222 protein-coding genes and 4 pseudogenes are annotated in these 224917 nt (G+C 64.3%); 106 read left to right on the forward strand and 120 right to left on the reverse strand.

Features of this window, described 5'->3' with window-relative positions:
• Positions 1-123: 123 nt before the first annotated feature.
• Entirely contained in the window at positions 124-375 is a 252-nt protein-coding gene (locus EAV90_RS05490) for a hypothetical protein (RefSeq protein ID WP_122403363.1), read from the reverse strand.
• 209 nt (positions 376-584) lie between these two features.
• On the opposite strand from EAV90_RS05490, the gene EAV90_RS05495 reads away from it, so the two are divergent.
• Positions 585-1814, forward strand: a complete 1230-nt coding sequence (locus tag EAV90_RS05495) for a lytic murein transglycosylase (RefSeq protein ID WP_122406688.1) — start codon at positions 585-587, stop codon at positions 1812-1814.
• A gap of 107 nt (positions 1815-1921) precedes the next feature.
• On the opposite strand, the gene EAV90_RS05500 is transcribed toward EAV90_RS05495, so the two are convergent.
• From EAV90_RS05500 to recJ, 3 genes are all read right to left on the reverse strand, one after another.
• Positions 1922-2719 (reverse strand): aldolase, encoded by a 798-nt coding sequence (locus EAV90_RS05500; RefSeq protein WP_122403364.1) that lies wholly within the window; start codon positions 2717-2719, stop codon positions 1922-1924.
• Positions 2720-2816: 97 nt separating this feature from the next.
• Entirely contained in the window at positions 2817-3626 is an 810-nt protein-coding gene (locus EAV90_RS05505; protein WP_164936799.1) for an SDR family NAD(P)-dependent oxidoreductase, read from the reverse strand.
• Positions 3627-3659: 33 nt separating this feature from the next.
• The gene (gene recJ / locus EAV90_RS05510; RefSeq protein WP_122403366.1) at positions 3660-5501 is read right to left on the reverse strand and encodes a single-stranded-DNA-specific exonuclease RecJ; all 1842 of its coding nucleotides are present in this window, start codon (positions 5499-5501) and stop codon (positions 3660-3662) included.
• 287 nt (positions 5502-5788) lie between these two features.
• Here recJ and EAV90_RS05515 point away from each other — a divergent pair, with 287 nt between their 5' ends.
• From EAV90_RS05515 to EAV90_RS05525, 3 genes are all read left to right on the forward strand, one after another.
• Positions 5789-6865, forward strand: a complete 1077-nt coding sequence (locus EAV90_RS05515; protein ID WP_122403367.1) for a methyl-accepting chemotaxis protein — start codon at positions 5789-5791, stop codon at positions 6863-6865.
• A gap of 392 nt (positions 6866-7257) precedes the next feature.
• Positions 7258-8001, forward strand: a complete 744-nt coding sequence (locus tag EAV90_RS05520) for an SDR family oxidoreductase (protein WP_122403368.1) — start codon at positions 7258-7260, stop codon at positions 7999-8001.
• 48 nt (positions 8002-8049) lie between these two features.
• Entirely contained in the window at positions 8050-8466 is a 417-nt protein-coding gene (locus EAV90_RS05525) for a cupin domain-containing protein (RefSeq protein WP_122403369.1), read from the forward strand.
• A 296-nt stretch (positions 8467-8762) separates the two neighbouring features.
• Here the strand turns inward: EAV90_RS05525 and EAV90_RS05530 are convergent, their stop codons facing one another.
• From EAV90_RS05530 to EAV90_RS05575, 10 genes are all read right to left on the reverse strand, one after another.
• Positions 8763-9236: a GNAT family N-acetyltransferase gene (locus EAV90_RS05530; RefSeq protein WP_122403370.1), complete on the reverse strand. Its 474-nt coding sequence runs from the start codon at positions 9234-9236 to the stop codon at positions 8763-8765.
• Positions 9237-9380: 144 nt separating this feature from the next.
• Positions 9381-10382 carry a L,D-transpeptidase family protein gene (locus tag EAV90_RS05535; protein ID WP_122403371.1) on the reverse strand — a complete coding sequence of 334 codons (1002 nt, stop codon included), beginning with the start codon at positions 10380-10382 and terminating at the stop codon, positions 9381-9383.
• Positions 10383-10394: 12 nt separating this feature from the next.
• Positions 10395-11456, reverse strand: a complete 1062-nt coding sequence (locus EAV90_RS05540; protein ID WP_129142835.1) for a glycosyltransferase family 4 protein — start codon at positions 11454-11456, stop codon at positions 10395-10397.
• 131 nt (positions 11457-11587) lie between these two features.
• On the reverse strand, positions 11588-11803 hold the full coding sequence (locus EAV90_RS05545; protein WP_122403373.1) for a hypothetical protein: 216 nt from the start codon (positions 11801-11803) through the stop codon (positions 11588-11590).
• A gap of 140 nt (positions 11804-11943) precedes the next feature.
• Positions 11944-12948: a 4-hydroxythreonine-4-phosphate dehydrogenase PdxA gene (locus tag EAV90_RS05550; protein ID WP_122403374.1), complete on the reverse strand. Its 1005-nt coding sequence runs from the start codon at positions 12946-12948 to the stop codon at positions 11944-11946.
• On the reverse strand, positions 12945-14483 hold the full coding sequence (locus EAV90_RS05555; RefSeq protein ID WP_122403375.1) for a tripartite tricarboxylate transporter permease: 1539 nt from the start codon (positions 14481-14483) through the stop codon (positions 12945-12947). Before EAV90_RS05555 ends, EAV90_RS05550 begins: the two co-directional genes overlap by 4 nt.
• A 12-nt stretch (positions 14484-14495) precedes the next feature.
• Positions 14496-14978 (reverse strand): tripartite tricarboxylate transporter TctB family protein, encoded by a 483-nt coding sequence (locus EAV90_RS05560; RefSeq protein ID WP_122403376.1) that lies wholly within the window; start codon positions 14976-14978, stop codon positions 14496-14498.
• Positions 14979-14989: 11 nt separating this feature from the next.
• Entirely contained in the window at positions 14990-15982 is a 993-nt protein-coding gene (locus EAV90_RS05565; protein WP_129142836.1) for a Bug family tripartite tricarboxylate transporter substrate binding protein, read from the reverse strand.
• Between the two features lie 46 nt (positions 15983-16028).
• Positions 16029-17288 carry a CaiB/BaiF CoA transferase family protein gene (locus tag EAV90_RS05570; RefSeq protein WP_122403378.1) on the reverse strand — a complete coding sequence of 420 codons (1260 nt, stop codon included), beginning with the start codon at positions 17286-17288 and terminating at the stop codon, positions 16029-16031.
• Positions 17289-17297: 9 nt separating this feature from the next.
• Positions 17298-18092: an enoyl-CoA hydratase/isomerase family protein gene (locus EAV90_RS05575; RefSeq protein WP_122403379.1), complete on the reverse strand. Its 795-nt coding sequence runs from the start codon at positions 18090-18092 to the stop codon at positions 17298-17300.
• A 116-nt stretch (positions 18093-18208) separates the two neighbouring features.
• On the opposite strand from EAV90_RS05575, the gene EAV90_RS05580 reads away from it, so the two are divergent.
• Complete coding sequence (locus EAV90_RS05580; protein WP_129142837.1) at positions 18209-18874, forward strand: GntR family transcriptional regulator; 666 nt, start codon at positions 18209-18211, stop codon at positions 18872-18874.
• Positions 18875-18878: 4 nt separating this feature from the next.
• On the opposite strand, the gene EAV90_RS05585 is transcribed toward EAV90_RS05580, so the two are convergent.
• The 6 genes from EAV90_RS05585 to EAV90_RS05610 all read right to left on the reverse strand — a co-directional run bounded on the left by EAV90_RS05585 (position 18879) and on the right by EAV90_RS05610 (position 24493).
• Positions 18879-19319: an ASCH domain-containing protein gene (locus EAV90_RS05585; protein WP_122403380.1), complete on the reverse strand. Its 441-nt coding sequence runs from the start codon at positions 19317-19319 to the stop codon at positions 18879-18881.
• A 78-nt stretch (positions 19320-19397) separates the two neighbouring features.
• Positions 19398-20117: a haloacid dehalogenase type II gene (locus EAV90_RS05590; protein ID WP_122403381.1), complete on the reverse strand. Its 720-nt coding sequence runs from the start codon at positions 20115-20117 to the stop codon at positions 19398-19400.
• A gap of 143 nt (positions 20118-20260) precedes the next feature.
• Positions 20261-21262, reverse strand: coding sequence for a class II fructose-bisphosphatase (gene glpX / locus EAV90_RS05595; protein ID WP_122403382.1), 1002 nt, complete (start codon positions 21260-21262; stop codon positions 20261-20263).
• A gap of 161 nt (positions 21263-21423) precedes the next feature.
• Positions 21424-22740 carry a homoserine dehydrogenase gene (locus EAV90_RS05600; RefSeq protein ID WP_122403383.1) on the reverse strand — a complete coding sequence of 439 codons (1317 nt, stop codon included), beginning with the start codon at positions 22738-22740 and terminating at the stop codon, positions 21424-21426.
• Between the two features lie 29 nt (positions 22741-22769).
• A complete protein-coding gene (locus tag EAV90_RS05605; protein WP_122403384.1) occupies positions 22770-23990 on the reverse strand; it encodes an LL-diaminopimelate aminotransferase in 1221 nt (406 codons plus the stop codon).
• A 227-nt stretch (positions 23991-24217) separates the two neighbouring features.
• Positions 24218-24493: a hypothetical protein gene (locus EAV90_RS05610; RefSeq protein WP_122403385.1), complete on the reverse strand. Its 276-nt coding sequence runs from the start codon at positions 24491-24493 to the stop codon at positions 24218-24220.
• Positions 24494-24747: 254 nt separating this feature from the next.
• Here EAV90_RS05610 and EAV90_RS05615 point away from each other — a divergent pair, with 254 nt between their 5' ends.
• The 3 genes from EAV90_RS05615 (at position 24748) to EAV90_RS05625 (ending at position 27448) form a co-directional block, all read left to right on the forward strand.
• On the forward strand, positions 24748-26556 hold the full coding sequence (locus EAV90_RS05615; RefSeq protein WP_162500291.1) for a PHA/PHB synthase family protein: 1809 nt from the start codon (positions 24748-24750) through the stop codon (positions 26554-26556).
• A 64-nt stretch (positions 26557-26620) separates the two neighbouring features.
• Entirely contained in the window at positions 26621-27019 is a 399-nt protein-coding gene (locus EAV90_RS05620; RefSeq protein ID WP_122403387.1) for an MAPEG family protein, read from the forward strand.
• Positions 27020-27097: 78 nt separating this feature from the next.
• Positions 27098-27448, forward strand: a complete 351-nt coding sequence (locus EAV90_RS05625; protein WP_164936800.1) for a hypothetical protein — start codon at positions 27098-27100, stop codon at positions 27446-27448.
• An 88-nt stretch (positions 27449-27536) separates the two neighbouring features.
• Here the strand turns inward: EAV90_RS05625 and argC are convergent, their stop codons facing one another.
• The 3 genes from argC to EAV90_RS05640 form a co-directional block, all read right to left on the reverse strand.
• Positions 27537-28520 carry an N-acetyl-gamma-glutamyl-phosphate reductase gene (argC, locus tag EAV90_RS05630; protein ID WP_122403389.1) on the reverse strand — a complete coding sequence of 328 codons (984 nt, stop codon included), beginning with the start codon at positions 28518-28520 and terminating at the stop codon, positions 27537-27539.
• Complete coding sequence (locus EAV90_RS05635) at positions 28517-29197, reverse strand: FMN-binding negative transcriptional regulator (protein ID WP_122403390.1); 681 nt, start codon at positions 29195-29197, stop codon at positions 28517-28519. Before EAV90_RS05635 ends, argC begins: the two co-directional genes overlap by 4 nt.
• A gap of 225 nt (positions 29198-29422) precedes the next feature.
• Entirely contained in the window at positions 29423-29953 is a 531-nt protein-coding gene (locus tag EAV90_RS05640; protein ID WP_122403391.1) for a DedA family protein, read from the reverse strand.
• Between the two features lie 273 nt (positions 29954-30226).
• On the opposite strand from EAV90_RS05640, the gene parE reads away from it, so the two are divergent.
• The 5 genes from parE to EAV90_RS05665 all read left to right on the forward strand — a co-directional run bounded on the left by parE (position 30227) and on the right by EAV90_RS05665 (position 34670).
• Positions 30227-32269 carry a DNA topoisomerase IV subunit B gene (parE, locus tag EAV90_RS05645; RefSeq protein WP_122403392.1) on the forward strand — a complete coding sequence of 681 codons (2043 nt, stop codon included), beginning with the start codon at positions 30227-30229 and terminating at the stop codon, positions 32267-32269.
• Positions 32270-32338: 69 nt separating this feature from the next.
• On the forward strand, positions 32339-32716 hold the full coding sequence (locus tag EAV90_RS05650; protein WP_129142838.1) for a hypothetical protein: 378 nt from the start codon (positions 32339-32341) through the stop codon (positions 32714-32716).
• Positions 32713-33489 (forward strand): outer membrane protein, encoded by a 777-nt coding sequence (locus tag EAV90_RS05655; RefSeq protein WP_122403393.1) that lies wholly within the window; start codon positions 32713-32715, stop codon positions 33487-33489. Before EAV90_RS05650 ends, EAV90_RS05655 begins: the two co-directional genes overlap by 4 nt.
• 203 nt (positions 33490-33692) lie before the next feature.
• Positions 33693-33878, forward strand: a complete 186-nt coding sequence (locus EAV90_RS05660) for a hypothetical protein (RefSeq protein WP_122403394.1) — start codon at positions 33693-33695, stop codon at positions 33876-33878.
• Between the two features lie 21 nt (positions 33879-33899).
• A complete protein-coding gene (locus EAV90_RS05665; protein WP_129142839.1) occupies positions 33900-34670 on the forward strand; it encodes an SDR family NAD(P)-dependent oxidoreductase in 771 nt (256 codons plus the stop codon).
• A gap of 113 nt (positions 34671-34783) precedes the next feature.
• On the opposite strand, the gene EAV90_RS05670 is transcribed toward EAV90_RS05665, so the two are convergent.
• From EAV90_RS05670 to EAV90_RS05700, 5 genes are all read right to left on the reverse strand, one after another.
• Entirely contained in the window at positions 34784-35545 is a 762-nt protein-coding gene (locus EAV90_RS05670; protein WP_122403396.1) for an outer membrane protein, read from the reverse strand.
• A gap of 178 nt (positions 35546-35723) precedes the next feature.
• On the reverse strand, positions 35724-36941 hold the full coding sequence (locus tag EAV90_RS05675) for an FAD-dependent oxidoreductase (RefSeq protein WP_122403397.1): 1218 nt from the start codon (positions 36939-36941) through the stop codon (positions 35724-35726).
• A 204-nt stretch (positions 36942-37145) separates the two neighbouring features.
• Positions 37146-37574 carry a hypothetical protein gene (locus EAV90_RS39315; RefSeq protein WP_160118829.1) on the reverse strand — a complete coding sequence of 143 codons (429 nt, stop codon included), beginning with the start codon at positions 37572-37574 and terminating at the stop codon, positions 37146-37148.
• A 388-nt stretch (positions 37575-37962) separates the two neighbouring features.
• On the reverse strand, positions 37963-39471 hold the full coding sequence (locus EAV90_RS05695; RefSeq protein WP_122403399.1) for a caspase family protein: 1509 nt from the start codon (positions 39469-39471) through the stop codon (positions 37963-37965).
• Between the two features lie 118 nt (positions 39472-39589).
• The gene (locus EAV90_RS05700) at positions 39590-40555 is read right to left on the reverse strand and encodes an AraC family transcriptional regulator (protein WP_129142841.1); all 966 of its coding nucleotides are present in this window, start codon (positions 40553-40555) and stop codon (positions 39590-39592) included.
• A 296-nt stretch (positions 40556-40851) separates the two neighbouring features.
• On the opposite strand from EAV90_RS05700, the gene EAV90_RS05705 reads away from it, so the two are divergent.
• The 6 genes from EAV90_RS05705 to fabA all read left to right on the forward strand — a co-directional run bounded on the left by EAV90_RS05705 (position 40852) and on the right by fabA (position 47393).
• Positions 40852-41961, forward strand: coding sequence for a YadA-like family protein (locus EAV90_RS05705; RefSeq protein ID WP_122403401.1), 1110 nt, complete (start codon positions 40852-40854; stop codon positions 41959-41961).
• A 54-nt stretch (positions 41962-42015) separates the two neighbouring features.
• Complete coding sequence (locus EAV90_RS05710; protein WP_129142842.1) at positions 42016-42669, forward strand: hypothetical protein; 654 nt, start codon at positions 42016-42018, stop codon at positions 42667-42669.
• A 128-nt stretch (positions 42670-42797) separates the two neighbouring features.
• Entirely contained in the window at positions 42798-43772 is a 975-nt protein-coding gene (locus EAV90_RS05715) for a helix-turn-helix transcriptional regulator (RefSeq protein ID WP_122403403.1), read from the forward strand.
• 298 nt (positions 43773-44070) lie between these two features.
• The gene (locus EAV90_RS05720) at positions 44071-45537 is read left to right on the forward strand and encodes a DEAD/DEAH box helicase (protein ID WP_122403404.1); all 1467 of its coding nucleotides are present in this window, start codon (positions 44071-44073) and stop codon (positions 45535-45537) included.
• A 164-nt stretch (positions 45538-45701) separates the two neighbouring features.
• Positions 45702-46769 (forward strand): GGDEF domain-containing protein, encoded by a 1068-nt coding sequence (locus EAV90_RS05725; protein ID WP_122403405.1) that lies wholly within the window; start codon positions 45702-45704, stop codon positions 46767-46769.
• A gap of 93 nt (positions 46770-46862) precedes the next feature.
• Positions 46863-47393: a bifunctional 3-hydroxydecanoyl-ACP dehydratase/trans-2-decenoyl-ACP isomerase gene (gene fabA, locus EAV90_RS05730; RefSeq protein ID WP_122403406.1), complete on the forward strand. Its 531-nt coding sequence runs from the start codon at positions 46863-46865 to the stop codon at positions 47391-47393.
• Positions 47394-47396: 3 nt separating this feature from the next.
• Here the strand turns inward: fabA and EAV90_RS05735 are convergent, their stop codons facing one another.
• The 8 genes from EAV90_RS05735 to EAV90_RS05770 all read right to left on the reverse strand — a co-directional run bounded on the left by EAV90_RS05735 (position 47397) and on the right by EAV90_RS05770 (position 55005).
• Positions 47397-47840, reverse strand: a complete 444-nt coding sequence (locus EAV90_RS05735; protein WP_129142843.1) for a TfoX/Sxy family protein — start codon at positions 47838-47840, stop codon at positions 47397-47399.
• Between the two features lie 223 nt (positions 47841-48063).
• Complete coding sequence (locus EAV90_RS05740; protein WP_122403408.1) at positions 48064-48465, reverse strand: HesB/IscA family protein; 402 nt, start codon at positions 48463-48465, stop codon at positions 48064-48066.
• Between the two features lie 49 nt (positions 48466-48514).
• On the reverse strand, positions 48515-48886 hold the full coding sequence (locus EAV90_RS05745; protein WP_122403409.1) for an SUF system Fe-S cluster assembly protein: 372 nt from the start codon (positions 48884-48886) through the stop codon (positions 48515-48517).
• Complete coding sequence (locus EAV90_RS05750) at positions 48883-50130, reverse strand: cysteine desulfurase (protein ID WP_122403410.1); 1248 nt, start codon at positions 50128-50130, stop codon at positions 48883-48885. The genes EAV90_RS05745 and EAV90_RS05750 overlap by 4 nt, the downstream gene beginning before the upstream one ends.
• The gene (gene sufD, locus EAV90_RS05755; RefSeq protein ID WP_129142844.1) at positions 50127-51431 is read right to left on the reverse strand and encodes a Fe-S cluster assembly protein SufD; all 1305 of its coding nucleotides are present in this window, start codon (positions 51429-51431) and stop codon (positions 50127-50129) included. Before sufD ends, EAV90_RS05750 begins: the two co-directional genes overlap by 4 nt.
• Before the next feature lie 11 nt (positions 51432-51442).
• On the reverse strand, positions 51443-52195 hold the full coding sequence (sufC, locus tag EAV90_RS05760) for a Fe-S cluster assembly ATPase SufC (protein WP_122403412.1): 753 nt from the start codon (positions 52193-52195) through the stop codon (positions 51443-51445).
• Positions 52196-52255: 60 nt separating this feature from the next.
• Positions 52256-53752, reverse strand: coding sequence for a Fe-S cluster assembly protein SufB (sufB, locus tag EAV90_RS05765; RefSeq protein WP_122403413.1), 1497 nt, complete (start codon positions 53750-53752; stop codon positions 52256-52258).
• A 113-nt stretch (positions 53753-53865) separates the two neighbouring features.
• Complete coding sequence (locus EAV90_RS05770; protein ID WP_122403414.1) at positions 53866-55005, reverse strand: cysteine desulfurase family protein; 1140 nt, start codon at positions 55003-55005, stop codon at positions 53866-53868.
• A 339-nt stretch (positions 55006-55344) separates the two neighbouring features.
• Between EAV90_RS05770 and EAV90_RS05775 the strand changes: the two genes are divergently transcribed.
• On the forward strand, positions 55345-55992 hold the full coding sequence (locus EAV90_RS05775; RefSeq protein ID WP_025036034.1) for an alpha/beta hydrolase: 648 nt from the start codon (positions 55345-55347) through the stop codon (positions 55990-55992).
• Between the two features lie 9 nt (positions 55993-56001).
• Here EAV90_RS05775 and EAV90_RS05780 read toward each other — a convergent pair whose 3' ends face one another.
• The 3 genes from EAV90_RS05780 to EAV90_RS05790 all read right to left on the reverse strand — a co-directional run bounded on the left by EAV90_RS05780 (position 56002) and on the right by EAV90_RS05790 (position 58228).
• Positions 56002-56325, reverse strand: a complete 324-nt coding sequence (locus EAV90_RS05780) for a DMT family transporter (RefSeq protein WP_122403415.1) — start codon at positions 56323-56325, stop codon at positions 56002-56004.
• A gap of 10 nt (positions 56326-56335) precedes the next feature.
• Complete coding sequence (locus tag EAV90_RS05785; protein WP_122403416.1) at positions 56336-57013, reverse strand: glutathione S-transferase family protein; 678 nt, start codon at positions 57011-57013, stop codon at positions 56336-56338.
• 111 nt (positions 57014-57124) lie between these two features.
• Positions 57125-58228, reverse strand: coding sequence for an anhydro-N-acetylmuramic acid kinase (locus EAV90_RS05790; RefSeq protein ID WP_122403417.1), 1104 nt, complete (start codon positions 58226-58228; stop codon positions 57125-57127).
• 165 nt (positions 58229-58393) lie between these two features.
• Between EAV90_RS05790 and tyrS the strand changes: the two genes are divergently transcribed.
• The 5 genes from tyrS (at position 58394) to EAV90_RS41415 (ending at position 62337) form a co-directional block, all read left to right on the forward strand.
• Positions 58394-59647, forward strand: a complete 1254-nt coding sequence (tyrS, locus tag EAV90_RS05795) for a tyrosine--tRNA ligase (protein WP_129142845.1) — start codon at positions 58394-58396, stop codon at positions 59645-59647.
• A 55-nt stretch (positions 59648-59702) separates the two neighbouring features.
• Positions 59703-60950, forward strand: a complete 1248-nt coding sequence (locus tag EAV90_RS05800; RefSeq protein WP_122403419.1) for an MFS transporter — start codon at positions 59703-59705, stop codon at positions 60948-60950.
• Between the two features lie 218 nt (positions 60951-61168).
• Positions 61169-61573: a DoxX family protein gene (locus EAV90_RS05805; protein WP_122403420.1), complete on the forward strand. Its 405-nt coding sequence runs from the start codon at positions 61169-61171 to the stop codon at positions 61571-61573.
• Positions 61574-61855: 282 nt separating this feature from the next.
• Positions 61856-62041, forward strand: a complete 186-nt coding sequence (locus EAV90_RS41410) for a cache domain-containing protein (protein WP_347338394.1) — start codon at positions 61856-61858, stop codon at positions 62039-62041.
• Positions 62035-62337: a cache domain-containing protein gene (locus EAV90_RS41415; protein ID WP_347338395.1), complete on the forward strand. Its 303-nt coding sequence runs from the start codon at positions 62035-62037 to the stop codon at positions 62335-62337. Before EAV90_RS41410 ends, EAV90_RS41415 begins: the two co-directional genes overlap by 7 nt.
• A 133-nt stretch (positions 62338-62470) precedes the next feature.
• Here the strand turns inward: EAV90_RS41415 and EAV90_RS05820 are convergent, their stop codons facing one another.
• Positions 62471-66280 (reverse strand): YhdP family protein, encoded by a 3810-nt coding sequence (locus EAV90_RS05820; protein WP_162500292.1) that lies wholly within the window; start codon positions 66278-66280, stop codon positions 62471-62473.
• Positions 66281-66475: 195 nt separating this feature from the next.
• Between EAV90_RS05820 and EAV90_RS05825 the strand changes: the two genes are divergently transcribed.
• Positions 66476-67165, forward strand: coding sequence for a peroxiredoxin (locus EAV90_RS05825; protein ID WP_122403422.1), 690 nt, complete (start codon positions 66476-66478; stop codon positions 67163-67165).
• Positions 67166-67276: 111 nt separating this feature from the next.
• Positions 67277-68632 (forward strand): M23 family metallopeptidase, encoded by a 1356-nt coding sequence (locus EAV90_RS05830; RefSeq protein ID WP_174221583.1) that lies wholly within the window; start codon positions 67277-67279, stop codon positions 68630-68632.
• A gap of 18 nt (positions 68633-68650) precedes the next feature.
• Here EAV90_RS05830 and EAV90_RS05835 read toward each other — a convergent pair.
• The 7 genes and pseudogenes from EAV90_RS05835 to EAV90_RS41170 all read right to left on the reverse strand — a co-directional run bounded on the left by EAV90_RS05835 (position 68651) and on the right by EAV90_RS41170 (position 78677).
• Positions 68651-69885, reverse strand: a pseudogene (locus EAV90_RS05835) (ABC transporter substrate-binding protein).
• A gap of 94 nt (positions 69886-69979) precedes the next feature.
• Positions 69980-70891 carry a DMT family transporter gene (locus tag EAV90_RS05840; RefSeq protein ID WP_122406690.1) on the reverse strand — a complete coding sequence of 304 codons (912 nt, stop codon included), beginning with the start codon at positions 70889-70891 and terminating at the stop codon, positions 69980-69982.
• Positions 70892-71031: 140 nt separating this feature from the next.
• The gene (locus EAV90_RS05845) at positions 71032-71913 is read right to left on the reverse strand and encodes an NAD(P)-dependent oxidoreductase (protein WP_122403425.1); all 882 of its coding nucleotides are present in this window, start codon (positions 71911-71913) and stop codon (positions 71032-71034) included.
• Between the two features lie 2 nt (positions 71914-71915).
• A protein-coding gene (gene prfB, locus EAV90_RS05850; protein WP_122403426.1) for a peptide chain release factor 2 occupies positions 71916-73047 on the reverse strand; the annotation gives its coding sequence in 2 pieces (ribosomal slippage) (positions 71916-72977 and positions 72979-73047; 1131 coding nt in all).
• Positions 73048-73157: 110 nt separating this feature from the next.
• On the reverse strand, positions 73158-75662 hold the full coding sequence (locus tag EAV90_RS05855) for a penicillin-binding protein 1A (RefSeq protein ID WP_129142847.1): 2505 nt from the start codon (positions 75660-75662) through the stop codon (positions 73158-73160).
• A gap of 241 nt (positions 75663-75903) precedes the next feature.
• On the reverse strand, positions 75904-77199 hold the full coding sequence (locus EAV90_RS05860) for an N-acetylmuramoyl-L-alanine amidase (RefSeq protein WP_129142848.1): 1296 nt from the start codon (positions 77197-77199) through the stop codon (positions 75904-75906).
• 614 nt (positions 77200-77813) lie between these two features.
• Positions 77814-78677 (reverse strand): hypothetical protein, encoded by an 864-nt coding sequence (locus EAV90_RS41170; protein WP_283810437.1) that lies wholly within the window; start codon positions 78675-78677, stop codon positions 77814-77816.
• A gap of 21 nt (positions 78678-78698) precedes the next feature.
• Between EAV90_RS41170 and EAV90_RS05865 the strand changes: the two genes are divergently transcribed.
• From EAV90_RS05865 to EAV90_RS05875, 3 genes are all read left to right on the forward strand, one after another.
• Positions 78699-81011 (forward strand): Rne/Rng family ribonuclease, encoded by a 2313-nt coding sequence (locus EAV90_RS05865; protein ID WP_283810438.1) that lies wholly within the window; start codon positions 78699-78701, stop codon positions 81009-81011.
• Between the two features lie 230 nt (positions 81012-81241).
• The gene (locus EAV90_RS05870; protein ID WP_129142850.1) at positions 81242-82738 is read left to right on the forward strand and encodes an amidase; all 1497 of its coding nucleotides are present in this window, start codon (positions 81242-81244) and stop codon (positions 82736-82738) included.
• A gap of 28 nt (positions 82739-82766) precedes the next feature.
• A complete protein-coding gene (locus EAV90_RS05875) occupies positions 82767-83999 on the forward strand; it encodes an NAD(P)/FAD-dependent oxidoreductase (protein WP_122403431.1) in 1233 nt (410 codons plus the stop codon).
• Positions 84000-84148: 149 nt separating this feature from the next.
• Here EAV90_RS05875 and EAV90_RS05880 read toward each other — a convergent pair whose 3' ends face one another.
• The 3 genes from EAV90_RS05880 to EAV90_RS05890 all read right to left on the reverse strand — a co-directional run bounded on the left by EAV90_RS05880 (position 84149) and on the right by EAV90_RS05890 (position 87404).
• Positions 84149-85483, reverse strand: a complete 1335-nt coding sequence (locus EAV90_RS05880) for a dicarboxylate/amino acid:cation symporter (protein WP_122403432.1) — start codon at positions 85481-85483, stop codon at positions 84149-84151.
• An 85-nt stretch (positions 85484-85568) separates the two neighbouring features.
• Positions 85569-86126, reverse strand: coding sequence for a biotin transporter BioY (locus EAV90_RS05885; protein ID WP_129142937.1), 558 nt, complete (start codon positions 86124-86126; stop codon positions 85569-85571).
• Positions 86127-86216: 90 nt separating this feature from the next.
• Positions 86217-87404: a pyridoxal phosphate-dependent aminotransferase gene (locus EAV90_RS05890; protein ID WP_122403434.1), complete on the reverse strand. Its 1188-nt coding sequence runs from the start codon at positions 87402-87404 to the stop codon at positions 86217-86219.
• Positions 87405-87596: 192 nt separating this feature from the next.
• On the opposite strand from EAV90_RS05890, the gene EAV90_RS05895 reads away from it, so the two are divergent.
• The 10 genes from EAV90_RS05895 (at position 87597) to aat (ending at position 97435) form a co-directional block, all read left to right on the forward strand.
• Positions 87597-88997, forward strand: a complete 1401-nt coding sequence (locus tag EAV90_RS05895) for a M48 family metalloprotease (RefSeq protein ID WP_122403435.1) — start codon at positions 87597-87599, stop codon at positions 88995-88997.
• Between the two features lie 97 nt (positions 88998-89094).
• Positions 89095-89862 carry a DsbA family protein gene (locus tag EAV90_RS05900; protein ID WP_122403436.1) on the forward strand — a complete coding sequence of 256 codons (768 nt, stop codon included), beginning with the start codon at positions 89095-89097 and terminating at the stop codon, positions 89860-89862.
• 215 nt (positions 89863-90077) lie between these two features.
• Positions 90078-90869: a DUF1236 domain-containing protein gene (locus EAV90_RS05905; RefSeq protein WP_129142851.1), complete on the forward strand. Its 792-nt coding sequence runs from the start codon at positions 90078-90080 to the stop codon at positions 90867-90869.
• A 224-nt stretch (positions 90870-91093) separates the two neighbouring features.
• On the forward strand, positions 91094-91561 hold the full coding sequence (gene aroQ / locus EAV90_RS05910) for a type II 3-dehydroquinate dehydratase (RefSeq protein ID WP_122403438.1): 468 nt from the start codon (positions 91094-91096) through the stop codon (positions 91559-91561).
• Between the two features lie 35 nt (positions 91562-91596).
• Positions 91597-92091 carry an acetyl-CoA carboxylase biotin carboxyl carrier protein gene (gene accB, locus EAV90_RS05915; protein ID WP_122403439.1) on the forward strand — a complete coding sequence of 165 codons (495 nt, stop codon included), beginning with the start codon at positions 91597-91599 and terminating at the stop codon, positions 92089-92091.
• Between the two features lie 81 nt (positions 92092-92172).
• Positions 92173-93525 carry an acetyl-CoA carboxylase biotin carboxylase subunit gene (gene accC / locus EAV90_RS05920; protein ID WP_129142852.1) on the forward strand — a complete coding sequence of 451 codons (1353 nt, stop codon included), beginning with the start codon at positions 92173-92175 and terminating at the stop codon, positions 93523-93525.
• A 106-nt stretch (positions 93526-93631) separates the two neighbouring features.
• Positions 93632-95149 carry a sensor histidine kinase gene (locus EAV90_RS05925; RefSeq protein WP_129142853.1) on the forward strand — a complete coding sequence of 506 codons (1518 nt, stop codon included), beginning with the start codon at positions 93632-93634 and terminating at the stop codon, positions 95147-95149.
• A 5-nt stretch (positions 95150-95154) separates the two neighbouring features.
• Entirely contained in the window at positions 95155-95595 is a 441-nt protein-coding gene (locus EAV90_RS05930) for a response regulator (protein WP_122403442.1), read from the forward strand.
• Positions 95592-96695 carry a sensor histidine kinase gene (locus EAV90_RS05935; protein ID WP_129142854.1) on the forward strand — a complete coding sequence of 368 codons (1104 nt, stop codon included), beginning with the start codon at positions 95592-95594 and terminating at the stop codon, positions 96693-96695. Before EAV90_RS05930 ends, EAV90_RS05935 begins: the two co-directional genes overlap by 4 nt.
• A gap of 59 nt (positions 96696-96754) precedes the next feature.
• The gene (gene aat, locus EAV90_RS05940) at positions 96755-97435 is read left to right on the forward strand and encodes a leucyl/phenylalanyl-tRNA--protein transferase (protein ID WP_129142855.1); all 681 of its coding nucleotides are present in this window, start codon (positions 96755-96757) and stop codon (positions 97433-97435) included.
• A 14-nt stretch (positions 97436-97449) separates the two neighbouring features.
• On the opposite strand, the gene EAV90_RS05945 is transcribed toward aat, so the two are convergent.
• The gene (locus EAV90_RS05945) at positions 97450-98451 is read right to left on the reverse strand and encodes a DUF2155 domain-containing protein (protein WP_122406691.1); all 1002 of its coding nucleotides are present in this window, start codon (positions 98449-98451) and stop codon (positions 97450-97452) included.
• Between the two features lie 216 nt (positions 98452-98667).
• On the opposite strand from EAV90_RS05945, the gene EAV90_RS05950 reads away from it, so the two are divergent.
• On the forward strand, positions 98668-99816 hold the full coding sequence (locus EAV90_RS05950; RefSeq protein ID WP_245509458.1) for a Na+-dependent transporter: 1149 nt from the start codon (positions 98668-98670) through the stop codon (positions 99814-99816).
• On the opposite strand, the gene EAV90_RS05955 is transcribed toward EAV90_RS05950, so the two are convergent.
• Positions 99719-100621 (reverse strand): LysR substrate-binding domain-containing protein, encoded by a 903-nt coding sequence (locus EAV90_RS05955; protein WP_430644717.1) that lies wholly within the window; start codon positions 100619-100621, stop codon positions 99719-99721. The genes EAV90_RS05950 and EAV90_RS05955 overlap by 98 nt on opposite strands.
• 99 nt (positions 100622-100720) lie before the next feature.
• Between EAV90_RS05955 and bla the strand changes: the two genes are divergently transcribed.
• Positions 100721-101605 (forward strand): class A beta-lactamase, encoded by an 885-nt coding sequence (gene bla, locus EAV90_RS05960; protein WP_129142856.1) that lies wholly within the window; start codon positions 100721-100723, stop codon positions 101603-101605.
• Between the two features lie 17 nt (positions 101606-101622).
• On the opposite strand, the gene EAV90_RS05965 is transcribed toward bla, so the two are convergent.
• Positions 101623-102561, reverse strand: a complete 939-nt coding sequence (locus EAV90_RS05965; protein ID WP_129142939.1) for a GlxA family transcriptional regulator — start codon at positions 102559-102561, stop codon at positions 101623-101625.
• A gap of 108 nt (positions 102562-102669) precedes the next feature.
• Between EAV90_RS05965 and EAV90_RS05970 the strand changes: the two genes are divergently transcribed.
• Positions 102670-103356, forward strand: a complete 687-nt coding sequence (locus EAV90_RS05970) for a DJ-1/PfpI family protein (RefSeq protein ID WP_129142857.1) — start codon at positions 102670-102672, stop codon at positions 103354-103356.
• Between the two features lie 534 nt (positions 103357-103890).
• Here EAV90_RS05970 and EAV90_RS05975 read toward each other — a convergent pair.
• On the reverse strand, positions 103891-104298 hold the full coding sequence (locus tag EAV90_RS05975; protein ID WP_122403447.1) for an NADH:ubiquinone oxidoreductase subunit NDUFA12: 408 nt from the start codon (positions 104296-104298) through the stop codon (positions 103891-103893).
• A gap of 242 nt (positions 104299-104540) precedes the next feature.
• Between EAV90_RS05975 and EAV90_RS05980 the strand changes: the two genes are divergently transcribed.
• The 5 genes from EAV90_RS05980 (at position 104541) to EAV90_RS06000 (ending at position 111343) form a co-directional block, all read left to right on the forward strand.
• On the forward strand, positions 104541-105254 hold the full coding sequence (locus EAV90_RS05980) for a BA14K family protein (protein ID WP_162500293.1): 714 nt from the start codon (positions 104541-104543) through the stop codon (positions 105252-105254).
• 257 nt (positions 105255-105511) lie between these two features.
• Positions 105512-105931 (forward strand): response regulator, encoded by a 420-nt coding sequence (locus EAV90_RS05985; RefSeq protein WP_122403449.1) that lies wholly within the window; start codon positions 105512-105514, stop codon positions 105929-105931.
• The gene (locus EAV90_RS05990) at positions 105928-108186 is read left to right on the forward strand and encodes a CHASE3 domain-containing protein (RefSeq protein ID WP_164936802.1); all 2259 of its coding nucleotides are present in this window, start codon (positions 105928-105930) and stop codon (positions 108184-108186) included. The genes EAV90_RS05985 and EAV90_RS05990 overlap by 4 nt, the downstream gene beginning before the upstream one ends.
• A gap of 378 nt (positions 108187-108564) precedes the next feature.
• Entirely contained in the window at positions 108565-109536 is a 972-nt protein-coding gene (locus EAV90_RS05995; protein WP_129142859.1) for an ABC transporter substrate-binding protein, read from the forward strand.
• Positions 109537-109543: 7 nt separating this feature from the next.
• Positions 109544-111343 carry a cache domain-containing protein gene (locus EAV90_RS06000; RefSeq protein WP_129142860.1) on the forward strand — a complete coding sequence of 600 codons (1800 nt, stop codon included), beginning with the start codon at positions 109544-109546 and terminating at the stop codon, positions 111341-111343.
• An 18-nt stretch (positions 111344-111361) separates the two neighbouring features.
• Here the strand turns inward: EAV90_RS06000 and EAV90_RS06005 are convergent, their stop codons facing one another.
• Entirely contained in the window at positions 111362-112258 is an 897-nt protein-coding gene (locus EAV90_RS06005; RefSeq protein ID WP_122403452.1) for a DMT family transporter, read from the reverse strand.
• Positions 112259-113023: 765 nt separating this feature from the next.
• Here EAV90_RS06005 and EAV90_RS06015 point away from each other — a divergent pair.
• The 5 genes from EAV90_RS06015 (at position 113024) to EAV90_RS06035 (ending at position 120445) form a co-directional block, all read left to right on the forward strand.
• On the forward strand, positions 113024-116794 hold the full coding sequence (locus tag EAV90_RS06015; RefSeq protein WP_129142861.1) for a vitamin B12-dependent ribonucleotide reductase: 3771 nt from the start codon (positions 113024-113026) through the stop codon (positions 116792-116794).
• A gap of 87 nt (positions 116795-116881) precedes the next feature.
• Positions 116882-117607 carry a hypothetical protein gene (locus tag EAV90_RS06020; RefSeq protein WP_129142862.1) on the forward strand — a complete coding sequence of 242 codons (726 nt, stop codon included), beginning with the start codon at positions 116882-116884 and terminating at the stop codon, positions 117605-117607.
• Between the two features lie 268 nt (positions 117608-117875).
• Positions 117876-118736, forward strand: coding sequence for an AlbA family DNA-binding domain-containing protein (locus tag EAV90_RS06025; RefSeq protein ID WP_164936803.1), 861 nt, complete (start codon positions 117876-117878; stop codon positions 118734-118736).
• Positions 118737-119174: 438 nt separating this feature from the next.
• Positions 119175-119690, forward strand: a complete 516-nt coding sequence (locus tag EAV90_RS06030) for a ParB N-terminal domain-containing protein (RefSeq protein ID WP_129142864.1) — start codon at positions 119175-119177, stop codon at positions 119688-119690.
• Complete coding sequence (locus tag EAV90_RS06035) at positions 119687-120445, forward strand: phasin family protein (protein WP_245509459.1); 759 nt, start codon at positions 119687-119689, stop codon at positions 120443-120445. The genes EAV90_RS06030 and EAV90_RS06035 overlap by 4 nt, the downstream gene beginning before the upstream one ends.
• Before the next feature lie 165 nt (positions 120446-120610).
• On the opposite strand, the gene EAV90_RS06040 is transcribed toward EAV90_RS06035, so the two are convergent.
• The 3 genes from EAV90_RS06040 to EAV90_RS06050 all read right to left on the reverse strand — a co-directional run bounded on the left by EAV90_RS06040 (position 120611) and on the right by EAV90_RS06050 (position 121593).
• Positions 120611-120901 (reverse strand): hypothetical protein, encoded by a 291-nt coding sequence (locus EAV90_RS06040; RefSeq protein ID WP_129142865.1) that lies wholly within the window; start codon positions 120899-120901, stop codon positions 120611-120613.
• A gap of 165 nt (positions 120902-121066) precedes the next feature.
• Positions 121067-121363, reverse strand: a complete 297-nt coding sequence (locus EAV90_RS06045; RefSeq protein WP_129142866.1) for a cytosolic protein — start codon at positions 121361-121363, stop codon at positions 121067-121069.
• Positions 121364-121380: 17 nt separating this feature from the next.
• Complete coding sequence (locus tag EAV90_RS06050; RefSeq protein WP_244607659.1) at positions 121381-121593, reverse strand: hypothetical protein; 213 nt, start codon at positions 121591-121593, stop codon at positions 121381-121383.
• A gap of 312 nt (positions 121594-121905) precedes the next feature.
• Here EAV90_RS06050 and EAV90_RS06055 point away from each other — a divergent pair, with 312 nt between their 5' ends.
• On the forward strand, positions 121906-122919 hold the full coding sequence (locus EAV90_RS06055; protein WP_245509460.1) for a hypothetical protein: 1014 nt from the start codon (positions 121906-121908) through the stop codon (positions 122917-122919).
• Between the two features lie 103 nt (positions 122920-123022).
• Here the strand turns inward: EAV90_RS06055 and EAV90_RS06060 are convergent, their stop codons facing one another.
• From EAV90_RS06060 to EAV90_RS06085, 6 genes are all read right to left on the reverse strand, one after another.
• The gene (locus tag EAV90_RS06060; protein ID WP_129142867.1) at positions 123023-124063 is read right to left on the reverse strand and encodes an acyl-CoA desaturase; all 1041 of its coding nucleotides are present in this window, start codon (positions 124061-124063) and stop codon (positions 123023-123025) included.
• Between the two features lie 380 nt (positions 124064-124443).
• On the reverse strand, positions 124444-124950 hold the full coding sequence (locus EAV90_RS06065; RefSeq protein ID WP_129142868.1) for a hypothetical protein: 507 nt from the start codon (positions 124948-124950) through the stop codon (positions 124444-124446).
• A gap of 383 nt (positions 124951-125333) precedes the next feature.
• Positions 125334-125612, reverse strand: coding sequence for a hypothetical protein (locus EAV90_RS06070; RefSeq protein WP_122403461.1), 279 nt, complete (start codon positions 125610-125612; stop codon positions 125334-125336).
• Positions 125613-125866: 254 nt separating this feature from the next.
• Positions 125867-126403, reverse strand: coding sequence for a helix-turn-helix domain-containing protein (locus EAV90_RS06075; protein WP_129142869.1), 537 nt, complete (start codon positions 126401-126403; stop codon positions 125867-125869).
• Positions 126404-126640: 237 nt separating this feature from the next.
• A complete protein-coding gene (locus EAV90_RS06080) occupies positions 126641-127258 on the reverse strand; it encodes a cell envelope biogenesis protein TolA (protein WP_129142870.1) in 618 nt (205 codons plus the stop codon).
• Between the two features lie 46 nt (positions 127259-127304).
• Positions 127305-127709: a VOC family protein gene (locus tag EAV90_RS06085; RefSeq protein WP_129142871.1), complete on the reverse strand. Its 405-nt coding sequence runs from the start codon at positions 127707-127709 to the stop codon at positions 127305-127307.
• A 398-nt stretch (positions 127710-128107) separates the two neighbouring features.
• Here EAV90_RS06085 and EAV90_RS06090 point away from each other — a divergent pair, with 398 nt between their 5' ends.
• The gene (locus EAV90_RS06090) at positions 128108-128458 is read left to right on the forward strand and encodes a zinc ribbon domain-containing protein YjdM (RefSeq protein ID WP_122403464.1); all 351 of its coding nucleotides are present in this window, start codon (positions 128108-128110) and stop codon (positions 128456-128458) included.
• A gap of 195 nt (positions 128459-128653) precedes the next feature.
• Here the strand turns inward: EAV90_RS06090 and EAV90_RS06095 are convergent, their stop codons facing one another.
• Positions 128654-128908, reverse strand: coding sequence for a hypothetical protein (locus EAV90_RS06095; protein WP_129142872.1), 255 nt, complete (start codon positions 128906-128908; stop codon positions 128654-128656).
• Positions 128909-129078: 170 nt separating this feature from the next.
• Entirely contained in the window at positions 129079-129618 is a 540-nt protein-coding gene (locus EAV90_RS40385; RefSeq protein WP_245509461.1) for a hypothetical protein, read from the reverse strand.
• A gap of 216 nt (positions 129619-129834) precedes the next feature.
• Here EAV90_RS40385 and EAV90_RS06110 point away from each other — a divergent pair, with 216 nt between their 5' ends.
• Complete coding sequence (locus tag EAV90_RS06110; RefSeq protein ID WP_129142873.1) at positions 129835-131130, forward strand: M15 family metallopeptidase domain-containing protein; 1296 nt, start codon at positions 129835-129837, stop codon at positions 131128-131130.
• Positions 131131-131134: 4 nt separating this feature from the next.
• Here EAV90_RS06110 and pdxY read toward each other — a convergent pair whose 3' ends face one another.
• Positions 131135-131953 (reverse strand): pyridoxal kinase, encoded by an 819-nt coding sequence (gene pdxY / locus EAV90_RS06115; protein WP_129142874.1) that lies wholly within the window; start codon positions 131951-131953, stop codon positions 131135-131137.
• 142 nt (positions 131954-132095) lie between these two features.
• Between pdxY and EAV90_RS06120 the strand changes: the two genes are divergently transcribed.
• Together EAV90_RS06120 and EAV90_RS06125 are read left to right on the forward strand one after the other, a co-directional pair.
• Positions 132096-132356, forward strand: a complete 261-nt coding sequence (locus EAV90_RS06120) for a hypothetical protein (protein ID WP_430644718.1) — start codon at positions 132096-132098, stop codon at positions 132354-132356.
• 15 nt (positions 132357-132371) lie between these two features.
• Positions 132372-132716 (forward strand): DMT family transporter, encoded by a 345-nt coding sequence (locus EAV90_RS06125; protein WP_122403468.1) that lies wholly within the window; start codon positions 132372-132374, stop codon positions 132714-132716.
• Positions 132717-132733: 17 nt separating this feature from the next.
• On the opposite strand, the gene EAV90_RS06130 is transcribed toward EAV90_RS06125, so the two are convergent.
• The 5 genes from EAV90_RS06130 to EAV90_RS06150 all read right to left on the reverse strand — a co-directional run bounded on the left by EAV90_RS06130 (position 132734) and on the right by EAV90_RS06150 (position 137270).
• Positions 132734-133066 (reverse strand): hypothetical protein, encoded by a 333-nt coding sequence (locus EAV90_RS06130; RefSeq protein ID WP_245509462.1) that lies wholly within the window; start codon positions 133064-133066, stop codon positions 132734-132736.
• 57 nt (positions 133067-133123) lie between these two features.
• Positions 133124-133330, reverse strand: a complete 207-nt coding sequence (locus EAV90_RS06135) for a hypothetical protein (RefSeq protein ID WP_162500295.1) — start codon at positions 133328-133330, stop codon at positions 133124-133126.
• A 230-nt stretch (positions 133331-133560) separates the two neighbouring features.
• A complete protein-coding gene (locus EAV90_RS06140) occupies positions 133561-133842 on the reverse strand; it encodes a hypothetical protein (RefSeq protein WP_164936804.1) in 282 nt (93 codons plus the stop codon).
• A 273-nt stretch (positions 133843-134115) separates the two neighbouring features.
• Positions 134116-135195, reverse strand: coding sequence for an SH3 domain-containing protein (locus EAV90_RS06145; RefSeq protein WP_129142876.1), 1080 nt, complete (start codon positions 135193-135195; stop codon positions 134116-134118).
• A 152-nt stretch (positions 135196-135347) separates the two neighbouring features.
• The gene (locus EAV90_RS06150; RefSeq protein ID WP_164936805.1) at positions 135348-137270 is read right to left on the reverse strand and encodes an FAD-binding monooxygenase; all 1923 of its coding nucleotides are present in this window, start codon (positions 137268-137270) and stop codon (positions 135348-135350) included.
• Between the two features lie 94 nt (positions 137271-137364).
• Here EAV90_RS06150 and EAV90_RS06155 point away from each other — a divergent pair, with 94 nt between their 5' ends.
• Together EAV90_RS06155 and EAV90_RS06160 are read left to right on the forward strand one after the other, a co-directional pair.
• Positions 137365-137829, forward strand: a complete 465-nt coding sequence (locus tag EAV90_RS06155; protein WP_122403474.1) for a MarR family winged helix-turn-helix transcriptional regulator — start codon at positions 137365-137367, stop codon at positions 137827-137829.
• 117 nt (positions 137830-137946) lie between these two features.
• Positions 137947-138378 (forward strand): COG4315 family predicted lipoprotein, encoded by a 432-nt coding sequence (locus EAV90_RS06160; protein ID WP_129142878.1) that lies wholly within the window; start codon positions 137947-137949, stop codon positions 138376-138378.
• 42 nt (positions 138379-138420) lie between these two features.
• Here the strand turns inward: EAV90_RS06160 and EAV90_RS06165 are convergent, their stop codons facing one another.
• Positions 138421-139038, reverse strand: coding sequence for a L,D-transpeptidase (locus EAV90_RS06165; protein WP_162500602.1), 618 nt, complete (start codon positions 139036-139038; stop codon positions 138421-138423).
• Positions 139039-139347: 309 nt separating this feature from the next.
• Between EAV90_RS06165 and EAV90_RS06170 the strand changes: the two genes are divergently transcribed.
• Together EAV90_RS06170 and EAV90_RS06175 are read left to right on the forward strand one after the other, a co-directional pair.
• Positions 139348-140436, forward strand: a complete 1089-nt coding sequence (locus EAV90_RS06170) for a hypothetical protein (RefSeq protein WP_129142879.1) — start codon at positions 139348-139350, stop codon at positions 140434-140436.
• Between the two features lie 369 nt (positions 140437-140805).
• Positions 140806-141036 carry a DUF6894 family protein gene (locus EAV90_RS06175; protein WP_129142880.1) on the forward strand — a complete coding sequence of 77 codons (231 nt, stop codon included), beginning with the start codon at positions 140806-140808 and terminating at the stop codon, positions 141034-141036.
• A 108-nt stretch (positions 141037-141144) separates the two neighbouring features.
• Here the strand turns inward: EAV90_RS06175 and EAV90_RS06180 are convergent, their stop codons facing one another.
• Complete coding sequence (locus EAV90_RS06180) at positions 141145-141927, reverse strand: SDR family NAD(P)-dependent oxidoreductase (RefSeq protein WP_129142881.1); 783 nt, start codon at positions 141925-141927, stop codon at positions 141145-141147.
• A 127-nt stretch (positions 141928-142054) separates the two neighbouring features.
• Here EAV90_RS06180 and EAV90_RS06185 point away from each other — a divergent pair, with 127 nt between their 5' ends.
• A complete protein-coding gene (locus tag EAV90_RS06185; RefSeq protein WP_129142882.1) occupies positions 142055-142444 on the forward strand; it encodes a hypothetical protein in 390 nt (129 codons plus the stop codon).
• A gap of 107 nt (positions 142445-142551) precedes the next feature.
• The gene (locus EAV90_RS06190; protein WP_122403480.1) at positions 142552-142803 is read left to right on the forward strand and encodes a hypothetical protein; all 252 of its coding nucleotides are present in this window, start codon (positions 142552-142554) and stop codon (positions 142801-142803) included.
• 21 nt (positions 142804-142824) lie between these two features.
• Here the strand turns inward: EAV90_RS06190 and EAV90_RS06195 are convergent, their stop codons facing one another.
• From EAV90_RS06195 to EAV90_RS06215, 5 genes are all read right to left on the reverse strand, one after another.
• Positions 142825-143010: a hypothetical protein gene (locus EAV90_RS06195; protein WP_027572193.1), complete on the reverse strand. Its 186-nt coding sequence runs from the start codon at positions 143008-143010 to the stop codon at positions 142825-142827.
• Between the two features lie 173 nt (positions 143011-143183).
• Entirely contained in the window at positions 143184-143465 is a 282-nt protein-coding gene (minE, locus tag EAV90_RS06200; protein WP_035703963.1) for a cell division topological specificity factor MinE, read from the reverse strand.
• Entirely contained in the window at positions 143462-144277 is an 816-nt protein-coding gene (minD, locus tag EAV90_RS06205; RefSeq protein ID WP_122403481.1) for a septum site-determining protein MinD, read from the reverse strand. The genes minE and minD overlap by 4 nt, the downstream gene beginning before the upstream one ends.
• Positions 144278-144298: 21 nt before the next feature.
• Positions 144299-144997, reverse strand: coding sequence for a septum site-determining protein MinC (gene minC / locus EAV90_RS06210; protein ID WP_122403482.1), 699 nt, complete (start codon positions 144995-144997; stop codon positions 144299-144301).
• Positions 144998-145350: 353 nt separating this feature from the next.
• Complete coding sequence (locus tag EAV90_RS06215; protein WP_129142883.1) at positions 145351-146367, reverse strand: ABC transporter substrate-binding protein; 1017 nt, start codon at positions 146365-146367, stop codon at positions 145351-145353.
• A gap of 100 nt (positions 146368-146467) precedes the next feature.
• Here EAV90_RS06215 and EAV90_RS06220 point away from each other — a divergent pair, with 100 nt between their 5' ends.
• From EAV90_RS06220 to EAV90_RS06245, 6 genes are all read left to right on the forward strand, one after another.
• Complete coding sequence (locus tag EAV90_RS06220) at positions 146468-147115, forward strand: TetR/AcrR family transcriptional regulator (protein WP_129142884.1); 648 nt, start codon at positions 146468-146470, stop codon at positions 147113-147115.
• An 84-nt stretch (positions 147116-147199) separates the two neighbouring features.
• Entirely contained in the window at positions 147200-147970 is a 771-nt protein-coding gene (locus EAV90_RS06225) for an ABC transporter permease (RefSeq protein ID WP_129142885.1), read from the forward strand.
• Between the two features lie 31 nt (positions 147971-148001).
• Positions 148002-149039 (forward strand): NAD-dependent epimerase/dehydratase family protein, encoded by a 1038-nt coding sequence (locus EAV90_RS06230; RefSeq protein ID WP_129142886.1) that lies wholly within the window; start codon positions 148002-148004, stop codon positions 149037-149039.
• Entirely contained in the window at positions 149026-149847 is an 822-nt protein-coding gene (locus tag EAV90_RS06235) for a GNAT family N-acetyltransferase (RefSeq protein ID WP_129142887.1), read from the forward strand. The genes EAV90_RS06230 and EAV90_RS06235 overlap by 14 nt, the downstream gene beginning before the upstream one ends.
• A gap of 6 nt (positions 149848-149853) precedes the next feature.
• On the forward strand, positions 149854-150909 hold the full coding sequence (locus EAV90_RS06240) for a dihydrodipicolinate synthase family protein (protein ID WP_129142888.1): 1056 nt from the start codon (positions 149854-149856) through the stop codon (positions 150907-150909).
• Positions 150897-151679 carry an ABC transporter ATP-binding protein gene (locus EAV90_RS06245; RefSeq protein WP_122403489.1) on the forward strand — a complete coding sequence of 261 codons (783 nt, stop codon included), beginning with the start codon at positions 150897-150899 and terminating at the stop codon, positions 151677-151679. The genes EAV90_RS06240 and EAV90_RS06245 overlap by 13 nt, the downstream gene beginning before the upstream one ends.
• A gap of 159 nt (positions 151680-151838) precedes the next feature.
• Here the strand turns inward: EAV90_RS06245 and EAV90_RS06250 are convergent, their stop codons facing one another.
• The 3 genes from EAV90_RS06250 to EAV90_RS06260 form a co-directional block, all read right to left on the reverse strand.
• Positions 151839-152930: a TRAP transporter substrate-binding protein gene (locus EAV90_RS06250; RefSeq protein ID WP_129142889.1), complete on the reverse strand. Its 1092-nt coding sequence runs from the start codon at positions 152928-152930 to the stop codon at positions 151839-151841.
• 161 nt (positions 152931-153091) lie between these two features.
• Positions 153092-153349, reverse strand: coding sequence for a hypothetical protein (locus EAV90_RS06255; protein WP_027572180.1), 258 nt, complete (start codon positions 153347-153349; stop codon positions 153092-153094).
• 69 nt (positions 153350-153418) lie between these two features.
• Positions 153419-154375, reverse strand: coding sequence for a DUF2778 domain-containing protein (locus tag EAV90_RS06260; RefSeq protein ID WP_129142944.1), 957 nt, complete (start codon positions 154373-154375; stop codon positions 153419-153421).
• A gap of 190 nt (positions 154376-154565) precedes the next feature.
• Here EAV90_RS06260 and EAV90_RS06265 point away from each other — a divergent pair, with 190 nt between their 5' ends.
• Both EAV90_RS06265 and EAV90_RS06270 read left to right on the forward strand, forming a co-directional pair.
• Complete coding sequence (locus EAV90_RS06265; protein WP_129142890.1) at positions 154566-155006, forward strand: DUF1810 domain-containing protein; 441 nt, start codon at positions 154566-154568, stop codon at positions 155004-155006.
• Between the two features lie 94 nt (positions 155007-155100).
• Positions 155101-157182, forward strand: a complete 2082-nt coding sequence (locus EAV90_RS06270; protein ID WP_129142891.1) for a methyl-accepting chemotaxis protein — start codon at positions 155101-155103, stop codon at positions 157180-157182.
• Positions 157183-157304: 122 nt separating this feature from the next.
• On the opposite strand, the gene EAV90_RS06275 is transcribed toward EAV90_RS06270, so the two are convergent.
• Positions 157305-157895 carry an NADPH-dependent FMN reductase gene (locus EAV90_RS06275; RefSeq protein WP_129142892.1) on the reverse strand — a complete coding sequence of 197 codons (591 nt, stop codon included), beginning with the start codon at positions 157893-157895 and terminating at the stop codon, positions 157305-157307.
• 50 nt (positions 157896-157945) lie between these two features.
• A complete protein-coding gene (locus EAV90_RS06280) occupies positions 157946-158893 on the reverse strand; it encodes an AraC family transcriptional regulator (protein ID WP_129142893.1) in 948 nt (315 codons plus the stop codon).
• 288 nt (positions 158894-159181) lie between these two features.
• On the opposite strand from EAV90_RS06280, the gene EAV90_RS06285 reads away from it, so the two are divergent.
• From EAV90_RS06285 to EAV90_RS06295, 3 genes and pseudogenes are all read left to right on the forward strand, one after another.
• Positions 159182-160288 (forward strand): DUF2336 domain-containing protein, encoded by a 1107-nt coding sequence (locus EAV90_RS06285; RefSeq protein ID WP_129142894.1) that lies wholly within the window; start codon positions 159182-159184, stop codon positions 160286-160288.
• A pseudogene (locus EAV90_RS06290) lies at positions 160285-160608 on the forward strand (PilZ domain-containing protein). The gene EAV90_RS06285 and the pseudogene EAV90_RS06290 overlap by 4 nt, the downstream one beginning before the upstream one ends.
• A gap of 35 nt (positions 160609-160643) precedes the next feature.
• Entirely contained in the window at positions 160644-161765 is a 1122-nt protein-coding gene (locus EAV90_RS06295) for an HD-GYP domain-containing protein (RefSeq protein ID WP_129142895.1), read from the forward strand.
• A gap of 81 nt (positions 161766-161846) precedes the next feature.
• On the opposite strand, the gene EAV90_RS06300 is transcribed toward EAV90_RS06295, so the two are convergent.
• The gene (locus tag EAV90_RS06300) at positions 161847-162050 is read right to left on the reverse strand and encodes a hypothetical protein (protein WP_122403498.1); all 204 of its coding nucleotides are present in this window, start codon (positions 162048-162050) and stop codon (positions 161847-161849) included.
• 134 nt (positions 162051-162184) lie between these two features.
• The gene (locus tag EAV90_RS06305) at positions 162185-162862 is read right to left on the reverse strand and encodes a nitroreductase (protein ID WP_129142896.1); all 678 of its coding nucleotides are present in this window, start codon (positions 162860-162862) and stop codon (positions 162185-162187) included.
• A gap of 118 nt (positions 162863-162980) precedes the next feature.
• On the opposite strand from EAV90_RS06305, the gene EAV90_RS06310 reads away from it, so the two are divergent.
• Entirely contained in the window at positions 162981-163943 is a 963-nt protein-coding gene (locus tag EAV90_RS06310) for an alpha/beta hydrolase (RefSeq protein WP_122403499.1), read from the forward strand.
• Positions 163944-163948: 5 nt separating this feature from the next.
• Here the strand turns inward: EAV90_RS06310 and EAV90_RS06315 are convergent, their stop codons facing one another.
• A complete protein-coding gene (locus EAV90_RS06315; RefSeq protein WP_122403500.1) occupies positions 163949-164413 on the reverse strand; it encodes a cupin domain-containing protein in 465 nt (154 codons plus the stop codon).
• A gap of 201 nt (positions 164414-164614) precedes the next feature.
• On the opposite strand from EAV90_RS06315, the gene EAV90_RS06320 reads away from it, so the two are divergent.
• On the forward strand, positions 164615-164863 hold the full coding sequence (locus EAV90_RS06320; protein ID WP_122403502.1) for a hypothetical protein: 249 nt from the start codon (positions 164615-164617) through the stop codon (positions 164861-164863).
• Between the two features lie 258 nt (positions 164864-165121).
• Here the strand turns inward: EAV90_RS06320 and EAV90_RS06325 are convergent, their stop codons facing one another.
• The 8 genes from EAV90_RS06325 to EAV90_RS06360 all read right to left on the reverse strand — a co-directional run bounded on the left by EAV90_RS06325 (position 165122) and on the right by EAV90_RS06360 (position 172268).
• Positions 165122-166744, reverse strand: a complete 1623-nt coding sequence (locus EAV90_RS06325; protein WP_129142897.1) for an ABC-F family ATP-binding cassette domain-containing protein — start codon at positions 166742-166744, stop codon at positions 165122-165124.
• A gap of 263 nt (positions 166745-167007) precedes the next feature.
• Complete coding sequence (locus EAV90_RS06330; RefSeq protein WP_129142898.1) at positions 167008-167550, reverse strand: 2'-5' RNA ligase family protein; 543 nt, start codon at positions 167548-167550, stop codon at positions 167008-167010.
• A gap of 20 nt (positions 167551-167570) precedes the next feature.
• A complete protein-coding gene (locus EAV90_RS06335; RefSeq protein ID WP_129142899.1) occupies positions 167571-168275 on the reverse strand; it encodes a GrlR family regulatory protein in 705 nt (234 codons plus the stop codon).
• Between the two features lie 254 nt (positions 168276-168529).
• Complete coding sequence (locus EAV90_RS06340; RefSeq protein ID WP_007609497.1) at positions 168530-168679, reverse strand: hypothetical protein; 150 nt, start codon at positions 168677-168679, stop codon at positions 168530-168532.
• Between the two features lie 101 nt (positions 168680-168780).
• Entirely contained in the window at positions 168781-169602 is an 822-nt protein-coding gene (locus EAV90_RS06345; RefSeq protein WP_164936806.1) for a tetratricopeptide repeat protein, read from the reverse strand.
• 32 nt (positions 169603-169634) lie between these two features.
• Positions 169635-170318, reverse strand: a complete 684-nt coding sequence (locus EAV90_RS06350) for a substrate-binding domain-containing protein (RefSeq protein ID WP_122403508.1) — start codon at positions 170316-170318, stop codon at positions 169635-169637.
• Between the two features lie 18 nt (positions 170319-170336).
• A complete protein-coding gene (locus EAV90_RS06355) occupies positions 170337-171038 on the reverse strand; it encodes a GrlR family regulatory protein (protein WP_122406703.1) in 702 nt (233 codons plus the stop codon).
• 195 nt (positions 171039-171233) lie between these two features.
• Positions 171234-172268, reverse strand: coding sequence for a glutamine synthetase beta-grasp domain-containing protein (locus EAV90_RS06360; protein ID WP_122403509.1), 1035 nt, complete (start codon positions 172266-172268; stop codon positions 171234-171236).
• A gap of 534 nt (positions 172269-172802) precedes the next feature.
• On the opposite strand from EAV90_RS06360, the gene EAV90_RS06370 reads away from it, so the two are divergent.
• Positions 172803-173006 carry a DUF2735 domain-containing protein gene (locus tag EAV90_RS06370; protein ID WP_122403510.1) on the forward strand — a complete coding sequence of 68 codons (204 nt, stop codon included), beginning with the start codon at positions 172803-172805 and terminating at the stop codon, positions 173004-173006.
• 113 nt (positions 173007-173119) lie between these two features.
• On the opposite strand, the gene EAV90_RS06375 is transcribed toward EAV90_RS06370, so the two are convergent.
• Complete coding sequence (locus EAV90_RS06375) at positions 173120-173431, reverse strand: MliC family protein (protein ID WP_129142945.1); 312 nt, start codon at positions 173429-173431, stop codon at positions 173120-173122.
• A gap of 71 nt (positions 173432-173502) precedes the next feature.
• Between EAV90_RS06375 and EAV90_RS06380 the strand changes: the two genes are divergently transcribed.
• The 4 genes from EAV90_RS06380 to EAV90_RS06395 all read left to right on the forward strand — a co-directional run bounded on the left by EAV90_RS06380 (position 173503) and on the right by EAV90_RS06395 (position 176131).
• Positions 173503-174246 carry a tyrosine-protein phosphatase gene (locus tag EAV90_RS06380; RefSeq protein ID WP_129142901.1) on the forward strand — a complete coding sequence of 248 codons (744 nt, stop codon included), beginning with the start codon at positions 173503-173505 and terminating at the stop codon, positions 174244-174246.
• 23 nt (positions 174247-174269) lie between these two features.
• Entirely contained in the window at positions 174270-174950 is a 681-nt protein-coding gene (locus tag EAV90_RS06385; RefSeq protein ID WP_129142902.1) for an SDR family oxidoreductase, read from the forward strand.
• A gap of 93 nt (positions 174951-175043) precedes the next feature.
• Positions 175044-175730: a DUF2161 domain-containing phosphodiesterase gene (locus tag EAV90_RS06390; protein WP_122403513.1), complete on the forward strand. Its 687-nt coding sequence runs from the start codon at positions 175044-175046 to the stop codon at positions 175728-175730.
• Between the two features lie 95 nt (positions 175731-175825).
• Entirely contained in the window at positions 175826-176131 is a 306-nt protein-coding gene (locus EAV90_RS06395) for a hypothetical protein (protein ID WP_122403514.1), read from the forward strand.
• A 91-nt stretch (positions 176132-176222) separates the two neighbouring features.
• On the opposite strand, the gene EAV90_RS06400 is transcribed toward EAV90_RS06395, so the two are convergent.
• From EAV90_RS06400 to EAV90_RS06430, 7 genes and pseudogenes are all read right to left on the reverse strand, one after another.
• Positions 176223-176828 (reverse strand): GNAT family N-acetyltransferase, encoded by a 606-nt coding sequence (locus tag EAV90_RS06400; protein ID WP_122403515.1) that lies wholly within the window; start codon positions 176826-176828, stop codon positions 176223-176225.
• A 152-nt stretch (positions 176829-176980) separates the two neighbouring features.
• Positions 176981-177379 carry a PaaI family thioesterase gene (locus EAV90_RS06405; protein ID WP_122403516.1) on the reverse strand — a complete coding sequence of 133 codons (399 nt, stop codon included), beginning with the start codon at positions 177377-177379 and terminating at the stop codon, positions 176981-176983.
• Positions 177380-177660: 281 nt separating this feature from the next.
• The gene (gene kynU / locus EAV90_RS06410) at positions 177661-178863 is read right to left on the reverse strand and encodes a kynureninase (protein ID WP_129142903.1); all 1203 of its coding nucleotides are present in this window, start codon (positions 178861-178863) and stop codon (positions 177661-177663) included.
• A gap of 8 nt (positions 178864-178871) precedes the next feature.
• Positions 178872-179711 (reverse strand): tryptophan 2,3-dioxygenase, encoded by an 840-nt coding sequence (gene kynA, locus EAV90_RS06415; RefSeq protein ID WP_129142904.1) that lies wholly within the window; start codon positions 179709-179711, stop codon positions 178872-178874.
• A gap of 35 nt (positions 179712-179746) precedes the next feature.
• Entirely contained in the window at positions 179747-180556 is an 810-nt protein-coding gene (locus EAV90_RS06420) for an alpha/beta hydrolase (protein WP_129142905.1), read from the reverse strand.
• Between the two features lie 280 nt (positions 180557-180836).
• Positions 180837-182113 (reverse strand): annotated as a pseudogene (locus tag EAV90_RS06425) (ArgE/DapE family deacylase).
• A 54-nt stretch (positions 182114-182167) separates the two neighbouring features.
• Complete coding sequence (locus EAV90_RS06430; protein ID WP_129142906.1) at positions 182168-182893, reverse strand: pyridoxamine 5'-phosphate oxidase family protein; 726 nt, start codon at positions 182891-182893, stop codon at positions 182168-182170.
• A 75-nt stretch (positions 182894-182968) separates the two neighbouring features.
• Between EAV90_RS06430 and pdxR the strand changes: the two genes are divergently transcribed.
• Both pdxR and EAV90_RS06440 read left to right on the forward strand, forming a co-directional pair.
• Positions 182969-184438, forward strand: coding sequence for a MocR-like pyridoxine biosynthesis transcription factor PdxR (gene pdxR, locus EAV90_RS06435; RefSeq protein WP_129142907.1), 1470 nt, complete (start codon positions 182969-182971; stop codon positions 184436-184438).
• A 67-nt stretch (positions 184439-184505) separates the two neighbouring features.
• The gene (locus tag EAV90_RS06440) at positions 184506-184751 is read left to right on the forward strand and encodes a DUF6719 family protein (protein ID WP_122403522.1); all 246 of its coding nucleotides are present in this window, start codon (positions 184506-184508) and stop codon (positions 184749-184751) included.
• 12 nt (positions 184752-184763) lie between these two features.
• Here EAV90_RS06440 and EAV90_RS06445 read toward each other — a convergent pair whose 3' ends face one another.
• Both EAV90_RS06445 and EAV90_RS40050 read right to left on the reverse strand, forming a co-directional pair.
• Entirely contained in the window at positions 184764-185126 is a 363-nt protein-coding gene (locus EAV90_RS06445) for a hypothetical protein (protein WP_122403523.1), read from the reverse strand.
• 27 nt (positions 185127-185153) lie between these two features.
• On the reverse strand, positions 185154-185333 hold the full coding sequence (locus EAV90_RS40050; protein ID WP_129142908.1) for a hypothetical protein: 180 nt from the start codon (positions 185331-185333) through the stop codon (positions 185154-185156).
• Between the two features lie 399 nt (positions 185334-185732).
• Between EAV90_RS40050 and EAV90_RS06455 the strand changes: the two genes are divergently transcribed.
• Positions 185733-185918 carry a hypothetical protein gene (locus EAV90_RS06455; RefSeq protein ID WP_162500299.1) on the forward strand — a complete coding sequence of 62 codons (186 nt, stop codon included), beginning with the start codon at positions 185733-185735 and terminating at the stop codon, positions 185916-185918.
• A 15-nt stretch (positions 185919-185933) separates the two neighbouring features.
• On the opposite strand, the gene EAV90_RS06460 is transcribed toward EAV90_RS06455, so the two are convergent.
• Positions 185934-186482: a CreA family protein gene (locus tag EAV90_RS06460; RefSeq protein WP_122403525.1), complete on the reverse strand. Its 549-nt coding sequence runs from the start codon at positions 186480-186482 to the stop codon at positions 185934-185936.
• 209 nt (positions 186483-186691) lie between these two features.
• Here EAV90_RS06460 and EAV90_RS06465 point away from each other — a divergent pair, with 209 nt between their 5' ends.
• The 5 genes from EAV90_RS06465 (at position 186692) to EAV90_RS06485 (ending at position 192227) form a co-directional block, all read left to right on the forward strand.
• Positions 186692-188275, forward strand: a complete 1584-nt coding sequence (locus EAV90_RS06465; RefSeq protein WP_164936807.1) for a L,D-transpeptidase family protein — start codon at positions 186692-186694, stop codon at positions 188273-188275.
• A 91-nt stretch (positions 188276-188366) separates the two neighbouring features.
• A complete protein-coding gene (locus EAV90_RS06470) occupies positions 188367-188936 on the forward strand; it encodes a glutathione peroxidase (RefSeq protein WP_129142910.1) in 570 nt (189 codons plus the stop codon).
• A gap of 159 nt (positions 188937-189095) precedes the next feature.
• On the forward strand, positions 189096-190106 hold the full coding sequence (locus tag EAV90_RS06475) for a polysaccharide deacetylase family protein (RefSeq protein ID WP_129142946.1): 1011 nt from the start codon (positions 189096-189098) through the stop codon (positions 190104-190106).
• A 7-nt stretch (positions 190107-190113) separates the two neighbouring features.
• Positions 190114-190665 (forward strand): dihydrofolate reductase family protein, encoded by a 552-nt coding sequence (locus EAV90_RS06480; RefSeq protein ID WP_164936808.1) that lies wholly within the window; start codon positions 190114-190116, stop codon positions 190663-190665.
• A 446-nt stretch (positions 190666-191111) separates the two neighbouring features.
• Positions 191112-192227, forward strand: coding sequence for a helix-turn-helix domain-containing protein (locus EAV90_RS06485; RefSeq protein ID WP_129142911.1), 1116 nt, complete (start codon positions 191112-191114; stop codon positions 192225-192227).
• 3 nt (positions 192228-192230) lie between these two features.
• On the opposite strand, the gene EAV90_RS06490 is transcribed toward EAV90_RS06485, so the two are convergent.
• Complete coding sequence (locus tag EAV90_RS06490; protein WP_122403529.1) at positions 192231-192683, reverse strand: DoxX family membrane protein; 453 nt, start codon at positions 192681-192683, stop codon at positions 192231-192233.
• A gap of 316 nt (positions 192684-192999) precedes the next feature.
• The gene (locus EAV90_RS06495) at positions 193000-195309 is read right to left on the reverse strand and encodes an NADP-dependent malic enzyme (RefSeq protein WP_129142912.1); all 2310 of its coding nucleotides are present in this window, start codon (positions 195307-195309) and stop codon (positions 193000-193002) included.
• 246 nt (positions 195310-195555) lie between these two features.
• On the opposite strand from EAV90_RS06495, the gene EAV90_RS06500 reads away from it, so the two are divergent.
• Together EAV90_RS06500 and EAV90_RS40390 are read left to right on the forward strand one after the other, a co-directional pair.
• Complete coding sequence (locus EAV90_RS06500) at positions 195556-196884, forward strand: hypothetical protein (RefSeq protein ID WP_245509464.1); 1329 nt, start codon at positions 195556-195558, stop codon at positions 196882-196884.
• Positions 196782-197525 (forward strand): hypothetical protein, encoded by a 744-nt coding sequence (locus tag EAV90_RS40390; RefSeq protein ID WP_245509465.1) that lies wholly within the window; start codon positions 196782-196784, stop codon positions 197523-197525. The genes EAV90_RS06500 and EAV90_RS40390 overlap by 103 nt, the downstream gene beginning before the upstream one ends.
• Positions 197526-197708: 183 nt before the next feature.
• Here EAV90_RS40390 and aspS read toward each other — a convergent pair whose 3' ends face one another.
• A complete protein-coding gene (aspS, locus tag EAV90_RS06505) occupies positions 197709-199481 on the reverse strand; it encodes an aspartate--tRNA ligase (RefSeq protein WP_129142913.1) in 1773 nt (590 codons plus the stop codon).
• 196 nt (positions 199482-199677) lie between these two features.
• On the opposite strand from aspS, the gene EAV90_RS06510 reads away from it, so the two are divergent.
• The 5 genes and pseudogenes from EAV90_RS06510 to EAV90_RS41420 all read left to right on the forward strand — a co-directional run bounded on the left by EAV90_RS06510 (position 199678) and on the right by EAV90_RS41420 (position 205367).
• On the forward strand, positions 199678-201150 hold the full coding sequence (locus EAV90_RS06510) for a protein adenylyltransferase SelO (protein ID WP_129142914.1): 1473 nt from the start codon (positions 199678-199680) through the stop codon (positions 201148-201150).
• Between the two features lie 203 nt (positions 201151-201353).
• Positions 201354-202205, forward strand: a complete 852-nt coding sequence (locus EAV90_RS06515) for a phosphodiesterase (protein WP_129142915.1) — start codon at positions 201354-201356, stop codon at positions 202203-202205.
• A 1-nt stretch (position 202206) separates the two neighbouring features.
• Positions 202207-203157 carry a carbohydrate ABC transporter permease gene (locus EAV90_RS06520; RefSeq protein ID WP_164936809.1) on the forward strand — a complete coding sequence of 317 codons (951 nt, stop codon included), beginning with the start codon at positions 202207-202209 and terminating at the stop codon, positions 203155-203157.
• A complete protein-coding gene (locus EAV90_RS06525; RefSeq protein WP_129142917.1) occupies positions 203154-204023 on the forward strand; it encodes a carbohydrate ABC transporter permease in 870 nt (289 codons plus the stop codon). The genes EAV90_RS06520 and EAV90_RS06525 overlap by 4 nt, the downstream gene beginning before the upstream one ends.
• A 10-nt stretch (positions 204024-204033) precedes the next feature.
• Positions 204034-205367, forward strand: a pseudogene (locus EAV90_RS41420) (ABC transporter substrate-binding protein).
• A gap of 79 nt (positions 205368-205446) precedes the next feature.
• Here EAV90_RS41420 and EAV90_RS06535 read toward each other — a convergent pair.
• Entirely contained in the window at positions 205447-206436 is a 990-nt protein-coding gene (locus tag EAV90_RS06535) for a zinc-dependent alcohol dehydrogenase family protein (protein WP_129142918.1), read from the reverse strand.
• A 103-nt stretch (positions 206437-206539) separates the two neighbouring features.
• On the opposite strand from EAV90_RS06535, the gene EAV90_RS06540 reads away from it, so the two are divergent.
• Both EAV90_RS06540 and rnd read left to right on the forward strand, forming a co-directional pair.
• Positions 206540-207439 carry a LysR family transcriptional regulator gene (locus tag EAV90_RS06540; RefSeq protein WP_129142919.1) on the forward strand — a complete coding sequence of 300 codons (900 nt, stop codon included), beginning with the start codon at positions 206540-206542 and terminating at the stop codon, positions 207437-207439.
• A 353-nt stretch (positions 207440-207792) separates the two neighbouring features.
• The gene (gene rnd, locus EAV90_RS06545) at positions 207793-208941 is read left to right on the forward strand and encodes a ribonuclease D (RefSeq protein ID WP_122403542.1); all 1149 of its coding nucleotides are present in this window, start codon (positions 207793-207795) and stop codon (positions 208939-208941) included.
• Positions 208942-209038: 97 nt separating this feature from the next.
• Here the strand turns inward: rnd and EAV90_RS06550 are convergent, their stop codons facing one another.
• The 5 genes from EAV90_RS06550 to EAV90_RS06565 form a co-directional block, all read right to left on the reverse strand.
• Positions 209039-210421, reverse strand: a complete 1383-nt coding sequence (locus tag EAV90_RS06550) for an aspartate aminotransferase family protein (protein WP_129142920.1) — start codon at positions 210419-210421, stop codon at positions 209039-209041.
• A 211-nt stretch (positions 210422-210632) separates the two neighbouring features.
• On the reverse strand, positions 210633-210803 hold the full coding sequence (locus tag EAV90_RS39325; protein WP_164936810.1) for a hypothetical protein: 171 nt from the start codon (positions 210801-210803) through the stop codon (positions 210633-210635).
• Positions 210804-210833: 30 nt separating this feature from the next.
• A complete protein-coding gene (locus EAV90_RS06555; RefSeq protein ID WP_122403544.1) occupies positions 210834-211397 on the reverse strand; it encodes an isochorismatase family protein in 564 nt (187 codons plus the stop codon).
• 25 nt (positions 211398-211422) lie between these two features.
• Positions 211423-212043, reverse strand: a complete 621-nt coding sequence (locus EAV90_RS06560; RefSeq protein WP_018645421.1) for a GNAT family N-acetyltransferase — start codon at positions 212041-212043, stop codon at positions 211423-211425.
• The gene (locus EAV90_RS06565) at positions 212030-212647 is read right to left on the reverse strand and encodes a hypothetical protein (protein ID WP_164936811.1); all 618 of its coding nucleotides are present in this window, start codon (positions 212645-212647) and stop codon (positions 212030-212032) included. Before EAV90_RS06565 ends, EAV90_RS06560 begins: the two co-directional genes overlap by 14 nt.
• A 71-nt stretch (positions 212648-212718) precedes the next feature.
• On the opposite strand from EAV90_RS06565, the gene EAV90_RS06570 reads away from it, so the two are divergent.
• Positions 212719-213759 (forward strand): LysR family transcriptional regulator, encoded by a 1041-nt coding sequence (locus tag EAV90_RS06570; protein WP_129142921.1) that lies wholly within the window; start codon positions 212719-212721, stop codon positions 213757-213759.
• A gap of 18 nt (positions 213760-213777) precedes the next feature.
• Here EAV90_RS06570 and EAV90_RS06575 read toward each other — a convergent pair whose 3' ends face one another.
• Positions 213778-214935, reverse strand: coding sequence for an autotransporter outer membrane beta-barrel domain-containing protein (locus EAV90_RS06575; protein WP_129142922.1), 1158 nt, complete (start codon positions 214933-214935; stop codon positions 213778-213780).
• A 378-nt stretch (positions 214936-215313) separates the two neighbouring features.
• Here EAV90_RS06575 and EAV90_RS06580 point away from each other — a divergent pair, with 378 nt between their 5' ends.
• A complete protein-coding gene (locus EAV90_RS06580) occupies positions 215314-215520 on the forward strand; it encodes a cold-shock protein (protein ID WP_122403548.1) in 207 nt (68 codons plus the stop codon).
• 80 nt (positions 215521-215600) lie between these two features.
• Here the strand turns inward: EAV90_RS06580 and purN are convergent, their stop codons facing one another.
• Positions 215601-216254 carry a phosphoribosylglycinamide formyltransferase gene (purN, locus tag EAV90_RS06585; protein ID WP_162500304.1) on the reverse strand — a complete coding sequence of 218 codons (654 nt, stop codon included), beginning with the start codon at positions 216252-216254 and terminating at the stop codon, positions 215601-215603.
• A complete protein-coding gene (purM, locus tag EAV90_RS06590; RefSeq protein WP_129142923.1) occupies positions 216254-217327 on the reverse strand; it encodes a phosphoribosylformylglycinamidine cyclo-ligase in 1074 nt (357 codons plus the stop codon). Before purM ends, purN begins: the two co-directional genes overlap by 1 nt.
• A gap of 157 nt (positions 217328-217484) precedes the next feature.
• Here purM and EAV90_RS06595 point away from each other — a divergent pair, with 157 nt between their 5' ends.
• From EAV90_RS06595 to ppx, 4 genes are all read left to right on the forward strand, one after another.
• Positions 217485-218027 carry a CDP-alcohol phosphatidyltransferase family protein gene (locus tag EAV90_RS06595; protein ID WP_025035876.1) on the forward strand — a complete coding sequence of 181 codons (543 nt, stop codon included), beginning with the start codon at positions 217485-217487 and terminating at the stop codon, positions 218025-218027.
• A 94-nt stretch (positions 218028-218121) separates the two neighbouring features.
• On the forward strand, positions 218122-218799 hold the full coding sequence (locus EAV90_RS06600; protein ID WP_129142924.1) for a P-loop NTPase family protein: 678 nt from the start codon (positions 218122-218124) through the stop codon (positions 218797-218799).
• Positions 218800-218953: 154 nt separating this feature from the next.
• On the forward strand, positions 218954-221146 hold the full coding sequence (locus EAV90_RS06605) for an RNA degradosome polyphosphate kinase (protein WP_164936814.1): 2193 nt from the start codon (positions 218954-218956) through the stop codon (positions 221144-221146).
• Between the two features lie 15 nt (positions 221147-221161).
• The gene (gene ppx, locus EAV90_RS06610; protein ID WP_122403551.1) at positions 221162-222664 is read left to right on the forward strand and encodes an exopolyphosphatase; all 1503 of its coding nucleotides are present in this window, start codon (positions 221162-221164) and stop codon (positions 222662-222664) included.
• 247 nt (positions 222665-222911) lie between these two features.
• On the opposite strand, the gene EAV90_RS06615 is transcribed toward ppx, so the two are convergent.
• Both EAV90_RS06615 and ndk read right to left on the reverse strand, forming a co-directional pair.
• On the reverse strand, positions 222912-223772 hold the full coding sequence (locus tag EAV90_RS06615; protein ID WP_122403552.1) for a TerC family protein: 861 nt from the start codon (positions 223770-223772) through the stop codon (positions 222912-222914).
• Between the two features lie 44 nt (positions 223773-223816).
• The gene (gene ndk, locus EAV90_RS06620) at positions 223817-224239 is read right to left on the reverse strand and encodes a nucleoside-diphosphate kinase (RefSeq protein WP_035715388.1); all 423 of its coding nucleotides are present in this window, start codon (positions 224237-224239) and stop codon (positions 223817-223819) included.
• A gap of 314 nt (positions 224240-224553) precedes the next feature.
• Between ndk and EAV90_RS06625 the strand changes: the two genes are divergently transcribed.
• Positions 224554-224808, forward strand: coding sequence for a sulfur globule protein precursor (locus EAV90_RS06625; RefSeq protein ID WP_122403553.1), 255 nt, complete (start codon positions 224554-224556; stop codon positions 224806-224808).
• The last annotated feature ends 109 nt before the right edge of the window (positions 224809-224917 follow it).

Genomic DNA, 224917 nt, shown 5'->3' on the forward strand with positions numbered 1-224917 from the left:
CCGTTCCCGGATGTCTTCCGAATAGGGTCGCGTCATCCATGCCGGCCTCCGCCCTCCAGCATGGATGTTGAATCAGAAATCGCTCCCGGTGGGAATCCCGATTCCAGCCAAAAACAACATGCTCTAGCCACCCCGCAACGCATTTTTGACCTCGCCGTCCGGCCAGGTCTCATCGGCCGGGATCACCCGCACACGGCTTTGATCTGCGGTATTCACCAGCACGTGCGAACTCGTCCGCTCAGCGCTCCGCTCGAGACGCAAATCGGTTTCGGGCTTCCAGCTCAACGTGGTCGCGAGGTCCCCGGGAAAGATCTTCCATTGCGATCCGTCGTCGAGTTCGACGACATGGCTTTCCGCATGCGTGCGTATCTTCATTCCACCCCGAAATTTCGATGAACAGACTGCATCCCGGAAGCGGGCCCGGCCCCGCGGCCGAATCTTCCCGTCCTTCCTGGCGTTGAGGGAATGCGGGAGTGCGACACTTGTTCCGGTGGGAACGGCCGCGCAATCAGGCAGAATTCACGCGTCGTTGCTGTTCCGGGAACCGACTCACACGCGCCATCTTTCCGGCTAGAATGTGCACCATGAAACACGCTGATTCCCCGTCACGTCACACGCGCCGCGCCCTGCTCCAGTCGACGCTCGGCGCCGCCGCTTTGCTTGCAATCCCGCCGCACGCTCTCGCCTCGCCTCCGGGCTTCGACGAATGGCGTGAGAGCTTTCGTGCACGCGCGATGGCGAAAGGTATTTCCGGCGCGACATGGCAGCGCGCGATGGGGCGGGTCGAGCCGGACATGAGCGTGTTCGCGCAGATGCGCAACCAGCCTGAATTCCACGAGCAGGTCTGGCAATACATCAACCGCCGCGTCTCGGACTGGCGCATCATCAACGGCAAGATCGCGCTGAAGAACAACGAATCTTTGTTCGCCCGCATCGAGCGCGATTTCGGCGTCGAGCGCGGCACGCTGCTGGCGCTGTGGGGCGTCGAGTCCGCCTATGGCGATCCCCTGGTGCAGCAGAATCACATGAGGCCGGTATTTCCCTCGCTCGCAGCGCTGGCCTGGAACGAACCGCGCCGCAAGGCTTATTGGGAGACCGAGCTCATCAACGCGCTGCGCATCGTCGACAAAGGCTGGAGCACGCCGGAGGAGATGCGGGGATCCTGGGCCGGCGCGATGGGCCATTCGCAATGGATGCCGGAAGTCTGGCTCAATGTCGGCATCGACTATGATGGCGACGGCAAGGTGTCGCCGTTCGGCAAGCCCGATGACGCGCTGGGCTCGACCGCAAAATATCTCGTCAACCGCGGCAAGTGGCATCGCGGCGAACATTGGGGCTACGAGGTGCGCGCGCCCGGCAATATGAGCGGAAGCCGCACCTATGCGGCGTGGCAGGCGGCCGGCGTCACCCGCGCCGATGGCCATCCGTTTCCGCAGCCGAACGCATCCGCGCAGATGTGGACGCCTGTTGCGGGCGGACCAACCTTCCTGCTGGGGCCAAATTTCTATTCAGTGAAGAGCTACAACCCTTCCATGAATTATGCGCTGGCGATCTGCCATCTCGGCGATCGCTGCCTGGGAGCCCCACCCTTTATCCAGCCCTTCCCTGGCTCCGAGCGTGCACTGACGCTCGCCGAAGTACAGGAGATGCAGACGCGCCTGACCAAGGCCGGCTTCGATACCGGCGGCACCGACGGGCGCGTCGGCAACGACACGATGAAGGCGATCAAGGATTTTCAGCAGCGCGCCGGGATTGTGCCAGCCGACGGCTATGGCGGGCTGAAGGTGCTGGCGAAGCTGCGGCAGGGGTCGTAGCTACCTTGTCATTCCGGGGCTCGCATAGCCAGAACCCGGAATCTCGCGCTACAATCTCTGGATTCCGGGTTCGAGGCTTCGCCTCGCCCCGGAATGACCTCCCACATTCAGTGCCGGTACTGCGGCTCTTCCGCATCGAGCTGCCGGCGGATCGCGGCGAGATGCAGCCGCGCGGATTCGGAATCGCCCTCGCGCATCTGCCTGTAGGTCGCGGCCGCAATCGCTGGATCGACTGGCAGCACCTTGCGGCCCGTCGACATCGCCAGAACCTGCACCTCGGCGGCGCGCTCAAGATAATAGAGATCGTCCCAGGCTTCCGCGATGGTCGGCGCCAGCACCATCACGCCGTGATGCTTCATGAAGACGATGTCGGCATCGCCGACCGCCGAGGCGATACGCGCGCCTTCGCGATTGTCGAGCGCGAGGCCATTATAGTCCCGGTCGACCGCGGTGCGGCCATAGAATTTCAGTGCGGTCTGTCCGGCCCAGATCAGTGGATCGCCCTCAGTCATCGACAGCGCCGTTGCGTAGGGCATGTGGGTGTGGAAGGCGACCTTGGCGCGCGGCAAGCGCTTGTGCATCTCGGCGTGGATGTAGAAGGCGGTCGCCTCGGGTACGCCCTCGCCATCGAGCACGTTGCCGTGGAAGTCGCAGATCAAGAGCTTTGACGCCGTCAGCTCGCGGAAGGCGTAGCCATAGGGATTGACGAGGAAAAGATCGTCATGGCCAGGCACCACGGCCGAGAAGTGATTGCAGATTCCCTCTTCAAAGCCGTTGCGCGCGGCCATGCGGAAGCAGGCGGCGAGATCCTCACGCGCGGCGCGGATCGCGTCGGTGGCGAGGTCCGGCCGGTTGGACCGGAATGGCGCGGGCGCCGGTGAGGAAGCGTGAAGGCTGTGCGCCATGGCGAAGGATACCTCTGTCGGTCGGGAGCGGCTCCGAGTTGTACAGGGACGGCGCCTGCGCGTCAGCCCCTGCGACCGCTACCCTGCCCTGCGCGCCTCAGGCCCGCCGCGGCACCCCGCCCGCGTTCATGCCGCCATCGATGACGAGCTCGCTGCCGGTGACATAGCGCGAAGCATCGGAGGCGAGATACAGCACGCCGCAGGCGATCTCCGTGGCCTGGCCGGCACGGCCGAGCGGCGTGACGAGCCGCGCGCGCTCCTCCGGATCGATCGGAGCGTTCTGACCGGCGCCGGTCGCCCCCGTCGGCATCTTACCCCAGATCGGCGTGTCGATGATGCCGGGGTGAACAGAGTTGACGCGGATGCCATCGCCAGCAGCCGCGCATTCCATCGCGATCGATTTGGCGAACAGCCGCACGCCGCCCTTGGTCGCCGAATAGGCCGATAACCCCGGCGCGCCGCGCAGGCCCGCCAGCGAGGACATCATGACGATCGAGCCGCCGCCGGTTTTGCGCATCAGGGGCAGACAATGCTTCACGGAGAGAAACACGCCGTCGAGATTGATCGCATTCTGCTTGCGCCAGTCAGCGAGCGTCATGTCGACGATCGATGGCACGGAGATGCCGATGCCCGCATTGGAGACGAGCACGTCAAGCCGGCCATAGCGTTTGCCGACTTCAGCGACGATCTCGATCCAGCGCTCTTCGCTGGTGACATCCTGCTCCAGGAAGATCGCCTTGCCGCCTGCCTTGGTGATGCGCGTCGCGAGCTCGGGGCCTCGCAGCTCGTCAATGTCGGTGATGACGACCGTTGCGCCCTCGCGTGCGAACAGCTCGACGATCGCCTCGCCGATGCCGGACGCGCCGCCTGTCACCAGCGCAACCTTGCCCTCCACCTGCCCTGCCATGTTCACTCCCTTTTTTGTTGTTCGAGGCCGTTGTCATCTAATCACGGATGGCCCCTGATCCGGTAGCGCGACGTCGACGACGCGAAATTGCACGCGCTCGGCGCCCTGGTAGCGATCGACCGAGAGCGAGCCCGCGACATGCATCTGCTGGCCGCGATTGGCGAGCAGCGCATTGCCGAGCTTCTGGCCGACCGAACGGAATGCGATGCCGTTGACGATAGCGCCGTCGCCCGCCTTGAAACGCAGGCGCAGATGCGCTTGCCCGACCTCGTCGGCAAACACGAGTTGATGCGCCGGCAGCGCCAGCACCGGCTCCGGATTGCCGCTGCCGAAGGGACCGGCGCGGTTGAGCGTCGTCGCCAGCTCCGGCGTCACCGCACGCGCGGAGACCGCGCCGTCGATGTAGAGCTCGTTGACATGGCGCGCCTCGGCGACGTCCTGCGCCAGCGCAGTCTCGAGATAGGCGCGGAACTCGGCGAGCTTCTCCTTCCGCAACGTCACGCCCGCGGCCATCGCGTGGCCGCCGCCCTTGAGCAGAATGCCGTCGGCAACCGCCTGCCGCACCGCCTTGCCGAGATCGACGCCGGCGATCGAGCGGCCCGAGCCGGTGCCAATGCCGCCGGGCTCCAGCGCGATGGCGAAGGCGGGCCGCGAGAATTTCTCCTTGAGACGCGAGGCGACGAGACCGACGACGCCGGGATGCCAGCCTTCAGACGCCGTGACGATGACGCCGAGCTTGTCTTCGAGACCAATCGAGGCCAGTGCCTCGGCCTCGGCCTGCGCTTCCGCCGCCTGCTCGATCACGCGGCGCTCATTGTTGAGCCGGTCGAGCTCGGCCGCGATCCGCGCTGCCTCGACACTGTCGGCTTCGAGCAGCAGCCGCACGCCGAGATCGGCGCGGCCGATGCGGCCGCCCGCATTGACGCGCGGCCCCAGCATGAAGCCGAGATGCCAGGCCTCGGGCGGGCCGTTCAGGCGCGCTACGTCCATCAGCGCGGTATGGCCGATATGGTCGCGCCGTCGCATCGCGATCAGCCCCTTGGCTACGAAGGCGCGGTTGAGGCCGATCAGCGGCGCCACGTCGGCGACCGTGCCGAGCGCAACATGATGCAACATGCCGAGCAGATCGGGTTCGGGCATCTCGCTGCTCCAGAAGCCGCGCTGGCGCAGCTCGCGATTGACCGCGACCAAGGTCACCAGCACGAGGCCGACGGCGGCGAGGTGACCGAGGCCGGAGAGGTCATCGGGGCGGTTCGGATTGACCAGCGCGTCGACCTCGGGGAGATCAAGGCCGCATTGGTGGTGGTCGATCACCACCACGGACATGCCGAGCCGCTTGGCCTCGGCCAGCGGCTCGATGCTGGTGGTGCCGCAATCAACGGTGACGAGCAGCGTCGCGCCCTTCGCGGCGAGCGACTGCACCGCCTCAGTGTTCGGGCCGTAGCCTTCGAATATCCGATCGGGAATGTGGATCAGCGGATCAAGTCCGCAATGACGCAGGTGCCAGGCGAGCAGCGCCGCCGAGGTCGCGCCGTCGACGTCGTAGTCACCGAAGATCGCGACCTTCTCGCCTTTCGCCGCCGCATCGGCGATCCGCTTCGCGGCGGCCTCCATCTCTGTCACCGTGAACGGATCCGGCAGCAGCTTTCGGATGGTCGGATCGAGAAAATCGGGCACGGCCTCGATATCGATGCCGCGGCCGGCCAGCACCCGCGCCAGCAGCTCCGGCAGCCGGTGCCGCTGCACGATGGCGAGCGCCTGGGCCGCTCCGCGCCCGTCCAACCGGTCACGCCAGAGCTTGTCTGTGAACGAGCGCGCCACGCCCAGGAAAGCCTGGGGCACTTCGATGGGCAAGGCGGTGGCGGGTGGCGTCATGACAGGAGGCAGGTTGATGGGAACTCGAAGGTCCAGGCGATCACGCGAACGCACGGTCCCTAGCTTCAAGGATTGGCCGGCAATCGGCCAGGATTTGCAACGGCCCGGCTACACAAAGCGGTGGATGGCCCGCCCAACCGGCCGGAGTGACTACCATTTAGGCATTCCGCGGAACGGCAAATTAAGCGGGCGTTAGGCGGAATCCTCGAAAAAGAATCGTATTCGATCTGTAAGTTGTTGTTCCGGGTTCATTGCAGATCAGACCACATTGCCTAGGGAAGTCCCCGATGTCTGCTGCGCCGGGTCTGAAAGCCAAGCCGATTGCCACCGAACCTACGGACGATGATTCCGACATCTCCGCGCTGATCAACCGCCTCACCGCGGAGGTCAACCAGATCGCGATCGCCAAGACCAAGTCGATCCAGCAGATCACCAACCAGATGAAGATGCTGGCGCTGAACGCGCTGATCGAGAGCTCGCGCGCCGGCGCGCAAGGCGCCGGCTTTGCGGTGGTGGCGCAGGAGGTGCGCGGCGTCGGCCAGCAGGTCGAGACCATCGCCCGCGAGCTCGAAACCCAATTGACGAAACGCACGGGCGATCTCGTCGCCTCGATCGAGCGCATGAGCCAGCGCTCCCGCGGCGAGCGGATGGTCGACCTGTCGCTCAATGCGATCGAGCTGATCGACCGCAATCTCTATGAACGCACCTGCGACGTCCGCTGGTGGGCGACCGACTCCGCCGTGGTCGATTGCGCGGCCTCGCCTGGCGCGGCGGCCGTCTCCCATGCCTCGCAGCGCCTCGGCGTGATCCTCGGCGCGTACACCGTCTATCTCGATCTCTGGCTCTGCGACCTCGACGGCAACGTCATCGCCAACGGCCGCGCCGATCGCTTCCGCGTCGTCGGCCAGAATGTCGCTCACACCAAATGGTTTCGCGAGGCGCGATCCTTGCACTCCGGTGACGACTATGTCGCCGGCGACGTCGAGAACCAGCCTCTGCTCGGCAATGCGCAGGTCGCGACCTATTGCGCCAGCGTCCGCGCCGGCGGCCAGGCCGGCGGCGCGCCGATCGGCGTGCTCGCCATCCATTTCGACTGGGAGCCACAGGCCCGCGCCATCGTCCAGGGCGTCCGCGTCGGCGATAGCGACAAGGCGCGTGTGCTGCTGGTCGATTCGAATTTGCGCGTGATCGCGGCCTCCGACGGCCAGGGCATCCTCACCGAGCGCATCTCGATCTCGCTGAACGGCCAGCGCTCCGGCTTCTATCACGAACGCACGGGTACGCTGGTCGCGTTCCATGCGACCCCGGGATACGAGACCTATCGCGGGCTCGGCTGGTACGGCGTGATCATCTGCGCGGCGTGAGGCGAGAGGCCGCCATCTCGCCTGCCCGATCAAAACTCGCGAAAACAACCCCATGCACAGTAGCTTGAAGTTTGTTTTCATTGGTGTTTTTTAAAGCCTTCGTTGCCGCCTCGCCTCCACCAAGACGCTTTGACACGTCGGGCAAAACACTGGCAATCTATCATCATCGCAGGTTGCGCTCACGGCCCGAGGGAATGATGCCCTTGCGATCCGATTTCGTGACGTCACAGCCCAGCTTCTAAAGCATTTTCCGGCAAGGCACGTCGGTTACAGGCAAGCGCCTGCGCCAAGGGTCGGATAGAGTCGCTTCGCATTACGTTGATCGACGCGAGAAGCGTGAGTTCCTTTTGGCCTGCATCGTCTCGCGCTCCGAAATAACGAGGAGACATGCCATGAAAATCGTCGTGATCGGCGGAACTGGATTGATCGGATCCAGGCTCGTGGCGAAGCTCAAACGGCAAGGCCACGACCCGGTGGCAGCCTCGCCGAAATCCGGCGTGAACGCCGTGACCGGCGAAGGTCTCGCGGCCGCCCTGGCTGGTGCTGATGTCGTCGTCGACGTCGCCAACGCGCCGTCCTGGGAGCCGGCCGCCGTGCTCGATTTCTTTCAGCGTTCGAGCAAGAATCTCGTCGCGGCAGAGGCTGCAGCGAGCGTGAAACATCACGTGGCGCTCTCGATCGTCGGAACCGACCGCTCACCCGACAACGCCTACTTCCGTGCCAAGCTGGCGCAGGAAACCATCATCAAGTCCGCCTCGGTCCCCTACTCGATCGTGCGCGCCACCCAGTTCTTCGAATTCCTCGGGGCCATCGCCGACGCCGGTGTGATCGACGGAAAGATCGTCGTTCCCACAGCTCAGTTTCAGCCGATCGCGGCCGATGACGTCGTCGATCGCCTCGCGGAGGTCGCGACCGGCCGGCCGCTCAACGGCACGATCGATATCGCTGGCCCTGAGAAGGCCCCCTTCAATGAATTCATCGCACGTCGCCTGAAGGCGTCCGGCGACACACGTCCCGTGATCGGAGATCCGACGGCGCTGTATTACGGCGCCCCCATCGACGACACATCGCTGAACCCGCTCGGTGAGGCGCGGCTCGGGACGACGTCGCTCGCAACATGGCTCGTGAGCCTCTGAGGCTCCGTCGGTCCTGCCATTACTCCAGCTGCAGCAGAGGGAAATCCCATGCGGAGATTGTTGATCGCAACGGCGGTTCATGCCGCGACCGTCCTGACCGCCCATGCGGCCGAGCCCGCCGCTCCATCGGCGAAGGTGTCGGTCGTGTTCGACCAGGCGCTGCCGAACGTCCCCGGCAAGAGCATGAAGGGTGTTCTGGTCGAGTATGGTCCCGGAGGCTCCTCGCCGGCCCACATCCACGCGCCCTCCGCCTTCATCTATGCCACGGTCCTGGAAGGCGCGATCCGCAGTCAGGTCAATGACGGCCCCGCAAAAGTCTTTCACAAGGGAGAGAACTTCTTTGAAAAGCCCGGCGACCGCCATGCCGTCAGTGCCAATGCCAGCGACACCGAGCCTGCGAAGCTGCTTGCCGTGTTCGTGGTGGATACAGCCGACAAGGAGCTGACGACGCCGATCGCAAAGTAGCAGGGATTGACCATGTCGCGTTGCTGCGCGCAATGACCATGTCATCCTGGCGGCGCAGCGGCGTGTCAGCATAGACAATGATCAACTCGCCGCGACAAATGCCGCCAGAGAAGGCGCTCGCAGTGATCGTCATCGATTGCCGACAGATGCAGTGCCCCATCCCATCGGTCCACCAAAGTTTCGTATCCTCTGGTCCGCTCGATCGGCGCGACAAACGGCAGATCCGCCTTGGACACCTTCTCGAGATTGAAATTAGCGTGACGCCGCGGCTCCGAAGCGGGTTGGAAATGTCGAGTTCATAACTCCATGTGCACGATCTCGATAGGCTCGCCACCAAGACCGTGGGAGAAATAGCCTCTTCCTGTGCTTCGGAAGCCGCACTTTCGGTAGAAGCCTTCGGCATTGATCGTCGCTTCGAGTCTTATCGGTCCGTTGTGGCCCAACCGCGCCTGGGCGATACCGATTTCGAGCAGACGCCGGCCGATTCCAGACCCCGCGGTTTCGGGCAAGACAAACAGCCTGGTTACCTCGCCGGGTTCGGCGTCGACAAATCCGACCGCAACGCCGTTTCGCAAGCATATGGTCATTCGTCCCCTGGCGATGAGCTCCTCATAAAACGCCGGCGTGCGCTCACCCATCCAGTTCTCCAGCTGCGCCCGCGAATAGGAGGCCGCTGCAAGGCCGCGGATCGATGCCAGAGTGATGTTGAAAACCGTTGCAGCGTCGTCGCATCGAGCTGCCCTGAAGCAAAAGTCGCCGTCGAGTAACATGAGAGGTGGGCTCCGGGAGTACCCTTATCGGGTCAGCAGATTTGGATTGATAGCAATCCATGGCGGAGTCAATCCGGACGTGATTTTCTCTGCAGCGGGATGCGGCCGACAAGCCGTCGGCGATAGCCATCGCGAAGTCCCGCGTCAGCCCGAACCATCCACGAACGCGACCTGCGTACCCTTCGAGACGCTGGCTGCGACACGCTCTGCATCCCAGTTGGTGAGACGCACGCAGCCGTGCGACTGAACCTTCGAAATCTTTCCCGGCGATGGCGTTCCGTGAATGCCGTAGCCTTCGGCGGAGAGGTTGATCCAGACCGTTCCAACCGGATTGTTCGGACCGGGATTGATTTTGAAGGGCCTGTGGGAACGAACATCCTTGAAGTGGTAGGCGGGATTGTAGCGGTAGGTCGGATTTCGGCTGATCTCCGTGACCTTGAACGTACCCGAGGGCGACGGCTTCTCCTCGCTGCCAACGGTCGCGGGATAGAACCCGATCAGCACGTTCGATTTGTCGAACAGCTTCACCGTCTGGCGCCGCTTGTCGATCTCGATCCTGTCGGCCTTGGTGGGGGGCGCAGCGCTTCCGCCATGGGTGCTGTCCACCACGACGATGGTCTCGCCGGCGCGGTCAAATTGCCGGCCGGGGTTCAGCGCCGCCAGGAGCTGCTCGCTCATGTGAAATTTCTCGGCCAGTGCTTCGCGCGGACTGGTGAAGCTGAGCTTCGGGATGCCCTTCATCTCCTCCATCCTCGATGGCAGCTTGCGCAGGAACGGGCCCGCGACATCCTGCTCGGCGACGGTGTAGGTCATCGTCGCCGGTCGATCGTCCGCCCGCAGCGCCTTCCAGACCTCATCCGTCAGAGCGTCCGAACTCGGCAATTGCTGCGCTTCCGTATAGGCCCGGAGCGCCTTTCTGGCATTCTCGCCGAACCTGCCGTCGATCTCGCCGGGCGAGAAATGCGCCCTATCCAAGAGAACCTGCAGCCGCACCCCCGCCGGGGTGGGCTTGTCGTTCGAGAGAGTCGTCTTTGACGGTTCGGCGGAATTGATGGCGTCCACGGTCATCTCGGCGCCAAACGCCGGCAATGCCGCCAAGGCGAAGACAAGAAAGATGCAAATCTGCCCCGCTTTCGTCAGCGACATTGCCATCTCCTTTCATGGTTCCAACGGCTGCGTGTCGAGTCCTCGTGCTGCCGGGGCAATCAGCTCCCGGTATCGTTCTTCGTATTGTTGCGCCATTCGGCGTGCAGTGAAGCGCTCCTCGAACCGGGCGCGCACCCTCTTTCGATCCAGCTTGCCCAATTCGCCGACCGCCTTGACGGCTTGCTCCTCGCTCTCGACGATGAAACCGGTCAGGCCGTGTTCGATGACCTCAGGAACCGAGCCGGAGCGATAGGCGATCACCGGTGTTCCGCACGCCATCGCCTCGATCATGACCAATCCGAAGGGCTCCGGCCAAGCGATTGGAAATACCAGAGCGGCTGCTCCCCGAAGCAATGATTGCTTCTTCACGTCGTCGACTTCGCCGACGAGCTGGATCTTCTCGCCGTCGATCCGGGGCGCGAGGTGTTTCCTGAAGTAGGCGGTCTCGGCGCGCGGAATCTTCGCGGCGATGCGGAGAGGCATCCGGGCGGCGTGCGCGATACGGATGGCGTCCTCCGGACCCTTGTCCGCCGTGAGACGGCCAAGAAACGCCAGATAGGACCCGGCCCCGTAGGAGGCGTGCAACAGCTCCGAAGGCAATCCGTGCTGGATCGTTCCAATCCATTTCGCCTCCGGAAGCGGCAGGCGCTGGTGATCGGAAATCGAGACGAACCTCGCATCGGGGAATTGCCGAACCACGTCAGGCAGCCCAGGCAGATCGAGCCGGCCATGCAGGGTTGTCAGGAACGGCACGCCAAGGCGGCTGAGCAATGGCAGATGCAGCCAGTCGACATGGGCGTGGATCACATCGAAGTCTCTGGCTCGTTTCGCGATTGCCTCCAGCAGCATCGCGCAGGCTGCACTCGGATCGGTGCCCTTCCGGCCGAGACGCAGCGCGCGCGGCCACACCGGGTGGAGCTTGCCCGTCGTTCGGGAGTCACCGCTGGCGAAGAGGGTGACGTCGTGGCCGCGCTCGACGAGCTCATCCACAAGCCAGGCCACCACCCGCTCGCTGCCGCCGTAGAGCTTCGGAGGGACGCTTTCGGCCAGGGGAGCGAGCTGGGCGATGCGCATGAGAGCCTGCTACACCGCTGAACGAAGAATGAACACGATAGCTGCGGATAGAAGGTTCGAAATCGCCAGCAGCGTCCAATCCGGCCTCGCGCTTGCGCTCGCCACGCGACAGGCGAGACCCTCAATGAACCTCAACATTCGTCATCGGAAAGCCGCTCGAGATAGGCAAGCCCGAATGCTGCGAGTTCCTGGGCGTCGCCGTTACTCTCTCGCGCTTCCCGCCTCCCTTGCAGATGACGCTCGAGCAGGCAGCGACGGCCATCCGCAGCATCGACATCGCGATGCCGGGCGCGGTACACGCACCATGCGGTGTCAACCGCAGTTCGTAGTGGGCCGTCATCGACCATGTTCCAGCTCCGACGTGGGAGATTGTTCATGGGTCGCCAACTCGTCGCGACGGCGGAAGTTTCCAGTTTTTCCCTAAAGTCTAAGTCTGCGCGCAAGGCGCGCGCGGTAGTCGGCGCTCGCTCCCCCCGTGCGTGCAAAATCAGCCAGAACGAGTCACCGCCATCTCCGTTGCGAGCAGCAGAGCAGCGCGGCTAGCGCCAATCGATGCGATGCCTTGCCCTGCGATGTCGTAGGCAGTGCCGTGCGCGGGCGTGCAGATCGGAAACGGGAAGCCGCCAAGCAACGTCACGCCACGATCGAAGCCCATCAGCTTCATGGCGATCTGGCCCTGGTCATGATACATGGTCAGCACGGCATCGAACGCGCCGGCCCTGGCGCGCAGGAACACGGTGTCGGCCGGGAACGGTCCCTCCGCGGCAATGCCCTCGCGCTGGCCGTCCGCGACCACCGGCGCAATCACCTCGATCTCCTCGCGGCCGAAATTGCCGCCGTCGCCGGCGTGCGGATTGAGGCCTGCGACGGCGATGCGCGGCCGCGCGAAGCCGGCCTTGCGCATGCAGGAATCGGTCAGCCTGAGCGCGCGATGAATGCGCTCGCTCGACAGCTTTGCAGCCACGTCCTTCAGCGGGATGTGCGAAGTGACCCGTGCATTCCAGAGCCGGTCCAGCACGTTGAATTCGCTTGCCGGCGTCTTGAGGCCGACGACCTCGGCCGAGAACGCGATCTCGTCATCGTACTCGGCACGGGCAAAGCGCATCGCCTGCTTGTTGAAGGGGGTGAAACAGACCGCGTCGACGTGGCCGTCGCGGCCGAGTTCGAGCGCGTGCCGATAGTTCGTCAGCGCGAATTTGCCGCCGGCAAGGGTCGCGGTCCTCGGCTCGACCTCGCTGAGGTCGAGGTGGCGGAGATCGACGAACAGTGCATCTTCCTGCGCCGCGCGAAGCTCGACACCCTGCTCCACCATCGTCAGCTCCGGCTCGAGGCCGGCAATGCGCGCGCCTTCGTCGAAGATGCGGCGGTCGCCGATGACGACGAGCCGACAGCTCGCGCGGATGTCGTCCTGCGCCACTAGCTTCGCCGTCAGCTCGGGGCTGATGCCGGCGGGATCTCCCATTGCCAATGCAATGAGCGGCTTTGCGGTCATATGATCACCTTTTCCTGGGCTGGAGTGTCGATTGCGGGCGACGCTGGCCTGCGCCAGAGACGTGTGAGCTGCAAGACCAGCGGCAGCAGCAGCAGCGCGATGCCGCCCACGATCAGGCACGTCACCAACTTGTTCGCAAAGAAGATGCTAAGTGATCCCTTTGAGATCAGCATCGATTGCCGGAACGCGTCCTCGGCCTTGTCGCCGATCACGATCGCGAGCACGAGCGGCGCCAGCGGATAGAACAGCTTCTTGAAGAGATAGCCGACGATGCCGAACCCCAGCATCATGACCACGTCGAGATAGGAGTTCGACACCGAATAGGCGCCGACGACGCAGATGATCACGATCAGGGGCGCGATCACGACGAAGGGAATCCGCATCAAGGCGGCGAACACGGGCACGGTCATCAGCACCAGCGCGACCGCGACGATGTTGCCGACATACATCGAGGCGATCAGGCCCCAGACGAAGTCCTTGCTATCGACGAACAGCATCGGCCCGGGATTGAGACCCCAGATCATCAACCCGCCCATCATCACGGCCGCAGTGGCCGAGCCTGGAATGCCGAGCGAGAGCATCGGCAACAGCGCACTGGTCCCGGCGGCATGATCGGCGGTCTCCGGCGAGATGATGCCTTCGACCTCTCCGGTGCCGAAATGCCGGCCACGGCGGGAGAAGCGGCGGGCGATGCCGTAGCTCATGAAGGAGGCCGCGGTCGGGCCGCCCGGCGTGATCCCCATCCAGCAGCCGATCGCGGCGCTGCGCAGCAGGGCAACGCCATGCCGCGGCAGGCGCCCGACGGCGCGAAACACCTCGCGCCAATCGATCTTCGAGGACACGGCGCGGGCGTGAAACTCCTCCTCGACCGCGACCAGGAGCTCGCCGATGCCGAACAGGCCCATCACCGCGACGACGAAGCTGACGCCCTTGACCAGCTCATCTACGCCCATGGTGAGACGCACGCTGCCGGAGACCGTGTCGATGCCGATGGCGGCGATCGCAAAGCCGATCGCCAGCGCCACGACGGTCTTGACCGGTGCCGCACCGCCCATGCCGACGAAGCTGGCAAAGGCGAGGAAATAGACCGCAAAATACTCGGCCGGCCCGAACGCGAGCGCAACCTGCGCCACCCAGGATGCGAGGAAGGTGATCAGGATGACGCCGATCAGCGCGCCGAAAGCCGCGGAGCCGAAGGCGGTCGCGAGCGCCGTGGTCGGCCGGCCGTCGCGTGCCATCGGATAGCCGTCGAAGGTGGTCGCGACCGACGATGGCTCGCCGGGAATGTTGAACAGGATCGAGGTCACCGAGCCGCCGAACAGCGCGCCCCAATACATGCTCGAGAGCAGGATGATCGCTGAGACCGGCTGCATGCCGAAGGTCAGCGGCAATAGCAGCGACACCCCGTTCGGCGCGCCCAGTCCCGGCAGCACGCCGACGAGAATGCCGAGCAGCACGCCAACCGCCATCAGGGCCAGATGCGGCACCGTGACCGCAATGGTGAAGCCGTGCAGGAGTTCCTGGAGATTGTCCATCTCGCTGCCCCCTCAGAAACCAAGCGCGGCGGCGAGCGCGCCGTGCGGCAGGCTGACTTGGAATAAGCGCTCGAACACGACGTAGAGCGCGAGCGCCGTGGCCGCCGCCATGGCGAGCGCGCGCGGCATGGATTGGTGCCTGGGGATCGCCAGCACCGAAAAGACATACAGGGCCGAGGCGACGTACATCCCGGCAAGCGGGATCGCAGCGACGAAGATCGCAGCCGGTACGAACAGGCCGGCGAGCCGCCGCAGCTCGATGGACGTGATGGCGATGGGGACGTTTGCCACTGTCGCGGCCGACAGCACGCCGCGCACCAGATTGTAGAGGCTCCCGAGCACGATGACGATGCCGGTCAGGAACGGGAACGTGCCGGCATCGACGCCTGCGCTCGACCAGCCGATGCCGTTGTCGAGGCTGGAGACGACGACGGCGACACCGAAGCTGCCGGCGAGGACGGCGGTCGCAAGTTCAAGCGCACGACGGGAGATCATGGCGTAATGCCTTACTTGACCAGCCAGCCCTGCTCGCTCGCGACCTGCTTGACGTGATCGAGGTCCTCCTTGATGAATTTGTCGAACTCGGCACCAGTCAGGAACGTGTCGACCTGGGAGGTCTTCTCGATGTAGTCCTTCCACTCCGGCGTTGCCTGCACCTTCCTCATGAGGTCGACATAGAACGCGGCCTGCTCCGGCGTGACCTTGCCGGGCAGCCACACGGTGCGCGGCTGCTCATATTGCTTGATGTCGAGGCCCTGCTCGACGCAGGTCGGAACATCGCTCCAGCCTTCGGTCGCGGTGACCTTCGGCCCCTGCGGCAGCCGCTTCGGGCTGAACACGCAGAGCGGCCGCTGCGTGCCGCCCCGCCATTGCCCGAGGCTTTCGCTGGGATTGTTGACGTGGGAGTCGAGATGTCCGCCGGCGAGCTGCACGGCGGTCTCGGCGCCGCTCTTGAAAGGGATATAGGTCAGCTTGACCTTGCCGGCCTTCTCGATCATGCGCGTCAGCACCTCGTCGGTGTCCTTCGACTGCGCGCCGCCCATCTTGAATTCGCCCGATGCGGCCGCCTTGAGATAGTCGCCCGCCGTCTTGTACGGCGCGTCCTGCTTGACCCAGAGCAAGAACTCGTCCTGCGCCATCGCCGCGATCGGGGTGAGATCGGTGTAGTTGAAGGCGACCTTGGAGACGAGCGGTTGCTGCCAGGCATTCGAGGTGCCGAAGATCACCTTGTAGGGGTCGCCCGCGGAGGCCTTGCCGTAGACATAGCCCTCGGCGCCGCTGCCGCCGCCCTTGTTGACGACGACGATCGGCTGCTCCGTCAGCTTGTGCTTGGTAATGATGTTCTGCACCGCGCGCGCGAGATTGTCGGTGCCGCCGCCAGGCCCGGCGGTGGCGACGAACTCGATCGGCTTTTGTGGTTGCCAGGCGGCACTCGCCGGCATCGTGCCGACCAGCACGGCTATGGCCGCAGAGAGCAGAAATGTTGACGTCCGACCCATGATTTCCTCCAGCTGATCTTGTCTTTTGTTGTTGTCGGCCCCCTGTTCAGGCGACGCGTTCCTCGCGTTGTCCCGATGCGAGCACGATCGCGCCTTCTTTTTCGAGCGCTTCGATTCGTGACTGGTCGAACCCGTGCTCGGCCAGCACCTCGCTCGTGTGCTCACCATAGACCGGCGCGCCTGACAGCACTTTGCCTGGCGTCTCCGAAAACTTGATCGGAAGCCCGATCGTCTTGACGGGACCGAGCGTGGAATGCTCGACCTCGACGACCATCTCGCGCGCCAGCGTCTGCGGATCGTTTAAGGCCTCCAGCATGTCGTGCACGGGGCCGCACGGCACGCCCCTCTCGTCCAGCGCCGCCAGCCAATGCGCCCGCGACTTGGTGCGGAAGCGTTCGCTCAGGACGGCTTCGAGCTCTTTCAGATTGGCCATGCGATCGGCGCCCGTGACGAAGCGCGGATCGGCGGCAAGCTCGCTCGCGCCGAGCGCTTCCAGCATCAGCAGCCAATGCTTCTTGTTGGCGCCGCCGACCACGAGCCAGCCGTCCGAGGCTTCGAACGCCTGATACGGCGCATTGAGCGGATGCGCCGAGCCCATGGCGCGCGGCGCTGTGCCGGCCGCAAGCGCAATGGTCGACTGCCAATAGGTCTGCACCAGGGCGGCTTCATAGAGCGAGGTCTCGACCCACTGCCCTTTGCCGGTCTTGAGACGATGCGCGTAGGCCGCAAGGATGCCCATGCTCGCGAGCAGGCCGGCCGTGATGTCGGACAGCGGCGGACCGCATTTGACGGGCGGACCGTCCGGGCGTTCGCCGGTAAAGCTCATGATGCCGCTCATCGCCTGCGCGACGAGGTCAAATCCCCTGCGGTGCTTGTAGGGACCGGTGCGGCCGAAACCCGACAGCGAGCAGTAGATCAGCGCCGGGAATTCCGTGTGCAGCGCCTCGTAGCCGAAGCCGAGGCGCTCCATCGCGCCCGGCGCAAAGTTCTCGACCAGCACGTCGGCATCCGCGATCAGCCGTCGCAGCACCTGTTTGCCACCGTCGGTCTTCAGATCCAGCACGATGCCGCGCTTGTTGCGGTTCATCATCAGGAAGGACGCCGCCTCCTCGCCGATCTTCGGCGGCACCGAATGGCGGGTGTCGTCACCGTTGGGCCACTTCTCGATCTTGATGACGTCGGCGCCCATGTCGGCGAGCATCAAGGTGCAGGTCGGCCCGGCCATGACATGGGTGAGATCGATGACCTTGAGGCCGGCCAGCGGTCCCGAACGGCGGGAGGTGGATTGAGATCGGTCGCTTTGCATCGGCTCGTCCTATTGGCCGCGCCATTGCGGCGCGCGCTTGTTGAGGAAAGCATCGAGCCCTTCGCGAAAGTCCTGGCTCGTGTAGCACATCAGGATGAGGTCCTCGCCCTCGTCCCGGGTCAGCCGCCTTTGCAGGCGGGCGACCGCCTGCTTGGTCGCATTCAGCGTCAGCGGCGCATGGCTCGCGAGGAGGCGGGCCACCTCCTCGGCACGCTGGTCGAGGACCGCAAGATCGTCGACGACCTCGCCCAGCAGCCCGATGCTCGCAGCCTCCGCGGCATCGACAAGGCGCGCGGTGAAGATGAGATCCTTGACGCGCGCGGCGCCGATGAGCGCGGTGAGACGGCTGACATTGGACATCGACAGGCAGTTGCCGAGCGTCCTGGCGATGGGGAATCCGATTCTCGCAGCTTTCGTGCCGATGCGGAGGTCGCAGGCCGCAGCAATGCCCGCCCCGCCTCCGGTACAGAACCCGTTGATCGCCGCGATCGTCGGCACCCGGCACTGCTCCAGCGTGGTCAGCACGCGATCGATGCGGTTCTCGTAGTCGATCGCGTCCTGCGGCGTCCTGAATTCGCGGAACTGGTTGATGTCCGTGCCCGAGGCGAAGGCCTTGTCGCCGGCCCCGCGCAGCACCAGCACCTTGATCGCATGGTCGCCGTTGGCCTCCTCGCAGATCGCGGCAAGCCGTTCGTACATGGCGAAGGTGAAGGCATTGCGGGCCTGCGGTCGGTTGAAGGTGATCCGCCCGATGCCCTCGTCGCGCTCGAAGACGAGGTCTTCTGCCGCCAGTTGCAGGTCCATTTCCTCACACCTTTCTGTCTTTTGCATTTTTGAATGCAAAATTTGGAATTTTCAAGCTATAACTTACAAATAAATGCGTATAAGTTCACTTTTGCATTCAAATTGAGCTCGGACCCATGCTTCACGAGGAAGTCGTCGGCCGCATCCGCGCCATCCTACTCGACGGCGAAATCCCCCCGGGTGCGAGGATTCCGGAGCGCGAGCTGTGCGAGCGGCTCGAGATTTCGCGCACGCCGCTGCGCGAGGCGCTCAAGGTGCTGGCGGCGGAAGGGCTCGTGCAGCTGCTGCCGCATCGCGGCTCGCGCGCAGCAAAACTGACCGACAAGGACATGCGCGACCTGTTCGAGGTCTGCCAGGGCCTGGAGGCCCTCGCCGGCGAGCTCGCCTGCGAGCGCATCACGGACGCCGAGATCGACGCGATCGCCACGGCCCATGCGGCCATGGTGCAGCATTATCGCGACGGCGACCTGATCCAGTACTATCGCGGCAACCGCGCCATTCACGAAGCCATCGTCACCGCAGCCGGAAATCCCGTGCTCGCGGGGCTTTACACCTCGGTGACCGCGCGCATCCGGCGGGCGCGCTACGTCACGCCGATGACGCCGCAGCGCTGGGCATTCGCGGTGAAGGAGCATGAGGCGATCCTCAACGCGCTTCAGCGCCGCGACGGCGTCGGCCTCGCCCACATCCTGCGTGCGCATCTGCGTCACAAGCGCGAAGAGGTTCTACAGGCGGGCTTTGCCGAGACCGAGGGCGGCGATCTTACGCTGCGTATCGCGTGAGGTGCTATCCCCCGGGCTCCGTCAGTTCGAACGAGCCCTCGGGTGGACTGTCGCCGAAGACCTCGACCAGACGAAAACGCTCGCACATCAGCATCATGTCATCGCTATATCGTCCGAGCCTGCCGAAATAGGACTGATGGGCGCGGCGCCAATAGGCCAAGCTCCGGTCGCCTTCTCCTTCCTCATGCGCAAACGCTGCGTCGACCTCGTTGAAGCGCCGATACGTCACGTCGACGGATTCGATGACGCAACGCGGCTCTCCTCGGCCGTCGAGCACGACCCAGCGCTCACCGGGCGTGGAGGTGTTCGGCTCGTCTTCGGTGCTGCACGTCGCGGTCTTGATGCCCTTGATGACGAGCTCGACCAGTTCATCCGCCAGCGCGGGGCTGTCGCCGAACGCGAAGGTTCGGAGATGTCGATATGGTTCGGGGATCCGCTTGCCCATGCTCTTCGCATCCCATGTTGCCTGCGCCAAGGCGTCCCCGAAAAGCAACCGAAGCCGATCGCATCTGGAAAACGCGGCCTAGCAGCCCAATCTATCGGCGATGCCGCCAAAGTCCTTTGCAACGATGTCCCAATTGCCGGTCGCCTCGAAATCGACCTTCTGCAAGGGACCGTATTCGGTTGGTCGCGCCACGAAGGCAGTCTTCAGCCCGTACTTCTGCGCGGCAGCGAGATCGCCGTTGTGGGCGGCGACCATCATCACCTCTTCCGGCTTGAGGCACAGCAGACGGGCGGCGCCGAGATAGGTCTCGGGATCAGGCTTGTAGTGCTCGAATAGCTCGGCCGACATGATGAGGTCCCACGGGAGCCCTGCAAACTTCGCCATGTTGGTGAGCAGCGCCACGTTGCCGTTCGAGAGCGGCGCGATCACGAATTTGGATTTCAGCCGCTTGAGGCCGGCGACGCTGTCGGGCCAGGGATGCAGGCGGTGCCAGCCCTTGGTGAGATAATCGAGATCGGCCTCGGTGAGGCCCTTGATTTCGAGTTTCTCGACCAGCTTCTCCAGCGAGCGGCGGTGCAGATCGTCGAGCATGACGTAGCCGCGTTCCGGGTGCTTGCGCACATCATCCATGGACGCGACGTACATGCCGCGCCAGCCGTCGACCAGCGCGGTCCAGTCGGTGGCGATGCCGCGCTGTTTGCCCCACCACATGAAGTCGCTGATCAGGCTGGTGCGCCAGTCGACCACGGTGCCGAACACGTCGAAGACCAGGGCTTTGACGGCGGAGAGATCGGACATGTGCGCTTCCCATTTGTTCTTATCATTGTCATTCCGGGCGATGGGTCCGCGCCACGCACGGCCCTGAGAACCCGGAATCTCGCGCTGTCATCTCTGGATTCCGGGTTCGACGCCTTCGCGTCGCCCCGGAATGACAGCAAACATCAATCCAGATGGAACTTCGCCAGCTCGCGATGCTCGGCCTTGATGTAGCGCACGGTGCCGGTGACGGAGCGCATCACCACCGTCTCGGTCTCGATCACGCCGTCCTTGCGGAATTTGACGCCCGAGAGCAGCGAGCCCGTGGTGACGCCGGTGGCGGCGAACAGGCAGTCGCCGCGCGCCATGTCCTCGATGCCGTAGATCATCTTGGGGTCGTTGACGCCCATCTTGGCGGCGCGCTCGCGCTTCTCGTCGGAGTCGAGGATGAGGCGGCACTGCATCTGGCCCCCGATGCAGCGCAGCGCCACGGCCGCGAGCACGCCTTCCGGCGCACCGCCGGTGCCGAGATACATGTCGACGCCGGTGTTGTCGGGGTCGGCGCAGTGGATCACGCCGGCAACATCGCCGTCGGTGATGAGGCGCACCGCAGCGCCGGTCGAGCGCACGCTCGCGATGATATCGGCATGGCGCGGACGGTCGAGCACGAGCACGGTGATGCCTTCCGGCTTGACGCCCTTGGCCTTGGCGAGGCGGCGGACGTTGTCGGCAGGCGAAGCGTCGAGATCCACGACGCCCTTGTCGTAACCGGGTCCGATCGCGAGCTTCTGCATGTAGACGTCGGGGGCGTGCAGCAGCGTGCCGCCATCGGCCATCGCCATGGTCGCGATCGCGCCCGGCATGTTCTTGGCGCACAGCGTGGTGCCTTCGAGCGGGTCGACCGCGATATCGACCTGGGGACCGGCATTCATACCGACCTTCTCGCCGATGAAGAGCATCGGCGCCTCGTCGCGCTCGCCTTCGCCGATCACGATGGTGCCTTCGATCGGCAGCTTGTTGAGCTCGCGGCGCATGGCGTCGACGGCGGCCTGGTCAGCCTGCTTCTCGTTGCCGTGCCCGCGCAACCGCGCCGACGACACCGCCGCCCGCTCCGTCACCCGCACAATCTCCAGCGTGAGGATGCGCTCGAGCAACGCGTGCGGCGGGACTGAAATATGGGTCGACATCGGCTTACTCCTTCGAAACGGTTTGGGACAGACATCTCTGCCCGCATCAACTCTCAACGCCCGGTGTTCGTTCGAACGAACGCCTTTTAGTTCGAGCATGCTCTTTTCCGGAAAACCGCTTCACACTTTGCGCTAGCGCGGCCCTCCGGGTCCCAGCATGCTCAGTTCTTCTCGATCCGGATCACCTGCGGCCGTCCGCTGATGACCTTGTCCTTCTGCACGGCGGCGAGTGCACGACGTACGGCGTCCTCATGCGTGGCATAGGTGATCAGGATGACGGGCACCGGGACCGCCTTGCCATTCGCCGGCGCAGCGCCGCCGTTGGGATGACGCTGCACGATCGACTCGATCGAAATCTTCTGCTCTGCAAGCCGGGTCGCGATCGCAGCCGCGGTGCCGGGGAAATCGCGCGCGAGCAGGCGGATGTAATAACCACCCTCGTGCCGCTCCATCGGCGCCTTCTTGGTGTCGCGCAGCTGCGATATCGGCCGGCCGAACGGATTGGCGCGGATGCCGCGCGCGACATCGGCGATATCGGCGACCACCGCGGATGCGGTCGCTGCGCCTCCGGCACCGGGGCCGACCAGCGTGATCGGTGGAATGCCCTCGCCATCGATCGTGACCGCATTGGTGACACCCATCACCTGCGCGATCGAGGAGGATTTGGGAACCATGGTTGGATGCACGCGCTGCTCGATGCCCTTGGCGGTGCGAACCGCAACGCCGAGCAGCTTGACGCGGTAACCGAGATCGGCGGCGGCGCGCAGATCTTCCGGCGCGATGGACGAGATGCCTTCGACATACACGGCGCTTTGAGCAACTTTCGTGCCGAAGGCGAGGCTGGCGAGAATGGCGAGCTTCTGCGCGGTGTCGTGGCCGTCGACGTCGAAGGACGGATCGGCCTCGGCATAACCGAGCCGCTGCGCGTCCTTGAGGCATTCGGCGAAGGAAAGCCCCTCCTGCTCCATCCGGGTCAGGATGTAATTGCAGGTGCCGTTGAGGATGCCGTAGACGCGGTTGATGCCGGTTCCGGCCAGACCTTCGCGCAACGTCTTGATGACCGGGATCGCTGCGCCGACGGCTGCCTCGAAATTCAGCGCCCCGCCGTGCTTTTCAGCCGCCTTGGCGAGCTTGAGGCCGTGCTTGGCCAGCAGCGCCTTGTTGGCGGTGACGACCGACTTGCCGGCGCCCAGCGCGGCGTCCACCGCCGACAGCGCCGGATCGCCGGCGCCGCCCATCAGCTCGACGAAGCAATCGATCTCGGGATGAGTGGCGAGCGCCATCGGATCCTTGGCCCATTCGACGCCGCGCAGGTCGATGCCGCGATTCTTCGCCTTCGAGCGCGCAGTGACGGCGACGACGCGGATGCCGCGGCCGCTGCGGCCCGCGAGCACGCGCGCCTGCGTTTCAATCAATCGGACAACTTCGGCGCCCACGGTGCCGAGCCCCGCTATGCCCACTTTCAGGGGTGCAACCATGATGTCTTAGAAAACCTGCCGAAGAGAACTCAACGCCGATTGGCGAGCGGAACGACGTTGTGCAACGTTTCGATGCCGCTTTCAAGGAAGCGGCGCACGCCGCGCGCGGCCTGCCTGATCCGTTGCTCGTTTTCCACCATGGCGATGCGGACATATCCTTCACCATGCTCGCCGAAGCCGACGCCGGGCGAGACCGCAACGCCGGACTTCTCCACCATCAGGGTCGCGAACTGCATGCTGCCGATGCTGCGGAACGCTTCCGGCAGCGGCACCCAGGCGAACATCGAGGCCTCCGGCGGCGGAATCTCCCAGCCGGCGCGGCCGAACGATTCCACCAGCGCGTCGCGGCGCTTGCGGTAAGTGTCGCGCATTTCCTTGATGCAATCGTCCGGGCCGTTCAGCGCAGCCGTCGCCGCGACCTGGACCGGCGTGAACGCGCCGTAGTCGAGGTAGGATTTGACGCGGGCGAGCGCCGCGATCACGCGCTCATTGCCGACGGCAAAGCCCATGCGCCAGCCGGCCATCGAATAGGTCTTCGACATCGAGGTGAACTCGACGGTGCAGTCCATCGCGCCCGGCACCTGCAGCACCGAGGGCGGCGGGTTGTTCTCGTCGAAATAGACTTCGGCATAAGCGAGATCGGACAGGATCAGAATCTCGTGCTTCTTCGCGAAGGCGACGAGGTCCTTGTAGAAGTCGAGGCTCGCGACATAGGCGGTCGGGTTCGAGGGATAGCAGACAACGAGCGCCAGCGGCTTCGGGATCGAGTGGATGATCGCCCGCTCCGCCGCCTCGAAGAATTGCGGCGTCGGCTCCGATGGCACCGAGCGGATCACGCCGCCCGCCATCAAAAAGCCGAACGCATGAATCGGGTAACTCGGGTTCGGACAGAGGATGACATCGCCGGGCGCGGTGATCGCCTGCGCCACGTTGGCAAAACCCTCCTTCGAGCCGAGCGTCGCCACCACCTGGGTGTCGGGGTTCAGCTTCACACCGAAGCGGCGGGCGTAGTAGGCGGCCTGGGCCCTGCGCAGTCCGGGGATGCCGCGCGAGGCCGAGTAGCGGTCGGTGCGCGGCTTGCCGAGGGTCTCCTTCAGCTTCTCCAGCACATGAGGCGGAGCAGGCAGGTCCGGATTGCCCATGCCGAGGTCGATGATGTCGGCGCCGGCATTCCGCGCAGCCGCCTTGGCCCGGTTGACCTGCTCGAACACGTAAGGCGGAAGGCGGCGAATGCGGTAAAATTCTTCCATGGCTCTCTGGGCTCCGGGCAACCGGTCAGGACAGAATCGACAGGCCACGAGGGCCATTCCAAAAGGCGTTCAGGATCATCGCGAAAATCACTCAAAATCAAATACTTAGAGCAATCGTCGACGACGAAGACTGAAGTCGTTCGCCCTGACTCTTGGCTGAACCGAGGTCTTTTAGCACGGCAAAGCGGAGGCGCCAGCGATTACGTTGCCCGTCTCCCGTCACGGGCCTATTTGGCGTCCTTGGCGGCCACAGCCTGGCGATCGCGTGCGGCGGCGAGCTCGGCCTCGATCTTGGCGCGCTGCTCCGGCGGGATGATCGCCTGGTCGCGATCCGGCGGCAGATCATGCACCGGCAGATAGGTGCCGGACTCCCTGGCATGCGGCTGCGCATCGGTGGGCGTCAGATCCGCGAGCTGGCTCGAACACCCGCCCAGCGCGAGCGCCCCGATCAACAGCGCGCCGCGGATCGACAGCGTCTTTTGCAGGTCCCATAACGCCAACACTTGGGAAATCCCCTACTCGTCCCAAAGCACGGCCCCGGGCAACCTTACCCCAAGACCGAACCCAAGCTCAAACCATTGCTGCCCAAATGGCGTGAGCGAGAAAATAGCCCGGCGCTACCAAGCCGAGCGGTGCGGCTTGATTGTGACGGAACCAAGAAGATTTGTCGCAGTGCAACACATCTTCGAGAGTGTTTAACGTCAAACATGCGAGCTTCGCGGTGACGAATACGGAATGAATCGTTACTGTTCTGCTCATGAGTATGGCCACGACCGACACGCCGAAACCCGAGACGAAGTTCGATGCGGAAGCCTTCGCGATGAATGTCGCGCGGGCGATGGAGAGCGGCGGCAAGGCGCTCGCCGCTTACCTCAAGCCGCGCGAGAGCGGCGAGGTGCAGGATCGCCCGCCAGCCGAGCTTGCCGAGGTGGTCAAGACCTTCACGTCGGTCGCCGAATATTGGCTGTCGGATACGTCCCGCTCCTCCGATCTGCGGACCAAGCTCGCGAAGGACTATCTCGACCTCTGGGGCTCGGCGGTGCGACGTATGGCCGGTCAGGACGCCGACCCCGCGATCGCACCCTCGCCGCGCGACAAGCGCTTTGCCGATCCGGAATGGAAATCGAACCAGTTCTTCGATTTCGTCATGCAGCTCTATCTGCTCACGACCAAATGGGCGCAGGAGCTGGTGCGCGATGCTGAAGGGCTAGATCCGCACACCCGCCGCAAGGCCGAGTTCTATGTCCAGCAGGTCACCAATGCGCTCTCGCCATCGAACTTCGTGCTGACCAATCCCGAGGTGCTGCGCGAGACGGTGGCATCCAGCGGCGAGAACCTCGCGCGCGGCCTCAAGATGCTGGCCGAGGACATCGCGGCCGGCAAGGGCATGCTGAAGATCCGCCAGTCCAATCCGGACAATCTCGTCGTCGGCGTCAACATGGCGACGACCCCGGGCAAGGTGATCTACCAGAACGAGATGATGCAACTGATCCAGTACACGCCGACGACGGAGAAGGTGCTGCGCACACCGCTCCTGATCGTGCCGCCCTGGATCAACAAGTTCTACATCCTCGATCTCAAACCGGAGAAATCCTACATCAAGTGGTGCGTCGACCAGGGCATCACCGTGTTCGTGATCTCATGGGTCAATCCCGACAAGCGGCTCGGCAACAAGGGCTGGGAAGACTACATGAAGGAAGGCCTGCTCACGGCGATGGACGTGATCGAGAAGGTCACCGGCGAGATGAAGGTGCATACCGCCGGCTATTGCGTCGGCGGCACCATGCTCGCGACCACGCTGGCCTGGCTCGCCGAGAAGCGCCGTCAGCGCGTGTCGTCCGCGACGTTCTTCGCCGCCCAGGTCGACTTCACCCATGCCGGCGATCTCCTCGTGTTCGTCGACGAGGAGCAGATCGCAGCGCTCGAGCAGGACATGAAGACGGCCGGCGTGCTCGAAGGCTCGAAGATGGCGATGGCCTTCAACATGCTGCGCTCCAACGATCTGATCTGGTCCTATGTCGTCAGCAACTATTTGAAGGGCCAGCAGCCGAGCGCGTTCGACCTGTTGCACTGGAATTCCGATGCGACGCGCATGACCCAGGCGAACCATTCCTATTATTTGCGCAACTGCTATCTGGAGAACCGGCTGTCGACCGGCACGATGGTGCTCGACAACACCCTGCTCGATCTCTCCAAGGTCAAGGTGCCCGTCTACAATCTCGCCACCCGGGAGGATCACATCGCCCCCGCTGAATCGGTGCTGTACGGCTCGCAGTTTTTCGGCGGTCCGGTGAAGTACGTGTTGTCGGGCTCGGGTCACATCGCGGGCGTGGTCAATCCGCCGGCCTCGAACAAGTACCAGTACTGGACCAACGACAACATCAAGGACGTCAACGTCGCGCAGTGGATGAAGGGCGCCGTGGAGCACAAGGGCTCGTGGTGGCCGGACTGGCGGGAGTGGCTGGGCCGACTCGATCCCGAAGAAGTCCCGGCGCGCGCGGTCGGCAGCGACGCATTCCCACCGATCGAGGACGCACCCGGCAGCTATGTCAGAGTTCGCGCATAGCGGAATCTCGCGTGCTTTCGTATAGACTCGTCTCAATCCAGCGACGACACAGGGGATCGGCACTATGACACGCGAATTGTTCTGGCTGACACTGACGGTGATCCTGACGGGGGTTCTCTGGATTCCCTACATCATCAACCGATGCCAGGTGCGCGGGTTGAGCGGTGCCATGGCCAACCCCTCGCGGGGCGACAAGCCGCAGGCGGAGTGGGCGAACCGGCTGATGTTCGCGCATGACAATGCGGTCGAGAACCTCGTGATCTTCGCGCCGCTGGTGCTGATCCTGAACGCAATCGACTATTCCACGAAATGGACCGTGCTCGCCTGCGCCGTTTATTTCTGGTCGCGCGTCGCACATACCATCGTCTATGCGATGGGAATCCCGGTGTTCCGCACGCTGGCCTTCACCGTCGGCTTCCTCGCCCAGGCCGTGCTGGCGCTGGCGATCTTCGGGGTGGTGTGAGCATCCGAAAGGAGCTGCAGGCCCCTGCAATCTACGATATTGTCATGCGAGCCGAGGCAACCGATGCGAGGATGCCTGATGCGGACCTGTCTTTCAGCCGTCGCAATGATCGCGCTCGCCGGAGCTTGCAGCCAGGCCGGCGCGCAGGCGCAATGCCCTGAACTGACGCGCCTGCGCAGCGAGGCCGTCGAGGCCACAAAGCCGATGACGCGCGCGTTGATGTCGAGCCGCTGCGATGCCTATGTTCGCGCGTCCCTCGCCTGGGCCGCCGCGGTCGACTACGCGCGCAACCACCAGGACGTGTGCGATATTTCCAATCGCTTGCTGAGCGACCTCGAGAAATACCATCTCGACAGCGTGACCGCCCGCAACAATGTGTGTGCCGGCCGGCCTGTCCGGCCATTCCCGGCCGACGTCGTTCTCCAGTAAGGAACGGCGCGCGAGCCAAGTCGCTCGCCGCCTTTGCAGCGCGCCGCCGAAGCGGCGCCGCGCTGCGTCCATGGCACGAGAGCGTGCCTTACTCCTCCGGCAGGCCCAGCATCAGGCGCATGTTCTGCACGGCCGCGCCGGATGCACCCTTGCCGAGATTGTCGAGCCGGGCGACCAGCAATGCCTGATGATACTTGTCGCTGGCGAAGACGTAGAGCTCGAGCATGTTGGTCTCGTTGAGCGCCTCCGGCTCGAGCCGGCCGCCCTTGGTCGCCTCGTTCTGCAGCGGCATCACCTTGACGTATTTCGAGCCGGCGTAACGCTTTGCCATCGCCGCTTGCAGGTCGGCGCCGGCAGGCTTGCCCGGCAGCGTGTCGAGCTGGAGCGGCACCGAGACCAGCATGCCCTGCCGGTAGTTGCCGACCGAGGGAATGAAGATCGGCCGCCGCGTCAGGTTGGAATAGAGCTGCATCTCCGGCAGATGCTTGTGCTCGAAGCCGAGGCCATAGAGCTCGAATGACGGCGCGCTGCCATCCTGAAAGCTCGCGATCATCGACTTGCCGCCGCCGGAATAGCCGCTCACCGCGTTGACGGTGACGGGATAGTCCTGCGGCAGCAGGCCGGCATCGACGATCGGCCGCAGCAGCGCAATCGCGCCGGTCGGATAGCAGCCGGGATTGGAGACCTTTTTCGCCGCCCTGATCTTGCCGGCCTGGTCTGGCGTCAGCTCGGGAAAGCCATAGGCCCAGTCGGGCGCGACCCTATAGGCGGTGGAAGCGTCCAGCACTTTCGGCGCAGAAGTTCCCATGCTGTCGACGAGCGCGACCGTCTCCCTGGCGGCGTCGTCAGGCAGACAGAGGATGACGAGGTCCACCTCTTCCATCAGCGCCTTCTTGGCCGCGGGGTCCTTGCGCTTGTCATCGGCTATGGTCTTCACCGCGACGTCGCTCTGGAGCTTCAGCCGCTCGTTGATGCCGAGCCCGGTGGTGCCGGAGCCGCCGTCGACGAAGACGGTGGCGGGCTTTTTGGCCGCGCTGGCGATCGGGGCTTTGGTGGTGTCAGCGAGGCTCATGGTGCGCTCCTTTCGAGCATGTTCGTATCGTCTGCGAAAACTTGTTCTGCGAAGGCTTGCGGCCTGGCTTGCCGCATCAAATGTGAGATCTGCTTGGCGTCGGCATCGCCGGCGCTAAGCGCATTGGCGATCGCCACATAGTCGGCGTCGGATTTGTGCTGGTTCAGCTTGAAGCTGCCTTCGACCTCCTCAACCGTCATGACCAGCCCAACGATCGCCTTCTTCATCGTCTCGAGCCGGCCCGCTGTCATCTTGCCTGACGTCCACGGCTTTTTCGGCAAGAGCCGGCTCTCGAACTTGGCGCTGAGCGTGTCGAGCTGCACCGACAGCTCATCGTCCGACAACAGCCGCACCGGCCCGGTCAGATGCACCGACTGGTAGAGCCAGGTCGGGACCTGATCCGGCGAGACGTACCAGTCCGGCGATACATAGGCATCGGGACCGTTGACCGCGAGCAGCCAGGACACGTCACCCCCCGCAAGCTTTAGCAGCGGATTGTGACGGGCGAGATGAAAGGCGGCCTGCGGCGTGCCGTCCGCGGCATAGGTCAGGTAGAACGGCAATGGCGAGGCAACGGGCTTGTGGCCGTCAAAGGCGCACATGGTCCCGAAGCCGCGCTCTTCGGCGAATTTCAGGCTCGCGGCGCGGTCCTGCTTGAAATGGGGTGGCGTGTACATCGTGGTCTCCTGCTGGGCCTCCTCGGGGGAAGCCGCCGGATCAGATCGCGCTGACAGGAGAGAATGCCGCGGATCGGGTCCAGCGGCAAAGACGATGATCTCAAACGCGATCGACCGCCCAAACCGCTAAGCTGCGGCGGCGGCGACGAGCGAACAGGATGGTCGCGGCGTTGATCATGGCGCGCGGCTATAAGGCCAGTTGCGGTTCCCGTCAAGGTTCTGGCGTCAGATGACGCGCCAGATCCATTCCATGATCTTGGCGAGCACGTCGCCGAACAGCAGGAGCACGGCCGACCAGATCAGGGCCGAGACGAAATTGGCGGCCTGGAAGCTCCAATAGGGCATCTCGAAGATGCCGGCCGCGAGCGGCACCGAGGCGCGCAAGGGCCCAAAGAAGCGCCCGATGAAGATGCTGGGTATCCCCCAGCTCCGGACAAAGGCCTCGCCCCTGGGCAGCAGCTCCGGGTAGCGCGAGAGCGGCCACATCTGGGCGACGTGCTCCTTGTAGCGGTAGCCGAACCAGTACGAGACCCAGTCGCCCAGCGCCGCCCCGAGGCCACCGGCGATCCAGACCGGATAGAAGTTGATGCCGCTCACCCCGATCAGCGCTCCGATGGCCACCAGCGCGCCCCAGGCCGGGATCAAGAGCGAGATGAACGCAAGCGACTCCCCGAAGGCGAGCAGGAACACGATTGGCGCCGCCCAAGCCTGGTGAACACGCACGAGGTCAGCCAGGCCGTGCGCAAACTGCTCCATCAAAAATAGCCTTCCCGCCCCGTCTCAAGGTGCTGCTCGATGAAAAGGACTGGTAAGCCAAGGACTTGTGTGACATCAAGTCACAAAATCCCGACATGCTCGGGTGGGAACGTCAAATTGGCGGGAACTGGTGGGGCTGCGGCGTAAAATCGCCGGGATTGGCTCCCAACCCACACCGCCCGGCCCGCCCGCGGTAACCTTTCCGAGTGAGAAGTGGCATAGTCGGCCTAACCGATTCGCCGCTTCCGCGGCCCTCAAAACGCATCAAGATATATGTCCAAGCAATTGAAACCCAAAGCAAAAGACGACTTTTTCGGCGGTGACGAGCCGAAACCCCGTGCCGCCAAGGCGGCGTCACGCGGAAGCGGCGGGGAAGCCGATTACACGGCGGCCGACATCGAGGTGCTCGAAGGCCTGGAACCGGTGCGGCGCCGGCCCGGCATGTATATCGGCGGCACCGACGAGAAGGCGCTGCATCACCTGTTCGCAGAAGTCATCGACAACTCGATGGACGAGGCGCTGGCCGGGCACGCGACCTTCATCGAGGTCGACCTCAGCGCTGACGGGTTCCTGACCGTCACCGACAATGGCCGCGGCATCCCGATCGATCCGCACCCGAAATTCCCGAAGAAGTCGGCGCTCGAAGTCATCATGTGCACCCTGCATTCGGGCGGCAAGTTCGACAGCAAGGTTTATGAAACCTCGGGCGGTCTGCACGGCGTCGGCATCTCGGTGGTGAACGCCCTCTCCTCGCGTCTCGAGGTCGAGGTCGCGCGCAGCCAGAAACTCTACCGCATGACGTTCGAGCGCGGTCACCCGAAGGGCAAGCTCGAGGACCTCGGCAAGGTCAGCAACCGCCGCGGCACGCGCGTGCGCTTCAAGCCGGATACCGACATCTTCGGTGCCAAAGCGGCGTTCAAGCCGCAGCGCCTGTTCAAGATGACGCGCTCGAAGGCTTATCTGTTCGGCGGCGTCGAGATCCGCTGGAATTGCGCGCCCGAGCTGCTCAAGGGCATCGAGGACGTGCCGGCCGAGGCGACGTTCCACTTCCCCGGCGGCCTCAAGGATTACCTGGCGGCCGCAATCCACGCCGACACGTTGGTGCATCCCGACATCTTCTCCGGCAAGTCGGGCCGCAACGGCGCGCATGGCGCCTGCGAATGGGCGGTGGCCTGGACGGCGGATGCCGACGGTTTCCTGTCTTCCTACACCAACACCGTGCCGACGCCCGATGGCGGCACGCACGAGTCCGGCCTGCGCAGCGCACTTTTGCGCGGCCTGAAGGATCACGCCGAGCGCGTCGGCCAGGGCAAGCGCGCGGCCTCCGTCACTTCGGAAGACGTGATGGTCGGCGCGGCCGTGATGCTCTCGGTGTTCGTGCGCGAGCCTGAATTCCAGGGCCAAACCAAGGACCGCCTCGCCACCGCCGAAGCGCAGCGCATCGTAGAGCAGGCGATGAAGGATCCGTTCGACCATTGGCTGTCGGGCAATCCGAACATGGCCAACCGGCTGCTCGACTTCGTGATCGACCGCGCCGAGGAGCGGCTGCGCCGCCGCCAGGAGAAAGAGACCGCGCGGAAAACCGCGGGCAAGAAGCTGCGCCTGCCCGGCAAACTCGCCGACTGCACCGACGCCGGCACCGAAGGCTCCGAGCTCTTCATCGTCGAGGGCGACTCGGCCGGCGGCAGCGCCAAGCAGGCGCGCGACCGCAAGACCCAGGCCGTGCTGCCGCTGCGCGGCAAGATCCTCAACGTCGCCTCCGCCGGCAAGGACAAGCTGACGGCGAACGCGCAGCTTTCCGATCTCGTGCAGGCGATCGGCTGCGGCACGCTCGCGCATTATCGCGAAGAGGATCTGCGCTATCAGCGCATCATCATCATGACCGACGCCGACGTCGACGGCGCCCATATCGCCTCGCTGCTGATCACCTTCTTCTACCGGCAGATGCCGCGGCTGATCGACGAGGGCCACCTCTTCCTCGCGGTGCCACCGCTCTACAAGCTGACCCACGGCTCGAAGTCGGTCTACGCCCGCGACGACGCCCACAAGGAGGCGCTGCTCAAGAGCGCGTTCAGCGCCAACGCCAAGGTCGAGGTGAACCGCTTCAAAGGCCTCGGCGAGATGATGCCGGCGCAGCTCAAGGAGACCACCATGGATCCGACCAAGCGGACGCTGCTCAAGGTGGTGCTGCTCGCCGACGATCGCGATACCACGGCCGATTCGGTGGAGCGCCTGATGGGCACCAAGGCCGAGGCGCGCTTCGCATTCATCTCGGACAAGGCCGAATTTGCCAGCGAAGAGCTGCTGGACGTGTGAGGCCGTAACCAGGCCGGCCGCCTTCCGAGACAGCCCCGGCCTAAAGCCGGGGCCGTTTTGTTTGAGGGGGTGACCGCATTTTCCGGCGATCCGGCCGGACGATCCGTCGATGTTTTCGTCGCGTCCCGCAATCGCCGCATGGCGACTCAGCCATCGACTCACCGGCGCCAAGCGCGAGGCAGGATTGCCTCCATTTCGGACAAAGCCGAATTTGCTAACGAGACGTTACCCGAAATCAAAATTCTCAAATTCCCCAACGCGTTGAAATATCGAATTAATTTTGATTTGCGCGATGGCGCTCCGAATACCCACGCACCGGCGTTTTCCGGCGACTGTGCCTGCCCGGCAACAGCATTTCGGCGAGAACCGTCTATAGTCCGGGTATCAGATGATACGAACTTCGGTGCGCTCGCGCCTACAGACCTAAGGTTGGGGATTTTGACATGAAGAAGACTTTGCTCGCTCTGACCGCGGTCGCGGCGATGACCGGTTCGGCCTCGGCGGCCGACCTTGCGGCTCGTCCCTACACGAAGGCTCCGGTCGCGGCGCCCGTCGCCAGCTGGACCGGCTTCTACATCTTCGGCGGCGCCGGCGGCGGCGTCTGGGATGCGGACTCCCACACCAACTTCGTTGGAGTTCCCGTGACGATCGATCAGCGTGTTGGCGGCGATGGCTGGTTTGGAACGGTCGGTGCCGGCTACGACTGGCAGTTCTCCGGCACCTGGGTGGCTGGTGTGTTCGCCGATGGTCAGTTCGGCAGCCTGCGCGGCAGCATCAACGATGAGTTTGCTGCGCTGACCGGCCGCATCAAGATGCAGGACGCATGGGCTGCGGGTGTTCGCGTCGGCTATCTGGTTGCTCCGAATGTTCTCTCGTACGTCAATGGCGGTTACAGTGGATCGCACTGGTCGGGCGCTGGCTTGACGAATCTCGCCGGGACGGCTTCGGGCTTCCACACCGACTCGTTCAACCGCAATGGCTGGTTCGTCGGCGGTGGCGTCGAGAACAATCTGAACATCTTCGGCATCACGGCGCCGGGCTGGTTCATGAAGACCGAATATCGTGCTGCCTACTACGATCGTAAGGACATTGCCGTCCGCACCGACGTTGGCAACGTCGCGACGACCGACTCCATCAGCTTCAAGCCCCTGGTGCAGACCATCAGCACCTCGCTGGTCTACCGCTTCAACTGGACCGGTCCGGTCGTCGCGAAGTACTGATCTGACCTCCCGTTCAGACGTCAAAGCCCCGGCATCGTCCGGGGCTTTTTCGTTGCAGGGAGCGCATAGGCGTGCTCCCGACGATCTGCACCCAGCCATTGTATCCGGACCGAAGCCACGGCTAGTCTGAGTCGAAGTTTTCGTGGCCGCGGCGATCGTTGATGCCGCAGACCGCGACAGAACCAGACCAACGGGAGGAATGCATGCGCAGATTACTGCTTGTCGCAGGCCTGTTTGCGACCGCCGTCGGCCTGCTCTGGATCGGACAGGGCACGGGCACCGTCCCGTGGCCGCGGTCGAGCTTCATGGTCAACCAGCTGCAATGGGCCGGCTATGGCGCAGCCATGGCCGGATTCGGACTGGTGCTGATCTGGCAGAGCAACCAATAGAAGAAACCAGGGAATACAAGCATGACATCCAGCCGGTTCGATCTCCGCGGCAAGGTCGCGATCGTCACGGGAGGCAATGGCGGCATCGGGCTCGGCATGGCGCGCGGCCTTGCCGATGCCGGCGCCGACATCGCCGTGATCGGACGCAACGAGACCAAGTCCGCGGAAGCGGTCGCCGATCTCAGGCAGCGCGGGGTGAAGGCGATTGCCGTCGCGACTGACGTCACCGACAAGGCGGCCGTCGCGGCCATGATCGACCGCGTGGTGAAGGAGCTCGGCCGCATCGACGTCCTCGTGAATAATGCCGGCATGAGCATCCGCAAGCCGCCGCACGAACTCGAGCTCGACGAATGGAACAAGGTGATCGACACCAACCTCACCAGCGCCTTCGTGTGCTCGAAGCTGGCCTATCCGGCGCTGAAGGCATCCGGCAACGGCAAGGTGATCAATATCGGCTCAATGATGTCGATCTTCGGCGCGAGTTTCGCGACAACCTATGCGGCGAGCAAGGGCGGCATCGTGCAGTACACCCGCGCCTGCGCCAATGCCTGGGCGCCCGACAACATCCAGGTCAACGCCATCCTGCCAGGCTGGATCGACACCGATCTCACCCGCGGCGCGCGGCAGCAGGTCTCGGGGCTGCACGAGCGCGTGCTGGCGCGCACGCCCGCGGGACGCTGGGGTGACATCGACGACTTCGCCGGCATCGCCGTGTTCCTCGCCTCGCCCGCGTCGAACTTCGTCACGGGCACCGCGATCCCGGTCGACGGCGGCTTCTCGGTGATGGCCTGAGTCCGGGCCTGCACCACAACATTGCGCACAAAAAGGAAGCCCCGGTCGAAGCCGAGGCTTTTGAATTTTGGCAGTGCTCTTTTTTGATCGTTGGTCGCGTTGCGTCGACGTGCTCAGTAGCGGGCGATGGTCGGCGCGTCGAACTTGTAGCTCGCGCGCACGACGGCCCACTGGATGTCACGCGGCTTGGCATCGAAGGTGTAATTGCCCGCCGTGCCGCCGAGCTGATAGGTCTGGCTGCCGAAGGCCGCGTAATTGTATTCGAGGCCGACGATCCAGTTGCGGGTGATGCCGTATTCCCAGCCAGCGCCGACGGTCCAGCCATTGGCCCAGTGAGTTTGTCCGCCCGTACCCGTCACAACCGGGTCGGTGACCGAGAGCCGGTTGTTGACCCCCGCATAGCCGCCCTTGATGTAGAACAGGTTGTTCTGCACGGCAAAGCCGGCGCGGCCGACGACCGTCGCCAGCACATTGGCACGCCAGGAGAACACATCGTTCGCCGGTGCGAACGCGGTGTTCACGACCGTACCCTTGTTGTCGAGGCCGGAGATCGTGCCTTCCACACCGAACACGTAGTTGTTGGCCTGCCAGTTGTAGCCGATCTGCGCGCCGCCCATGACGCCCGAATTGCGCTGACGATAGCCCTCTCCCGGAAGCAAATCGCCGAACGCCGCGCCGGTCCCGTTGTTGATGAACTGCTCGTTTGTCCATGCGCCACCGATGTGGCCGCCGACATAGAAACCGGTCCAGTTGAACAGCGGCTCGACATAGGCGGGCGCCTTCGTGTAGCGCGCAGCGAGATCGGCCGCCGAAGCAGCGCCGGTCGAAATCAGAGCTGTCGTACAGGCGAAGGCGGCAATCAATTTGTTACGCATGGTACACCCCGTGTCTTTGATGGCCGCACGGTCACCGACGGCTCTTACTAAAATTGAAATCAACACGGTTAATGTGGCGGCTGGGCACGCATCGGCCTGTGAATCCGTTGGGGCTGTTGCAAGCGCGCAACGCGCAGTGCGCGATTTAGCACGGCGTTATCCCTACCGAAGCCTTGCGCTACGATCCCGGCGCGGCCCGCGAATGCACGTGCTCGGGCCGCACGCCGAGCGCAATCAGGCGCGCCGGAATGCCCTGAAGCCACGGCAGCGCGGTGATGAGGCGCACGATCAGCGGCACCTTCAGCGGCTGGTCGCCGCCCTGTAAGGCGCCGCGGATGATGTTGTTCTGCACGATCACCTGCATTGCTTGCGTCATCTTCACTGGAAACTCGCGGCGACGCCTGACGGCATCGAGCTCGTTCTCCGAGGGACAACCGTGCTCCAGCTTGTCCGCCAGCAGGTTGGCGGTCGCGACCGCGTCCTGCACGGCGAGATTGACGCCGACGCCGCCGACCGGCGACATCGCATGCGCGGCATCGCCGATGCACAGCAGGCCCGGCTGCGTCCAGCGCGTCAGTCGGTTGATCGCGACGGTGAGCAGCTTGATGTCGTCGAAGCTCTTCACCTCGGCGATGCCGGACCTGAGGATCGGCGCCATGCGCACGACATCGTCGAGCAGCGCCGATAGTCCCCTCGCCTTGACTGCCTCATACTGTCCTTTTGCGATGACATAGGCGCATTGCCAGTAATCGCCGCGGTCGAAGGTGACCATCATCTTGCCAGGCTCGATCCGCGCGAAGAGGCTTTCAGTCTCCTCGGGCCTGCGGCCGGCGCGGAACCAAAGCACGTCCATCGGCGCGCCGATCTCCTCGACCGCAAGGCCGGCGCGCTCGCGCACCATCGAATGGCGGCCGTCGCAGGCAACGGTGAGATCGGCCTCGATGTCGATGAAGCCGTCAGGCGTCCTCGCCCGCACGCCGGCGACCGTCTCGCCGCGACGGATCAGATCCACCGCCTCCGTGCTCATCATCACCTTGAGCTGCGCAAAGCGCCGGCCGGCCTCGCGCAGGAAATTCAGGAAATCCCATTGCGGCATGAAGGCAATGAAGGGATATTTGGTATGGAGCCGGCCAAGATCGGCGATGCGCACCGGCGTGCCGCCGAACAGGCCGTCCATCTTCTGCAGACGCTGATGCGGCAGCTTCAGGAAGCCGTCGATCAGCCCGAGTTCGTCCATCACCTGAAGCGTCGAGGGATGCACGGTGTCGCCGCGGAAGTCGCGGAAGAAATCCGCATGCTTCTCCAGCACCACGACATCGATGCCGGCCCGTCCCAGGAGATAGCCGAGCATCATGCCGGCCGGGCCGCCGCCGACGATGCAGCAGCGGACCTTCATGGTCCGGCTTTGTTGTTGCTCGGATATCATTGCCGCCGCGATCCGCGCCGTGAGCATCGATCAAGCTATGCCGGACGATACTAGCGCGATTCAGGCCGAAGGCAGTCTCAATTTGCAGGGAAAAGCGCACCGCGGTTTCCAGCGGCAAACAAGCGCCCGACAAAAGGCCCGCAGAACGCGGGCCTTGTGTGAAACGGGGCCAGACTATTTCTGGTCCTCGTTGCTGGTCCCGGTGCCCGGACTGCCGATCGGCAACCCGTTGGGGGCGTGACCGACGCCCATGTTTCGCTCGGCTTGCGCTGCTGCCGGCGTCTTGGCGTTCGCGGTCGGGGGCTGAACATTCGGATTGGGTCGGCCGATGTTGGTGTTGACGTTGGCTCCCGTGGTGGTGTCATGCGTTCCCATCCCGGAGGGAGCCGACGGCCCGAAGTTGGCGCTGCTGGACGACGAGCCCACTCCGACACCTGAGTTGGCCGCAGCCCCCGAGCTGGCGCCACCGGTCCCCGTGCCGGCGCCGGCCGCTCCACCTGCACCTGCACCACCGCCGCCCCCAGCACCACCGCCGCCTTGGGCAAAGGCCGCCGTCGAAAGTGCGGCACAAGCGATGGTCACGAGAATGGATCTGCGGATCATGGATCGTCTCCCTGGTTTGACAGACAATCCAGGGACCAAAGGAGTTGTTCCTTCCGCTGGGAAGCGATGTTCGCTCGTCTCAGGGCTTTGACGACTTCCGTTCCCATGGGCGCTTGCCATCGGCATCGCGATCCCATGGTCGAGTGATCGGAGCTAGCCTCTCATCTTCGGCGGCTTTCGAACGGTCTGCTTGGACTCGCTCGCGGTCGGTCAGTGGTGGCGGTGCGGGGACTGGAGTGGTCTGGGCCAGAACCGGAAGCGTCGTAAGGAACGTGACGATGATGAATTTTATCATCCCCTGCTCTAGCACTTTCACCTTGGCTTGTCCGATGTAAGTTCGTCCACGTCGTAAGGTGATCCCATCACAATCCTCCGGCCGAACAGCGTATCAATTATTACTCCGGTTCGCGCTCCGAAACGTCTTGATCTCCGAGACGCTGCCGTCGCGATAGGTCAGCTCCACCGAGACGGACTGCGTGCTTGGTGCGAGCTTCACGTAGAGCGGCATGCCGGCGGTAATTGCGCTGGGGTCGCGCATGTCGCAAGGCGGCATCTTCAGCACCTGGTTGGGCACGGCGGTGTCGATGCCGATGCGCACCTCGCGGATGGCGCAGCGGTGCGACACGAGGTGCGTGTAGTAGACCAATAGGCCGTTGAACACGCGGAACGACAGCCAGCTGGTCGACGTCATGTCGAGGATCTTGCGCTGGTCGCGGATCAGTGCGGCCTCGGGATCGAACTTGATCGGGAACGGTCCCTGCGTCTCGCCGGACTGATCGACATAGCGGACCTCGATGGTGCCGGCCTGCGCATCCGGCGGCAGCTCGATCGACGGGTTCGGCATCCGCTTGCGCGTGCGCGGATCGAGCGTGTCGATGAAGCCGGTTTCGCGGAAATCGCCTTTGCCGGCCATGCGCCAGGAAATGCCGAGCGTCGGATCGGCGAAGGAGAACGTAATGCTCCAGCCGCCATCGTGCCGCGAGAAGCTCGCGATCGGCGCGTTGATCGTCTCTTCCTTCGGGATCTGCGGCACCGACACCGGCGGCAGCGCCGTGAGCTTCTGCGGCGGCTCGGCCGGCCGCGCCGTGGTATCCTTCGCCATGCCGCTGAGGAAGACGTCGTCGACCATCTGGTCGAAATAGACCGGCACCTGCCTGTGCTTGACGGTGTCGGCCATCTCGCTGACCAGACGGCGCGTGCGCTGCGCCACCTGCACGAGGTTCTCGCCGGGCTGGAGCAGCTCCTTGGCGAAAGTGCGCGTGAACACCGAATTGGGATTGGTGTCGTCATTGGACAGACGATCGAGCGCGGTCTGGCGAGGTCCTGCCGAAAACACCGAGAACACGCCTTCCGGCAGCTGCGTCATCGGCGCTAGCCCGCCGCCGCCGGCGACCGCGCGGGTGCCCTTGCGTTCGAACGGGTTGTTGCGGCAGGCATCGAACACCAGGATCGAGGTCCGCGCCTTCTTGTTCTGCAGGCGCTCGACGATGCGGTCGGCCAGGATGGAAGCATCGCGCACCAGCTCCTCCTGTCCTTCCGTCGCCGCGGGCACGTCGGTCGGCAGCAGATAGTTCTGGCCGGCGATCTCGAAGCCATGACCGGCATAGAAGAAGAACGCGGTGTCGCCGGGCTCGACCGCCTTGTCGAACGCGAGCAACGTCTCGGAAAATTGCTGCCGGTTCTGGTTCTCGGCGACCATCACCGAAAAGCCGAGCTGCTTCAGCGTATCACCCATGGTGCGGGCGTCGTTGACCGCCTTGAGCAGCTTCGGCACGTTCTTGTAGTCGTTGTTACCGACGACCAGCGCGACGCGCTTCTCGGCTTGGGCGGGAGCTGCGCCCACCAGCAACGCAGCCAGGCCGAGAGCCAAAGCCGCCTTGGACAACATACATGTCATGTGAAGTTCCCGCCCCCGCATCCCTGGCCAAAATGCTCAATACATAGTGCGCAAACTGGGCAGATCGGTTCAAGCGCCTATCATCACGGGCGACGTGATCCATCATCGGCCAGAACCGTCAGGCACGGTCGCGTACCCCACTTGGGCTATCGCCGAACCGATTCCGGAACAATCGATTGAAATGCGAGACATTCGAGAATCCAACCTGAGCCGCAATCTCGGACACAGGCCGGTCCGGGAATTTTGTGACGAGCGCAAACGCCCGCTTCAACCTCAATTCGTTCACGCGTGCGGTAAATGATGCCCCCGACTTCTCCAACAGTTCCTGCAGATAGCGCGCCGAGATGTGTTGACGATCGGCAACACCTGCCAGCGACAATCCGGGATCCGTAAAGGATTTTCCGATGAAATCGATGGCAGCGGCCAAACGTGCCGCCGCGACCGCGCCCCTTGCCTGCTGTCGCGTATCGCGGTTGGCGCCGATCATCAGCGCAGCGAAATCGTGAATGTGATTGACAACCGTTTGCTGCAGCGCGGTCTGCTCAAGACCAGGCGCATTCTGAACGAGATCAAGGTACCCGAGAAGCAGCCGCAGCGCCGGATCGTTGTGCGCAATTGGCCGCATGACCGCGCCGTCCAAATCGTGTGTCCGGAGGGCCAGAGCGGCGCGCGGAAACAACAAATGGAGATGTCTTGTGCCGCACAGCAGGGCAGCTTCGCCCGGGCGGACGAACGCCGCATTACCCGGTCCAAGCTCCAATTCGGCACCGCGCTGGGATACGGATGCAGCTTGCCCAAGATTGATGAATAACCCAATCCAGTCCCCACCGTCGGCAGCCAACGCGCGCGTGCGATCGAGGCGCGCCGCGGAGCCATCGCAGGACGCGAGGCGCACACCCGGGAGGTTTTGAAGCACGGCCTCCGCCCTGAACGGAACGTCGTTCGACAAGGGTTCGATATCTACACGTACCAGCGTCCTTCCGAACTCCTCACGCCATCGGGCGAGCCTTTCTCGCTCGGGCAAGTCATCGGTGCTGAAGCGTCGGGGTGCAAATTCGCTGGCACAAGCCATGGGACGGTGCATTCCAATGAGCTTTGGAAGCTAGCGATTCACGCAAAGATTGCAAGATTCGGACTGGTTCCTCACTTCGTAAAAAGCAAAGATCCCACTCGCCTAACATCAAGAATGAGCGCGGATCAATCAACAGGCCTGCGTCATGCTGACGCGCTGTCGCGCAAATCGCAAAGCCTCACTCGTCTTATGTAAACCCATCCGACAACGCTGTTGCCTGCCGACGACAGAAGATCGGCGATCGTTGTGCAAGATTACGCACGACAAGCCGTTTCAGAGGTTACATCCTCGGCTTCTGGAGATTCGAAATGATATCCCAACAAAGCCTCACCAGCCGTTCATTGAAGAATTGGGGTCCGCTGCTCGCCGTCGCCGCCTGCATGTTGGCGCCGAAACCGGCCCATGCGATCCATGCCGTCTGTTCTTTCGTAAACGGCAGCGAACAGCAAGTTCTGATCGTGCAGGACGACGACTGCTCCAATCCCTTCGACCCGTTCTTCGCCGGCCCCCTGCTTTTCGGTGACAGTATTCATGCTGCGCAGGACATGACCGTGGACGGCACCACGACAACGGGCACGACCAACGTCAACGGCAATTCGACCTTTGCCACCGGCACGACGGCTACATTCAATGGAAATGCTGTCTTCAACGGAGGGGTGACCTTTGCGGGCTCCCAGAACTTTTCGGGCATCAACAACACCGGAAACATTTCTACCGACACGTTGAGCACGACAGGCAATGCCACGATCGGAGGCACCCTCAACGTGGCGGGTCTCGCGACGTTCAATGGCATTACCAACACAGGCAATCTGACAACCGACACATTGACGGCAAATACCTCGGTCAACACGCCTCTGATCAACGCAACCAACGCCAACGTGACGACGGCTACGATCACGACTGCTAACGTGACCACTGCCAATGTCACTACGGCGAATATGACCACGGCGAACGTCACGACGGCGAACATCGGCACGGCCAACATCACGACAGCGCTGCAGGTGTCACCCGGCGCCTCGGTCAACATGGGCGCCAACAGAATTCAGAACGTTGCCGCCCCGCTGGCAGGAACGGATGCTGCAAACAAGAGCTATGTTGATGCCAGCCTCTCGGCACTGGGAGGACAGTTCGACCAGGCGCTTGCGGGGGTAAATAGCAGGATCGACGAAATTTCAAATCGGACCACTAAAGCGACGGCCGGCGTCGCCATGGCAATGGCCATGGCAGGCGTGCCAACGGTGCTCCCAAGCGAGCGCGTGGCGTTCACGATGAACTATGGCAACTTCCAGGGACAAAACGGTCTGGCACTCAACGGCGCGGTCCGTCTCAATGATAATCTGCAGTTCACAGGCGGCGTGGGCTACTCGACCAATCAGAACCTCGTTGGCGCGCGCGCAGGCCTGCGCGTCGGATGGTAGGTGTCATGCTGCGCCCCCCCGCTTTATGCCGCCTTCATCCTGGCGCTGTGTGTCATGGTCCTCCGCCCAACCAGCGCTTCGTCGCAGACCAGCATTCCTTCCCAGAACTCGTCGGGCGGTGCAGCTCCTGGCGCCACCCCAACCGAAAGAGCCCCCGCGGCGCCGGCACGAACCAAGGTCCATGTGCCGGTCGACCAAGCTCTGCTGTTGGTGCGTTCAACATTGCTGACGCTCAACGATGCCAACCAGTCCGGAAACTACACGGTCCTGCGGGATCTCGCCTCACGAGAGTTCCAGATTAGAAACACATCCGCCGATCTTGCGCTCGTTTTCGCAGACATGAGAAGGAGCAATCTCAGCTTATTTAGTGTGATGCTGTTGTCACCTCAGCTTTCTGGCACTCCCGACATAGACGCCGACGGGCACCTTCGCATCTCCGGCTACGTTCCAACGAGTCCGCAGCAGGTGAAGTTCGATCTCGTGTTTGAAGCCTCTTCTCGCCAGTGGAAATTGTTGAGCCTCAACATCGCGACCGCGCCCGTCCAGGCTTCATCGGCCGCTCGAGAGCAGCAAAGAAGCGAACCCAAGAAGCAGATGCAGAGTGCAAAGGTCCTGCCGAAAGCTCCGCCCGCGAAAGGAGCTCCGGTAAGATTGGAGGCCGCTCAGAGCCCAGCGCCCCAGCCGGAGGAAGCTTCCAATCGGGAGTGAAATGCACAGGCGGCTTGGCCTGCCTTACCGACTCCGTCTCGGGCGTCGCTGTCCATCCGCCAGCCCGCCTATGGAATAATTGGGGTGAATCTGCTCCTCTGGTCAGGTCATCCGAAGGGGAGTCTTCCGTGTATTGGTGTACGAACGAGGTGGAGCCGCAGGACCGCTTCGACTATTGGCGCGAGGTGCGCGCCAAGGGCCTGTTCGGCGTCACCGCCGAGCTCGAACCCGAACGGCGCGCGGACTTCTTCGGCGAATTCTCGCTGCGCCAGCTTGGCGGCGCCGGCCTCGTCGAGCTGAAGGCTTCGCCCTACGCGGTCGAGCGCAGTGCGTCCGACATCGCCAACGCCCCGGGTGACGCGATTTGCGTCTACCAGCAGCTCGGCAGTGGCGGCTGGTTCGGCGGCATGCGCACAAGCGACTTTTCGATCGCGAGCGGCAGCTTCGCCACCAGCCATACCGACCTGCCCTACCGCACCGCGCCGCTGGGCGCCGGCGGCTTCCATCTCCGGATCCTGAAGATCCCGATGAGCAGCATCCCGGCGCAGGACAAGCGCATGCGCGAGCTGTCGCCCCGCACCTTCAACGATGCAGCCCTGGCGCCCCTGCTCGCTACCTGCCTTGCCGATCTCGGCGAGGCCGGCGCGGATGATGCCGCCGCCGATGCGGCCTCCGTGGTCCAGACCTCCTTGGTTCAAGCTTTGGCCCATCTGGCGCTGATCGAACGCGGCATCGTGCGGCCCGGCAGCCGGCGCGGACAGGCCGCGCTGCGGACCGCCCGCCTCTCACAGGCCCGGCGGCTGATCGCACGCCGTCTGCAAGACCCTCATCTCGCGCCGACCATGGTGGCCGACCTGCTCGGCATCTCCGTGCGTCATCTCCACATGCTGTTCGAGACGGCGGAGAAGAGCTTCTCGCAGACCGTGACCGACGAGCGTCTGAAACAGAGCCGCCGCCTGCTGCGCGACACGCCGGAACGGCTGATCGCCGACATCGCGAGCGCCTGCGGCTTCGAGAGCCTGGCGACCTATTACCGGGTGTTCAACGCCGCCTATGGCATGGCTCCCGGCGACTTCCGGGCCAAGGCTTCGGACGGGCATTAACCCTCGTCTTGGCGGTTCCGGCCGGACCGCTGGAGGAGCGGAAAACCCAAGCCGCGCCCGCAATTTGGGCAAAAACCTCAGGTTTTTTAGGGCCTTCCCGCGTCCGCTCCATTGACTTTGGCCAATTCCTCCCTATGTTCCGGGGCGACGCGGCTCAGATCGAAGAGCGATTCCTGGGCCTTGCGCTTTGTCCGCGTGAGTCAGCACCCCCAGCTTCTTTGAGAGCGCGCCGTTTCGGGGTGGAACGCGACAGCCTTATTACCCTCGATTCCGAACGGCGGTTTCGACCAGAGGCTCAATGTCCTTTTCTCATCTCGGACTGTCCGAAAAAGTCCTCGCCGCAGTGGCGGCCACCGGTTACACCACCCCCACCCCCATTCAGGAACAGGCGATCCCCCACGTGCTCGCACGCAAGGACGTGCTCGGCATCGCCCAGACCGGCACCGGCAAGACCGCGGCCTTCGTGCTGCCGATGCTCACCATCCTCGAAAAGGGCAGAGCCCGGGCGCGCATGCCGCGCACGCTGATCCTCGAGCCGACCCGCGAGCTCGCGGCCCAGGTGAAGGAAAACTTCGACCGCTACGGCGCCGGCCAGAAACTCAACGTCGCCCTCCTGATCGGCGGCGTCTCCTTCGGTGACCAGGATGCCAAGCTGATGCGCGGCGTCGACGTGCTGATCGCAACCCCCGGCCGCCTGCTCGACCATACCGAACGCGGCGGCCTTCTGCTCACCGGCGTCGAGCTGCTCGTCATCGACGAGGCCGACCGCATGCTGGACATGGGCTTCATTCCCGACATCGAACGCATCTGCAAGCTCGTCCCGTTCACGCGGCAGACCCTGTTCTTCACCGCGACCATGCCGCCGGAAATCCGGCGCATCACCGAAGCCTTCCTGCACAATCCGCAGAAGGTCGAGGTCTCCCGGCCCGCCACCACCGCCGTGACAGTCACGCAGGCCCAGGTGCCCGCCGGACGCGAGGCGCACGAGAAGCGCGAGCTGCTTCGCCGCCTGCTACGCGAGGCCAAGGACCTCAAGAACGCGATCATCTTCTGCAATCGCAAGCGCGAGGTGGCGATCGTCCACAAATCGCTTCAGAAGCACGGCTTCAGCGTCGGGGCGCTGCATGGCGACATGGACCAGCCCGCCCGCATGGCCGCGCTCGACCAGTTCCGCAAGGGTGAGCTGCCGCTGCTCGTCGCCTCCGACGTCGCCGCCCGCGGCCTCGACATTCCCGAGGTCAGCCACGTCTTCAATTTCGACGTTCCCCATCACGCCGACGATTACGTCCACCGCATCGGCCGCACCGGCCGCGCCGGGCGAACCGGCACCGCGATCTCGATCGTGACACCGCTCGACCAGAAGTCGATGGCGGCGATCGAAAAGCTGATCGGCCAGAGCATTCCGCGCGCCGAAGGCGATTACGAAGTCCCAGCCGAGGCCGCCGATGCCGGCGAGCGTCCGCGCGAGCAGCGCGGTCGCGAACGTTCACGCGGCGGACGCGGCAAGCCGCAACGCGGCCACGACCGCGAGCGCAGCCACGAGCCGCGCGAGGCAAGACAGCCCGCCGCGGCAAGGCATCGGTCCGACGACAAGCGCCGGGCGGAGCCGCGGCACGATGCGCGCCAGCAGGCCAACACCTCCCATGTGCCCTCGATCGGCCGTCCCGAGCCGCGCCGCCAGCGCGAGATCGACACCGAGCCGGGCGATCACTCGCATCTGCCGGCGTTTCTGCTGCGGCCGGTTCGCTCCCCTGCCGGCGCCTGAAGTGCGCTTCCCGCTTTCGGTTGCAGAAAATCGAAATACACGTTTTTAGAGGTTTCGTGGACGTATATTTACGGGGCGTTCACGATCGTCCGTTAGCCTACGAAGATAATTAATTTAAGCATTGCTGCGGTCGATGGCGCGCCGACCGTTGTGGGGTATGTTCTGTGATCAAGGTGCTCGACGAACACGAACGCACGATGGCGTTCGCCGAGGTGGCGCTCGGTCAGATCCGATCGCTTCGGCAGACGGCAATTCCCCGCAACTATGAGATCTGGTACGTCTACGCCACCGGCTACAACGCGCCGCTCAACAAGATCATCAACGAGACGCTGGCGCGCAGCGGCAAGCTGACCGAAGCCGATCTCGAGCAGATCTACGAGACCTATCTCTCCCACATCAAGACCACCGATCGCATCGACAAGGTCGGCGCGCGCGTCATCGGCGAGATCGACGACGTGATGAAGGTCTTGGGCGAGGCGCTCGGCATGACCGGCGCCTACGATGCCAGCCTGTCGGGCGCGACCGACAAGCTGTCGTCGGCCAAGAGTCGCGACCAGATCAAGGGTATCGTCGAAGCGCTGCTGCGCTCGACCAGCGAGATGCGTCAGACCAACAAGGCGCTGGAAGACCGGCTGACGCTGTCGAAGAACGAGATCAGCAATCTCCAGCAGAGCCTGGAAGCGATCCGCGCCGAGAGCCTGACCGATCCGCTCACCGGCCTCGGCAACCGCAAATATTTCGACCGCATGATCGGCATGGCCGTGCAGAGCGCGCTCGCCTCGGGCGAGCCGCTGTCGCTGCTGCTGTTCGACATCGATCACTTCAAGTCGTTCAACGATTCCTACGGCCATCTCACCGGTGACCAGGTGCTGCGGCTCGTCGGCCTCTCGCTGAAGCAGACCATCAAGGGCCAGGACATTACGGCGCGTTACGGCGGCGAGGAATTCGCGGTCGTGCTGCCCAACACCGCGCTGCGCCAGGCGCTCACCGTGGCCGACCACATCCGCCGCGCCGTGATGGCGAAGGAACTGAAGAAGAAATCGACCGGCGAGATTCTCGGCCGCGTCACCATCTCCGTCGGCGTCTCCATGCTCAAGGAGGGCGACGACACGGACGCGCTGATCGAGCGTGCCGATGCCTGCCTCTACGCCGCCAAGCGCAACGGCCGCAACCGCGTGATTTGCGAAGCCGATCCCGAATACGCGGTCGAGACGCGCAGCCGGGTGGCGTGAGACGGCCGCCGTCCGCGCTTGACATTCCCGCTTGCGGACCGACATCTTCCTCGCCGCCGCGGCGCCTGACGCGGGCATCGAGGACCCATCACCTTGCCCAATCCTCACGATTTCCATACGCCGCAACCGTCCTACACCAGGGACGAGCTGCTGAGATCGAGCGAGGGCGGCTATTTCGGCCCGGGCAATGCGCAGCTGCCGGCACCGCCGATGCTGATGATGGACCGCATCACGGAGATCAGCCTGGACGGCGGCGAGTTCGGCAAGGGCCATGTCGTCGGCGAGTTGGACATCACACCGAGCCACTGGTTCTTCGATTGCCATTATCACGGCGACCCGATGATGCCGGCCTCCCTGGGGCTCGACGCCATGTGGCAGATGATCGGCTACTGGCTCGGCTGGTCGGGCTCTCCGGGCAAGGGCCGCGCCATCGGCGTCGGGGAAGTCGAGTGCACGGGGACCATTACACCCGACACAAAACGCGTGCGTTACGAGGTTGCAATGCGCATGGTCCGGCGCGGCAAGCTGGTGCTCGGAATTGCCGACGGCCGCGTGCTTGCCGACGGCAGCTGCGTCTTCACGGCCAAGGACATGAGGGTCGGCCTGACCAAGGCCGTGGATTGATCGTCAGGCCTTTCGCTTGGCACGCTTTCGAAGCGAACTCTTCCTGGTCACCGTTCTCGACGCTTTCGCAGGCTTGACAGCCTTCTTCGCGGGTTTGCTCGCCGCCTTGTTCGCCTTCGGCCGCTTCTTCACCTTGGCGCGCTGAGCCGCGGCGAGTGCCGCCCTCGCCCACTGGGCAAGCTCTGCAGAATCATCGAACAGGCGCGCGGGCAGCTCCCAGTAGGAGTTGACCAGCACGGTCTTGGCGCGGGTCGCGTACTGGAATGGCTTTGAGCCCTCGGCCTCGAAGTCCGGAATGGTCGTCTCGTCCGCACGGAAGAACAGGCCGGCACGCAGCGACAGCGCGAAATTGACGCCGTCAGCGGAGATGCCGTAGCCGGAGAACATCTTGCGAATCGTGACGGGGCCGAAATCGGCGAACAGATCGATCAGGAATTCGCGGTCCATGGGCACGCTCTCTCGTGCCCCGGACGCGGCGCAGCGTGACAAAAGCGCGCTCCCGCGCGCCTTCGACTCGCTATGGCGCTGATGAGCCGGGGCCCAGTCTTCTGCACCGACGACTATAGCGTGGGTCCCGGCTCTGCGCAGCAGCGCCATAAGCGCGTTTACGCGCGTCTTCGACGGCTATGGCGCTGCAGCGCGTCCGGGACGCGAGAGTACTGAGAAGGCGCTACCCGTCGATCTTGGCCGGCCGCAGCTCGACCGACTCGCCGCAGCCGCAGGCGGAGACCTGGTTGGGATTGTTGAAGACGAACTGGGCCTGCATCTTGTCGGCCTTGTAGTCCATTTCGGTGCCGAGCAGGAACAGCACGGCCTTGGGATCTACCAGGATCTTGACGCCCTTGTCCTCGACGACCTCGTCGGTCGGGCGGATCTCGTGGGCGTATTCGACCGTGTAGGACTGGCCGGCGCAGCCGCCATTCTTTACCCCCACGCGCAGGCCCACGATCTCCGAATCCGCCCGTTGGGTCAGCTCGGTGATGCGCCGGGCAGCAGCGTCCGTCAGCCGCATCACCTGCGGGCGCGGCCGCCGCGGCTTCGGAGTGGAGGATGCTGGTGTCGCCTGGGTCATGTTATCTATGTGGTCCGTTGAGGAGCGAATTCAATGCGGGCTGACACCGTTACCACATGTTGAGCACGAGGCGCGCCTCGTCGCTCATGCGTTCCGGCGACCACGGCGGCTCCCAGACGACCTTGACGTTGACCACGCCGACGCCGGGAACGCTGGCGACCGCGTTCTCGACCATGGTCGGCAGCTCGCCGGCGGCCGGGCAGTTCGGCGTCGTCAGCGTCATCAGCACGTCGACCGAACGATCGTCCTTGATCTCGACCTTATATATCAGGCCGAGCTCGTAGATGTCGGCGGGGATCTCCGGGTCGAACACGGTCTTGAGCCCGGCGATGATCTCGGTCGTGAGACGCTCGGTCTCCTCAGGCGGCAGTGCCGACTGGGTCTCCATCGGATTGGCTTTGACTTCGGCCGTGTCAGTCATGCGAACAAATCCCGCGCCTTCAGCAGCGCCTGTGCCAGATGATCGACTTCTTCCCGCGTATTATACATGCCGAACGAGGCCCGGCAGGTGGCCGTCACGTTGAACCGCTCTAAAAGCGGCATCACGCAATGGGTGCCGGCGCGTACCGCAATGCCCTGGCGGTCAATCACGGTGGCGACGTCATGGGCGTGTGCGCCCTTGAGCTCGAAGGAGATCACCGGGCCCTTGCCGCGCGCCGTGCCGATCAGCCGCAGCGAGTTGATCTCGCGCAAGCGCTCCTGGGCATAGGTGGTGAGATCTTGCTCATGGGCGGCGATGCGCTCCTTGCCGATCGAGTTGACGTAGTCGATGGCAGCGCCAAGGCCGATCGCTTCCACGATAGGCGGGGTGCCGGCTTCGAACTTGTGCGGCGGATCGCCATAGGTGACCCAGTCCTTCGCAACCTCGCGGATCATCTCGCCGCCGCCGTTGAAGGGCCGCATCGCGACAAGGTGCTCATGCTTGGCATAGAGCGCGCCGATGCCGGTCGGGCCATAGATCTTGTGGCCGGTGAACGCGTAGAAATCGCAGTCGAGGTCCTGCACGTCGATGGGCAGATGCACCGCGCCTTGCGCACCGTCGACCAGCACCGGAATGCCGCGATCATGGGCCAGCCGCACCACCTCCTTGATCGGAACGAACGTTCCGAGCGCGTTCGACATCTGGGTGATGGCGACAAGCTTGGTCTTGGGCGTCAGTAGCTTCTCGAACTCGTCGATCAGGAAATTGCCGTCGTCATCGACGGGCGCCCATTTGATCACCGCGCCATGACGTTCCCTGAGGAAGTGCCAGGGCACGATGTTGGAATGGTGCTCCATGATCGAGAGGACGATCTCGTCGCCCTGCTTGATGTTCGGCTCGCCCCAGGACGACGCCACGAGGTTGATGGCCTCGGTGACGTTGCGGGTGAAGATGATTTCCTCGGTACGGCGGGCGTTGACGAACTGCGCGACCTTTGTCCGCGCGCCCTCGTAGGCCTCCGTCGCCGCATTGGCGAGGTAGTGCAGGCCGCGATGCACGTTGGCGTATTCGCTCGTATAGGCCTGCGTCATGCGGTCAAGCACCGACTGCGGCTTCTGCGCCGAAGCCGCGTTGTCGAGGTAGACCAGCTTCTTGCCGTAGACCTGCATGGCGAGCGCCGGAAAGTCCTGGCGCACGCGCGCGACGTCATAGGCGCCGTTCTTGACGGCCGGATGCGTGCTCATGACCGCTGCTCCAGCCAGCGCTCGGCGATGCCGATCACGTGCTCGCGCAAACCGTCATCTGCGATCTGCTCGATCGCCTCGCCCACGAAGGCCTGGATCAGCAGCGCCTGGGCCTGCTTCTCGGGCAGGCCGCGCGCCTTCAGATAGAACAGCAGGCTGTCATCCAGCGCGCCGGCGGTGGCGCCGTGGCCGCAGGAGACGTCGTCGGCAAAAATCTCCAGCTCGGGCTTGTTGTCGGCCTCGGCTTCGTCCGAGAGCAGCAGCGCACGGGTCATCATCTTGCCGTCGGTCTTCTGCGCGTCGGGACGGACGATGATGCGGCCCTGGAACACCGAATGGGCGCGATCGTCGATCACCGCACGGAACGTCTCGCGGCTGACGCAGTTCGGCACGGCATGGTCGACCACCAACGTGGTGTCGCCATGCTCGGTCTTCTTCAGGAGGTTCACGCCGTTGACCGCGAGCTCGCTGCCCTCGCCCGAGAACGTAATGAAGCCCTGCAGCCGGCTGACCGCCGCGCCGGTGGTCATGTTGAAGAAGTTCAGCTTGGTGTTGGCGCCGACGGTGACGAACTGCGAGGTGACGTTCACCGCATCAGGCGCATCATCCATCAGGCGGATATGGGCGACGTCGGCGTCGTCGCCGATCTGGACGATGACGGCGTCGTTGACCTGGTAGGCCTTGGCGCCGGCCGCGACGAAGCTTTCGATGATGGTGGCGCGGGCGCCCTTCCCGACGGCCACCCGCGAGCGCGTGAAGGCCGACGCCGAAGCGGCAGTTGCGACATGGATGATCTGGACCGGCGCAGAGAGCTGCGCACCATCGGCAATCGAGAGCACCACGCCGTCGGTCGCCAGCGCCGCGTTGAGCGCGATCACGGCATCGGTGGACGCGGTCTTGAGGAGACCGGCATCCTTGTCCAGCATCTCCCGCAGAGCTTTGAGGGTTACTTCAGAGGCCAGCGCCTTCACATCGGACAGATCGGCCGCGAACACGCCGTCGACCAGCACCAGCTTGCAGGCGCCTGCGATTGCCTGCGCCTTGACGGCGTCCGCGGCGCGCTTCAGCGCAGCCGCATCGGGCGCGGCCGCCAGCGGCAACACCTCACCGACCAGCGCGCGCAGATCCGTGTATTTCCATTCCTCGATCCGGCGGTGCGGCAGGCCGAGACGCTCATAGCTCTCGAACGCCTCGCGGCGCGCCGCGATCACGTCAGGCGAACCCGGCAAGCGGCCTTCGGCGCTGGCGAAGAGATCACTCACCGCGCGGCCGTTCCCGGTCTTTGCCACAGCAACGTTCATCGCAAAATTCCTTACGCGGCGTCCTCGAACTGGGTGTAGCCGGAAGCTTCCAGCTCGAGCGCCAGGTCCTTGCCGCCGCTCTTCACGACGCGGCCCTTCGACATCACGTGCACGAAATCGGGCACGATGTAGTTGAGCAGCCGCTGATAGTGGGTGATGACGACCATCGCGCGCCCCGGCGAGCGCAGCGCGTTGACGCCGTCGGCCGCAATGCGCAGCGCATCGATGTCGAGGCCGGAATCCATCTCGTCGAGGATGCACAGGCTCGGCTCGAACAGCGCCATCTGCAGCACCTCGTTGCGCTTCTTCTCACCGCCGGAGAAGCCGACATTGACGCCGCGCTTGAGCATGTCCTGGGGGATGTTCAGCGACTTCGAGACCTCGCGGACCTTCTTCAGGAAATCCGGAGTCGAATATTCGCTCTCGCCGCGCGCCTTGCGCTGCGCGTTCAGCGCGGTGCGCAGGAACGTCATGGTGGCAACGCCGGGAATCTCGACCGGATACTGGAACGCCAGGAACACGCCCTTGGCAGCGCGCTCGTCCGGCTCCATCTCCAGCAGGTCCTCGCCCTTGAACAGGATCTGGCCGTCGGTGACCTCGTAGCCGGGCTTGCCGGCGATGACATGCGAGAGCGTCGACTTGCCGGAGCCGTTCGGCCCCATGATCGCGTGCACCTCGCCCTCGTTCACGGTCAGCGACAGCCCATGGAGGATCTCACGTTCCTCGACACGAACCTTGAGGTCTTTCACTTCAAGCAAAGCCATCTTGTATCCAGTCTATCAATTGATGTTGGAGCGCAAGGTGCGCACCGCTGGGGTCGGCGATCAGCCGACCGATCCCTCGAGCGAGATCGAGATCAGCTTCTGCGCTTCCACCGCGAACTCCATCGGCAGTTGCTGCAGCACGTCCTTGACGAAGCCGTTGACGACGAGGCCGACCGCTTCTTCCTGGCTGAGCCCGCGCTGGATGCAGTAGAACAGCACGTCCTCGGAGATCTTGGAGGTCGTCGCCTCGTGCTCGAACGTCGCCGAGGAGTTCTTGGCCTCGATGTAGGGCACGGTGTGCGCGCCGCATTTGTCGCCGATCAGCAGCGAGTCGCAGGCGGTGAAGTTGCGCGCGCCGGTCGCCTTGCGATGCGCGGTGACGAGACCGCGATAGGTGTTCTGCGACTTGCCGGCGGCGATGCCCTTGGAGATGATGCGGCTCGACGTGTTCTTGCCGAGATGGATCATCTTGGTGCCGGAATCGACCTGCTGGAATCCGTTCGAGATCGCGATCGAGTAGAACTCGCCGCGGGAGTTGTCGCCGCGCAGGATGCAGCTCGGATATTTCCAGGTGATCGCAGATCCCGTTTCGACCTGGGTCCACGAGATCTTCGAATGGGCGCCGCGGCAGTCGCCACGCTTGGTGACGAAATTGTAGATGCCGCCCTTGCCTTCCGAATTGCCGGGGTACCAGTTCTGCACCGTCGAATATTTGATCTCGGCATCGTCGAGCGCGACGAGCTCGACCACGGCGGCGTGCAGCTGGTTCTCGTCGCGCTGCGGCGCGGTGCAGCCTTCGAGATAGGAGACGTAGGAGCCCTTGTCGGCGATGATCAGCGTGCGCTCGAACTGGCCGGTATTGCGCTCGTTGATGCGGAAATAGGTCGACAGCTCCATCGGGCAGCGCACCCCCGGCGGCACGTAGACGAACGAGCCGTCGGAGAAAACCGCCGAATTCAAGGTCGCGTAGAAATTGTCGGAGGTCGGGACAACCGAGCCGAGATATTTCTGCACCAGTTCCGGGTGCTCGCGGATCGCCTCCGAGATCGGCATGAAGATCACGCCGGCCTTCTTCAGCTCGGCCTTGAAGGTGGTCGCAACCGAGACCGAATCGAAGACGGCATCGACCGCGATCTTGCGCTGCGCCGGATCCTGCTCGCCCACCTTGGGCTCGATACCCTCGAGCATCGCGACTTCCCGCAGGGGAATGCCGAGCTTCTCGTAGGTCTTCAGGATCTCCGGATCGATCTCGTCGAGCGAGGTGACCGTCTTCTTCGGTTTCGGTGCCGCATAATAGTGGATGTCCTGGAAGTCGATCTTGGGATATTCGACGCGGGCCCAGGTCGGCTCGGTCATGGTCAGCCAGCGCCGATAGGCTTCCAGCCGCCACTGGAGCATCCAGGCGGGTTCGTTCTTTTTCTGCGAGATGAATTTTACGATCTCTTCCGACAGCCCCTTGGGGGCCTTCTCGGAGTCGATCAGGGTCTCAAACCCATAACGATACTGGTCGACGTCGATGCGCTTCACGCGCTCGACCGTCTCTTGTACGGCTGGCATTCCATCCTCCGCTCGCGGTTTCAAGGACCGCGGTGGATCAAACTCGGACGAGTATTACGATATTTCTCAGCGGAAAGCACGGGCTTAGAACCGTTCAAGCCGTGTTTCGTCGCTTAGCCCTTAAGTAGGGTATTACCAAGCTTTCGCCAAGCCTCTAACGCCCTATTGATGTGCTCTGGTTCCGTGGACCAGCCCAGACTGAGACGCACCGCTCCCTGGGCCACCGCCGGATCATAGCCCATCGCAGAAAGGACGTGGGATGGCTGGACTTTGCCTGAGGAACAGGCGGATCCAGAGGAGACGGCGATGCCCTCCAGATCGAAGCCGATCACGGCGGTTTCGGCCTTCAGGCCTGGCGCGGTGAAAAGCACGGTATTCGGCAACCGCGCCACGCCGTCCGCAAAGATCGTCGCCCCGGCAATTCCGCGCAAGCCATTTTCCAAATGATCTCTGAGGTTTGTCATGCGCTTCGCATCCTCCGGCAGAGCCTGAAGCGCGGCCTTCACCGCCGCGCCGAAGCCGGCGATCCCCGCGACGTTCTCGGTTCCGGCGCGACGGTTGAGCTCCTGCCCGCCACCCCGCAATGCCGGCTCCAGGCCGCCTATCCCTTCGCTCATCACCAATGCGCCAACCCCCTTGGGGCCGCCGATCTTGTGCGCAGAGAAGGTCGCAAGGTCAGCGCCTACCAAATTGATATCGAACGGGACTTTTCCCAGCGCCTGGATCGCATCGACGTGCAGGAGACCGCCGGACTCGTGGACGATCGTTGCAGCCTCGGCGACGGGCTGGAGCGCTCCGGTCTCGTTGTTGGCGGCCATGATCGAGACCAGGGCTGGCGGGCCGTCCTTGAGCTGCGCCTTCAGATGATCGAGGTCGACCACCCCGGAGCGCGTGACCTGGATCAGGCCGATCTTGTCCGCCGGGAATCGGCCGCCGGCCAGCACCGATACATGCTCAACCGCAGAGACCAGCAGCCGCTCGACCTGGCCGCCAGAGCGCCCCCGCAAACCCGGCGAGAGCGCCAGCGCATTGGCCTCGGTTCCAGCGGAGGTGAAGACGACGTTGCGCGGCTGCGCGCCGACCGCAGCTGCCAGCGTGGCGCGGGCCTCCTCGACCAGCCTTCGCGCCTCCCGCCCCTCGGCATGGACCGAGGAGGGATTGCCGGTCAGATCGTAGGCAGCCAGAATCGCAGCCCGCGCTTCCGGGCGGAGCGGCGTGGTCGCATTCCAATCGAGATAGACCCGGGTTCGCATTGAGTAGGATATTACCTCACGTCGCGGAGATCTTTCGCGCCGTCCCGACATGGGCTGCAGGCACGGACTTGGCAACCCAATTCCGAATGAGCGGCCGGCGTGACGCGCTCATGACACGCTAACGCCTTGAGCCCATTGGTTGATGTTCAAGATGCTTGCTTTTTGACCCTCAGCCTATGTTAGAACGCGCACCGTCAAGTCACCGCGCGCTCTCAGCGCATCACCGCAAGGCGCGCCTTCTCACCCGTCCTTCGCGCTTCGGTCGGCATCTGCCGACGAGGCCGCAATCGGTTGATTGCTAGGGATCATCTCTCCAGGAAATCAATCAAGAGATCACCGATGCCCGAAGTCATTTTCACCGGCCCTGCTGGCCGTCTCGAAGGCCGCTACCACCCGGCCAAGCAGAAGAACGCGCCGATCGCGATGATCCTGCATCCGCATCCGCAGTTCCACGGCACGATGAACCATCAGATCGTGTACCAGTGCTACTACGCCTTCGCGCATCGCGGCTTCTCGGTGCTGCGCTTCAACTTCCGCGGCGTCGGCCGCAGCCAGGGCTCGTTCGACCACGGCACCGGTGAATTGTCGGATGCGGCGGCCGCGCTCGACTGGGCGCAGACCATCAATCCCGAGGCGCGCGCCTGCTGGGTCGCCGGCTTCTCCTTCGGCGCCTGGATCGGCATGCAGCTTTTGATGCGCCGCCCCGAGGTCGAGGGCTTCATCTCGATCGCGCCGCCGGCCAATCTCTACGACTTCTCCTTCCTCGCACCCTGCCCGTCGTCGGGCCTGATCGTGCATGGCGAGAAGGATGCGGTGGTGCCGCCCAAGGACGTCAACACCCTGGTCGAGAAGCTGAAGACACAGAAGGGCATCGTGATCGACCAGCAGATCATTCCTGGCGCCAATCACTTCTTCGATTCCAAGCTCGAGCCGTTGATGGAGACCATCACGGCCTATCTCGACATGCGCCTTGCCAACGTGCGGTGAGTCTGCAGCTCAAGCCAGCTTGAGAGCGACGATCCCCATCAAGACGAGCGCGATGCCTGCAAGCTTCATCGCGCTCAAGGTCTCGCCGAACAGCACCACCCCCATCAGAAAGGTGCCGGCCGCGCCGATCCCGGTCCACACCGAATAGGCAATGCCGACCTCGAGCACCTTCAAGGCGCGCCCGAGCAGGAAGACGAAAGCGGCGAGCAACACCAGCGAAGCGATGCTCCAGCCGATGCGGGTGTAGCCTTCCGCATATTTCATCGAGATCGCCCAGCCGACATCGAGCGCGCCGGCGATCACGAGCATGAGCCAGGCCATCGACGGCGACATCCGCGTGCTCTCAGGCCGCGAGCTTGAGCAGATGCGCGTCGTGGCGGACGAGGAAGGCCCGCAGCAATTGCGGATAGTCCGCGCCGACCGCGCTGCGCACGCTCGGGCGTTTCGCGAGCTCCGCGCGCCAGGCACGGACCTTCGGCACATCGTTGAAGATGCCGTGCTCCGTCAGTTCGTCGAACAGGTCGAAGTAGCGGAAGATCGGCGCGAACACGGCGTCGACCAGACTGAACGCATTGCCGGCGAAAAACGGGCCTGCGCCGAGCGCGGCTTCGACGCGCGCAAATTTCGCAACGAGCGCCTGGCGCTTGCTTTCGAACGTCGCCGGATCGGTCGTCGTCTCCAGCCCCCAGAGGTCGCCAAGGATCGCCGAGCCGAACTCCATCCAGGCGCGGTGCTCGGCACGCTGCAGCGCATCCCCCGGATGCAGCCTCACGCCGCCTTGCGTCTCCTCGATGTACTCGCAGATCACGTTGCTCTCGAAGAGCGCGACCTCGCCCTTGTCGGTCGTCACCACCAGCACCGGCACCTTGCCGAGCGGCGAGAGCTTGAGAAACCAGTCGGGCTTGTTGGCGAGATCGATATCGATCCGCTCGAACGGCACCCCCTTTTCCTTCAGCGCGATCACGGCACGCTGCACGTAAGGGCAAAGCTTGTGGCTGATCAGTTTCAGTGATGCGGTCATGGCGCGATCCCGGCGGTTAGATGCAACTGCATCCAAAATAGATGCGTTTGCATCCCGCCGTCAAGAATAGATGCATTTGCATCAACCGCCTGTGACCTCAGGCAGTCATGGTCAGGGTCTGGCGATCACCCCGCCGGTCATCGGCATCGGCACGCCCGTGGTCGTGGGATAGGACAGTGGCAGGCCTTTCAGGCCACGCGCCGCGAGGAAGCCGAAGGCCTGCGCCTCGATGGCATCGGAAGCCCAGCCGAGCGTCTCGGCGGCCTCGACTGTGGCCGAGCCCACCCGCTCCCGCAGCATCCGCAGCATGGTGAGATTGCGGGCGCCGCCGCCGCACACGATCCAGCTCCGCGGCCGGCGCGGCAAGAGCGGGATGACGCGGGCGATCGCGGCGGCGGTGAACGCGGTCAGCGTCGCGGCGCCGTCGGCCGGTGCCACCTCACCGAGCTTGAGCACGGCAAAATCGTTGCGGTCGAGCGATTTCGGCGGCGGGCTTGTGAAGAACGGCAGCTCCAGCGCCCGGGCGATCCAGGCTTCATCCACCTTGCCGAGTGCTGCGAATTTGCCTTCAGCATCGAACGCCTTGTTCATGGTGCGGTACATGAAATCGTCGAGCAGCGCGTTGCCGGGGCCGGTGTCGCAGGCGATCAGCGTGTCGTTGCCGTCGATATAGGTGATGTTGGAGACGCCGCCGATATTGACCACGACGATCGGCCCCTCGCGCTCGAGCGAATGTGCCAGTGCCCGGTGGTAGACCGGCACGAGCGGCGCGCCCTGCCCGCCGGCCTCGACATCGGCGGCGCGGAAATCATGCATCACGGGGATATGGATGGCCCTGACCAGCGCCGGCGCGTCGCCAATCTGCACCGTCAGCCGTCTTTCGGGCCGGTGCAGCACGGTCTGGCCGTGGAAGCCGACAATGTCGATGTCCTCCGCCCTCATCCGGTTCTGGGCGAGGAAGGCGGCGACCGCCTCGGCATGGGCCCGCGTCACCGCACGCTCGGCCTCGGCCAGAATGCCCGGGCGGGCGTCGCGTTGCTGCAGATGCACGGCCTCGCTCAGCGCCTGACGCAGCAGGTTGCGCTCGGCCGGGCTGTACGGCCGGTAACCGGATGGCCCGAACGCCTTCAGATGTTTTCCGTCGGTTTCGATCAGCGCGACATCCACCCCATCCAGCGAGGTGCCGCTCATCAAACCGAGTGTCGTCAACATCATGGATCAGCGTCCTCAAGAGACCCGCCCTGGCATGCCGATCTTGTGCCAGAGGGACACATCTTATAATGCCACAGCGCCAAGTGGCGGGCAGCAATCGAGTTCCCATGCAAGACCCTTAAATTGCCCCCAAAACAGTAAACCAAGAATTGTCAGGCACGCCGACAGATGACTGCATTTAAATCGGATTTCCTCAACACCCTGCAGGAACGTGGATTCATCCACCAATGCTCCGATTTCGAGGGGCTCGATGCGCTTGCCGCCAAGGGCGAAGCCATCGCCTATGTCGGCTACGATTGCACCGCCCGCTCGCTGCATATCGGCAATTACCTGACCATGATGATGCTGCACTGGCTGCAGCAGTCCGGCAACAAGCCGATCACGCTGATGGGCGGCGGCACCACCATGGTGGGCGATCCCTCCGGCAAGGACGAGACGCGCGCGATGCGCACCATTGCCGAGATCGAGGCCAACAAGGAATCGATCCGCGGCGTGTTCGCCAAGGTGCTGCGCTATGGCGAGGGCAAGAGCGACGCCATCATGCTCGACAATGCGGAGTGGCTGACCAAGCTGAACTGGATCGAGATGCTGCGCGACATCGGCCGGCATTTCTCGGTCAACCGCATGCTGACCATGGACTCCGTTCGGCTGCGTCTCGAGCGCGAGCACGAGATGAGCTTCATCGAGTTCAACTACATGGTCTGCCAGGCCTACGACTTCGTCGAGCTCGCCAAGCGCACCGGCTGCCGCCTCCAGATGGGCGGCTCGGATCAGTGGGGCAACATCATCATGGGCGTCGATCTCGGCCGCCGCATGGGCACGCACCAGCTGTTCGCGCTGACGACACCGCTGCTGACGACCGCGTCGGGCGCCAAGATGGGCAAGACCGCGCAAGGCGCGGTCTGGCTCAACGCCGACCAGTTCTCGCCCTATGACTTCTGGCAATACTGGCGCAACACCGAGGACGCCGATGTCGGCAAGTTCCTAAAACTGTTCACGACACTGCCGCTCGCCGAGATCAAGAAGCTCGAGGCGCTCGGCGGCTCGGAGATCAACGAGGCCAAGAAGGTGCTCGCGACCGAGGCAACGGCGCTGCTGCACGGCCGCGACGCCGCGAACGAAGCTGCGGAGACCGCACGCCGCACCTTCGAGGAAGGCGCGCTCGCCGAGAGCCTGCCGACGGTGGAAATTCCGCGCGGCGAGCTCGACACCGGGCTTGGCGTGCTCAGCGCTTTCGTGAAGGCAGGCCTCGTCGCCTCCAACGGCGAAGCGAGGCGCCAGATCAAGGGCGGCGGCCTGCGCGTCAACGATGCGCCCGTTACCGACGAGAAGATGGCCCTGTCGGCGGGCAATCTGACGCCGGAAGGCGTGATCAAGCTGTCCTTCGGCAAGAAGAAGCACGTGCTCATCAGGCCTGCATAGGCGTATGAGCTTTTGATGCTTGTCAGGGCGCACCGAAGCGCGCTCCCTGACGGCAATGGACCAGAACACGCCCAGGGAACAAGGTGGGGCAGCTCAGCGAGATGCGGTACGCACCGCACTCGTGGTGCTCGGGTTGTGCTTTACGCTGGCTGTTCTTGGCCGCGGCTTAAGCGAGAGCTTCACCGTCTTCCTCAAGCCGATTTCCGAAAATCTTGGCTGGGATCGCGCCCAGGCCGTCTCGATCTACTCACTGACGTGGCTCATCAGCGGGCTGACAGCGCCGCTGGTCGGCCGCCTGTTCGATCATTCCGGTCCGAGCATCGTGTATGCGCTCGGCCTGTTCCTGCTTGGCTCCGCCTTCCTGATCGCGGGCCAAGCGCACGCACTCTGGCAATTCCAGCTCTCGATCGGCGTTTGCGTCGGCATCGGCGTCGCCTTCATCGGCAATGTGCCCAATTCGATCCTGCTCGGCCGCTGGTTCGGCCCAAAGCTGCCGACCGCCATGGCGGTGGTCTATTCGGCGATGGGCGGCGGCGTGCTGGCCTTGCTGCCGGCCTCGCAGCTCCTGATCGATCATCTCGGCTGGCGCGAGACCTACCAGGTCTACGGCCTCGCCGCGCTCGCGCTGCTGGTGCCGCTGCTGCTGCTGCCCTGGCGCATGTTCGCGGCCGGCTCGCCGCACGTCTCCAAGAAGAGCGATCCGGATTTCGTCGACAGCGGCTGGACGCTTGTGAGCGCGATGCGTCATCATGCCTTCTGGGCGCTGTTCTCGACCTTCTTCTTCACCGCGGTCGGCATGTATTCGATCGCGGCGCAGATCGTGGCGTATCTGATCGACGCCGGCTTCCCGCCGCTCCAGGCTGCGACCGCATGGGGCTTCTCCGGCGTCGTCCTGGTGTTCGGCATGCTCGGCGTCTCCGTGCTCGACGGCCTGATCGGGCGCCGGCCGTCGGTGCTGCTCAGCTACGCGATCTCGATCCTCGGCATCGTTCTGCTCTGGCTGCTGCAGCATTATCCCAACGTCGTCCTGCTCACCGGCTTCGTCGTCTGCTTCGGCAGCATGATGGGCTCCCGCGGGCCGCTGATCACCGCAACCGCGATGAAGATTTTTCGTGGCAAGCGCGTTGGCACGATCTACGGCACGATCTCGATCGGCAGCGGCCTCGGCTCGGCCTTCGGCTCATGGAGCGGCGGCCTGATTCACGATGCCACGCACGGCTACAATCTCCTGCTCGTCTTCGCACTTGCGAGCGTCGTGCTGGGCATGATTCCGTTCCTGGTCGTCCCCGCTTTGCGGGAGTAGGTCTCTCAGAGGTAACCTGCGCGAATTCACGTCACCGGGGAACTACTGACGGCTACGGCGTGAACTCGCGCAAAAAATGCGAGTCGCGCGAGGCTGAAGGCCGGGGCTGCGGTGTTTTGTGGACATGACGAAAATGTCAGCGCGGAATTGGTCCCGGGTGGCTTGCGAGCCAGGACCGAATACGGTCCAAGTCGCAGCATTGGATGGAGGGCAAACCAATGGACTTTCCTTATCTCACTCGCTTTCAACCGGTTCTCCTGAGCCTGTTTCGCTTCATCACCGGCCTCTTGCTGTTCCAGTATGGCGTCGCCAAACTGTTCAAGTTCCCGGTGCTCCCCTACTTCGCGAACATCCCGCCGCTGATCTACGCGGCCGGCACGCTCGAGCTTGTGCTCGGCGGGCTCCTGATGGTCGGCCTGTTCACCCGCCTCGCGGCTTTCATCCTCTCGGGTGAAATGGCCTTCGCCTACTTCATGGGCCACATGTTCAAGGGCGAGACGCCGGTGTTCCTGCCGCTGCTCAACGGCGGCACCGCCGCGATCCTGTTCTGCTTCGCATGCCTGTACCTCTCGGCAGCCGGCGCCGGCCCGGTCAGCGTCGATGCCGCCATGGGCAAGAAATAGCCGCCGGGGCGGCGCATTCGCGCCGCGCAGACACAGCCATCATTGCTTGCAAGGACGACGGCACCGGCAGACCGGCGGTGCCGTCTCAGCGCGCCCCCAGCACGTTCCAGATCAGAACGAGGGCCGCGACGAGCAGCAGAGACATGATGATGCGATGAACGAATCGAGTCATTGCAGGTCCGTCCATATCTCTAATTTAGCTGCCAAGACCCAAGATCGATTCCCTTCCTCAAATGGGCCGTCGAGCTCCTCCACAACTACGCCCAAGCGCTCCAGGACGAGGTGACCGCGGGCAAGCTGACGCCGGCCGAGGCCAAGAGCCTGTTCCATCAGCGCGGCCGCCTGAACGTCAACGGCAACCAGGGCTATCCGGTGGTCTACAATCAGGATGGCTCGCTCGTCGTGAATGGCGCCAATCAACAGCTCGAAGGCAAGATCACCGGCGCCAGGATTCCAACGGCGTGCTGATCGCCGACGCCATCATCAAGGCCGGCAGCGAGACCGCCCAGGGCGGCGTCACCTCCTATCTCCATCCGCGTCCCGGCCGGACCGAGCCGGTCCGCAAAACCGTGTTCGCGCGCAAGTTCGCGCCCTGGAACGTGACGATCAGCTACGGCCTTTATGTCGACGACATCGACGCCGACGTGCGCGCCTTGACGGTGGATCTTGGCATGGTGCTCGCGGCAGCCTCAAATCTCTCCAAGCAGGCCGAACAGCTCTCCGGCGAGGTCGGAACGTTCCTGAAGGGCGTGCGCGCGGCGTAGGCGCCACACAACGCTCCAAGCGATCGCCGTCAGGCCGGGCTTGTCCCGGGCATCCACGTTCTTGATGCCGTATGGTGAGGCGTGGATGGCCGGGACAAGCCCGGCCATGACGCCGTAATAAAGCAGCCCGCTCCTAACGCCGCGCGAGGCTGCAACCGCTCGACAGCTGTCGTGTCGATCCAGTCGAGCCGTCATTCGACTGAGACGGGAATTCATCGAACGGCGAGTTCTGCTTGCCGGTATTGAATTCGAAGATCTTGCGGAACAGGCCGGGTGCCATCGCGGAGATCGGATTGACGCGCATCACGGGCGCAGCCGGGGTGCCGACGACCTCATAGGTCACGCCGATCAGCCCCTCATTGTTGCCGCCGCCGAGGAAGATGCCGAACAGCGGGATCTGGCCGAAGATGTTGTTCACGCCATACATCGGCACGAAGGTGCCGCTCATGCACACCTGGTTGCCGGGATAATCGATCGAGCCCTCGATGGTGGCACCGATCATGGGGCCTTTGACCACGCCGTCGCGGATCGTGAGCGCGCCGTTTTGCCGGGTGAACTCGGCGCGCAGCGCGTTGAAGGAGACGCCGTTGCCGGTGCCGTTCGGCGCGCCTGCCGCGACGCGCTCCAGCTGCGCCTCGCCCTTCACCGTGAAGTCGCGCACGTTGATGAGGCCCTCGCGCGCCGTGTTCGGCTCGGAGGTCGGCGGCTCCATCGCCACGACCATCTGGCCACCGACCGCCTTGGTGTAGATATCGGTGAAGCGCAGCAGCGCGCCCGCATCGTTTGTCTGGAGATAGATCACTTCGCGGTTGCCCTGGGCGCGGCCACCGCGCAGATCGGCTGCCACCGGCGTGTCGCGGCCGATCTTGCCGCTGAGCGTGAAGGCTTTGATCGCGCCGTTGCGTTTCGACATCTTGGCATCGACGCTGCGCATCGCCTCGCCGTTGAAGCCGGCGACGGCACCAAGCTTCACGTCGATATCGAAATCGACGTTCTTCATCCTGTTCTTGGCGTCATCCTTCGAATTGCCCGAGATTGCCGACTTCAGGAAGCCCCGGCCGTCGAAGACGTCGCCACGCATCGTGCCGCGCAGCACGCCGTCCTGACCGCGTTCGGCCTTCAATGAGGTCTTGTCGCCGTCAGACGGCGAATACGTCGGGAAATTGACGTTCATGAGCTCGCCGTTGGCGTCGACCTCGAGCGAGCCCTTGATCGAGGCGCCGCCGCCTTCGACGACGATGTCTTCCAGGCGCGTCGATTGGGCCGTCGGCACCACCTTGAAAGTGGCCTTGCCGGACTTGCCCGGCAGCTTGACCCAGCCGGGCAGGATGTTGTCGAGCTTGACCGAGGTCAGGTCGGCCTCGACGCCGAGCTTCGTCGTCTGATCCGGGCCGCTGGCGATCTTGCCCGACAATTTGATCGGCAATGATCCGCTGACGGCGGGGCTGAGATCGAATCCCAGGCGCGCGCGGCTGGCATCGTCCAGCGTCGCCTGCAACCTGACATCCGCATCGCCCTCGGCCGGCTTGCGATAGTCGAGCGAGGCCGCCTGGCCGTTGATCTTGACGTCGCCCTTGACTTGGTAGCCCTGGTTACTGGCTGATATCTTGAGGTTGTTGGCCTCGAGTTTCTGGTTCATCACCAGCTTGTCGGCGGCAAAGCCGTTGAGCTCGGCGCTGACGGCATAGGCGGTATCAGCCTTGGTCAGCTCGCCCTTGACCGGCATGCCGAGCTGGATGTTCGCGGAGAACGTTCCCTTGCTGGTATTGGGATCGACGACGGTTGCCGACAGATCGCTCAGCCGATCATTGGCGAGCATCTCGGCGGCCGCCGGCACCGAGCCTTCGACACGGAACCTGCTCCGCGACGGCGACGGCTTGGGCGCCATATCAGGCACCTCGAACACGAAGTCGGAGATCGTGACCTTGCGGCCGGAGGGCGTATCCGCAACCCCCTGCCCGATGTTCACGGTCGCAGTGCGTCCGGTCACGCGCGCCTTCAAATCGGCATCGCGCACCACCGGCATGCCATCCACCGGGCGGACCGCGACGCCGCTCGCGACGATGTTCACCGACAGACCGTCGTCCGGAATGGGCGGGCCCTTGCGCGGCAGGTTCTTGGTCGGCGAGTTCACGCCGATCTCGATGCGCTGGAGCGTTCCGCGCTCGATCCGCTCGATCACCCATTCACGCAATTCGGGCACGATCAGCGTCGGCCACATCCGCTTCAAGGCGGAGGCCGACATCGGCGTTCCCGCAAAGCCGAGGGTCAGCCGCGGCTCGCCCGAATAGTCGAGCGCGCCGGTGCCGGCGACGCCGATCTCGCCGTTTGAGACATCGGCCTGCGTCAGCAAGATGCGCTTGTGGTCGGTATCGAAGCGGAAGCCGATCGCGATGCGGTTGAACACGAGCGGCGGCTCGTTGTCGATGCCGCCGAGCAGGATCGACCCCCCGCTGAAGCCGAGCTGCCAGTCGTTGGTGGTGCCGTTGGGCGGCTCCAGATGACCCAGCAGCGTCAGGCGGTTCGCGCCGGAGAGAATCTTGAATGGTGCGACCAGCACCCGCCGGTTCGCATCCCATTCGACGTTGATCTCGGCCGAGTCGATTCCCATGGGATAGTCGGGCGTGTCGCTGTCGATGATGTTGCCGGCGCCGACCGCGATCTTGCCGCGGAAAAACGTCGGCACGCCGTCGCGGCCGAGCTCACCCTTGAGCTCGCCCGTCAGCGGCAGGTCGGCGGTGTAGGTGAGGTCCTTCACCCGCAGCGCCAAGAGGATGTTGGAGGTCGAGACCTTGTCGGCCTTGATGTCGACCGAGCGCACGCCGTTCTCGGCCGGGCCGATCGTGGCGCGCAGCATCCACGGGCGCGCGCCCTCCTCGCCGAGGCTGAGCGCGACGCCGCCGTGGCTCGGCCGGCGCAGGCTGAGCGTGATGTTCTCAAACGACCATTTGCTGCCGCGCTGCTGATCGTCGACGATCAGATTGCCGTTCTTCAGACCGATCTCGTTGAGGTTCTGGCCGTCGAGGCCGGTCATGCTCAGACTATCGAGCCAGTCGAGGCCCTGGAGGATGCCGCTCTGCGCGGTCGCCTGCGGTACGGCCTGCGACACCTCCGGGCTCGCAGGCGCGGTCGCGAATGGCGGCGGCGGGACACCGTTACGCGGGAATGTCGGCGGCAGGCCCGCGTCCTTCTTCGATGCGACACCGGTCGCCAGCGGCTTTGCGGTGTCGCCGGCGGACACGGTGACAGTCCCGTCAGGCGCGATGCGGATTGCGAGCTCGGCATCGACGAGGTTGAGGCTCTCGGCGCGCAGGTGCCCCATCAGGAGGGCTGCACCCGACAGCTTCACCTCGGCCTTCGGCGCGCTGGCGACGATGGCGTGATCGCGGTCGCGAACGATGATGTCTCGGATGCGGACGGCGACTCGGACCCGGCCGGCGCGCTCGATCTGGGTGCCGCCGACCTCAACCGTGTTGCCGTGGCCGATATTGTCCTCGATCGCGGCCGCCAGCCATGGCGTGGCGATGTCGAGATTGATCGGACCGGCACCGAGCCGCCACCACAGCGCACCAAAGCAGCCGACGAAAATGACGACCAGGGTGCCGACGACCACGGCCATGCGCTTCAGCCAGCGGCCGCCACCCACCCAGCGGCGTAACGCGCCGAATCCGTCACCGAACCGATGGAAGCCCGACCCGGAACGCGCCAGCAACCGGCGTGCGCGATAGCCCGCCGCCGCTTCCTGATCCGGATCCCAGTCGGCGTCATCCCATTCCTGCGGCTCATATTGGCCGCCGCGCCGATCGAAATCCCGGTTGTAGTCCTGGGGCGACGTATTCCTTGCCATTGCCTCTCGATACAGGCGCCCGTCATTGGATTGAGCGCTGCCGGGACCGCAGCCGTCCGCGGGAAGTGAAGCTCCCTGCGGCGGCACTGCCGCCATACCTCGAATATTCCTGCTGTTCGTCATTTCGCCCCGGGAGCGCGTTCAACGAGCAGTGGGGTGGTGTGTGGAATTCCTTGTAACCATACTCCGGCGTCGTCAGACTTGCCCAGCCGAGGGCGCGATTCCGGCACGCCGGACGAGAGCTGCAATACCGCTTCGGTTGACCCGCCGAAAGCGTCGAAAGGAAGGCGTATGTCCAAGAAATCCCGAAAGAAATCGTCCAAAACGTCCTCCGGCAGTCCGACAGCGAAAAAGAAGACCGCAAAAACGCGGGCCGCGACTCAAATAAGATCCGCGAAAACACAGCGGACACCGGCACGCAAATCAACCGGGACCATAGCAAAAGCAGGATCGCACAAGGCCGCCTCGAAACAGTTAAAGTCATCCAAATCGGCCGCCCCGCCCGCTACGGCGAAGTCCGCCTTGGCCGAGGGCCAAAAGGCCCCCGCGTTCCGCCTGCCTCGCGACGGCGGCGACGTGGTCACCTTGGCGGACTATGCCGGCCGAAAGCTGGTCCTGTTCTTCTATCCCCGCGCCGACACTCCCGGCTGCACAAGGGAGGCGATCGACTTCACCCGCCTGGCCGGCGCCTTCGCTGCCGCCGGCACCGCCGTGCTCGGCATCTCCGCCGATCCGTTAAAGGCCCAGGAGAAGTTCCGCGACAAGCACAGGCTCGGCGTTCCTCTCATCTCCGACGAGAAACATGAGATGCTGGAGGCCTATGGGGCATGGGGCCAAAAATCCATGTACGGCAAGAGCTTCCTGGGGATTCTTCGCACCACGGTACTGGTCGGGGCGGACGGTAAGGTGGCCCGGGTCTGGCGTAACGTCCGGGTCGACGGCCATGCTGACGAGGTGCTGGAGGCGGCAAGAAGCCTTTAACCAGTCCTTTAAATTCGCGCGCTCCTATTTCCGGAAAATTAACCATGACCAGCCCAGATTGCTGCGGCAATTGAGCCGCAAGGAACCCATCCGACCGGCGCGGGAGTGCCGATGTCGAAAAGTTCTGTCCAATACTCGCACTACCCCCAACATCATCCTCACGACCACGGTCGGGCCTTCCAGCGCCGTCCGGCCGCCGCGGCGGCGGCAACCGCGATTCCCCTGCCCGCTACCGACGATGCCTACACCATCGTCCATGCCGGCAAGCAGGTTCGCTTCGGCCCTGTGGTGTTCTGGATCGTGGTCGGCACCGTGGTGCTGCTCGGGCTGTGGTCGGCAGCGACGGCCACCTATTTTGCGTTCCGTGACGACGTCCTGACCCGGCTGATCGCCCGTCAGGCCGAGATGCAATACGCTTATGAGGACCGCATTGCCGAGCTTCGCGCCAAGGTCGACCGCACCACCAGCCGCCAGCTGCTCGACCAGGAACAGTTCGACCAGAAGCTCGACCAGATCATGAAGCGACAGACGGCGCTGGAGTCCCGGGCCACGGCGCTCGGGGCCATGCCCGACGTCACTGGCTCGATTCCCCGCGCCGCCCCGCAGCGCGGTGATTCGAGCCAGACCACGCCGAAGCCGTCGCCGATCAGCGACACCGTGATCTTCGTGGCGCCGCCGGATCGCGAAGCGCGTCTCGAATCGCGCGCGCCGACCGTCGTGGCGGCACCGACCAACCAATTCAGCAAGAACCAGGGTTTCGACAACGTCCTGGTCCGGCTCACGACATCGCTTGATCAGGTCGAGCGGCGCCAGATGGCGGCGCTCAACGCCGTCGAGGAAAGCATGGATTCACGCATGCGCCGGATGCGCGGCGTGGTCAGCGATCTCGGCCTGAACCTTGCCCATCTCGAAGCCGCCGTGCCGCGCACCGCGATGGGCGGGCCGTTCGTCCCCGTCAAGCTGACGGCCAATGCCGGACCGTTCGAGAAGCAGCTCTATCGCATCAACACCACGCGCGCCGAGATGGACCGTCTCAACCGCACGCTGGCGCTGGTGCCCTACCGCAAGCCCGTCATCGGCGAGGTCGAGTTCACCTCCGGCTTCGGCGTGCGCAGCGATCCCTTCCTGGGCCGGCCCGCTATGCACACCGGCCTCGATTTCCGCGCTGCCACGGGTGACCCCGTCCGCGCCACCGCCTACGGCAAGGTGGTTTCCGCCGGCTGGTCCGGCGGCTACGGCCGCATGGTCGAGGTCGACCACGGCAACGGGCTTTCGACCCGCTACGGACATCTATCCGAGATCAACGTCAAGGTCGGCGAGATCGTGAAGATCGGCCAGGTCGTCGGGCTCGTCGGGTCCACTGGCCGTTCCACCGGTCCGCATCTGCACTACGAAACCCGCATCGAAGGCGAAGCGGTGGATCCGCAGAAGTTCTTGCGCGCCGGCGTGCGTCTTAGCGCGGGCTAGCGCGGGCAGCGCTGACGATCACTGGCTGCGCTCGTGGCCGACCTCGCCGGTGATGACGTCGCCGAACAGCTCCCACGCTTGACCGTTGAAGCGCATCAGCTGCATCTGCTCGATCGGAAAATAATCGTCCGGTGAGGTGTTGACCGTGATGCCAGGCAGCATCAGGTCGGTGTGGAAATCCCTCAGGTTGGCCGCCTGCTTCATGACGTTCTCGCGGGTGAGATTGTCGCCACACTGCTTCAGGACCTGCGCCACCGCCTCGGCCTGCACATAGCCGTAGATGTTGTTGGCGTTGGCCTTGTCGCCGTCAGGATAATATTTGTCCATGAACTCGCGCCACTTGATCACCGCAGGGTCCTTGTCCCAGGTCGGGTCGGTCGGGTCCTTGAGGTAAGCAGTCGAGATGATGTCCTTGGCATAGTCGAGCCCGGCGGGCTTGAGCACCGATGCGACTGACGTTGCGGTGTTGGCAAGGAAGAACTTCGGCTTCCAGCCGAGCTCACCCACCTTCCGGATCGCCTGCGCGGAGCCCTTCGGCGCGGCCCATGAGAAGAAGATGTCGGCGCCGGAATCGTGCAGGGCCACGATCTGCGAGTCGATCGAGGGATCGCTGACCTCGTAGGACTTGTCGGCGATGATCATGCCGACCTTGTCGCCGAGCCCGTCCTTCAGGCCCTTGAACTGGTCCTTGCCGGCGTCGTCGTTCTGCCAGAACACCGCGATCTTGCCGTTCGGAAACTTGTCGCGGATGTATTTTGCGTAAATCCGCCCTTCGCTCTGGTAGTTCGGCTGAAAGCCCATGGTCCACGGGAAATTCTTGGGATCGCCGAACTTGGTGCCGCCGGAGGCGACGAAGAGCTGCGGCACCTTCTTGGCGTTCATGTATTTCATGATCGCGGAGTTCGAGGGGGTGCCGAGCGCCTGGAAAATCAGCAGCACCTCGTCGCTCTCGACCAGCTTGCGCGCCTGCTCGATCGCCTTCGGCGGCGAATAGGCATCGTCATAGCTGATGAAGTTGATCCTGCGTCCGTTGATGCCGCCCTGGTCGTTGATCATTTTGAAATAGGCGGCCTCGGTCTTGCGATCACGCCATAGGATGACGCCGGCCCGCTATAAGGCATGATGTTGCCGATCTTGATCTCAGTGTCGCTGGCGCCGGGGTCATATTTCTTCTGCGCCAAACCCGGCGTCGCGACGAGCGCTCCGGCAACAAGCATGGCGAGGGCAGCGAGATTCTTGCGACGACCCGGCATCGTTCTCTCCCCTATTGTATTTTTGTTTTTGCTGGAGTGTCGCAAGGAGGACAGCGGCTGGCAAGCATCACGATTTTCCGCGTGGTGAAACGAACTACACGCCCCGCTGCAGCAGGTGCAAAGCGCGCCCGTCAATCAGGAGCAGCGCACTGCCGACGACGATGGCTCCCGCAATCTCGCGCGTTGAGATCGGCTCGCCCAGCACCAGCCAGCCCAACAGGATGGCGGTGACGGGAATGAGCAGCGTCACCAGCATGACATTGCTCGCGCCCGAGCGCCGGATGATCTGAAAGAAGACGATATAGGCGAGTGCCGTCGACAGAGCAGCGAGGCCGAGCACGGCGAGCCACGTCGCGACGCCGGGCGTTGCAAGGCGCCATGGCTGCTCCACCACGCCAGCGACGACCGCCATCATCACCGTCGACGCCATCAGTTGAAACGTGGCCGTCCCCAGTGGCGCTGCGTCCTTCAGCAATCGCCGCGCCGCCAGCGCCGCAAAGCCATAGCTCAGTGCGCCGCCAAGGCAAAGCAGGATGCCGAGCCCCTGCCCCGGCCTTGTCTCGAAGCCCCATCCACGCAGCAGCATCACGCCGGCAAGGCCCAACGCTACCCCGGCCAGGCGGCGCATCTGCAAGGCCTCCTCGCCCGCTGCAATCATGACGACAATCGTGAACATCGGCGTGGTCGCGTTCAGGATCGACGCCAGCCCGCTCGGAATGAATGTCTGGCCGATCACGATGAACGAGAACGGGATGACGTTGTTGAGCAGCCCGATCGCGACAAACGGCGTCCAGTCCGCCCAGCTCTTGGGAAAGCCGATTCCCTGCATGCGTAGCAACGGCAGCAGCAGGGCCGCGCCGAGCGCAACGCGCAGAAACACCAGCGTCAGCGGCGGCAACTCCCGCAACGCCGCGCCGTTGAAGAAGAACGAGCCGCCCCAGAGAATTGAGAGCACAACGAGCAACGACCAGTCGCGCGCATCGATCCGCTTGTCGTTCGGGGGCATGCGTCTCGCCTCGGCGGCCAAGTCCGTCCGCATAGAACGGCACGACTGATAGTGCCACCCGATTTCCGTTGAAGCACAGTTTTGCAGAAGCGTTGCTCGGAATGGATCCAGCGACGAGGCCATTCCATCGATGCGATGGGCTAGGACGGCTTCTTCGGCCGCGACACCAGCTCGATCATCCTGCCTTCGTCGTCATCCGGCAGCGCGGCCCTCGCCTGCGCATAAGCCTCGACTGCAGCGCGCGAGACCAGCGGCTTGTCCGCCAAGAGACTCTCGGCGAGCTTCACGGCGTAGGCGGCATCCTTGTGCCGCAGCGCTGCGGTGAAGGTCGCGCCGGAAAAATCGCGGGCGACCATGCGCTTGGAGTGGCGCTGCACCTGCGGGCTTGCGGCCACGCCCGCCTGGATCGACTCCAGCACGAGGTTCATGTCGAGCCCGGCCTGCTCGGCGATGGCAAGGCCCTCGGCAAGCCCAGCGATCTGGATTGCGCCCAAGAGATTGTTGATGAGCTTGTAGACCGTGCCGGAGCCAACCGCGCCGAAATGGCGGATGGTCGAGCCGATTGGTTCGAGATAGGGCCGCGCACGCTCGAGATCGGCCGCATCGGCGCCGACCAGCAGCGTCAACTTCCCGGCCGCCGCCGCGTCCGGCAAGCCGGTCACGGGGCAATCGATATAGATCAGCCCGCGCGCGTTGAGCTCGCGCCCCATCTCGCGGGCGTGGTCATAGGAGACGGTGGAGCACTCGATCGCGATGGTGCCGGCCTTCGCGGTCTTGGCCGCGCCGTTCGGCCCCAGCCAGACCGCGCGGGAGGCCTCGTCATCGGCCACCATGGTCACGACCGCGTCGGCATCGATCGCGGCGTCCTCCGGCGAGGTCGCCCAATGCGCGCCGCGCGCAATCAGGTCTTCCGCCTTGGCCTTGCTGCGATTCCACAAGCTCACGGTGAAGCCGGCATCGAGATAGCGGCCGGCCATGCCGTGGCCCATCCGTCCAAGCCCGATGAAGGCGACGCGGGGCATAATCAGTCCACGTCCTCGACGTCGCCGGCGGTCGTGCCGAAGGCGCGCTGCGCCAGCGTCGCCGCCATGAACTCGTCGAGATCGCCGCCGAGCACACCCGCGGTGTCGGACGTCTGCACGCCCGTGCGCAGATCCTTCACCATCTGGTAGGGCTGCAGCACGTAGGAACGGATCTGGTGACCCCAGCCGATATCGGTCTTGGCGGCCTGGTCGGCCGCGGCCTTCTCCTCGCGCTTCTTCAGCTCGATCTCGTAAAGCCGCGCGCGCAGCATGTCCCAGGCCTGTGCCCGGTTCTTGTGCTGGGAGCGGCCGGCCTGGCAGACCACGGCAACGCCGGTCGGAATATGCGTCAGGCGCACCGCGGATTCGGTCTTGTTGACGTGCTGGCCGCCGGCGCCGCCCGAACGCATGGTGTCGGTGCGGACGTCGGATTCCTTGATGTCGATCTTGATGCTGTCGTCGATGACGGGGAACACCTGCACGCTCGAGAACGAGGTGTGCCGCCGCGCATTGGAATCGAACGGCGAGATGCGCACCAGGCGATGCACGCCCGCCTCCGTCTTCAGCCAGCCATAGGCATTATGCCCCGAGACCTGGATCGTCGCGGACTTGATGCCGGCTTCTTCGCCCTCGGACTCCTCGAGGTACTCGACCTTGAATCCGTGGTTCTCGGCCCAGCGCGTGTACATGCGCAAGAGCATCTGCGCCCAGTCCTGGCTCTCGGTGCCGCCGGCGCCGGCATGGACTTCGAGATAGGAATCGAAGCGGTCGGCTTCGCCCGACAGCAGCGCCTCGAGCTCGCGGCGCGCCACTTCCTTCTTGAGGTTTTTCAGCGCGGCTTCGGCTTCGGCAACGACGCCGTCATCGCCCTCGGCCTCGCCGAGCTCGATCATGCCGATGTCGTCTTCGAGCTCCTGCTCGACCTTGCCGATGCCGGACAGCGCATCCTCCAGCGAGGTGCGCTCCTGCATCAGCTTCTGGGCTTTCTGGGGATCGTTCCAGAGATTGGGATCTTCTGCGAGCTTGTTCAGCTCAGCGAGGCGCGCCGTCGATTTCTCGACGTCAAAGATGCCTCCTCAGCAGCCCGACTGACTGCTTGATCTCTTCTACCAACCGTTCGATTTCGGCGCGCATGTTGTTCTCGGGTCTCGCGGAAATCCCGCCTGCAATTCGAGATGGGGATGTAGCGGCGGCGGCTGCAAAGCGCAACCGCCGGAACCGCGATCGTCTGTCTTATCCGCGGCCTAGTACAGTCCGCCGGTGCCCGGCCGCATGAAGAAGCCGGCATCGGGCTGCTGCTGTTGCGAGGCCGGCATGCGGCCGTCGGCATCGGCCACGCCGATGACGGAGTAATTATCCGGGGGCGCCGTACCCGGTTTGAAGGCTTCGAGGATGGTCCCGCCGGTCTCGCCCGGCCCGGCGCGCATGCCGGTCTTGGCGACGACGCGCACCAGCTTGATGCCGGCCGGCACCTTGAACGGAACGGCGGGCTTGTCGGCGAGCGCGAGCTTGAGGAAATCGCGCGCGATGGGTGCAGCCAGATGGCCGCCGGTCGCGGCATTGCCTTTGCCGAGCGGACGCGGCTTGTCGTAGCCCATATAGATGGCGACGGCGATATCGGGCGAGAAGCCGACGAACCAGGCGTCCTTGGCCTCGTTGGTGGTGCCGGTCTTGCCGGCGATCGGCTTGCCGACCTCCTTCACCACGGTCGCGGTGCCGGCCTGGACCACGCCTTCCATCAGCTCGGTGATCTGATAGGCGGTCATGGAGTCGAGCACCTGCTCGCGGCGGTCGATCAGCTGCGGCTCAGGCTGGTTCTTCCAGCCGCCCGGCGCATCGCAACCGCGGCATTCGCGCTGGTCGTGCTTGAAGATGGTATGGCCGTAGCGGTCCTGGATGCGGTCGATCAGGGTCGGCTTCACGCGCCGACCGCCGTTGGCGAGCATCGAGTAAGCCGTGACCATGCGCATCGCCGTCGTTTCACCGGCGCCGAGCGCGTAGGAGAGATAGTTCGGCAGTTCGTCATAGACACCGAAACGGCGGGCGTATTCGCCGATCAGCGGCATGCCGATGTCCTGCGCGAGGCGCACCGTCACGGTGTTGAGCGACTGCCGCAACGCGTTGCGCAGCGTCACCGGTCCCTGGAATTTGCCGGAGGAGAAGTTTTCCGGCCGCCACACGCCTGCGCCCTGGCCCTGGTCGATTTCGATCGGCGCGTCGAGCACGACGGTCGAGGGCGTGTATCCGTTGTCGAGCGCGGCCGAATAGACGATCGGCTTGAACGACGAACCCGGCTGCCGATAGGCCTGCGTGGCGCGATTGAACTGGCTCTGCTCGAAGGAGAAGCCGCCGACCATCGCAAGCACACGGCCAGTCCAGGGATCCATCACCACCATGGCGCCGGACACTTCGGGGATCTGGCGCAGCCGGTACTGACCTTCGACCGGCTGTCCCTCCTTGGTGTAGAGCGGATCGGCATAGATCACGTCGCCAGGTGCAAGCACCTGCGCCACGGACGTCGGCGTCTTGCCCTTGGCGTTGCCTTGGGCCGCCCTCGCCCAGCGCACGCCGTCGAGCGTGACGAGGCCGGTCTCGCGCTGCTTGCTGATGGCGCCGCCGAGCTCGCGGCTCGGCTGGAAGCCGATGCGTGCCGACTGGTCGCTGGTCTCCAGCACCACCGCCATACGCCACGGCGAGATGTCGGACAGCGACTTGATCTCGGCAAGCTTCACGCCCCAGTCGCCGGAGATATCGAGCTTGCTGATGGCGCCGCGATAGCCCTGCTGCTCATCGTAGTTCACGAGGCCGGCGACCATGGTCTTGCGCGCCATGACCTGGATCTTGGGATCGAGCGTGGTGCGGACGGAGAGACCGCCCTCGTAGAGCTTCTTCTCGCCGTAGCGCTCGAAGATGTCGCGGCGGACTTCCTCGGCGAAATATTCGCCGGCGAAGGTGTGGGCACCGTTGGAGCGGTTGGTCACGGCCAGCGGCTCCTTGCGCGCCTTGTCGGCGTCGGCCTGCTTGATCCAGCCGTTCTCCAAGAGACGGTCGATGACGTAGTTGCGGCGCTCGATGGCGCGATCGCGGTTACGGACCGGATGCAGCGTCGCCGGCATCTTCGGCAGCGCCGCCAGATAGGACGCTTCCGCCACCGTCAGCTCGTTCACCGACTTGTCGAAATAGACGAGCGAGGCGGCTGCGATACCGTACGCGCCGAGGCCGAGATAGATTTCGTTCAGGTACAGCTCGAGGATCTTGTCCTTCGAGTAGGTCTTCTCGATCCGCATCGCGAGCAAGGCTTCCTTGATCTTGCGGGCGAAGGAGACCTCGTTGGTGAGCAGGAAGTTCTTGGCGACCTGCTGGGTGATCGTGGAAGCACCCTGCGGACGGCGGTTGGAGCCGTAGTTCTGCAGATAAAGCAATCCGGCGCGCGCCATGCCGGTGTAGTCGATGCCGCCATGCTCGTAGAAATTCTTGTCTTCGGCCGCGAGGAAGGCGTTGATCACGAGCTTGGGCACCGCCTGGATCGGCAGATACAGCCGCCGCTCCTTGGCGTATTCGCCGAGCAGCGAGCCATCGACCGCATGCACGCGCGTCATCACCGGCGGCTCGTAGTCCTGTAGCTGAGAGTAGTCCGGCAAGTCCTTGGAGAAATGCCAGATCAGGCCTGCCACGGCCCCGACACCGACAAGGAACACCACCGTTCCCGCGGCGAACAGGAAGCCCATGAACCGCACCAGCAAGCGCATTATCTGTTTATCCGTTCAAACTCTGGATCAGCCCAGTATCAGCCCAGTATCGGTCCCTTGGCACCCCAAACAGGCGCCAACCTCACGTCGCGAATTCACCGGCTTACGCAATCACATCAATGCCGGACTTAAGACGCTTGCCGAACAGGATTCTCGCCGATTCCGGAACCCCCTGCGGGGTTTTTATAAAGCGTCCGCTGTGGCCAAACTAGGGCCTTTGGGCCGGGAGGGACAAACCGTTTCAGTTCGACGTCCCGGCTGTGGCCATCCGCTTGGTCAAAAATCCGTCGATCGCCTGTGCCATCGAGCCCACGGCGCGGGATCGCCACCCCTCGGAGACCAAGTGCTCGAGGTCTCCCTTGTTGGAGACATAACCGATCTCGACCAGTACCGAGGGCACATCGGGCGCCTTCAGGACTCGGAAGCCGGCGGACTTCAGGGGATGCTTGTGCATCCGCACCGTCTGCTTCATTTCCCCCATCAATAGGCGGGCGAAACGGTTTGAAAAGGTGCGGGTTTCCCGCTGCGTGAGGTCGATCAGGATGTCGGCGACGTCGGTCGGCTCCTCCGCGAGGTTGAAGCCGGCGATCGCATCGGCCCGGTTCTCCGCATCCGCCAGCCGCTGGGCCTCGGCGTCGGACGCCTTGTCGGAGAGCGTATAGATGGTCGCACCTTGCGCATCGCCCTCGGCACGCGGCAGCGCATCGGCATGAATCGAGACGAACAACGCCGCCTTGAGATTGCGGGCGATCTTGGTCCGGTCATTGAGGGGAATGAAGGTGTCGTCGTCCCGCGTCATCACCACGCGGTACTTGCCGGCCTTCTCCAGCTTGTCGCGTAGCGCCAGGCCAAAAGCCAGCACCAGGTTCTTCTCGCTCTCGCCGCTCGACTGCGTCCCGTTGTCGATGCCGCCATGCCCGGGATCGATCACGACCACCGGACGGCCGTCAGCCTTCTGCTGCGCGGCTTCCGGCGCCGTCGGGCTGGGAACCGTGGCAGGCGGCGCTTCCGCGATCGCGGGCCGCAGCTCAGGACGGTTTTCAGGGGCAAGCGACGACACGAAGGCGGTGCGGTCGACCTCCTCCAGCTCGAGCACGAGCCGGGCCGGCTGGCCATTGGCCGCCTCGAGCACGTAGGAATTGGCGATCTTCGCCGGCCCGGTCAGGTCGAACACGATTCGCGAGCCGCCGGGCATGACGAGCCCGTAGCGGAAGGCCTTGACCAACCCCCGTCCCCCGCTCCCGGTACCGGCAGGCAGCTGAAAATTGACTTGCGGCACATCTACCACCACGCGGTAGGGGTCGGCCAGCGTGACGGCGCGGAAGGTGACGGTCTGGTCGAGGTCGAGGATGAAGCGGGTCTGCCTGCCATCGCCGGCCAGCCGGGCGGCCGAGGCGACTGGAAAATTCGATGCCGCAACAGTGGGTTGCAGTTGGCTTTCCGCAGCAATGAGGCGCGAGGAATCAGCACACGGCAATGCCGCGATGCACAGCAACACGCCTCCCAGCAAAACCTGTCGATTTGTGCGGCTCGCCACCGATTCCGTGCCTCCGAGCAGCCCTCTTAACGCAATAGAACCACAGGGTTAATCGCTCCTTAATGACAGAGCTGCGAAACTCGCCGACTGTGACCGCCGTGCGACGCTCCCTTGCACGGATGGCTCATTCCTCGTATGTACGGAATGCTGACGGCCGATATTCCCGGTTGTGTCGCATTCAGCCTTCCGGTGCAGCGCCGGAACTCCCAAGGTTTGGGAATTCCAGCGTTTTCCGCTTCCCTCTAAGACCAGCGCGGTGCGCGGCAGCGAGGTGAAGCGGGTCAAGCCCCGGCGGCGGACGGTCTCGGGTTACCACTCATGTTACCGGGACGGTTCTGACAGCGACGTAACCCATTACCCGGCCCCTTGATCCCAAGGGGGCGGTTCGTGATCCCAAGGCGAGCGCGCTCGCGCCGTGCCTGGCCAGCAGCAACTGATTGAAGGGCGGCCTCGCCGCCCAATGTTTCATACGGGCCGACGCTTGATGCGCCAGACTGTGCCGACGAAATCTGAAGGATCATTCGCGACGCTGCGGAGTGACAATCCCGCGCGTCGCAATGGTCCTGAAGCTTCCGGTTCGGCAAGGCGCGAGAGACGGCGTTTCGGCCTTCCCCTCAGCCCCGAATCAGGTGGACCGTCGCGTCACCCGGCGGCGCGATACGCGCCCACGGTTTATCGCGTCCGCCGCCGCCAAGAGTTAAGACATGCCCAACAAGATGTTGATCGATGCCACCCACCCGGAAGAGACCCGGGTCGTCGTGGTCCGCGGCAATCGCGTCGAAGAGTTTGATTTCGAGACCGCGCAACGCAAGCAACTGCGCGGGAATATCTACCTCGCCAAGGTCACCAGGGTCGAACCCTCGCTCCAGGCCGCCTTCGTCGAATATGGCGGTAACCGCCACGGCTTCCTCGCCTTCAGCGAAATCCATCCCGACTACTACCAGATCCCGGTCGCCGACCGGCAGGCGCTGATCGAGGCCGAGGAACAGGCCCATCGCGAGGCCGAGGAAGAGAGCGAGAACCGCTCGCACGGCCGCCGCCGTTCGCGCCACCGCAGCGCCCGCCGCCGCGGTCATGGCGAACGCGTGCGCAGCGATATCGTCGAAGGCCTCGACGCCGGAGCCGATCCCGTCGCGCAGCCCGTCGAGGACGCGACACTGCCGGAACACGAGGGCGAGCCCCTGCACACCGAGGCGGAGCATCACGGCGAGCATGAGGGCCACGATCACGATCATGACGAACATGATCACGATGATCATCATCACGCCCATGATGACGAGCACCATCACGCTCACGATCATGACGCCCACGATCATGAGGGCGAGCGCGATCCTCACGACCATGAGCATGCCGATGAGACGCCGGCTCCCGTCGCTGCGGTCGGCGCCGAGCCCGTGGTCGCGACCGAGACCGTTGCCGAGCCGCAGCCGGCCCAAACCTTCGAGACTGCCCCCGAAGCTCATGCCGCGGAAGCGCATGCGGAGCCTCTGGCTGAAGCCGTGACATCAGCGGCCGAGCCGGCCGATGCCGTCTACGCCGCCGGAGAGAGCAATGAAGCGCCGCATGCCGAGCCCGTGGACGCAGTCGGCGAGGATGACGAGGACGAGGACGGCGAGGATGCCGAAGAGGAAGTCGTCGAATCCGTCGGCGGCGACGACGTGCTGGAGGAAGTGCCGGAGCGCACCTTCCGCCCGCGCCGTCAGTACAAGATCCAGGAAGTCATCAAGCGCCGCCAGGTCATGCTGGTGCAGGTCGTCAAGGAAGAGCGCGGCAACAAGGGCGCGGCGCTGACGACCTACCTCTCGCTCGCCGGCCGCTACGCCGTGCTGATGCCCAACACCGCGCGCGGCGGCGGCATCAGCCGCAAGATCACCAGCGCGCAGGATCGTTCGCGCCTCAAGGAAGTGGTGCAGGATCTCGACGTGCCCGAGGGCATGGGCATCATCCTGCGCACAGCCGGCGCCTCCCGCACCAAGCCGGAGATCAAGCGCGATTTCGAATATCTGATCCGGATGTGGGAAACGGTACGCGACCTCACGCTGAAGTCGCAGGCCCCGACCCTCGTCTACGAGGAAGGCTCGCTGATCAAGCGCTCGCTGCGCGACCTCTACAACAAGGAGATCGACGAGATCCAGGTCGCCGGCGAGGCCGGCTACCGCGAAGCGCGCGATTTCATGAAGATGCTGATGCCCGCCAATGTCAGCGCGGTGAAGCAGTATCGCGACGGCCAGCCGCTGTTCTCGCGCATGGGCGTCGAGAGTCAGCTCGATGCGATGTTCTCGCCGACCGTGCAACTGCGCTCCGGCGGCTACATCGTGATCAACCAGACCGAGGCGCTGGTCTCGATCGACGTCAACTCCGGACGCTCGACCCGCGAGCACCACATCGAGGACACTGCGCTCAAGACCAATCTGGAGGCGGCCGAAGAGGTCGCCCGCCAGCTTCGCCTGCGCGACCTCGCCGGCCTGATCGTCATCGATTTCATCGACATGGACGAGAAGCGCAACAACCGTGCGGTCGAGCGCAAGCTGTCCGACTGCCTCAGGCAGGATCGCGCGCGCATCCAGGTCGGCCGCATCTCGCATTTCGGCCTGCTCGAGATGTCGCGCCAGCGCATCCGCGCCAGCGTGCTGGAGAGCTCGACCGACCCGTGCCCGCATTGCGGCGGCACCGGCCACGTCCGCTCGGTGTCCTCGGTGGCGCTGCAGCTCTTGCGCGGCCTCGAAGAGATCCTGATGAAGGGCGCGACCCACAACCTCGTGGTCCGCACCCGCACCGACGTCGCGCTCTATGTGCTGAACCACAAGCGCGGCCATCTGCGCGACCTCGAGAACGGCTTCAAGGTCACGCTGTCGGTGATCGCCGATCCCAGCGTCAGCGGTCCGCAGGCCTATGTGATCGACCGCGGCGAGCAGGTGCATACGCTCGAAGCCGCCAAGGCGCTGCTCGCTGCGCAGGCCGCTGCGAGCCCGCCGCCACTGGCCGAAGAAGCCTATGACGACGAGGATGGGTTCGACCTGGAGACTGAATCCGAGGTCGAGACCGACGAGACCGAAGGTCTTGCCGACGAGCAGGCTGCCGGCGAGGCTGCCTCCGAGCAGGACGGCCAGCGCCGCAAGCGCCGTCGCCGCCGGCGCGGCCGCGGTGGCCAGCGCGACAGCGAGTTGCGCGAGGATACCGCCTCCACGCTGCCCGAAGCGGCCATGGCGGCCGGTGAAGGTGAAGACGAGACCGAGTCCGAGCAGGACGGCGAGGAAGGCGAGGAACAAGCAGCCCGTGGCGAGCAGCAGGGCGGCGGCGAGCGCCGGCGCCGGCGTGGTCGCCGCGGCGGACGCCGCCGTCGCGGTGGCGGCGAGGAAGGTCTCGCCGGATCCATCAACGACGAACTCGGCACCAATCCGCCGCCGGAAGCTGCCGGCGCGGTGGCCGATTTCGACGGCTTCGGCAGCGAGACCGCGCCCTCGATCGCGCAGACCGAGCACATCACCGAGCCGCAAGTCGAGCAGCCTGAGCCGCGCGCCGAGGTGCAGACCGAAGCGCCGGCCCAGGCGGAGCCGGCTCCCGCCGCGACCGCGACGCCAGAAGAAGAGCCCGCCGGCGACAAGACCGCGCGGCGCCGCTCCACCGTCCGGGAAAAGGTGAGTTTCCTGCTGAACAGTCAGCCCGAGCCTGCAACGCCGGTGGCGCAGGCGACCGAACCGGTTGCTGCGCCCGCGCCGGCACCCGAGCCCGCGCCGGAGGCCGCAAGCGAAACCCCGGCCGCACCGCGCCGCGCCGGCTGGTGGTCACGCCGTTTCGGCGGCGGCCAGTAAGCCACACTCATTGAAACGCCCGGCCGAGCCGGGCGTTTTTCGTTGCGTACAAATGTCTTCTCGCGCGAGCGGGCGTCTTGCTTGCGTGAGGTTGATGGTAGCCATGATGCGGCCGACAGACATGCGGTCGAACTCGCAAATATCATCCGGCGCACAAAACTGGTGTGCAGCGCATCCAACTAGGCTTCTGATGTGCTAAGTCGTCTTCACGACTTAGAAGAGGACCAGCGTTGTCAGAGCTTTGTGATTCCAGTGCCGTTGAGCTGCGTCGCCTGTTGGCCGCACGGACGATCTCGCCTGTCGAACTCCTCGACGCCTGCCTGTCGCGCATCACCGCCGTCAATGGCGCCGTCAACGCCATCGTGACTCTGGATGAGCCGGGCGCACGTGCAGCCGCGAAGGCAGCCGAGGCAGCCATCCTGCGCGGCGAGGATCGCGGCGCGCTGCACGGCCTGCCTGTCTTGATCAAGGACACGCAGGACACCGCCGGGATGCGCTCCACCTATGGCAGCCCGCTGCTGCGCGACAACGTGCCGGCCGCCGATCAGGGTTCGGTCGCTCGCTTGCGCGCGGCCGGCGCCATCATCTTCGGCAAGACCAACACGCCGGAATGGGCGGCCGGCGGCAACACCCGCAATCCCGTGTTCGGCGCGACCGGCAACCCGTTCGATCCCATGCGTTCGGCGGCGGGCTCGTCCGGTGGCTCGGCGGTGGCGCTCGCCTGCGGCATGGCCCCGCTCGCCTCGGGCTCCGACACCGGCGGAAGCTTGCGCAATCCGGCCGGCTTCTCCGGCATCGTCGGGATGCGCCCGTCCTACGGCCTCGTGCCGAGCGAAAAGCGCATCTTCGGCTGGTCGAACCTCTCGACCGACGGGCCGATGGCGCGCAACGTTGCCGACGCCGCGCTGATGCTCTCGGTGATGGCGAGCGACGATGCCCGCGATCCGCTCGCCTACACCCTGCCCGGCGAACCGTTGCGGGCTCGTGCCGAGCGCTGGGCCGCGCCGCGCCCCGCCGATCTCGGCAAGCTGCGTCTCGCTTTCACCGAAGACTTCGGCTTCGCACCGACCGAGCAGGCGATCCGCCGCGTGTTCCGCGCACGCGTGAAGAAGCTTGCACCGCTGTTCGCCGACTGCCGCGAGGCCACACCCGACTGCTCCGGCGCCGACGACGCCTTCGCCGTGCTGCGCGCCGGCATGTTCCTGGCGACGCATGGCAAGAATTACAAAGAACGTCCCGAGATGCTCGGCCCCAACGTCCGCGCCAATGTCGAGGAAGGCCTCGGCTACACGCTCGAGGACTACGCCCGCGCCGCCACGACACAGACGCGGATCTATCGAGCCTACCAGACCTTCTTCGCAAATTGCGACGTGCTGATCAGCCCGACCATCACGCTGAGCCCGCGGCCGTGGTCGGAGCTCTATCCCGCCGAGATCGACGGCGTGCCGACCAAATCTTATTTCCACTGGCTCGCGCTCGCCTATGCCGTCACGCTGCCCGGCCATCCCGCGATCAGCATTCCGCTCGGTCTCGATGAAGCTGGCCTTCCGTTCGGCCTCCAGATCGTCGGCCCGCGCGGCGGCGATGCGATCGTGCTCTCGGTCGCCGCGAGCATCGAGGCTGCGTTCGCGAACGATGCGCAATTGTGCCGCCCCGTGCCCGACTTCGCACGGCTCGCCGCTGCACCGCCGCTATCGGCCGCACCAGATTTCCTCACCTGGGAATGACCCGGGCCTGACAGGAGAATTGTTTCCGATGCAAAGCGCGATCATTCTCGGCGGCGGCATGGTGGGCGTGGGTGCCGCGCTGCATCTGCAGCAGCGCGGCTGGTCGGTCACGCTGGTCGATCGCAGGGAGCCCGGCCGCGAGACCAGCTACGGCAATGCCGGGATGATCCAGGCGGAAGCGGTGCGGCCCTATCCGATGCCGCGCGATCTCGCCTCGCTCTTGAAGATCGCGACCGGCCGCACCAACGACGTGCGCTACAGCCTCTCCTCCCTCCATCTGCACATCGAGCCCCTGCTCCGCTATTGGTGGCATTCGGCGCCGAAGCGGCATCGCGAGGCGATCGCCGGCTGGGCGCGCCTGATCGCCAGCGCGACGGCCGAACATGACATCCTGATCCGCGAGGCCCATGCCGACAATCTGATCCGCCGGGCCGGCTATCGCGCGCTGTACCGCGATGCCGCCGCCCTGGAGCACTCGATCAAGGACGCGGAGCAAGATCGGCGCGAATTCGGTGTGAACTTTCGCGTTCTGTCAGGCAGCGAGTTGACAAAAGCCGAGCCGATCCTGCGCGACGATCTGCCCGGCGCGATCCATTGGCTCGACACCTGGACCGTGTCCGATCCGGGTGCGCTGGTGACCGCCTATGCCGAGCTGTTCGCGCGCCTCGGCGGCCGGATCGTGCTGGGTGATGCGCAGTCGCTTCGGCAAACTGCGACTGGCTGGTCGGTCGACACCGATCAGGGGCGCATCGATGCTCCCCACGCCGTCGTGACGCTCGGCCCCTGGTCGCCCGATCTGTTGTACAAGTTCGGCTATCGCATCCCGCTGGTGCGCAAGCGCGGCTATCACATGCATTATAGCGGCGGCGCTTCGCTCGACCTGCCGCTCGTCGACAAGGCCCGTGGCTACGCCATGGGCCCGATGGCCAAGGGAATTCGCATCACCACCGGCGCTGAGCTGACGGGCCCGGATGCGCTCGCAACACCGGTACAGCTCGCCAGCGCGGAAGCCTCCGCGCGCGAGCTGATCGACCTCGGCAAACGGGTCGAGCCGGATCCGTGGTTCGGCACCCGCCCCTGCACGCCGGACATGCTGCCGGTGCTCGGACAGGCCCCGCGTCATCCCGGCCTCTGGATGAACTTTGGTCACGGGCACCAGGGCTTTACGCTGGGCCCTGCGACCGGGCGCCTGCTCGCCGAGATCATGAGCGGCGAGACGCCGTCGATCGATCCCGCGCCGTACCGGCCGGAGCGGTTTTAACCCTCCGCGTTCGCGGCGAGCACCGCGAACGCAGTCGACAGGCGCATCAAGGGGTCGTCCCGGAGCCCAAAGAAAAAGGGCTGATCGAGGATCTCGACCAGCCCTGTTACTTCAAGATCTGACAGCGCAGCTCGCGCCGTCAGATCGGATCAGTCCGTGGTGATCGCCGTCTCCATGTCGGTCGGATCGATCTGCTTGGAAAGGTTGGCATTGAGCTTGTCGCGGTCGAGCTCGCCTTCCCACCAGGCCACGATCACGCAAGCGACGCCGTTGCCGCACAGATTGGTCAGCGCGCGGCACTCGCTCATGAACTTGTCGATGCCGAGCACGATCGCCATGCCCGGCACGAGGCGCGGATCGACCACGGCGAGCGTTGCCGCCAGCGTGATGAAGCCCGCGCCGGTGATGCCGGAGGCGCCCTTCGAGGTCAGCATCGCCACGACCAGGATCGTGAGCTGCTGGCTGAAGGAGAGATCGTAACCGAGCGCCTGCGCGATGAAGAGCGTTGCCAACGTCATGTAGATGTTGGTGCCGTCGAGGTTGAACGAGTAACCCGTGGGCACGACGAGGCCGACAACCGACTTGGAGCAGCCGAGCCGTTCCAGCTTTTCCATCAAGGTCGGCAGCGCGCTTTCCGACGACGAGGTGCCGAGCACGATCAGCAGCTCGTCCTTGATGTAGGCCAGGAACTTGAAAATCGAGAACCCAGCCAGGCGCGCAATGATGCCGAGCACGACGAACACGAACAGCGCAGCCGTGACGTAGAACGTCGCGATCAGGCCGATCAGGTTGAGGAGCGCGCCGGTGCCGAACTTGCCGATCGTATAGGCCATCGCACCGAACGCGCCGATCGGCGCTGCACGCATCACGATGGAGATGACGCCGAACACCGCATGCGCGGCGTCGTCGATGAAGCTGCGGATGGTGTGGCCGCGCTCGCCAAGGCTCATGATGGCAAAGCCGAACAGCACCGAGAACAGCAGCACCTGCAGGATCTCGCCTTGCGCGAACGCCCCGACCACGGTGTCCGGAATGATGTGCAGCACGAAGTCGACCGACTTCTGACCCGCGGCCTGCTTGGCGTAATTTGCAACGGCCGCCTCGCTGGCCGCCCCACTGCCGAAGCCCGCACCAGGCTTCACGAGATTGCCGATGAGGAGCCCGATCACCAGCGCGAAGGTCGAGACGACCTCGAAATAGACCAGCGCCTTGACGCCGATGCGTCCGACCTTCTTCGCATCCTGGATGTGGGCGATGCCGGAGACCACGGTGCAGAAGATGATCGGGGCGATCACCATCTTGATCAGCTTGATGAAGCCGTCGCCCAGCGCCTTGATCCAGTCGTTGGTGGCAACCGACGGCCAGAGCCATCCGACGATGGCGCCGAGCACGATGGCGATCAGCACCTGAACGTAGAGAATCTTGTACCACGGCTTGGCTGCGGCCGGCGCGACTGGCGCCCCCGCCATCGTTGTCGTCGTCATCGTTTCACTCCCCCTCAAACGTTGGGGCCAGCCAAGATCAACTTGGCCGGCTCTGTCAATTGGAACTGCTCTCTTATTGCGCGCTTTACCCGCGGCGATCGACGATCCGGCGGACCGCCGGCATCAGGGTCGCGCCGAGAGCATTCTTGACCAGTGAACCCGCAATGAACGGCACGATGCCGACCTGCCAAGCCTTGGCAGCGCCGAGACCGATGCCGAAAGCGAGCCAGGCAAAGCCCGCAGCCAGGATGACGATGTGGCCCATGGCCATCGCCGCAAACAGCCGCACAACGCTGCGATCCCAGCCGCGCTCGGCGAGCCAGCCGGTGACAAACGCAGCCAGCACAAAGCCGAACAGATAGCCCGCGGTCGGGCCAATCAGCGGTGCAATCCCACCCACGGGACCGGCGAATACCGGCAGTCCCATCGCACCCTCGGCGAGGTAGGCGATCATGGTTGCGCTGCCAAGGCGCCAGCCATAAGCAGCGCCGATCATCAGCACCACCAGCGTCTGCAGCGTCATCGGCACATAGGGCAGCGGCAGGTTGACCTTGGCTGACAGCGCCATCAGCGCCGTGCCGAGCGCAATCAGCACGAAGGCGCGAAAGCCGCCGACGGCCTCGCCCGGCCGGGTCGGCCACATCAACGCGGCGAGAGAAGAATGTGGTGCAGCGGCGGACGGGACGGAACGGTCTGACAAGTTGAACTCCGGAAGGCTGTCGAAAACTGGCGGCTATTTAAGCCAGTGAGCGATCCGGTCAACTGCCTCCCGCATCTCATCGAGCGAGCGGGCATAGGAAAACCGTATGAATGAACGGCCGTGTATGGGATCGAAATCGAGGCCTGGCGTTGCCGCCACGCCCGCCTGCTCCAGCATTTGATTGGCGAACTCGAAGCTGTCCGAGGTGAAGTCCGAGACATCGGCATAAAGATAGAAGGCACCGTCGGCCGGCAGGAATCTCGTCAGTCCAGCCTTTGGCAATCCATCGATCAGGACACGCCGGTTTTCCTGATAGCCGTGCTTGATCTCCTCCATCTCGGCAGCGCCATCAAAAGCCGCTTCGGCCGCGATCTGCGACAACGCCGGCACCGAAATCGACAGGTTCTGTTGCAGCCGCTCGATCGGCCGCACCAGGATATCGGGAACGACCATCCAGCCGACGCGCCAGCCCGTCATGCAAAAATACTTGGAGAACGAGTTGATCACGAGTGCGTGCCTGGACAGCGCCGCCGCTGTCACGGCGGGAAATGCGTAATCGAGCCCGTGATAGATCTCGTCCGAGATGAAGCGGATGCCTGCGTCTTCCGCGGCAGCAATGAGGCCCGCGAGCGCTTCGCGGGACATCATCGTGCCCGTCGGATTGGCCGGGCTGCCGACCAGAACGCCCTTCAATGGCGCCTCGCGATGGGCGGCGAGCAGGGCCTCGCCGGTGAGCGCATGACGCGTCTCGTTCGTGGTCTCGATCAGCACCGGTTCGCAACCGAGCGCGGTGAGGATGTGGCGGTATGGCGGATAGCCCGGCACCGTCACCGCGACGCGATCGCCAGGCTCGAACATCGACAGGAAAGCCAAAATGAAGCCGCCGGAGGAGCCTGTGGTCACCACGATCCGCTCGGGGTTGACGTCACAACCATAGGTGTCGCGATAATGCCGCGCGATGCGCTCGCGCAGGCTGGGGATGCCGAGCGCGGAGGTATAATCGATCCGTCCGGCCTCGAGCGCGGCATGGGCGGCCGCAATCGCGGTCCTGGGCGCGCCAGCCGCGGGCTGGCCGACCTCCATGTGGATGACATGGCCGCCGGCGGCCTCGATTCGGGCCGCCGCGGCCATCACGTCCATCACCATGAACGGGGGAACATCGCTGCGGCGGGAGGGCTCGAGCCACTGCCCCAACCGGTTCCTCAATGTCGCATCGTGCATCGATTTCTGCTATTCGCTGGCGGACCGATCGGGTCGGTCCGGAACACGGGGCGCTTGCGCCCCAGACTGGCCGCATTGTACGGCTCATAAGGGGCACGGCTCACAAGGGCATATCGCGTATCCGGTCCGCCGCCAATCGCCAAAACCAATCACGAAACTGCTTGATCAAGCCCGTTTGACCCAGACCGCTCGATGTTGCTCCAGACCGCATTGCGCCAGAAGGCCTCCGCCCTCACCGCCCTCGTCACGGCCGTCGCGATCGCGCTGACGCCGTTCTCGTCCGCGCACGCGCAAGCCAAGGGGCCGCCGGTCCTGCGCGACACCGAGACCGAGCAGCTGCTACGCGAATACACGCGCCCGATCCTGCGCGTCGCGGGTCTGGAGAAGCAGAACATCCAGATGGTGATCATCAACGACGGCTCGTTCAACGCGTTCGTCGCGGACGGCCGCCGCATCTTCGTCAATTGGGGCGCGATCCTGCAATCGGAGACGCCGAACCAGATCATCGGCGTGCTCGCGCACGAGACCGGACATCTGGCCGGTGGCCATCTGTCCAAGCTGCGCGAGCAGCTCGCCGCCGCGCAGACCCAGATGATCATTGCGATGCTGCTCGGCGCCGGCGCGATTGCGGCCGGCAGCACCCGCAGCTCGAGCGGGGGCAACAACGGGCTTGCCAATGCGGGCGCCGCCGCGATCTCCGCTCCGCAGGAGGTGATCCGCCGGTCGCTGCTGTCCTATCAGCGCCAGCAGGAGGAGAATGCGGACCGTGCCGGCGTGAAATTCCTGACCGCGACGCAGCAATCGCCCAAGGGCATGTACGAGACGTTCAAGCGCTTCACCAGCGAGAGCCTGTTCGCCGCGCGCGGCGCCGATCCCTACCTGCAGTCGCATCCGATGCCGGCCGAGCGCGTCGCCGCGCTGCAGGAGTTCGCAAGCTCCAGCCCCTACTGGAACAAGAAGGACGATCCCGCGCTCCAGCTCCGGCATGACATGGTCCGCGCCAAGATCTCCGCCTTCATGGAGCGTCCCGAGACGGTGTACCGCCGCTATCCCCAGACCAACGACAGCCTGCCCGCGCGCTATGCCCGCGCCATCAGCACCTATTTGCACGGCGATCTGCGCAGCGCGCTCGCCCAGATCGACGCGCTGATCCAGGTTCAGCCGAACAACCCGTACTTCTACGAGGTGCGCGGTCAGGCGCTTTTGGAAAGCGGCAAGCCGGCAGAGGCGGTCGCTCCCCTGCGCAAGGCGGTCGCACTCTCCAACAACGCGCCCCTCATCGAGATGTTACTTGGGCAGGCTCTGGTTGGAACCGATAATAAAGCCTACACCGACGAAGCTGTTCGGATTCTCCGCGCCGCGGTGGCGCGAGAGCCCGAGGCGGCGCTCGGCTATACCCAGCTCGCGATGGCCTACGGCCGGAAGGGAGACTATGCCGAGGCAGATCTCGCCTCGGCCCAGGCCGCTTACTTGCGCGGCGACAACAAGACCGCCCGCGAGCTTGCCACGCGCGCGAAAACCCGTTTCGCCGTCGGCACACCCGGATGGGTCAAGGCCGACGACATCGTGGCGGCGAAGCCGCCGCGCAACTGACGCAACTCGAACGACGCCCGATACCACGACGTCACGACACCGAGCTCAAGTCCACCGGGACGTTTCTCGAAACTGCTTTGAACAAGAGGATTTGCCTATGCCTTCGCTGCGCCTGCTTGCTCCCGCATTGTTTGCGCTCGCCATGCTCGGCGCAGCCGTGCCCGCCTCGGCCGACGGTTTCTCCGACAGCCAGCGCACCGACATCGAGGCGATCATCAAGAGCTATCTCGTCAGCCATCCCGAGGTGCTCGAGGAGGCCATGGCCGAGCTCAGCAAGCGCCAGGCCGCGGCCGAAACGCAGAAGCACGAGGCCAGCATCGCGCAGAATGCCGACGCGATCTTCAACTCGCCGCGCCAGGTCGTGCTCGGCAACAAGGACGGCGACGTCACCTTCGTCGAGTTCTTCGACTACAATTGCGGCTACTGCAAACGCGCCATGGGTGACATGCTCGACCTCATGAAGAGCGATCCGAAGCTGAAGGTGGTGCTGAAGGAGTTTCCGGTGCTGAGCCAGGGTTCGGTCGAAGCGGCTCAGGTCGCGGTCGCCGTGCGCATGCAGGACCCCTCCGGCAAGAAATATCTCGACTTCCACCAGAAGCTGCTCGGCGGCCGCGGCGCCGCCGACAAGGCCCGCGCCATGCAGGCGGCGAAGGAGGCCGGCCTCGACACCGCGAGAATCGAGAAGGACATCGCCAGCCCCGAAGTGCGCGCCACCATCGAGGAGAACTTCAAGCTTGCCGAAGCGATGGGCATGAATGGCACGCCGAGCTACGTGATCGGCAAGCAGATCGTCGTCGGTGCCATCGGCGTGGAAGGCCTCAGGGAAAAGATCGGCGTTGCCCGCTGCGGCAAAGCGACTTGCTGAGCGACGCGACATTGCGTTGAAGGAGGCCGGCTCACAGCCGGCTTTTTTTTTGCGCGGTTCGGACCGTCGCAGTTTGTCGCGGTCGGGCGGGACCGTTCATCCGGTGTTCAGCAAACAAAGCTCGCCGGAACCTCCTGGATTTCGGAACGACCGCGCTCTCCTTTCGTTGTCGGCGCGGGCAATGACGCAAAGAAATCACGTGAGGAGAGGTTCAAATGACTAATCGCTTTTTGGTCTCGGTTGCAGCTTTGGCGCTGATCGCCGGCACCGGTTTCGCCAATGCGCAAGGAACCGGCACCAAGGACCACGGGAGTGGCCAGCAGACCCAGCACAGCACGCAGCCTTCTGGCGAGCGCAGCGACTCCATGAACAAGCAAGAGTCCATGGACAAGCAAGACAAGCATGAAAAGGGAACGGTCGGCCAGGCCGGCAGCATGAAGGATCAGCCGAGCGCTCATGACAAATCGACTCAGTCCGACAAGATGAACAAGGACCAGCCGGGTGCGATGCGTGAGAAGTCGACGCAGTCGGAGAAGTCGTCGACGGTCGGCCAGAGCCCGCGGAGCGACGAGAAGTCCAAGGGCAGCATGAGCAGGGAAACCGAGACCAAGGGCAGCAAGGACATGAAGGCCCAAGGTCAGGAAGACCGCAGCGGCATGAATGCGCCTGGCCACCAGGGTTCCCAGACTCAGACCCAGACCCAGACCGGGACCGAGCGGTCGCAGACGACCGGCCAGGCCGGCGCCGCTGCCAAGCTTTCGACCGAGCAGCGGACCCAGATCACGTCCGTGATCCGCGAGGAGCACGTCGCCCCGGCGACGAACGTAAACTTCTCGATCTCGGTCGGCACTCGCATCCCGCGTGAGGGCATTACCCTTCACGCCCTGCCGTCGAAGGTCGTGACGATCTATCCAGAGTGGCGGACCTACAAGTACGTCCTGATCCGCGATGAGATCGTGATCGTCAATCCGGACACCTACGAGATCGTGGCTGTCCTGAACGCCTAAGGCCGGACACCGGCAATCTCGGGGCGGGCAGCGATGCCCGCCCCTTTGCGTTCGGCCGGCAGCCATGCTTCGGACTGGTTAACAAGCAATTTCCGTAGTTTCCGCACAGGTATTTGCGCACTGGATGAGGTGCTTGAACCCGCCCCTGAGGCCCTTCAAGGCTTCCCCTCACGCGCTTTGTTACCTATAACCCGCCACGCCGAAGCACCTCTTCCGGGATTGGAATGGCCGAACCTGCAACCGACACGATCCTCGTCCTGAACGGGCCGAACCTCAACATGCTGGGGACGCGCGAGCCGGAAAAGTATGGCCACGCCACGCTGGCTGACGTCGAGGCGCTGTGCCGCGACACGGCCGCGACCTTTGGTCTCAAGGCCGACTGCCGGCAGTCCAACCGCGAAGGCGAGCTGATCGACTTCATCCACGAAGCGCACCGGCGCAAGATGAAGGGCATCATCATCAATGCCGGCGGCTATTCCCACACCTCGATCGCGCTGCACGACGCGCTGCTCGCGGTGCAGATTCCGACGGTCGAGGTGCATGTGACCAACATCCACGCCCGCGAGAGTTTTCGTCACCATTCCTACACCGCACGCGCGGCTTTCGCCTCGCTCTGCGGTTTCGGCATCGAGGGCTATCGCCTCGCCATCCAGGGCCTTGCCGCCAAGCTCGGCATCAAGCCCAACGCCTGACGCTCCCTTCCAACAGAACATTCGGATCAAACAACATGGCGCGCCAGCCAGACGACAAAGCAGCCGCAAAGTTTTCCAGCGAGGATTCCGCGCTCGTTCGCGAGCTTGCCTTGCTGCTCGATGAGACCAGCCTCACCGAGATCGAGATCGAACGGGCCGGCCTGCGCCTGCGCGTCGCCCGCAACATCAGCGTTGCCGCGACCATGCCGATGCCGGTCGCAGCCGCTTCCGCCGCCGTGCCGGTGGCAGCGAGCGCCGCTGCGCCCGCCCCTGCCGCGGCCGATCTGTCGAAGCATCCCGGCGCCGTGACCTCGCCGATGGTCGGCACCGCCTATTGGGCGCCGGAGCCTGGCGCAAAGCCGTTCATCGACGTCGGCACCAAGGTCTCGGTCGGCCAGACGCTGCTGATCATCGAAGCCATGAAGACGATGAACCAGATCCCCTCGCCGCGCGCCGGCACGGTGACGCAGATCCTGGTCGAGGACGGCCAGCCGGTCGAGTACGGCGAGCCGCTGGTCATCATTGAGTGAGGGAGTGGCGAATGGCGAGTAGCGAATAGCTACTCTGCCCTGTTCGCCATTCGCTATTCCCCATTCGCCCCCTGAGGCACCATGTTCGACAAGATCCTCATAGCCAATCGCGGCGAGATCGCCCTTCGCATCCTCAGGGCCTGCAAGGAGCTCGGGATCGCGACCGTCGCCGTGCACTCCACTGCCGACGCCGACGCCATGCATGTGCGGCTGTCGGACGAGAGCGTCTGCATCGGGCCGCCGGCGTCCAAGGACAGCTATCTCAACGTGCCCGCGCTGCTCGCGGCCTGCGAGATCACCGGCGCTGATGCCGTGCATCCCGGCTACGGCTTCCTCTCCGAAAACGCGCGCTTTGCGGAAATCCTCGCCGAGCACAATCTGCATTTCATCGGCCCGAAGGCCGAGCACATCCGCCTGATGGGCGACAAGATCGAGGCCAAGAAAACCGCCAAGCGGCTCGGCATCCCCGTGGTGCCCGGCTCCGACGGTGCGGTTGGTCCCGATGACGACGCGATGGCGATCGCCAAGAAGATCGGCTTTCCGGTGCTGGTAAAGGCGGCGGCAGGCGGCGGCGGCCGCGGCATGAAGGTCGCGCACAGCGAGGCCGACCTCCAGCTGGCGCTTTCGACGGCGGCCAACGAGGCCAAATCCGCCTTTGGCGACGCCTCCGTCTATCTGGAAAAGTACCTCCAGAAGCCGCGCCATATCGAGATCCAGATCCTCGGCGACGGCCGTGGCGGCGCCATCCATCTCGGCGAACGCGACTGCTCGCTGCAACGCCGCCACCAGAAGGTCTGGGAGGAAGGCCCCTCGCCGGTCCTCGCCGCCGCCGCGCGGGCCAAGATCGGCGAGACCTGCGCGAAAGCGATGCGCGAGATGAAGTATCTCGGCGTCGGCACCATCGAATTCCTGTACGAGGACGGTGAATTCTATTTCATCGAGATGAACACCCGCATCCAGGTGGAGCATCCGGTCACCGAGAGCATCACCGACATCGACCTCGTGCTGGAGCAGATCCGCATCGCCGCCGGCGGCGATCTGCCGGCCAAGCAGGACGAAGTCCAGGTCATCGGCCACGCCATCGAGTGCCGCATCAACGCCGAGAATCCGCAGACCTTCCGCCCCTCGCCCGGCCGGATCCTGCAATATCATCCGCCCGGCGGCCTCGGCGTCCGGATCGATTCCGCCGTCTACCAGGGGTACACGATCCCGCCCTATTACGATTCCCTCGTCGGCAAGCTGATCGTGCACGGCAAGACCCGGGCCGAATGCCTGATGCGGCTGCGCCGGGCACTGGACGAGATGGTGGTCGAAGGCATCGAGACCACGCTGCCGCTCTTCCGTGCGCTGGTGCGCGAAGACGACATCATCGACGGCGACTACCACATCCACTGGCTGGAACAATATCTCGCCGGCAAGACGAACCCAGCCTGAGATAATCCTGCTCCTTTTGGAACCCTTTGGCCCTGATCGCGTTCTCGGCGGGGACAGTTCCAAGGGGGCGTTTTGAACTCCACCGAACGTCGACAGGTCGATCGCCGTGAGGGCTGAAGCCCACCGACGGCGCGCATTTTGGCAGATCCTGCTGCTTTCGGCGGGCCTTTTGGTGTTGACCGTTATCAGCGCCGGCTCCGTCTACCTCGTCAACAAGGCCCGGGAAGACAGTAAATGGGTGGTTCACACCATCGAGGTGGAGAGCCAGATCAACGCCCTGCTGCTCGAGGTCCGGCGTGCCGAGAGCAGCGCTCGCGGCTTTCTCCTGACGCAGGGGCCGGACTTCCTGTCAGATCATGAGAAGGCCGTCGCGGCGATCGTTCCGGCGCTCGACAAGCTCACGCGTCAGATCAGCAACGATCCGGCGCAACGCGAGAACATTGAAAAGCTGAGAGCAGCCATCGAGATCCGGCTCGACCAGTTCTCGCGCGAGATGACCTTCGTGAAGCAGGGTCAGCCCGACAGGGCCACGGCGCTGATCCGCGAGGCCGCCGCCGGCAACACCACGACCACGATCAGCAACATGGCCAACGCCATGATCCGCGAGGAGGAGCGGTTGTTCCGGCTCCGAACGGCAAATTCCGACCGCAGCCAGACCCTCTCCGCGTCGATGACCGGGATCGGCTCCGGCCTCGTGGTGCTGCTGGCGATGATCTCGATCTGGCTGGTGCGGCGCTCGGCGCGCGTGCGCGACGAGGCCGAAGCCCGCCTGCGCGACGCCAACGTCAACCTGGAAGCCGTCGTCGACGAGCGCACCGCGGACCTGCGCGAAGCCAACGACGAGATTCAGCGCTTTGCCTATATCGTCAGCCACGATCTGCGCTCGCCGCTCGTCAACATCATGGGCTTCACCAGCGAGCTCGAGGAGCTCGGCGGCGACATCTTCCGCCGGATCGGCGATCTCACCCACGTCTCCGCCGATGGGTCGTCGCTGGCTCCCGGCGCTCCCGGCGAGATCGTGCTCGAAGGCGCCGACAAGCAGCTCTCGGAGAATTTCTCCGAAGCGCTCGGCTTCATCAAGACGTCGATCGCCAAGATGGACCGGCTGATCTCGGCCATCCTCAACCTCACGCGCGAGGGCCGGCGCGAATTTCAGCCGGCGAAGATCGACACGCGGGAGCTGATCGAGGCCATCGTCTCGACGCTGGCGCACCAGGCGGCCGAGGCGCAAGCCGAGATCCACCTCGAGCCGCTGCCGAACCTCGTGAGCGACCGTCTTGCCCTCGAGCAGATCTTTTCCAACCTGATCGACAACGCGATCAAATATCTCAAGCCCGGCCTGCCCGGTGAGATCAGAATCCGCGGTCGGACCAAGCTCGGTTACGCTATCTTCGAGATCAGCGACAACGGCCGCGGTATCGATCCGAAGGATCACCAGCGCATATTCGACCTGTTCCGCCGCGCGGGAACCCAGGACAAGCCTGGCCAGGGCATCGGTCTTGCGCATGTACGTGCTCTTGTGCGTCGCCTCGGCGGTACCATGTCCGTATCCTCGGAACTGAACGCGGGCAGCACCTTCACGATCACGCTGCCGATCGCCTGGAACGTGAGCAACCGGAACTGAGATCGATGACCCAGCCTGTCACCATCATCATGATCGAGGACGACGAGGGCCACGCACGCCTGATCGAGCGCAACATCCGAAGGTCCGGCGTCAACAACGAGATCGTCGCGTTCGCCACCGGCAGCGACGCCATGCGGCACCTGTTCGGCGCCGACGGCAGCGGGCTCGTGCAGAAGGGCAATGCGCTCTTGATCCTGCTCGACCTCAACCTGCCCGACATGATCGGGATCGACATCCTGAAGCAGATCAAGGAAAACAAATATTTGAAGGCCTCGCCCGTGGTGGTGCTCACCACCACCGACGATTCCCAGGAAATCAAGCGCTGCTACGAGCTCGGCTGCAACGTCTACATCACCAAGCCCGTCAACTACGAGAATTTCGCCAATGCCATCCGGCAGCTCGGGCTGTTCTTCTCGGTCATCCAGGTCCCGCCCGCCGCCACATGAACCAGAGAATGCCGACACTGCTCTACATCGACGATGACGACGCGCTGGCGCGCCTGGTCGACCGTGGCCTGACGCGGCGCGGCTACAAGGTCGTCCATGCCGCGAGCGGCGAGGAAGGTCTCGAGCGCATCCGCCGCGCCGGCGCCGAAGGCGGCATCGATGTCGTGGCACTCGATCAGTACATGCCGGGCCTCGACGGGCTGGAGACGCTCGAGCAGATCATGGCGATCCCGGACGCACCGCCGGTGGTGTTCGTCACCGCGTCGCAGGATTCCAGCATCGCGGTGACCGCGCTCAAGGCGGGGGCGGCCGACTATCTGGTGAAGGACGTCAGGGGCGACTTCATCCCGCTGCTCCACGTCGCCGCCGAAGGCGCGCTGCGCCAGGCCGAGTTGCAGCGGGCACGCGATGAAGCCGAGGCCGAGATCCACGCCTCGCGCGACCGCTACGCGGCGCTCGCCGCCGAACGCGAGCTCTTGTTGCGCGAGGTCAACCATCGTGTCGGCAACTCCCTCCAGATCATTGCCTCGCTGCTGCACCTTCAGGCAAGCTCCGCCGCGCAGGAGGAGGTCAAGGCGGCGCTGACCAATGCGATGGGCCGCGTCGCCGCGGTCGCGCAGGTGCACCGACGCCTCTACACCTCGCAGGACCTGAAGAGCGTGGTCCTCAATCAGTATCTGGACTCGCTGCTCGAGGATCTCCGCCGCTCGGCCGAAGGCGACCGGATGTCGCGTCTGACCCTGAAGGCCGAGCCGATCGAGATCGATCCCGACCGTGCGGTCGCCGTCGGCATCATCGTCAACGAGCTGGTGATGAACGCGGTGAAATACGCCTATCCCGATGGCGCCGGCCCGATTCATGTCGAGCTGATCTCGCAAGGAGACGATCTCCTGCTCTCGATCGCCGACAATGGCGTCGGCGACAACGTCAAGGCCGATCCGCGCTCCACCGGCATGGGCCAGCGCATCGTCGCGGCCATGGCCTCAAAGCTCGACGCCTCGGTCGAACGCGACCCCGCGCATCCCGGAACCCGGATCGTGCTGAAGTTCGGCCGCATGCCCGCAGCCCCCGGCAAGACCAGCACCGCCGCCGCGAGCTGACCTCGCGACCGGCCGGCACCCGTCGCAACCGCAATGCGATCCTGCTAAGATGGCAAGCCATGACTTCGCGCGACTCCGCCCCGTCTGAAATCACCCCGGCCGTGCTGCTGCGCGCTTATGCCTGCGGCATCTTTCCGATGGCGGAAAGCGCTGACGATCCGACCCTGTTCTGGGTCGAGCCGGAGTTGCGCGGCGTCATCCCGCTCGACGGCTTCCGCGTCGCCTCACGGCTCGCGCGCACCGTGCGGTCGGATACGTTCCGCGTCACCGTCAACACCGCGTTCAAGGCAACCATCGCCGGCTGCGCGGCGCCGCAAGTAGGACGTGAGGATACCTGGATCAACAAGCGCATCCGCGACCTCTATGGTGGCCTCTTCGAGCTTGGCCATTGCCATAGCGTCGAAGCCTGGCAGGGTGACGACCTCGTCGGCGGGCTGTACGGCGTGAGCCTCGGACGAGCCTTCTTCGGCGAGAGCATGTTCCACACCGCGCGCGATGCCTCGAAGGTCGCGCTGGTGCATCTGGTCGCGCGGCTCATCCATGGGGGCTTCGAGCTGCTCGACACGCAATATGTCACCGAGCACCTGAAGAGCTTCGGCGCGGTCGAGATTTCGCGGCGACGCTATACGGCGCGGCTCGACAAGGCGCTGGCGGGCGAACCCGGCGATTTCCTGAGGCTCTCCGCCGGCGAAGCCATCCCTGGCGCGCGCGCGCTCGAGATCATCGCCTCGCGGCAATAATCGATAGCGAGGCTCTAGCGGCCAAACCCGGGGATGCCGAACAGGCCCGGCCGCTGCTCCGGCGGCGGAGGGGGCGGCGGTGCCGGTTGCTGCTGCTGGATCGGTGGCAGCGGCTGCGGCGGCCGCTGCTGCACCTGCTTGGGCGCGGCCTTCTTCTGCGCCGGCGGAGGTGGCGGCGGCTTTGCCGCGGCCGGATCCGGTGCCGCGGTCGCGATGGTCTGCTGCGGCTCTTTGCAGTCGGTCAGCCAGATGTCGTAGATCGGATGCTCGACGCCGTGCAGGCCCGGGCTTGCCGCGTACATCCAGCCCGAGAAGATGCGCTTCACCTCGCCCTGCAAGGTGATCTCGTCGACCTCGACGAAGGCGTCGGTGTTGGCAGCCTCCGTCGCGGGCCGCGTGTAGCAGGCGTCGGTCTTGACCCTGAGCGCGCCGAACTGGACGGTCTCGCCGATCTCCTCGTCGAAATTGATGATGCGTCCGGTGATCTTGTCGAGACCGGAGAAGGTCGCCTTCTTGTTCACGATCTTCTGCGCCGGCGGCTCGGTCACGACCTCGTCGCCCGGCTGCAGGCTCGCCGGCGTCTGCGGGACCGCGCCACCCGGCCCGCCCTTCTGCTGGGGCTGGCGCTGACCGGGCGCACCCGGAGCGCCTTGCGGACTGGGCGGAGCGATCGCGGCGGAGGGCGGCTGGTTCGGCGGCGCGAGGGTCGACCCCGGCGGCGGCGCCAGGGGCTGGGTCTCGACCGGCCCGGGCATGATATTGCCCTGCCGCCCCGGAGGCGGCGGCATCGGGCGCGACGGCAGCACGCGGCCCTGCGGCGGCAGCTCGGGCACCTCTTCGTCGTCCTCGGGGATCGGCTGCGGCTGGGGCTGGCCACGCGGAATATTGCCGGGTGGCCGCAGCGGCGGCGGATCGGAGAAGATCGTGCCGATCTGCGCCTGAGCCGGCGTCGCAGCCGTCAGCGCGGTGGCGGCCAAAAGCGCCGCAAGACCGGTCAGGGAAAAGGTTTTGAACATCTCGCGCGGCTTCAACAGCGAATCGGGCTTGTTGGAACATTCTACAGGGGATACCGCCGCTCGCAGGCCCTCCGGTTAACACGCCGAATACGGCGGGGAAAGGGCGACATCCAGCCGTTCCCGACGCGGTCTGGCCAGGCCCGCCCCGGATGGGATAGTTGGAGGCCCATTCCGGGGGCCTGCCGGCCATCGCCAACACCCTGCTGAATAACTGAGATGCCCGACCGCCTCCGAACTCTCCTTGCCCTTCCCCTGCGCGGGCTGACATGGCTCGGCGGCCAGGGCACCCGCGCGGTGGCGGCCATCGCCTTCATCGCAGTCGCGGTGCCGCCGCTCGGTACGCTGCTGCGTCCCTACGTCACCGAGGCGATCTTTCTTCTGCTCTGCATCTCTTTCATGCGCGTCGATCTCGTGGCGCTGTACGGACATCTGCGCCGGCCGGCGCTGGTCGGGGCCGCCACGGCCTGGACCACGATCGGCGTGCCGCTGATCGTCGCCCTCGCGGCCTACGCGACCGGGCTCACCACGAGTTCCCCGGGCCTTGCTCTCGCGCTGATGCTCCAGGGCATGGCCTCGCCGATGATGGCCGCGCCGGCCCTTGCCGCGCTGATGGGCCTCGATGCCACGCTGGTGCTCGTGACGCTGGTGACCTCGACCGCACTCGTGCCCTTCACCGCTTCGCTGTTCGCGGGCCTCTTCCTCGGCGGCATGCTCAGCATCTCGCCGGCCACACTCGGCCTCGAGCTGCTCGGCATCCTCGCCGCGTCGCTGCTCGTTGCGACGGTTATCCGCCGGGTCTTCGGCACGGATGCGATCCAGCGCCACAAGCAGCCGATCGACGGCCTCAACATCGTCATCCTCTTGGTATTCGCCTCCGCGGTGATGGGCGATGTCGCCAGCGATCTCGTCGCCGACCCGCTGTTCACGATCGCCGTCGCGCTGCTCGCCTTTGCTGTCTATTTTGCCCTGCTCGCCGCGACGACGCTGATCTTCCGCCGCGTCGGAACCGAGCGCGCCTTCGCCATCGGCCTGATGGTGTCACAGCGCAATCTCGGGCTGATGCTGGCTGCCACCGCTGGCGCGCTGCCGGCGACGACCTGGCTCTATTTCGCGCTGACGCAGTTTCCGATTCATCTTGCGCCCTATCTACTGACGCCGATCGCCCGGCGATTGACGGCGCGCGTAAGCGACACCGCGGCGGCTCCAGGCAGCGCTAATGAGTCCCTGCATAGTCGCCCTGCTGGAAGCCTCCACAGACCCGTAAGCCTCACGGATTGCGCGGTCTCTTCTTCTTGCATTCCGCCAATATCCAGTCGCGGAACGCTGTCATCGCATGCGAAAGCCTTTTGGATTTCAGGGACGTGAGCCAGTAAGATCCCAGAAACACTTCGTTGTCATAGGGACAAACCAGCCGCTTGCGCGACAGATCGTCCGCAAACAAGACGACCGGCAATAGTGCGACTCCCGCGCCTTGAGCTGCCGCATGCGCCAGGGAGACCGACGAGTCGAAGGTCGGGCCAGTCATCCGCGGTTGCCTGCATTTTGCCACCTCGAACCAGTGCGCCCACTCGCCCGGGCGATACGAGCGCAACAGCACCTCCTTGTGGAGATCGACTGGATCTTTAAGGCGCTTGGCGACGACAGGCGCGCACATCGGCGTGAAATGCGCCTCGACCAGGCGCTCGGCGTTCGTTCCGTGCCACGCACCGTCGCCAAATCGAATGGCGTAGTCCAGTCCTTCGCCGCCGAGGTCCACGCGGTTGTTGTTCGCAAAGATCCTGACGTCGATATGCGGATGGCTCGAGGTGAATCTCCCCATGCGCGGAAGCAGCCAACCGGAAGCGAACGTGCCGACCACACCAATCGCCAGACTTTCGCGCATCCGACCGTTCTCGAAGCGATCCAGGACCTGGTTGATCTGGCCGAAGGCGCTGGAGATGACAGGCTGAAGTGCTTCGCCTTCTTCCGTGAGAGCAAGGCCGCGGGTCAGCCGCTTGAAAAGCTTGACGCCCAGACTCTCTTCCAAAGTCCGCACCTGCTGGCTCACGGCAGCCTGCGACACCCGCAGTTCGAGACCGGCCTTGGTGAAGCTGAGATGACGCGCGGCCGCTTCGAAGGAGCGGAGCGCGTTCAGGGGCAGATTGGAAATTTTGGCAGGGCGGCGGGCCACGTTTGATCCAAGTTTTACTTATGGATGGCCTCACGAAGCATCGTTTGTCAATTTCTGAAGCCAGACGCAAAAACTCCTCGCAATCTACGGGAGGTCTCGATGCTCACACGACGTCAATTCGGCTCATCAGCGCTTGCGGTTGCGGGAAGTCTCTTCCTGCCAAATGTCTCGGGCGCTGCGTCAGGCGAAACTGCGGCGCTCATCGAAGCCATCAAACAATTGGAACTGAAGAGCGGCGGCCGGCTCGGCGTCTCCGTGCTCGACACGGCGACGGGCGTTCCCATTCATTACAGGGGGGACGAACGCTTTCCCATGTGCAGCACATTCAAGGTTCTTGCGGCGGCAGCAATACTCAAAGACGCCGGCAGCAGGCCGGAACGTCTCGAACGGCGCGTTCGGATCGAGCAGGCCGACATCGTCGAGAACTCGCCCATCACGCGCGAGCACGTGGGCGGAGAAGGAATGACGCTCCGTGAACTCTGCGATGCCGCCATAACCAGGAGCGACAACACGGCCGGAAATGCGCTTTTGAAAAACATCGGTGGCCCCGCCGGGTTGACCAACTTTGCGCGGAGCCTTGGCGACATCCTGACAAGATTGGATCGCACAGAAACCGAACTGAACGAAGCCGCGCCCGGCGATCCCCGCGACACCACGACGCCGAATGCGATGGCCGCAAATTTCAGGCGCTTGCTGCTTGGTGACGTCCTCCTCCCGGAGGGGCGCGATCAACTCGGCAAATGGCTCATCGCCAACAAGACCGGGGATACTCGTTTACGCGCGGGCCTGCCGCAAAGCTGGCGCGTTGGCGACAAGACGGGAGCCGGTGAACACGGCACCACCAATGATGTCGCCATCGTGTGGCCGCCCGAGCATTCGCCTCTCATCATTGCGGTCTATCTCACCGGCGCATCGCTCGATTCCGGTGGACGAAACGATGTGATCGCATCCGTCGGCCGGGCAGTCGCCAAGGGTTTTAGCTGACAATCGTGTTTCCCGCCCTACCCAGCCCGCGCCGCCCGCCGCAGTGCCTGCGGCGGCTGGCCGAAGGCGCGGATGAAGGCGCGCCGCATCCGTTCGGGGTCGCGGAATCCGGTGGTTTCCGCAACGCGCTCGATCGCCTCGCGCGAGGACTGCACGCGTTCGCGCGCCACTTCGAGCCTGAGCCGCTCGACCGCCTTGGAGGGCGTCGTGCCGGTCTCGGCGGCAAAGGCGCGCGCAAAATGCCGGGCGCTCATGCCGGCGCGATCGGCGAGATCCTCCACCGAGAGCGGCGCGTCGAGATTTTCGCGCGCCCAGGACAACAGTGTACCGAAGCGGCCGTTCGGCGTCTTCAGCTCCAAGAGCGATGAGAATTGCGACTGGCCGCCGCTGCGGCGGTGGTAGAGCACGAGCTGGCGCGCGGTCTGTTGCGCGATCTCCTCGCCGTGGTCCTCGGTGATCATCGCGAGCGCGAGATCGATGCCGGCGGAGATGCCTGCCGACGTCCACACATTGCCGTCGCGGGTGAAAATCCGGTCCGGCTCGAATTTGATCCTCGGATAGCGGGCGACGAATTCGCGCGTCCGCCCCCAATGCGTGGTGGCGCGGCGGCCGTCGAGCAAGCCTGCTTCGGCCAGCACATAGGCACCGGAGCAGACGCTCGCGACCCGCATGCCACGCTTTGCGAGCCGCTGCACGAAAGCCCGCGTGACCTCACAGCGCGCGGCGTCCGCGACGCCCGTGCCGCCCGCCACGACCAGCGTCGTGATCGCGTTCGCCGATTTGAAGTCACGCGCCATCATCTCGACGCCGGACGAACTGCGCACAAGTCCGGGCTTCGCCGCCAACACGCGAATGAGAGGTGGCTTGCCGATGCAGCGGGCTGCGATCTCGAACGCCGAGATCGGGCCTGCCGCATCGAGCAATTGGAAATCCGGGAAGATCAGAATGCCGATCATGGGCCAAGCCGTCATGGTATGTCCGAAAGCGAGGGAATTATGCCATTTCGGACAAGAGGGCATCATGCCATCCTGCCGGCGTCAAGCTCGTTATTGGAGGATCTGCCGATGTCGTCACCGCTCCAGATTGGCCTGGTGGTGTTCCCACGCGTCACCCAGCTCGACTTCACCGGCCCCTTGCAGGTGTTCGCAATGGTTCCGGACGCAAAACTGCACCTGATCTGGAAGCGGATCGAGCCGGTGCCAAGCGATTCCGTGATGACGCTGACGCCGACCACGACGTTTGCGGACTGCCCTCAACTCGACGTCGTCTGCGTGCCCGGCGGCAGCGGCACCAACGACCTGCTCGACGACGAGGAGGTGCTCGACTTCCTGCGCAGGCAGGCCGGCGGCGCCAAATACGTCACCTCGGTCTGCACGGGATCGCTGGCGCTCGGCGCCGCCGGTCTCTTGAAGGGCTACCGCGCCGCCACCCATTGGAGCGCGATGGAGATGCTCGCCCAGTTCGGCGCGATACCGACCAAGACGCGCGTCTGCATCGATCGCAACCGCATCACCGGCGGCGGCGTCACGGCCGGCATCGACTTCGCGCTGACGCTGGTGTCGATCCTGGTCAACCGCACCACGGCGGAAGCGATCCAGCTCCAGATGGAATACAATCCGGCTCCACCTTTCAATTCGGGCTCACCCGACACCGCGTCCGCTGAAGTGCTGACGCTGCTGCGGGAGCGCGGCGCGCAAAACCAGGCGCGGCGGCTCGAGGCGGTGAAGCGGGCTGCGGAGCGGGTGAACTAAATTCCGATCTCGTGTCCCGGACGCGCCGCAGCGCGCAGCGGTGCGGCGCCGAGCCGAGACCCATATTTGGACGGCCACGCGGTCCGTTGCGTCATGGGCCCGGCTCTGCGGCGCACCGCTGAACCGGACGATGCTTCGCATCTTCGGGGAAGCACTGCACTGCGTCCGGGGCTCGTTGAGCTTCGTGCTGGTCTCCAGCAGAAAAAGGCCGCTCGGTTTCCCAAGCGGCCTTTCCTGCCTTACGGCGGCTGCACATTCACATCGGGCGATTTCGCGCTTCCAGACCGGGGGCCTATCTCCCGATCGAGTCCTTCCTCGGCGGCCGCTGCATTTCGGGACAGTCGCGAGCTGTTGTCCGAACCGAACGCGATGGTCTCCCATCTCCGTAAGATGGGATCATTGAGCCGCATCGCCCGCGCCGGTGCAACGCCCGCGCAAGCGACATCCCCGCTGTTCCCGTTGTCCACAGCGGCGCGGCGCGGATACATCCTGCATCCGCTTCGGACGGTGGCGGTTCGCAGCTGGGCCGAAAGACTAGCCGGGTGTCCAGGGCTGGTAATCGCCGGTCGCCTTCGGACGCCGGCCGCTGGCAAGCGTCGAGCCGGAGGGACGATAGGCCTTCGCCGTGCCGGTGAGATTCGGCTGGTGCGGCTTTTCCCACTCGCGCGGCTGGTAGTTGATCTCGGTCGGCGGAGCGTCGACGACGTGATGGATCCAGCCGTGCCAGGACGGCGGAATCCGGCTCGCCTCAGCATAGCCGTTATAAATCACCCAACGCCGCTCGAAGCCGAGCGCCGGATCGATCGCCCCGCCACGGGTGCGGTAGTAACGGTTGCCCTGCTCGTCCTGGCCGACCAGCTCTCCGTACCGCTTGGTCCAGAGCTGGGTGCCAAAAGTCTGGCCATTCCACCAGGTGAAGAATTTGAGGAAGAATTGTTTCATGCGGCAAGGGCCCTGCTTCGTCGGGCCCTGATGCCATCCGGGCAGCGAAATGTCCAGTTCGGCAGGCGTGTCAGTGCCCCTTCAAATCCGCCTGCCGCGCACGCCTCTGCCGCAAAGCGGACGCGATTCATTCATGCCCGGTACAGCAGCAGGGTCCGAGGCTCCATTCGCGCGCAAACCGGCGTGATCCCAGGAACCCCGGCGCTTTCGTAGGGTTTGCTTTCCGGGAAAGGAGTTTAACCATGAACAGTCTGAAATTCTTGAGTGCCGCCGCGGCGGTGGCGCTGGTTCTTCCGTTGGCGACGCCGAGCTTTGCCCAGAATCGTCCCGCATTGGGCGGAGGCGGCGGCGGTGCCCATGTCGGCGGCGGTGGCGGCGGTGCTCACGTCGGTGGCGGCGGCTTCGGTGGCGGTGCGCGGATGGGTGGCGGCGGCGGCGCGGCCTTCCATGGTGGCGGCGGCAATTTCGGAGGCGGCGCCGCAATGCGTCCAAGCGGCGGCAGTTTCACGGCGGGCGCAGCGATGCGTCCGAGCGGCGGAAGTTTCGCGGCGGGCCCTGCGGTCCGTCCGAGCGGCGGCACGTCCTTTACCGGCGGTGCGGCGCGCAACTTCGCAGCCGCCGGCGGCACCTGGCAGGGCCGCAGCGGCAACTGGAGCGGCGGAAATAACTGGAATGGCGGACGCTGGCATCATCGCCATGGTGGCGGCGGCTTCTGGCCGGGCTTCGCGGCTGGCGCCGCGATCGGTGGCCTCGGCTCCTACGCTTACTACGGCGGCGGGTACGGCTATTATGACGATCCCTACTACTACGACAGCTATTATGACGAGCCGACGGTTGCGGTGGTACCGGACAGCGGCGGCGACTCCGCTGCCTATTGCGCGCAGCGCTACAAATCGTACGACCCGGCCTCGGGCACCTATCTCGGCTACGACGGCCTGCGGCATCCTTGCCCGTAAGCAGGACGCCAAGAAACAAATTGCCCAGGCGTGAGGCAGAAGGCGTCGCAGCGATGCGGCGCCTTTTTCGCAATCGGCGTGTTCCTCATCGTTTCGGCTCATACCAGCGCGTGAAAGGAATAAATACAATTCGATGCAAATGGACCTTTATGCACTGAACCGTGCATATCCTATACGATCCAATCCCAAATTGACCCGACCCGCGATTCGCGGATATCACAAACCACAGTGGAGACTTCGATCACCTGGGAAGTGTCATGCCGCGTATTCTCGTGGTTGATGACGATCCGATGGTCGGCGCGACCATCGAAGTCCTCCTCCAACGTCAGGGCTTCGACGTCACGCTGACCGACGGCGGCGAAACAGGACTGGCTGCGCTGGAATCGCAGACCTTCGACGCGATGCTGGTTGACATCTTCATGCCGCACATGCGCGGCTTCGAATCCATCCGGATCTTTCACGAGCGTGCCCCGACCACTCCGCTGATCGCGATGTCGGGCTACGCCTTCGCCTCATCCGCCTTGCCCTCTCCCGATTTTCTCCGCATGGCGCTTGAACTCGGCGCAACGCGCTGCCTGCGCAAGCCGTTCACGCCGGAAGCGCTGCTGACCACGATCCAGGAATGCCTCACCGGCGGAAGCGGGAGCGCACAGAAGGACAAGAAAGAAGCCCCTTGATTCCAACGCAGCGCGTCATTCTCGGTGCTGGACTTGCCATCCTCCTGATCATCACCGCGGCCTCGATTGCCCTCGACGTCAAGTCGCGGTCCGACGCGGCGTGGGTCAATCATATCGTCCAGGTGCAGAAGAAGATCTCCGATCTGCGCGTGCTGCTGCGCCGGGCCGAGAGCGCCGCGCGCGGCTACGAGCTCTATCGCACTCCGGCCTTCGGCGATGAGTTCCAGGCGGTGCAGGGCAGGATCGCGCCGGCCCTCGCCGACCTCAAGCGCGACGTGCGCGACAATCCCGATCACGTCGCGCTGCTGGAGGGCACCGAGCCGCTGGCGCTGCGCCGGATCGACATCGCCGCCGCAGCGATGCGCCTGCGCGCCGAGAACGACCAGGCCGGCATCGCCGCGCTCAACAGCAAGGCCGAGGGCCGCGGCCTCATGGACACGGTGATGGGCAATCTCGACCATCTGAGCGCCGAGGAAGAACGCCTGCTCAACGCGCGCTCCCAGGATTCGCGCCGCACCGGCATCGTGCTGCTCGGTATCGACGTCGCCGGCGCCGTGCTGATCCTGCTGCTGGTCGCGCTGGTGATGCGCGAAAGCCGGCGCGCCACGGGGGAGCTGCAGAGCTCGCTCGAGCAGACACAAGCCGCCAAGGTGGCGCTCGAGGCGGCGGTGGCCGAGCGCACCGAGCATCTGGTCACCGCGCATGACGAGCTGCGGCTGTCGATCAACGTGCTCCAGAGCACGTTTCGCAGCATGGCGGAGGCGGTGCTGGTCATCGACGTCGAGGGCAATGTCCTTCTGTCCAATCCCGCCGCCGAGCGCATCCTGGTGCATCGCACCGGCATGAATTTGAACAATCTGCGCGCGCTGTCCGATGTGTTTCACGGCGACGGCGTCACGCCGCTCGAGGCCGACGAGCTGCCGTCGACGCGCGTGCTGCGGGGCGAGCAGTTCGAAGAGCTGGAGATGATCGTCCGCCCGCACAGCGGCAATCCTCCTCGTCATCTCATGATCAGCGGCCGGCCGATGCGGGACGGGCAAGGCAACATCTCCGGCGCGGTGCTGGTCTATCACGATGCGACGACCTCGCGCGAAACCGAGCGGCAGCTTTACCAGTCGCAGAAGCTGGATGCGATCGGCAAGCTGACCGGCGGCGTCGCGCACGACTTCAACAACATGCTGACGGTCATCTCCGGCAATACCGAGACGCTGGTGGAGAGCCTGAAGGGCCAACCCGAGCTTCAGCGCACGGCACGGCTGATCGACGATGCCGCCGAGCGTTGCGCCGAGCTGATCCAGCATCTGCTGGCATTTGCGCGCAAGCAGCCGCTCGAGCCGCGCAACGTCGACATCAACGCCGCGATATCAGACATCGCAAAGCTTCTGCGCCCCACCCTCGGCGAGCAGATCCAGATCGAGACCGTGCTGGAACAGGGGCCGATGATGACGCATATCGATCCGTCCCGGCTCACCAATGCCGTGCTCAACATGGCGATCAACGCGCGCGACGCCATGCCGAACGGCGGCAAGCTGTTGCTGGAGACCCACCGCGTGGTGCTGGACGAAGCCTATGCGCAGGCCAATGCGGAGGTTCGGCCCGGCCCTTACGTGATGCTCGCGGTCAGCGACACCGGCACCGGCATGCCCCTCGACGTCCAGCAGAAGGCGTTCGAGCCCTTCTTCACCACCAAGGAGGTCGGCAAGGGATCTGGCCTCGGCCTCTCCATGGTTTACGGCTTCGTCAAGCAGTCCGGCGGCCACACCAAGATTTACAGCGAGGAAGGCCACGGCACCACGATCAAGCTCTATCTGCCGCCGGGCGAAGGCGACGCGGACGTGGCAGCCAGTGTCGCGCCGCAGGCCGAAGGCGGCGCCGAGACCATTTTCGTGGTCGAGGACGACCCCTTGGTGCGCAACTTCGTCACGGCGCAGCTCCAGAGCCTCGGCTACAAGACGGTGGCCGCCCCCGACGGCAAAGCCGCGCTGGAATTGATCGAGGCCGGCCAGACGTTCGATCTGCTGTTCACCGACGTCGTCATCCCAGGCGGGATGAGCGGACGCGAGCTCGCCGAAGAGGTGGCAAGGCGCCGGCCGGGTGTGAAAGTGCTGTACACCTCCGGCTACACCGACAATGCCATCGTCCATCAAGGCAAGCTGGATGACGGCGTGCTGCTGCTAACCAAGCCCTATCGGAGAAACCAGCTCGCCGAGATGATCCGCAAAGCGCTGAACGGCGGCGGGATGGCGGCGAGCTAGCGCGTGAACTGCGAAGGCGCGCGGCAGTCACACGATCTATGAGGTTGAGGGCCCTGGCTCAGGATGTGAGTTCCAATTGTCCTCTTGGGACGCCGTAGCTCGCCCGGATCCGCGCCGGAGGTGTTCCGACACCGCGTTATGCAACGAGTAAGGCCGTTTTGATCCCGATCGGGCTGGTCTCAAGCAAAAATGAAGCGCATCTCAAGGACAAATCGTTCCACCCGGCCCAACCTGCTGCATGCTCTCGGCGACAAATGTTGGAGCCGGGTGTCGCGACAGTCCGCTGGCGGAGCGCGATCCCGAGCGCAGTCACCAGATGCACAGCCAGGATCTTGGTCTGCGGCCGGAATTGACGGCGCAGCTTCGACAGGTGCTCGCATGAAACGACGAGAGTTCATCTTGTTGATGGGTGGAGGACTGGTCTGGCCTGCGATCGCACGGGCGGAGGGCGGAGCCAAGCTGCATCGTATCTTCTGGGTCTCGACTCAGTCCGGACCGGACCCCTTCCTGGACGGCTTTCGCGAGGGAATGCGCGCGCTGGGATACGTCGAGGGCACGAACGTAACCCTCGAGACGCATTATGCCCCTGAAAATCCGCAGGCACTGCGCAAGATCGTCTCCGAGTTGCACCGAGGGGATGTCGATCTTGTGGTCTCGAGCGGTCCGGCGACACGCGTCATGACTGCAATCACCGACGTCCCCGTGCTGTTTGCATTGAGCGGTGACCCCGTCGCTCTGGGCGTGGTGAAGAGCCTTGCTCACCCCGGCACCAATTTCACCGGCAGTACATTCCTGTCGCTCGAGCTGGCAGGAAAGCGCGTTGAGCTGCTCAAGGACCTTTATCCAAAGCTCCGAAAACTGGCGGTCTTCTCGAACACGGATCATCCGGGAGAGCCACTGGAATGGCGTGCGACTTTGGAGTCGTGCCGAAATCTTGGCATTGAGGCAGCCTACGTTCCGTTCTCTGGCGCTCGCGAAATCGAGAATGGGTTGATGGCTGCCGGCAAGGTGGACGCGGATGCTCTCCTCGTGTTTCCCGATGCTGTGACGCTGGTGCATCGTGCGAGGATTGCGGAGCTTGCAATCGCGCACCGGCTGCCTTCGATGTTTGGCTGGTCTGAATATTGTGACGCTGGAGGTCTCCTAAGTTACGGCGCAAACCAGCGCACGACCTATTTTCGGCTTGCCACTTATGCCGATCGCATCCTGCGCGGTGAAGATCCGTCAGATCTTCCGGTGATGCGTCCCGACAAGTTTGAACTGGCAGTCAATCTGAAGACAGCCAGGCTTCTGGGGATCGAGCTGGATGTGTCGTCGATCCTGTTCCGCGCCAGCAAGGTGATCTCCTGAGATAGTCATGACGGACGGTGCTGCGGACTCCTCTTCGTGTACGATGCCTCCGCGTCGTTCGCTGTTCTGCAAGTACTTCGCGACGTTGTTTGTCGCCGCGGTCGTGCCTCTGATACTCGGCGCGGCGATCGAGGCTTCTTTCGGCTACCGAGACCAGCGCCGCCAGATCAGCGCGGTGCTGCAGGCCGATGCTCGCGCGGCGTCCGACAGGATCGAGGCGTTCACCGACGGCATCCGAGATCAGCTGGGTTGGATGGTACAGCTTCCCTGGTCCGCCGGAGACGATGCCCAACATAAGATCGATGCCTTGCGCCTCCTCCAGCAGGTGCCTGCAATCGTGTCGGTTTCGCTTCTGGATGAGACCGGCAGCGAAAGGGTCTTTGTTTCCAGGCTGCTTCTGAACAGGACCGGGCGCGGCATTGATATGTCTACGGATCCCGCTGTTCTGGGCGCACGCGGCAACAAAGTCTGGTACGGACCGGTTCAGTACCAGCGAGATTCAGAGCCCTATATGAGGGTCGCGGTTGCCGGGAGCCTGCCTGCCGCGGGAATTGCGATCGCCGAGGTCAATCTCAAGCTGATCTGGGATGTCATCGCAGCCATCAGAATTGGCGAGAACGGCTACGCCATAGTTGTCGATGATTCCGGTCATCTGATCGCACATCCCGATATCAGTCGGGTTCTGCGCGGCCGCGCCAGCTCGGGCAGTTTTGGCCGGATCAAGCATCTCGTTGGCGCGGCGAGCGGAGCGGCGGTGATAACCGGGGAGCGCGGCAACCCGGTGGTGGCTCTATCCGTTCCGGCCGCCGATGTGGGATGGACGGTGATCGCGATGCAGCCAACCTCGGAAGCCTTTGCATCAATTCGCGCGGCCTTGTGGCGCTCATCGATGCTCATTGCCTTTGGTGTTCTCATCGCGCTGGCGCTCGCCTATTGGCGCGCACACAGAATGTCCGGCCCGATCAAGCAACTGGAAGAGGGCGTGGAGCGGATCAGAACCGGACAATTCGAGCATCGCATCAAGATCTTCAGCGGTGACGAGTTGCAGCAACTGGCGTTGCGCTTCAATGAAATGGCTTCTGAACTGGCGATCTCACAGCAGAAATCTGCGCGGATCGAACGGCTGAAGCAGTTCCTGCCGTCACAGGTTGCCGAATTGGTCGAGCATTCTCATGAACTGCTCGAAGGACAGCGACGTGAAGTGGCTGTCATTTTCGGCGACTTGCGCGGCTTCACGGCGTTCTCCACGCGCAATGAACCCGACGTCATCATGGCCGTCATGCGAGAGTACTACGAGGCCGTCGGCGCCGTGACGACTCGTCACGAGGCAACGCTCATCGGCTTTGATGGCGACGGCGTCATGCTCCTGGTCAATGCCCCGATCGCATGCGAACAGCCGGCAAATCAAGCGGTCCGACTCGCGATCGACCTGCAAATGACGGTGCAGTCCCTTGCCGGCAAATGGTGTGACGCCGGCCACGCCATCGGCTTTGGTGTGGGCGTTGCCATGGGACCGGCCACGGTAGGAACGGTTGGTTATGACGGTCGGCTGGACTACACGGCGATGGGAGCCGTGGTGAATTTGGCGTCGCGGCTCTGCAATCTCGCGAAGGACGCGCAGATCCTGGCTGATCCCACGATCGCCGGAAAGGTAAGGGATAGCGTTCCGTTGGCATCGCTCGGACAGCGGACCATCAAAGGCTACGACCAGGCTCTCGAAGTCTTTGCTGTCGCACCTGCTGACCTGCCGTTGAAACCGCCGGGCTCGGCACAACGCGGGCGAGAGAAAGAGCCTCAGGACCACTGATAGCCCGGCTCCGGACACCTATCGCGTCGCCAGCACCACCGCGGCCAGCGTGAAGATCAGTGCCGCGATCTGCCCTGCCCCGAGCGGCTCGCCGAGCGCGATCGCGGAGGCGACGACGCCGATGACAGGCACCGCCATGGTGCCGATCGCGGCGACCGAGGCCGGCAGGCGCGCCAGCGCGGCGAACCAGCTGACATAGGCGATGCAGAACTGCACCACGGTCGAATAGATCAGCAGCCACCAGCCAAGCGGCGTCACCTTGTCCAGATGCGTGGTCTCGACCAGGAGGCCGACGATCGAGATCGGCAGGCAGCCGATCCCGATCTGCCAGGCCGCAGCGGTGATCGGCGGCAGACGGATCGGGTACTTCTTCGAGAAGACCGTGCCGACGGCAAAGCCGAGCGCGCCGGCGAGCGCCATGATGATGCCAGGCGCCTTCTCCGCGCTGGCGGCGATGCCATTGCCGCCCATGATGGTGGCAAGGCCGGCAAAGGCCAGCACCAGCCCCAGCGTGCGCAACACCGTCGGCCGCTCGCCCAGCACCGGCCAGGCGATGATCGAGGCCCAGACCGGCATGGTGTAGGCGATCAGTGCCGCCTCGCTCGCCGGCAGCCAGAGCAGCGCGAGGCCCATCAGCACCATCCAGCCGGTGACGTTGAGCACCGCCGCGGTCAACAGGCGCGGCCAGATCGCAGGCTCCACCTTCAGGCTCTGCCGGCGCGTCACCGCGAGCAGCGCCAGCAGCACCGCCCCGAGCACGCCGGTGACCCCGCGCAAGGTCAGCGGCGGCAGCTCGGCGAGCAGGAATTTCGTCACCGGCCAATTGAAGCCCCAGCCGATCGAGGTGATCGCAAGGAACATCAAGCCGGCCGGGGCGATGCGCGGCCGCGCATCCCGGCGGGTCGAATCATGCATGGGGGTAATCCGGCAAAATCTGAAGGTCAGCTTGGCCCGGATTCGCCCCCCAAACCACCACCTCGGCGGGCATGCCTGCTCTCACCTTCCGTAGGGCTACGTGAGTCCCGCTGACGCAATCCCGGTCCCGAAAAAATATACCTGCCCTGTGAACAGCGGGATGAAGGGCCCGCATCGCCACGGGATGCAAATTTTTTCGGTTGGGAATCCCTGAGGACTCACTGATACTTGGCCCCACAACAGGCGCGGCGAAGCCCCCTGTTATCCCCCGCAATCCACCATATTTAGTATTTGATTCAGGAACTCGCACTAGTTCTTGACGGGCGCAACGGAGAGTCCTAGCTTTCGGTCCGTTCGGCGCGAGTGAGTTTGCGTCCCGCCGGCACTCCCCCAAAGGGTCTCGCAAATCGGCACTCCGCCAGCCAGCCAAAGGCTGCGGAATGAGGGCTTGTCTGCCCTCGAAAGGCGGACTCTTCGGGCGCCAGAACGGGCCGGCAACAGGTTCGGATGGCATCGGTAGACGTTGTGACAGTGGGGCGTTGAACGCATGTCGCGCACATCCCCTTGGGGGCGGATGGGTGTGGACGTGCCGGCGGGATGATCGATGCAACGCATCGAGATCGCGTCGGGAAAAACAGGGCCGGATCCACCGGCTGAACTGCGGTGCCCAAGGCCGAATGGCCCGAAGGAGCCGCGAAATGAAATGTCGACCCGGCACGCCCTCAACGAGGGGCGGGGCCGGTCAAAATAGGACGGGGCAAGACGATGCGGATTGAGCGGCGCCACACCACGGCAGGACAGTCACCTTATGCGGGAATCGAATTCCGCCTGACCACGTCGGAGATTCGCAATCCCGACGGCTCGGTCGTGTTCAAGCTCGACAATGTCGAGGTGCCCTCCGAGTGGTCGCAGGTCGCCTCCGACGTGCTGGCCCAGAAGTATTTCCGCAAAGCCGGCGTTGCCGCGCGCCTGAAGAAGGTCGAGGAGGAATCCGTCCCCTCTTTCCTGTGGCGCTCCGTGCCCGACACCGACGCCCTCGCCGCGCTGCCCGAGAAAGAGCGCTATGTCAGCGAGCTCAGCGCAAAGCAGGTGTTCGACCGCCTCGCCGGCTGCTGGACCTATTGGGGCTGGAAGGGCGGCTACTTCAGCTCGGACGAAGACGCGCAGGCCTTCTATGACGAGCTCCGCTACATGCTCGCCATGCAGATGGTGGCGCCGAACTCGCCGCAATGGTTCAACACCGGCCTGCACTGGGCCTATGGCATCGACGGCCCCGGCCAGGGCCACTATTACGTCGACCCATTCACCGGCAAGCTGACCAAGTCCAAGTCGGCCTACGAGCATCCGCAGCCGCACGCCTGCTTCATCCAGGGCGTCGGTGACGACCTCGTCAACGAAGGCGGCATCATGGACCTCTGGGTCCGCGAGGCGCGCCTGTTCAAATACGGCTCCGGCACCGGCTCCAACTTCTCGCGCCTGCGCGGCGAAGGCGAAAAGCTCTCCGGCGGCGGCCGCTCGTCCGGCCTGATGAGCTTCCTCAAGATCGGCGACCGCGCTGCGGGCGCGATCAAGTCGGGCGGCACCACGCGCCGCGCGGCCAAGATGGTCGTCGTCGACGTCGATCACCCCGATATCGAGACCTATATCGACTGGAAGGTGAAGGAGGAGCAGAAGGTCGCCGCCCTCGTCACCGGATCCAAGATCAACCAGAAGCACTTGAAAGCCGTGCTGAAGGCCTGCGTGAACTGCGAAGGCTCGGGCGACGATTGCTTCGATCCCGAGAAGAACCCTGCCCTGCGCCGCGAGATCAAGCTCGCCCGCCGCAGCCTCGTGCCCGACAACTACATCAAGCGCGTCATCCAGTTCGCCAAGCAGGGCTACAAGGACATCCAGTTCGACACCTACGACACCGACTGGGATAGCGAAGCCTATCTCACCGTCTCCGGCCAGAACTCCAACAACTCGGTCTCGCTGAAGGACGACTTCCTGCGCGCGGTCGAGACCGACGGCGACTGGAATCTGACGGCTCGCACCTCCAAGAAGGTGACGAAGACGCTGAAGGCGCGCGACCTCTGGGAGAAGATCGGCTACGCCGCCTGGGCCTCGGCCGATCCGGGCCTGCACTTCAACACCACGATGAACGACTGGCACACCTGCAAGGCGTCCGGCGACATCCGCGCGTCCAATCCGTGCTCGGAATACATGTTCCTGGACGACACGGCCTGCAACCTCGCCTCCGCGAACCTGCTGACGTTCTACAACACCACGACCAAGCGCTTCGACGTCGAGGGCTATGAGCACCTGTGCCGGCTCTGGACCATCGTACTCGAAATCTCCGTGATGATGGCGCAGTTCCCGTCGAAGGCGATCGCCGAGCTCTCCTACGAGTTCCGCACGCTCGGCCTCGGCTACGCCAATATCGGCGGCCTGCTGATGACCATGGGCCTGCCCTATGACTCTAAGGAAGGCCGCGCGCTCTGCGGCGCGCTGACCGCGGTCATGACAGGCATCACCTACAAGACCTCGGCCGAGATCGCGGCCGAGCTCGGCACCTTCCCCGGCTACAAGAAGAACGCGGCGCACATGCTGCGCGTGATCCGCAACCACCGCCGCGCTGCGCATGGCCAGGCGAGCGGCTATGAAGCGCTCAGCGTCAACCCGGTGCCGCTCGACGTCGTCTCCTGCCCGCAGGCCGACCTCGTCAGCCATGCGCAGGCGGCCTGGGACGCGGCGCTCGAGCTCGGCGAGAAGCACGGCTATCGCAACGCCCAGACAACGGTGATCGCGCCCACCGGCACGATCGGCCTCGTCATGGATTGCGACACCACCGGCATCGAGCCCGATTTCGCGCTGGTGAAATTCAAGAAGCTCGCCGGCGGCGGCTACTTCAAGATCATCAACCGCGCGGTCCCCGCGGCGCTGCGCGCGCTCGGCTATCGCGAGAGCGAGATCGCGGAGATCGAGGCCTATGCCGTCGGCCATGGCTCGCTGGCGAATGCCCCCGGGATCAACGTCACCACGCTGAAGGCCAAGGGTTTTACCGATGAGGCGATCGCCAAGGTCGAGAAGGCCCTGCCGACCGCTTTCGACATCAAGTTCGCCTTCAACAAGTGGACCTTTGGCGAAGACTTCATCCGCGACCAGCTCGGCATCGGCGCCGAGGCGATCGCAGCCCCCGGCTTCGACCTGCTCCAGGCCGTCGGCTTCACCAAGCGTGAGATCGAAGCCGCCAACGTCCACATCTGCGGCGCGATGACGGTGGAAGGTGCTCCGCACCTCAAGGCCGAACATTATGCCGTGTTCGACTGCGCCAATCCCTGCGGCAAGATCGGCAAGCGCTATCTGTCGGTCGAGAGCCACATCCGCATGATGGCGGCGGCGCAACCCTTCATCTCGGGCGCGATCTCCAAGACCATCAACATGCCGAACGACGCCACGGTGGAGGACTGCAAGTCCGCCTACATGCTGTCGTGGAAGCTCGCGCTGAAGGCCAACGCGCTCTATCGCGACGGCTCAAAACTCTCGCAGCCGCTCAACTCGCAGCTCATCAGCGATGATGAGGACGAGGACGATGCCGTCGAGCAGCTCTTCGAGAAGCCGATGGCCGCGCGCGCGACCCAGGTCTCGGAGAAGATCGTCGAGAAGCTGGTCGAGCGCATCGTCGTGATGCGCGAGCGCGAGAAGATGCCTGACCGACGCAAGGGCTACACCCAGAAGGCGGTTGTCGGCGGCCACAAGGTATACTTGCGCACCGGCGAGTATGACGATGGCCGTCTCGGTGAGATCTTCATCGACATGCACAAGGAAGGCGCGGCGCTGCGCTCCTTCATCAACAACTTCGCCATCGCGGTGTCGCTCGGCCTGCAATACGGCGTGCCGTTGGACGAATATGTCGACGCCTTCACCTTCACCCGCTTCGAGCCGGCGGGCCCCGTGCAGGGCAACGACAGCATCAAGTACGCGACCTCGATCCTCGACTACGTCTTCCGCGAGCTGGCGGTGAGCTATCTCTCTCGTTTCGACCTCGCCCACGTCGATCCCAACGAGACGGGTTTTGACGCACTCGGCAAGGGCGTCGAGGAAGGCAAGGAGCCGGACGAGGACGGCGGCCACCACGCCACCAAGCTGGTCTCGCGCGGCCTCACCCGCTCCCGCACGGACAACCTCGTCGTGATGCGCGGCGGCTCGACCGCGGTCTCGCAAGGCAACGACAGCGCCCCCGCCGGCGGCAGCAAGGTCACGGCGCTCGCCGCGCACGGCACGTCGGCTCGCGCCGGCGACGCCATCGAAGGCGCCGTCGCCCTGAAGCAGGAAGTCCAGCACGATCTGTCTCCGACGGAGAAGCTCGAGCAGCTGCAGTGGAGCAAGGCCGGCACCGCCGCCACCGCTGCCCCCACCAAGGCCGAGCGTCGCGCCGAAGCCAAGGCCAAGGGCTATGAAGGCGAGATGTGCTCGGAGTGCGGCAACTTCACGCTGGTGCGGAACGGGACGTGTATGAAGTGCGATACTTGCGGCAGCACGACGGGGTGTAGCTGACCTTCATCGGAGATGTAGTAGCGCTTATCAATCACGGGCCGCTCGCTTGGGCGGCCCGTTGTTTCTTCATAAGGCGTAGAGGCAATAATGGAGGACGCAGCAAGGTCGTTCTTGACGTTCGTCGGCCTAATTTTTGGAGCCGGCGGCGGGGTAGCTATTGTTGCCTATGGACTGCTTCGTTTCTTCGGCGAAAAATGGATGAACGCCAAGTTCGAGGAACGGTTGGCGGCGTTTAAGCATGCTCAAGAGAAAGAACTGGAAGAGCTGCGTTACAGGATCAATGCGCTCATGGACCGGACTGCAAAACTCCATCAAAAAGAATTTGATGTGATCCCGGAAGCGTGGGGCAAGCTTAATACCTCCCACGGGGTAGTCACAGCTATCACATCCGCGTTTCAGCAATATCCAGATCTCGATCGAATAAGTGAGCCTCAGCTTGAGGAGTTCCTCGAAGGCAGCTTCATGGCCAAATGGCAAAAGGAAGAAATTCGTCTTACAGACAAGAAGACTGAGTATTATCGGAAGGCCCTCACTTGGCACAAAGTTACTGAAGCCAGAGAGGCGTGCCGGGAGTTTCACGTCTATTTTCGTAAGAACGGAATATTCGTCCCTGAACCAATCAAGTCTCAGTTCGTCCAACTTGATAAGCTAACGTACGAAGCGCTCATCGAATACGAACTCAATGAACGGGAAGAGATTCGTCCCCGCCTTCGCAAGGCGCTCGACGCACTTGCCGAAGCAAAAGACATAATGATCTCACTCGAGAACAACGTTCAGGATAGACTCTGGAATATGAACAAAGTCGTCAGTTAACGGCCTACTCAGGCAGTCATTGCAGAGGGTGCCTTCACCAAGGTGAAGCGTCATGCCGTAATGACAAGCTCGTAGGATGGGCGAAGCGAAGCGATACCCATCATCCATTAATCGACGAAAAGTGACGGATTCGAGGGCTCAACCCATTCTACGAGCTAGGCCCATCAACTCCATTGTGGCATCGTTTTCGCAAGGGCTCCATCTTAAGCGCTTGGGACTCCGCGAGCGAGCCAGCATCCCGACGGCGAATCGGAAGAGGCAAAGTGAAATGAGGGACGCGAAAGATTGGGACGAAGCCTATCTTCTAGAGTTGATCGCTGTAGGAGAACAAGAAAGTCTAACGCTTGACTACAAAGCGTCAGCCGATCTTGCAAAGGACAACTCAAAACGGAACGCTGTCAGCAAAGACGTCTCCGCGTTCGCCAATTCGGCCGGAGGCTTCATCGTATACGGCATATTAGAAAACAAGCACGTTCCAACGAGCATTGACGTCGGCGTCGGTCGCAACATCCTCACAAAAGAATGGCTGGAGAGCATCATCAAGAGCGTCATCCAGCCAGTGGTCGATGCTGTGGCAATCAAGTCGATCGATATTCAAGGAAGAGGTGACGACAAGGTCGTCTATGTCGTTCAGATACCTCAGTCCACATCGCGTGCGCCGCATCAAGCTTTCGATCATCGCTACTATAAGCGATTCAATTTCGAGTCTGCTCCAATGGAAGACTACGAAGTTCGCGATCTCATGCGGCGGAGCATCGAATACGGCCGAAAGTACGGCGCTGCTTGGGATCCAAACGTTGAGATCAATCGGCTGATCACCTCGATCAATGAGCGAGGGCAGATAGACGGTAGCGCTTACCTTCCACGTGATCGGCTTATGATATCGGTTTCATCGTCATTGCGTTCCGCGGGAAGCACGCTCGCACTCCTTCCAAAGCCGCTACGCAAAGAGATGTCGCACCTATTAAGAGAGGTCGACGAGTTCAATTCGATTATCGAAACGACTGACCCTGGTCAGAGAGATCAAGCCCGCCTGAACGAGAATCGAAAGAAGGATCTCGTGACAATGTTTCAAATTGGCCTACAAATCTCAAGCGCGCTCGAGCAACTATTAGACGTGGAACCATAGCCGGTAGCAACCATTGAGTCGCGGCGGTGTTTATGGGCCGTCGGGATCGCCTGCGTCTGCCATGATGACGCCGTGCTCGCGCCCGTCAAGGCGTGGCCTGGCGGCAGTTCGGATGAGGTTGGGGCGAGCGACGGCCATCCTTGACGGGCGCTGCGCGCGGCGTCATGAGGAGCCGTAAGTCGGGACGAAGAAGCGTGTCGGTCGAACTAGGGTGGAGCCCCTTGCGAAACCCAAATTTCGATGACAGTGCACTAAATTCGTTTGCTATCGCCGGATCGGCTACTTAGGCCTGTTACCGAAATTGCAGTCTGGTTCCGGCTTCGATGCTCATCAATACCCGTCCGCCGAAATTGCCTTTGCGGTCGAACGCTTCACCCCTAAACTCCCAACCTCATCGGCATGGGTTCCGACGGGCCCGGTAGAAGCGGAGTAGAAGTCATGCCCAAACCGGAAAGCTTCCCGATCGAGAAGATCTTCGTTCCCACGAAGCAGAAGAAAGCTGTCAAGCCCGAGATCGTCGGGGAGATCGCCGAAAGTATTCTGGAGATCGGACAACAGGCCCCGATTTCCGTTCGGCTCGACGGAGACCGCCTCGTTCTGGTCGAGGGACTGCATCGGCTCGAAGCCTGCAAGGCCCTCGGCGAGACAACCATTATCGGTGTCCTGGTCCCGGCGGAGCTTGCTCTACACAAGCCGCTGCTCGCCGACGGACCTGAAGTCGAGGCCGAGCGCATCAAGATGGCGCGGTTGAAGCAGCTGCGCCTGGAGAAGGAAGCCGCCGAGGCATCGATGGCTGCGTTGAAGGGCACTGGCACAACGGACGCGCCGCGCACTCGTTCGGCGAAAGGCGTCCGCGACAATCCGAAGGCATCGGCGGGCCGGACTGCGAAATCGACACCGAAAACATTGTCGGACTGGATCACGCAGCAAAAGAGCAGCGGGGGCCGCTATTGATTGTCGGCGCCAGAATTTCGGTGCCAGCGCGCGACGGCAATCCCGCAGCTTTCTGGATCAGCGGCTTTTTGGCCGGATGCATCAAAAATGCAGCGGCAAAATCTCACCACATGGCCGCCACGCAAGCGACAGCCCACAATCGCGATTTCAGCGCAAACGCGGCGGAGGCTCGCGGCTTCATCGATATTCAGGAGCCATTTGCAATGTTGAGTGCGGCGGACAACAAGCCAACGGGAAAATCCGGCCGGCGCGGCGGGAAGAAGAAGGCCGGACAACGCACCGGGGCCGGCGGGCAACGCGCAACTGCGGCGCATCAATTGCCGGATGCCTCGGCGGAGACCAGGCAAGAGACAGAACAAGAGCCGAGCCGACAGATCAGTGCGGAGGTACCTTCGGCTGCAGCCTTGCCGGACGAGACTTCCGGGATGGAGATCGCTGCAAGCCCGCCCGTCGCACCGGTCGAACCGTTCCAGCCCAGCGCGCAGGCGATCGCCGACGCCTATAGCGGCTACATCAAGACGTCGCTTGAGCGAGCCTGGAACTTCCTGGGAAAGCTCGCGATGGCGCGTTCACCCGTCGAGGCGTTTGAGCTTCAGATGGAGTACGCGAAACAGGCGTGCGACTCGTTTGTCGCCGAATCCCAGAAGATCGCCGAGTTGCATGAACAATTGACCAGACAAAGGGTCATGCATTTCGAGGGGTTCGTGGCCAAGCTCACCCAGACCACGCTCGAAATCCGTGCGATGCGTCACTAACGGCAGCTGCGCATTGCGGGTCCGGAAGCCCCTGGGATGAGCAGTATCCTTGCGAAACCCATCACTCGTTGATGGGCTTCGCTCCGCTCGACATCCTACCTGCTCCGTCCGGCCGGCCGTTATGTCCAGTCAGTGCATGGACTTAACTTAAGGACCGCCTGGAGTTCAATACCCTGACTTCGAGCCGGTGGTCGGCCTCGTGCTCGCGCCGGTGGTCTGACCTGGAGCGTAGCTCGACGCGCCGGGGCTGGCGCTCTTCGAGGCCCTCACGTGGCGCATCGCGTGATGCTTCTTCTTATGCCCGGGAGCGTAGCTGGAAGCGCCCGGCTCGCCCTTCTGGGAACCCATTTGCTGCATCTCCTGACCTGGCGCCTTGCTCGATACACCCTGAGCAAACACGGCTGGCGCTGCAGCCATGACAACGGCAGCAGCGAGCGCGATGATCCTTGCCTTCATGTTGTCCTCCTCTGACAAGCCCCCCAAGGAAAACGGAATGAGCCAGCGCCCGTTCCCCTCGGCGAACGTTCATGGCGAGAACAGCGCTGCTCAACTGGTCCTTTCGCCGCCGCAACGCCATGAATGGGCTTTTTCGAAACAGCTCATGCCGCAAGGCAAAACCGATCACGGCTGTTCGATCAGCATCGGTGAGCCGAGCTCCTCGAAGCGAAAGAGCTGAAACACCCGCTGGCCATTGAAGTCGAGCACTCTCAAATCATCGGTCTCGTGCAGGTTGCTTTCAACCGCCTGAAAGTGCCCACCGTAGCGCTCCCTGGCGAGCGACAAGGGAACCTCGAACGCGACAAACTTGCCGATACCTTTTTGCCTGAGCACCCCAAGAAGTTTCAGGTCGTTCAGGGACTCATGCGAGGTGAGAACAAGCAGCGGACCGCTCGCCGTAAGCAGCAAAAGCGATTTCATCGGATCCTCCTTTGCACCTACCTGATCTTCGCCAGGCACTCCTTCAGGCGCTCCAGCTCCGTACGAACCTGTGCCTCCATGGCGTCTTGCAATGCGAGGATGCCCCTGCTGGACAATTCTGCAGAGGCCTTTCTGTCCAGATTCTGCTTCCAATCCCGGATGCCTTGCTTCGTGGCCCGTTGGGCCTCCGACGTCGTCTTGGCGTATTCCTTCATGCAGGCGTCGGCCATTGAGCATGTCTGGCACTCCTGGGCGGCGGCCGGACTTGAAAGGAGCAGGGCGAGTATCGCCGTAGGGATCCTCATTGCGATTCCTCCCGCGACAGCATAGCACGTCGCAGGGATGCCTGGGGAAGCAGCCCCCGGCTGTTTCAGCGCCGGAAGATTCAAAGCGATCGCGCGACAGCGCGATGTCGCGCATCGTGTGCCGGGCCTGCCATAATTTCTCCTTTGCGCACGCGTTGTGTCTGATAGCGGCGAGACCTATCCTTCCAGTGATCGGACTGCCTCCCATTGACCCCCGACCGGATGGAGAGCGCATCGATGCCTGACACGAACGACCATAAACCTGATACCGGCAAGACCGATGACGCCAAGCCTGATACCGCCAAGCCGGATGCGGCGCGCGGCGACGGTGGGCTGGCGCGGGCCTACGACCGGATCAAGAGCGCAGAAGAAGAGCTTGCGCGGTTGGACCGGCTGGTTTCCGGAATGGAACGCAACAGCGAAGCTCCGCGGACCTCGCACGCAAGCGCCGCCGCGACGGCAGCCGCCACTTCCGCAAACAAGGCGGCGGCGGCTGATGCCAAGCCTCTAAACTCCAAGCCTCTAAACACCAAGCCTCGCGATCAGGGCCTGAAGGGAGACAGGGCCATGATGCGCGCTTTGGCTATTCTCGTGCTGGCGATCGGCCTGCTCGGTGCCGCCGTCGCTTCGCAATATGGCGACGAGGCCATATCGATCGGCAAGTCGATCATGGCGCGCTGGGCTCCGCCGGCCGCGAGCAGCTCGCCGCAAGAGTCTGCGGCGGAAACTCCGGCGCAGCCGTCGACGGTGCTGCTGGCGGCTGCGGATGAGCCGAGCCCGGTGCCTGCGCTGCCGGGGCCCAAGGACTCGGAAAGCGCTCCGAAGTCTGCCGCCACGGCGGCCGAGCCGTCATCGTCCGAGCTCGCGCAATCGCTCAAGGCCATCACGAGCGAGCTTGCGAACATCACCGGCAAGCTCGAGCAGCTGAAGAGCCGCGGCGAACAGGCCCTGCGCGACCAGGCCGACACCATCGAGCAGCTCAAGGCCGCGCAGGCAAAGGATGCGGCGGACAATGCGCGCCTCGCAGCCCAGGTCCAGGCGCTGCAAACGCAACTGAGTGCGTCATCGGCGTCATCCGCCTCTGCAGGCGCCAAGCCCGTCGTGCGCAGCGTGGTGAGCAACGATGCGGCTGCGCGCGCCCGGGCGCACGTACCAGACGCCGCGCCACGGCGGCCCAGGCCGCCGCCGCGAGGCCCCTGGATGCCGCCGCCCTATATGGCCGACCCTTATTACGGCGATCCGGATTGGTGAGCCCGCAAGGCGCCGGCTTGCTTCTCGCACGCGCGATCGGGTTTGACGCCTGACGAGCTGCGGCTTCGGCTCGCCCTCGATGGACGGCGTAAGTCGCGCAAGTCTACCGTCCAGCCGAGCGAAGGTCTTCTGCGACGCCGTCAAATGCGTTCTGCACGGCGACAGCCTCCGCCCCACCCTGCTCCGCATCCGACGTTTGCTGACGCTTGCCGACGCCAAAAATATCCTGCACCAGCCCGAGCTTGCCCAGCCCCAGAATAATCAACCCATTAATATCGACCTCGTACCACGCATGCGACAGATACGCATCCCGCGGAAACCGGTGATGGTTGTTGTGCAGCCCTTCGCCGAACGTCAGCAGCGTCGTCACCAGCTCGTTTGTCGTGCCGTCGTTGGTCTCGAAGCGGCGGTAGCCGTAGCGGCCGTCGCTGTGGCAGACCGAGTTCACCAGTGAGGTGGCTATGGTCATGAGGTAGCTGCGGAACAGGCCGGAGAACAGGATGCAGCCGATCATCGTGTGCACGCCGCCAAAGGCGTAGCCGATGGCGGCGGGAATGATCAGCGCCGACAGCGCGTACCAGTACCAGCGCGTCCTGGTGAAGAACATCGCGATCGGATCGGCCAGGATGTCCTTGGCGTAGTAGGTAGCATCTGTGGTCTCGCGGTCCCACACCCAGCCGCCCTGCGCATGCGACATGCCCTTGGCGAAGCTGGTGTAGGGGTTGCCGGCGCCGTCGTAATAGGGGCTGTGGACGTCGCCGGGCCTGTCGGAGTGAAGATGGTGCCGCCGGTGGTTGCTCACCCATTTCAGGATCGAGCCCTGCACGGCCATGGTCGCGAGCGCGGCGAAGATCGTCCGCATCACCGGACCGCAGCGAAAGCTGCGGTGCACGAAGTAGCGATGCATGAAGCCGATCCCGATCGTGGACAGCACGAAGGTGCCGGCGAAGACGGAAAGCTCCACCCGGCCGATGCCTTGCCAGAAGGCCCAGACCAGCGCCGCGACCGAACCGCCGATCATGATGGCGAAGGAGATGTAGGAATCGCGAAACTTGGCGTCGACCACCGGGCCTTCGGTGAGCACGCCCGGGGGCATTTTCCGCTCCGAAAGCTGCTCGGACGCCACGCTCTCAACCACGGTCATTTCAGCCGATCCATTCCCGCAAAATGCACTCTTCCGCGGTGCAGCGTACAGCCGAGGGTTGTTTTGAGCAAGGACCCGGGGCGACGACCGCGGAGCTGCGGCCTTGAGGGCGTAACCCACCTCTTTCGTGTCTCGGGTGATATAAACGATGATGGGTTACGCTGGCGGACTTGGCGCAGCCGCGAGCTAACCCACCTACTGACCCGATGTATCTCGACCGCAATGCCACCGGCGTTTGCGCCGGCGACAGCGGCTTGCCGCGGATGACCGCGGTTAGCACGAGCGTAGATCCTATGGGTGACGGTGGTCAGAGGTAAGTTGAGTTGACGACCACCAACTCACCCGTAGGATCTACGAACGAGCTACGCTCTACGTCCGCCTCACGGCATCTCGCTCATCGTCACCTTGGCGGCGATCCCGGTCAGCTCGGGCTCTTGCGGCACAAGCTCCTCATCGGAGGATGGGCCGAACGAGACCTCAGTCATTCTGCGCTTGACCTGTTCGCAGGTCTTGCGCACGTCCTCGGTGAACAGCGCGCATTCTTCGATGCGCTTGAAGATCTTCCGTCCCTCTTCACGATACCCCGCCGCCGTTTCTCGCATGAAGGCGATCGCATCATGAACCTGGGCCGTCAGCGCCTCGCATTTTTGCGCGGCGTCGATCAACTCGGTGCCCATGGCCTCGATCTCTTTTGCAGCGGACTCATAGTCGCGAATGACCGCCTCTGCACTGAGTGCGCCGACGCGCGACACACCCGCTGTGTGCTCGACGTAATCAGGTAGAGCAATTGAAGTAATAGGGCTTCCCGAACGGACCGACGCAATGTCCGCCTCGAGTTGGACCAAGTTCACACCGTCCCGTCTGCGCAATTGTTCGACACTTGCCATCACTGATCCTCTCAATACGCGCCCAGAACCCCAAGCAGCATTGGGTTTATTACGGGGATAAGTGTCGTTCTACTCCGATGTATTGTTGACAGTCGCAGCTTTGCCATTTTTTCCCAATCGCGGACGGTGCACGCAGAGATAATGGCTTATCGGAATTCAACTTACCCGTGTCACGTTTGGTGAAGACGGTAATTGCGCAAGAACTCGGCCTCTAAATCAGTCCGTATGAATGGTTGAGCGAGCCTGGCCCGGATCGAAGCGTGGCAAATCGAGGGCTGTGCCGCACGCACAGGGCCTCTATCGGCGCTTTGCGCCGACAGCAAGCTGCTCGGTTTGACGTGTGGCGTCGGTCGATCACCACATGCCGCAGCCGTGATGGTTACTCACCACCAATACGGCCACCGCCATCCCTCATAGCGAACGTACGACGGCACCAGCGGCGGACCATAGGGATCGACCCGGTCGTCTTCAGGACGATAACGATATCGTGGAACAATATTGTAATCCCACGGCGTCGGCCGGAGCACCGGCGCCGTGACGATCAGCCGCTGCTGCGGCTCACGAACGACGACAGCCTTCCGCGTCCGGGCTTCAGCACCTGATATTCCAAGGCTGCCCAGCACCAGCGCCGTTCCGATCGCACACGCGATGGTCTTATTCATGCGTTGGTCTCCTTCGCCAAGAGAGTGCAACAGGGGTGCAAAGCAAGGCAAGCGAATTCGCGCTGGATATTGCATGAATGCCCGTTGTCGGCCTTCGCCCCCTCTCCAACGCATTGCGAGGAGCTCGCGACAAAATCGCGTAGCAATTTTGCGCTGATGCGACGAAGCAATCCAGACTGTCGCGGCGGAAAGCACACTGGATTGCTTCGCCTTGCTCGCAATGACGGAGAGTCTGACAGCGAGCGTGCGAGGACTCACGCCGCGCCGACGTCTTCAGGCGCCGCGCCGGCCACCAGCCCGTCGAGACTGAACATCAACAAATCCGCGATGTGCATCAGCTTGTAGAGCGGAATGTTCGCCTCGCCCTGCTCGGCTTGCGCCAGGAAGCCGGGCGTGACGCCGATGTGCTCGGCGAGCTGCGCCTCGGTGTAGCCGCGGGTCTCGCGCGCAGCCTTGACGCGCGCGCCGATGCCGAGCCGGTGCCGGGCCTGCTCCTCCACCGTCATCATCACCGCCTGCTCGTCCGCGCTCGCATAACCGTCCGCGAACGCGCTGCCGATCAGCCGGGCCTTGCGCCAGGCGACGCGGCAGTCCTTGCGCAGGCCGCTTGAGAAGATCAGCGTGAACTGCTCGGCGACCCAGAGCGACGAGTTGAGCTCCAGGCGCGCGCCGGTGCCGGAGACATCGCGGATCGTGCAGGGCACGCTGACGGTGCTGCCGCTGCCGTTGTCGAACTCGACGATGCCGGTCCTCAGGGTGTGGTGCCTGATTGCGGCGCGATGATCGCTCATGACAGCTCCCGTGGACTTGCGGCGGCGTAAGAACACGTCCGACGCATAATCGGGGCGAGGATACCGCAGAATTTTGGCTTAACCGCTAAGCTTGCAATCGACAGCGAAAGCCATGGTAAAGGAATTGCTTCCGCGCGACCTTATCGGCGAAGAGCACGTAGCCCGAATGCAGCGAAAGCGAAATCCGGGACCGGCGTTTGCGTCGTTGCACGATCGCCCCGGATTACGCTGCGCTGGTCACTCGCGCGCGCGGCGCAGGGCCTCTTCCAATTTCCTTCTCTGCTTGTCCCATCTTCCCTGCTCGGCCTCGGCGCGCTCGTCGAGCGCGGCGCGCTCGGATTCGATCTTCTCCGCCCGCGCTTGGTGCTCCCGCCTTGCCACGTCGAGCGCTGCCTCGGCTGCGGCGACGGCCTGCTGCCGCCGCGCGCGCTCCCTGGCGCGGGCGGCCTCCTCCTTGCGACGCTCGGCCTCGCGCCGCCGCTCCTCCTTCTCGAATGCCGCCGCGGCCTTGCGCGCGGCTTGATCGTCGATCTTGCGGGATGTTTTCTTTGCGGTCTTGGCCGGACGCTTCTTGGACCTGCGTCTGGGCTTGCCCTCGCCCTCGCCGAGATCGGCCGGCAGCTCCGCGCTCTCGGTGAACGGGCCGTCAGAGCCGACCGGGCGCCTGAGCACGACCCCCGGCTTCGCCATCGTCGCCGCGACGATGTCGGGGTCGTCGGTCTCCTTGGCGACGCCCTGATGGAACAGATTGGAGCTGGCGCCCCAGGCCTGAAGCGCCGACTTCATCGAGGGTGCGGCGATCGCCTGATCGTAGAAGCCGAGCGAGGTCTGGTAGGTCTTCAGTTTCTTTGGCATGTCGCTCCGATTGTAGCTTGCTGTCCGCCAGCGGTCGTAGCCCCAATTACGAATCCCCAAGCAATGCGTCATATCCCTGTGCGCTGAACGCCAGCAGACAGAATCCATGCCCGAACGGATCGGCCAGCATCGCGATCCGCCCATAGGGCGTATCGCGCGGGGGCACCTCCAGGATCGCACCCGCGCCGAGCGCACGCGCGAGGGCAGCGTCGACATCGTCGACGACGACGTCGATATGAACGGGCGTCCAGTGCCGCTCGTAGCGGCGGCGGTCGCCGCCGGCGCCGACCGTGCCGGCCTGCTTGGTCAAGAGATAGACCGGCGCCGGCCAGCCGAGCAGCTCGACGAAATCGGCGCCGAAGCGGCGGCCGACCGTCAGGCCGAAGGCTTCGGTGTAGAACGTCGTGGCTTTGCCGACGTCCGGGACATCGATGTTGAGGAGGAAGCTCATTGGCGGGCTCGTCGCAAGTTGCGAAGCGAGCGTAGCCCGTATGGAGCGTCAGCGTAATCCGGGTTGGTGCCGCACCTCAGGGCCCGAATTACACTGACGCTACATCCGGGTGACGCGCAAAGCTCCTCGCCAACGGACGAGCGCCATCATGGCATCATGCCACTGTTTTTCCCGACCGGAGTAAACGTAATTCGGTATCGCCGAAATCGACAATCATTCGATTCTGTGGGCGATCATCCACGGCATCCTGGGTTGGCTGTACGTGATCTTCGTCGCGCTGTTTCGGTGACATCGCACCGGCAGGCGAGGCCGGCCCGCGCCGTTCGCAGCTTTTCCTTGCTTTCCCGGTCCCGGCCTCTACGGTCGCGCCGCGAACGAACCGCGAGACGAGACCATTCATGTCCGACACGATGAAATGCCCAGCCTGCAACTCCGAGCACGCCTACCAGGACCGCGGTCTCTGGGTCTGCCCGGAATGCGGCCATGAATGGAGCGGCGAGGCGGAAGCGGCCGCAGACACGGCGCAGGATGCGGGCGTGCGCGATGCCAACGGCAATGTGCTCGCCGACGGTGACAGCGTCATTGTGATCAAGGATCTCAAGATCAAGGGCTCGTCCTCGGTCGTCAAAGGCGGCACCAAGGTGCGCAACATCCGCCTGCAGGATGCCAGCGACGGCCACAACATCGCCTGCAAGATCGACGGCATCGGTGCGATGAATCTGAAATCGGAGTTCGTGAGGAAGGCGTAGCTCGCGCTGGCGCGTCCCCGCTACGACGCCCGCTTCTCACGGCGGCGGGTGCGCGCCGAAGGCTTGGCACGCTGCCGAAGATCGTTCAGAAAAATTCCCCGCGCGGCGCGCGGGCGACGTGGAAATGGAAGAACCAAAGTGAAGCAGTGGATTCCGCCTCTCCGCGGAACCCACCTGCCTTTTTGCGATATCAGCTTAGCGGGCCGCGCCCGTGGTGACATCGGCGGTCTTCACCTTGCGCGGGCTCAGCACCTTCGCCTGATGGACCGAGGCAACCGTGCTGGGCGCTGCGACCTTCTGCTCGACATGCGCAGCACCGAGCACGCGCACCTGCAGCGGGGAGACCGGGAAGCCGTTGGCCTCATAGGTCGGCAGCTCGGCGGCGACGGCGGCCGTGCCGCCCGCGATCGTCAGGATGGCGGCGGCGATCGACAAAATCTTCTTGTTCATTGATGGTGCTCCAAAGGTGAGAGTCGGAGCATATTTAGGCGCGTTTTGCTGCAGCGCGACATACATTGCTGCATCGCAACAGCGCGCCCGACGCATGACGATATGCCTAATGCGTACAAGGCCTTGGACGAATCACACCGGCTGCGACATGGCGCTTCCACGGGCGGTGCTCAGCCACCGAGCACATTGCCCCAGCCATCGAAGAGGTAAGTCTTCCAGGCCACGGTTCCATCCGTGCCGCGCCGACTGGCACGCCGGTAGTCGTCTGCCTGATCGGCGGTCCAGGTGATGATCGTGTCCGAAAGGCGATCGTGGAGGATGGCGGGCTCGGTGGGATCGAAGTTGTCCATGGGACGAAGCGAGGAATGTGTCATGGCGCCTCCAACGCTCCAGCCGCCGCAAAGTTTCGGCAGCGCAGCGAAGTAAAAGGTACGCTGCGCGTTCTGGATACGAAAGGGACAATAGAGATCCCTTGCTTCAACGCCATCACCAGCGATTTGCAGCCTTGCGACCAGATTGGTGCCGAGAGCGTAGATGATCTCGATGATGGCGAGCGCGATTCCAGCTGCGATCAGCACCATAACAACCGGAGATTGCGGACTGACGGAACTGCACGGCCACAATCCAAGATTGCGTAAATGCATTCGCTGCAAGTAGATGACAATGCTGCATTTGCAGTCGATTTCGCGCCGATGCGTTGCTGGAACCATGATGGAACCCGCGTTGCACCTCGGCAACACCCGTCTCGAAAAGCCTGCATCCACCGATTTGCGCCATTGCGCCGCCACCCCGGAGCCCGAACAATCGACGCGCTGCGTGCCTTTCCGTGCAAGACTGTTTTCGTCAAGACTGTTTTCGTCAAGACTGTTTGCATCATGACTGTTCGGACAGGATGGTTCGAACAGAACCGTTCGGAGGCAGGGATCATGAACGATCGGCGGTCTCTTCTGGTGGCACTGTCGTGTCCCTCGGCCGTTCTCGCGGGCTGGCTGGCGTTGTCTCTCTCCGCCCATGTCCCCGCCCTCATCGAGAACAGCGGCGCCAATGCGGCTGCCGTCCCGCACGTCAAGGACTTCGGCCGCCTCGACCTCGCCGACGTGCCGCACGCTGCGACGATCGAGGACGGCATCGCCCTGACCGCCGAGATCGCCGCCGTCGCTGCGGCGCCTGCCGCGGCAGCGACAGCGCCGACAACGCCCGAGGAGCCCGCCTTCGCCGTCGAGCTCGCTTCGGCCGACCCTGTGCTGATCCTGCCGACGGAGGCAGCGCCCGCGCCGCAGACTTCGCCTGAACCGGAGCCCATCGCCAGCGCGGCTGCCCCTGCGCCGGAGCCCGTCAAGCTCGCATCCGCCGATCCCACCGAGATCGTGACGACGGACGCACTGTCCCCCGCCGCGGTTGCGAGTGGCCCCGTCGCGCCTGCCAGCAACGTGTCGCCGCCTGCCGACACCGTCACCGTGCTCGACGAATGCTTCGTCATCGATGCCTGTATCGACCGCTACCTCTGGACGCTCTATCAGCGCACCCCGAAAGAGGACACGATCAAGGTTCAGGAGCGGCGCGCCGTCACCATCAAGCGCAGGGGCAAGACCGTCACGGTGATGCGCAGCTTCACGAAGCTGGTCGATCAGGACTTCGGCTGGAAAGATCCGAAGGCGGCCGAGCGCGCCGGCATGTCGATGATGGACTACGTCATCGGCGGCATGGACAAGAGCTTCAAGCAGAAGCTGTTCCGCACACTGCTCGCAGCCGAAGCCGCCGGCCTGTCGCCGGGCATCACCAGCGCATTTCGCGACGATTACCGCCAGTCGATCGCGAGCGGCCTGAAGGCCGCCTCCGACCGCTCCTATCACGGCGGCAGCAGCCGTGGCGGCTACGGCCACGGCATGGCGGCTGACATCGTCAGCACCCAAGGCAATGACCGCGCGCAGCGCTGGGTCTCGACCGAGATCCTGTGGAAGTGGGTCGACGCCAACGGCAAGGCGTTCGGCATCGGTCGCCCCTATCTCGACCGCGATCCGCCGCATGTCGGCCCGATCGACGGCCAGGAATACATCTCGAAGCGTGGCACCGCCGATCGCAAGGACGTTGCAAGCGCCAAGCCGAAGAAGCTGCGGGCCGTGGCCAGCGCCAAGCCGCCAAAGGCCCACGCCGCGCGCGAGCAGAAGAGCTCGGCCAAACCGCAGAAATCGGCGCAATCCGCGACCAAGCGCGCAACCTGACCGGCTACGGCTTGCGCGGCGTTCTCGGCAACGGCACGAGCCGCATCTCGGCCGAGCCGGCTTCCTGCGTGCGCACCAGCACCGCAAAGATCGTGTCGACCGCAAGCCGTACGGCGGACTCCATCGCTTCGCCCTTGGCCAGATGCGCCGCAATCAGCCCGGTGAGGAGGTCACCGGTGCCGTAGGGACGGATCGGCAGGCGCAGTGTTGCAAAGCGCGACAATCGCCCGCCGGCGCACAGGATCGTCTCGACCTGCCCCGCCGCCGTGTCAGCGAGGGTGCAGCCGGTGGCGACGACGTCGGTACGGCCTGCCCCTGCCAGTACCGCGCACGCCGCGCTGAGGCCTTGGGCATCGGCAGTCGTCACTCCCGAGAGCAGCTCGAGCTCGAACTGGTTCGGTGTCGTGAGGTTCGCCGCCGGCAGCAGCCGGTGCCGGACAACGTCCAAAATGCCGTCCGCGACATAGACGCGGCCGTCATCGCCGATCACGGGATCGCAGAGATAGACGAGCTTCGCATTGCGCGTGCGCGCCCGCTCGACGAAATCGGCGATCACGGCGGCATTGCCGGGCGAGCCGAGATAGCCGGTTACGAGCACGGCCGCCTCGTCGACGAGACCGCGCTCCTCCACGCCCTTCAGGAGATCCGCGATGAGCTCGGTCTCCAGCACCCGGCCGCGCAGGCTCGGATAGCGCGGATGGTTGGACAGCAGCGTCGTCGGCACCGCCGCAACGTTCACGCCCTCCGCCTGAATGGCGTAGGCAGCCGCGCTGTTGCCGACATGGCCGTGGACCACCTGGCTCTGAATGGAGATGACGAGCATGAGATAGGTCCGTAGAGTCAAACGTTGAGTGTGGCAAGAGCAGCAGGCCCGCGGTCTCGCGCTTCAGCGGCGTGCAAGCTCATCGAGATAGGCGCAGAACATATCGGCCAGGCCGTCTGCTCATCAACTCTGGAGACTTCGAATGGCCACCCCGACCATCGCATCGCTTGCGCCGCTGCTGGATCGCCTGTTCGGCGAAGCCGAGGCTGCAAGCGACGCAACGGAAGCCGCTGTTGCGGATCTGTCCGACGCGGACCGGGACCGGATGATGCGGAGCAAGACCGAATATCGCGATCTCTATGGACGCCTGAAGGAGGCACCGCTCGCGGTCTCGCGCGAGACCGGAGCGCTGCTCTACACGCTGGCGCCCGCATCATGTCGCAGGTTCGTCACTGACACATGATATGGGCTCGGGCTCATGACCTCCGCCTTCAATGCCTACGCAGCTCTCGCCCTTGCCATCGTGTTCGAGGTCACGGCGTCGGCGTTGCTGCAGCAGTCCGCGCAATTCACCCGTCCCTGGCCGACGCTGGCGATGGTGCTGTTCTACGCCGCCTCGTTCTACGCGCTGTCGGTGGCGATCCGGGTCATCCCGTTGAGCATCGCCTATGCGATCTGGGGCGGGGTCGGCATCATCCTGACCGCCACCGTTTCGTTCGTGCTGTTCCGCCAGATACTGGACGCTGCAGCCTTCGTCGGCATCGCGCTGATCGTATCAGGGGTCGTGATCATCAACCTGTTCTCGGAGACCACGATGCGTTGATGCCGGAACGCCCGGCGTTATTGGCCATGCACCGGCTTGGGCGGACGCGGCGCCGAACGGGGCGCCTTTGCACCGGGCTTGCCCGAACCCCGGGGCGGCGGCTCATCAACCGACTCGAGATAGGCGGCAAGTGCCTTGGCCGAGTCGGAGCTGGTTGCGTAATGATCCCTCAGGAACCAGGACAGCGTCAGGCTGAAGCGGCCCTTGGCAAGGCCGCGTGGGCTGCGGTGGCAGGTCGCGCAGCCTTCAGCGAAGATCTTCGCGGGCGATTTGCCGGCGTCGAGATTTTGCGCGGCGGCGGCCGTCGCCGTCAGCACTGCGGCTGCAAGAATGATCAAGAGCGCGGTCAAGCCGCGTCCCGGTCGAAACAGCGACGTCAAATGTGGTCCCCCTCGCCCGTCGTGCGATCACGCAGCCGACGGCTGATCGAATTCGGGCGGCGCGTAGGCCTTGCCGTCCTGGTCGGTGATGACGACCCGCCAGCCCTCGCTCGCCCACACTTTCGCCTTCGCCACGATGAGCAGCCGGCTCTCGCGGGCGAAACTGTACTTCTCGTTGTCGCGTTCTGCGACCATCTTGTAGGCCAATTCGCATCCCCTTGCGTCGCCCTGCACCCGGCCTCCTCGTGGCAGCGGGCTTTGGCGGCAATTCGCCGGGAGCGTGGCAATTTGATGCCATCCGCAGGCGGTATGGCCGGCCCCGTACCATCGGCAACGGAGCCGATCCTGCTGTTCGGATCGGCGCTAAAGCATGATCCGGAAAAGTGCGAAGCGGTTTTCCGGAAAGATCATGCGTAAACAACAAGCTAAAGCGCGATGACGATTCATCCAAATCTCATCGCGCTTTAGTGCACGCGGATAATATGGGGACGGCCGAGATTGATCAGGCCCTGCACCGCCGAGAGGCGGTCATCGAGGGCTGCAATGGTGAGCAGCAGATTGTTGCGACGCTCGTCGAGCAAACCCATCTCGGCGCCGGTGAGCTTCGCGCTCGCCCGTTCCTTGTGGATCGCTTCGAGAGATTTGCGCAGTGCGGCGATCAGGCCGGCCAGCTGCTTGGCCTCCTTGGTCATCGACCGCTTTGCGACATTTTGCTGACGGCGCGTCTCCGCTTGGCTCTGTCTCATCATCATCCTCCGGTGCCCCGCTGCCCCGAGTGGATGACTGCAGCTTTGGGTAGACATATTACGATCGATGAAATCTGCCCGCGAAGAACTTTCTTAAATTGTACGCGCACGGAACTTGAGCGGCCCGCCAAAGCAGAAAGCCCGGCGCGAGGGCCGGGCTTTCCAGGGAAGGCTAAAGCGCGATGAGATTTGGATGAATCGTCATCGCGCTTTAGCTTGTTGTTTACGCATGATCTTTCCGGAAAACCGCTTCGCACTTTTCCGGATCATGCTTTAGTGCTTCTGGTGACCGTCGCCGGGACCGCCGGCCGGGGCGCCACCCGCACGTGGCGCGGCATTGACGTGCGGAGCGCCACCGCCGCCGGGATGCGGCATGGCAGGCGCGGTCGCGCGCGGTGCCGGCATCTGCGCGCGCGCATTCATCGGCGCACCATGGCTCACATTCGGCTGCGCCACGTGCGGCGTCGTGGGCCGTGCGGCAGGTGCAGCCGACACGCGCGGCGCTTCATGCGCACGCGCCATCGGCTGGGCACGGACGGCGGCGCGGCTTGCAGCTTGCTCGTGCATCATGCGCGCCTGTGCATCGCGCGGATTGCGGCTCTGCACATTGGCCCGCTCATGCGCGATGCGCTCGCTACGGCCGACGCGCGTCCGGTCGGCCGTCACTGCAGCGTCGCGTTTCGTGATCGCCGCATCACGCTTCGTGATCGCAGCGTCGCCCCTTCCGATCGCAGCGTCGCGCCTTGCGATCGCAGCGTCGCGCCTTGCGATCGCGGCGTCACGGGTGGCAATCGCGGCATCGTGCCGTGAGGTCGTAGCGTCACGCCCCGAGATCGCGGCGGCACCCTTGCCACGCACGCCTTCACGTTCCAGCGCGATTGCCGCGTCACGCGTCGCTGCACGACCGATACGGGCTGCGCCCGGGTCGAGCGTCATCCGCGTCGCAAAGCGCTCGTGCGAGATCCAGTAATTGTTCCAGTAAGCGTGGCGGCGGTACCAGGGGCGTCCCGCATAATAGCTCGACCAGTACGAGGTCAGCACGAAGGGCACGACTGGCACGTCGATCTCGTCGACATAGTCGGGGAGATAGACGTAGTGATTGCGGTAGAGATATTCGAGATATTGCGAGGATACCCAGCCGCGATCGTCGGAGAAGCTCACGTCGCACCAGGCATTGCCGCGCAGGCAGCCATGGATGTTGACGCGGGCGCCGCCGGGGATGCGATCGACCAGGGGAAAGCCCGCGCCCGGCCCGGCACGCAGACCGGTCGAGACGGTGACGATGCCCGGCGCGGCCAGTGCGGCCGTCGGGGCGAGCAGCAATGCAGCAAACAGAACGCTTCTGAGTCTCATGGCATGTTCCTCCTCTGCGAGACGGAACGCGCAAGCGAAACGGGCGTTCCGCCTGTCATCACTGCATCCGCCGAAAGATTGAGAACACGCTGCGCGCGGAGTTCAATATTCATCCGCCGTTCATCGACACCGCGAGCGTAGCAATTCCAGCGTCAGTTCACCGGCAGCATGAAGGCGTCGAAGTACGAGGCGAGCCCTGCAAAGTCGTCGAGCGACAGCACGCTGGCGACATACTGGTCGGGCCGGACCACGACCATGCAGCCGGCTTTTCGATCGATGCCGCGCATTGCGAAGACGTCTTGGCCGCCCTTGAGGTCCGGAGAAAACATCTTCTCGTAGTCGATCAGACCATAGCGGCCCTTGCGCGGGAGCAGCATTGGCGGCATCGCCGCGACGGCAAGCTCACGATGATCCTGCTGAAAGACGGCACGCAGGTCGATCACGCTGTCGATGTCTGCGCCAACAGGCGTGTATCGCCGCATCGGCGATTCCCGGGATTCGGCAAGGAAGTTGCACAAGCCACGAATGGCCGAGCCGGCAGCCGCAGGATTCTCGGCAGGCGAAAACGCGTAGATGCGGAATCGGCCATCGGCCTGCGCCGCGTGGCCGAGATGCACCGGCTTGGCGTCCGCCAGGCGGATCACCGGCGCAGAATGGAAGCGCTTGCCGATGATGAGGCCTTCCGCGAGATGCTGATGCGTGGCCGCGCCGGTGAGAACCGATGGACGGTAATGCGTCGCCGTCCCTGCCGTGTAGCGGCCGTGCCGGACGAAATAATCCTGTGTCTTCGCCGCATCGGCACCGCCGGCCTTCGCGGCGGAAGCGAGAATTCCCGCCCACTCGCGGTCGAAATCGATCAACTCCTGCGCGACCGCCTGGCGCTCCGCCGAATAGGAGTGCAGCAAGCTCGGCGCACATTGCTTGCGGAGCACGGCGGCGAGCTTCCAACCGAGATTGAAGGCATCCTGCATCGAGACATTCATGCCCTGCCCGGCCTTCGGGCTGTGGGTGTGGCAGGCATCGCCGGCGATGAAGATGCGCGGCAGGCGCGTATCGATCTCCGCCTCCGGCACATCGTCGAACTTGTCGGTCAGGCGCTGGCCGATCTCGTAGACCGACCACCAGGCGATTTCCTTCACCTCGAGCGAATGCGGCTTCAGGATCCGCTGCGCTTTCGCAATCACGTCGTCGGCAGTGATGTTGCGATTGGCGACGCGCTCGCCGACGTCGAGTTTTGCGAGCTCGACATAGATGCGGACCATGTAGCCGCCTTCGCGCGGAATGATCAGCAGGCTGCCGTCCTTGGCCGACTGGATCAGGGACTTGAAGCGGATATCAGGGAAATCCGTCACGGCCAGCACGTCCATCACGCCCCAGGCGTGGTTGGCGGAATCGCCCTGCAGCTCGCGCCCGATCGATTTGCGCACCGTGCTGCGTGCGCCGTCGCAGCCGACGACGTAGCGCGCCTTGATCGTCTCGACCTTCCTCTCGTTTCCAGCATCGACGCGTTCGAGCCGCACGATCACGGCATGATCGGCGGCATCAGCCGCCGGATCGACATGGAGGTCAAGCACGCGCCGGCTGTAATATGGCGCGAGCTTCGCCGGCGATTTGCGCATGACGTCGAGAAAGCAGTCATGGACGCGCGCCTGGTTCAGGATGACGTGCGGGAATTCCGACAGCCCGTCCTCGACGTCCTGCACCCGGCCGCTGCGCGTGATCTTCTCCGGCGTCCGCTCATCCGGCTTCCAGAACGTCGTCTCGTTGACCCAATAGGCCTCCTTCAGCACACGTTCGCTGAAACCATAGGCGTGGAACATCTCCATGGTGCGGCAGGCGATACCGTCGGCCTGCCCGACCAGCAGGCGCTCCGGCTTCTGCTCGACGACGCAGGTCTTGATATCGGGGAATTGCGCAAGCTGAGCGGCGAGCGTCAGGCCGGCAGGCCCGCAACCGACGATGAGAACGTCGACCTCGGCAGGCACGCTTCCCGCCGCCCCCGACGCCTGAACGCGCGCAGCGGGATCGGCGATTTCTGGGTCGCCCGGCTGAAATCCATTGAGATGGAATTGCATGAGCACCTCTCCCGTCAACTTCTGTTTGGATATTGATCAGTATGCTGACTATCAGTATACTTGTCAATGACCCTCACCCTCCGCGGAGACTTCGGTGAAAGACCACAACGACATGCCCGGGCATCTGGCGCGCCGCTTCCAGCAGATCGCGGTCGCGGTGTTCCTGGCCGAGGTCGAAGACGCCGGCTTCGATCTCACGCCGGTGCAGTACGCCGCGCTCGCGACCATCAAGGCCAATCCGGGGCTGGACCAGGTAACGCTCGCAGGATTGATCGCCTACGATCGTACCACCATCACCGGCGTGATCGACCGCCTCGTCCAGAAGGGCCTCGCGGAGCGCCGCCCCTCCAGCCGCGACCGCCGCGCGCGGGAGCTTGAGATCACCGACGAAGGCCGGCGCACGCTGCGCAAGATCACGCCGGCCGTCGAATCCGCGCAGCGCATCATGCTGCGTGGTCTCAGCGCGAAGGAGAGCGAGGAGCTGATGCGGCTCTTGCGCAAGGCCATCGCCGCCGGCAATGAGCTCAGCCGCGCTCCGCTGCGCGATGCGCAGGTCTGATGCCGCACCCCGTCCGTAATTGTCGCAGCGCACGAAACCAGGAACTAACCTTCGGCTGCTAACGTCGGCCGCATTGGGCGCTTAACGCGCGATTAACTTTGCGGGGCGGAGTTTCGGATGTCCAGGTTCGTCGTTATTGCCGCAGCCATCGCGCTCTCGACCGGTCACGCGCTCGCCAACGGCCATGGCGGCGGCGATGCCCCGCCCCCGCCGAAACCCGAGGCGACGACGGCACCGGCGAAGGTGGTCCTGACCAAGCAGGGTCCCAAGCTCGTCGATCTCAAGGGCATGACGCTTTATTATTACGAGCGCGACACCACCGGGAAGACCTCGAACTGCAACGGCAAGTGCACCGAGAGCTGGGTGCCGCTGGCGGCGACGGCCGACGCCAAGGCTGTCGGCGACTTCACCGTGATCAGCCGCAACGACGGCACCAAGATGTGGGCGTACCGCTACCGCCCGCTCTACACCTCGCCCGCCGACAAGGCGCCGGGCGATGCCAACGGCAATGCCACGACGCTGCAATGGCGCATTGCCCGGCCTGAGTAGCAGCGCAGAAACAACCTGGCTCGAACGGCCGGTCGCGCAGCCTCACCCGCGCCAGCGCCCGCCCGTTTCGGCTTGCGCGCTCTGCCCTGGCGGCAGTACCACCACGGTAGAGCCCAGCTTCACCCGATCATAGAGATCGATCACGTCCTCGTTGCGCATCCGGATGCAGCCGGACGAGATCGCCTGCCCGATATATTCGGGCTGGTTGGTACCGTGGATGCGGTAGAGCGTGTCCTTGTTGCCGACATAGAGATAGATGCCCCGCGCGCCCAGCGGATTGGCAGGCCCCCCGGGAACGCGCGCCGGATAGGGGCCGAGTCGCGCCTGGATATCCGCCGTCGGAACCCAGTCCGGCCATTCCGCCAAGCGGCCGACACGCGCGACGCCGGAAAACGCCATGGCTTCCTCACCGACCGCAACGCCGTAGCGGATCGCCTTGCCATCGGGCAGCACGTAATAGAGGTAACGCGCATCGGTATCGACCAGGATCGTGCCCGGCTGCTCCTTGCGACGGTAGTCCACGATGTGGCGGAGATATTGCTCGGGCACGTTCGCCTGCGCATAAGGCGTGTGCGCGAGCAACTGACGGTCGCGCGGCGTCATGCTCGCATCCGTCGATGGCGAAAGCGTCGCCTGCATGCAGCCGCCCAGCGGCAACATGGCTGCGACGAACAAAACGAGTAGAGATCTTGGCACCGCCGGCCCCCGGATAGCGGATAGCAGCGCCCCCAGCAGCCCCACATGCTGCCAAAATCGTGCTGAAAACAAGGCAGAATGGAACAATTGCGCGTGTTCGACAAACCGGGTTCCATCACCACAAACGGCGGAAGACTGTCGCATCATCTCCATTCCCTCGCCTTGCTTTGGTCAAACCCGGCTGGACTCGTTGCGGCATGGGCTCACCTCAGATCAGCCCCGCGCCAATGCGGACGAATTAAACCTCATCAACCGGGCTTCAAAGGAGCTGCGATGCTCGCGACGCTGAATGCCAAGCAAATCGTCGATGAGATCGTGAAGGACACGATCAAGGACAACGATCCGCATGACGCGCTTCAGATCTCTCCGGAGATCGTGCTGGCTTCGCGGCCAGCCAGCGTGCCCCCCGCGCTGGCGCCGGAGATCGCGCCGCGTCCGGAGCCCAAGTTTACTCCGGAGCCAAAGTTTACTCCGGAGGCAAAGTTTACTCCGGAGCCGAAGTTCACTGTGGAGCCGCCGCGCGCGCCCGAGCCCACCATCAACGTCGTCTACGGAAAGCCCGCCGCGGCACCGTCGGTCGACACGGCTGTCCGCGTCACGTCCAGTGATGGTCCGGTCAGGCCGAAGCGATCCTCGATCGGCAAGTGGCTGCGCCGTGCGTTCGTCACGTTCCTGCTTGCGGGCACCAGCGTGGTGGCCGCCATCGCCTGGGAGAAGCACGGCGACACGGCAAAGCAAATGCTCGCCGAATGGACGCCGGTATTGACGTCACTGATGCCGTCTTCCATGCCGCTGATGTCTTCGACCCCGCAGGCGACGCCCGTCGCGGCGGCGCAAGCTGCCCCGCCTGAAGCGCCAGCGGTAGCCGAACAAGCGGCCGATCAAGCTGCGACCCCGCCTGCGACCCAGCTTGCCGCCGCGCCCGCAACAGCGCAGCCCGACACCTCGCAGTCGTTGCAGTCGCAGTCGTTGCAGTCAATGACGAACGATCTCGCCGCGATGGCGCAGCAGATCGAGCAGCTCAAGTCCAACATCGCCGAGTTGAAGGCCGGACAGGAGCAGATGGCGCGTGAGATGGCGAAGCCGCCTGCGCCCAGGCCAGTGGCTGTTGAGACGAGGCCGGCCGATCCGCGCCCGCGCGCTGCTGCGCTCCCGCCGCAGCCTCCCGCGCCGCCGCTTCGCAAGCCCAAACCGGCTGTCAGGCCGGCCGTGACGCGGACCTACATGCCGGCCTATTCGCCCGCGCCTCCACCGCCATCGCAGGCAGCCGCGGCTCCGCCGCCAGCGCCGCCCGTTGCGACGACGCAAGCCGTTGCCGATGACGACGGACCTGTCGTGCGTCCGCCGATGCCGCTGCGCTAGCAGCGGCAGACGACAGCACGACATCGCGCACGCTGTCCGAGTCGGTGTGATGCGTTGAGTCCGGGCGATTACGGAAGCGATGCCTCGTTCGTCTTCCGCTCAAGAGAAAAGGCCGTCGGGATCTATGCCGCCGGCCTTCTCTTGCAGCTGCCGGTTCCCGGAGCCCGGTTCTGCTGCAATTCCATGCCTTATGATCCCGCAGATATATTTAATAAAATCTTAACGAACCCGCACGCTGCACATCATTTCTGCGCCATAAGCCCAGAGATTGCGCGGCGAGTACATTCGGCAGATATCGACTCAGTGGTACCATCCGACATGCGTTGAGACTTGCGCTGAAGCTCAGATCGTCACACCGGGGGAAGTCGGATGCCCTACTACTCTTTCGATCTCGTGGTTGGTGAAGAGTTCAAGAACCAAGGTGGAATCATCCTCGAAGACATCGAGGTTGCCTCCGATCGCGCCGATCAATTGGCGTGCGAGCTGTCGCAGGTGAAGCCGGAGCTGCAGCAGAAGGGTTGCTCGGTGCGCGTCACCGATGGCGATCACAACGAGCTCTATCGCACGCCGCTCGATCCGGTACCGGCCTGGCAGCGCTAAGCTGAGCCTAAAGCATGATCCGGAAAACTGCGAAGCGGTTTTCCGGAAAGATCATGCGTAAACAACAAGCTAAAGCGCGATGACGATTCATCCAAATCTCATCGCGCTTTAGTCCAGCGTCGGCGGCTCGAACCAGTTCGTCAGCGACAATCCGCCATCGACGACGAAGGCTGCGCCGGTGACGTAAGCGGAAAGCTTGTTCGACAGCACCGTGAGCGCCATCGGCACGAGATCCTGGGCCTCGCCGAGACGCCCGAGCGGAATGTGCCGCGCCAGCGCGGGATCGGCAACGAAGCCACCGGCTGCGATCGCGCCGGGCACCAGCGCGTTGACGCGGATATCATGGCGGCCAAACGTCTTGGCCAGCTCCTTCACCAACATCCCCAGCCCCGCCTTCGCCGTCGAATAATGCGGCAGGTTGCGCGGGGTGCCCGCATGCAGCGAGGTCAGAAACAGGAACGAGCCCGGCCGCTTCGCCGCGATCAGCCGTTTTGCGAGCTCGCGCGCCAGATGAAATCCGGCATCGAGATTGACGGCGTGCATCTCCTGCCATGTCCTGCGATCGACCGCGAGCGCATGATCGGCCTCCCGCCGCGGCGGCGAGGCGCTGTGGACGAAATGCGTGATCGCGCCCAGCGCGGCATGTGCGGCAGTCAACAGCTCATCGCAGGCCTCGAGCCTGGCGAGATCGCCGACCCAAGGCACGGCCAAATCGGGCCTCTCGCTCGCGCTGATCGCGGCACGCACCCGCTCCGCGTTCACATCCGCGAACATGGTGCGGACGCCCTCGCCGACCAAGCCTAGCGCGATCGCGCGGCCGATGCCGTTGCCCGCGCCGGTGACGAGCGCGGTGTCGTATGCGGGATCGAACGGCGTGCTGAACAGGCTCATGTTGCGCTCCGCGGCTGGGGAGCGCCAGGTTAGCCCACCGCCCGGACGGACGACAATCGCGCTCCGGCCCCATTGCCGAGCGGCGCGCCGGACGCTAGCCTCTCAAAAAACGGAGGAGGTTCCAGGGATGCGCGCCGATTTTCTGATGACGGGCCTGTTGCTGCTGGCTGCGCCCCAGGCGGCCGACGCGCCGCCGCGGTCGACCTATGTAACCATGGTCTTGCAGGCCTTCGCCGCCAAGGTCGAGTGTCCCAACACGGACCTCGTCTATCAGGACCTCGTGCAGAGGGCGCGGCAGATGCATCTGCCCGACGGCACCACCGAGAAGGTACGTAAGGCGATTGCCTGGATGCACACTGGCGGGAAGATGGGTGAGAAGCAGGACGATGATTTGATGGCCGAGGTCGCGGTCGCGACCCAGGCGACCGACATGGACCAGCGCCGCCTCGGCATGCCCGGCTGGTGCGAGGCCCAAAAGACCAACCTCGCCGGCCTGATCCGCAGCAAGGGCGGCTAGCCGGTTTCGCGGTGTTAAGCACGCCGCGACGGAACCTGCGCTACGGCCCAAAATCGTCACAATCCTCGAAAGCATGCTGCCTCCTGGAATTCGAACAGGAGGTCCTGATGCGGAGTATCCATTGCGTTTTCGCCGGCGCGATTGCGGCCGCCACGGTGCTGACTGCGCCCGCACTGGCGAGGAATTCCGATGCCCAGAAGGGCGAGGAAAAACCCACATCGTCGTCGTCCTGCAGTGCCTATCAGCAGGCGCCGGACGGCACGTGGGAACCGCTCCCCTGCAAGGAGTCGGGCGAGCGTGCGCAGCCCCAGACACACAATCGCACTTCGTCGCAAGGCGCTGACCGCGGGGAGCGTTGAGCGTGACCGGGCCTCTGAATGTCAGCTCTGATGCGGGCCGCGCATGATCTTCATGGCGTCCACGATGTGACGCCACTCCTTGGCCTCCTCGGCCTCGCCGCGGCCCTCGCAGGCCTGGGCCTGCTCGGCGGCCTTCGCGATCGCAGCAAAACCGTGCTGCTCGAGCATCTGCCGGGCAACGGTATGGACCTGGACCTCGGACATCATGGGCGCTCTCCGGTCTGACCAACTGCGGTGCAACGCTCCCGCGGGTTGTTCACAACGATTGAAGCCCGGGGCGCGTTCCGTCCGATCGACGTGAGCCCGAAGACAAGGCGGCCCCCATGCCCGGCGGACCGCCTTCTCACCCACCCCATAACGGGAATCTTCGGCCGCGTGCCCTACGCGACCGCCACCTTCTTGCGTTCGAAGTCGTTGGGCACCTCGATGTCGACCTCCAGGGTCGAGACCTCGTCGCCGCGCTCGAGCCGGACGATGACCTTGGTCGGGTCCAGCGTCACATGCTTGGACACGACGGCGAGAATTTCCTCGCGCAGCACACCGAGCAGATCGGGCTGGCCGCGCATTCCGCGTTCATGGGCAAGCAGGATCTGCAGCCGTTCGCGAGCGACGGGCGCCGAGGCCTTCTTGCCGCGGAGAAGTCGAAGCAGACCCATGCTCATGCAGCCCTCCGTCGCAGCAGACGATCCATCAGGCCTCTCCGCTCGGCAGGAACATGCATCGTCACGTTCTCGCCGCAGAGGCGCTTGGCCGCGTCCATGTAGGCCCGCGCCGGCGCGCCGTCCGCGTTGGACAGAGTCACCGGCGTGCCGACGTTGGAGGCCTTCAACACGTCCTGGCTCTCGGGGATGATGCCGAGCAAGGGCGTGGCTAGGATCTCGAGGATGTCGTCGATGGTCAGCATCTCGCCCCGCGCGGCGCGCGAGGGATCGTAGCGGGTTATGAGAATGTGCTTCTCGACCCGCTCACCCTTCTCGGCCCGCACCGTCTTGGAATCGAGCATGCCGATGATGCGGTCGGAATCGCGCACCGAGGAGACTTCCGGATTGGTGACGATCACGGCCTCGTCCGCGAAGCGCATCGCCATGGACGCGCCGCGCTCGATGCCGGCCGGGCTGTCGCAGATCACCCAGTCGAAGCGGCTGCGCAACTCGGCGATGACCTTGCCGACGCCCTCTTCCGTCAGCGCGTCCTTGTCGCGGGTTTGCGAAGCCGGCAGCAGCCACAGATTCTCCAGCCGCTTGTCGCGGATCAGCGCCTGCGGCAGCTTTGCCACCCCCTGCACCACGTTGATGAGGTCGAACACCACGCGGCGTTCGGCGCCCATCACGAGGTCGAGGTTGCGCAAGCCGACGTCGAAATCGACGACGACCACCTTGTCGCCGCGCTGCGCGAGCGCCGCTCCCAGCGCGGCGGTCGTGGTAGTCTTGCCGACCCCGCCCTTGCCTGATGTCACGACCAGTACCTTACTCATCGCAAATGTCTCCTTTGCTGGTCAGTTCAGCGCTGTAATTCGCATGGTATTCCCCTGCAGCCAGGCCTGCGCCGGTTTGCCGCGCAGGGCCTCGTCGATGTCGTCGGCAGTCTGATAAAACCCATCGATCGCAAGCAGTTCGGCTTCGATCTTCTGGCAATAGATGCGCGCGCTGGTGTGTCCGTTCACGCCCGCCATGGCGCGGCCGCGCAGCGCGCCATAGACGTGGATCGAGCCGCCGGCGACGACTTCGGCGCCGGAGCCGACCGAGCCCAGAATGGTGACGTCGCCTTCCGGGAAGATCACGGTCTGGCCCGAGCGCACGGGGTTTTCGAGCAGCAGCGACGTCGGCTTGGTCTCGGCCTTCAGTTCGGCCTTCTTCGGCGCGCTCGGCTCGACCACGCAGCTGCGCCCACCAGTCAGCAGCGGCGGCATCATCGGTGTCAGCCTTCCCTCCTCCACGCCCTCGATGCCGAGCACGCGGATGTTGCGGTCCTGAAGGCTGGTGAGCAGATGGCCGATGCCGGCCTGGCTGAGGTCGACCGAGGACAGATCGATCACCACGGGCCGACCGGCGAAGAAGCCCGGCGACCGCGCGATGGTGGCGTCGATCTCATGCAGCCAGTCCTGGACCGGAACCGTCGGCGTGAACACGAAAGCCACATAGGAGCGCCCTCGCAGGCGCACCATTTGACGTTGGACTTTAGCTGCAGCCTCCATCACGGCCGACTCGTTCCCTGTTATTGAATGGTTAACGATGCGGCGGATATGGTTAACGGCGGGTTAACTTTCCGTGGGATTACGTGGGGAAGGATCGTGGCAGATTGCGCGCTCCCATGTCCCGGACGCGCCGCAACGCGCAAGCGTTGCTGCGCAGAACCGGGCCCCGGCTCTGCAGCGAATCGTCAAAGGGACGCTGCGCTGCGTCCGGGGCACGAGCGGAGAGCAAGGCACACACTTTCCACATCGTCATTGCGAGCGCAGCGAAGCAAATCCAGACCGCCTCCCGCGGGGAGCCTCTGGATTTGCTTCGCTGCGCTCGCAATGACGAGGACAGACGGTGAGCCCGCCCCCTACTTCTTCACCTTGCTCGCATCCATCTTGATGCTGGGATCGAGCATCTTGGTCGTGAATGCGGTGGTGACGTCGAACGGCTTTTCCATGCCGACATAGGTCTGGACCAGTTCGTAGTCCTTCTTCATTCGCTCGCCGTCGATCCAGCCGAGACCCTTGGTGGTCGTGAACTCGTCGGTCATCAGGAATTTGATGCGCTCCCACTGCCGCTCCTGGTTCTCCTTGTCGAGACCGGAGACCTGGTCGAGCAGCGCCTTCAGGCATGGCGTGACGTCGGCAACGCACGCCGCAAAGGCCTTCTGCGTCACGCGCACGAAATCCTCGACGACCTTCGGATTCTTCTGAAGGTACGCGCCGTTGACGATCAGCGAATTGCCGTAAGGGTTGAGCCCGATGTCCTTCCAGTTGAGGTAGCCGAGATCGGGTCCGAACTCGATCACCTTCAGGTCGTGCTCGTTGTAGAAGTCGCTGATGATATCGACGGTGTGGCTCTTCAGCGCCGCGATCTTCGCGGTCGGTCCGACATTGACGAAGCCGACGGAGTCGGGCGCGAGCCCTGCCGCCTTGGCGAACGCCGGCCACATCACGCGCGAGGCATCGCCCGGCGGATTGCCGATCTTGTGGCCGGGGAAATCCTTCACGCCGTTCACGCCATAGCTCTTCAGCCAGTAGAAGGTCTGGCCGGTATTGGCATAGACGCTCATCACCGCGACCGCGTCGGCGCCCTTGCTCTTGGCCACCAGCATGGTGGCGAAATCGGCGACGCCGAACGGCGAGCCGCCGGAGCCGACCTTGGCGGCGGAGACGCCGGAGCCCTTGCCGGTCTCGATGGTGAGGTCGATGCCGGCCTTCTCGTACCAGCCCTGCGCCTTGGCGTAATAATAGGGCGAGTGATCGGCCGTCGGCGTCCAGTTGAGGATCAGATTGACGGCTTCTCCCGCATGCGCGGGCACCGCCGACGTACCGACTCCCAAGGCCAACATCAGGGCCGAGCCCGCCGCCTGCAAACGCTTCATCGCATCTCTCCTCGTTGCCGCGACCCGGCTTGTCGCTCTCCCCTTGTGAGGATACCAATGCAACAAGCCCGCCCTCAACTTGTCAACTGTTTGGTTGGAAATGCCCGCAAAACGATCTGGCGACACCGTGCCGCAGCGCCGCGACCCCGTCGCCACCCGCAAGAAACTGCTGACGGCGGCGCGCCAGGAATTCGCCCGGCACGGTCTTGCGGGCGCCCGCGTCGACGAGATTGCCGGGCGTGCCGGCGTCAACAAGCAGCTCGTCTATCACTATTTCGGCGACAAGGACGCGCTGTATCTGGCCGTGCTCGAATGGGTCTACGAGGACATCCGCGAGCAGGAGCGAAGGCTCAATCTCGAAGGCCTGCCGCCGGAGACGGCGATCCGCAAGCTGATCGAAGCGTCGTTCGACCACCTGGCGGCGAACCCTGATTTCATCGTGCTCTTGAACGACGAGAACCGCGGCGGCGCCCGCCACGTCCGCGGCTCGATCCGGCTGGAGGCGATGCACTCACCGCTCGTGAGAAGCGTTTCCCACATCCTCAACGAGGGGGTGCGCGCGGGCGTGTTCCGCAAGGGGATCGATCCCGTCCAGCTCTATATCTCGATTGCGGGGCTCAGCTATTTCTTCTTCTCCAACACGCCGACGCTGTCGGCGATCTTCGGCAAGGATCTGTCGAGCCGTGCCCAGCGGCGCGCCCGGCGCCGGCACGTCGCCGACCTCGTGCTGCAGTCGCTCCGGCCCTAATCAACCAACTGGTTGAAACTTTCTCGAAGGCCGGTTAGGCTTGCGACCTGCGGCATCGCTGCCGCGGCCAACAGGGAGCAGTCGGTGGCAGGAGACAACGCACGCAGCTCGCGCAGCTTTGCGATCATCCTGATCGTGCATCTCGCCGTGCTCGTGCTGTGGCAGGTTGCGGTCGATGCCTTCCACGTGCCGAAATTCATCCTGCCCTCCCCGCTCGCGACGGTGCAGACGCTGGGGACGGCGGGCTACGCCTGGGGCGCCAACACGCTGGTGACGGCGATCGAGATCCTCGGCGGCTTTGCGCTCGGCGCATTCGTCGGCGTGGCGCTCGCCGTGATCTTCAGCTGGGCCCCGCTGCTGAGCCTCGTGCTGCTACCGCTGTTCGTCACGCTGAACATGATCCCGAAAGTCGCGCTCGGCCCGCTCTTCATCGTCTGGTTCTCCTACGGCATCGTGCCGAACATCCTGATCGCCTTCAGCATCTGCTTCTTCCCGATCCTGCTCACCACCGCGCGCGGCCTGCGCGAGGTCGAGCCTGATCTGCTCGACCTCGTCAAATCGCTGCGCGGCTCGCGCTGGACGCTGTTCCGCAAGATCCAGCTGCCGGGATCGCTGCCTTACGTGTTCTCCGGCATGAAGGTCGGCGCCATCCTGGCGGTCGCCGGCGCCATCGTCGGCGAGTTCATCGCCTCCGAGCGCGGGCTCGGCTACCTCATGATCCAGGTGCAGTCCTCGCTCGACACGCCCGCGATGGTGATGGCCGTCGTGCTGCTGACGCTGCTCGGCGTCGCTCTCTACGGCCTGGTGCTGGCCCTCGAACGCATGTTCGTGGTCGGTGACGCAAGACAGACCTGACAACGGCAGAATTAAGACCCGGGACAAATCCATGCTGCTCACACGCCACACGCTGCCGAAGACCATCCCCGATGTCGCTGCGCTCGACGAGCTCTTGTGCCGGCCGACGCAGGCGCTGATCGACGACCTCGAGAAGGTCGAGGGCGACATCATGATCCTCGGCGTCGCCGGCAAGATGGGCCCGACGCTGGCGGGGCTCGCGAAAGCCGCCGCGCCGGACCGCCGCGTCATCGGCATCGCGCGCTTCAGCGACCCGAGCGTGAAGGATTGGCTGCATGCGCGTGGCGTCGAGACCATCAATTGCGACCTGATGGACGAGCGCGCAATTCAAGCGCTGCCCAAAGCGGCGAACATCGTCTTCATGGCGGGACGCAAGTTCGGCGCCGAGGGCGATCTGTCGCTGACCTGGGCGATGAACGCGCATGTGCCGGCGCTGGTCGCGCAGGCCTTCCCGTCCTCGCGCATCGTGGCGTTCTCGACCGGCTGCGTCTATCCCTTCGTGCCGGTCGACGGCAAAGGCTCGACCGAGGAGATGGCGCCGAACCCGCCCGGCGAATACGCCCAATCCTGCGTCGGCCGCGAGCGCATGTTCGAATATTTCTCGCGCAAGTTCGGCACGCCGGGTCGCCTGTTCCGCCTCAATTACGCGATCGACATGCGTTACGGTGTGCTGCACGATATCGCGACGAAAGTGCTCAATGGTTCGCCAATCGACGTCAGCCTCGGCCATGTCAATTTCATCTGGCAGGGCGATGCGTCGGCGCAGGCGCTGCGCTGCCTCGCCCATTGCACCACGCCGACCTCACCGCTCAATGTCAGCGGCCACGAGATTTTGGCGGTGCGCGATCTCGCCCAGAAATTTGGCGCCAGGTTCGGCCGCGCGCCGGTGCTGACGGGCAAGGAAGAGCCGACGGCGTGGCTGACCGACACGTCGAAGGCAGTTGAGCTGTTCGGCCTGCCGGTGGTCGACACCGAACAGCTGATCGCCTGGACCGCGGATTGGGTCTCTCGGGCCATGCCGAGCCTCGGCAAGCCCACCAAATACGAGGTGCGCGATGGACGCTACTGACGGGCCGCCCGTCCTCAAGCTCGGCGTGCAGGACGCGATCGCAGGGCTGGCGCTCTCGACGGAAGCGCACTGGAATCAGACCGAAGAGGACTGGCGCATCTTCCTGCGCGAGGGCATCGTGTTCGGCATCCGCGACGGAGCGCGACTGGTCGCGACCGCAGCCCTCCTGCCCTATTCCGGCAACAACGCCTGGATCAGCATGGTGCTGGTATCAGGCACGCACCGCCGCCGCGGCCTTGCAACGCGTCTGGTCGATGCCTGCCTGGAAACGGCGCGCAAGAATGGACTGACGAGCTGGCTCGATGCGACGCCCGACGGCGCCGCCGTCTACGGACCGCTCGGATTTACGCCGACCCTGCAATTGCGCCGTTTGAAGCTGGAGAAATCCGCGCAGGCCACCGAGGCGGCCCCATCGGCCGCAACGCTCGAGGCGCTTTGTACCCGCGACCGGCGCGCCACCGGCTTCGACCGCACTGCTCTGCTGACCGCTTTCACACAGCGCGCTGGGTCACGCATCGTCGCAGCAAGCGGATGCATTGCGTTGGTCCGCGACGGCAGAACCGCGCGCCATATCGGCCCGTTGTTCGCCGATCATGCCACCGAAGCGCTGGCGCTGGTTCGCGCGATTGCAGGATCCGAAAATGGCCCACTTCTGCTCGATGCCGTCGCGTCACAAGCTGCGTTCCTGGAGGGATTGACGAGGTCCGGCTGGACCATCGAGCGGCCGTTCCAGCGCATGCGGTTCGGCCCCGCCAGCATCGCGGCCGAAGAAACGCCATTCGCCGTCGCCGGCCCCGAATTCGGATAGGACATCATGCACCACAGCCAGATCAACAGCGACATCCGCAAGCTGATCGCCGAAGGCACCGTGCTGCCGGCACACCCCCTCGCGCTCACCGCCGGGCGCCGGCTCGACAAGACGCATCAGCGCGCGTTGACGCGCTATTACATCGACGCCGGCGCTGGCGGCCTCGCCGTCGGCGTGCACACGACGCAGTTCGCGATCCGCGACGTCGGTCTCTATCGTCCCGTGCTCGAGCTCGCCGCCGAGACCGCCGCGAGCTGGACCACGCGGCCGCTGGCGCTGGTCGCCGGCCTCGTCGGGTCAACCAGCCAGGCAACCACTGAGGCCCGCACCGCACGCGACATCGGCTATCATGCCGGCCTGCTCAGCCTTGCGGCGATGAAAAGCGCCTCCGAGGACGAGATCATCGCCCATTGCACGGCCGTGGCCGCCGAGATTCCGCTGGTCGGCTTCTACCTCCAGCCGGCCGTCGGCGGCGTCATCCTGTCGAGCCGGTTCTGGCAACGCTTCGCCGCGATCGACAATGTCGTTGCGATCAAGATCGCGCCGTTCAACCGCTATCGGACACTCGACGTGCTGCGCGGCGTGGCGGCCGCCGGCGCGCTCGACCGCGTCGCGCTCTACACCGGCAATGACGACCACATCCTGCTCGACCTGATGCTCCCGTTCGATCTCCGCGACAACGGCATCACCACGCGAACCTATTTCAAAGGCGGCCTGCTCGGCCACTGGTCCGTGTGGACCGCGACTGCCGTCAAGCAGTTCGCGCGCTGCAAGGCGGCGCGGCACAAGGACAGCGTGCCGGCCGACCTGCTGGCGCTCGATGCCCGCGTCACCGATTGCAACAGCGCCTTCTTCGACGTCGCCAACGATTTTCACGGCTGCATCGCCGGCTGCCACGAGGTGTTGCGGCGCCAGGGTCTGATGCAAGGCCTGTGGTGCCTCGATCCGAACGAGGCCCTCAGCCCCGGCCAGAAGGAGGAGATCGACCGCGTCACGCGCGAGCACGCGGACCTCAGCGACGATGCCTTCGTCGCCGCGAACTTGAACAAATGGCTGGCATGAGCTCAGACCCCTTCATCAGCCTGCAAGGCGTCCGCAAGGTCTATCGCTCTGGCGGCGCGGAGTTTCTCGCGGTGTCCGACGTCACGATGGACGTCGCTGAAGGTGAGCTGGTCTCGCTGGTCGGCCCCTCCGGCTGCGGCAAGACGACAGTGATGAAGATCCTGGCTGGCCTGCACGGCGCCGACGGCGGCACCGTCAGGATAGGCAATACCAACAGCCCGTTCGATCCGACCCGCGACATCGGCATGGTGTTCCAGCAGGCGCTGCTCTTGAAGTGGCGCACCATCCTGGAAAACGTGCTGCTGCCGGCCGAGATCGTCGGCCTGCCGATGAAGGCCGCGCGCGAGCGGGCGCGCGACCTGCTCAACCTCGTCGGGCTCGCCGGCTTTGAGCAGAAATATCCGCAGCAGCTGTCCGGCGGCATGCAGCAGCGCACCGCGATCGCGCGCGCCTTCATTCATGATCCAAAACTGATCCTGATGGACGAGCCGTTCGGGGCGCTGGATGCGCTGACGCGCGAGCAGATGAATCTGGAGATGCTGCGGATCTGGCGCGAGAGCGGCAAGACCATCATCTTCGTCACGCATTCGATCCAGGAAGCCGTCTTCCTGTCCTCGCATTGCGCCGTGCTGACGGCGGGACCTGCGAAGATGGCCGACTATTTCGCAATCGACCTGCCCTTCCCGCGCGACCTGCCGCTCAAGACCACGGACGCGTTTGGAGCGTATGCAAGGCGGATATATGCGAAGCTGGGACTGGGCGCGGCGTAGACGATAGTCCGGAGCCCGGATGGAGTCCGGTAGGTTGGGCGAAGCGAAGCGTGCCCACCATGGCGAGTGAAGCAAGAAATGGTGGCACGGCGCAAAGGCGCCTTTGCCCGCCCTTACGGGAGCGCGGCGCAATCGCGACACCGCGCCCGCATCGTCCGCTCAGCTCTTGTTGCGCATCTTGCTGAGCAGATAGTTGTCGTGAAAATTCTCCGCGATCTGCGTGTAGAACAGGAGCTCCTTCATATACGCGTCGTGGCTGTCCTTGGTCCGCTTGAACAGCTCGCTCTTGGCGGCGAGCTCGTTCAGATGGTCCTGGGTGGCGTTGTAGCAGGCCTCCAGCACCGGTTGCGGGAATGCCTTCAGCTCGGCGCCATTGGCGATCAGCCGCTTCAGCGCCGCCGGATTCACGCTGTCGTATTTTTCCAGCATCCAGGCGCCGGCCGCCGCGCCGGCCTGGTTGACGATCGCCTGATATTGCTTCGGCAGCGAGGCCCATTTCTCGTCATTGACGATCATGTGCAGCATGGCGCCGCCTTCCCACCAGCCGGGGAAATAGTAGTACTTGGCCACCTTCTGCAAGCCGAGCTTCTCGTCGTCATAAGGACCGACGAACTCGGCGGCGTCGATCGAGCCCTTCTCGAGGGCCGGATACACGTCACCTCCCGCGATCTGCTGCGGAACGACGCCGAGCCTTGCCAGCACGTGGCCGCCCATGCCTGCGATGCGGAATTTGAGACCTTTGAGATCGTCGACGGTCTTGATCTCCTTGCGGAACCAGCCGCCCATCTGGGTGCCGGAATTGCCGCAGAGGATCGCGTGCGCCTTGAAGGGTTTGAGCGCCTCATTGGCGAGATCAGCGCCGCCGCCGAAATGCCACCAGGATTCCTGATGGCGATGGTTCATGCCGAACGGCACACCGGTGGCATAGGCCAGCGCCGGCTCCTTGCCGATGTAGAAATAAAGTGGCGTCTGCGCCATCTCCACCGAGGAGGTGCTGACCGCATCGAGCGCCTGAAGACCGGGAACGATTTCGCCGGCCGAAAAGGTCTGGATCTGGAATTTGTTGTCGGTGGCCTCAGCGACGTATTTCGCAAAGGTCTGCGCCGTGCCGTAGATGGTGTCCAGCGATTTCGGGAAGCTCGAGGTCAGGCGCCATTTGATCTCGGGCGCGCTCTGCGCGATGGCAGGTGCAGCAACCAGCGTCGCCGCGCCGGCGACCGTGCCACCCCGAAGGAATGTACGGCGTTTCATGATGGGGACTCTCCCTTGAAGCAAGTTTCGAACATATCGGCATTGCGGCGACGGTCTTCGCGGACCGTTTGCCCGTTCCTAGAGCGGAGTTCAAGATGCGCCCGAAAGGTCCGTAGCCCGGATTGCGCGAAGCGCTCCATACAGGCTACAAGGCACTCACTTCAAAGCAATTTCGCGCTGACGAACAGCGCGCGCACGGCGTTGGTCGCCTGCACCGCCAGCATGGCGTTACCCGCGGCACCTTCCAGAGCCGCGATGGCGTCCTCGTGCAGCGAGCGAAATTCCATCCACTCGACCGATTTGAAGTTGGTGAGGAATTGATAGGCCTGACCGACGGTCGCGATCGCCAACGTGTCACCGTTCAACTTGATCTTGAACGTCGTGCGCAGCGGAGTTTCGGAACTTGATGGATCACTCATGAGCTGCTTCTGGACGAGGATGGCTTAACGAAGGGGAAACGGCAGCAACCCCGCCGTCACGGGCGAATATCAGGAATCGGTGCTCGCGCGCTGCGAAGCGGTCGCCGATCCGCGCAGGCTCGGCACCACGACCAGGCGGTTGAACTCGCCGTTGTCGTAGGACTTGAGGAAGCGATCATAGTCCTTGATCGAGACACAGCCGTTGGAATCGCCGCGCGGCCCGAGCATGTAGTTGTGCGTGAGCAGACCGACGCGGCCGAGCGCGCTGGTGCCGTCGGTCGGTGTCATGCGCAGCGCCCGCACGCCGTGGAACAGCTTTTCGCGCGGCTTGAGGTCGTAGGTCGCCGGCGGGGTCGCGCCGACCATACGCTGGTCGACATGGTCGGGGTCGTCCATCAGCGCGCCCATGCCGGAATGAGCTTCCAGCGCCACGCCGCTCGGCAGGTACACCGCCTTGGCCGAGATGTCATAGACCGCCGTCCGCGAATCGTAGCCGAGGGCGGCAAGATCCGGCGCCTTGGCGAACAAGCCGTCGCTGGGAGTCAACGAGGCCAGCTTGATCTTGTCGGTGAATTTTTCGAAGAAGTTGCGGTTGTCGACCTTGGGGTTGGTCTCCGCATAGGCTTGGCTGGAGGCGATCTGGGCGGAGAAGTCCGCCTGGACCGGACGCGAGCGCGGCATCGGAATGACGTCGGCGCGCTGTTGCGAGGGCTTCGCCTCCTCGACCGCAGAGGAGTGGTCGTCCTCGGTCAGGATCGAGCGCCAGTCGTCGCCCTGGAGTCTCTGGGCGAGCATTGCCTTGGCGTCCCGCAGCTTGAGCTGGACCGCATTCGCTGCGGAGCGCTCCAGCGCCCGCAGGCCGAGCTCGCGGGGCGACGGGCTGCCGGCGGCCGACGCAAAACGGTCTTCGAACGAAGGGGAATTGGCCGGCGGCAAGGCGGCGGAGACCAGCGGAGTCGAATCGCCGATATCGGTGACCCACGCGGCGGTGCCAAGCGCCAGCGCGATCGCGGCCAGAGACAGCATAACCGTCTCGGCGCGCCCAATACGGCGGCGCGACAACAGCCTCTCGGCGTGTGCTGCGTCGGAAACCATCAGATCCCCAAATCGACCCCCGGGGGTACCCAACCCCCACCCGGAGACTCTATACCAGCTACCACATTGGGAGCCAAAAGTTAGGCATAATCGCGGCCGGCAAGCCCCCCTAAGGTATCCAATGACCGATCCCTTCGATCTCAACCGTTTTATCCGGGCCCAGGACCCGGTCTATCGCGACGTCCAGGGCGAGCTGGCCCGGGGCGGGAAGCAGACCCACTGGATGTGGTTCATCTTCCCGCAGGTCGCTGGCCTCGGCTTCAGCACCATGTCGCAGCGCTACGCCATCGGGTCCCGCGCGGAGGCCGAGGCCTATCTCGCCCACCCCGTCCTCGGCGCGCGCCTGATCGAATGCACGAAGCTCGTTCTGGCGGTCGAGGGCCGGACCATCAATGCGATCCTCGGCGCGCCTGATGACGCGAAATTCTGCTCGTCGATGACGTTGTTCGGCGCGGTGTCCGGCGAGCCCGTCTTCGATCAGGCGATTGCCCGGTATTTCGCAGGCGAGCGCGATAGCGCCACGCTGGAGATCCTGTCGAAGCTCAACCACACGTCCGGCTGAGTTGACGGGATCGGCAGCGTAAACCCGCGATTAACACCGGCTGCCTATTCTTTGGGCAAGATGATTCTCCTCCCGCGCCAATGCCGGATTGCCCATGAAAATCGGTACGCTCCTGACCACCGCCATCGTCTCGCTGTCGACCGTGGGCGGCGGCCTCGCGGTTTATGTCGCCGTGACGAAGTACCAGACGATGGAGCGCATCTCCGAGGCGCAAGGCCGGCTCGCGATCGTCCGCGCCGTCAGCGACATCCCACGTTATCTCAATCCCGAACGCGGCTTTTCCACCAACATCCTCTACGGGCCTGCGACCATCGATCCCGCGCTGCTTGCCGAGCAGGACAAGCTGCGCAAGCAGACCGACGGCGCCCGCGACAAGATGAGCGCGCTGCGCAAGGAGCTGCCCGGCCCGTTCGATGACGGCACCACCATCGGCAGCAACATCGACGGCATCAATGCGAGGTTCACGGCACTGCGCGAGGCCATCGACAGGGCGCTCGCCGGGCCAGCCGAGGCGCGCAAGGACGCCGCCAAGAAGATCGTCGCCGACAACGCCGTGCTCAACAGCGGCGTGACCGCGCTGCTCAACGAGCAGGTCCGCCGCATGGCGATCCTGAACGGCGACGCCTACCGGCAGGCCAGCTACGCCAACACCGCCATGACATTGCGCGACGTCGGCGGCTTCAACTCCAGCCTGCACAAGAATCTCGTCGGAGGAAAGAAACCGGCGACCGACGCCGAGAAGGCCGAGATCGGCCGCTCGCAGGGTCGCAACGATCAGCTCGTGATGGCGTTGCTGGAATTGCGCGGCAATCCGGCGACACCGGCCAACGTGGCCGCGGCGCTGGAGAAGTTCAATTCGATCTATGTCGAGGAGTTCGGCCGCGAGCTCAAGCTGGTGAAGGACGGCGCTGTCAGCGGCAAATACGAGCACGACATGGACACTTATTACGCCGCCACGCAGCGCGGCCTCGGCACCATCATCGAGGTCCGCGATGCCTTCTACGACAATGCCGAGCAGATCCTCGCCGCGGCTTCCTCGGCCGCGCGCACCAGCTTCACGATCGCACTCGCCGGCCTCCTCGCAGTGCTGATCGCGAGCGTCGGCCTCATCGTGATGGTTCGCCGCCGCGTCTGCGCGCCGATCGTGACCCTGACGAGGCTGATGTCACGGCTCGCCGATGGCGAAGTCGCGGAAGAGATTCCCGGCGCGGAACGTTCCGACGAGATCGGGGCGATGGCCGCGGCGGTCCAGGTGTTCAAGGACAACATCATCCGGGCCAACCGGCTCGCCGCCGAGAAGCAGGCCGAGAACGACGGCAAGATGCGCCGTGCCCAGGCGCTCGACGACCTCACCCGGGCTTTCGAGGCCAAGGTCACCGAGCTGGTCGGCGGCCTGTCCCGAGCCTCCGCGATCATGGAAAGCACCGCGCAGTCGATGACGTCGACGGCGGCGCAGACCAACAGCCAGGCCGCCGTGGTCGCCGCCGCCTCCGAGCAGACCTCGACCAACGTGCAGACCGTCGCCAGCGCCACCGAAGAGCTGACCTCCTCGATCGCGGAGATTGGTCGTCAGGTCGCTCAAAGCACCGAGATCGCGGCCCGCGCCGTCGAGAACGCCCGCCGCACCGGCGATACCGCCCGTGCCCTCGCCGAGGGCGCGCAGAAGATCGGCGACGTCGTGACGCTGATCCAGAGCATCGCCGAGCAGACCAACCTGCTCGCCCTGAACGCGACCATCGAAGCCGCCCGCGCCGGCGATGCCGGCCGCGGCTTTGCCGTAGTCGCCTCCGAAGTCAAGTCTCTGGCAGGCCAGACCGCCAAGGCCACGACCGAGATCTCCGAGCAGATCACCGCGATCCAGACGGCGAGCGACGAGACCGTGGCCGCGATCCGCAACGTCGCCGACGTCATCGCGGAGATCGACCAGATCGGCACCGCGATCGCCGCGGCGATCGAGGAACAGGGCTCGGCCACCAAGGAGATCGCCCGCAGCGTCCAGGAGGCCGCCCGCGGTACCCAGGAGGTCAACAGCAACATCTCCGGCGTGCAACGCGCCGCCGACGACACGGGAGCCGCCGCGAGAGAGGTGCTGGGCGCCGCCGAGCAGCTCTCGACGCAGTCGCGCGATCTCGCCGGCCAGTTCGACCGCTTCCTCGGCGAAGTCCGGGCTGCGTAAGAGCGCGGATTCGTAGCCGAGATGGAGCACCGCGCAATCCAGGACGGTGCCGTTGATGCACCGAGATCCCGGATTGCGCAGCGCGCTCCATCCGGGTTACGGCACCGTCTTCGCGAAGGACATCAATAAGGTGGTGCCTTGCGCGCCCGCTGTGCTTTCGCCGCCTCGATCCACCACAGCAAATCGTCGGCAAAGCGCGGGAACGAGCGCTCCAGGGCCTTGCCGTCGTCGCCGATCGGTTCGGCGTCGGCCGACAATGTCTGCGCGATCGGGCCGACACTGATGGTGCTCGACACCACCACCATGCCCATCTCCGAGAGCGTGCCGTGCCAGGCCGTCGCGGCGCGCGCGCCGGACAGTCGGCCGGCCGAATAGCTCACGATCGCGGCCGGACGCCAGAACCACTCCTCGAGGAAATGATCGGTGAGGTTCTTCAGGCCCGGCTGGATGCCCCAATTGTACTCGCCGGTGACGAAGACGAATCCGTCGGCGCCGCGGATCTGCCCCGCCAGCTTCTCCAGCTCAGCGGGCGCCGAGCCCTTCGGGTACTCCTTGTACATGCGGTCGAGCATCGGCAGGCCGATGGCCTTGGCGTCGATGAATTCGACCTCCTCACCGCGGCTGCGCAGCCGATTGATGACGAAATTCGCAAGGCGAATGCCCATGCGGTCGGAACGGTAGGAACCGTAGAGGACGAGAATGCGATTGCTCATGGCGGGACGGTAGCACGAAACCGGCGTCAGGCCCTACTCGATTTGTCGCACTATCGTCCGCGACCGCGCGCCAGCGTTTGCGACGGCGTCTCGCCGAACTGGTCGCGGTAGCTCCTGGAGAAATCGCTGAGATGCCAGAAGCCAAACGCCAGCGCGACCGCCTTGACGCTGTCGGCCCCGGCGAGCAGCCGCCGGCGCACCAGCCACAGCCGGCGCAGACGCAAGTAGCGGTGCAGGCTCATGCCGCGATAGCGGCGAACGACGTCGTGCATGGTGCGAACGGACAGGCCGAGCCGGCGCGCGATCTCGTCGCTGTAAATCGGCTGCGACAGGTCGTCGGAGAGCAGCGCGCGAATATCCTGAAACATCCTGAAATTCCGTGCGTCGTTGGGCCTCAGGGTCCAGCGGGCCGACACGACGCTTTCGAAGACCTCGTCGACGGCTCCGAGCAGGGACTCCTTCATCGCCGCGCCCTTCGACAAGAGCTCCGGTGCCTCGACCGCGCCGGACGCCTCGGCCAGAACCTCGCGAACCACGCTGCGCAGCCGGTGCAAGCCGGCCCCGGAGATTTCAAAAATCTTGAAACTCGAGAGCGTCTGCGGCCAGCCACGATCCCTCACCTCCGGCCTGAAAACCACCGAGGCGATTTGCCTCTGCACCTCCTCGATGGTGGTGTAGGCCGCGCCGCCGCTGCCAATGACCACGACCGGTCGTGCACATCGGGAGCCGTTGAAGCGAATGGGTACGTTGAGGTCGTCCATCGTGAAGCCGATCGCCGTGCAATTCGCGACGAGCTGTGCGTCAACCACCCGCGGAAACGCGCGGGTCAAATTCACGTCGCAGCCGGGTAACGAAAGGATCGTCTGCTCGGCCGAAATCTTCGGCACAAGAGGCGTGAATTCGAAATTCAACCCGCGTATGGCGTTTCGAAATTCGTCGGCATCTGAAAAGCGAAATGTCTTGAGTGCCACCCCGGGCACGTCATCAATGCTGTTCATAGCAATAAGAAAACGCAGCGTCGTGTTTGATGTGCGTCCGGCCGCGTGCCGCTTCCCCCCGTTTTCCGTTGTACCGAAAAAATCAAACTGTGCTGGTCAATTGAAGATGAGTCTAAATTGAAAAGACAGGCCGGGACATCATGTCCCGCCAAATTTCGATAGCATTTCCCGAAAATCGGCGGTGCAGTAATACCCCCGGCATTTAATTCTCAAAATTAAAAATTAACGGATTTAAGGCGCAATAACAGACGTTGTACAAGGCAAATTTCTTCAATTCAGGCTCCTGCCATGATGGCAAATCCGCCTGCCGATATTTTGGTCGAGTTAGAAGACGCAGTCGCAACGTGTCCGCTGGACCGCTGCACTCGCATCCTCTCCGGGATCTTGCAGCTGCTCACCAGCAGCCGCGAGCGGCCTCAGGAATTGCTCGCCGACGTGACCGACGGCGTTCTGCTGCGATTAACGGAACGGGTTGAGGCAAGTGCGCTGATCGATCTCAGCATGATACTCGCGGAGCTCAAGGTGGCTCCGCCGAAGACCGTTCGACGCCTTGCCTCACACCACGATCCGGAGGTGGCGTGCCCTGTCTTGCTCAGATCGCAGTCACTGTCCGCTGCCGATCTCAAGTCGATCGCTGCCGCGACCGGCGAACGGCAGCAATGTGCGATCGCCGCCCGCGCGCCTATCGATCCAAAGGTGATCGAGACGCTGATCGAGCGCGGCGCCCGCAGCGTCTGTATTACGCTGATCGGCAATACGGAGGCACGCTTCTCTGATGCCGCCTACGTTGCGCTCGTCGAGAGGTGCCTGACGGATGATGAACTTACGAAGGCGCTGGCGCTCAGGCCGAACACACCCGACGCAGTCACGCGGAAATTGCTGTCGGCCTCGGCGGGTCCGAAATCCGGCATGGAGAAGTCCACCGTCTCGCTTCAAGCCGCAACGGCAGCGCCGATCGCCCCCAAGCTGCCCTGCTCGGCCGCCTATGCACGCGCGCGGCCGGAGATCGTCGCGCTCAACCGCATCGGCAAGCTCAACGATTCCACGGTAAACCGCTTCGCCATCCGCGGCGAGACCGCCAACCTCGTTACGGCGCTATCGGTGCTTTCGGGGACTCCCATCGAGATCATCGAGCATGTCATGACCGACGACGATTGCGAGGGTCTGGTCATGGCCTGCCGTGCCTCGCGGCTGAACTGGCAGACCACGTTCGCCATCCTGAGCAACCGCTCCGGCAAAAGGGTTTCCTTCGCCGAGCGCGAACGCGCGCAGCACATTTTCGAGACGCTGCTTCTGTCGACCAGCCAGTGGACGGTGCGTTGGGGGGACATTGCCGCAAACGCCAAGGAGAGCAGCCGGGGAAATCGCGGCGTAAGCATGGGGAGTAGCCGATGAAATTCAGCGGTCGCAAAGCCGTTCGCGTGAAAATGGACCACAGGCGGCCGGTCAATCTCATGGGTTCGGACGGGACCTGGCGGCGCAGTTGCGTCCTGCTGGACGTGTCACAAAGCGGCGCCAAGGTCGAGGTCGAGGGCACGCTCGACGTGCTCCGGGCCAAGGAGTTCTTCATGCTGCTGTCGTCGACCGGCCTCGCCTAACGGCGCTGCGAACTGGTCTGGATCGACGGCACCACGGCCGGCATCCATTTCATCACCGTTGGCGGCAGGAAGAAACCCGCTGCTCCGCCTGCGCAGAATCCGGTTCAGAGCAAGTAGATTCGAACGATCCACCCACTGTCTTGAGTCAGGCCGTGCAGCACGTGCGAACCAGATCCGGCTACGTCAATGGTGACGGCGGCATCCGAGAGGCAGGGACGGCTCGTCCCTTCCTGCATGTGCTGGCCGACACGTCCGACAAGCTCGCAGGCGTCTGCTCGATTCTCGAGGACAAATTCACCGTTGCGGGCGAACGACTCGATGCCGATTCCAAGCTGTCGCAGACGCCGGCCGCGATCGTCATCCGCGCAGAGCTGCGCGACCTCGACAATATCGCCGCCATCAAGAAGCGCGCCGGCAAGCTGGCGAAGGCCAGGAAGCGGATTTTCCTGCTCGAGCACGCCTCTCATGTCTGTATTTCGCAGGCCTACGCGCTCGGGGCGACACTGGTCCTTCCCAGCACGGTCGGCCGGACCAGGCTGCTGGCCGCACTGACCGACCCGGCCGACGGCGCGTCTGCTTCGTCAGGCGACACGCCGCAATCGGACAGGGCCGTCGAGACCGCGGCGACCACTATCGCATCGATGTTCACGGCTGTGACCCTGGGCCAGCCACTTGACGTCGACGGCACAAAGGAAGCCGGTCGCCAGATCGCCGATCACATCACCCAGCATGGCCTGACGGAGTGGCTCATGACGGTGCGGCGCCATCACGAAGGAACCTATCAGCATTGCCTGCTCGTGACCGGCATTACCGTCGACTTCGGACTGAGCCTCGGCGTCGGCAGAGCCGACCTGGAACGTCTGTACTCGGCAGCCATGTTCCACGACATTGGCAAGGCGCGGATTCCGCTCGCCATCCTCGACAAGCCGGGCCGCCTTGATGCCGCGGAACGCGCGCAGATCGAGACGCATCCGAGCGCCGGATACGAGTTTCTCAAGGACCATCACGGGATCTCGCCGGAGATCCTCGATGCCGTTCGCCATCATCACGAGTATCTCGACGGGAGCGGCTATCCCGATGCGCTCTGCGGCGAGAGCATTGGCGACATCGTACGGATTCTAACGATCTCGGACATCTTCGCAGCGCTGATCGAGCACCGGCACTACAAGCCCACGATGCCGCGCGCCGAGGCCTACAACATCCTGTGCGGGATGAATGGGAAGCTGGAAAAGGCGCTTGTCCGCTCGTTCAAGCCGGTCGCGCTCACGCGGTGAGCGCGGCAGCCTCGTCTCGAACGCGGCCGAGGGCATGATCCGGAAACTGTGCAGCGGTTTTCCGAACCTGACCTTATCGCGCTAATGAGTAGCGCGATAGCTGGCGCGTTGCGGGATCGACCGGCAGGCCAGCCCGTCGGCCAGCAGCTTCATGTCCTCGTGCCGGCCGCTGCGAATCAGCCGGCCGAACTCTTCAGGGGTGAAAGGAAGACTTGGATCATCATCGATCTTGTGCCGCAGTCGCGGACCGAAGAACCGCCGAACCAGGCTAGCCAGCCGCCGCATGTCAATTCCCTCGCGCCAGCAACAAACCTCTCAGTCCGCATATTGTTCCTCCCGCACCTTCGAGATTGCAAGAGGCCGCACGCGACACCGCACCAAAAAAATTTTCATCAGAGAATAATCTCCTCTGCGTCCCACTAATCGGCAAAACCCACGTAACGCACGAACTCGTCGTTGTGCTCGCGGTCCGAGCGAACCGCGTTCGCGGCAAAGCCGTCGTCGGGATAGCCCATCGCGACGCAGGTCATGATGACCTCGTCCTCCGGAATCTTTGCAACCTCGCGTACGATGTCGGAGCGCATGATGCCCTGCCCGTTGATGACGGAGCCCAGGCCGCGGTCCCACGCCGCGAGCACGATGCCGTAGCAGAGCGCTCCGAGATCGAAATGGCACACCGCGCCGGGATCGAGCACGCGGTCGTAGGTCAGGACCAGCGAGACCGGCGCGTCGAACTGGCGGAAGCCGCGCAGCACCCAGTCCTGGCGCATCGGCTTGTCGTCGCGTGCGATCCCCATCGCGCCGAACAGCTTCTTGGCGATGTCGACCTGCCGCGTGCGGTGCACGCCCTGGTACTCGCCGTGGCTGATGATGTCGCGCTTGACCTTGGCGCCGCCGGCCATCTCCTCCATGTTGCGGCGGCGCACCTCTTCCAGCGGATGACCTGTGAGCACGTGGACATGCCAAGGCTGGGTGTTCATCGAGGACGGCGCACGCTTGGCGCTCTCGATGATCGCCTCGATCACCGCGCGCGGCACCGGCTCTCTCCTGAAGCCGCGCACGCTGCGCCGCGACTGGACCAGCTTTTCGAATTCCACCTTGCTAACCTCCCGCCCATTCATCCGCCTGCATCACGGCATGACGCCGGTTGCCGATGCGGCGCGCAAAACCTATGCTAACGGCCAAGCAAGACCAAGAACCCTGTGAGGAAATCGCATGGCCGCACCGCTCGATCCCGTCATCGCCCAGATCATTCCGCTCATGCCGATGCGCGATCCCGCGGTCATGACGCCACAGAGCGCCCGCGATTCCTTACGCGCACTGGCTGCCTCCCGCGCCGCCATCCCTGCCCCGCCTGTCGACAGCGTGCAGGATATCAAGGTGAAAGGCGGCGCCAGCCTGCTCGACGCACGAGTCTACCGGGTCGGCACCACACCGGCACCGACCGTGGTGTTTTTCCATGGCGGCGGCTGGGTTGCGGGCGATCTCGAAACCCACGACCGGCAGGCGCGCAATCTCGCGATCGAGACCGGGGCGGTCGTCGTCTCCGTCGACTATCGCCGCCCACCCGAGACGCGCTTTCCCGGCGCGTTCGAGGACGCCTTCGCCGCGGTCCGCGACATTTTCGACCGCGTCGCGGAATTTGGCGGCGATGCAAAGCGTGTGGGCGTCGCCGGCGACAGCGCCGGCGGCAATCTCGCGGCGACCACGGCGATCGCCTGCCGCGATACCGGCATCAGGCTCGCCGCGCAATTGCTGGTCTATCCCGTGACCGACGTCGTCGGCGCTTACGCCGACGCGCGCGAGAACGCGCGTTATCCCTCGCGCGCCGAGAATGCCGAGGGTTACTTCCTCACCCGCGCAACCATGGAATGGTTCTGCGGCCACTATCTCGCCGATCCCGGCCATGCTTCGGACTGGCGCGTCTCGCCGTTGCGGGCGGCCTCACTGGCGGGTGTCGCGCCGGCGATCGTCACCACCGCCTGGTTCGACCCTTTGCGCGATGAGGGCGCGGCCTATGCGCGGGCGCTGGAGGCCGCCGGCGTGCGCGTCAAGCACCATGAGGGACCCGGCCTGATCCATGGCTATTTCGGCATGGGCGACGCCTCCGACGTCGCGCGCGCCGAGGCGCAGCGCGCGCGGGCCGACTTCAAGGCGTTGCTCGCGCGGGGCGTATAGTCCCCCTAGCTGCGACGCGCCCGCTGCGCGCCGGTATGCCCCCAGGTCTCGTCCCAATCCTGACCCGAGGCATCGACCACGCGGCCGTCGGCTTCAAAGAACTTGTTCGGCACCTGGAAGATCGCCAGGATCAAGGCTCCATCCGGACACCAGGCGGCGTGCCGGCTGCCGGCCTCACGCCAGATGAACTCGCCCGCCTTGCAGGCGATGCCCTTGGCTGGCCCCTCCTTGTCGACGAGCGTGCCCTCGATGACGTAGCTCTGCTCGATGCCGACATGCTCGTGATCGGGCAGCACCGAGCCCGGCGCAAAGCGCATCAAGGCGGTCATCAGACCGCTGCTGCGATCGAACAGCAGCGTCTTGGCCTCGCACCCTGGAAAGCGCGTCTTCTGCCAGTCCATGTTTTGCGGCTGAACCAAGTGAGAATGCCGATCGGCGGTTTGTTCGCCCTTCGGGATCGTGGCGTCCATCACGAAACTCCCTTCATCTCGACCGAGTCGAGGCTAGCAGGATTGTCCGGCCAGGTCAGCGAGCGGTGCAACAGGCGGGACATTGGCTCGTCACGCTCGAAAAACAGGCAAGCGGACGGACGACAGGCGCCGATCTTGCTTGATTGCGCCACGATTCCCGGCTCCAATCCGCCCCGCCATTTCTGGTTTAGGGAGACATCCATGATGAAACGGATTTTCCTCGCAGCGATCGTTGCCGCCTTTGCGACGGGCTCGGCCTTCGCGCAAGAGACCTGCGAGAGCAAGGCCGTCGGCAAGGATGGCAAGCCGCTAGCCGGCGCCGCCAAGACCTCGTTCTTGAAGAAGTGCAAGGCGGATGCCTGCGCCACCAAGGCCGTCGGCTCCGACGGCAAGCCGCTCGCCGGCGCCGCCAAGAGCAGCTTCATGAAGAAGTGCGAGACCAGCGCGTAAGGCGCCATTCCAAAGAAGGTCTCGCCAAAGAAGGTCTCGTGCCCGCAGCGCTTCCCTGGCGATGCAGAGCATCGCCCAGTAGCGATGCGCTGCACAGCCGCGGCGCATGCGTCCACGTGCATTCCGACAGATGGACCCCGGCCCGGCGGAGCGGCACCAGCGCGTCAAAGAGTTCAGACGAGCGAGCTCATTGAAAACATCTCGATTTGGTTATAGCCCGGATTACGCTTGCGCTCCATCTGGGCTACACGCCCATCGCTACGACCGCAGCCCCGGCGCCTCCTGCCCGGTGCGCGCGACATATTCCGTGTAGCCGCCGCCATATTGGTGGATGCCCTCGGGCGTCAGCTCCAGCACGCGGTTCGACAGTGTCGCCAGGAAATGCCGGTCGTGCGAGACGAACAGCATGGTGCCGTCGAAATCCGACAGCGCGGCGATCAGCATCTCCTTGGTGGCGAGGTCGAGATGGTTGGTCGGCTCGTCCAGCACCAAGAAGTTCGGCGGGTCGAACAGCATCTTGGCCATGACGAGGCGCGCCTTCTCGCCGCCCGACAGCACCCGGCAGCGCTTCTCGACGTCGTCGCCGGAGAAGCCGAAGCAGCCGGCGAGCGCGCGCAAGGAGCCCTGCCCCGCGGTCGGGAACGCATCTTCCAGCGACTGGAACACGGTGCGCTCGCCGTCGAGCAGGTCCATCGCATGCTGGGCGAAATAGCCCATCTTGACGCTGCCGCCGAGCGCCACGGTGCCTTCATCGGGCTCGCTCGCACCGGCGACGAGCTTGAGCAGCGTCGACTTGCCGGCGCCGTTGATGCCCATCACGCACCAGCGCTCCCGACGGCGGATCATGAAGTCCAGCCCGTCATAGATGCGCTTTGAGCCGTAACCCTTGTGCACGTTCTTCAGCGCGACGACGTCCTCGCCCGAGCGCGGCGCCGGCGGGAAGTCGAACACGACGCTCTGGCGGCGGCGCGGCGGCTCGACCCGCTCGATCTTGTCGAGCTTCTTCACCCGGCTCTGCACCTGGGCCGCGTGCGAGGCGCGCGCCTTGAAGCGCTCGATGAACTTGATCTCCTTGGCGAGCATGGCCTGCTGGCGCTCGAACTGGGCCTGCTGCTGCTTCTCGTTCTGCGCCCGCTGCTGCTCGTAGAACTCGTAATTGCCGGTGTAGGTGGTGAGCGAGCCGGAATCGATCTCGATCACCTTGGAAATCACGCGGTTGATGAACTCGCGGTCGTGCGAGGTCATCAAGAGCGTGCCCTCGTAATCGTGCAAAAACTTCTCCAGCCAGATCAGGCTTTCGAGGTCGAGATGGTTGCTCGGCTCGTCGAGCAGCATGACATCAGGGCGCATCAAGAGAATCCGCGCCAGCGCCACGCGCATCTTCCAGCCGCCGGAGAGTTTTCCGACATCGCCGTCCATCATCTCCTGGCTGAAGCCGAGGCCCGCCAGCGCCTCGCGCGCGCGGCCATCGAGTGCGTAGCCGTCGAGCTCCTCGAAACGGTGCTGCACCTCGCCGTAGCGGGCGATGATCTCGTCCATCCGGTCGGCCTTGTCAGGATCGGCCATCGCGGCCTCGAGCTCGCGCAGCTCGGCGGCGACCTCGCTGACGGGTCCGGCGCCATTCATCACCTCGGCCACGGCGCTGCGGCCGCTCATCTCGCCGACGTCCTGGTTGAAATAGCCGATGGTGATGCCGCGATCGGTCGAGACCTGGCCCTCGTCGGGCAGTTCCTCGCCGGCGATCATGCGGAACAGCGTGGTCTTGCCGGCGCCGTTCGGCCCGACCAGGCCGATCTTCTCCCCCTTGTTGAGGGCCGCGGAAGCTTCAATGAACAGGATCTGGTGGCCGGCTTGCTTGCTGACGTTGTCGAGGCGGATCATGAGGTCTTTTTGGGGGATTTTTGCGTTGCAGCGTCATAGGGCATGCGGGGCGCGAGGGGAAGCCCGGCGGGGTACGGATTTCACCCGGCCGATCCTGTTCCCTGATCCTGCAAAGCGGATGCCACGCACAAAAGGTGCGTCCCATTTGGCTCAACAACGGGCATCACCTTCGCCCGCTCGCTGTCCGAAAGTCGACATCACGGCTCTTGAGGTGATGGACAGCAAACAGCCGCACGCCGAAGCCTTAGTCGCAGCATCTGACCTCATGGAGTGCGGAGCGGCAGCCGCCGTTCTGCCACCACCCACACAGGCGGAAAAACAACGCAATCGACCACGTCGAACAGCACGGTAATGCTCTCGTTGAACGACTGCGCGAAAGCGATCGCGTCATTGCGCTTTCCATCAGCGATTTGTGTGCCGAGCGTGCAATGAGGTCTCCAGTTTCCGGGTCGATAGTGGAGCCGGCAAAAGGTTGGATCGATTGCAGCGCTGATCGAAGAGTGCCATCGAGCCAGGGCTTCATCGACTTTCGGCTCCGCCCAGAGCACGAGCGGCGGACCTGCAAACCAACATATTCGCCCGAACTCGATTGATAGCTGCCCTTCGCCTGCTGTCGCGCGGAGCATGGCCTCCCACGCGGTGTTCGCAGTAATCTCGGGCGTATCATAGATGGCGAATGTAAAATGTGGCCGATAGTTGAGTGCCCTCATCGAAGGCTGGCTCTCAAACGTTGCGACTTCATCCCACAATGCCTCGATCCGCTCTGCGGAGGAATCATCGGATCGAATGTTAATGGCCAAAGCCATACGCTGGTCGCTCCATGAGCCTACGCCCTTCGCATCAGCTTGAGCGAGGCCGCCAGCCGCAGGCTGCGCTTGCCGGCGAGCGCGATGCCTTCGAGCTCGCCGCTGTCTTCCGTGCAGGTCCCGGAGAAGCCGATGCCCACCTCCAGGCCGCCGAACACGGGGTTTTCCCCTTTCGCCGGCGTGTGCTCCTGGTTCAGCATCTCGCCCTTCCAGCGGCCGTCTGCCGAGGAATAGGCGCCGAGATAATAGAAAAACGCATCGCCTCCGAGGATGCGCCCGTCGATCAGCAGCATCACGCCGGACAGCCCGGCATCGATGCCATCGAGCGCGTTCAGCCTCATCCCATAGAGCCCGTTGGCGATGCCGCCCGGCCCGACCGTACCGCTCGGAGGCAACCCCTCGTCGTCGAGCCGCGTGAGATTCGCCCAGAACTTGGCGCCCGGCATGGTATCCGCACCGCCCTCGAGACGGATCTGGTTGCCGTACAGCCGGCCGCGCGCCCCGATCGAGGCGACGTCGGCGCCCATCAGCGGCTTGTAGCTGGGGTCCAGGTTATGCCGCTCAGTGATGACCTCGGCGATGATCTCGCCATCGCGCTCCACGTAGCTGCCAAGATGCGCAAAGCCCGAATTGCCGCCGAGCATCTTGCCGTCATGCAGGCACATGATACTGCGGCCGAACGCATCGTTGACGCCGTATTCAACTTTGTAGAGCCCGTCCAGCACGTCCTGAACCCGCAAAATCGGAAAACAATGGCGGGCTACCTAGCATCGTCGCCGCACTGAAGCCACCGGCTTTTCCGCGCAGGCCCGCTCTCGGGACGCTCGCCGCCATGATGTCAACATACCCCTGTTTTGCCCGACGGGTCAAAAACGGATTTCGTAAAATCAGCAGACGCGGGATTTCAATGACTTGGCTACTGTGCATGGGGTTGTTTTTCGACTTTTATGTCCGGCTCGCGGGAAAAGCCCTTCAGGCGTCAGTGACGCTTGAAATACTGCACCTCGCGCTCGTGCTTCTCGGCGGCCGCACGGCTCTTGAAAGTGCCGAGGTTACGGCGCTTGCCGGTCTTCGGATTCACCTTGCGTGAATAGAGGCGGTATTCGCCCGATGCCAGTTTGCGGATCATGATCGCGCTCCGTTTTGTCTGGATGTCAACGGCGTACGCGCGGGCCAGGTTCCGTCAAATCGTGGCTCTGTTCGCAAAGCGCCGCGCAATCGCGGCGGCGCTCAGAAGCACAACGTGGTGACGAGCCTGCCCTGCTTGTCCTTGATCGCGTAGGGGCAGCGAATGCGTTCCAGCGCCTTCTTGGCGTCCTCGTCGCCGAGCGCGGCGGCGCGCTCGTAATAGGCTTTTGCGGCGTCCTTGTCCTTCGGACCACCGCGGCCGCCTTCCGCGAAGGCCCCCATCCGCTCCAGCGCGCCGGGATGATTTTGTGCCGCTGCCTTTTCGAACAGCGCACGGGCCGCAACGTCGTCCTTGGCACCGCCCGCGCCTTCGGACAGCATCAGGCCGAGCTGGTACTGCGCTTCCGCGTTGGTCTCGGCAGCCTTGCCGAGCAGCGCGCGGGCCTGCGCGGGATCGGCCGGCGCGGCGCCACCTGCGCCGCCGAGCGCGGCGAGATTGCTGACGCCGCGGGGGTTGCCGGCCTGCGCCGCCTTCTCGAACAGCTTTCGCGCTTGCGCTTCGTCCTTCGCAACGCCGGAGCCGGTGCCATAGGCGACGCCGAGCTCGACCATGGCCGCGCTCGATCCCTTATCGGCGGCCTTGCGCCAGGCGGCGATCGCCTCCGCCGTCTGCCGGTTGGCTGCATGAGCGCGGCCGAGCGCGAACATCGCGCGCCGCGAGGATGGCGCGGCCTGCTTGCAGAACTTGATCGCGGTCGCGATGTCGGAGGGAGCGATCTCCGTGACGCCTTTCACGTCCGCCGGCTTGTCGGGGTCGCTGGGATCGGCGGCGACCCGGTCGCACAGGACGAGATCGGCCGATTGCGCCTGCGCGGTCAGGGGCGCGGCGAGCGCGAAGAGCATGGCAAGGAGGTAAGTCCGCATGGTCGTCACGTTGCGTCTTCGCCTCGGCGAATTCAAGGCTCAAGTCCCGACTGGCGCAGGACGGGGGCGACCTCTGGCGATGTCAGATGGCGCAGCAGCCGATCCGCGGCGTCGGCATGTTTCGCGTTCGCCATGCGGCCGGCCGAGAACACGGCGGGCGTCTGCAGCGCGCGCGGAATCGGACCGACCACCTCGATGCCGCCGACCTGCTTCAGCTCGCTGATCTGCTGCACGGCGAGCTCCGCCTCGCCGGTCACGAGCCGCTCCGCCGTAAAACCCTGCTCGACGATGGTCGCCTTGGCATTGACCTCGGCGGCGATGCCCATCCGAACGATCAGCTGGGCGAAGTACACGCCGCTCGCACCGAGCCGCGAATAGGCGACTGAGCGCGCGGCGAGCAACGTCTGACGCAGCGCGGCTTCGTTGGCGATGTCGGGATGCGCCTGCCCTGCCCGCACGGCGATGCCGACGAAGGAGCGCGCCAGATCGGCCGCGCTCGCGGCAACCACGCGCCCCTCGCCGATCATCTCGTCGAGCCCTTCGCGGGTGAGGATGACGAGATCGGCGGCTTCACCGTCGCGCAAGCGCTTGAGCAGCGCCAGGGTCGGCGCGAAGTCGGCATCGACATGGATGCCGCTGTTGGCCTCGAAGGTGGAGGACAGGCTGCGCATCGCGCCCATCAGGCCGAGCGTCGAGAGCATGCGGACATTGTCCATGAGCAGTTCCTGGCGTGATCAGGCGCGATGCAGCAGCTTGAGGGCGGCGGTCAGGCGCAGGCTGCGTCTGCCGACCAGCGCCGTTGCTTCCAGCACCGCCTGTTCGCTGTCATAGCTGCCGGAGAAGCCGATGCCGACCTCGTGACCGCCGAAGATCGGATCGTCCTTGGCCGGCGTATGCTCCTGGTTGAGAATCTGGCCCTTCCAGCGGCCCTTCGCCGCGGTGTAGCTGCCGAGATAGTAGAACGATGCATCGCCGCCGAGGATGCGCCCCTGGTTGAGCAGCATCACGCCCGTGAGTCCGCCGTCGATGCCGTCGAGCATCCGCAGACGGATCGAATAGAGACCGTCGGCGATGCCTGCTTCGCCAACGCCGTCGCCGATCGGCACCTCCTCGTCGGTGATCGGCGTCATCACCGACTGAAAGGGCACGCCGGGCAGCTCCTTGAGCTCGCCCTTGAAGCGATAGAGATCGCCGTCAGCCCAGCCCCTCGCGATCAATGTCGCATCGTCGGTGCCGGCCATGGCGCGGTAGTTCGGATCGGGGTTGTGACGGACGGTCTTGATCACGACGTCGACCCCGCTGTCGGTCTTGTCGTAGGTGCCGATATGGGCGAAGGCCGAATTGCCGCCGAGCATCTTGCCATCGCCGGCATGCATCACGCCCCGGCCGACGGCATCGCCGAGTTGAAATCTCACCTTGTAGAAGCCTTCAAACACCAGGCGTATCCCCGGCCCTGCGCGCATCCAGGGCCACTCTATCCTGCTTTCGGCGGCAATGGACAAGTTTCGCAAAGCCGAGGTCGGCACGGACGGCAACGGCCTTCATCCAAATGCAAAAAATCCGCCGGAGCCTTCGCTCCGGCGGATTGAACGCCAACCCGGGCCAGCCCCCCGGCCCGGGCCGGGAGGATCTTAGGCCGCGGCCTTCTTATCGGTCGGCACGGACGCGATCGTCTTCAGGATCTGCGAGGCGATCTGGTAGGGGTCGCCCTGCGAGTTCGGACGGCGGTCTTCCAGATAGCCCTTGTAGCCGTTGTTGACGAAGGAGTGCGGAACGCGGATCGAAGCGCCGCGGTCGGCCACGCCGTAGCTGAACTTGTTCCACGGCGCGGTCTCGTGCTTGCCGGTCAGACGCTTATCGTTGTCCGGGCCGTAGACGGCGATGTGATCCATCAGGTTCTTCTCGAAGGCAGCCATCAGCGCCTCGAAATACTCCTTGCCGCCGACTTCGCGCATATAGGCGGTCGAGAAGTTGGCGTGCATGCCCGAGCCGTTCCAGTCGGTGTCGCCGAGCGGCTTGCAGTGGAATTCGATGTCGATGCCGTACTTCTCGGTGAGGCGCAGCATCAGGTAGCGGGCCATCCACATCTGGTCGGCAGCGGTCTTGGAGCCCTTGCCGAAGATCTGGAATTCCCACTGGCCCTTGGCGACTTCCGCGTTGATGCCTTCATGGTTGATGCCGGCAGCGAGGCAGAGGTCGAGATGCTCCTCGACGATCTTGCGGGCGACGTCGCCGACGTTCTTGTAGCCGACGCCGGTGTAGTACGGGCCCTGCGGCGCCGGATAGCCGGCCTCGGGGAAGCCGAGCGGGCGGCCGTCCTTGTAGAAGAAGTATTCCTGCTCGAAGCCGAACCAGGCGCCGGCGTCGTCGAGAATGGTGGCGCGCTTGTTGGACGGATGCGGGGTCTTGCCGTCGGGCATCATGACTTCGCACATCACCAGCACGCCGTTGGTGCGCGCACCGTCCGGGAACACCGCGACCGGCTTCAGCACGCAATCGGAGCTGTGGCCTTCGGCCTGCTGGGTGGAGGAGCCATCGAACCCCCAGAGCGGAAGCTGCTCGAGCGTCGGGAACGACGCGAATTCCTTGATTTGAGTTTTGCCGCGCAAATTCGGAGTCGGCGTATATCCGTCGAGCCAGATGTACTCGAGCTTGTACTTGGTCATTGAGCCTCTCTGTTGATGATGCGAAAGGTGGGGTTGAGAGCCCCGCACGTTTGTACCCGGCCATCATCGGCCGGCCCTTCCCAAGCATTTTGCGTGCCAAAAGGCCGCAGCGCGGAGGGTTTTCCACGGCCGCGGGCCTCGCCTCGCGGCCGGCCGGCCGTCCACAGCGGCATGCGTCATAGCGGCGCACCATTGCGTGAAGGTGCACTGCAAAAACCCTGCGGAAAACGCCTGATTCTGGAGCAGGCTGACGCTAGCCGAATGCTGCCGATCAAACGCGCATCAACGTCCGGCAATTTTCGCAAAGCCATTGGCCCGTCCCTAGCAACCTTTGGAATGGCCCGGGCGTTAGCCACTCACGCGGTGCCTTGGGGGGTGCAGGTAGGTGCGTGCCTACAAATTAGGCGGAAACTGATTTCCTTTTTAGCACTTCCCAATCCGGGAAGCGCGGCCGATATGGGATTCCAGTAACCACAATCGAACGAGTCGGGCGCACCATGGAGGCCAAGGCGCTTCGACCAAGGAGAAATCGCAATGATGAACAATGGTCTGAGTCACGGATCTGCGAAGATCTACCAATTCCCCGTCGGCGGCCGTGCGGCTCTCGGCGGACGCCGCTACGACGAGACCCGCCTTTCCACCGATCACGGCCCGCTGCCCTCGAACGTCTCGATCTGCAGCGACAGCTGGTATCACCAGGATGCGGTCGACGAAGCCAAGCCGAAATGGGATCGCTGATGCCTGTAACCGGTTTGAAACCGCAGCGCTCTCTCAACCGCCCGGCGGCAGTTCGAAAAGGGCCGAAACAACGTTGTTTCGGCCCTTTTTGATTCTTTCGCGAGCCACGCCGTTCAGATCACCGCGCAGGCCGTGACCGGCCGCTTCAGATGCTTGATCGTGGTGGCGCCGGCCTTCCCGATGATCAGCGTGATCCCCGCCCCCGAATAGCGCGCGCCAGAGACTGCCAGCCGCTTGGCGAGCGTGACAGGCTCGCCATCGATCTGAAGAAAGGCGCGCTTGTCGCCATCATAAAAACCAACGATGAACTGAGTACCATCGGCGCAGCGGTAGGTCCGGAATGTCTGCGCATCAGCCTGCCGCGCGTCGATGCTTCCGACCGCCAGCATGGTGATCGCCAAAACAATGGCCTTGTGCCGGTCCATGATCGCCCCCTGTAATAGACCCCAAGGACGCCAACCGTGCATCCAGTGGAACCATAACCCAAGCCGATCCCATGTCAGACTCCCCTGCCCGCCATCTCGCCCTGCAAGGCGCCAGCAATTTTCGCGATCTCGGCGGTTATCCGACGACTGACGGCCGCACCACGCGCTGGCGCCACATCTTCCGCTCCAATCATCTCGGGCAGCTCACCGCTGCCGATGTCGAGATCGTCCGCGCGCTGGGCGTCCGCAGCGCATTCGATTTCCGTGGGCTGGAGGAGCGCGCGGCCGGCATCTGCGTCGTGAACGAGATCACGGTGCATTCGCTGCCGGTCGAACCGACCGTCGTGGCCGCGCTACGCGCTGAACTCGCCCGGGGCACGTTGACCGCACCGGTCGCGCTCGAGCTCATGCGCGAGTCCTATCGCAACTATGTCCGCCACAATACGCACAGTTTTCGTGCGCTGTTCGGCCATCTGCTGGAAGACCGCGCGCCGCTCGTGATCCACTGCACTGCGGGCAAGGACCGCACCGGCTTTGCCAGCGCGCTGATCCTGCATGCGCTGGGCGTGCGCGACGATGTCATTGCCGAGGACTACCTCTTGACCAACCGGCACTACAAGCGTGACGCGTCAAACGCCTCTGATCTTCCGGCCGATGTTCTCGACGCGATCGGCAGCGTCGAGGCCTCGTACCTGGCGGCCGCTTTCGAGGCGATCGATAGCGAATATGGCGACCTCGAAACTTATCTGCGCGACGGGCTGAAGCTCGGCACGGCCGAGCGAACCGCATTGAAGGCGCGCTATCTGCAATCATAGGCTACGGCGCCGGGAGAACGATGATGCAAGACAAGGTCCTGATCGTGACCGGCGCATTCGGCGCGCTTGGCAGGGTGGTTGCGGAGACGGCACAGGCGCGCGGCGCGCGCGTTGCCGGCGTCGATCACGCGCTTTCGCAGAGTCCCGCGAAGCCTGAAAGCATCGCGATAGGCGGCGTCGATCTGTCCGACCCGGCGCAGGCGAAGACGGCGATAGATGCGGCGGCGAAGCATTTCGGCCGGCTCGACGCGCTGATCAACATCGCCGGCGGCTTCGCCTTCGAGACCGTCGGCGACGGCGACATCGCGACGTGGCAGCGCATGCATGCGTTGAATGTCCTGACCGCGCTCAACACCTCGCGCGCGGCGCTGCCGCACCTCCTCTCGTCCAAGGCTGGCCGCATCATCAATATCGGCGCGATAGGCGCGCTCCAGGCCGGCAGCGGCATGGGCCCCTATGCCGCGTCGAAAGCCGGCGTTCATCGCCTCACCGAAGCGCTCGCCCACGAATGGAAAGGTAAGATCACGGTCAACGCCGTGCTGCCTTCGATCATCGACACCAAGGCCAACCGCGCCGACATGCCAAAGGCGGACTTTTCCAAATGGGTGACACCGCAGGAGCTCGCAGAGGTGATCCTGTTCCTCGCCAGCGAGGCCGCCAGCGGCATCACCGGCGCGCTGATCCCGGTCGGCGGCCGGGTGTAGCGCCTTTAGGCCGAAACGTCGGGGCGCCTCGGATTCAATCGGAGCCGAGAAGGCTCTAGACTGCGCGCAACTGATTCTTCGATCGGACCACCCGTGGAAACCGCGCTCTATCTCCCCGTCAAACGCTTCCTCGAAGAGCTCGGCTTCACGGTCAAGGGCGAAGTCGGCGGCTGCGATCTCGTCGGCCTCAGTGCCGACGATCCGCCCATCGTGGTGATCGGCGAGCTCAAGCTCGCCTTCAATCTCGAGCTGATCCTGCAGGCGGTCGATCGCGCACCGGCCGGCGACGAGGTCTGGATCGCGGCGAAGATGTCAGCGCGCGGCAAGGGACGCGAGAGCGACGCACGCTATCGCAATCTCTGCCGCCGCCTCGGCTTCGGCATGCTCGGGGTGACCGACCGCGGCCAGGTCGAGGTGCTGGTGAAGCCGCCAACCGCAGCGCCGCGCCGCGAGCCGAAAGTGCGCTCGCGACTCGTCGCCGAGCATCAGCGCCGGCAGGGCGATCCGGTGCCCGGCGGCAGCACCCGCGCACCAATCATGACGGCCTATCGGCAGCAGGCGCTGGCCTGCGCATCAGAGCTCGCGACAGGTCCGCGGCCTGTACGCGAGCTGCGCGTCCGTTGTCCCGATGCCGGCAAGATTTTGCTTAACAATGTGTATGGCTGGTTTGAACGCGCTGAGCGGGGAATCTACCGGCTCACCGAAGCTGGACACGCTGCCCTGAAACGCTGGCCCCAGCAGCGGGTGGAGGTCGGCGCAGGTGCTGCGTCACCGCCATGACACCCGACCGGTGCATAGCTGAGCTGCCACACCAATTACATATTGCAATGCAACATTCGCGGCACTAGGTATCCCGGCATCAAAACGAGGCCGTTATGAGCGCAGACTGGAATACCAAATATGGCACGCGGCGCGTGCGCCACGATCCGCCCACCCTGGACGAGGCGATCTTCGCCGCTGTCGGCATCACCGACGACCAGGCGCAGCAGGCGGAGATCGCCGCCGCCTTGATGGGGATGCCGCTCGACATCGTGCAGGCCGAGGTGAAGAAGCAAGCCCGCGCCAACAGCCGCCTCACGGCCACGCGGGTGATCGCCGGTGAACAGGGCGCGCAGCGCTCCGTCGTGGTCGAGCGTCGCGTGGTCCGCCGTTTCGGCATTGACAAGCGCACCGGCACGTAAGCCTTCATCTTTAGCCTTCATCTTTCGACCCGGAAATACGAAAGCGGACCGGTTTTACCGGTCCGCTTTTTGATTCCCGTCCGTGATTAGGCTACGCGGCACGATTGCCGTACATGCTTGAGATCAGCTTCCAGCAAGTGCTGTTGAAGCTGAGAAGAGCGCGCCCGGCCATGAAGGGCGAAGCCGCGAGATCAGCGAGCTCGGCCTCAGGCGTCTTGGCGAGGTCGATCGTACCGGTCGATTCGCCGTGCCGGAAAGCCAGATGTGCCCCGAACTTCCGGGCGAGCGCCCGCATCGCGTGATTTTCGGCGCCCGTCGTGATGCGCAACTGCTTGTAGCCTTTCCAGCGCGCCTCCGCGATCAGCCGGCGGAACAGCACGGTGCCGACGCCTTGGCGGCGCGTGGAGGCTTCGACGCTGAAGGCGACTTCGGGTAGCGAATCGTCTTCCGGCGGATGCAGTTCGGCCGCGCCGCGCACCACGCCATCGACGATATAGGCAACGATCACGGTGCCGTCCTCGGCGCAGCGGGCGGCGTAACGCTCGATGAAGCTGTCGTCGAGAAAGCCGTTGAAACGGTCGTGCCGGCTGCCGGCATCGAGTCTGAGCAGGTGATCGCGCAGAAGCGGCAATTCTTCCTGCTGGATTAGGGTTCGCACATAGCCCGGGGCGGTGCGGACGGTCTCTTCAAGTACCACGTCAAAACTCCTCTTGGTGTCCCTCGAGGAGGCGTTCGAATCCCTAGGTCCCCTATATTGTGCATCGCACCATGATTTTCAAGACGGAAACCTGCCCAACTTCGAGGCAGCGAAAGCGACCAATTCGTTAATAAAATCAAAGTCTCGTAGGCTTACAGCACCAGCTGCGTCTGTGTCACCACGGCGACCAGCTTGCCGTCCTCCGTCTCCAGCCGGGTGGTCCAGATCTGGGTCCGCCGGCCACGATGGACCGGGGTGGTCGTGGCAATGATTGTGGTTCCCTCCTTGGCCCCACCGATGAAATTGGTCTTGCTCTCCAGCGTGGTGGTGCCTTTGGCGTCCTCGGGGAGATTGATCACGGTCGCTGCCGCGCCGACGGAATCGGCCAGCGCCATCACCGCCCCGCCATGGATGGTGTGATGAAGTGTGCAGAGATCGGGCCGGACCGTCATCCGCGCCACCACGCGGTCCTTCTCGGCCTCTATGAACTCGACGCCCTTGAGCTCGGCGAACGGCATCTTCATCGCTTTGAGTTTCTCGAGCGGCGTCATCGGATCTTCTCCCAATTGCTTGTTGTCTCAGCGTGAATTGCTTCGCACCGTAAAGCAATGACGTCCGAGGTAATGGTACTCGTGATATCGGCACTCAGCGCCAATACCCTCGTGTTCCCGAACGCGCTGCAACGCCATAGCGCGTCGAAGCCGCTCGTAAACGCGCTAATGGCGTTGCTGCGCAGAGCCGGGACCATCTCGCGACGGATTTCGGTGCCGCGTGGGCCCCGGCTCTGCAGCGCACCGCTAAGAAGCGCTGCGTCCGGGGCACGAGATTTTCCTCACGTCACCGCGTTCACGACCTGATATTCCGGCCGGCGCCACACCCCGCCCGCGATCACCTCCTCGATGATCTCCGCCGCCCGCACGATCTCGCTCTCGCCAATGTACAGCGGCGTGATCCCAAACCTCATGATGTCGGGCGCGCGGAAATCGCCGATGACGCCGCGGGCAATCAGCGCCTGCATGGCGGCGTAGCCGTCATCGAAGGCGAAGGAGACCTGGGAGCCACGCTGCCCATGCGCGCGCGGCGTCGCCAGCTTCAAGGACGGGCAACGTCGCTCGATCTCGCCGATCAGGAGGTCACCGAGCGCCAGCGAGCGCGCGCGAACCTCCTGGATGTCGACCCTGTCCCAGATGTCGAGGGAGGCCTCCAGCGCCGCCATCGCCAACACCGGCGGGGTGCCGACGCGCATGCGCTCGACGCCGCCGGCCGCCGCATAGGCGAGATCGAACGCAAACGGTTTTGCGTGGCCCATCCAGCCGGACAGAGCGGCACGCGCGCTGTCGGCATGGCGCGGCGCGACATAGAGGAAGGCGGGCGCGCCGGGACCGGCGTTGAGATATTTGTAGGTGCAGCCGGCGGCGAAATCGGCGCCGCAGCCGGAAAGATCAACTGGCAGCGCGCCGGCGGAATGGGCGAGATCCCAGACCGTGACGATGCCGAGCGCATGCGCTTTCGCGGTCAGCTTCCCCATGTCGTGGCGGCGGCCGGTGCGGTAATCCACCTCGGTAATGTAGAGCACCGCGATCTCTTCCGACAGCGCGGCCTCGATCTCCTCCGGCGCCACCAAGCGCAATTGATGGCCGCGCCCGAGCGTCGTGATCAGGCCCTCGGCCATGTAGAGGTCGGTCGGGAAGTTGCCGGTGTCCGACAGGACGATCTTGCGGGATGGGGTCATGTCGAGCGCGGCGGCGAGTGCCTGATAGACCTTCAGGGACAGCGTGTCTCCGACCATCACCGAGCCGGCTGCAGCACCGATCAACCGTGCGATACGATCGCCGACGTGGCGTGGCTGGACATACCAGCCTGCGGTGTTCCAGGCGCGGATCAGCTCGTTGCCCCACTCTTCGGTGATCACGCGATTGACCCGCTCGGCAACGCCCAGCGGCAGCGCACCAAGCGAGTTGCCGTCGAGATAGATCATTCCGTCAGGCAAATGGAACAGTGCCTTGGTGTCGTCATAGACGCGAAGCCTGGTCATGGACAGCCCTACAGAATCGTACGCACGCGCCAGAGTTCGGGAAACAGCTCGACCTCCAGCATGCGCTTGAGATAGCTGACCCCGCCAGTGCCGCCGGTGCCGCGCTTGAAACCGATGACGCGCTCGACCGTGGTCACATGATTGAAGCGCCAGCGGCGGAAATAGTCCTCGAAATCGACCAGCTTCTCGGCCAGTTCGTAGAGCATCCAGTGCGTCTCCGGCGCCTCGTAGACGATACGCCAGGCCTGCAGCACGCCTTCGTTGAAGCTGTGGGTCTCACGGACGTCGCGCGCCAGCACCGCTGGCGGCATTTTCAGTCCATTGCGGTCGGCGAGCCGCAGCACCTCGTCATAGAGGCTTGGCGTGGCGAGTTCGGCTTCGAGCAGCTTCGTCGTCTCCGCATCGTGCGCATGCGGCTTCAGCATGGCGTGGTTACGATTGCCGAGCAGAAATTCGATCAGCCGGTATTGGCGCGACTGGAAGCCCGAGGATTGCCCAAGCTGCGAGCGGAAACGGGTATATTCGCTGGGCGTCATGGTGCGCAGCACGTCCCAGGCGTTGTTGAGCTGCTCGAAGATCCGCGACATCCGCGCCAGCATCTTCATCGCGGGCTGCACCTCATCACGTGAGATCGCACGGCGCGCGGCGCTGAGCTCGTGGATGGCGAGCCGCATCCACAGCTCCGTAGTCTGATGCTGGATGATGAACAGCATCTCGTCATGCGCTTCCGACAGCGGATGCTGCGCGCCAAGAATCGCATCCAGCGCCAAGTAGTCGCCATAGGACATACGCCGGGCGAAATCGGTCTCGGCGCCTTCGCTGGTAGGATCGTAATCGCTGGACGTCATGACAGGTCCTTTCGATCGATCTCGCCCGGCTTTGCTCAATCGAGGCCGATCAGGCGGGCGGTGATCGGTGAGGACGGGTCCTTCAGCCCGTCGATCACAGTAAAATGGTTGAGGCCGGGCTCGACGACGAGGCGGGTCGGCACGTCAAAGCCGGTCCAGATATTGGCCATCAGATCGGATTGACGGATGAATTCGGGCCGCTCGCTGCCACCGACCCAGGCGGTCACCGGCGAATGCCCGCGCGGCAGGTGCAGCGCCGCGCTTTCCAGCGTCGCCTCCTCCATGGTCATGCGCAGCGTCTCGTTCATCTTGGTCTTGAGCAGCGGACGCAGGTCATGCAGGCCGCTGATCGAGAGCGTCCCGACGATGCGGTCGTAGACGGCGGACTCGAGCCGGCTGTCGTCGCACAGCATGCGCGTGACGAGATGCCCGCCGGCAGAATGGCCAGCGAGCCGGATCGGTCCTGAGACGAGCGATGCCGCTTTGGCGATCGCGGCGGCGATTTCTGCTGTGATATCGGAGATGCGTGCGGCCGGCGTCAGCGTGTAGCTCGGCAGCGCGACCGTCCAACCATGATGCCGCGCGCCTTCGGCGAGATCGGTCCAGGTCGATTTGTCGAAGCGCATCCAGTAGCCGCCATGGACGAACACGACGAGGCCCTGGCTGTCGCCGTCAGGCAGGACCAGGTCGAGCTTCTGCCGCCGGCCGGTGCCATAGGCGATGTCGGGGCGAATCCCCCTCAGCCCGGCGCGGTAGGCCGCCGCCCGCTCCACCCACAGCGCAGGCATCTTGTCTGAGCCCGGGATATGGGCCGAATTGGCATAAGCGTCATCCCAATCGCGCATCGTTGCTCCCGAGGACTCGTCCAGCGAACCGGACACCAGTCTGCCACCGGTACGGCCGGCATCCTAGTGTTTATTTTAAGCTTAAAGCATTCGAGAGGAGCCCATCGATTGGACAGGCGACGACTGGCCCGTGCGTTTCCCGGGCGCAGCGCAGCGTGCAACGATGCGCTGCTGAACCGGGGTCCAGTGCATACGGCGACATGGGTCCGGCTCTGCCGAGCACCACGCGGAACGACGCTTCGCATCGTCCGCGCGCTGCACCCGCGTCCGGGACACCAAACTACGCCTTCTCCACCCCGCACCACTCGGCGATGAACAGTGCCATCGCCTTGGTCGCCTTCTTCAGCGATTCAAGCTCGACAAACTCGTTGAAGCCGTGCATCTCGCCTCCGCTTGCGCCAAAACACAGACTTGGAATGCCATGGTTGAGACCGTAGAAGCGGGTGTCGGTGAGCGCAGTGAAAACGAGGTCCTCGACCGCGCCGCCATAGACCTTGTTGAAGGCCTTGCCGAACGCAGCCTCAGGCTCCGCGGCATTGGTCAGCTCATAGCCTTCCGACAGGAAGCCCGACCATTCGATCTGCGGCGGATTGTTGGCGAGGAAGGGGTGGTTACGCGCAGCGGCAGCGACGCAAGCCATGATCTCCTTCTGGTGATCGGCGATCGACCAGCCCGGCAATACGGCAATCCGACAGTCGACGTCGCACCAGGCCGGCACGCTCGAGGCCCAGTCGCCGCCCTTGATGATGCCGGGGTTGAAGTTGATCGGATGGTTGAGTGTCTTGAAGTGGCGATCGGCCTTGGCGCGCTCGTTCCATTCGATCTCGAGCTTTTGCAGCGCCTGGATCAGATGATACGCCGCCATGATTGCGTTCGCGCCGGAACCTGCAAAGGCGACATGGGTCGGGTGCCCCTTCACGCGCAGACGAAACCAGATCACGCCGACCTGTGAGCGCACCATCTTCCCGCCCGTCGGCTCGGGAATGAAGCAGGCATCCGCGCGGTAGCCGCGCTGCAGCGTGGAGAGCGCGCCGACGCCGGTGCTCTCCTCCTCGATCACGGATTGGAAGTGGATTCGTGCCGTCGGCTTGAAGCCAGCGGCCTTGATCGCATCGAGTGCGTAGAGGGCGCCGATCGTGCCCGACTTCATGTCGTAGGCACCGCGGCCAAACATCTTCCCGTCCTTGATGACGGGTGAAAACGGCGGGGTATCCCACAATTCCAGCGGACCCGCCGGCACCACGTCGCAGTGGCCCTGCAGGATCAGCGATTTGCCGACGCTGGTTTGCGGACGGTAGGTGCCCACCACCGAACGCGCCTTGGAGAAATCGTGCTCGATCGAGCCGAAGCCGCGCAGATCCTTGAGGTCGTCGATGTTGATGTACCAGTCGTCGACCTCATAGCGGCGTTCGCGCAGGAGGTCTCCGATCATGTCCTGGCACGGCCCCTCGGCCCCGCGGGTCGGGGGATCGCGACGAAATCACGTGTGGTCGCAAGCTGGGCTTCGAAGCCGGCATCGACGGCATCAAGAATCCTCTGCTGCGTTTCGGCATTCATCAGGCAACTCCAATCGGGCATTCAGATCATCGATGGAGCGCAAGCTAGCCGATTTCAGCCGTTCGGGTACTCCACAGAATAAGCATCCCGCAATGCATCTTCGAGCAGTCGGCCTTCTGAATAGCCATTGAGCGTCGCAGGGCGCGTAACACCCGCGAGGAGGCGCGGGCAAGGTTCCGGCGCGCCGAGCACCGTGCGCACCGGAATGCGCTCGGCATAGATTGGCAACGGATAGTCCTCGTCGTCGTCAGCGACACCCTTGGCGCGGATCTTGGCCGAGGCTTCTTCGATCTCCATCGCAATGAAGGACGTTGCCTTGATCTCCTGCGTAGTGCTCTGTCGCAGGCCGGCGGTACGGTCCGGGAAGAAGCGATCGACCATCGCGATCACCGCCCGCTCCTTCTCCTCGGGATCGGTGACGAGATAGGCCGTGCCGAACGCCATGACTGCGCGGTAGTCGGCGGAATGATTGAAGCCGCAGCGCGCCAGCACGAGGCTGTCGAGATGGGCGACCGTCAAGCAGACGCGCTCGCCCTTAGTCTGGTTACGCAACATGCGGCTGGCGCTCGATCCGTGCCAGTAGAGCTTGGTGCCCTCCCGCCAGAAGAAGGTCGGCGTGCAATAGGGCTGGCCCTCGATCACATAGGAGACGTGGCACAGCATCGAGGAATCCAGGATGCGATGAACCGTATCGTGATCGTAGAAGCCGCGGTCGTGCCGGCGCTTCACCTGGTTGCGCGCCGATGTCGGATAGGAATTTGATGTCTCGGTCTGGCTCACGGCCGCTCCTGGTCGGATTGGATGATTTCCGAAGCAGTTGTAGCGGCACGTTTGGTCTGCGATAGTTCCAATTCCATGCAAAAAATTCCGACCAATTCTTCCTGCCGAGCCAAGGCCGAGCTTCCGCTCGACCTGACCGGGCCCCACGTCACGGCTGGCGCCTCCGCCGCGCACCGGCTCTATCAGGCGCTGTGCGAAACGATCGTCTCTGGCCTGGTCAAGCCCGGGGAGTCGCTGCCGCCATCGCGGACGTTGGCCAGGCAGACCGGCTTCCGGCGCAACGCCGTCGTCACCGCCTATGAGCGCCTGATCGCCGACGGCTTTGCCGACGCAACCGTCGGCTCCGGAACCTTCGTCGCAGCACGTATCCCCGCGAGGGGGGCCGAGACCAACAAGCCGAAGGTGGTTGTCGAAACACCGAGGCAAGGCGCGCTCGCGCTCGGCTGCACCCATATCGACGAGCGTGCGGTGCAACGCCTTCGCGCTTTCGTCGGCCGCCGCTTGCGCGCGTTCGGGTCCGAGCACCTGCATTATGGCGATCCTCGCGGCAGCCGCGAGCTGCGTGCGGCGATCGCCGATCACCTGCTGTCGGCGCGCGGACTGCGCTGCGACCCCGATCAGATCATGCTGACGTCGGGCACGCTGCACGCGCTGCGCATCGTGCTGAGCGCGATCCTGAAGTCCAACGACCAGGTCTGGTGCGAGGACCCCGGCTATCCCGCCGCGCGAAAGACTATCGCGCATTGCGGCTATCGCGCAGTGCCTGTCGCCGTCGACGAGCACGGGATGCGTGTCGCCAAAGGCCGCATCGCGGCACCGTCGGCGCGCGCGGCCTACGTCACACCGTCGCACCAGTTTCCGCTGGGCGTGCAGATGTCGATGCCGCGGCGGCTCGAGCTATTGGACTGGGCGAAGCAAGCCGGCGCATTCGTGCTTGAGGACGATTACGATAGCGAATTCCGCTATGACGGCGCACCGCTGATGTCGCTCGCCGGCATCGATCGCCTCCAGCGGGTGATCTATCTGGGCACGTTTGCCAAGACGCTGTTTCCGGGCCTTCGCATCGGCTATTGCGCCCTGCCCGAACGCCTGATCGCGGACGTGACGGCCGCGCGCGCGGCGCTCGATCGCTTTCCCGGCACACTGATGGAGGGCGCGGTGGCGGACATGCTCAATTCCGGCGCCTTCGCCGCGAACCTGAAGCGCGTGCGTAAACTCTATCGCGAGGCGCGCGATGTGCTCGCCGAAACGCTGGAAGTCGCATCCGATGGTGCGCTTTCGGTGCCAGTGCCCTCACAAGGCCTGCATCTCGTCGCCCGATTCGATCCCTCGGTCGATCCGGCGGTGGCAGCGCATGCCAAGCAAGCGGCCGGCACGGAAGGCTGGCTATTGGCCGACACCTATTCGCGCGGGCGTCCGCTGCCCGGCTTCGTGCTGGGATTTTCCGGCCACCCGGTTCCACAGCTCGTGACCGCCGCCGAACGTCTCGCGAAGGAATCGCGCGCAGCGTTGGGCACAAGGCGAAAATCGGACCGCCGGGCGTGACGAAGCTTCACTATCAGAATCGCCTGCCGGTCCCTAAATTGCGGCATCGATGCCGGGACCTCACATCATGCTGCTTCGCCACGCAACCTGCCTCTCGCTGCTGATCTCCATCGCGCTTGCCTCAACGACACGCGCAGGGACTATTGGACGCGAGCAGGACATCGTCGATCTGAAGCTCGGCCAGCGTGTGCTCGTGGATGATGGAACCTGCCCCGCCGGCCAGGTCAAGGAAGTGCGCGGTGCGAAGATGACCGAAAAGGGAGTCTCGCGCACGAGTTCCTGCGTGCCGCGGCACGGACCGAAAATGAAATGATGATCTGACAAGCTACTTCGCCGGATCGAACATGCACTGCAGCGTCGGTTTGGCAATCTTGGTGAAGGTCGGGCCGATCTCGCCCTGCTTGGAAGCCGGCACCCAATCGGTCTCGATGGTGGGCACGCCGGTTTCGCTGATGCCCCGCAGCAGCGCTTCGCGCAGATCGCGGTCCTCAACGGCCGCGGCGGCGTGATCGTGCAGACAGCCGCAGACTTCCTCCGGATGCTCCCAGCGTCCGAGCATGCGCGGCGCGCACTGGCGCACGAATTCGGTGCGGGGATCGGGCAGTCTGGAGGGCGCGCGCACTTGCGCCTGAACGGAACTGATCGTCAGAACGGACACAAACGCTGCGGCGCAGAGACGAAGCAACATGATGGCTTTGCCGGCTATTGTGTGCGGTCAGAGGCGCGCGGCGACCATGATCGGCTGTGCGGCCGGGACCGTGACGGGCGAGCCGCTGTACTGGAAAGTGCCGACACCGGGGAGAGCGCCGTCGGGCGAACCCGCTAATGAGGAGCCGGCGAGCACGAAACCGAAAGCAAGGATGAAGCCGAGCGCGCGCATGATCTTGTGTCCCAATTCGGTCGCCGGCGGTGCGCCGTCGTTGTGACGCTGATAACCATGGGCGGTTTCGTGCGTGATGCGTGAAAAGCTGAAAATGGTTTCGTCTTCGTGAGAATTGTTTCGTCCCATTCAAGACGACGAAACATTTCTCGGAAAATGCCAGTCATTTCAGCAAGGTCTCGCTGCAGGTCAATGTGGCCCGCCAAGTTCCGGCGCCAGCACGGACATGCGCCTTGCACAGGCGCCGTCACGCTCCCGCTGCCCGCGTTTCACATGCATTTTACTCTTTTCTGCTGAAAGGAGCGGCAAACGAGGGCTGGGTGCGATCGAACCGGGGGTGGTTCGGCGGCGACCCAAGCCATCGAAACCGAGACGCCCGGATCATCGGGCGCATTCACGTGAGGGATGGCCATCATGATGGCGGGAAATCGCGCAACGCCGCGGGATGCGGATCTACAGACCGATCGCGGAGAGCAATCGCCCATTCGCGGCAGCGCCGGCGAAATGGCGCTGCAATCGAGCCGCGGCTTCGAGGCCGCGCCGCAGATGTTCGTGCGGCTGACCGGTTCTCATCTCGCGAAGCCGCGCAATCGTCACTGAGAAAACGCGAACGCGTCACTGCGTGAAGAACTCGCCGCACTTCTGGACGTTCGCGTCCGCCGGCCCCCACGGCATGATCGGCACGGTCGAGGTCGAGTTCTTGGGCGAGCCTTCGATCAGCTTGTCCGAATAAACCATGTAGACCAGCACGTTGCGCTTGGCGTCGCAGCCGCGCACGATCTGCATCTTCTTGAAGAACAGCGACCGGCGCTGGCGGAACATGTCGTCGCCCTGCTCCATCTTGTGCTTGAACTTGATCGGACCGATCTGGCGACAGGCCAGCGAGATGTCCGAGACCTCCTCGGCAAGGCCGAGCCAGCCCTTGAAGCCTCCTTTCTCCGGCACGGTGAAGTGACAGGCGACGCCCTCGACTTCAGGATCATCGAGACCATAGGTCGCGAGCTTGTCGTTCGGGCTCATCCATTTGAACACGGTGGAGCGGCGGAAGATCAGATCAGGCTCATCGGCGGCCGACGCCGACGCCATCGGCGCGGTCAGAATCAGCAGGAATAAAGCGAGGCCTTTCAAGCGGATGCTGGAAAGACCGGGGAAGCGGGATGACATGAAGTTCTCCGGTAACAAGTTCCCGCAATGTAGGAACGCGAGCGACGATCAGGAAGGACGCGGACAGTCGGGCGCGGCCGCCGTTTACCGCTCCGTGAGGCTTTTTTGCTACGTCTTGAACAAAAGTAACTGACGGCAGAACCGCCCTGCTGGTGAACGCGTAGTCCCCTCTGAGACACTAACATCTGATTTGGATTATGGATTCGAGGATGAACAGCGTGAACGGTTCGGGTTCTGCCGCCAAGCCGGCGCGGCTGTGGCAGGTCGCCATCTTGACGGCGGCGGGTGCGATCGGCGCGACCAGCCAGGCAGACGCAGCGTATTATTATTGGACGGACTATTCCGACGGGTCCTATTACGCCCGGCAGGATCGGCTTCCCGAAATACCGCGCCAGAAGCCGCAAAAGCGTGGCGTCGCAAGCAAGAAAGAAAGCCTCATCGAGAAGGAAGCCGGCACCAAGCCGCAAGGACCGCTCGTCATTGTCGTTTCGATCGACCGGCAGAAGGTGACGATCTACGACAGCAACGGCGTGTTCGCGGAATCCCCGGTGTCGACCGGCATGAAGGGCCACTCGACGCCGATGGGTGTGTTCAGCGTCATTCAGAAGCACAAATTCCACCACTCCAACATCTATAGCGGCGCGCCGATGCCGTACATGCAGCGGATCACCTGGTCCGGCGTCGCCATGCATGCCGGCGTGCTGCCGGGCTATCCCGCCTCGCATGGCTGCATCCGCATGCCGATGGCGTTCGCGATGAAGATGTGGAACTGGACTCGGATGGGTGCGCGCGTGATCGTGGCGCCGGGTCAGATGTCACCGCAGAGCTTTTCCCATCCCCTGCTCGCCTCCTTGCGCGTGCCACCGCAGCCCGCGGCGAGCATCGAACCGCAGACCAATGTCAGCGACAAGGCCGACAAGGGCGCCGCCGAAATCAAGCCAGTCGAGACCAAGACGGCCAGCGCCGACAGCGTGCTCGACCTGCGCACCTCCGTCGGCCACGCCGTCATGTCGGATGTGACCACGGGCAATGCGCCCGCGCGCGACGAAGCCGCGGCACCGGCCGACAACGTCAAGACGGCCGAGGCATCTGATGCGCCCAAGTCTGATGCGCTCAAGTCCCGGTCGCAAGATGCGGCCAAGCCAGCGAACGACGACAAGCCCGCCGAGAAGGTCGAGGCTGTCAAGGCCGAGCCGGTCAAGACCGAGGCGGTGGACTCCGCGAAGACGCCCAATGCACAAGCGACTGCTCCGGCGCTCGCCACCTCGCCCGATGCGAAAAAGGACGAGAACCGCGTTGCCGATCCTGCGCCGGCGACAAAGACTGATACGCCCAAACGCGCCGGCCAGATCGCCGTCTTCATCAGCCGCAAGGATTCCAAGCTCTATGTGCGGCAGAATTTTGCGCCGCTGTTCGAGGTGCCCGTCACGATCGCCGCGAGCGACCGGCCGCTCGGCACGCATGTCTTCACCGCAGAAGTCGACAAGGCCGATGCCAATGCACTGCGTTGGTCGGTGGTGTCGCTGCCCGTCGCCGCGCGTTCCGCGGCACGCGAGGATGACAGCCGCGTATCGCGCCGCCAGCGCGGCGCCGCCGTGATCCCCGTCGCTGCAAAACCGGTGCTCATGCCGGACAGCCCGGCTGAAGCCCTCGACCGCATCTCCGTCCCCTCCGACACCATGGCGAAGATCAACGAGATGCTGACGTCAGGCAGCTCAATCATCGTCTCCGACCAGGGCATCAACCAGGGCGAGACCGGCGAAGGCACCGATTTCATCGTCCGCCTGTACTAGCGCCCTCGCAGTGTTCAATAACGCGTTGTTGACGAGCCCGCTCGCGCCGGCGGAGTAACATGCCTTCCGGATCATTTCGGGGGACGCCGTCATGATGAACCGCAGGACCATGCTCATCGCGGCGCTCGGCAGCACGCTCGCGCCCGTAACGCGCGCCCTCGCTGATGGTGGCATGAGCCGGATCTCGGCCTACGCCTTCTCCTTCCCCGCACTGTCAGGCGACGACATCCGCCTCGCCGCGTTCACCGGCAAGCCGCTGCTGGTGGTGAACACCGCCTCGCTCTGTGGCTACACTCCGCAATATGCCGGCTTGCAGGAGGTCTGGAACGAGTTTCGCGAGCGCGGGCTTACCGTGATCGGCGTGCCCTCCAATGATTTCGGTGGCCAGGAGCCCGGCGGCGCGAGTGAGATCATGCAGACCGCGCATCACCAATATGGTGTTACCTTCCCGGTTGCGGCGAAGGCCGTGGTGGTCGGTGCAAAAGCGCACCCCTTCTACAAATGGGCCGCTGAGGCGCGACCGAAGGAAGTTCCGCGCTGGAACTTCCACAAATACCTGATCGGCCGCGACGGCTATATCGCCGAGGTCTTTCCCTCCGCAGTCGAACCGGCCGACACGCGGATCAAAACGGCCATTGCCAGGGCGCTGGCCGATAGTTGACGCCGGCCCCATCCGGCTGGGCACAATTATGGCGGGCGGTCAAACAGCCGTTGCAATGGCGAGGGCCCACCATCTAGGCTAGGATCGTTTGGGGCAGGACGGTTTTTGCCGCAGGCGAAGCCGCGGCGCAACAACGGGATCAATCTCGAGGACAACACCATGCGTGTGGCGGCAGGACTGATTTTGGCAAGCGCGTTGTCGGTTGCGTTGACCGGCGCAGCATGGTCGCAGACACCGGCCGCGAAGCCCGCAGCCGCGGCACAAGCCGCACCGGCGGCTGCAGCGCCCGCTGCGGCTCCTGCGCCTGCAGCAGCTGCTCCGGCCCCAGCGGGCTTCGTCAATCCGCCCCCGCCGAAACAGGCGCCGCAGCCGGCGCGCGCGGCCTGCAATACGCCGGGCGCCCTCGGTGTCGCCCGCACCGTCGAGATCGACACCACGGGCGGCCCCGGCTTCGGCTTCGAGCATTTCAAGGAGCTCGATTTCCTGCGCGACCACGAGGTGGTGCTGACATTCGACGACGGTCCTTGGCCGAAGAACACGCCTGCCGTGCTGAAGGCGCTCGCCGACGAATGCACCACAGGCATCTTCTTCTCGATCGGCAAGCACGCGACCTATGAGCCGGAGATCCTCAAGCAGGTCTACGCCGCCGGCCACACTGTGGGCAGCCACACATGGTCGCACGCCAATCTGAACAACAAGAAGCTTAACGAGGCGCAGCGCAAGGAAGAGATCGAGAAGGGCCTTTCCGCCGTGAAGTGGGCGCTCGGTGGTATCTCCCCCGCACCGTTCTTCCGCTTCCCGGCGCTGCAACATCCGCCGGAGATGGTCACCTATCTCGGCAACCGCAACATGGCGATCTTCTCCTGCGACATCGACTCCTTCGACTTCAAGGCCTCCAAGCCCGAGAAGGTGATCGAGACGGTGATGAAGAAGCTCGACAGCAAGGGCAAGGGCATCATCCTGATGCACGACTTCCAGAAGCACACTGCGGAGGCTCTGCCCGAGCTGCTCAAGCGGCTGAAGGCCGGCGGCTACAAGGTGGTGGCGATGCGCGCCAAATTCCCGGCCTCGACGCTGCCGGAATACGATCAGGAGCTGCTCAAGGACATCAAGCTGCCGACGGTGAGCCAGCGCCCGGTCAATTCCGTGGTGACGACCGTTTCCGAATAGAAGGCCGTTGTCTTTCCGTATCGAGGGCTACGTCATCGTGTCAGCGGACGGCATGCTCGCCGACGCCGATCACGTCATGCCCGACAGCCTGAAGTTCGAAGGTGACAAGCTGTTCTTCGAGCAGGCGCTCGAGCGCGCCGCGCTGATCGTGCATGGCCGGCACTCGCACGAGCAGCAGCCGAATTCGCCGAAGCGCAAGCGGCTGATCCTGACCCGCAAGATCAAGGACCTCACCGTCGATCCGGAGATGCCGAACGCGACGCTGTGGAATCCGGAGCATGCGAGCTTCCAGGCGGCCTGCGCCTTCGCGGACGTCGCCTCCGGCATGATCGCCATCATCGGCGGCCCGGTCGTGTTCGACATGTTCATGGACCGTTACGACACGTTCTGGCTGTCGGAGGCTCCGCACGTGCGGCTGCCCGGCGGTGAAGGCTGCTTTGTCGGCGTGCCCCAGCGGACGCCGCATGAGGTGCTGGCTTCCCATGGGATGAAGCCGGGCGCGCCGTACTTGCTCGATGCGGCGCATGACGTGACCGTGACGCCGTGGCGGCCGGGTTAGCCTCTCGGCATTGCCGACGTCGCTCACAGCGGGAGGTCAGTTTCAAAACTGGAAAAACAACCCCATGCAAAGTACCGGCAATATAATACCGCTATTTATCCTGGCGTTTCAGCAAGCTAAATTGGTCCCGCCGCCGGCCAGCGCAAAGCCGACTAGCATATTTGCCGAGACCCAATAATCGGCCCCGACGGCGGTGATGGCGCTATAGCCAGCGTCCGCGGCGCTGCGTCAATACGAGCCGGCCATTCAGAAACACCGCATCAATAGACTGAGACAAAAGCGCAAGACTGGACGGCTTCGGATCGAGGCTGCCGCCCGCGGGCGGCAGGATTCGTGGACGAACGAACCATTTCCTTTCGCCGGATGTAAACCTGCAGCGAGCATGATTGGTCCTGCGGGGCCCTTCCCGCTCCTTAACCACGATCAAGACGCGACCACCCACCAGCATGAGCGACGACGGTACGACGACAAATCCCCCAGACGGCTCCGGACTGACAGGTGATGCAGCCCCGATGTCATCCCTGCTACCGGCATTCGGCTTCACCGCCGATCAGATGGAGACCGATGCGAACGTCGCCGCCTGGCGGGAGGCTGTCGCCACGCTGTTCGAGGTCGACGAGCTCGCCGCCGACGAACCGGGTCCGTTTCGCGCCGACATCAGCTCCTACGCCATGGGGCCGGCGCTGATCGGGCTGAGCCGTGCCAGCGGCCAGCGCTTCCGCCGGACGGCTGAAACGATCGCGCGCAGCGGCGTCGACCACATCATCCTCCAGCTCTATCTGAAGGGCGGCTATGACGGCGTCGCGGGCACCCGGCCGATGCAGGTGCGCGCCGGCGACATCTGTCTGTTCGACCTCGCCCAGACCCTGGAGACCAAGGCGACGGCGTTCGAGAATGTCACGCTGGTCGTGCCGCGCCCGATGTTCGGCACCCATCTCCTGCGGGTCGACGATGTGCACGGCCTCGTCCTGCCGGGCAGCAGCGTGATCGCAAGGCTGCTGGCGGGACATCTCACCGCGCTGTTCGAATTTGCGCCGCGCATGACGCTCGACGAATGCCAATCGGTGGTCGAGGGCACGGTCTCGCTGCTGGCCGCCTGCCTGCGCAACGAGCTCGAACGTGGCGATGCTGATGCCGACCATGCCGTCGCTGCGAGCCCGTCCCTGATGCGGATCCGCCAATATATCGAGGCCGGACTTGCCCGTGAGGATCTATCCGCCAATTCGATCGCGGCCCATTTCGGCCTGTCCCGGGCGTCATTGTACCGGCTGTTCGCGCCGGTGGGCGGCATCGCCGATTACATCCGCAGCCGCCGGCTGCACCGCGCCTTTTTCGATCTCGCCAATTCGGGCGCACGTGGTCCGCGGATCAGCGAGGTCGCGCGGCGCTGGCAGCTCGGTTCCGACGCGCATTTCACGCGCTCGTTCAAGGCAGCCTATGGCATCACGCCCCGCGCCGCGCGCGAGGCGGCCTTGCTCGGGGTACAGCGGGGCACGGATGGAGCAAGCAGCGCGACTATTTCCCGCTGGATGCGCGAGATCGCGCCTCCGAGAGCGGATTGATGGCTAGACGTCGCCGTAGGCCGCCTCAGCCGGGCGCGTCGTGCGGCCGTAGCCGATGATCATGCAGAGCGCGCCGATGATCGACAGGTTCTTGAGCGCGTCGACCAGCATCTTGGCGTTGTCCGGCGGAGTCTGGTTCCAGAAATCGTAGAACAGGACGGTCGCGACCGCGACGTAGATGATCAGCAGCATCGCGAAGAAACGCGCGCCGAAGTTCAGCGCGATCATCAGCCCCGCAATGATCTCGAGCCCGCCGATCGCAATCGCCAGGAGCCGCGGCGTCGTCATGGCCGTCGCCGCCTCGATCTGCTTGGCATAGGGGGCGATGACGTCAGGCACGACCAGCTTGGCGGCGATGAGATCGGCGGTCGCCTGGATGGCAAAGAGCTTGGTTGCGCCCGTATAGACGAACAGCACCGCGAACAGGATTCGCCCGAAAGTCACGAACGCTGGCATGATCGGCCTCTTGGCAAAGCGCTACCGCAGGGAACGCTCGAGGGGATTATGAAGAGTCCGTTTGCGCTTTTCAAACGAGGAAATGGAGAGCTGCGAGGAATTCAAAGCTGGCGGCGCGCTATTCAGTTGGCGCTCCCTAGCGGAATCGAACCGAGAGCGGCGCGATCGGCCGCAACGCTCTCAGCGTCATGGCCGGGCTTGACCCGGCGATTCACGACTTGCCTCGCGGGACGAAAAACGTGGATGCCCGGGACAAGCCCGGGCATGACGAGTTTGCGGAGCGAGCACCCCAAAACACCTTGAGGGGGCGAAGCAGCTACGTAAACAACGTCGGCTGCTGCCGCGCGGCGCGCTCCTGGGCTTCCACGACCGCAACCGCCGTCATGTTGAGGATGCCGCGCGCGGTGACGCCCGGCGTCAGGATGTGGGCCGGGCGCGCCGGGCCGATCAGAATCGGACCGACGGGAAGTGCGTCCGCCAGCGCCTTGATCATCTGATAGGCCACGTTGGCGGTGTCGAGGTTCGGCATGATCAGGATGTTGGCCTCCCCCTCGAGCTTGGAGTGCGGCAGCACGAGCTTGCGGGCCGCAGCCGAGAGCGCGGTGTCGCCCTGCATCTCGCCGTCGGCCTCAATCTCGGGATGCTTGTCTTTCAGGAGTTGGGTCGCCCGCCGCATCTTGCGCGAGGAGTCCGTATCGTAGCTGCCGAAATCGGAATGCGAGATGAAAGCGACCTTCGGCTTCAGGGTGAAGCGCTGCACGTGCAGGGCCGCCAGCGCCGCGATCTCGGCCAGCTCCTCCGCACTCGGATTGGGCCGCACTTGCGTGTCGGCGATGAAGAAGGCGCCCTTGCTGGTGATCAGCAGCGCCAGCGCGGCGTAATCGCTGATCCCCGGCGAGAAACCGACGATCTCGCGCACATGGCGCAGATGGCTCATATAGCGGCCCTCGACGCCGCAGAGCATGGCGTCGGCCTCGCCGCGCACCACCGCAAGCGCCGCGATAACAGTGTTGTTGGTACGCACCACCGTGCGTGCCGCATCCGGCGTCACGCCGCGACGGCCGGCGACCTCGACATAGGACTGTACGTAGGAGCGGTAGCGCGGATCGTCCTCGGGATTGACGAGGTCGAAATCCTTGCCGGCCTTGATCGAGAGTCCGAAGCGCTTGATGCGCGCCTCTACGACTGTCGGGCGGCCGACCAGGATCGGTCGCGCCAGCTTCTCCTCCAGCACCACCTGCGTGGCGCGCAGCACGCGCTCGTCCTCGCCTTCGGCATAGATCACGCGGACCGGCTGGGTCTTGGCCTTGGCGAACATCGGCTTCATGACGAGGCCGGAGCGGAAGGCGAAGCGCTCGAGCAGCGCCCTGTACTCGTCGAAATTGGTGATGGGCCGCGTCGCGACCCCCGACTCCATCGCCGCCTTCGCCACGGCCGGCGCGATGCGCAGGATCAGGCGCGGATCGAACGGGCTCGGGATCAGCGAGCCCGGACCGAAGCCCTGCGTCTCGCCGGTGTCGAAACCCTGCGCAACCGCATCCGACGGCGCCTCGCGCGCGAGCTGCGCGATGGCCTCGACGGCGGCGTGCTTCATCTCCTCGTTGATCGCGGTGGCGCCGACGTCGAGCGCGCCGCGGAAGATGAAGGGAAAGCAGAGGACGTTGTTGACCTGGTTCGGGTAGTCGGAGCGGCCGGTGCAGATCATGGCATCGGGCCGCGCCTTGCGCGCCTCTTCCGGCATGATCTCCGGCACCGGGTTGGCGAGCGCCATGATCAAGGGCTTGTCACCCATCGCCTTGGCCATCTCGGGCTTGAGCACGCCGGGTGCCGAGAGGCCGATGAAGATGTCGGCGCCGCCGATGATGTCGGCGAGCGTGCGCTTGTCGGTCTTCTGCGCATAGACCGCCTTCCAGCGGTCCATCGAGGTGTTGCGCCCCTCATGCACGAGACCGTCGATGTCGCAGACCCAGATGTTCTTGCGCTGCGCGCCCATCGACACCAACAGGTTCAGCGTGGCGATTGCGGCAGCCCCTGCTCCCGAGGCCACGATCTTGACCTCGGACAGCTTCTTGCCGTTCAGCCTGAGGCCATTGACGATGGCGGCGGCGACGATGATGGCGGTGCCGTGCTGGTCGTCGTGGAAGACCGGGATCTTCATACGCTCCTTCAAGCGCGTCTCGATCTCGAAGCATTCCGGTCCGCGGATGTCTTCCAGATTGATGCCGCCGAAGGTCGGTTCGAGCGCCGCCACCGTCTCGACCACGCGGTCGATGGTGTCGGCGGCGATCTCGATGTCGAACACGTCGATGCCGGCGAATTTCTTGAACAGGACCGCCTTGCCTTCCATCACCGGCTTGGAGGCCAGCGGGCCGATATTGCCGAGGCCGAGCACCGCGGTACCGTTCGAGACCACCGCGACCAGATTGGCGCGGGTGGTGAGCGTGGCCGCCTCGGCCGGGTTCTTGGCGATCTCGGTGCAAGCCGCGGCGACGCCCGGGGAATAGGCAAGTGCCAGGTCGCGCTGGTTCGCAAGCGGCTTGCTTGCCTGGATCTCGAGCTTTCCGGGGCGCGGCAGACGATGATAGGCCAGCGCCGCCTGGTGGAGATCATCAGAATAGGATGACATGCGGTGTCTTGCCTCGCGTTACCGGCCTCAAAATGCGTCATCCGGAGCGCCGGCCGAAGCGGACGGGATTTCCGGGTCGTGGAAACGGGATGAAGCACGGCCGAAGGCCCGGTGGCAACATCCGATTGCGGCCCCATCAACAGGGCGCACCGTCAAATATTTGAAAACCATAGCTTTCCCTGGACGGCCCGAGGTTTCGCGAATATGGCAGGTTGTGCGGTGTAAAACGAGCAACTGGAGCTGGGAATGAAGCGGATCCTGATCGGCCTGATCGTGGCAGCCGTGCTCGGAGCGGGCGGATGGTTTGGCTTCAACCTCTATGTCCAGCATCGGGCAACCAGCGAGGTCGAGGCGGCATTCGCGCAGATCCGCGCAAGTGGCGGCAAGGCGAGCCATGGCAAGATCGCCTTCGAGCTGTCGAGCCGGACGTTGACGGTCGAGGACATCAATGTCGAGCCCGCCCAGTCGCAGCTCGCCAACGTCAAGGTCGCCAAGATCGCGGCCGTCGGCGTACGCCAGCCAGATGAGAGGCATTTCTCGGCCGACAGCATTGACGTGTCCGGTGTCGAGGCCACCTTCACCTACACGGAGCCGGCGAAGCTGAAAGCGAACTACAAGATTCCGCAGATCACGGCGCGCGACTTTTCGGCTCCGATTCGTGGGGCCGAGGCGTCGCTGTCTGGCTCGATCATCGACATGTACCGCTTCATGCTGGCGCAATACGCAACCGTCTCGGCCTCGTCGATTGCGGTACCGACCGTTTCGGTCAACGTCGATGCGGGCACCGGTAATGCCGGCAGCGGCGATTATGTCTATTCGGGCCTATCGATCCAAAACGTCGACCACGGCAAGATCGAAACGGCGAAGACGGACCGCATCACCTATTCGATCGACTTGGCTCAGCCGGGCAAACCGACGAAAATGATCGGCGAGCTATCCGGCCTGGCCGCCACTGATTTCAACTCAACCGCTGTTAGGGCCGCGCTCGATCAGCAAGGGGCGAGCGACGACAGCTTCCACAGAATCTATCGACGCATCTCGGTCAACTCCTACATGGTGACGACCGCACCGGGCGTGCGCCTGCAGGTCGACGGCATCACCTTCGACGACATCGCGATCCGGCCTTCCAAATTCCGCCCGGCCGAGATAATCGCGCTGGTGCCGGCTGACGGCTCGATCCCGACGCCGGCGCAGTCGCGCGACATGATGGAGAAGGTCGCTGACTTCTTCGAGGGCTTCCAGATCGGCAAAGTCGAGATCGGCAAGCAGACAATCGAGACGCCGCAAGGAACGGGGCGGCTCGGCGCCATCAAATACGATCAAGATAACATCGTGCTGGAAGCCCTCGACATGCCGCTGCCGCAGGGGCAGCTCAAGATGGAGCGGTTCGCGCTGAAGTCCTTCAGCGCGGCCAATCTGATGCGCTGGGCGCCAGCCTCCGAACGCCCGGACAGCCGCCCTCGCCTGACCAGATGCTCGGCCTGTTCCGCGTGCTGGAAGGTGCCGAGATCAAGGGCGTGGTCTCGTCCTACAAGAATACGCGGCAGCTCGTCACCATCGACACGATCAGCATGAACTGGGGCCAGCTGGTCGGATCGATCCCGAGCAAGGCCAGTCTGGTCGTGAAGATGGTCACGCCGACCGATCCCGCCAATCCGGCCCTGCAGCCGCTGATCGTGGCAGGCGTGGACAAGCTCGCGATCGACCTCGATCTCGGCGCGGCTTGGACGGAATCGTCGGGCGCGTTCGCACTCGCACCCGCCACGCTCGATCTCGGCAACCTCGCCAGGGCGCAGCTGAGAGTGGCGCTTGCCAAGGTGCCGCGCGACCTCTTCACCACGACGGACCGGTCCGAGGCGATGGCTCAGTTGGTCGAGGTCGAGACCGGCGCCATCGAGCTCTCGTTGGGCGATCGCGGCGTGGTTGATCTGGTCGTGGCCCAGTTCGCGCGCATGCAGAATGTCAGCCGCGACGCCGCGCGCGGCGCCATCGTCGCGATGATCCGTGCGCAGGGCGAGAAGATCGCGGGGGCCAATGGCGACGCGAGAATGGCGGTCGATGCGCTCGCTGGTTTCGTAGAGGCGTCAGGCCAAACGCTGAGCGTCAAGCTGATGCCCCGAGCCAAGGTCCCTCTGATGCAATTGATGCAGCTGTCGCAAAGCGACCCCGAGAGCGCGCTGGCGCAGTTCAGGATCGAAGCCTCGACGGGGCTGTAGGACTTTTTTGCTGCGAAATTGGGCGGCAGCTGCCTGGCTAAAATCCCTCCCCGTCATTGCGAGCGCAGCGAAAGCAATCCAGAGTCCCTCCGCGGAAAGATTCTGGATTGCTTCTCTGCGCTCGCAATGACGCGTGGAGAGAGCGCGCCTCTCTCCAGATGCGGGGAGAGGCGAAGAGCCACATCACTTCTGCGGCAGGTTCACCCGCACATGCAGCTCGCGGAGCTGTTTTGTCGTGGCTTCCGACGGCGCGCCCATCAGCAGGTCCATGGCCTGCTGATTCATGGGGAATAGCGAGATCTCGCGCAAGTTCGTGGTACCGCAGAGCAGCATCACGATGCGGTCGACGCCTGCGGCCATGCCGCCATGCGGCGGGGCACCGTACTGGAAGGCGCGATACATGCCACCGAAACGCTCGACCACTTCCTGCTCGCCGTAACCTGCGATCTCGAACGCTTTCACCATGGCTTCCGGCACGTGGTTGCGGATGCCGCCCGAGGCGATCTCGTAGCCGTTGCAGGTGATGTCGTACTGGAACGCCTTGATGGTCAGCGGATCCTGCGACTTCAGCGCCTCCAGGCCGCCCTGCGGCATCGAGAACGGGTTGTGCGAGAAGTCGACCTTCTTGTCGTCCTCGTTGTACTCGTACATCGGGAAGTCGACGATCCAGGCGAGCTCGAACCGCTCCTTATCGGTGAGGTTCAACTCCTCGCCGACCTTGTTGCGGGCGAGCCCCGAAAACTTCCAGAACTTGTCGGGATCGCCGGCGACGAAGAAGGCGGCATCGCCCTCCTTCACGCCGAGCTGCGCGCGGATCGCAGCGGTGCGCTCGGGCCCGATGTTGTTCGCGAGGGGGCCTGCGCCCTCGCCGCCCTCGCGCCACATGATGTAGCCGAGGCCGGGCTGGCCCTCGCCTTGCGCCCACGAATTCATGCGGTCGCAGAACGCGCGGCTGCCGCCACCAGCTGCGGGAATCGCCCACACCTGGTTCTTGGGATCTTCGAGCATGCGCGCGAACACCTTGAAGCCGCTTCCGCGGAAGTGCTCGGAGACGTCCTGCATCTCGATGGGGTTGCGCAGGTCCGGCTTGTCGCTGCCGTATTTGCGCAGCGCCTCCGCAAACGGAATCCGACGCCAGCCCTTCGTCACCGGCTTGCCCTTGGCGAACTCCTCGAACACGCCGGTGATCACAGGCTCCATCGCCGCAAACACGTCTTCCTGAGTGACAAAGCTCATCTCGACGTCGAGCTGGTAGAACTCGCCCGGCAGGCGGTCGGCGCGCGGGTCCTCGTCGCGGAAGCACGGCGCGATCTGGAAGTAGCGGTCGAAGCCCGACATCATCAAGAGCTGCTTGTACTGCTGCGGCGCCTGCGGCAGCGCGTAGAACTTGCCGGGATGGATGCGCGATGGCACCAGGAAGTCGCGCGCGCCTTCCGGCGAGGATGCAGTCAGGATCGGGGTGTTGAACTCGAAGAAGCCCTGCTCTTCCATGCGGCGGCGCATCGACTTGATGATCGCGACGCGGGTCATGATGTTCTGGTGCAGCTTCTCGCGGCGCAGGTCGAGGAAGCGATACTTCAGGCGGATGTCTTCGGGATATTCCTGGTCGCCGAACACCGGCAGCGGCAGGTCGCCGGCCGGGCCCAGCACCTCGATCTCGCTGACATAGACCTCGACCTTGCCGGTCGGCAGGTCGTCATTGTCGGTGCCGTCGGGGCGGCGGCGGACCTTGCCGTCCATCTTGACCACGAATTCCGAGCGGAGCTTTTCGGCCAGCGAGAATGCCGGCGAGTCCGGATCGACCACACACTGGGTCAGGCCGTAATGGTCGCGAAGATCGATGAACAGCACGCCGCCATGGTCGCGCACGCGATGGACCCAGCCCGAGAGCCGGATGGTCTCGCCGATGTTGCTCTCGCGGAGCGCGCCGCATGTATGTGACCGGTAGCGATGCATGGTCGTCCCAAAATCAATGTCGGAGGAAGCGAATCGGGCGGCCTGTCATGGCCAGTCCGAAGTTGCGGCAGGGTTTACCCGACGAGACCCAAGGCGGCAACCAAGGGAACGCCCTGATTGGGGCCTGAGGTGCCCATTTTTGGCCGATCAGGGCACAAGCCTTTGCCATCGGGCGTTCCAGCCCTATCTTGAGGCCATGACGGTCCATTTCCCCTTCCAGAACTCCTATTCGGCGCTGCCGGACAGCTTCTTTGCCCGCGTCGCGCCGACCCCCGTGGCCGCGCCCCGGCTGATCAAGCTGAACCGGCCGCTGGCGATCCAGCTCGGGCTGGATCCTGACGTGCTGGAGACCCCGGAAGGTGCCGAGATCCTGGCCGGCAAGACGGTTCCCGCGGGCGCCGATCCCATCGCCATGGCCTATGCCGGCCATCAGTTCGGGCATTTCGTCCCCCAGCTCGGCGACGGCCGAGCGATCCTGCTCGGCGAGGTCATCGACAAGGACGGCGTCCGCCGCGACATCCAGCTCAAGGGATCTGGCCCTACCCCGTTCTCCCGCCGCGGCGACGGCCGCGCCGCGCTTGGACCGGTCTTGCGCGAATACATCGTCAGCGAAGCGATGTTCGCATTGGGCATCCCGACCACCCGCTCGCTCGCCGCCGTCGTCACCGGCGAACACGTCATCCGCGAGACTGCACTGCCGGGCGCGGTGCTGACGCGCGTCGCCTCCAGCCATATCCGCGTCGGCACCTTCCAGTTCTTCGCCGTCCGCCGCGACACCGATGCGATCCGCCGTCTCGCCGATCACGTCATTACCCGGCATTACCCGGAGCTGCTGCATGCGGAGCGGCCCTATCACGCCCTGCTCGCTGCCGTCGTCGCACGACAGGCCGAGCTGATCGCGCGCTGGCTGCTGGTCGGCTTCATCCATGGCGTCATGAACACCGACAACACGTCCATATCAGGCGAGACCATCGATTACGGCCCCTGCGCCTTCATGGATGCCTACAACCCCGCGCAGGTCTTTTCCTCGATCGACGAGATGGGCCGCTACGCCTATGCCAACCAGCCGCGCATCGGCTTGTGGAATCTGACACGCCTCGCCGAATGCCTGCTGCCGCTTTTCTCGGACGAGCAGGAGAAGGCGGTCGCGGAAGCACAGGAGATCCTCGGCGCATTCTCGGATCAGTTCAGCAACGCCTATCAGGCAGGCCTGCGCAAGAAGGTCGGCCTGTTCACGGAGCGCGACGGCGACGATGCGCTGATCCAGGACCTGTTAGATGCCATGGCGAAGAACCAGGCCGACTTCACCCTCACCTTCCGCAAGCTGGGCGATGCCGCCGCTGATGACGCCGCCGACGTGCGCGCGCAGTTTCTGGAGCCCGCAGCATTCGACGAATGGGCCGGCCGCTGGCGCGCGCGCGTCGCGCTGGAGCAGCAAGACCCAGCCGAGCGGCAGGCCGCCATGCACGCCGTCAACCCGATGTTCATCCCGCGCAACCACCGCGTCGAGACCGTGATCCAGGCCGCCGTCAACGACGACGACTACGCCCCGTTCGAGGAACTGGTGAAGGTGCTGGCGAAGCCGTATGAGGACCAGCCGGAGCATGCGGCCTACGCCGATCCGCCGCTGCCGGACCAACGCGTGCTGCAGACGTTCTGCGGGACGTGAGCTCGCCCGACCACGCACCACCTCTAATTGCTTCACTTTGTGGATAGCGCCTTGCGCTGGTCCATTCCTCTGCGGCGGGCGCTGTGGACGCGTCCCACCTTCGGGAACCGCTGTCATCAAACTGAAACACACGCGCTCTAACGGGCTGGCAGCGCCGTCTTGCCGGAGGCGCCCATCCTCCAACCGTCCCGACACAGCGCGCCATGCCTTTCAAATTCATCCACCTCACCGACACGCACCTGGCGAACCCCGGCTTGACGCTCTACGGCCTCGATCCGCGCGCCCGGCTGGATGCGGCGATTGCCGACATCAACAAGCATCAGTCCGACGCTGCGTTTGCGGTCGTGACCGGCGACCTCACCCATTGGGGCGAGGCTGAGTCCTACGCCAACTTCGCCGAGGCGATGGCGGCGCTGAAGATTCCCTACATCGCAATGGTCGGTAATCACGACCGTCGCGTCACCTGCCTCGACGCGCTGAAAGCCGCGCCGCGCGATGCCAACGGCTTCGTGCAGGGTACGCGCACCACCGAGCACGGCCTGTTCGTGTTCCTGGACACGCTGGACGAGACCAGCCACGCCGGCGAGATGTGCGCAAAGCGCCTCAGCTGGCTGGAGAGCACGCTCGCCGCCGCGCCCGCCGACCAAGAGTTCGTCGTGTTCATGCATCATCCGCCCTTCCCGGTCGGGGTCCACGCCATGGACGAGATCGCGCTGAAGCAGAGCGCCGAATTCGCGGACGTCATCGCGCCCTACCGCGCGCGCATCCGGCACCTCTTCTTCGGCCATGTGCACCGGCCGATTTTCGGCAGCTACGGCAAGATCCCGTTCTCGACGCTGCGCGGCACCAATCACCAGGTCTGGTTCGAGCTCGACGCTGCCGCCACCGAGCACCTCGCCAGCCACGAGCCGCCGGCCTATGGCGTGGTGCTGATCGACCAGGAGAACCTGGTCGTGCACAGCCACGATTTCCTCGACCAAAGTCTGCGCTTCCCCTTCGAGCCACCGGCGGGAGTGGACGGCCGCGACTATGCGCTCAATTTTCGGGCGCCATGAGATGAGCTTCGCTGAACCCGCGGCTCTCCCGGTCGCGACGTCGGCGGCACCGCGTCTGCACGTCCTGAAGCGCTTCACGAGCAGCTTCAAAGCCTCGCTGCCCGCCTATCTGCTGCTGCTGCCCTCGCTGATCTTCCTCGCGCTGTTCACCTATGGCGCGATGGGGCGCGTCGTGATCGACGCGCTCTATCAGCGCGCGACGCCGAAGGCGCCGGTGCGTTTCGTCGGCCTCGACAATATCAGCGCAGTCCTCGCCGACCCCGCCTTCACCGGCGCGGTCGTCAACAACCTGATCTACGCCGTCGGCACGGCGGTGCCGAGCATCGCCCTTGCGCTGTTGTTCGCGCTGGCGCTGGCACGCACCCATGCCGTGAACAGCGCGCTGCGCGCCGCGCTGTTCCTGCCGGTGCTGATCCCGATGGTCGCGGCATCAGCACTGTTCCTGTTCATCTTCCTGCCGAATGTCGGCCTGCTCGACTACTATATCGGCCGGCTGCTGCCGGTGCTGCCGAACTGGCTCGGCGACCCCGATATCGCGCTCTACGCGATCATGATCATCACGATCTGGAAGAACGCCGGCTATTACATGCTGTTCTTCCTCGCCGGCCTTCAGGCCGTGCCCGAGGACGTGATGGAGGCCGCACATCTCGACGGCGCCGGGCCTTACATGCGCCTGCGCCACATCATCCTGCCGGAGCTCAAGCCCACCTTCCTGTTCGTCACCGTCATCGCGATCCTCAACGCCGTGACGCAGGTCGACCACGTCTTCGTCATGACCCAGGGCGGGCCATCCAATTCGACCAATCTCGTGCTGTTCTACATCTACCAGCAGGCGGTCGAGCATTACGACATCGGCAAGGCCTCGGCGGCAACGCTGCTGACCCTCGCCGCACTGATGGGGCTCACCGCACTGTCCTTCCGCACCATGGCGAACCGGGAGGGCGGGCCATGAAGCTGATCGACAGGCTCTACAAGGACGCCCCGCTCGCCACCCGAGGCGAGATCACGCCCAAGCTCGGCTTTGCGCTGACCGTGCTGCTCGCGATCGTCTGGTTGATCCCGTTCCTGTGGATGGTCGTGGCGACGCTGCGCCCCGCCTCCGACGGCATCAACGCCATGGCCGAACTGATGCCGAGCCTGAAGCCCACGCTCGACAATGTCAGGGACGCCTGGGAGATCGGCGATTTCCCGCGCTACACGATCAACACCACGATCATCTGCACTGGCATCTTGCTGGTGCAGTTCGTCACGATCACGCTCGCGGGCTTTGCCTTCGCGCGCCTGGATTTCGCCGGCAAGACGCTGATCTTCTACCTGTTCCTGATGCAGCTGATGCTGGTGCCGGTGCTCCTGATCGTGCCGAACCTGTCGCTGGTCGCGCAGCTCGGCCTCTATGACACGCTGACCGGCGTGATGATGCCGTTCTTCGCCTCCGCCTTCGGCACCTTCCTGATGCGCCAGGCTTTCGAGGCGATCCCGACCGAGCTGGAAGACGCAGCCCTGATCGACGGCGCCAGCCTGCTCCAGCGCATCCGCCACATCTACGTGCCGCTGTCGATGCCGAGCTTCTCCGCGTTCGCCATCATCTCCGTGACCAGCCACTGGAACGACTTCCTGTGGCCGCTGATGGTGATCAACTCGCCGGACAAGCGGCCGCTCACGGTCGGCCTCTCCGTGTTCACCAAGACCGCCGAAGGCACGCAAGCCTGGGGCACCATCGCCGCAGGCACGCTCATGGTGGTCGCGCCGCTGCTCGTCGTCTTCCTGATCTTCCAGAAGCGCTTCATCAGCTCCTTCGTCACCTCAGGCATCAAATAGGAGATTTCCGATGCTGTTCTCCCGCAGGCTCATGCTCGGCCTTGCCGTGGCAGGCTCACTGGCAGGCGCCGTCGCCTTCCCGGCCCTCGCCGGCGAAGGCCCGACCGAGATCGATCTGTTCTTCCCCGTCCCCGTCGACGGCAAGCTCGCCCGCGACATGGGCACCCTGATCAAGGAGTTCAACGAGACCCATCACGACGTCAAGGCGACCGCAGTCTACACCGGCTCCTATGACGACACGCTGATCAAGACGCGTGCCGCGATCAAGGCCGGCAAGCCGCCGGCCGCCGTGATCATGTCGGCAAACTTCCTGCTCGACATGCAGATCGAGAACCAGCTCACCAATCTCGACGGCCTGATCGCCGCCGACGGCACCACCAAGGAGAAGTTCCTGGGCCAGTTCTTCCCGGCGCTGCAGGGCAACGCGGTGATCAACCGCTCGGTTTACGGCGTGCCGTTCCACAATTCGACGCCGCTGCTCTACATCAATGCCGACAAGGCCAAGGAAGCCGGCCTCGATCCGGACAAGCCGCCGCAGACCTGGGCCGAGCTCACCGACTGGGCCAAGAAGCTCACCAAGCGCGATGGTGACAAGGTGACCCAATGGGGCGTCGCGATCCCCTGCGCCTACGACTATTGCGGCTGGATGATGGAAACGCTCACCATGAGCAACGGCGGGCGCTACTACAACGAGGAGTTCGGCGGCGAGGTCTATTACGACACGCCCTCGATGCTAGGGCGCTCACCTGGTGGAACGACCTCATCGCCAAGCACAAGGTGCATCCGCCCGGCGCGACGCCCGGGCCTGCCGTCAGCACCTCCTTCATATCGGGCAATGCCGCGATGATGATGCTGTCGACGGGCTCGCTCACTTACGTGCGCGACAACGCCAAATTCGCCTACAAGGTCGCCTTCATCCCGCGCAACGTCCGCAACGCCGTGCCGATCGGCGGCGCCTCGCTGATCATGCCGGCTGGGCTCGAAGCCGACAAGCAGAAGGCGGCCTGGACGCTGATCAAGTGGATGACCTCGCCCGAGAAGAGCGGCTGGTGGAGCCGCGCCACCGGCTACTTCGCGCCCAACGTGGCCGCCTACAAGACGCCCGAGATGGTCGAATTCCTGGGCAAGAACCCGGACGCCAAGACCGCCGTCGAGCAGCTCGAGGTCGCAAAGCCGTGGTTCGCGACCTACAAGACGGTCCCGGTGCGCAAGAACCTCGAGGACGAGGTGATGCTGGTGCTGAACGGCAAGAAGCAGCCGAAGGAAGCCCTCGCCGCCGCGCAGAAGGCCGCAGACGAGACACTCAGGCCGTACAACGCAGAGACCTCGCTGAAGCTGCCGTAAGGCCGGCTGCCCGTGGCACAAACAAACTTCGGCGCTCCGTCATGCGGGGCGCCGAATGCGTTTTTGAGAACGCGCGTGATTAGATCATTACCACGATCTTGCCGAACTGATTGTTCGATTCCAGGAAGCGATGCGCCTCGACGATGTCCTCGAAGCGAAACGTCCTGGCGATGATCGGCTTCAATGTGCGGTCAGACAACCCGTCGACAATGAACGCCTTTGCCTTCGCAAGGCGCGCGGGATCGCGGACGATCTCGTGCACGAGATAGCCGCGCAGCGTCAGGCTCTTGCCGAGTACGTTGGAGAGCGGGAACGGCGTCGGCGCGGGACTCAGGCCGCCATACTCGATCAGGATCCCGCCCGGCGACATGGCCGCGGTCAGTGGCTCGAATGCGGGACCACCGACGGCATCAAATACCACGCGGACGCCCTTCGAACCGGCGATCTCCAGCAGTCGCGCTCCGACAAGCTCCTCGTCCGAGGCAACAACGTGGGCGGCGCGGGCATCAAGCAGGGCCCGCCGCTTGATCGAGGTCCGCGTCAGGGCAACCGGGACAGCGCCGATCCGGTTCGCAATCTGGATTGCCGCGAGCCCGACGCTGCTCGATGCCGCCGTGATGGCAACGATGTCCCCTGGCCCAAGTCCGGCGATGTCGACCAGCGCGCCATAAGCCGTCAGATATTGCATCCACACCGCGGCCGCAGCCTCGAAGCCAAGCTCGGGCGGATGCTTCACGATGAGTTCGGCCGGAAAGGTCGCGAGCTCGGCGTAGGCTGGCCATCGCACCATCGAAAGCGGCGGGACGATGCTCACGACATCGCCTGGCACAAAACCGGTCACATCATCCCCGACCGCTTCGACGACGCCTGCCGCCTCCAGACCCAGCCCCGACGGAAATGTCGCGCTCTCGATATAGGTCCCTCTTCGCAACAGGGCTTCGGCACGGTTGAGACCGAGTGCTCTGACCCGGATCTGCACCTCGCACGTTGCCGGCGACGGGACGTCGACGGTCTCGATGCGCAGCACTTCGGGACCACCATGCTGATGAAAGCGAACGGCGCGGGCCATGGATGCACCCCAAAACAGTTGAACTGAATGGAGCTATGCCGGCCCGGAGCAAGCGGATAAATCGCTTAGCCAAGTGAACAGTCGAAACCAGGAGTTTTCAATCATGGACCGCCTGACCAGCATGGCCGTATTCGTTAGGGCCGTCGATCTCGGCTCGTTCGCGGCTGCCGCCGACGCCTTGGAGATGTCGGGGCCGATGGTCGGAAAGCATGTGCGCTTTCTCGAAGACCGCCTCGGCGTTCGCCTGCTCAACCGCACCACGCGGCGGCAGAGCCTGACCGAGGCCGGCCAGGCCTATTACGAGCGCTGCCGCGCCGTACTCGCCGAGGCGGACGCCGCCGACACCGTCGTATCCGACGCGCGCTCCGAGCCGCGCGGCAGGCTGCGCGTGACCATGCCTGCCCTGCTCGGACGGCATTGCATCGCGCCCTTGCTGATGAAGCTCGCGCGAAAATACCCGCATCTCGAACTCGACCTCTCTTTCGGCGATCCGATCGCTGACATCATCGAGGCCGGCTATGATCTTGCAATCCGGACCGGCGATCTCGACGACCAGTCCGGCCTGATTGCGCGGCGGATCGCAAGCCAGCGCATGGTGGTGTGCGGCGCGCGCTCGTATTTGCGCAACCACGGCAGGCCGAAATCGATCGACGATCTCGCCGCGCATCAGGCGATCATCTATCGCCGCTCGGGGCGCGTCCGGCCGTGGCTGTTTCCGCAGGAAGGCGGGCCGCCGCGCGAGATCATGCCTGCAGGCAGGCTGAGGCTCGACGATCTGGAGGCGATCGCCGATGCCGCCGTGCAGGGCATGGGCCTCGCCTGGCTGCCCTACTGGCTGGTCCGCGAGCGCCTCGACACTGGCGCACTGGTCCGTCTCTGCAGCGATCAGCCGGAATTCCTCTACGAGTGCCACGCGCTGTGGCCCCGTTCGCCTCGGCTGCCGCCAAAGGTCCGCACCGCCGTGGACACTCTGGCTGCGGCTCTGCCGAAGCTGATGACGTGACGGTCACCCTTTCCGGCATTAACCCCTCGTCCACCATCCGGCGGCCGACACGGCCGGTAACTACGAGAATTAACAGACCCTCAACATACCCCCGACAAATCTATCAATGTTTCTGGAGATTTCGCCGTGGATCTGTTGGTTTTCGAGTTCCTGGGACTGGCTCTGGTCGCCATGTGCGTGATCGTGGTGGCGCTGCCCTGCGCGCGAAAACCCTCGCAGCGGGTCCGTTACGAATAGGAATTTGGTCGGAAAGTCCCGGTTCCGGTCGGATGCAAGGCTTGAATTCGCTTAGAGCCCCTTGACATCACAGCACTTTCGGCAGAACGGCTGATATCAAGTGTCATGGGCCGTTCATGGATTTGATTACCACCACCGCTGACCTCGCGGCTGCCTGCAGCCGGCTGGCCAAGCACCCCGTCATAACAGTCGATACCGAGTTCCTGCGCGAGACCACCTATTACCCGCTGCTATGCGTGGTGCAGATGGCCAGCGCCGAGGAAGCCGTCGTCATCGACGCCCTGGCCGAGGGCATCGATCTCAAGCCGTTCTTCGAGCTGATGGGCAATGAGGGCGTGCTGAAGGTGTTTCACGCCGCCCGCCAGGACATCGAGATCATCTGGCATCAGGCGGGCATCATCCCGCATCCGGTGTTCGACACCCAGGTTGCCGCGATGGTGCTCGGCTACGGCGACAGCATCGCCTATGACGCGCTGGTCGAGAAGGTCACCGGCCACCGCCCGGACAAGACTCATCGCTTCACCGACTGGTCGCGCCGGCCGCTGACCAAGGAGCAGATGCATTACGCGGTGTCCGACGTCACGCACTTGCGCGACGTGTTCGCGGCGCTCGATGCCGATCTCAAGAAGCGCCGCCGCAGCGAATGGGTCTCGATCGAGATGGAGGTCCTGACCTCGCCCCGCACCTATGATTTCCACCCCGAGCGCGCCTGGGAGCGGCTGAAGACGCGGGTGCGCAAGCCCAAGGACCTCGCGGTGCTGATGGAGGTCGCGGCCTGGCGCGAGCAGGAGGCGCAGAGCCGCGACGTGCCGCGCGGCCGCGTGCTGCGCGACGAAGCCATCACCGACATCGCGACCCACGCGCCGACCACGCTGGAGAAGCTCGCGCATCTGCGCTCGGTGCCGAAGGGATTCGAGAAATCCAAATGGGGCGCGGACATCGTTGCCGCAGTCGAGCGCGGGCTGGCGCGGGATTTCTCGAAGCTGCCGAAGCTGGAGAAACCGCGCAACAACTCCAACGGCGCCGCCATCGTCGAGCTCTTGAAGGTCTTGCTGCGGATGACCGCCGAGCGCCATGCGGTCGCAAGCAAGGTGATCGCGACCGTCGACGATCTCGAAGAGATCGCGGCGGACGATGAGGCGGACGTGCCGGCCTTGCACGGCTGGCGCCGCGAGCTGTTCGGAGACGCCGCGCTGAAGCTGAAGCGCGGCGAGCTGGCGCTTGCGATCGAGAAAGGCCGCGTGATCGGGGTGCAGCGGGCGTAGGGCTCGCCGCCTCCACATCGTCATTGCGAGCCAACGGGGCCGCGCTTCGCGCGGACCCGTTGGCTCGCAATGACGGAATTTGACGCGATAGCGTGCCCTACGCCGGTGTCAGCTTCGCCACTTCCGCCTTCATGTCGTTCAGCACGCCTGAGATCGCAGCGACCAGCTCATCGATCTGGGCCTTGGTCGTGATCAGCGGCGGGCAGATGGCGATGGCATCCAGCATGTTGCGCGAGATCACGCCGCGCTCCTGGAGCATGCGGCTGGCGATGCCGCCGACAGCACCGGGTGTCGCCGCTGCGGTCTTGCGTTCCTTGTCGAGCACGAGCTCGAGCGCTGCGATCATGCCGACGCCGCGGACCTCGCCGACCAGCGGATGACTGGCGAGCTCGCGCAGCTTGCCCTGCATGTAGCCGCCGAGCTCGGCCGCATGCGCGACCAGGCCGCGCTCCTCGATGATCTTGAGGTTTTCGAGCGCGATCGCCGCGCCGACGGGATGGCCGCCCGCGGTGAAGCCGTGGCCGAGCACGCCGATCTTGTTGCTCTCGTCCGCGATCGGCTCGAACATGCGATCGTTCAGCATGATCGCCGACAGCGGGAAATAGCTCGAGGTGATCTGCTTGGAGACCACCATGGCGTCCGGCTTGATGCCATAGGTGTCGCAGCCGAACATCTTGCCGGTGCGGCCGAAGCCGCAGATCACCTCGTCGGCGACCAGCAGGATGTCATACTTCTTGAGCACCTTCTGGATCTTGTCCCAATAAGTCGCCGGCGGCACGATGACGCCGCCAGCCCCCATCACCGGCTCACCGAAGAAGGCCGCGATCGTATCCGGTCCCTCCTTCTGGATCAGGGCGTCGAGCTCCTCGGCCCGGCGCGTCGCGAACGCCTCCTCGCTCTCGCCGGGCGCGCCGTCCTTGTAGAAGTGCGGCGAGCCCGTATGCAGGATGTTCGGCAGCGGCAGGTCGAACGAGCGATGGTTGTTCGGCAGGCCGGTGAGGCTGGCCGACGCAATGGTGACGCCGTGATAGGCGCGCAGGCGGCTGATCACCTTCTTGCGCTGAGGCTGGCCGAGCGCATTGGAACGATAGGCGATCAGCTTCAGCACGGTGTCGTTGGCTTCCGAGCCGGAATTGGTGAAGAACACCTTGCTCATCGTGACAGGCGCGAGCGCGACCAGCTTCTCCGCGAGGTCGATCGAGGGCCCGTGCGATTTGGCGGAGAACGTGTGGTAGAACGGCAACGCCTGCATCTGCCTGTACGCCGCCTCGACCAGCCGCTTCTCGTTGAATCCGAGCCCAACGCTCCACAGGCCGGCCATTGCTTCGAAATAGCGCTTGCCCGTCGCGTCGAAGACATAAGGCCCCTCGCCGCGCTCGATCACCAGGGGACCGGCCTGCTGATGCGTGCGCGCATTGGTGTAGGGATGGAGCTGGTAGGCCACATCCCGGGCCTCTTGCGAATTGGGCAGCATGGACATTTGCGAGATCCTTAAAAGCGTCACGTCGCAGGCATAGCCGGCGTCATCACTCGATGATCAAGATACTTGGCTCAAGATACTTGGCTCAAGATACTTGGCTCAAGATACTTGGCTATTGCGACAGCGCAGAACTTGCAACGTCAATGTGCCGGCAGCAAGCGCTCAGCAGCGTTGCACAAAGCAGCACGTGACAATTGCGCTGGCTCAGCCCTCACGCCGCGCCGTGGTCGTCCCCATCGTCGCTGGCGGCAGCGGCCTCCCTCACCTCCACCAGCGCCATCGAGAGCAAATAGACTGTCGTAGGCAGCCCAAGCCTGCGCGCTCTCTCGGCGGCACGCGACAGATCGCCCGCCAGCTCCTTGAGCTCGTCTCCCCGTGACAATCTCTCACCCCATCCGCCGGTTGCGGCCGCCTACACCGCAACGGCGCCGCTGGCTTTGATCAGCTCGGCGCAGGATCGGATTGTAGCAAAATTCGCGATGACATTCACTACGGCACGCCTGTAGGCGGCGGCATCGTCTGCGCCCGGCTGCCGGCAAGCCACGGCGTCAGTGACCACCTGGTAGCGATGACTGCGGTGAAACCCGTCGACGGCGGTGGCCAGGATGGTCTCGTCCAGGGAAAAGCCGATCAGAATGCACTGCGTGGCGCGGATACTGGACATATAGTCTACAAACCGCGACGAGCTGTAGGCGGACGGCAGCGGGTGCTCGAACGTCATCTCTCCGGGCCGCGGCTTGGTCTGTGCGATCCAATCGGTCAGTCTGGACGCCGGATTGAACCAGGCCGCCTGCGCGATGCGCTTCAGATGCATCACTGGCCACAGATTGCCGCGCCACAGCGTCAGGAGTTCCAGGCAACGCGCCGTCGCCGCATCACCGTCGAGGATGACGTGGCGGCGACCGGGGGTCAGGTACTCGACCTGAAGATCCGCGCAGACCAGGATCGGCGGATCATCGTGGATGGAAGCCAGCATTTTGTTGCGCGCAGCTGCATCCGTTTCAGCGATCGGCGAGTGCGAGGTCCCGCAGCGGCGAGGTCACCGCCCGCCCCGCTGAGGCGTCGAGCACGCCCGGCCGGTCCCAATCGCCCTCGGGACGGATGATCACGTAAGGGTCGCTGTCCAACGTGATGGCGTCCGGCCCGGGCTCGATCTCGAGCAGCATCTCCGTGTAGGAGAAATCCGAGAAGGTGATCTTGCGGTTGTGACCGAGCGGCTTGGCGCCGAAATGGGCCCAGAAATCGACCAGCCGGTCCTGCGCCTGACCATAGATCTTGCGAAAGCCCTTGCGCTTCACATAGTCGACGCTCGCCTGTACCAGCTTGAAGGAGACGCGCGAACGCCGGTATTGGTGCCGCACCGCGAGCCGCTCGACCTTGGCGAAATCGCCGAAGAAGCGGACCCGCAGGCAGCCTGCAGGCTCGTTGCCGACGTAGCCGATGAAATGCGCGGCGACCATGTCGTTGCCGTCGAACTCCTCCTCGAACGGACAATCCTGCTCGGCAAGATAGACCGCCGAGCGAATGGCGGTGACCAGCATGAGATCGCTGGGATCGCGCGCGAGGCGGATGGTGATGGCGCGGGAGTCGGGTTTGGCGAGGGGAATCCTAGTGCCGTGCATCTGCAAAGCTCCTTGCTTGGATGATCGCGCCGGGCACGCGCATCGGCTGCCGATGCCACGGGCGCTCGTAGCACCAAAGGTCGGGTTGGAAACTCGGCACAGGCGTAAAGCCTGTCGCTTTCATGATTTCGCGTCCGGCCACCGTTGACGGCTGCGCATAGCAATCCGCGCTGCGAAACCTTATCTGGCGCAGGTGAGCCGCGGCCTTGCCGAGACCGGCGATGCCGCGGCCGGTCGCCGCGATCGCCCAGATGTAGATGGCAGCGACGTCTTCGTTCGCCGACGCGAGATAACGCGTCTCGGGCGCGGTGAGGCAGATCTCATCGAGCAGCAGCGCATCGTGTCCGCGGTCGTTGAGAAACAGGAAGGCCATGCCGCCGACGAGTCTACCTTTCCGGCTGAACGTCAGAATACTCTGAGGATCGAGAGTGAAGTATCTCGCAAGCTCCACTGCGCCGATCTGCACGCCCGGCACGAGCCGGTACGCCATCTCCGAAAGCGCCGCAATTTCGGAAAATTGCGCACAGCGGACGTCGACTTCCGGGCTCAGCGGCAAGGCATCGAAATCATGCCTTGCGGCAAACGAGCCCCTTTCCATACTCATATCACGCCTCTATCGTTCGAGGCTTTCATGCCCCGCTATGCCCATGAGCTTAGCGGCTGGGGACCAGGAGTATGCAGCAGTTATTGCACCGGGGTGCTGCGATCATGCAGCACCGTGAAGAAGCCCTAGGCGCGTCCTGGGACGATTTGAAGCTGTTTTTAGCGTGCGCGAAATATAAAAGTTTTCGTAATGCCGCCGAAGAACTCGGGCTCACCTCCACCACTCTGATGCGCCGCATCGACCGGCTCGAAGAGAGCATCGGGTGCAAGCTGTTCCTGCGCGACCAGAGCGGACTGACGCTCAGCGATGAAGGCACCGCGATGATCGCCGACGTCACGCATATGGAGCGTCATGCCTTCAACGTTTTCCGCCGCGCCTCGCGATCGTCGAACGACACTTCGGGCACCGTGCGCGTCGCGGTGACGGAAGGGCCCGGCAATTTCTGGATCCTGCCGCGACTGATCGATTTCCAGAAGACCTACCGCAAGATCACCGTCGACCTTCGCTGCGCGATGGAGCAGGCTGACGTCGCGCGGCTCGAATCCGATATCGCGATCCAGCTCGAGACGCCGACCAATCCCGATCTGATTGTCGCCAAGCTCGGCCGCCTCCACATCTATCCCTTCGTCTCCAAGGAGTACGAAAGCCTCTACGGTGTGCCGGCAACGCTCGCCGAATTGAAGAACCACCGCATCATCAAGCAGAGCGCGCCGCAAGTCGACGACGGCGCCTATGCCCGCGTGCTCGGATTGCAATCGCTGGAAGGCATCGTTGGGATCAAGACCAACTCCTCGGTCGGCGTGCTCTATGCGGTGGAGCGCGGCGCCGGAATCGGCTTCCTGCCCACGGCGTCGATCGCGCTCGGTGCGCCGCTCGTTGCCGTCGATCTCGGCGTCAGCCACCACGCCGATCTCTGGCTCACCTATCACAAGGAGTTCCGCACTTCCGAGCGGCACAAGATCGTGGTCGACTGGCTGAAGAAGATCTTCGATGCCAGGACCTATCCCTGCTTCCGCGACGAGTTCATCCATCCGAAGGCGCTGGTGCCGATGATGACGGCCGCGCGCGAGGGCTTTGGATTGGCTGGCTATGTCGCGGCAACGCCGACGTGAGCGCGGGCGAGCTTGAGCTCACCATTTGTATTCCAAGCCGACCGTACCCTGGTGCGAGGTGAGCTCGTTGCGGAACTTGCCGTCGTAATTGACGTAAAGGCGTGCCACGTTGGTCAGGCTGAGCGAAGCCGAGGCACCGGCATCCACGCCGTAACGGCTCTCGCCGATGCCGGGCACGATGATGTTCTGGGCGCCAAGGCTGACCTGAATGGATCCCAGGTCCTGGTGGAAATTGTCTACGAACTTGCCGTAGGCGGACAGGTCCAGGACCTTCTGGTCGACGATGAAATAGCGGCCGATCTCGGCCCCGACCATGATGCGCGCGCGCGAGAGCGCCGTCGAGCCGACGTTGAGCGGATCGAGCCCGCCGGACTCCTGGAACGCTGCGCTGGTGGCGCGGACATATTCCAGCGCGCCCTTGGGCACGATGCGCATCTGGTCCTTGGTCCAGTAATAGCTGATCTCTGTCAGCGCGCCGTCGATGCCGGCGCGATAGCCCGCGGTCGCAAGGCCAAGGCCGGTGTCGCGGCTGGACCGGACCTTGCCGAAGCCGTGCACCACCGCAAAGGCCCAGGTCCATGGGCCCTTGTCGACCGAGCCGCTGAGGCCGAACTGGGTCAGGTCGAGCGTCGCCGATTGCAGCGCCAGCGGCACGTCGATGTCGGTGTGGCTCTGGTCGATGGAGAATCCGATGTTGACGCCGGGTGCGAGCCGTGCGCCGAAACCGGCGACGCCGCCAAAGGTCTTGCGCTTGTCGCCGACGAAGTCTCCTTGCGCATCCGTCCGGACCGAGATGCCGTAGCCCTCGAACCAGGTGCGGTAGCGCGGATCTTCCGTGCTCGCCGATGCGCCGCCGCCGCCGGGATTGGTACGGAACGCCCGGTTGAAACCATTCGAGGCCTGGTTACCGAGCCGCTCCAGGAAGCCCGAGCCGAGGTTGAGTGTGCTGCTGCCGGCCGACTGATCGTAATTGGTCGAGGTCGGCGACGGGATCGGGGTCGGCGACGGCGTAGGTGTCGGGGTGGGCGTGGGCGTCGGGCTTTGCGCGAAGCTGGGCGTCGCTGCCGCCATCATCATGACCAGCGCAAACGCCATCGCAATCGCAGCCGCGGTCCGGCGGACGCGGTCCAGCCCGATCGTCTGCCGTGTCCCGGAGAGCTGCGCAGCGCAGCACATGATGATGAATCCCGAAGCAAAGTGGCGGCGCGCAAAAATGCAACACGGTCTGCGGCGCTAGCGGCGATTTGTGCCGAACTGCCACGGAGGGTCAACCGGTTGGCGCATGACGGCCGCGGCTATTGCACCGATTGTGGTTCCGCTGCCACAGGTCGCAAATTGCGCTTGAAGACATCTGGTTCGGTCTTGAAATCGGCGCGCAGCTTGCTAGCCGGCGATTTTCATGTTGCAATATCGGTCACAATCGGAATTGGCCGCTGGGCTGTGCGTTTCGCGACATTGACCCTCAAGACTCGAACAGACTTCCGGAGGCCCGTTTGTGGCGTGGCACGCGAAAAGCGGCCGCGTCTTTTTTATATCTAGTGGAGGAGACGAGCGATGCCGCAAAAGGGCACCGTCAAATGGTTCAACCCGACCAAGGGCTATGGGTTCATCAAGCCGAACGGCGGCGACAAGGACGTGTTCGTCCACATCTCCGCCGTCGAGCGTGCCGGGCTCTCCACCCTCAATGAGAACCAGGTGGTTGAATTCGACCTCGTGGAGAACCGCGGCAAGACATCCGCGGAGAACCTCAAGGTCTCCTGATGCTTCTCTCGGCACGCGAGAGATCATGACGCTGCCCCCGGCTCTGCCGGGGGATTTTGTTTGGCACGACGAAGCGCGCTTCAGCTTACCATCGGCGCAATCAGAAAATTCTCCGACGCCGCACTCCCCGCCGTCCTGCACACATCGCCTTCGATGCAGACCTTGCCGGTCGCGAGCAGCCGCAGCGCCTCGGGATAGATGCGGTGCTCGACCTCGAGGATGCGCTCGGACAGCGTCTCAGCGGTATCGTGGTCGCTGACGGGAACCGCGCCCTGCATCACGATCGGACCGGCATCGGTCTCGGGGATGACGAAGTGCACCGTCGCGCCGGACAGTTTCACCCCGGCGCGCAGGGCCTGACCGTGCGGGTCGAGGCCGGGGAACGACGGCAGCAGCGAGGGATGGATGTTGAGCATCCGCCCGTACCAAGCCCTGGTGAACTCGGCGGTGAACAGGCGCATGAAGCCGCCGAGGCAGATCAGCTCGATGCCGTGCCGGTCGAGCGCGGCCTGCAGCACCTTCTCGAAACCGGCGCGGTCCTTGCCGAACGGCTTGCTCTCGATCACCTCGGTGGTCACGCCGCTCGCCCGGGCACGTTCGAGTCCGGCCGCATCGGCCTTGTTCGAGATGACGAGCGATATCTCCGCCGGGAAATCAGCCGCGCTGGCGGCCCTGATCAGCGCGGCCATGTTGGAGCCGCGACCGGAGATCAGGATGGCGACGCGGCGCCTCATCACAGCGCCAGATCGAGGTGGCCGTTATAGACGACGCGGTGCTCGCCGTCGGCCGGAATCACAGTGCCGAGCTGCGCCACGGTCTCGCCGGCGTCGGTGAAGACCTCGACGACCTTGTCGACCTTGTCAGGCTCGACGATCGCGATCATGCCGATGCCGCAATTGAATGTGCGCAGCATCTCCAGCTCGGCGATGCCGGCCTGCGCGGCCAGCCATTTGAACACCGGCAGCACCGGCAGGCGGGTGAGATCAATGCCGACGCCGAGATGCTTGGGCAGCACGCGCGGAATGTTGTCGGTGAAGCCGCCGCCGGTGATGTGGGCGAGCCCCTTCACCGCGCCGGTCTCGCGGATCGCACGCAGGCAGGATTTGACGTAGAGCCGCGTCGGCGTCAGCAGCGCGCCGCCGAGCGTCATCACGGGCGCGAACGGCGCCTGCGCCGAGAAGCCGAGACCGGATTGTTCCACGATCTTGCGCACCAGCGAGAAGCCGTTGGAATGCACGCCCGAGGAGGCAAGACCGATCACGGCATCGCCTGCCGCGATGTCCCGGCGCGGCAGCAGCGTACCGCGTTCGGCCGCGCCGACGGCAAAGCCGCCGAGATCATAGTCGCCATCCTTGTAGAGGCCAGGCATCTCGGCGGTCTCGCCGCCGATCAGGGCGCAGCCGGACTCGCGGCAGCCCTCCGCAACGCCTGCGACGATCGCGGCGGTGGCCTCCGGGTCGAGCTTGCCGCAGGCGAAATAGTCCAGGAAAAACAGCGGCTCGGCGCCCTGTACCACGAGGTCGTTGACGCTCATGGCCACGAGGTCGATGCCGATGCCGCCATGCAGGCCGGTCTCGATCGCGATCTTGACCTTGGTGCCGACACCGTCGGTCGCTGCCACGAGGACGGGGTCCTTGAAGCCGGCCGCCTTGAGGTCGAACAGGCCGCCGAAGCCGCCGATCTCGGCATCCGCGCCCGGCCGTGCGGTGGCGCGCACCATCGGCTTGATCAGGTCGACCAATCGGTTGCCCGCGTCGATATCGACGCCTGAATCGGCGTAAGTGAGGCCGTTTTTGCGGTCGGTCATGCCCGATTTCCAGTGGGTTCGCGGCTGGTTACGTCGAATTCCGGGGACGCGCAATGGCTCGCATGGCGCTCCTGCCTATACTATGTAGAGATATCAACCGGTTCAGCCTTCCGAGGGGCCGAATTCGAGGTCAGACCGGGTGCCGGGAAGCGCTTTCGTGAGTATTCCGAACATCATTACCCTGGGCCGCATCATGCTGGTCCCGATCATCGTCTGGGCCATCGTGTCGAGCCAAATGGAGGTGGCGTTCGCCGTCTTCCTGATCGCCGGCATCAGCGATGCCGTGGACGGCTTCTTGGCCAAGCGGTTCAATATGACGAGCGAACTCGGCGCCCTGCTCGATCCGCTCGCGGACAAGGCGCTGCTGGTCTCGATCTACATGGCGCTCGGCATCTGGGGCGCGATCCCGCGCTGGATCGTGATCCTGGTGGTCTCGCGCGACATCATGATCGTCGCTGCCGTGATCGTATCCTGGTTGTTCGACCGGCCGGTCGAGATGAAGCCGTCGAAAGTGTCCAAGCTCAACACCGTGGCGCAGGTGGCGTTCGCAGCCCTGGTGCTGGCGGCGCTTGCCTTCGGCTTCAAGCCGGCCCCTTATGATATCATCCTGATGGGCCTCGTCACCGTCTTCACGCTTTCCTCCGTGTCGCTCTACCTCGTCGAGTGGCTACGGCACATGAGCACGATCGAGGCCAAATGAGGTGAGGATACGGCCCCGCAAAAGGCCAAGTTCGCGCAAGATCAAGTCCAACCTCTTCAGACGGGCCGGCGGGCCGGCATGGAGCAAAGCAAGCGTGGCAGGCCGCGTTCATCCCCGACAATTGGCGTTTTCACTTCCGCATGCGGAGAGCCTGAGCCGGGACAATTTCCTCGAAGGCCCCGCCAATGCCGCCGCTCTGGGCCTGATCGACAGCTGGCCGGAATGGCCGAACCGGATCATGTGGCTGGCTGGCCCGGAAGGAAGCGGCAAGAGCCATCTCGCCGCGATCTGGGCCGAGCTATCAGGCGCCCGCTCGACCACCGCCAATGCGCTGACTGCCGCTGGCGTTCCCGGCGCGCTCGCCACCGGCGCACTGGTGGTCGAGGATCTCAAGGCCAAGGATTTTGACGAGCGCGCCCTGTTTCACCTGATGAACCTCGCCCGCGAGGACGGTGCCTACGTCCTCTTCACCGGACGCGAGGTGCCGGCCGCGCTGGAGATCGAGCTTCGCGACCTGCGCTCGCGTCTGCGGGCCGTTCCCGTGGTCGCGCTGCTGCCCCCCGACGACCAGCTCTTCCGCGGCCTGATCGTCAAGTTCTGCGCCGACCGCCAGCTCACCGTCGACGAGAGCGTGGTCGGCTATCTCGCCACCCGCCTGGAGCGGTCCTCGGCCGCCGCCCGGCAGGCCGTGGAACTGCTCGACAGCGAAGCCCTGCGGCTCGGCCGCCCCGTCACCCGGGCGCTGGCCGCCGAGCTGCTCCGGGACGCCTGACCGGCTCGCGGTCTTCCAGAGCGGCCTGAAACCCGCCTTGACGCGGCGGAGCGGCGGAACATCAATGTCATCGAAACGTCATCGCTCTAACACATGCTCCCGCCGATTTTGCGCGTAAGTCGCAATTGGGCTGAACTGGATGGACCGACTTTTGATGGACTCTGCGCAAGCTGTTGAAACCAAAGAGAAAGCCCCGGAAACTGAGGCCCTGCCGGCGATCGCATCCAGCCCCGAACGGTTCATCAACCGCGAGCTGTCCTGGCTGCATTTCAACCGCCGCGTCCTCGAGGAATCGGTCAATCCCAGCCACCCTGTGCTGGAGCGGGTGCGATTCCTGTCGATTTCGGCGAATAACCTCGACGAGTTCTTCATGGTCCGCGTCGCCGGCATCAAGGCCCAGGTGCGCGAGGGGATTGCCGAGCGCAGTCCAGACGGCCTGACGCCATCGGAGCAGCTCGCGCTGATCAACCGCACCGTGATCCAGCTCGCTTCCGACCAGCAGGCGATCTGGCGCGATCTGCGCGGCACGCTGGCCGATGTCGGCATCGTGCTGGTCGACGGCAAGGACGTCACCAGGGCGGAACGCACCTGGATCGAGGACTACTTCCTCAACAACGTGTTCCCGCTGCTGACGCCGCTCGCGATCGACCCCGCCCACCCCTTCCCGTTCATTCCGAGCCTCGGCTTCACCATTGCGCTGCAGCTCACGCGCGCCGCCGACGGCAAGCAGATGAACGCGCTGATCCGCATGCCTGGCAAGATCGACCGCTTCATCCGCCTGCCAGCCGACGGCAAGACCGTCCGGCTGATCTCGCTGGAACAGGCGACCGCCCTGTTCATCAACCGCCTGTTCCCCGGCTACAATCTGCACGGCCAGGGCGCCTTCCGGATCATCCGCGACTCCGAGCTCGAAATCGAGGAAGAGGCCGAAGACCTCGTCCGCCTGTTCGAGACCGCGCTCAAGCGCCGCCGCCGCGGATCGGTGATCCGGCTCGAGATCGACGCCAAGATGCCGGAGGAGTTGCGCAGCTTCGTGCAGCATGCGCTGTCGGCCGCCGACGACGAGGTCTTCCTGGTCGACGGCGTGCAGGCCATGAACGAGCTGTCGCAGCTCACCCGCCTCGACCGGCCCGACCTCGAATTCACCCCCTACGTGCCGCGCCATCCCGAGCGCGTGCGCGAGCATGGCGGCGACATCTTTGCCGCGATCCGGCAGAAGGACCTGATCGTCCACCATCCCTATGAGTCCTTCGACGTCGTCGTGCAGTTCCTGCAGCAAGCCGCGCGCGATCCCGACGTCGTCGCGATCAAGCAGACGCTCTACCGCACCTCCAACAACTCGCCGATCGTGCGCGCGCTGGCGGAGGCCGCCGAGGCCGGCAAGTCCGTCACCGCGCTGATCGAGCTCAAGGCGCGCTTCGACGAGGAGGCCAACATCCGCTGGGCGCGCGACCTCGAGCGCGCCGGCGTACAGGTCGTCTACGGCTTCCTCGAATTGAAGACGCACGCCAAACTCTCGATGGTGGTGCGCCGCGAGGGCGGCAGCCTGACGACTTACGTCCATACCGGCACCGGCAACTATCACCCGGTCACCGCGCGCATCTACACCGACCTCTCCTATTTCACCTCCGATCCGACCATCGGCCGCGATGCCGCGCGCGTGTTCAATTTCATCACCGGCTATGCCGCGCCGAGCGATCTGGAAAAGATGGCGGTGTCGCCACTGACCTTGCGCAAACGCATCATCGAGCACATTCAAGGCGAGACCGCGCATGCGCGGCACGGCCGGCCCGGCGCGGTCTGGATGAAGATGAACGCGCTGGTCGACCCCGACATCATCGACGCGCTCTACGAGGCCTCCCAGGCCGGCGTCCAGGTCGAGCTCGTGGTGCGCGGCATCTGCTGCCTCAGGCCCGGCATCCCCGGCCTGTCGGAGAACATCCGCGTCAAGTCGATCATCGGACGTTTCCTGGAACATGGCCGAATCTACTGCTTCGGCATGGGTCAGGGCCTGCCGGGCGCGAAAGCGGCTGTGTATATCTCGTCCGCCGACATGATGCCGCGCAACCTCGACCGCCGCGTCGAGGTGCTGTGTCCGCTGCAAAATCCCACGGTGCATCAGCAGGTTCTCGAACAGATCATGGTCGCGAACCTGAAGGACAACGAGCAGAGCTGGCAGTTGTTGCCGGATGGGTCTTCAACGCGTATGAAGGCCGCGAAGGGCGAGGAGCCTTTCAACGTCCACAACTACTTCATGACTAATCCGAGTCTGTCTGGCCGTGGAAAGTCGCTCAAGGAATCCTCGCCGCGTCGTCTCACGCGCCGGAACGAACGCCATCAATCCTGATCGGGGATTTGCGACGTGAAGCGGCCGCGCAAGCGCGGCTCCAGCGTCGCGGTGATCGACATCGGATCCAACTCGGTCCGTCTCGTCGTCTACGAGGGACTGTCGCGGAGCCTCATCCCGATCTTCAACGAGAAGACGCTCTGCGGCCTCGGGCGCGAGGTGCAGAGCACGGGTCTGCTCGCGCCCGACGCCGTCGACAAGGCGCTGACCTCGCTCAAGCGCTTTCGCGCATTGTGCCGCGTGATGCAGGTCGGGCGCGTGTTCGCGATTGCGACCGCGGCCTGCCGCGATGCCTCCAACGGGCCCGACTTCATCGCCAAGGCCGAGCGCATCTGCGCGGTGAAGATCGAGATCCTGTCGGGCCCGCGCGAGGCGCGGCTGTCGGCGCTCGGCGTGATCTCCGGCATTCACCTTCCCGACGGCATCGTCGGCGACCTCGGCGGCGGCTCGCTCGAGCTGATCGACGTGCGCAAGAACGCCGTGCGCAGCGGTGTGACGCTGCCGCTCGGCGGTCTCGCACTCCAGGACCTCGCGCACAAATCGCTCAAGCGCGCCGATCGCATCGTGCGCGAGGAGCTCGACGAGGTGCCGCAACTCACCGCGGGCCGCGGCCGCACCTTTTATGCCGTCGGCGGCACTTGGCGCGCGCTCGCGCGCATCCACATCATCCAGAGCGGCTATCCGCTCCAGGTGATGCACGGCTACTCGATTTCGGCCGCCGAAGCGCTCGACTTCTCGCGCCGTCTCCGGCGCCTCGCTGCCGCCAACATGCTTGCCGACATCGAGATCGTCGCCGATGCGCGGCGCCCACTTCTCACCTATGCGGCGCTGGTGCTCGAGCACATCATCCGCGTCGCCAAACCCAGTAGGATCGTGTTCTCCACCTTCGGCGTGCGCGAGGGCCTGTTGCACGAGAAGCTGCCGGAGACCGAACGCAACAAGGACGGGCTGATCTGCGCGGCCGAGGAGCTGAACCAGTTGCTGTCACGCTCGGCGAAACACGCCCGCGAGCTGATCGCTTGGACCGACCGCCTGGTGCGCGTCGTGAAGTTGCGCGAGACCGAGGAGGACCGTCGCCTCCGCCACACCGCGTGTCTGCTCTCCGACATCGGCTGGCGCGTGCATCCCGACCATCGCGGCGAGCAGACGCTGAGCCTCGTCGTCAACGGCAATTTCGGTGCGATCACCCACACTGAGCGCGCCTTCGTCGGCCTGTCCGTGTTCTACCGCTATGCGGGTCTCAGCGAGGAAAACCAGCCGCCGGCCACCATGCAGGAGCTGCTGACGCCGGCCCAGCTCGAACGCGCCCGCCTGCTGGGCGCGGCATTCCGTGTCGCGCATCTGATCTCGGCGGCGCGTCCGGGCGTCCTTCCCGCCACGCATTTCCGCACTCAGGGACGCAAATTGATGCTGGTGTTCGAGCACCGGCTCGTCGACCTCGTCGCCGACCGCGTCGGCAGCCGCTTCAAGCAGCTCGCCCGCCTGATTGGCCGTGCCGGCTCGATCGTGCGGCGCTGAAGTCCAAAGTGCGAATCCGTCGCGGATAGGCGGCGGCGCCTCGCACCGTCATCACGAAATCATGTCCACGCTCGGCGCCGGACGTGCCGCGGGAACAGTCAGCGAGTCAATGAAACCGCCTTTATTTTCAGGAGTTTAGAAGGAGATAAGATCCCATTTGGGGAGACCGCGAAGCGCTGCGACGGCCTGACTAACCCCGCGCGGCATCCCAGATTCGCAACCGGTGCGGCACCGGCTGCCGTCGAGATCACTCCGCCGAGGCCTTGGCGTGGCCTTCGGAGGAGTCCAGCTCTGCCTGGATCAGGCTGCGCCGGCGCCAGATCGAGCCGGCCACCAGCACGACCACAACGCCGAGCGCGGCGCAGAGATATTCGCCGCCTCCGCCGCCATGGCCGAACTGCGGCGGGATGTGCAGCGCGCCGAGCATGCTGTCCAGCGAGGCACCGAGCGGGCCGTCGAACAACGTGTGCAGCCTCGGCGCGACCCCCGGGTCGGTCGCGATCACCTCTCCCGCGATCCAGCCGAGCAGCGCCGCGCCGGCCCAGACCAGCACCGGCAGCTTTGCGAGCAGCGCCATGATCAGCGCCGCGCCGGCGACGATTAGCGGCACGCTGATGGCGAGGCCGAGGATCAAGAGCGGCACGCTGCCATTGGCCGCAGCGGCGACCGCGATGACGTTGTCGAGACTCATGACGATATCGGCGACCACGACGATCTGCACGGCCTGCCACAGATGCGAGGCGGACTCGACGTCGTCCCCCTCCTCGTTTTCCGGCACCAGCAGCTTGGCCGCGATCACGATCAGCGCGAGGCCGCCGACGAGCTTGAGATACGGCAGCTCCATCAGGCTCGCGACGATGCCGGTGAAGATGATGCGCAGCATCACGGCTGCGCCGGCACCGAAGATCATGCCCCAGAGCCGGTGCCGCGGATTGAGGCCGCGGCAGGCGAGCGCGATCACCAGCGCGTTGTCGCCGGAGAGCAGGATGTTGATCCAGATGATCTTGCCGACCGCGATCCAGAAGGTCGGCGCAGCCATCTCGTTGCGAAACTGGGTGAAGAATGCCCCGATCGTAGCGGGATCGAAGATCTGCCAGAGCCAGCTCACAATACGTCCTTTCGCCCCGCCGCCTTAACTTGTCAGCTGATCGATCAGCCGACGATCTCGTTGCCCGAGAAGAACTGCGCGATCTCGATCGCGGCGGTCTCCGGCGCATCCGAGCCGTGCACCGAATTCTCGCCGATCGACTTGGCGTAGAGCTTGCGCACGGTGCCCTCGGCGGCCTTGGCCGGATCGGTCGCACCCATCACCTCGCGGTACTTGGCGATCGCGCCCTCGCCTTCCAGCACCTGGACCACGACCGGACCGGAGGTCATGAAGTCCACGAGCTCGCCGAAGAACGGGCGCGCCTTGTGGACGGCATAGAAGGTCTCGGCCTGCTCCTTGGTCATGCGGATGCGCTTCTGCGCGACGATGCGCAGGCCCGCCTTCTCGATCACGGCGTTGACCGCACCGGTCAGGTTACGCTCGGTCGCGTCGGGCTTGATGATCGAGAAAGTGCGTTCGATGGCCATAATCTTGTCCTTCGGGAAGAAAGCGGTGGTTGTCGAGTTGCGGGGCTTATATCGGCGCCTTTGCCGGACGGCAAGCGACCGGCGAAACGGCCTCACAGGCGCTTCGCCGCAGGGATGGGCGCCCCGATTCCAGCTTGGATGACAACAATTTCACCCAGATGAACCCAATCTGAAACCGCCGTCAGGGTTCGGTTCAGCTTCGCCGGCGTAAGTTGAGGCCCATCGAAACCGAAGCCTGATCATCAGGCGGACCGTTTCGGCGGCCTTCTCATCGACGCGGATCACCCCGCGCCGGCAGTATTTAGGAGATCACCATGTTGAGGAAACTTTCGCTTGCCGCTGTCGCCGCGGTCGCGCTGGGTGCCGCGCTGGCGCCAACCTCTGCATCCGCTCACTGGCACGGCGGTTGGGGCTGGCATGGCGGCGGCTGGCACCATGGCTACGGCTGGGGTGGACCGCGTTTCTATCTCGGCGCCCCCGTCTCCTACGGTTATGGCGGCTGCTATGTGCGCCGGCTGGTCCCGACCCCCTGGGGACCTCGCTGGCGGCTGATCAACCGCTGCTACTGAGCCCGTCAGCACCTTCATGAGGGTATCTAAGCCCCCCAGGTACCTTCCAAGAGAAGCCCCGGCGTTCCCCTCGCCGGGGCTTTGCCTTGAGTCGATAAGACGCCCTTCG

Source organism: Bradyrhizobium vignae, assembly GCF_004114425.1.
Lineage (GTDB): Bacteria > Pseudomonadota > Alphaproteobacteria > Rhizobiales > Xanthobacteraceae > Bradyrhizobium > Bradyrhizobium vignae.

Bases quoted from the DNA above. Each gene is read 5' to 3' on its own strand.
- EAV90_RS05490 (WP_122403363.1), bottom strand. From the start codon at position 375: ATGAAGATACGCACGCATGCGGAAAGCCATGTCGTCGAACTCGACGAC.
- EAV90_RS05495 (WP_122406688.1), top strand. From the start codon at position 585: ATGAAACACGCTGATTCCCCGTCACGTCACACGCGCCGCGCCCTGCTC.
- EAV90_RS05500 (WP_122403364.1), bottom strand. From the start codon at position 2,719: ATGGCGCACAGCCTTCACGCTTCCTCACCGGCGCCCGCGCCATTCCGG.
- EAV90_RS05505 (WP_164936799.1), bottom strand. From the start codon at position 3,626: ATGGCAGGGCAGGTGGAGGGCAAGGTTGCGCTGGTGACAGGCGGCGCG.
- recJ (WP_122403366.1), bottom strand. From the start codon at position 5,501: ATGACGCCACCCGCCACCGCCTTGCCCATCGAAGTGCCCCAGGCTTTC.
- EAV90_RS05515 (WP_122403367.1), top strand. From the start codon at position 5,789: ATGTCTGCTGCGCCGGGTCTGAAAGCCAAGCCGATTGCCACCGAACCT.
- EAV90_RS05520 (WP_122403368.1), top strand. From the start codon at position 7,258: ATGAAAATCGTCGTGATCGGCGGAACTGGATTGATCGGATCCAGGCTC.
- EAV90_RS05525 (WP_122403369.1), top strand. From the start codon at position 8,050: ATGCGGAGATTGTTGATCGCAACGGCGGTTCATGCCGCGACCGTCCTG.
- EAV90_RS05530 (WP_122403370.1), bottom strand. From the start codon at position 9,236: ATGTTACTCGACGGCGACTTTTGCTTCAGGGCAGCTCGATGCGACGAC.
- EAV90_RS05535 (WP_122403371.1), bottom strand. From the start codon at position 10,382: ATGTCGCTGACGAAAGCGGGGCAGATTTGCATCTTTCTTGTCTTCGCC.
- EAV90_RS05540 (WP_129142835.1), bottom strand. From the start codon at position 11,456: ATGCGCATCGCCCAGCTCGCTCCCCTGGCCGAAAGCGTCCCTCCGAAG.
- EAV90_RS05545 (WP_122403373.1), bottom strand. From the start codon at position 11,803: ATGGTCGATGACGGCCCACTACGAACTGCGGTTGACACCGCATGGTGC.
- EAV90_RS05550 (WP_122403374.1), bottom strand. From the start codon at position 12,948: ATGACCGCAAAGCCGCTCATTGCATTGGCAATGGGAGATCCCGCCGGC.
- EAV90_RS05555 (WP_122403375.1), bottom strand. From the start codon at position 14,483: ATGGACAATCTCCAGGAACTCCTGCACGGCTTCACCATTGCGGTCACG.
- EAV90_RS05560 (WP_122403376.1), bottom strand. From the start codon at position 14,978: ATGATCTCCCGTCGTGCGCTTGAACTTGCGACCGCCGTCCTCGCCGGC.
- EAV90_RS05565 (WP_129142836.1), bottom strand. From the start codon at position 15,982: ATGGGTCGGACGTCAACATTTCTGCTCTCTGCGGCCATAGCCGTGCTG.
- EAV90_RS05570 (WP_122403378.1), bottom strand. From the start codon at position 17,288: ATGCAAAGCGACCGATCTCAATCCACCTCCCGCCGTTCGGGACCGCTG.
- EAV90_RS05575 (WP_122403379.1), bottom strand. From the start codon at position 18,092: ATGGACCTGCAACTGGCGGCAGAAGACCTCGTCTTCGAGCGCGACGAG.
- EAV90_RS05580 (WP_129142837.1), top strand. From the start codon at position 18,209: ATGCTTCACGAGGAAGTCGTCGGCCGCATCCGCGCCATCCTACTCGAC.
- EAV90_RS05585 (WP_122403380.1), bottom strand. From the start codon at position 19,319: ATGGGCAAGCGGATCCCCGAACCATATCGACATCTCCGAACCTTCGCG.
- EAV90_RS05590 (WP_122403381.1), bottom strand. From the start codon at position 20,117: ATGTCCGATCTCTCCGCCGTCAAAGCCCTGGTCTTCGACGTGTTCGGC.
- glpX (WP_122403382.1), bottom strand. From the start codon at position 21,262: ATGTCGACCCATATTTCAGTCCCGCCGCACGCGTTGCTCGAGCGCATC.
- EAV90_RS05600 (WP_122403383.1), bottom strand. From the start codon at position 22,740: ATGGTTGCACCCCTGAAAGTGGGCATAGCGGGGCTCGGCACCGTGGGC.
- EAV90_RS05605 (WP_122403384.1), bottom strand. From the start codon at position 23,990: ATGGAAGAATTTTACCGCATTCGCCGCCTTCCGCCTTACGTGTTCGAG.
- EAV90_RS05615 (WP_162500291.1), top strand. From the start codon at position 24,748: ATGAGTATGGCCACGACCGACACGCCGAAACCCGAGACGAAGTTCGAT.
- EAV90_RS05620 (WP_122403387.1), top strand. From the start codon at position 26,621: ATGACACGCGAATTGTTCTGGCTGACACTGACGGTGATCCTGACGGGG.
- EAV90_RS05625 (WP_164936800.1), top strand. From the start codon at position 27,098: ATGCGGACCTGTCTTTCAGCCGTCGCAATGATCGCGCTCGCCGGAGCT.
- argC (WP_122403389.1), bottom strand. From the start codon at position 28,520: ATGAGCCTCGCTGACACCACCAAAGCCCCGATCGCCAGCGCGGCCAAA.
- EAV90_RS05635 (WP_122403390.1), bottom strand. From the start codon at position 29,197: ATGTACACGCCACCCCATTTCAAGCAGGACCGCGCCGCGAGCCTGAAA.
- EAV90_RS05640 (WP_122403391.1), bottom strand. From the start codon at position 29,953: ATGGAGCAGTTTGCGCACGGCCTGGCTGACCTCGTGCGTGTTCACCAG.
- parE (WP_122403392.1), top strand. From the start codon at position 30,227: ATGTCCAAGCAATTGAAACCCAAAGCAAAAGACGACTTTTTCGGCGGT.
- EAV90_RS05655 (WP_122403393.1), top strand. From the start codon at position 32,713: ATGAAGAAGACTTTGCTCGCTCTGACCGCGGTCGCGGCGATGACCGGT.
- EAV90_RS05660 (WP_122403394.1), top strand. From the start codon at position 33,693: ATGCGCAGATTACTGCTTGTCGCAGGCCTGTTTGCGACCGCCGTCGGC.
- EAV90_RS05665 (WP_129142839.1), top strand. From the start codon at position 33,900: ATGACATCCAGCCGGTTCGATCTCCGCGGCAAGGTCGCGATCGTCACG.
- EAV90_RS05670 (WP_122403396.1), bottom strand. From the start codon at position 35,545: ATGCGTAACAAATTGATTGCCGCCTTCGCCTGTACGACAGCTCTGATT.
- EAV90_RS05675 (WP_122403397.1), bottom strand. From the start codon at position 36,941: ATGAAGGTCCGCTGCTGCATCGTCGGCGGCGGCCCGGCCGGCATGATG.
- EAV90_RS39315 (WP_160118829.1), bottom strand. From the start codon at position 37,574: ATGATCCGCAGATCCATTCTCGTGACCATCGCTTGTGCCGCACTTTCG.
- EAV90_RS05695 (WP_122403399.1), bottom strand. From the start codon at position 39,471: ATGACATGTATGTTGTCCAAGGCGGCTTTGGCTCTCGGCCTGGCTGCG.
- EAV90_RS05700 (WP_129142841.1), bottom strand. From the start codon at position 40,555: ATGCACCGTCCCATGGCTTGTGCCAGCGAATTTGCACCCCGACGCTTC.
- EAV90_RS05705 (WP_122403401.1), top strand. From the start codon at position 40,852: ATGATATCCCAACAAAGCCTCACCAGCCGTTCATTGAAGAATTGGGGT.
- EAV90_RS05710 (WP_129142842.1), top strand. From the start codon at position 42,016: ATGGTCCTCCGCCCAACCAGCGCTTCGTCGCAGACCAGCATTCCTTCC.
- EAV90_RS05720 (WP_122403404.1), top strand. From the start codon at position 44,071: ATGTCCTTTTCTCATCTCGGACTGTCCGAAAAAGTCCTCGCCGCAGTG.
- EAV90_RS05735 (WP_129142843.1), bottom strand. From the start codon at position 47,840: ATGGACCGCGAATTCCTGATCGATCTGTTCGCCGATTTCGGCCCCGTC.
- EAV90_RS05740 (WP_122403408.1), bottom strand. From the start codon at position 48,465: ATGACCCAGGCGACACCAGCATCCTCCACTCCGAAGCCGCGGCGGCCG.
- EAV90_RS05745 (WP_122403409.1), bottom strand. From the start codon at position 48,886: ATGACTGACACGGCCGAAGTCAAAGCCAATCCGATGGAGACCCAGTCG.
- EAV90_RS05750 (WP_122403410.1), bottom strand. From the start codon at position 50,130: ATGAGCACGCATCCGGCCGTCAAGAACGGCGCCTATGACGTCGCGCGC.
- sufD (WP_129142844.1), bottom strand. From the start codon at position 51,431: ATGAACGTTGCTGTGGCAAAGACCGGGAACGGCCGCGCGGTGAGTGAT.
- sufC (WP_122403412.1), bottom strand. From the start codon at position 52,195: ATGGCTTTGCTTGAAGTGAAAGACCTCAAGGTTCGTGTCGAGGAACGT.
- sufB (WP_122403413.1), bottom strand. From the start codon at position 53,752: ATGCCAGCCGTACAAGAGACGGTCGAGCGCGTGAAGCGCATCGACGTC.
- EAV90_RS05770 (WP_122403414.1), bottom strand. From the start codon at position 55,005: ATGCGAACCCGGGTCTATCTCGATTGGAATGCGACCACGCCGCTCCGC.
- EAV90_RS05775 (WP_025036034.1), top strand. From the start codon at position 55,345: ATGCCCGAAGTCATTTTCACCGGCCCTGCTGGCCGTCTCGAAGGCCGC.
- EAV90_RS05780 (WP_122403415.1), bottom strand. From the start codon at position 56,325: ATGTCGCCGTCGATGGCCTGGCTCATGCTCGTGATCGCCGGCGCGCTC.
- EAV90_RS05785 (WP_122403416.1), bottom strand. From the start codon at position 57,013: ATGACCGCATCACTGAAACTGATCAGCCACAAGCTTTGCCCTTACGTG.
- EAV90_RS05790 (WP_122403417.1), bottom strand. From the start codon at position 58,228: ATGATGTTGACGACACTCGGTTTGATGAGCGGCACCTCGCTGGATGGG.
- tyrS (WP_129142845.1), top strand. From the start codon at position 58,394: ATGACTGCATTTAAATCGGATTTCCTCAACACCCTGCAGGAACGTGGA.
- EAV90_RS05800 (WP_122403419.1), top strand. From the start codon at position 59,703: ATGGACCAGAACACGCCCAGGGAACAAGGTGGGGCAGCTCAGCGAGAT.
- EAV90_RS05805 (WP_122403420.1), top strand. From the start codon at position 61,169: ATGGACTTTCCTTATCTCACTCGCTTTCAACCGGTTCTCCTGAGCCTG.
- EAV90_RS05820 (WP_162500292.1), bottom strand. From the start codon at position 66,280: ATGGCGGCAGTGCCGCCGCAGGGAGCTTCACTTCCCGCGGACGGCTGC.
- EAV90_RS05825 (WP_122403422.1), top strand. From the start codon at position 66,476: ATGTCCAAGAAATCCCGAAAGAAATCGTCCAAAACGTCCTCCGGCAGT.
- EAV90_RS05830 (WP_174221583.1), top strand. From the start codon at position 67,277: ATGTCGAAAAGTTCTGTCCAATACTCGCACTACCCCCAACATCATCCT.
- EAV90_RS05840 (WP_122406690.1), bottom strand. From the start codon at position 70,891: ATGCCCCCGAACGACAAGCGGATCGATGCGCGCGACTGGTCGTTGCTC.
- EAV90_RS05845 (WP_122403425.1), bottom strand. From the start codon at position 71,913: ATGCCCCGCGTCGCCTTCATCGGGCTTGGACGGATGGGCCACGGCATG.
- EAV90_RS05855 (WP_129142847.1), bottom strand. From the start codon at position 75,662: ATGCGCTTGCTGGTGCGGTTCATGGGCTTCCTGTTCGCCGCGGGAACG.
- EAV90_RS41170 (WP_283810437.1), bottom strand. From the start codon at position 78,677: ATGCGCTTCCGCGGCATGAGCTTCGGGGGCAGTCTCGAAGGTTTGGGC.
- EAV90_RS05875 (WP_122403431.1), top strand. From the start codon at position 82,767: ATGCAAAGCGCGATCATTCTCGGCGGCGGCATGGTGGGCGTGGGTGCC.
- EAV90_RS05880 (WP_122403432.1), bottom strand. From the start codon at position 85,483: ATGACGACGACAACGATGGCGGGGGCGCCAGTCGCGCCGGCCGCAGCC.
- EAV90_RS05885 (WP_129142937.1), bottom strand. From the start codon at position 86,126: ATGTGGCCGACCCGGCCGGGCGAGGCCGTCGGCGGCTTTCGCGCCTTC.
- EAV90_RS05890 (WP_122403434.1), bottom strand. From the start codon at position 87,404: ATGCACGATGCGACATTGAGGAACCGGTTGGGGCAGTGGCTCGAGCCC.
- EAV90_RS05895 (WP_122403435.1), top strand. From the start codon at position 87,597: ATGTTGCTCCAGACCGCATTGCGCCAGAAGGCCTCCGCCCTCACCGCC.
- EAV90_RS05900 (WP_122403436.1), top strand. From the start codon at position 89,095: ATGCCTTCGCTGCGCCTGCTTGCTCCCGCATTGTTTGCGCTCGCCATG.
- EAV90_RS05905 (WP_129142851.1), top strand. From the start codon at position 90,078: ATGACTAATCGCTTTTTGGTCTCGGTTGCAGCTTTGGCGCTGATCGCC.
- aroQ (WP_122403438.1), top strand. From the start codon at position 91,094: ATGGCCGAACCTGCAACCGACACGATCCTCGTCCTGAACGGGCCGAAC.
- accB (WP_122403439.1), top strand. From the start codon at position 91,597: ATGGCGCGCCAGCCAGACGACAAAGCAGCCGCAAAGTTTTCCAGCGAG.
- accC (WP_129142852.1), top strand. From the start codon at position 92,173: ATGTTCGACAAGATCCTCATAGCCAATCGCGGCGAGATCGCCCTTCGC.
- EAV90_RS05930 (WP_122403442.1), top strand. From the start codon at position 95,155: ATGACCCAGCCTGTCACCATCATCATGATCGAGGACGACGAGGGCCAC.
- EAV90_RS05935 (WP_129142854.1), top strand. From the start codon at position 95,592: ATGAACCAGAGAATGCCGACACTGCTCTACATCGACGATGACGACGCG.
- aat (WP_129142855.1), top strand. From the start codon at position 96,755: ATGACTTCGCGCGACTCCGCCCCGTCTGAAATCACCCCGGCCGTGCTG.
- EAV90_RS05945 (WP_122406691.1), bottom strand. From the start codon at position 98,451: ATGTTCAAAACCTTTTCCCTGACCGGTCTTGCGGCGCTTTTGGCCGCC.
- EAV90_RS05950 (WP_245509458.1), top strand. From the start codon at position 98,668: ATGCCCGACCGCCTCCGAACTCTCCTTGCCCTTCCCCTGCGCGGGCTG.
- bla (WP_129142856.1), top strand. From the start codon at position 100,721: ATGCTCACACGACGTCAATTCGGCTCATCAGCGCTTGCGGTTGCGGGA.
- EAV90_RS05965 (WP_129142939.1), bottom strand. From the start codon at position 102,561: ATGATCGGCATTCTGATCTTCCCGGATTTCCAATTGCTCGATGCGGCA.
- EAV90_RS05970 (WP_129142857.1), top strand. From the start codon at position 102,670: ATGTCGTCACCGCTCCAGATTGGCCTGGTGGTGTTCCCACGCGTCACC.
- EAV90_RS05975 (WP_122403447.1), bottom strand. From the start codon at position 104,298: ATGAAACAATTCTTCCTCAAATTCTTCACCTGGTGGAATGGCCAGACT.
- EAV90_RS05980 (WP_162500293.1), top strand. From the start codon at position 104,541: ATGAACAGTCTGAAATTCTTGAGTGCCGCCGCGGCGGTGGCGCTGGTT.
- EAV90_RS05985 (WP_122403449.1), top strand. From the start codon at position 105,512: ATGCCGCGTATTCTCGTGGTTGATGACGATCCGATGGTCGGCGCGACC.
- EAV90_RS05995 (WP_129142859.1), top strand. From the start codon at position 108,565: ATGAAACGACGAGAGTTCATCTTGTTGATGGGTGGAGGACTGGTCTGG.
- EAV90_RS06000 (WP_129142860.1), top strand. From the start codon at position 109,544: ATGACGGACGGTGCTGCGGACTCCTCTTCGTGTACGATGCCTCCGCGT.
- EAV90_RS06005 (WP_122403452.1), bottom strand. From the start codon at position 112,258: ATGCATGATTCGACCCGCCGGGATGCGCGGCCGCGCATCGCCCCGGCC.
- EAV90_RS06015 (WP_129142861.1), top strand. From the start codon at position 113,024: ATGCGGATTGAGCGGCGCCACACCACGGCAGGACAGTCACCTTATGCG.
- EAV90_RS06020 (WP_129142862.1), top strand. From the start codon at position 116,882: ATGGAGGACGCAGCAAGGTCGTTCTTGACGTTCGTCGGCCTAATTTTT.
- EAV90_RS06025 (WP_164936803.1), top strand. From the start codon at position 117,876: ATGAGGGACGCGAAAGATTGGGACGAAGCCTATCTTCTAGAGTTGATC.
- EAV90_RS06030 (WP_129142864.1), top strand. From the start codon at position 119,175: ATGCCCAAACCGGAAAGCTTCCCGATCGAGAAGATCTTCGTTCCCACG.
- EAV90_RS06040 (WP_129142865.1), bottom strand. From the start codon at position 120,901: ATGAAGGCAAGGATCATCGCGCTCGCTGCTGCCGTTGTCATGGCTGCA.
- EAV90_RS06045 (WP_129142866.1), bottom strand. From the start codon at position 121,363: ATGAAATCGCTTTTGCTGCTTACGGCGAGCGGTCCGCTGCTTGTTCTC.
- EAV90_RS06050 (WP_244607659.1), bottom strand. From the start codon at position 121,593: ATGGCCGACGCCTGCATGAAGGAATACGCCAAGACGACGTCGGAGGCC.
- EAV90_RS06055 (WP_245509460.1), top strand. From the start codon at position 121,906: ATGCCTGACACGAACGACCATAAACCTGATACCGGCAAGACCGATGAC.
- EAV90_RS06060 (WP_129142867.1), bottom strand. From the start codon at position 124,063: ATGACCGTGGTTGAGAGCGTGGCGTCCGAGCAGCTTTCGGAGCGGAAA.
- EAV90_RS06065 (WP_129142868.1), bottom strand. From the start codon at position 124,950: ATGGCAAGTGTCGAACAATTGCGCAGACGGGACGGTGTGAACTTGGTC.
- EAV90_RS06070 (WP_122403461.1), bottom strand. From the start codon at position 125,612: ATGAATAAGACCATCGCGTGTGCGATCGGAACGGCGCTGGTGCTGGGC.
- EAV90_RS06075 (WP_129142869.1), bottom strand. From the start codon at position 126,403: ATGAGCGATCATCGCGCCGCAATCAGGCACCACACCCTGAGGACCGGC.
- EAV90_RS06080 (WP_129142870.1), bottom strand. From the start codon at position 127,258: ATGCCAAAGAAACTGAAGACCTACCAGACCTCGCTCGGCTTCTACGAT.
- EAV90_RS06085 (WP_129142871.1), bottom strand. From the start codon at position 127,709: ATGAGCTTCCTCCTCAACATCGATGTCCCGGACGTCGGCAAAGCCACG.
- EAV90_RS06090 (WP_122403464.1), top strand. From the start codon at position 128,108: ATGTCCGACACGATGAAATGCCCAGCCTGCAACTCCGAGCACGCCTAC.
- EAV90_RS06095 (WP_129142872.1), bottom strand. From the start codon at position 128,908: ATGAACAAGAAGATTTTGTCGATCGCCGCCGCCATCCTGACGATCGCG.
- EAV90_RS40385 (WP_245509461.1), bottom strand. From the start codon at position 129,618: ATGGTTCCAGCAACGCATCGGCGCGAAATCGACTGCAAATGCAGCATT.
- EAV90_RS06110 (WP_129142873.1), top strand. From the start codon at position 129,835: ATGAACGATCGGCGGTCTCTTCTGGTGGCACTGTCGTGTCCCTCGGCC.
- pdxY (WP_129142874.1), bottom strand. From the start codon at position 131,953: ATGCTCGTCATCTCCATTCAGAGCCAGGTGGTCCACGGCCATGTCGGC.
- EAV90_RS06120 (WP_430644718.1), top strand. From the start codon at position 132,096: ATGGCCACCCCGACCATCGCATCGCTTGCGCCGCTGCTGGATCGCCTG.
- EAV90_RS06125 (WP_122403468.1), top strand. From the start codon at position 132,372: ATGACCTCCGCCTTCAATGCCTACGCAGCTCTCGCCCTTGCCATCGTG.
- EAV90_RS06140 (WP_164936804.1), bottom strand. From the start codon at position 133,842: ATGAGACAGAGCCAAGCGGAGACGCGCCGTCAGCAAAATGTCGCAAAG.
- EAV90_RS06145 (WP_129142876.1), bottom strand. From the start codon at position 135,195: ATGAGACTCAGAAGCGTTCTGTTTGCTGCATTGCTGCTCGCCCCGACG.
- EAV90_RS06150 (WP_164936805.1), bottom strand. From the start codon at position 137,270: ATGCAATTCCATCTCAATGGATTTCAGCCGGGCGACCCAGAAATCGCC.
- EAV90_RS06160 (WP_129142878.1), top strand. From the start codon at position 137,947: ATGTCCAGGTTCGTCGTTATTGCCGCAGCCATCGCGCTCTCGACCGGT.
- EAV90_RS06165 (WP_162500602.1), bottom strand. From the start codon at position 139,038: ATGTTGCCGCTGGGCGGCTGCATGCAGGCGACGCTTTCGCCATCGACG.
- EAV90_RS06170 (WP_129142879.1), top strand. From the start codon at position 139,348: ATGCTCGCGACGCTGAATGCCAAGCAAATCGTCGATGAGATCGTGAAG.
- EAV90_RS06175 (WP_129142880.1), top strand. From the start codon at position 140,806: ATGCCCTACTACTCTTTCGATCTCGTGGTTGGTGAAGAGTTCAAGAAC.
- EAV90_RS06180 (WP_129142881.1), bottom strand. From the start codon at position 141,927: ATGAGCCTGTTCAGCACGCCGTTCGATCCCGCATACGACACCGCGCTC.
- EAV90_RS06185 (WP_129142882.1), top strand. From the start codon at position 142,055: ATGCGCGCCGATTTTCTGATGACGGGCCTGTTGCTGCTGGCTGCGCCC.
- EAV90_RS06190 (WP_122403480.1), top strand. From the start codon at position 142,552: ATGCGGAGTATCCATTGCGTTTTCGCCGGCGCGATTGCGGCCGCCACG.
- EAV90_RS06195 (WP_027572193.1), bottom strand. From the start codon at position 143,010: ATGATGTCCGAGGTCCAGGTCCATACCGTTGCCCGGCAGATGCTCGAG.
- minE (WP_035703963.1), bottom strand. From the start codon at position 143,465: ATGAGCATGGGTCTGCTTCGACTTCTCCGCGGCAAGAAGGCCTCGGCG.
- minD (WP_122403481.1), bottom strand. From the start codon at position 144,277: ATGAGTAAGGTACTGGTCGTGACATCAGGCAAGGGCGGGGTCGGCAAG.
- minC (WP_122403482.1), bottom strand. From the start codon at position 144,997: ATGGAGGCTGCAGCTAAAGTCCAACGTCAAATGGTGCGCCTGCGAGGG.
- EAV90_RS06215 (WP_129142883.1), bottom strand. From the start codon at position 146,367: ATGAAGCGTTTGCAGGCGGCGGGCTCGGCCCTGATGTTGGCCTTGGGA.
- EAV90_RS06220 (WP_129142884.1), top strand. From the start codon at position 146,468: ATGCCCGCAAAACGATCTGGCGACACCGTGCCGCAGCGCCGCGACCCC.
- EAV90_RS06230 (WP_129142886.1), top strand. From the start codon at position 148,002: ATGCTGCTCACACGCCACACGCTGCCGAAGACCATCCCCGATGTCGCT.
- EAV90_RS06235 (WP_129142887.1), top strand. From the start codon at position 149,026: ATGGACGCTACTGACGGGCCGCCCGTCCTCAAGCTCGGCGTGCAGGAC.
- EAV90_RS06240 (WP_129142888.1), top strand. From the start codon at position 149,854: ATGCACCACAGCCAGATCAACAGCGACATCCGCAAGCTGATCGCCGAA.
- EAV90_RS06245 (WP_122403489.1), top strand. From the start codon at position 150,897: ATGGCTGGCATGAGCTCAGACCCCTTCATCAGCCTGCAAGGCGTCCGC.
- EAV90_RS06250 (WP_129142889.1), bottom strand. From the start codon at position 152,930: ATGAAACGCCGTACATTCCTTCGGGGTGGCACGGTCGCCGGCGCGGCG.
- EAV90_RS06255 (WP_027572180.1), bottom strand. From the start codon at position 153,349: ATGAGTGATCCATCAAGTTCCGAAACTCCGCTGCGCACGACGTTCAAG.
- EAV90_RS06260 (WP_129142944.1), bottom strand. From the start codon at position 154,375: ATGCTGTCTCTGGCCGCGATCGCGCTGGCGCTTGGCACCGCCGCGTGG.
- EAV90_RS06265 (WP_129142890.1), top strand. From the start codon at position 154,566: ATGACCGATCCCTTCGATCTCAACCGTTTTATCCGGGCCCAGGACCCG.
- EAV90_RS06270 (WP_129142891.1), top strand. From the start codon at position 155,101: ATGAAAATCGGTACGCTCCTGACCACCGCCATCGTCTCGCTGTCGACC.
- EAV90_RS06275 (WP_129142892.1), bottom strand. From the start codon at position 157,895: ATGAGCAATCGCATTCTCGTCCTCTACGGTTCCTACCGTTCCGACCGC.
- EAV90_RS06280 (WP_129142893.1), bottom strand. From the start codon at position 158,893: ATGAACAGCATTGATGACGTGCCCGGGGTGGCACTCAAGACATTTCGC.
- EAV90_RS06285 (WP_129142894.1), top strand. From the start codon at position 159,182: ATGATGGCAAATCCGCCTGCCGATATTTTGGTCGAGTTAGAAGACGCA.
- EAV90_RS06300 (WP_122403498.1), bottom strand. From the start codon at position 162,050: ATGCGGCGGCTGGCTAGCCTGGTTCGGCGGTTCTTCGGTCCGCGACTG.
- EAV90_RS06310 (WP_122403499.1), top strand. From the start codon at position 162,981: ATGGCCGCACCGCTCGATCCCGTCATCGCCCAGATCATTCCGCTCATG.
- EAV90_RS06315 (WP_122403500.1), bottom strand. From the start codon at position 164,413: ATGGACGCCACGATCCCGAAGGGCGAACAAACCGCCGATCGGCATTCT.
- EAV90_RS06320 (WP_122403502.1), top strand. From the start codon at position 164,615: ATGATGAAACGGATTTTCCTCGCAGCGATCGTTGCCGCCTTTGCGACG.
- EAV90_RS06325 (WP_129142897.1), bottom strand. From the start codon at position 166,744: ATGATCCGCCTCGACAACGTCAGCAAGCAAGCCGGCCACCAGATCCTG.
- EAV90_RS06330 (WP_129142898.1), bottom strand. From the start codon at position 167,550: ATGGCTTTGGCCATTAACATTCGATCCGATGATTCCTCCGCAGAGCGG.
- EAV90_RS06340 (WP_007609497.1), bottom strand. From the start codon at position 168,679: ATGATCCGCAAACTGGCATCGGGCGAATACCGCCTCTATTCACGCAAG.
- EAV90_RS06345 (WP_164936806.1), bottom strand. From the start codon at position 169,602: ATGCGGACTTACCTCCTTGCCATGCTCTTCGCGCTCGCCGCGCCCCTG.
- EAV90_RS06350 (WP_122403508.1), bottom strand. From the start codon at position 170,318: ATGGACAATGTCCGCATGCTCTCGACGCTCGGCCTGATGGGCGCGATG.
- EAV90_RS06360 (WP_122403509.1), bottom strand. From the start codon at position 172,268: ATGACCAAGTACAAGCTCGAGTACATCTGGCTCGACGGATATACGCCG.
- EAV90_RS06370 (WP_122403510.1), top strand. From the start codon at position 172,803: ATGATGAACAATGGTCTGAGTCACGGATCTGCGAAGATCTACCAATTC.
- EAV90_RS06375 (WP_129142945.1), bottom strand. From the start codon at position 173,431: ATGGACCGGCACAAGGCCATTGTTTTGGCGATCACCATGCTGGCGGTC.
- EAV90_RS06380 (WP_129142901.1), top strand. From the start codon at position 173,503: ATGTCAGACTCCCCTGCCCGCCATCTCGCCCTGCAAGGCGCCAGCAAT.
- EAV90_RS06385 (WP_129142902.1), top strand. From the start codon at position 174,270: ATGCAAGACAAGGTCCTGATCGTGACCGGCGCATTCGGCGCGCTTGGC.
- EAV90_RS06395 (WP_122403514.1), top strand. From the start codon at position 175,826: ATGAGCGCAGACTGGAATACCAAATATGGCACGCGGCGCGTGCGCCAC.
- EAV90_RS06405 (WP_122403516.1), bottom strand. From the start codon at position 177,379: ATGACGCCGCTCGAGAAACTCAAAGCGATGAAGATGCCGTTCGCCGAG.
- kynU (WP_129142903.1), bottom strand. From the start codon at position 178,863: ATGACCAGGCTTCGCGTCTATGACGACACCAAGGCACTGTTCCATTTG.
- kynA (WP_129142904.1), bottom strand. From the start codon at position 179,711: ATGACGTCCAGCGATTACGATCCTACCAGCGAAGGCGCCGAGACCGAT.
- EAV90_RS06420 (WP_129142905.1), bottom strand. From the start codon at position 180,556: ATGCGCGATTGGGATGACGCTTATGCCAATTCGGCCCATATCCCGGGC.
- pdxR (WP_129142907.1), top strand. From the start codon at position 182,969: ATGCAAAAAATTCCGACCAATTCTTCCTGCCGAGCCAAGGCCGAGCTT.
- EAV90_RS06440 (WP_122403522.1), top strand. From the start codon at position 184,506: ATGCTGCTTCGCCACGCAACCTGCCTCTCGCTGCTGATCTCCATCGCG.
- EAV90_RS06445 (WP_122403523.1), bottom strand. From the start codon at position 185,126: ATGTTGCTTCGTCTCTGCGCCGCAGCGTTTGTGTCCGTTCTGACGATC.
- EAV90_RS06455 (WP_162500299.1), top strand. From the start codon at position 185,733: ATGATGGCGGGAAATCGCGCAACGCCGCGGGATGCGGATCTACAGACC.
- EAV90_RS06460 (WP_122403525.1), bottom strand. From the start codon at position 186,482: ATGTCATCCCGCTTCCCCGGTCTTTCCAGCATCCGCTTGAAAGGCCTC.
- EAV90_RS06465 (WP_164936807.1), top strand. From the start codon at position 186,692: ATGAACAGCGTGAACGGTTCGGGTTCTGCCGCCAAGCCGGCGCGGCTG.
- EAV90_RS06470 (WP_129142910.1), top strand. From the start codon at position 188,367: ATGATGAACCGCAGGACCATGCTCATCGCGGCGCTCGGCAGCACGCTC.
- EAV90_RS06475 (WP_129142946.1), top strand. From the start codon at position 189,096: ATGCGTGTGGCGGCAGGACTGATTTTGGCAAGCGCGTTGTCGGTTGCG.
- EAV90_RS06485 (WP_129142911.1), top strand. From the start codon at position 191,112: ATGAGCGACGACGGTACGACGACAAATCCCCCAGACGGCTCCGGACTG.
- EAV90_RS06490 (WP_122403529.1), bottom strand. From the start codon at position 192,683: ATGCCAGCGTTCGTGACTTTCGGGCGAATCCTGTTCGCGGTGCTGTTC.
- EAV90_RS06495 (WP_129142912.1), bottom strand. From the start codon at position 195,309: ATGTCATCCTATTCTGATGATCTCCACCAGGCGGCGCTGGCCTATCAT.
- EAV90_RS06500 (WP_245509464.1), top strand. From the start codon at position 195,556: ATGAAGCGGATCCTGATCGGCCTGATCGTGGCAGCCGTGCTCGGAGCG.
- EAV90_RS40390 (WP_245509465.1), top strand. From the start codon at position 196,782: ATGCTCGGCCTGTTCCGCGTGCTGGAAGGTGCCGAGATCAAGGGCGTG.
- aspS (WP_129142913.1), bottom strand. From the start codon at position 199,481: ATGCATCGCTACCGGTCACATACATGCGGCGCGCTCCGCGAGAGCAAC.
- EAV90_RS06510 (WP_129142914.1), top strand. From the start codon at position 199,678: ATGACGGTCCATTTCCCCTTCCAGAACTCCTATTCGGCGCTGCCGGAC.
- EAV90_RS06515 (WP_129142915.1), top strand. From the start codon at position 201,354: ATGCCTTTCAAATTCATCCACCTCACCGACACGCACCTGGCGAACCCC.
- EAV90_RS06520 (WP_164936809.1), top strand. From the start codon at position 202,207: ATGAGCTTCGCTGAACCCGCGGCTCTCCCGGTCGCGACGTCGGCGGCA.
- EAV90_RS06525 (WP_129142917.1), top strand. From the start codon at position 203,154: ATGAAGCTGATCGACAGGCTCTACAAGGACGCCCCGCTCGCCACCCGA.
- EAV90_RS06535 (WP_129142918.1), bottom strand. From the start codon at position 206,436: ATGGCCCGCGCCGTTCGCTTTCATCAGCATGGTGGTCCCGAAGTGCTG.
- EAV90_RS06540 (WP_129142919.1), top strand. From the start codon at position 206,540: ATGGACCGCCTGACCAGCATGGCCGTATTCGTTAGGGCCGTCGATCTC.
- rnd (WP_122403542.1), top strand. From the start codon at position 207,793: ATGGATTTGATTACCACCACCGCTGACCTCGCGGCTGCCTGCAGCCGG.
- EAV90_RS06550 (WP_129142920.1), bottom strand. From the start codon at position 210,421: ATGTCCATGCTGCCCAATTCGCAAGAGGCCCGGGATGTGGCCTACCAG.
- EAV90_RS06555 (WP_122403544.1), bottom strand. From the start codon at position 211,397: ATGCTGGCTTCCATCCACGATGATCCGCCGATCCTGGTCTGCGCGGAT.
- EAV90_RS06560 (WP_018645421.1), bottom strand. From the start codon at position 212,043: ATGCACGGCACTAGGATTCCCCTCGCCAAACCCGACTCCCGCGCCATC.
- EAV90_RS06565 (WP_164936811.1), bottom strand. From the start codon at position 212,647: ATGAGTATGGAAAGGGGCTCGTTTGCCGCAAGGCATGATTTCGATGCC.
- EAV90_RS06570 (WP_129142921.1), top strand. From the start codon at position 212,719: ATGCAGCAGTTATTGCACCGGGGTGCTGCGATCATGCAGCACCGTGAA.
- EAV90_RS06575 (WP_129142922.1), bottom strand. From the start codon at position 214,935: ATGTGCTGCGCTGCGCAGCTCTCCGGGACACGGCAGACGATCGGGCTG.
- EAV90_RS06580 (WP_122403548.1), top strand. From the start codon at position 215,314: ATGCCGCAAAAGGGCACCGTCAAATGGTTCAACCCGACCAAGGGCTAT.
- purN (WP_162500304.1), bottom strand. From the start codon at position 216,254: ATGAGGCGCCGCGTCGCCATCCTGATCTCCGGTCGCGGCTCCAACATG.
- purM (WP_129142923.1), bottom strand. From the start codon at position 217,327: ATGACCGACCGCAAAAACGGCCTCACTTACGCCGATTCAGGCGTCGAT.
- EAV90_RS06605 (WP_164936814.1), top strand. From the start codon at position 218,954: ATGGACTCTGCGCAAGCTGTTGAAACCAAAGAGAAAGCCCCGGAAACT.
- ndk (WP_035715388.1), bottom strand. From the start codon at position 224,239: ATGGCCATCGAACGCACTTTCTCGATCATCAAGCCCGACGCGACCGAG.
- EAV90_RS06625 (WP_122403553.1), top strand. From the start codon at position 224,554: ATGTTGAGGAAACTTTCGCTTGCCGCTGTCGCCGCGGTCGCGCTGGGT.